The sequence below is a fragment of the Microbacterium sp. NPDC007973 genome, from assembly GCF_042958465.1.
GTDB classification, from domain to species: Bacteria; Actinomycetota; Actinomycetes; order Actinomycetales; family Microbacteriaceae; genus Microbacterium; species Microbacterium galbum.
Genome location: NZ_JBIBJJ010000004.1, coordinates 448,983 through 671,600 on the forward strand (window position 1 = coordinate 448,983; position 222,618 = coordinate 671,600).

General features: G+C 70.9%; 230 protein-coding genes and 5 tRNA genes (2 of these 235 running past the window's edge). 90 read left to right on the forward strand and 145 right to left on the reverse strand.

All coding sequences use genetic code 11. The features are described 5' to 3' along the window. On the forward strand, positions 1-320 hold the 3' end of the coding sequence (locus ACFZA2_RS14900) for a LysE/ArgO family amino acid transporter (protein ID WP_391406406.1). It extends 331 nt beyond the left edge of the window; only the last 320 of its 651 coding nucleotides appear in the window; the start codon falls outside the window, past its left edge; its stop codon occupies positions 318-320. Positions 321-490: 170 nt separating this feature from the next. Next, positions 491-772: an acylphosphatase gene (locus ACFZA2_RS14905; RefSeq protein WP_391406409.1), complete on the forward strand. Its 282-nt coding sequence runs from the start codon at positions 491-493 to the stop codon at positions 770-772. Positions 773-824: 52 nt separating this feature from the next. Here ACFZA2_RS14905 and ACFZA2_RS14910 read toward each other — a convergent pair whose 3' ends face one another. The 6 genes from ACFZA2_RS14910 to rplK all read right to left on the reverse strand — a co-directional run bounded on the left by ACFZA2_RS14910 (position 825) and on the right by rplK (position 5,610). Further along, entirely contained in the window at positions 825-1,868 is a 1,044-nt protein-coding gene (locus tag ACFZA2_RS14910; RefSeq protein ID WP_391406411.1) for an NAD(P)H-dependent flavin oxidoreductase, read from the reverse strand. Between the two features lie 53 nt (positions 1,869-1,921). Beyond that, a complete protein-coding gene (locus ACFZA2_RS14915; RefSeq protein ID WP_315995014.1) occupies positions 1,922-2,707 on the reverse strand; it encodes an amino acid ABC transporter ATP-binding protein in 786 nt (261 codons plus the stop codon). After that, positions 2,694-3,359 carry an amino acid ABC transporter permease gene (locus ACFZA2_RS14920; protein ID WP_363578366.1) on the reverse strand — a complete coding sequence of 222 codons (666 nt, stop codon included), beginning with the start codon at positions 3,357-3,359 and terminating at the stop codon, positions 2,694-2,696. The genes ACFZA2_RS14915 and ACFZA2_RS14920 overlap by 14 nt, the downstream gene beginning before the upstream one ends. Positions 3,360-3,477: 118 nt before the next feature. Next, a complete protein-coding gene (locus tag ACFZA2_RS14925) occupies positions 3,478-4,284 on the reverse strand; it encodes an amino acid ABC transporter substrate-binding protein (RefSeq protein WP_391406416.1) in 807 nt (268 codons plus the stop codon). 190 nt (positions 4,285-4,474) lie between these two features. Further along, positions 4,475-5,167, reverse strand: coding sequence for a 50S ribosomal protein L1 (gene rplA / locus ACFZA2_RS14930; RefSeq protein ID WP_136586815.1), 693 nt, complete (start codon positions 5,165-5,167; stop codon positions 4,475-4,477). An 11-nt stretch (positions 5,168-5,178) separates the two neighbouring features. Next, positions 5,179-5,610, reverse strand: coding sequence for a 50S ribosomal protein L11 (gene rplK, locus ACFZA2_RS14935; protein ID WP_058232721.1), 432 nt, complete (start codon positions 5,608-5,610; stop codon positions 5,179-5,181). A 381-nt stretch (positions 5,611-5,991) separates the two neighbouring features. Between rplK and ACFZA2_RS14940 the strand changes: the two genes are divergently transcribed. Next, complete coding sequence (locus ACFZA2_RS14940) at positions 5,992-6,966, forward strand: hypothetical protein (RefSeq protein WP_391406420.1); 975 nt, start codon at positions 5,992-5,994, stop codon at positions 6,964-6,966. Positions 6,967-7,223: 257 nt separating this feature from the next. On the opposite strand, the gene nusG is transcribed toward ACFZA2_RS14940, so the two are convergent. The 9 genes from nusG to gabT form a co-directional block, all read right to left on the reverse strand. Continuing rightward, positions 7,224-8,354, reverse strand: a complete 1,131-nt coding sequence (gene nusG, locus ACFZA2_RS14945; RefSeq protein ID WP_391406423.1) for a transcription termination/antitermination protein NusG — start codon at positions 8,352-8,354, stop codon at positions 7,224-7,226. 60 nt (positions 8,355-8,414) lie between these two features. Further along, positions 8,415-8,690, reverse strand: a complete 276-nt coding sequence (gene secE / locus ACFZA2_RS14950) for a preprotein translocase subunit SecE (RefSeq protein WP_076677209.1) — start codon at positions 8,688-8,690, stop codon at positions 8,415-8,417. 42 nt (positions 8,691-8,732) lie between these two features. After that, positions 8,733-8,805 (reverse strand) — tRNA-Trp (locus tag ACFZA2_RS14955). A 175-nt stretch (positions 8,806-8,980) separates the two neighbouring features. After that, positions 8,981-11,296 (reverse strand): trypsin-like serine protease, encoded by a 2,316-nt coding sequence (locus ACFZA2_RS14960; protein WP_391406425.1) that lies wholly within the window; start codon positions 11,294-11,296, stop codon positions 8,981-8,983. A gap of 344 nt (positions 11,297-11,640) precedes the next feature. Further along, positions 11,641-13,002 (reverse strand): NAD-dependent succinate-semialdehyde dehydrogenase, encoded by a 1,362-nt coding sequence (locus ACFZA2_RS14965; protein WP_391406426.1) that lies wholly within the window; start codon positions 13,000-13,002, stop codon positions 11,641-11,643. A gap of 51 nt (positions 13,003-13,053) precedes the next feature. Then, positions 13,054-14,613, reverse strand: coding sequence for an APC family permease (locus ACFZA2_RS14970; protein ID WP_391406428.1), 1,560 nt, complete (start codon positions 14,611-14,613; stop codon positions 13,054-13,056). Beyond that, positions 14,613-15,491 (reverse strand): universal stress protein, encoded by an 879-nt coding sequence (locus tag ACFZA2_RS14975; protein WP_391406430.1) that lies wholly within the window; start codon positions 15,489-15,491, stop codon positions 14,613-14,615. Before ACFZA2_RS14975 ends, ACFZA2_RS14970 begins: the two co-directional genes overlap by 1 nt. Then, positions 15,488-16,948, reverse strand: coding sequence for a flavin monoamine oxidase family protein (locus ACFZA2_RS14980; protein WP_391406432.1), 1,461 nt, complete (start codon positions 16,946-16,948; stop codon positions 15,488-15,490). Before ACFZA2_RS14980 ends, ACFZA2_RS14975 begins: the two co-directional genes overlap by 4 nt. A gap of 90 nt (positions 16,949-17,038) precedes the next feature. After that, on the reverse strand, positions 17,039-18,388 hold the full coding sequence (gene gabT, locus ACFZA2_RS14985; RefSeq protein WP_391406434.1) for a 4-aminobutyrate--2-oxoglutarate transaminase: 1,350 nt from the start codon (positions 18,386-18,388) through the stop codon (positions 17,039-17,041). A 92-nt stretch (positions 18,389-18,480) separates the two neighbouring features. Here gabT and ACFZA2_RS14990 point away from each other — a divergent pair, with 92 nt between their 5' ends. Then, on the forward strand, positions 18,481-20,013 hold the full coding sequence (locus ACFZA2_RS14990; RefSeq protein ID WP_391406436.1) for a PucR family transcriptional regulator: 1,533 nt from the start codon (positions 18,481-18,483) through the stop codon (positions 20,011-20,013). Positions 20,014-20,142: 129 nt separating this feature from the next. Here the strand turns inward: ACFZA2_RS14990 and ACFZA2_RS14995 are convergent, their stop codons facing one another. The 7 genes from ACFZA2_RS14995 to ACFZA2_RS15025 form a co-directional block, all read right to left on the reverse strand. Next, positions 20,143-21,645, reverse strand: coding sequence for a PucR family transcriptional regulator (locus tag ACFZA2_RS14995; RefSeq protein WP_391406438.1), 1,503 nt, complete (start codon positions 21,643-21,645; stop codon positions 20,143-20,145). Beyond that, on the reverse strand, positions 21,642-22,646 hold the full coding sequence (locus ACFZA2_RS15000; protein WP_391406439.1) for a DUF917 family protein: 1,005 nt from the start codon (positions 22,644-22,646) through the stop codon (positions 21,642-21,644). Before ACFZA2_RS15000 ends, ACFZA2_RS14995 begins: the two co-directional genes overlap by 4 nt. Positions 22,647-22,648: 2 nt before the next feature. After that, positions 22,649-23,776 (reverse strand): DUF917 domain-containing protein, encoded by a 1,128-nt coding sequence (locus ACFZA2_RS15005; RefSeq protein ID WP_391406440.1) that lies wholly within the window; start codon positions 23,774-23,776, stop codon positions 22,649-22,651. After that, a complete protein-coding gene (locus ACFZA2_RS15010) occupies positions 23,773-24,852 on the reverse strand; it encodes a DUF917 domain-containing protein (protein ID WP_391406441.1) in 1,080 nt (359 codons plus the stop codon). The genes ACFZA2_RS15005 and ACFZA2_RS15010 overlap by 4 nt, the downstream gene beginning before the upstream one ends. Next, on the reverse strand, positions 24,849-26,402 hold the full coding sequence (locus ACFZA2_RS15015) for a hydantoinase/oxoprolinase N-terminal domain-containing protein (protein WP_391406443.1): 1,554 nt from the start codon (positions 26,400-26,402) through the stop codon (positions 24,849-24,851). Before ACFZA2_RS15015 ends, ACFZA2_RS15010 begins: the two co-directional genes overlap by 4 nt. Before the next feature lie 33 nt (positions 26,403-26,435). Further along, the gene (locus tag ACFZA2_RS15020; RefSeq protein WP_391406444.1) at positions 26,436-27,776 is read right to left on the reverse strand and encodes a purine-cytosine permease family protein; all 1,341 of its coding nucleotides are present in this window, start codon (positions 27,774-27,776) and stop codon (positions 26,436-26,438) included. A gap of 121 nt (positions 27,777-27,897) precedes the next feature. Further along, positions 27,898-29,376: a helix-turn-helix domain-containing protein gene (locus ACFZA2_RS15025; RefSeq protein ID WP_391406446.1), complete on the reverse strand. Its 1,479-nt coding sequence runs from the start codon at positions 29,374-29,376 to the stop codon at positions 27,898-27,900. 129 nt (positions 29,377-29,505) lie between these two features. On the opposite strand from ACFZA2_RS15025, the gene aceA reads away from it, so the two are divergent. Together aceA and aceB are read left to right on the forward strand one after the other, a co-directional pair. Further along, positions 29,506-30,822, forward strand: a complete 1,317-nt coding sequence (gene aceA / locus ACFZA2_RS15030) for an isocitrate lyase (RefSeq protein ID WP_391406448.1) — start codon at positions 29,506-29,508, stop codon at positions 30,820-30,822. Between the two features lie 393 nt (positions 30,823-31,215). Continuing rightward, a complete protein-coding gene (gene aceB / locus ACFZA2_RS15035; protein ID WP_391406935.1) occupies positions 31,216-32,829 on the forward strand; it encodes a malate synthase A in 1,614 nt (537 codons plus the stop codon). An 81-nt stretch (positions 32,830-32,910) separates the two neighbouring features. Here the strand turns inward: aceB and ACFZA2_RS15040 are convergent, their stop codons facing one another. Next, on the reverse strand, positions 32,911-34,206 hold the full coding sequence (locus ACFZA2_RS15040; RefSeq protein ID WP_391406450.1) for a chloride channel protein: 1,296 nt from the start codon (positions 34,204-34,206) through the stop codon (positions 32,911-32,913). Positions 34,207-34,261: 55 nt separating this feature from the next. On the opposite strand from ACFZA2_RS15040, the gene ACFZA2_RS15045 reads away from it, so the two are divergent. Then, complete coding sequence (locus ACFZA2_RS15045) at positions 34,262-34,585, forward strand: hypothetical protein (protein ID WP_391406451.1); 324 nt, start codon at positions 34,262-34,264, stop codon at positions 34,583-34,585. A gap of 39 nt (positions 34,586-34,624) precedes the next feature. Next, complete coding sequence (locus tag ACFZA2_RS15050) at positions 34,625-35,824, forward strand: pyridoxal phosphate-dependent aminotransferase (RefSeq protein ID WP_391406453.1); 1,200 nt, start codon at positions 34,625-34,627, stop codon at positions 35,822-35,824. A gap of 97 nt (positions 35,825-35,921) precedes the next feature. On the opposite strand, the gene ACFZA2_RS15055 is transcribed toward ACFZA2_RS15050, so the two are convergent. The 4 genes from ACFZA2_RS15055 to ACFZA2_RS15070 form a co-directional block, all read right to left on the reverse strand. Beyond that, complete coding sequence (locus ACFZA2_RS15055) at positions 35,922-37,058, reverse strand: UDP-N-acetylmuramate dehydrogenase (RefSeq protein WP_391406455.1); 1,137 nt, start codon at positions 37,056-37,058, stop codon at positions 35,922-35,924. Continuing rightward, a complete protein-coding gene (locus ACFZA2_RS15060; protein ID WP_363390374.1) occupies positions 37,058-37,462 on the reverse strand; it encodes a MaoC/PaaZ C-terminal domain-containing protein in 405 nt (134 codons plus the stop codon). Before ACFZA2_RS15060 ends, ACFZA2_RS15055 begins: the two co-directional genes overlap by 1 nt. Further along, entirely contained in the window at positions 37,459-37,908 is a 450-nt protein-coding gene (locus ACFZA2_RS15065) for a MaoC family dehydratase N-terminal domain-containing protein (RefSeq protein WP_363390377.1), read from the reverse strand. Before ACFZA2_RS15065 ends, ACFZA2_RS15060 begins: the two co-directional genes overlap by 4 nt. 103 nt (positions 37,909-38,011) lie before the next feature. Then, entirely contained in the window at positions 38,012-38,809 is a 798-nt protein-coding gene (locus ACFZA2_RS15070) for a sulfite exporter TauE/SafE family protein (RefSeq protein ID WP_391406458.1), read from the reverse strand. A gap of 366 nt (positions 38,810-39,175) precedes the next feature. Between ACFZA2_RS15070 and ACFZA2_RS15075 the strand changes: the two genes are divergently transcribed. Continuing rightward, complete coding sequence (locus tag ACFZA2_RS15075) at positions 39,176-39,811, forward strand: NADPH-dependent F420 reductase (protein ID WP_391406460.1); 636 nt, start codon at positions 39,176-39,178, stop codon at positions 39,809-39,811. A 129-nt stretch (positions 39,812-39,940) separates the two neighbouring features. Here the strand turns inward: ACFZA2_RS15075 and ACFZA2_RS15080 are convergent, their stop codons facing one another. The 6 genes from ACFZA2_RS15080 to ACFZA2_RS15105 form a co-directional block, all read right to left on the reverse strand. Continuing rightward, positions 39,941-41,101 carry a cystathionine gamma-synthase gene (locus ACFZA2_RS15080; RefSeq protein ID WP_391406462.1) on the reverse strand — a complete coding sequence of 387 codons (1,161 nt, stop codon included), beginning with the start codon at positions 41,099-41,101 and terminating at the stop codon, positions 39,941-39,943. After that, on the reverse strand, positions 41,098-42,102 hold the full coding sequence (locus tag ACFZA2_RS15085) for a pyridoxal-phosphate dependent enzyme (protein WP_391406464.1): 1,005 nt from the start codon (positions 42,100-42,102) through the stop codon (positions 41,098-41,100). Before ACFZA2_RS15085 ends, ACFZA2_RS15080 begins: the two co-directional genes overlap by 4 nt. Before the next feature lie 181 nt (positions 42,103-42,283). Continuing rightward, a complete protein-coding gene (locus ACFZA2_RS15090; protein ID WP_391406466.1) occupies positions 42,284-43,132 on the reverse strand; it encodes an SDR family oxidoreductase in 849 nt (282 codons plus the stop codon). A gap of 102 nt (positions 43,133-43,234) precedes the next feature. Then, positions 43,235-43,555 (reverse strand): hypothetical protein, encoded by a 321-nt coding sequence (locus ACFZA2_RS15095; protein ID WP_391406468.1) that lies wholly within the window; start codon positions 43,553-43,555, stop codon positions 43,235-43,237. Next, entirely contained in the window at positions 43,552-44,124 is a 573-nt protein-coding gene (locus ACFZA2_RS15100) for a hypothetical protein (RefSeq protein WP_391406470.1), read from the reverse strand. Before ACFZA2_RS15100 ends, ACFZA2_RS15095 begins: the two co-directional genes overlap by 4 nt. Positions 44,125-44,129: 5 nt before the next feature. Beyond that, entirely contained in the window at positions 44,130-44,672 is a 543-nt protein-coding gene (locus ACFZA2_RS15105; protein ID WP_136586844.1) for an RNA polymerase sigma factor, read from the reverse strand. A 121-nt stretch (positions 44,673-44,793) separates the two neighbouring features. Between ACFZA2_RS15105 and ACFZA2_RS15110 the strand changes: the two genes are divergently transcribed. The 5 genes from ACFZA2_RS15110 (at position 44,794) to ACFZA2_RS15130 (ending at position 48,692) form a co-directional block, all read left to right on the forward strand. Further along, entirely contained in the window at positions 44,794-45,207 is a 414-nt protein-coding gene (locus tag ACFZA2_RS15110) for an Asp23/Gls24 family envelope stress response protein (RefSeq protein WP_391406472.1), read from the forward strand. Positions 45,208-45,356: 149 nt separating this feature from the next. Beyond that, entirely contained in the window at positions 45,357-46,196 is an 840-nt protein-coding gene (locus tag ACFZA2_RS15115) for an NAD-dependent epimerase/dehydratase family protein (RefSeq protein WP_391406474.1), read from the forward strand. Between the two features lie 34 nt (positions 46,197-46,230). Next, complete coding sequence (locus tag ACFZA2_RS15120) at positions 46,231-46,533, forward strand: hypothetical protein (RefSeq protein ID WP_391406476.1); 303 nt, start codon at positions 46,231-46,233, stop codon at positions 46,531-46,533. Between the two features lie 74 nt (positions 46,534-46,607). Then, positions 46,608-48,056: a dihydrolipoyl dehydrogenase family protein gene (locus ACFZA2_RS15125; RefSeq protein WP_391406478.1), complete on the forward strand. Its 1,449-nt coding sequence runs from the start codon at positions 46,608-46,610 to the stop codon at positions 48,054-48,056. 12 nt (positions 48,057-48,068) lie between these two features. Beyond that, entirely contained in the window at positions 48,069-48,692 is a 624-nt protein-coding gene (locus ACFZA2_RS15130; RefSeq protein WP_315995046.1) for a TetR/AcrR family transcriptional regulator, read from the forward strand. Positions 48,693-48,906: 214 nt separating this feature from the next. Here ACFZA2_RS15130 and ACFZA2_RS15135 read toward each other — a convergent pair whose 3' ends face one another. Next, on the reverse strand, positions 48,907-50,229 hold the full coding sequence (locus ACFZA2_RS15135) for an MFS transporter (protein ID WP_391406480.1): 1,323 nt from the start codon (positions 50,227-50,229) through the stop codon (positions 48,907-48,909). A gap of 116 nt (positions 50,230-50,345) precedes the next feature. On the opposite strand from ACFZA2_RS15135, the gene ACFZA2_RS15140 reads away from it, so the two are divergent. From ACFZA2_RS15140 to ACFZA2_RS15150, 3 genes are all read left to right on the forward strand, one after another. Beyond that, on the forward strand, positions 50,346-50,738 hold the full coding sequence (locus tag ACFZA2_RS15140) for a PaaI family thioesterase (protein WP_391406482.1): 393 nt from the start codon (positions 50,346-50,348) through the stop codon (positions 50,736-50,738). A gap of 406 nt (positions 50,739-51,144) precedes the next feature. Then, positions 51,145-51,660 (forward strand): RNA polymerase sigma factor, encoded by a 516-nt coding sequence (locus ACFZA2_RS15145; protein ID WP_391406484.1) that lies wholly within the window; start codon positions 51,145-51,147, stop codon positions 51,658-51,660. Then, positions 51,647-52,645: a hypothetical protein gene (locus ACFZA2_RS15150; protein ID WP_391406486.1), complete on the forward strand. Its 999-nt coding sequence runs from the start codon at positions 51,647-51,649 to the stop codon at positions 52,643-52,645. Before ACFZA2_RS15145 ends, ACFZA2_RS15150 begins: the two co-directional genes overlap by 14 nt. Positions 52,646-52,664: 19 nt before the next feature. Here ACFZA2_RS15150 and ACFZA2_RS15155 read toward each other — a convergent pair whose 3' ends face one another. Beyond that, positions 52,665-53,594, reverse strand: coding sequence for an aldo/keto reductase (locus ACFZA2_RS15155; RefSeq protein WP_391406488.1), 930 nt, complete (start codon positions 53,592-53,594; stop codon positions 52,665-52,667). Positions 53,595-53,694: 100 nt separating this feature from the next. Here ACFZA2_RS15155 and ACFZA2_RS15160 point away from each other — a divergent pair, with 100 nt between their 5' ends. Next, positions 53,695-53,904, forward strand: a complete 210-nt coding sequence (locus tag ACFZA2_RS15160; protein WP_391406490.1) for a hypothetical protein — start codon at positions 53,695-53,697, stop codon at positions 53,902-53,904. A 3-nt stretch (positions 53,905-53,907) separates the two neighbouring features. On the opposite strand, the gene ACFZA2_RS15165 is transcribed toward ACFZA2_RS15160, so the two are convergent. From ACFZA2_RS15165 to ACFZA2_RS15190, 6 genes are all read right to left on the reverse strand, one after another. Further along, positions 53,908-55,368: an MFS transporter gene (locus ACFZA2_RS15165; protein ID WP_391406492.1), complete on the reverse strand. Its 1,461-nt coding sequence runs from the start codon at positions 55,366-55,368 to the stop codon at positions 53,908-53,910. 221 nt (positions 55,369-55,589) lie between these two features. Further along, a complete protein-coding gene (locus ACFZA2_RS15170; RefSeq protein ID WP_391406494.1) occupies positions 55,590-56,726 on the reverse strand; it encodes an adenosine deaminase in 1,137 nt (378 codons plus the stop codon). 107 nt (positions 56,727-56,833) lie between these two features. After that, positions 56,834-57,904 carry an ABC transporter substrate-binding protein gene (locus ACFZA2_RS15175; RefSeq protein ID WP_391406496.1) on the reverse strand — a complete coding sequence of 357 codons (1,071 nt, stop codon included), beginning with the start codon at positions 57,902-57,904 and terminating at the stop codon, positions 56,834-56,836. A 91-nt stretch (positions 57,905-57,995) separates the two neighbouring features. Beyond that, the gene (locus tag ACFZA2_RS15180; RefSeq protein ID WP_391406498.1) at positions 57,996-58,988 is read right to left on the reverse strand and encodes an ABC transporter ATP-binding protein; all 993 of its coding nucleotides are present in this window, start codon (positions 58,986-58,988) and stop codon (positions 57,996-57,998) included. Next, positions 58,985-59,782: an ABC transporter permease gene (locus ACFZA2_RS15185; RefSeq protein ID WP_315995058.1), complete on the reverse strand. Its 798-nt coding sequence runs from the start codon at positions 59,780-59,782 to the stop codon at positions 58,985-58,987. The genes ACFZA2_RS15180 and ACFZA2_RS15185 overlap by 4 nt, the downstream gene beginning before the upstream one ends. After that, complete coding sequence (locus ACFZA2_RS15190) at positions 59,779-60,600, reverse strand: ABC transporter permease (protein WP_391406501.1); 822 nt, start codon at positions 60,598-60,600, stop codon at positions 59,779-59,781. The genes ACFZA2_RS15185 and ACFZA2_RS15190 overlap by 4 nt, the downstream gene beginning before the upstream one ends. A 187-nt stretch (positions 60,601-60,787) precedes the next feature. On the opposite strand from ACFZA2_RS15190, the gene ACFZA2_RS15195 reads away from it, so the two are divergent. Continuing rightward, positions 60,788-61,753 (forward strand): LacI family DNA-binding transcriptional regulator, encoded by a 966-nt coding sequence (locus tag ACFZA2_RS15195; protein ID WP_391406503.1) that lies wholly within the window; start codon positions 60,788-60,790, stop codon positions 61,751-61,753. Between the two features lie 426 nt (positions 61,754-62,179). Here ACFZA2_RS15195 and ACFZA2_RS15200 read toward each other — a convergent pair whose 3' ends face one another. Continuing rightward, a complete protein-coding gene (locus ACFZA2_RS15200) occupies positions 62,180-63,280 on the reverse strand; it encodes a serine/threonine-protein kinase (RefSeq protein WP_391406505.1) in 1,101 nt (366 codons plus the stop codon). A gap of 195 nt (positions 63,281-63,475) precedes the next feature. Between ACFZA2_RS15200 and ACFZA2_RS15205 the strand changes: the two genes are divergently transcribed. Together ACFZA2_RS15205 and ACFZA2_RS15210 are read left to right on the forward strand one after the other, a co-directional pair. Beyond that, positions 63,476-64,138 (forward strand): ArsR family transcriptional regulator, encoded by a 663-nt coding sequence (locus ACFZA2_RS15205; RefSeq protein WP_315995063.1) that lies wholly within the window; start codon positions 63,476-63,478, stop codon positions 64,136-64,138. Positions 64,139-64,371: 233 nt separating this feature from the next. Then, positions 64,372-65,754: a pyridoxal phosphate-dependent decarboxylase family protein gene (locus ACFZA2_RS15210; RefSeq protein WP_391406508.1), complete on the forward strand. Its 1,383-nt coding sequence runs from the start codon at positions 64,372-64,374 to the stop codon at positions 65,752-65,754. A 204-nt stretch (positions 65,755-65,958) separates the two neighbouring features. On the opposite strand, the gene ACFZA2_RS15215 is transcribed toward ACFZA2_RS15210, so the two are convergent. The 4 genes from ACFZA2_RS15215 to ACFZA2_RS15230 form a co-directional block, all read right to left on the reverse strand. Continuing rightward, positions 65,959-66,032, reverse strand: a tRNA-Met gene (locus ACFZA2_RS15215). A gap of 27 nt (positions 66,033-66,059) precedes the next feature. Continuing rightward, positions 66,060-66,131, reverse strand: a tRNA-Thr gene (locus ACFZA2_RS15220). Positions 66,132-66,198: 67 nt separating this feature from the next. After that, positions 66,199-67,620: a peptidoglycan DD-metalloendopeptidase family protein gene (locus tag ACFZA2_RS15225; protein WP_391406510.1), complete on the reverse strand. Its 1,422-nt coding sequence runs from the start codon at positions 67,618-67,620 to the stop codon at positions 66,199-66,201. Between the two features lie 240 nt (positions 67,621-67,860). Continuing rightward, positions 67,861-68,658: an inositol monophosphatase family protein gene (locus ACFZA2_RS15230; protein ID WP_315995066.1), complete on the reverse strand. Its 798-nt coding sequence runs from the start codon at positions 68,656-68,658 to the stop codon at positions 67,861-67,863. 61 nt (positions 68,659-68,719) lie between these two features. Between ACFZA2_RS15230 and ACFZA2_RS15235 the strand changes: the two genes are divergently transcribed. Further along, positions 68,720-70,309, forward strand: coding sequence for a phytoene desaturase family protein (locus ACFZA2_RS15235; protein ID WP_391406512.1), 1,590 nt, complete (start codon positions 68,720-68,722; stop codon positions 70,307-70,309). Here the strand turns inward: ACFZA2_RS15235 and ACFZA2_RS15240 are convergent. After that, on the reverse strand, positions 70,306-71,706 hold the full coding sequence (locus ACFZA2_RS15240; protein WP_391406514.1) for a PLP-dependent aminotransferase family protein: 1,401 nt from the start codon (positions 71,704-71,706) through the stop codon (positions 70,306-70,308). The genes ACFZA2_RS15235 and ACFZA2_RS15240 overlap by 4 nt on opposite strands. A gap of 81 nt (positions 71,707-71,787) precedes the next feature. On the opposite strand from ACFZA2_RS15240, the gene ACFZA2_RS15245 reads away from it, so the two are divergent. Then, on the forward strand, positions 71,788-72,462 hold the full coding sequence (locus ACFZA2_RS15245; protein ID WP_391406516.1) for a pyridoxamine 5'-phosphate oxidase family protein: 675 nt from the start codon (positions 71,788-71,790) through the stop codon (positions 72,460-72,462). A 274-nt stretch (positions 72,463-72,736) separates the two neighbouring features. On the opposite strand, the gene ACFZA2_RS15250 is transcribed toward ACFZA2_RS15245, so the two are convergent. Then, positions 72,737-76,201: a bifunctional proline dehydrogenase/L-glutamate gamma-semialdehyde dehydrogenase gene (locus tag ACFZA2_RS15250; RefSeq protein WP_391406518.1), complete on the reverse strand. Its 3,465-nt coding sequence runs from the start codon at positions 76,199-76,201 to the stop codon at positions 72,737-72,739. 99 nt (positions 76,202-76,300) lie between these two features. On the opposite strand from ACFZA2_RS15250, the gene ACFZA2_RS15255 reads away from it, so the two are divergent. Further along, a complete protein-coding gene (locus ACFZA2_RS15255) occupies positions 76,301-77,188 on the forward strand; it encodes a LysR family transcriptional regulator (protein WP_391406520.1) in 888 nt (295 codons plus the stop codon). A gap of 93 nt (positions 77,189-77,281) precedes the next feature. Here ACFZA2_RS15255 and aztD read toward each other — a convergent pair whose 3' ends face one another. From aztD to aztB, 4 genes are read right to left on the reverse strand one after another with little or no spacing between them, the layout of a single operon-like run. Further along, positions 77,282-78,478, reverse strand: a complete 1,197-nt coding sequence (gene aztD / locus ACFZA2_RS15260; RefSeq protein ID WP_391406522.1) for a zinc metallochaperone AztD — start codon at positions 78,476-78,478, stop codon at positions 77,282-77,284. 33 nt (positions 78,479-78,511) lie between these two features. Beyond that, positions 78,512-79,417 carry a zinc ABC transporter substrate-binding protein AztC gene (gene aztC / locus ACFZA2_RS15265; protein ID WP_391406524.1) on the reverse strand — a complete coding sequence of 302 codons (906 nt, stop codon included), beginning with the start codon at positions 79,415-79,417 and terminating at the stop codon, positions 78,512-78,514. Further along, positions 79,414-80,619 (reverse strand): ABC transporter, encoded by a 1,206-nt coding sequence (locus tag ACFZA2_RS15270; RefSeq protein ID WP_391406526.1) that lies wholly within the window; start codon positions 80,617-80,619, stop codon positions 79,414-79,416. The genes aztC and ACFZA2_RS15270 overlap by 4 nt, the downstream gene beginning before the upstream one ends. A gap of 14 nt (positions 80,620-80,633) precedes the next feature. Then, positions 80,634-81,488 carry a zinc ABC transporter permease AztB gene (aztB, locus tag ACFZA2_RS15275; RefSeq protein ID WP_391406528.1) on the reverse strand — a complete coding sequence of 285 codons (855 nt, stop codon included), beginning with the start codon at positions 81,486-81,488 and terminating at the stop codon, positions 80,634-80,636. Positions 81,489-81,544: 56 nt separating this feature from the next. Between aztB and aztA the strand changes: the two genes are divergently transcribed. Then, positions 81,545-82,234 carry a zinc ABC transporter ATP-binding protein AztA gene (aztA, locus tag ACFZA2_RS15280; RefSeq protein ID WP_391406530.1) on the forward strand — a complete coding sequence of 230 codons (690 nt, stop codon included), beginning with the start codon at positions 81,545-81,547 and terminating at the stop codon, positions 82,232-82,234. On the opposite strand, the gene ACFZA2_RS15285 is transcribed toward aztA, so the two are convergent. Next, positions 82,206-82,634: a MarR family winged helix-turn-helix transcriptional regulator gene (locus tag ACFZA2_RS15285; RefSeq protein ID WP_391406532.1), complete on the reverse strand. Its 429-nt coding sequence runs from the start codon at positions 82,632-82,634 to the stop codon at positions 82,206-82,208. The genes aztA and ACFZA2_RS15285 overlap by 29 nt on opposite strands. A gap of 147 nt (positions 82,635-82,781) precedes the next feature. Here ACFZA2_RS15285 and ACFZA2_RS15290 point away from each other — a divergent pair, with 147 nt between their 5' ends. After that, complete coding sequence (locus ACFZA2_RS15290; RefSeq protein ID WP_391406534.1) at positions 82,782-83,156, forward strand: hypothetical protein; 375 nt, start codon at positions 82,782-82,784, stop codon at positions 83,154-83,156. A 92-nt stretch (positions 83,157-83,248) separates the two neighbouring features. Then, positions 83,249-83,602, forward strand: coding sequence for a hypothetical protein (locus ACFZA2_RS15295; RefSeq protein WP_315995079.1), 354 nt, complete (start codon positions 83,249-83,251; stop codon positions 83,600-83,602). Positions 83,603-83,753: 151 nt separating this feature from the next. Here the strand turns inward: ACFZA2_RS15295 and ACFZA2_RS15300 are convergent. The 3 genes from ACFZA2_RS15300 to ACFZA2_RS15310 all read right to left on the reverse strand — a co-directional run bounded on the left by ACFZA2_RS15300 (position 83,754) and on the right by ACFZA2_RS15310 (position 85,305). After that, a tRNA-Tyr gene (locus ACFZA2_RS15300) sits at positions 83,754-83,835 on the reverse strand. A 91-nt stretch (positions 83,836-83,926) separates the two neighbouring features. Continuing rightward, complete coding sequence (locus ACFZA2_RS15305; protein WP_391406537.1) at positions 83,927-84,808, reverse strand: PfkB family carbohydrate kinase; 882 nt, start codon at positions 84,806-84,808, stop codon at positions 83,927-83,929. Next, the gene (locus ACFZA2_RS15310; protein WP_315995081.1) at positions 84,805-85,305 is read right to left on the reverse strand and encodes an FBP domain-containing protein; all 501 of its coding nucleotides are present in this window, start codon (positions 85,303-85,305) and stop codon (positions 84,805-84,807) included. Before ACFZA2_RS15310 ends, ACFZA2_RS15305 begins: the two co-directional genes overlap by 4 nt. 165 nt (positions 85,306-85,470) lie before the next feature. On the opposite strand from ACFZA2_RS15310, the gene ACFZA2_RS15315 reads away from it, so the two are divergent. After that, on the forward strand, positions 85,471-85,959 hold the full coding sequence (locus tag ACFZA2_RS15315; protein ID WP_391406539.1) for a YajQ family cyclic di-GMP-binding protein: 489 nt from the start codon (positions 85,471-85,473) through the stop codon (positions 85,957-85,959). On the opposite strand, the gene ACFZA2_RS15320 is transcribed toward ACFZA2_RS15315, so the two are convergent. Further along, positions 85,950-87,083 carry a tyrosine-type recombinase/integrase gene (locus ACFZA2_RS15320; protein WP_391406541.1) on the reverse strand — a complete coding sequence of 378 codons (1,134 nt, stop codon included), beginning with the start codon at positions 87,081-87,083 and terminating at the stop codon, positions 85,950-85,952. The genes ACFZA2_RS15315 and ACFZA2_RS15320 overlap by 10 nt on opposite strands. 340 nt (positions 87,084-87,423) lie before the next feature. Between ACFZA2_RS15320 and ACFZA2_RS15325 the strand changes: the two genes are divergently transcribed. The 8 genes from ACFZA2_RS15325 to ACFZA2_RS15360 all read left to right on the forward strand — a co-directional run bounded on the left by ACFZA2_RS15325 (position 87,424) and on the right by ACFZA2_RS15360 (position 91,014). Beyond that, the gene (locus ACFZA2_RS15325; protein WP_391406543.1) at positions 87,424-87,864 is read left to right on the forward strand and encodes a helix-turn-helix domain-containing protein; all 441 of its coding nucleotides are present in this window, start codon (positions 87,424-87,426) and stop codon (positions 87,862-87,864) included. A 45-nt stretch (positions 87,865-87,909) separates the two neighbouring features. Beyond that, on the forward strand, positions 87,910-88,350 hold the full coding sequence (locus ACFZA2_RS15330) for a hypothetical protein (protein ID WP_391406545.1): 441 nt from the start codon (positions 87,910-87,912) through the stop codon (positions 88,348-88,350). 331 nt (positions 88,351-88,681) lie between these two features. Next, positions 88,682-89,059 (forward strand): hypothetical protein, encoded by a 378-nt coding sequence (locus ACFZA2_RS15335; protein WP_391406547.1) that lies wholly within the window; start codon positions 88,682-88,684, stop codon positions 89,057-89,059. 21 nt (positions 89,060-89,080) lie between these two features. Beyond that, complete coding sequence (locus ACFZA2_RS15340) at positions 89,081-89,491, forward strand: hypothetical protein (protein WP_391406549.1); 411 nt, start codon at positions 89,081-89,083, stop codon at positions 89,489-89,491. A 13-nt stretch (positions 89,492-89,504) separates the two neighbouring features. Further along, entirely contained in the window at positions 89,505-90,065 is a 561-nt protein-coding gene (locus ACFZA2_RS15345; protein WP_391406551.1) for a hypothetical protein, read from the forward strand. Further along, a complete protein-coding gene (locus tag ACFZA2_RS15350) occupies positions 90,029-90,265 on the forward strand; it encodes a hypothetical protein (RefSeq protein WP_391406553.1) in 237 nt (78 codons plus the stop codon). Before ACFZA2_RS15345 ends, ACFZA2_RS15350 begins: the two co-directional genes overlap by 37 nt. Before the next feature lie 66 nt (positions 90,266-90,331). Then, a complete protein-coding gene (locus ACFZA2_RS15355; RefSeq protein WP_391406555.1) occupies positions 90,332-90,595 on the forward strand; it encodes a hypothetical protein in 264 nt (87 codons plus the stop codon). Continuing rightward, entirely contained in the window at positions 90,592-91,014 is a 423-nt protein-coding gene (locus ACFZA2_RS15360; RefSeq protein WP_391406557.1) for a hypothetical protein, read from the forward strand. Before ACFZA2_RS15355 ends, ACFZA2_RS15360 begins: the two co-directional genes overlap by 4 nt. Here ACFZA2_RS15360 and ACFZA2_RS15365 read toward each other — a convergent pair. The 10 genes from ACFZA2_RS15365 to ACFZA2_RS15410 all read right to left on the reverse strand — a co-directional run bounded on the left by ACFZA2_RS15365 (position 90,989) and on the right by ACFZA2_RS15410 (position 96,297). After that, a complete protein-coding gene (locus tag ACFZA2_RS15365) occupies positions 90,989-91,927 on the reverse strand; it encodes a hypothetical protein (RefSeq protein ID WP_391406559.1) in 939 nt (312 codons plus the stop codon). The two genes, ACFZA2_RS15360 and ACFZA2_RS15365, sit on opposite strands and share 26 nt — an antisense overlap. A gap of 44 nt (positions 91,928-91,971) precedes the next feature. Beyond that, a complete protein-coding gene (locus ACFZA2_RS15370; RefSeq protein WP_391406561.1) occupies positions 91,972-92,637 on the reverse strand; it encodes a hypothetical protein in 666 nt (221 codons plus the stop codon). Further along, entirely contained in the window at positions 92,634-93,098 is a 465-nt protein-coding gene (locus ACFZA2_RS15375) for a hypothetical protein (RefSeq protein WP_391406563.1), read from the reverse strand. The genes ACFZA2_RS15370 and ACFZA2_RS15375 overlap by 4 nt, the downstream gene beginning before the upstream one ends. Before the next feature lie 157 nt (positions 93,099-93,255). Further along, positions 93,256-93,777: a hypothetical protein gene (locus ACFZA2_RS15380; RefSeq protein ID WP_391406565.1), complete on the reverse strand. Its 522-nt coding sequence runs from the start codon at positions 93,775-93,777 to the stop codon at positions 93,256-93,258. 72 nt (positions 93,778-93,849) lie between these two features. Beyond that, complete coding sequence (locus ACFZA2_RS15385; RefSeq protein ID WP_391406567.1) at positions 93,850-94,032, reverse strand: hypothetical protein; 183 nt, start codon at positions 94,030-94,032, stop codon at positions 93,850-93,852. 134 nt (positions 94,033-94,166) lie between these two features. Further along, on the reverse strand, positions 94,167-94,337 hold the full coding sequence (locus ACFZA2_RS15390) for a hypothetical protein (RefSeq protein WP_391406569.1): 171 nt from the start codon (positions 94,335-94,337) through the stop codon (positions 94,167-94,169). 13 nt (positions 94,338-94,350) lie between these two features. Continuing rightward, positions 94,351-95,148 carry a hypothetical protein gene (locus ACFZA2_RS15395; protein ID WP_391406571.1) on the reverse strand — a complete coding sequence of 266 codons (798 nt, stop codon included), beginning with the start codon at positions 95,146-95,148 and terminating at the stop codon, positions 94,351-94,353. A 76-nt stretch (positions 95,149-95,224) separates the two neighbouring features. Continuing rightward, on the reverse strand, positions 95,225-95,524 hold the full coding sequence (locus ACFZA2_RS15400; protein ID WP_391406573.1) for a hypothetical protein: 300 nt from the start codon (positions 95,522-95,524) through the stop codon (positions 95,225-95,227). 159 nt (positions 95,525-95,683) lie between these two features. Further along, positions 95,684-96,007: a hypothetical protein gene (locus ACFZA2_RS15405; protein WP_391406575.1), complete on the reverse strand. Its 324-nt coding sequence runs from the start codon at positions 96,005-96,007 to the stop codon at positions 95,684-95,686. After that, positions 95,980-96,297: a helix-turn-helix transcriptional regulator gene (locus tag ACFZA2_RS15410; RefSeq protein WP_391406577.1), complete on the reverse strand. Its 318-nt coding sequence runs from the start codon at positions 96,295-96,297 to the stop codon at positions 95,980-95,982. The genes ACFZA2_RS15405 and ACFZA2_RS15410 overlap by 28 nt, the downstream gene beginning before the upstream one ends. Before the next feature lie 187 nt (positions 96,298-96,484). Here ACFZA2_RS15410 and ACFZA2_RS15415 point away from each other — a divergent pair, with 187 nt between their 5' ends. Beyond that, on the forward strand, positions 96,485-97,126 hold the full coding sequence (locus tag ACFZA2_RS15415) for a dihydrofolate reductase family protein (protein ID WP_391406579.1): 642 nt from the start codon (positions 96,485-96,487) through the stop codon (positions 97,124-97,126). Next, the gene (locus ACFZA2_RS15420) at positions 97,123-97,260 is read left to right on the forward strand and encodes a hypothetical protein (RefSeq protein ID WP_391406581.1); all 138 of its coding nucleotides are present in this window, start codon (positions 97,123-97,125) and stop codon (positions 97,258-97,260) included. The genes ACFZA2_RS15415 and ACFZA2_RS15420 overlap by 4 nt, the downstream gene beginning before the upstream one ends. A 42-nt stretch (positions 97,261-97,302) precedes the next feature. On the opposite strand, the gene arr is transcribed toward ACFZA2_RS15420, so the two are convergent. From arr to ACFZA2_RS15445, 5 genes are all read right to left on the reverse strand, one after another. Next, positions 97,303-97,710, reverse strand: a complete 408-nt coding sequence (gene arr, locus ACFZA2_RS15425) for an NAD(+)--rifampin ADP-ribosyltransferase (RefSeq protein WP_391406583.1) — start codon at positions 97,708-97,710, stop codon at positions 97,303-97,305. 35 nt (positions 97,711-97,745) lie between these two features. Then, entirely contained in the window at positions 97,746-98,270 is a 525-nt protein-coding gene (locus ACFZA2_RS15430; protein WP_391406585.1) for an SGNH/GDSL hydrolase family protein, read from the reverse strand. A gap of 260 nt (positions 98,271-98,530) precedes the next feature. Continuing rightward, complete coding sequence (locus ACFZA2_RS15435; protein ID WP_315995088.1) at positions 98,531-98,671, reverse strand: hypothetical protein; 141 nt, start codon at positions 98,669-98,671, stop codon at positions 98,531-98,533. 51 nt (positions 98,672-98,722) lie between these two features. After that, on the reverse strand, positions 98,723-100,429 hold the full coding sequence (locus ACFZA2_RS15440; protein WP_391406587.1) for an AMP-binding protein: 1,707 nt from the start codon (positions 100,427-100,429) through the stop codon (positions 98,723-98,725). Between the two features lie 20 nt (positions 100,430-100,449). Beyond that, positions 100,450-101,412: an alpha/beta hydrolase gene (locus tag ACFZA2_RS15445; protein WP_391406589.1), complete on the reverse strand. Its 963-nt coding sequence runs from the start codon at positions 101,410-101,412 to the stop codon at positions 100,450-100,452. A 95-nt stretch (positions 101,413-101,507) separates the two neighbouring features. Between ACFZA2_RS15445 and ACFZA2_RS15450 the strand changes: the two genes are divergently transcribed. After that, on the forward strand, positions 101,508-102,131 hold the full coding sequence (locus ACFZA2_RS15450; RefSeq protein ID WP_391406591.1) for a DUF6518 family protein: 624 nt from the start codon (positions 101,508-101,510) through the stop codon (positions 102,129-102,131). A 12-nt stretch (positions 102,132-102,143) separates the two neighbouring features. On the opposite strand, the gene ACFZA2_RS15455 is transcribed toward ACFZA2_RS15450, so the two are convergent. The 8 genes from ACFZA2_RS15455 to ACFZA2_RS15490 form a co-directional block, all read right to left on the reverse strand. Beyond that, positions 102,144-103,412, reverse strand: a complete 1,269-nt coding sequence (locus tag ACFZA2_RS15455; protein WP_391406593.1) for an ABC transporter ATP-binding protein — start codon at positions 103,410-103,412, stop codon at positions 102,144-102,146. 11 nt (positions 103,413-103,423) lie between these two features. Continuing rightward, positions 103,424-104,272: a carbohydrate ABC transporter permease gene (locus ACFZA2_RS15460; RefSeq protein ID WP_315995096.1), complete on the reverse strand. Its 849-nt coding sequence runs from the start codon at positions 104,270-104,272 to the stop codon at positions 103,424-103,426. Beyond that, entirely contained in the window at positions 104,272-105,213 is a 942-nt protein-coding gene (locus ACFZA2_RS15465; protein WP_391406938.1) for a carbohydrate ABC transporter permease, read from the reverse strand. The genes ACFZA2_RS15460 and ACFZA2_RS15465 overlap by 1 nt, the downstream gene beginning before the upstream one ends. A 26-nt stretch (positions 105,214-105,239) precedes the next feature. Beyond that, positions 105,240-106,505 carry an extracellular solute-binding protein gene (locus ACFZA2_RS15470; RefSeq protein ID WP_391406596.1) on the reverse strand — a complete coding sequence of 422 codons (1,266 nt, stop codon included), beginning with the start codon at positions 106,503-106,505 and terminating at the stop codon, positions 105,240-105,242. A 246-nt stretch (positions 106,506-106,751) separates the two neighbouring features. Beyond that, a complete protein-coding gene (locus ACFZA2_RS15475) occupies positions 106,752-108,125 on the reverse strand; it encodes an FAD-dependent oxidoreductase (protein WP_391406598.1) in 1,374 nt (457 codons plus the stop codon). Between the two features lie 42 nt (positions 108,126-108,167). Beyond that, entirely contained in the window at positions 108,168-109,229 is a 1,062-nt protein-coding gene (locus ACFZA2_RS15480) for a polyprenyl synthetase family protein (protein ID WP_315995099.1), read from the reverse strand. Positions 109,230-109,291: 62 nt separating this feature from the next. Then, on the reverse strand, positions 109,292-110,011 hold the full coding sequence (locus tag ACFZA2_RS15485) for a demethylmenaquinone methyltransferase (RefSeq protein WP_391406601.1): 720 nt from the start codon (positions 110,009-110,011) through the stop codon (positions 109,292-109,294). 9 nt (positions 110,012-110,020) lie between these two features. Next, on the reverse strand, positions 110,021-110,584 hold the full coding sequence (locus tag ACFZA2_RS15490; protein ID WP_391406603.1) for a DUF402 domain-containing protein: 564 nt from the start codon (positions 110,582-110,584) through the stop codon (positions 110,021-110,023). A 249-nt stretch (positions 110,585-110,833) separates the two neighbouring features. Here ACFZA2_RS15490 and ACFZA2_RS15495 point away from each other — a divergent pair, with 249 nt between their 5' ends. Continuing rightward, positions 110,834-112,048, forward strand: a complete 1,215-nt coding sequence (locus ACFZA2_RS15495; protein ID WP_391406940.1) for an isochorismate synthase MenF — start codon at positions 110,834-110,836, stop codon at positions 112,046-112,048. 1 nt (position 112,049) lies between these two features. On the opposite strand, the gene ACFZA2_RS15500 is transcribed toward ACFZA2_RS15495, so the two are convergent. From ACFZA2_RS15500 to ACFZA2_RS15510, 3 genes are all read right to left on the reverse strand, one after another. After that, positions 112,050-112,907 carry a PPK2 family polyphosphate kinase gene (locus ACFZA2_RS15500; RefSeq protein ID WP_391406605.1) on the reverse strand — a complete coding sequence of 286 codons (858 nt, stop codon included), beginning with the start codon at positions 112,905-112,907 and terminating at the stop codon, positions 112,050-112,052. An 83-nt stretch (positions 112,908-112,990) separates the two neighbouring features. Further along, a complete protein-coding gene (menD, locus tag ACFZA2_RS15505; RefSeq protein ID WP_391406606.1) occupies positions 112,991-114,835 on the reverse strand; it encodes a 2-succinyl-5-enolpyruvyl-6-hydroxy-3-cyclohexene-1-carboxylic-acid synthase in 1,845 nt (614 codons plus the stop codon). After that, positions 114,780-115,205 (reverse strand): PLD nuclease N-terminal domain-containing protein, encoded by a 426-nt coding sequence (locus ACFZA2_RS15510; protein WP_391406608.1) that lies wholly within the window; start codon positions 115,203-115,205, stop codon positions 114,780-114,782. The genes menD and ACFZA2_RS15510 overlap by 56 nt, the downstream gene beginning before the upstream one ends. A 108-nt stretch (positions 115,206-115,313) precedes the next feature. On the opposite strand from ACFZA2_RS15510, the gene ACFZA2_RS15515 reads away from it, so the two are divergent. Then, positions 115,314-115,640 (forward strand): DUF4229 domain-containing protein, encoded by a 327-nt coding sequence (locus tag ACFZA2_RS15515; RefSeq protein ID WP_391406610.1) that lies wholly within the window; start codon positions 115,314-115,316, stop codon positions 115,638-115,640. Between the two features lie 154 nt (positions 115,641-115,794). On the opposite strand, the gene ACFZA2_RS15520 is transcribed toward ACFZA2_RS15515, so the two are convergent. The 3 genes from ACFZA2_RS15520 to ACFZA2_RS15530 form a co-directional block, all read right to left on the reverse strand. Beyond that, a complete protein-coding gene (locus tag ACFZA2_RS15520) occupies positions 115,795-116,766 on the reverse strand; it encodes a 1,4-dihydroxy-2-naphthoate polyprenyltransferase (protein ID WP_366375304.1) in 972 nt (323 codons plus the stop codon). Between the two features lie 82 nt (positions 116,767-116,848). Continuing rightward, positions 116,849-118,000, reverse strand: coding sequence for an AMP-binding protein (locus tag ACFZA2_RS15525; protein WP_391406613.1), 1,152 nt, complete (start codon positions 117,998-118,000; stop codon positions 116,849-116,851). 16 nt (positions 118,001-118,016) lie between these two features. Next, positions 118,017-118,919 (reverse strand): 1,4-dihydroxy-2-naphthoyl-CoA synthase, encoded by a 903-nt coding sequence (locus ACFZA2_RS15530; protein WP_391406615.1) that lies wholly within the window; start codon positions 118,917-118,919, stop codon positions 118,017-118,019. Between the two features lie 105 nt (positions 118,920-119,024). On the opposite strand from ACFZA2_RS15530, the gene ACFZA2_RS15535 reads away from it, so the two are divergent. Continuing rightward, positions 119,025-119,204: a hypothetical protein gene (locus ACFZA2_RS15535; protein WP_391406617.1), complete on the forward strand. Its 180-nt coding sequence runs from the start codon at positions 119,025-119,027 to the stop codon at positions 119,202-119,204. A gap of 78 nt (positions 119,205-119,282) precedes the next feature. Here ACFZA2_RS15535 and ACFZA2_RS15540 read toward each other — a convergent pair whose 3' ends face one another. Next, the gene (locus tag ACFZA2_RS15540; protein ID WP_391406619.1) at positions 119,283-120,080 is read right to left on the reverse strand and encodes an LLM class F420-dependent oxidoreductase; all 798 of its coding nucleotides are present in this window, start codon (positions 120,078-120,080) and stop codon (positions 119,283-119,285) included. Positions 120,081-120,174: 94 nt separating this feature from the next. Here ACFZA2_RS15540 and ACFZA2_RS15545 point away from each other — a divergent pair, with 94 nt between their 5' ends. Both ACFZA2_RS15545 and ACFZA2_RS15550 read left to right on the forward strand, forming a co-directional pair. Beyond that, entirely contained in the window at positions 120,175-120,357 is a 183-nt protein-coding gene (locus ACFZA2_RS15545) for a hypothetical protein (protein ID WP_391406621.1), read from the forward strand. A 16-nt stretch (positions 120,358-120,373) separates the two neighbouring features. Next, positions 120,374-121,369 carry an o-succinylbenzoate synthase gene (locus tag ACFZA2_RS15550; RefSeq protein WP_391406623.1) on the forward strand — a complete coding sequence of 332 codons (996 nt, stop codon included), beginning with the start codon at positions 120,374-120,376 and terminating at the stop codon, positions 121,367-121,369. On the opposite strand, the gene ACFZA2_RS15555 is transcribed toward ACFZA2_RS15550, so the two are convergent. Next, the gene (locus ACFZA2_RS15555; RefSeq protein WP_391406625.1) at positions 121,356-121,982 is read right to left on the reverse strand and encodes a TetR/AcrR family transcriptional regulator; all 627 of its coding nucleotides are present in this window, start codon (positions 121,980-121,982) and stop codon (positions 121,356-121,358) included. The two genes, ACFZA2_RS15550 and ACFZA2_RS15555, sit on opposite strands and share 14 nt — an antisense overlap. A 117-nt stretch (positions 121,983-122,099) precedes the next feature. On the opposite strand from ACFZA2_RS15555, the gene ACFZA2_RS15560 reads away from it, so the two are divergent. The 3 genes from ACFZA2_RS15560 to ACFZA2_RS15570 all read left to right on the forward strand — a co-directional run bounded on the left by ACFZA2_RS15560 (position 122,100) and on the right by ACFZA2_RS15570 (position 128,146). After that, entirely contained in the window at positions 122,100-124,988 is a 2,889-nt protein-coding gene (locus ACFZA2_RS15560) for an MMPL family transporter (RefSeq protein ID WP_391406627.1), read from the forward strand. Then, the gene (locus tag ACFZA2_RS15565; RefSeq protein WP_391406629.1) at positions 124,985-127,069 is read left to right on the forward strand and encodes a YhgE/Pip domain-containing protein; all 2,085 of its coding nucleotides are present in this window, start codon (positions 124,985-124,987) and stop codon (positions 127,067-127,069) included. The genes ACFZA2_RS15560 and ACFZA2_RS15565 overlap by 4 nt, the downstream gene beginning before the upstream one ends. Before the next feature lie 540 nt (positions 127,070-127,609). Beyond that, a complete protein-coding gene (locus ACFZA2_RS15570) occupies positions 127,610-128,146 on the forward strand; it encodes an endonuclease domain-containing protein (RefSeq protein ID WP_391406631.1) in 537 nt (178 codons plus the stop codon). A 171-nt stretch (positions 128,147-128,317) separates the two neighbouring features. Here ACFZA2_RS15570 and ccsB read toward each other — a convergent pair whose 3' ends face one another. From ccsB to ACFZA2_RS15605, 7 genes are all read right to left on the reverse strand, one after another. After that, positions 128,318-129,328 carry a c-type cytochrome biogenesis protein CcsB gene (ccsB, locus tag ACFZA2_RS15575; RefSeq protein WP_315995119.1) on the reverse strand — a complete coding sequence of 337 codons (1,011 nt, stop codon included), beginning with the start codon at positions 129,326-129,328 and terminating at the stop codon, positions 128,318-128,320. A gap of 4 nt (positions 129,329-129,332) precedes the next feature. Continuing rightward, positions 129,333-131,045: a cytochrome c biogenesis protein ResB gene (locus ACFZA2_RS15580; protein ID WP_391406634.1), complete on the reverse strand. Its 1,713-nt coding sequence runs from the start codon at positions 131,043-131,045 to the stop codon at positions 129,333-129,335. Then, the gene (locus ACFZA2_RS15585; RefSeq protein ID WP_391406636.1) at positions 131,026-131,775 is read right to left on the reverse strand and encodes a cytochrome c biogenesis CcdA family protein; all 750 of its coding nucleotides are present in this window, start codon (positions 131,773-131,775) and stop codon (positions 131,026-131,028) included. Before ACFZA2_RS15585 ends, ACFZA2_RS15580 begins: the two co-directional genes overlap by 20 nt. Next, positions 131,772-132,377 (reverse strand): TlpA family protein disulfide reductase, encoded by a 606-nt coding sequence (locus tag ACFZA2_RS15590; protein WP_391406638.1) that lies wholly within the window; start codon positions 132,375-132,377, stop codon positions 131,772-131,774. The genes ACFZA2_RS15585 and ACFZA2_RS15590 overlap by 4 nt, the downstream gene beginning before the upstream one ends. After that, complete coding sequence (locus tag ACFZA2_RS15595) at positions 132,377-133,018, reverse strand: histidine phosphatase family protein (protein WP_315995123.1); 642 nt, start codon at positions 133,016-133,018, stop codon at positions 132,377-132,379. The genes ACFZA2_RS15590 and ACFZA2_RS15595 overlap by 1 nt, the downstream gene beginning before the upstream one ends. A gap of 79 nt (positions 133,019-133,097) precedes the next feature. Beyond that, a complete protein-coding gene (locus ACFZA2_RS15600) occupies positions 133,098-133,787 on the reverse strand; it encodes a DedA family protein (protein WP_391406640.1) in 690 nt (229 codons plus the stop codon). A gap of 100 nt (positions 133,788-133,887) precedes the next feature. Continuing rightward, entirely contained in the window at positions 133,888-134,442 is a 555-nt protein-coding gene (locus ACFZA2_RS15605) for a hypothetical protein (RefSeq protein WP_391406642.1), read from the reverse strand. A 15-nt stretch (positions 134,443-134,457) separates the two neighbouring features. On the opposite strand from ACFZA2_RS15605, the gene aspS reads away from it, so the two are divergent. Together aspS and ACFZA2_RS15615 are read left to right on the forward strand one after the other, a co-directional pair. After that, positions 134,458-135,798, forward strand: a complete 1,341-nt coding sequence (gene aspS, locus ACFZA2_RS15610; RefSeq protein WP_391406644.1) for an aspartate--tRNA(Asn) ligase — start codon at positions 134,458-134,460, stop codon at positions 135,796-135,798. Positions 135,799-135,871: 73 nt separating this feature from the next. Next, the gene (locus ACFZA2_RS15615) at positions 135,872-136,936 is read left to right on the forward strand and encodes an ABC transporter ATP-binding protein (protein ID WP_391406646.1); all 1,065 of its coding nucleotides are present in this window, start codon (positions 135,872-135,874) and stop codon (positions 136,934-136,936) included. Between the two features lie 33 nt (positions 136,937-136,969). Here ACFZA2_RS15615 and ACFZA2_RS15620 read toward each other — a convergent pair whose 3' ends face one another. The 8 genes from ACFZA2_RS15620 to ACFZA2_RS15655 form a co-directional block, all read right to left on the reverse strand. Beyond that, positions 136,970-138,970, reverse strand: a complete 2,001-nt coding sequence (locus tag ACFZA2_RS15620) for a hypothetical protein (RefSeq protein WP_391406648.1) — start codon at positions 138,968-138,970, stop codon at positions 136,970-136,972. Further along, the gene (locus tag ACFZA2_RS15625) at positions 138,967-140,739 is read right to left on the reverse strand and encodes a S8 family serine peptidase (RefSeq protein ID WP_391406650.1); all 1,773 of its coding nucleotides are present in this window, start codon (positions 140,737-140,739) and stop codon (positions 138,967-138,969) included. Before ACFZA2_RS15625 ends, ACFZA2_RS15620 begins: the two co-directional genes overlap by 4 nt. 134 nt (positions 140,740-140,873) lie before the next feature. After that, complete coding sequence (locus ACFZA2_RS15630) at positions 140,874-141,176, reverse strand: Dabb family protein (protein ID WP_391406653.1); 303 nt, start codon at positions 141,174-141,176, stop codon at positions 140,874-140,876. After that, positions 141,173-141,451 (reverse strand): glutaredoxin family protein, encoded by a 279-nt coding sequence (locus ACFZA2_RS15635; RefSeq protein ID WP_315995129.1) that lies wholly within the window; start codon positions 141,449-141,451, stop codon positions 141,173-141,175. The genes ACFZA2_RS15630 and ACFZA2_RS15635 overlap by 4 nt, the downstream gene beginning before the upstream one ends. Positions 141,452-141,492: 41 nt before the next feature. After that, a complete protein-coding gene (locus tag ACFZA2_RS15640; RefSeq protein ID WP_315995130.1) occupies positions 141,493-141,786 on the reverse strand; it encodes a rhodanese-like domain-containing protein in 294 nt (97 codons plus the stop codon). Between the two features lie 117 nt (positions 141,787-141,903). Then, positions 141,904-142,002, reverse strand: coding sequence for a 30S ribosomal protein bS22 (locus tag ACFZA2_RS15645; protein ID WP_003792170.1), 99 nt, complete (start codon positions 142,000-142,002; stop codon positions 141,904-141,906). An 83-nt stretch (positions 142,003-142,085) separates the two neighbouring features. After that, positions 142,086-142,277, reverse strand: coding sequence for a helix-turn-helix domain-containing protein (locus ACFZA2_RS15650; protein ID WP_076677409.1), 192 nt, complete (start codon positions 142,275-142,277; stop codon positions 142,086-142,088). Positions 142,278-142,414: 137 nt separating this feature from the next. Beyond that, positions 142,415-142,810 carry an ArsR/SmtB family transcription factor gene (locus ACFZA2_RS15655; protein WP_391406657.1) on the reverse strand — a complete coding sequence of 132 codons (396 nt, stop codon included), beginning with the start codon at positions 142,808-142,810 and terminating at the stop codon, positions 142,415-142,417. A gap of 68 nt (positions 142,811-142,878) precedes the next feature. On the opposite strand from ACFZA2_RS15655, the gene ACFZA2_RS15660 reads away from it, so the two are divergent. Continuing rightward, positions 142,879-144,321 (forward strand): TrkH family potassium uptake protein, encoded by a 1,443-nt coding sequence (locus ACFZA2_RS15660; RefSeq protein WP_391406659.1) that lies wholly within the window; start codon positions 142,879-142,881, stop codon positions 144,319-144,321. Beyond that, positions 144,314-144,985: a TrkA family potassium uptake protein gene (locus tag ACFZA2_RS15665; RefSeq protein WP_056224009.1), complete on the forward strand. Its 672-nt coding sequence runs from the start codon at positions 144,314-144,316 to the stop codon at positions 144,983-144,985. The genes ACFZA2_RS15660 and ACFZA2_RS15665 overlap by 8 nt, the downstream gene beginning before the upstream one ends. Positions 144,986-145,007: 22 nt before the next feature. On the opposite strand, the gene ACFZA2_RS15670 is transcribed toward ACFZA2_RS15665, so the two are convergent. After that, positions 145,008-145,295: a DUF1905 domain-containing protein gene (locus ACFZA2_RS15670; RefSeq protein WP_391406662.1), complete on the reverse strand. Its 288-nt coding sequence runs from the start codon at positions 145,293-145,295 to the stop codon at positions 145,008-145,010. Between the two features lies 1 nt (position 145,296). Next, positions 145,297-146,142 carry a pyrroline-5-carboxylate reductase gene (proC, locus tag ACFZA2_RS15675; protein WP_391406664.1) on the reverse strand — a complete coding sequence of 282 codons (846 nt, stop codon included), beginning with the start codon at positions 146,140-146,142 and terminating at the stop codon, positions 145,297-145,299. Positions 146,143-146,263: 121 nt separating this feature from the next. Between proC and ACFZA2_RS15680 the strand changes: the two genes are divergently transcribed. Then, positions 146,264-147,376 (forward strand): alpha/beta fold hydrolase, encoded by a 1,113-nt coding sequence (locus tag ACFZA2_RS15680; protein ID WP_391406666.1) that lies wholly within the window; start codon positions 146,264-146,266, stop codon positions 147,374-147,376. Between the two features lie 30 nt (positions 147,377-147,406). Further along, positions 147,407-148,336, forward strand: a complete 930-nt coding sequence (locus tag ACFZA2_RS15685; RefSeq protein ID WP_391406668.1) for an LLM class F420-dependent oxidoreductase — start codon at positions 147,407-147,409, stop codon at positions 148,334-148,336. A 22-nt stretch (positions 148,337-148,358) separates the two neighbouring features. Here ACFZA2_RS15685 and tadA read toward each other — a convergent pair whose 3' ends face one another. Further along, the gene (gene tadA, locus ACFZA2_RS15690; RefSeq protein WP_391406942.1) at positions 148,359-148,790 is read right to left on the reverse strand and encodes a tRNA adenosine(34) deaminase TadA; all 432 of its coding nucleotides are present in this window, start codon (positions 148,788-148,790) and stop codon (positions 148,359-148,361) included. Positions 148,791-148,877: 87 nt separating this feature from the next. Here tadA and upp point away from each other — a divergent pair, with 87 nt between their 5' ends. Then, entirely contained in the window at positions 148,878-149,510 is a 633-nt protein-coding gene (upp, locus tag ACFZA2_RS15695; RefSeq protein WP_076677423.1) for a uracil phosphoribosyltransferase, read from the forward strand. Between the two features lie 99 nt (positions 149,511-149,609). On the opposite strand, the gene ACFZA2_RS15700 is transcribed toward upp, so the two are convergent. Then, positions 149,610-153,152 carry a TM0106 family RecB-like putative nuclease gene (locus tag ACFZA2_RS15700; RefSeq protein WP_391406671.1) on the reverse strand — a complete coding sequence of 1,181 codons (3,543 nt, stop codon included), beginning with the start codon at positions 153,150-153,152 and terminating at the stop codon, positions 149,610-149,612. Between the two features lie 109 nt (positions 153,153-153,261). Here ACFZA2_RS15700 and ACFZA2_RS15705 point away from each other — a divergent pair, with 109 nt between their 5' ends. After that, positions 153,262-155,322 carry an NAD(+) synthase gene (locus ACFZA2_RS15705; protein ID WP_391406673.1) on the forward strand — a complete coding sequence of 687 codons (2,061 nt, stop codon included), beginning with the start codon at positions 153,262-153,264 and terminating at the stop codon, positions 155,320-155,322. A 24-nt stretch (positions 155,323-155,346) separates the two neighbouring features. Here the strand turns inward: ACFZA2_RS15705 and ACFZA2_RS15710 are convergent, their stop codons facing one another. Next, positions 155,347-155,844 (reverse strand): DUF427 domain-containing protein, encoded by a 498-nt coding sequence (locus ACFZA2_RS15710; RefSeq protein WP_391406676.1) that lies wholly within the window; start codon positions 155,842-155,844, stop codon positions 155,347-155,349. Between the two features lie 91 nt (positions 155,845-155,935). On the opposite strand from ACFZA2_RS15710, the gene ACFZA2_RS15715 reads away from it, so the two are divergent. The 4 genes from ACFZA2_RS15715 to ACFZA2_RS15730 all read left to right on the forward strand — a co-directional run bounded on the left by ACFZA2_RS15715 (position 155,936) and on the right by ACFZA2_RS15730 (position 158,049). After that, positions 155,936-156,133: a hypothetical protein gene (locus ACFZA2_RS15715; RefSeq protein WP_315995140.1), complete on the forward strand. Its 198-nt coding sequence runs from the start codon at positions 155,936-155,938 to the stop codon at positions 156,131-156,133. Beyond that, positions 156,130-156,270 carry a hypothetical protein gene (locus tag ACFZA2_RS15720; RefSeq protein ID WP_391406678.1) on the forward strand — a complete coding sequence of 47 codons (141 nt, stop codon included), beginning with the start codon at positions 156,130-156,132 and terminating at the stop codon, positions 156,268-156,270. The genes ACFZA2_RS15715 and ACFZA2_RS15720 overlap by 4 nt, the downstream gene beginning before the upstream one ends. A gap of 182 nt (positions 156,271-156,452) precedes the next feature. After that, positions 156,453-157,397, forward strand: a complete 945-nt coding sequence (locus ACFZA2_RS15725) for an aldo/keto reductase (protein WP_391406680.1) — start codon at positions 156,453-156,455, stop codon at positions 157,395-157,397. Positions 157,398-157,491: 94 nt separating this feature from the next. Then, positions 157,492-158,049, forward strand: a complete 558-nt coding sequence (locus ACFZA2_RS15730; RefSeq protein WP_391406682.1) for a nucleoside phosphorylase — start codon at positions 157,492-157,494, stop codon at positions 158,047-158,049. A 23-nt stretch (positions 158,050-158,072) separates the two neighbouring features. Here ACFZA2_RS15730 and ACFZA2_RS15735 read toward each other — a convergent pair whose 3' ends face one another. The 7 genes from ACFZA2_RS15735 to ACFZA2_RS15765 all read right to left on the reverse strand — a co-directional run bounded on the left by ACFZA2_RS15735 (position 158,073) and on the right by ACFZA2_RS15765 (position 165,524). Beyond that, a complete protein-coding gene (locus ACFZA2_RS15735; protein WP_391406684.1) occupies positions 158,073-159,575 on the reverse strand; it encodes an MFS transporter in 1,503 nt (500 codons plus the stop codon). Between the two features lie 304 nt (positions 159,576-159,879). Then, complete coding sequence (locus ACFZA2_RS15740) at positions 159,880-160,062, reverse strand: hypothetical protein (protein ID WP_315995144.1); 183 nt, start codon at positions 160,060-160,062, stop codon at positions 159,880-159,882. Positions 160,063-160,097: 35 nt separating this feature from the next. Then, positions 160,098-163,232: an AAA family ATPase gene (locus tag ACFZA2_RS15745; RefSeq protein WP_391406687.1), complete on the reverse strand. Its 3,135-nt coding sequence runs from the start codon at positions 163,230-163,232 to the stop codon at positions 160,098-160,100. Further along, the gene (locus ACFZA2_RS15750) at positions 163,229-164,383 is read right to left on the reverse strand and encodes an exonuclease SbcCD subunit D (RefSeq protein ID WP_391406689.1); all 1,155 of its coding nucleotides are present in this window, start codon (positions 164,381-164,383) and stop codon (positions 163,229-163,231) included. The genes ACFZA2_RS15745 and ACFZA2_RS15750 overlap by 4 nt, the downstream gene beginning before the upstream one ends. 146 nt (positions 164,384-164,529) lie before the next feature. After that, on the reverse strand, positions 164,530-164,847 hold the full coding sequence (locus ACFZA2_RS15755; protein WP_391406691.1) for a hypothetical protein: 318 nt from the start codon (positions 164,845-164,847) through the stop codon (positions 164,530-164,532). Position 164,848: 1 nt separating this feature from the next. Continuing rightward, on the reverse strand, positions 164,849-165,058 hold the full coding sequence (locus ACFZA2_RS15760; protein WP_315995148.1) for a hypothetical protein: 210 nt from the start codon (positions 165,056-165,058) through the stop codon (positions 164,849-164,851). A 166-nt stretch (positions 165,059-165,224) separates the two neighbouring features. Then, positions 165,225-165,524, reverse strand: a complete 300-nt coding sequence (locus ACFZA2_RS15765) for a GNAT family N-acetyltransferase (RefSeq protein ID WP_315995149.1) — start codon at positions 165,522-165,524, stop codon at positions 165,225-165,227. 440 nt (positions 165,525-165,964) lie between these two features. On the opposite strand from ACFZA2_RS15765, the gene ACFZA2_RS15770 reads away from it, so the two are divergent. The 3 genes from ACFZA2_RS15770 (at position 165,965) to ACFZA2_RS15780 (ending at position 168,173) form a co-directional block, all read left to right on the forward strand. Further along, positions 165,965-166,726: a winged helix-turn-helix domain-containing protein gene (locus tag ACFZA2_RS15770; protein WP_363390878.1), complete on the forward strand. Its 762-nt coding sequence runs from the start codon at positions 165,965-165,967 to the stop codon at positions 166,724-166,726. Positions 166,727-166,799: 73 nt separating this feature from the next. Then, a complete protein-coding gene (locus tag ACFZA2_RS15775; RefSeq protein ID WP_391406694.1) occupies positions 166,800-167,789 on the forward strand; it encodes a DNA-3-methyladenine glycosylase family protein in 990 nt (329 codons plus the stop codon). 162 nt (positions 167,790-167,951) lie between these two features. Then, positions 167,952-168,173, forward strand: a complete 222-nt coding sequence (locus ACFZA2_RS15780) for a hypothetical protein (RefSeq protein WP_315995152.1) — start codon at positions 167,952-167,954, stop codon at positions 168,171-168,173. A gap of 4 nt (positions 168,174-168,177) precedes the next feature. Here the strand turns inward: ACFZA2_RS15780 and ACFZA2_RS15785 are convergent, their stop codons facing one another. Genes ACFZA2_RS15785 through ACFZA2_RS15800 form a run of 4 tightly spaced genes read right to left on the reverse strand, consistent with a single transcriptional unit; the run spans position 168,178 to position 171,927 of the window. Then, positions 168,178-168,936, reverse strand: coding sequence for an ABC transporter ATP-binding protein (locus tag ACFZA2_RS15785; RefSeq protein WP_391406697.1), 759 nt, complete (start codon positions 168,934-168,936; stop codon positions 168,178-168,180). Continuing rightward, positions 168,933-169,943, reverse strand: a complete 1,011-nt coding sequence (locus ACFZA2_RS15790; protein ID WP_391406699.1) for an iron chelate uptake ABC transporter family permease subunit — start codon at positions 169,941-169,943, stop codon at positions 168,933-168,935. The genes ACFZA2_RS15785 and ACFZA2_RS15790 overlap by 4 nt, the downstream gene beginning before the upstream one ends. Then, positions 169,936-170,910 (reverse strand): ABC transporter permease, encoded by a 975-nt coding sequence (locus tag ACFZA2_RS15795; protein WP_391406701.1) that lies wholly within the window; start codon positions 170,908-170,910, stop codon positions 169,936-169,938. Before ACFZA2_RS15795 ends, ACFZA2_RS15790 begins: the two co-directional genes overlap by 8 nt. Positions 170,911-170,949: 39 nt before the next feature. Beyond that, on the reverse strand, positions 170,950-171,927 hold the full coding sequence (locus ACFZA2_RS15800; RefSeq protein ID WP_391406703.1) for a siderophore ABC transporter substrate-binding protein: 978 nt from the start codon (positions 171,925-171,927) through the stop codon (positions 170,950-170,952). Positions 171,928-172,009: 82 nt separating this feature from the next. On the opposite strand from ACFZA2_RS15800, the gene ACFZA2_RS15805 reads away from it, so the two are divergent. Beyond that, positions 172,010-172,792, forward strand: a complete 783-nt coding sequence (locus ACFZA2_RS15805) for a siderophore-interacting protein (protein WP_391406705.1) — start codon at positions 172,010-172,012, stop codon at positions 172,790-172,792. A gap of 43 nt (positions 172,793-172,835) precedes the next feature. Here the strand turns inward: ACFZA2_RS15805 and ACFZA2_RS15810 are convergent, their stop codons facing one another. Then, complete coding sequence (locus tag ACFZA2_RS15810; RefSeq protein WP_391406707.1) at positions 172,836-174,599, reverse strand: S16 family serine protease; 1,764 nt, start codon at positions 174,597-174,599, stop codon at positions 172,836-172,838. Beyond that, a complete protein-coding gene (locus ACFZA2_RS15815) occupies positions 174,596-175,564 on the reverse strand; it encodes a GNAT family N-acetyltransferase (RefSeq protein WP_391406709.1) in 969 nt (322 codons plus the stop codon). Before ACFZA2_RS15815 ends, ACFZA2_RS15810 begins: the two co-directional genes overlap by 4 nt. Before the next feature lie 89 nt (positions 175,565-175,653). On the opposite strand from ACFZA2_RS15815, the gene ACFZA2_RS15820 reads away from it, so the two are divergent. Further along, complete coding sequence (locus ACFZA2_RS15820; RefSeq protein ID WP_391406711.1) at positions 175,654-175,944, forward strand: DUF4287 domain-containing protein; 291 nt, start codon at positions 175,654-175,656, stop codon at positions 175,942-175,944. Here ACFZA2_RS15820 and ACFZA2_RS15825 read toward each other — a convergent pair. After that, positions 175,941-176,555, reverse strand: a complete 615-nt coding sequence (locus ACFZA2_RS15825) for a MerR family transcriptional regulator (protein WP_391406713.1) — start codon at positions 176,553-176,555, stop codon at positions 175,941-175,943. The genes ACFZA2_RS15820 and ACFZA2_RS15825 overlap by 4 nt on opposite strands. Before the next feature lie 69 nt (positions 176,556-176,624). Here ACFZA2_RS15825 and ACFZA2_RS15830 point away from each other — a divergent pair, with 69 nt between their 5' ends. Next, a complete protein-coding gene (locus ACFZA2_RS15830; RefSeq protein ID WP_391406715.1) occupies positions 176,625-177,137 on the forward strand; it encodes a DUF4188 domain-containing protein in 513 nt (170 codons plus the stop codon). Positions 177,138-177,141: 4 nt separating this feature from the next. Next, positions 177,142-178,002, forward strand: coding sequence for a sulfurtransferase (locus tag ACFZA2_RS15835; protein WP_391406717.1), 861 nt, complete (start codon positions 177,142-177,144; stop codon positions 178,000-178,002). Positions 178,003-178,228: 226 nt separating this feature from the next. On the opposite strand, the gene ACFZA2_RS15840 is transcribed toward ACFZA2_RS15835, so the two are convergent. Both ACFZA2_RS15840 and ACFZA2_RS15845 read right to left on the reverse strand, forming a co-directional pair. Then, complete coding sequence (locus ACFZA2_RS15840; protein ID WP_391406719.1) at positions 178,229-179,554, reverse strand: flavin monoamine oxidase family protein; 1,326 nt, start codon at positions 179,552-179,554, stop codon at positions 178,229-178,231. 109 nt (positions 179,555-179,663) lie between these two features. Further along, complete coding sequence (locus ACFZA2_RS15845; RefSeq protein WP_391406721.1) at positions 179,664-181,118, reverse strand: amino acid permease; 1,455 nt, start codon at positions 181,116-181,118, stop codon at positions 179,664-179,666. A gap of 142 nt (positions 181,119-181,260) precedes the next feature. Between ACFZA2_RS15845 and ACFZA2_RS15850 the strand changes: the two genes are divergently transcribed. The 4 genes from ACFZA2_RS15850 (at position 181,261) to ACFZA2_RS15865 (ending at position 184,023) form a co-directional block, all read left to right on the forward strand. Next, positions 181,261-181,623: a hypothetical protein gene (locus ACFZA2_RS15850; RefSeq protein WP_391406723.1), complete on the forward strand. Its 363-nt coding sequence runs from the start codon at positions 181,261-181,263 to the stop codon at positions 181,621-181,623. After that, positions 181,581-182,492, forward strand: coding sequence for a trans-sulfuration enzyme family protein (locus ACFZA2_RS15855; protein WP_391406725.1), 912 nt, complete (start codon positions 181,581-181,583; stop codon positions 182,490-182,492). The genes ACFZA2_RS15850 and ACFZA2_RS15855 overlap by 43 nt, the downstream gene beginning before the upstream one ends. 213 nt (positions 182,493-182,705) lie before the next feature. Beyond that, positions 182,706-183,323, forward strand: a complete 618-nt coding sequence (locus tag ACFZA2_RS15860) for a histidine phosphatase family protein (protein ID WP_391406727.1) — start codon at positions 182,706-182,708, stop codon at positions 183,321-183,323. Positions 183,324-183,597: 274 nt separating this feature from the next. Then, positions 183,598-184,023: a MarR family winged helix-turn-helix transcriptional regulator gene (locus ACFZA2_RS15865; protein ID WP_391406729.1), complete on the forward strand. Its 426-nt coding sequence runs from the start codon at positions 183,598-183,600 to the stop codon at positions 184,021-184,023. 18 nt (positions 184,024-184,041) lie between these two features. Here ACFZA2_RS15865 and ACFZA2_RS15870 read toward each other — a convergent pair whose 3' ends face one another. Continuing rightward, positions 184,042-185,538, reverse strand: coding sequence for an L-serine ammonia-lyase, iron-sulfur-dependent, subunit alpha (locus tag ACFZA2_RS15870; protein ID WP_391406731.1), 1,497 nt, complete (start codon positions 185,536-185,538; stop codon positions 184,042-184,044). Positions 185,539-185,684: 146 nt separating this feature from the next. On the opposite strand from ACFZA2_RS15870, the gene ACFZA2_RS15875 reads away from it, so the two are divergent. After that, positions 185,685-185,757: transfer RNA gene (locus tag ACFZA2_RS15875), tRNA-Arg, on the forward strand. A gap of 177 nt (positions 185,758-185,934) precedes the next feature. Here the strand turns inward: ACFZA2_RS15875 and ACFZA2_RS15880 are convergent. The 3 genes from ACFZA2_RS15880 to ACFZA2_RS15890 are packed head-to-tail and all read right to left on the reverse strand — an operon-like array spanning position 185,935 to position 187,306. Continuing rightward, complete coding sequence (locus ACFZA2_RS15880; RefSeq protein WP_391406733.1) at positions 185,935-186,141, reverse strand: hypothetical protein; 207 nt, start codon at positions 186,139-186,141, stop codon at positions 185,935-185,937. A gap of 53 nt (positions 186,142-186,194) precedes the next feature. Next, on the reverse strand, positions 186,195-186,824 hold the full coding sequence (locus ACFZA2_RS15885; RefSeq protein WP_391406735.1) for an asparagine synthase: 630 nt from the start codon (positions 186,822-186,824) through the stop codon (positions 186,195-186,197). Between the two features lie 53 nt (positions 186,825-186,877). Then, positions 186,878-187,306, reverse strand: coding sequence for a YdeI/OmpD-associated family protein (locus ACFZA2_RS15890; protein WP_391406737.1), 429 nt, complete (start codon positions 187,304-187,306; stop codon positions 186,878-186,880). Positions 187,307-187,558: 252 nt separating this feature from the next. On the opposite strand from ACFZA2_RS15890, the gene ACFZA2_RS15895 reads away from it, so the two are divergent. The 4 genes from ACFZA2_RS15895 (at position 187,559) to ACFZA2_RS15910 (ending at position 190,057) form a co-directional block, all read left to right on the forward strand. Continuing rightward, the gene (locus ACFZA2_RS15895) at positions 187,559-187,969 is read left to right on the forward strand and encodes a DUF4383 domain-containing protein (RefSeq protein WP_391406739.1); all 411 of its coding nucleotides are present in this window, start codon (positions 187,559-187,561) and stop codon (positions 187,967-187,969) included. Between the two features lie 2 nt (positions 187,970-187,971). Next, entirely contained in the window at positions 187,972-188,496 is a 525-nt protein-coding gene (locus ACFZA2_RS15900) for a hypothetical protein (RefSeq protein ID WP_391406741.1), read from the forward strand. A gap of 164 nt (positions 188,497-188,660) precedes the next feature. Next, entirely contained in the window at positions 188,661-189,503 is an 843-nt protein-coding gene (locus ACFZA2_RS15905; RefSeq protein ID WP_391406944.1) for an oxygenase MpaB family protein, read from the forward strand. Further along, positions 189,500-190,057, forward strand: coding sequence for a DUF1992 domain-containing protein (locus ACFZA2_RS15910; RefSeq protein ID WP_391406742.1), 558 nt, complete (start codon positions 189,500-189,502; stop codon positions 190,055-190,057). The genes ACFZA2_RS15905 and ACFZA2_RS15910 overlap by 4 nt, the downstream gene beginning before the upstream one ends. 111 nt (positions 190,058-190,168) lie before the next feature. Here the strand turns inward: ACFZA2_RS15910 and ACFZA2_RS15915 are convergent, their stop codons facing one another. Both ACFZA2_RS15915 and ACFZA2_RS15920 read right to left on the reverse strand, forming a co-directional pair. Further along, positions 190,169-190,999 (reverse strand): aldolase/citrate lyase family protein, encoded by an 831-nt coding sequence (locus ACFZA2_RS15915; protein WP_391406744.1) that lies wholly within the window; start codon positions 190,997-190,999, stop codon positions 190,169-190,171. After that, entirely contained in the window at positions 190,996-192,444 is a 1,449-nt protein-coding gene (locus ACFZA2_RS15920) for a cation:dicarboxylate symporter family transporter (RefSeq protein ID WP_315995177.1), read from the reverse strand. The genes ACFZA2_RS15915 and ACFZA2_RS15920 overlap by 4 nt, the downstream gene beginning before the upstream one ends. Positions 192,445-192,503: 59 nt before the next feature. Between ACFZA2_RS15920 and ACFZA2_RS15925 the strand changes: the two genes are divergently transcribed. Both ACFZA2_RS15925 and ACFZA2_RS15930 read left to right on the forward strand, forming a co-directional pair. Then, positions 192,504-194,186, forward strand: a complete 1,683-nt coding sequence (locus ACFZA2_RS15925) for an ATP-binding protein (protein ID WP_391406945.1) — start codon at positions 192,504-192,506, stop codon at positions 194,184-194,186. After that, positions 194,183-194,866, forward strand: a complete 684-nt coding sequence (locus tag ACFZA2_RS15930; RefSeq protein ID WP_315995178.1) for a response regulator — start codon at positions 194,183-194,185, stop codon at positions 194,864-194,866. The genes ACFZA2_RS15925 and ACFZA2_RS15930 overlap by 4 nt, the downstream gene beginning before the upstream one ends. Before the next feature lie 127 nt (positions 194,867-194,993). Here ACFZA2_RS15930 and ald read toward each other — a convergent pair whose 3' ends face one another. Then, complete coding sequence (gene ald, locus ACFZA2_RS15935; protein WP_315995179.1) at positions 194,994-196,079, reverse strand: alanine dehydrogenase; 1,086 nt, start codon at positions 196,077-196,079, stop codon at positions 194,994-194,996. A gap of 155 nt (positions 196,080-196,234) precedes the next feature. On the opposite strand from ald, the gene ACFZA2_RS15940 reads away from it, so the two are divergent. Further along, positions 196,235-196,708, forward strand: a complete 474-nt coding sequence (locus ACFZA2_RS15940; protein ID WP_315995180.1) for an Lrp/AsnC family transcriptional regulator — start codon at positions 196,235-196,237, stop codon at positions 196,706-196,708. Positions 196,709-196,790: 82 nt separating this feature from the next. Then, positions 196,791-197,705: a hypothetical protein gene (locus tag ACFZA2_RS15945; protein WP_391406747.1), complete on the forward strand. Its 915-nt coding sequence runs from the start codon at positions 196,791-196,793 to the stop codon at positions 197,703-197,705. A 4-nt stretch (positions 197,706-197,709) separates the two neighbouring features. Here ACFZA2_RS15945 and mmuM read toward each other — a convergent pair whose 3' ends face one another. The 3 genes from mmuM to ACFZA2_RS15960 form a co-directional block, all read right to left on the reverse strand. Beyond that, the gene (gene mmuM, locus ACFZA2_RS15950) at positions 197,710-198,567 is read right to left on the reverse strand and encodes a homocysteine S-methyltransferase (RefSeq protein ID WP_391406749.1); all 858 of its coding nucleotides are present in this window, start codon (positions 198,565-198,567) and stop codon (positions 197,710-197,712) included. Then, positions 198,564-199,070: a MarR family transcriptional regulator gene (locus tag ACFZA2_RS15955; RefSeq protein ID WP_315995183.1), complete on the reverse strand. Its 507-nt coding sequence runs from the start codon at positions 199,068-199,070 to the stop codon at positions 198,564-198,566. Before ACFZA2_RS15955 ends, mmuM begins: the two co-directional genes overlap by 4 nt. A gap of 151 nt (positions 199,071-199,221) precedes the next feature. After that, positions 199,222-200,220, reverse strand: coding sequence for a LacI family DNA-binding transcriptional regulator (locus ACFZA2_RS15960; RefSeq protein ID WP_391406751.1), 999 nt, complete (start codon positions 200,218-200,220; stop codon positions 199,222-199,224). A gap of 175 nt (positions 200,221-200,395) precedes the next feature. Between ACFZA2_RS15960 and ACFZA2_RS15965 the strand changes: the two genes are divergently transcribed. The 6 genes from ACFZA2_RS15965 (at position 200,396) to ACFZA2_RS15990 (ending at position 208,324) form a co-directional block, all read left to right on the forward strand. Then, positions 200,396-201,682 (forward strand): extracellular solute-binding protein, encoded by a 1,287-nt coding sequence (locus tag ACFZA2_RS15965; protein WP_391406753.1) that lies wholly within the window; start codon positions 200,396-200,398, stop codon positions 201,680-201,682. Between the two features lie 107 nt (positions 201,683-201,789). Continuing rightward, positions 201,790-202,707: a carbohydrate ABC transporter permease gene (locus tag ACFZA2_RS15970; protein ID WP_391406946.1), complete on the forward strand. Its 918-nt coding sequence runs from the start codon at positions 201,790-201,792 to the stop codon at positions 202,705-202,707. Then, entirely contained in the window at positions 202,704-203,579 is an 876-nt protein-coding gene (locus ACFZA2_RS15975) for a carbohydrate ABC transporter permease (protein WP_391406755.1), read from the forward strand. Before ACFZA2_RS15970 ends, ACFZA2_RS15975 begins: the two co-directional genes overlap by 4 nt. Positions 203,580-203,586: 7 nt before the next feature. Then, a complete protein-coding gene (locus ACFZA2_RS15980; protein ID WP_391406757.1) occupies positions 203,587-205,905 on the forward strand; it encodes a glycoside hydrolase family 3 N-terminal domain-containing protein in 2,319 nt (772 codons plus the stop codon). A 329-nt stretch (positions 205,906-206,234) separates the two neighbouring features. Further along, positions 206,235-207,797, forward strand: coding sequence for a deoxyguanosinetriphosphate triphosphohydrolase family protein (locus ACFZA2_RS15985; RefSeq protein ID WP_391406759.1), 1,563 nt, complete (start codon positions 206,235-206,237; stop codon positions 207,795-207,797). After that, a complete protein-coding gene (locus ACFZA2_RS15990) occupies positions 207,794-208,324 on the forward strand; it encodes a hypothetical protein (RefSeq protein WP_391406761.1) in 531 nt (176 codons plus the stop codon). Before ACFZA2_RS15985 ends, ACFZA2_RS15990 begins: the two co-directional genes overlap by 4 nt. A gap of 30 nt (positions 208,325-208,354) precedes the next feature. Here the strand turns inward: ACFZA2_RS15990 and ACFZA2_RS15995 are convergent, their stop codons facing one another. Together ACFZA2_RS15995 and ACFZA2_RS16000 are read right to left on the reverse strand one after the other, a co-directional pair. After that, positions 208,355-208,849: a hypothetical protein gene (locus ACFZA2_RS15995; protein WP_391406763.1), complete on the reverse strand. Its 495-nt coding sequence runs from the start codon at positions 208,847-208,849 to the stop codon at positions 208,355-208,357. A 109-nt stretch (positions 208,850-208,958) separates the two neighbouring features. After that, complete coding sequence (locus ACFZA2_RS16000; protein ID WP_391406765.1) at positions 208,959-209,120, reverse strand: CGNR zinc finger domain-containing protein; 162 nt, start codon at positions 209,118-209,120, stop codon at positions 208,959-208,961. On the opposite strand from ACFZA2_RS16000, the gene ACFZA2_RS16005 reads away from it, so the two are divergent. From ACFZA2_RS16005 to ACFZA2_RS16015, 3 genes are all read left to right on the forward strand, one after another. Continuing rightward, positions 209,119-209,451: an ArsR/SmtB family transcription factor gene (locus ACFZA2_RS16005; RefSeq protein WP_391406767.1), complete on the forward strand. Its 333-nt coding sequence runs from the start codon at positions 209,119-209,121 to the stop codon at positions 209,449-209,451. The genes ACFZA2_RS16000 and ACFZA2_RS16005 overlap by 2 nt on opposite strands. Continuing rightward, the gene (locus tag ACFZA2_RS16010; RefSeq protein WP_391406769.1) at positions 209,436-210,116 is read left to right on the forward strand and encodes a cation transporter; all 681 of its coding nucleotides are present in this window, start codon (positions 209,436-209,438) and stop codon (positions 210,114-210,116) included. The genes ACFZA2_RS16005 and ACFZA2_RS16010 overlap by 16 nt, the downstream gene beginning before the upstream one ends. A 111-nt stretch (positions 210,117-210,227) precedes the next feature. Continuing rightward, entirely contained in the window at positions 210,228-210,737 is a 510-nt protein-coding gene (locus tag ACFZA2_RS16015) for a hypothetical protein (RefSeq protein WP_391406771.1), read from the forward strand. Positions 210,738-211,036: 299 nt separating this feature from the next. On the opposite strand, the gene araA is transcribed toward ACFZA2_RS16015, so the two are convergent. The 4 genes from araA to ACFZA2_RS16035 form a co-directional block, all read right to left on the reverse strand. Then, the gene (gene araA, locus ACFZA2_RS16020; RefSeq protein WP_391406773.1) at positions 211,037-212,548 is read right to left on the reverse strand and encodes an L-arabinose isomerase; all 1,512 of its coding nucleotides are present in this window, start codon (positions 212,546-212,548) and stop codon (positions 211,037-211,039) included. Between the two features lie 18 nt (positions 212,549-212,566). After that, positions 212,567-214,210, reverse strand: a complete 1,644-nt coding sequence (locus tag ACFZA2_RS16025) for a xylulokinase (protein ID WP_391406775.1) — start codon at positions 214,208-214,210, stop codon at positions 212,567-212,569. Next, the gene (locus ACFZA2_RS16030) at positions 214,207-214,923 is read right to left on the reverse strand and encodes an L-ribulose-5-phosphate 4-epimerase (RefSeq protein ID WP_391406777.1); all 717 of its coding nucleotides are present in this window, start codon (positions 214,921-214,923) and stop codon (positions 214,207-214,209) included. Before ACFZA2_RS16030 ends, ACFZA2_RS16025 begins: the two co-directional genes overlap by 4 nt. 330 nt (positions 214,924-215,253) lie before the next feature. Further along, on the reverse strand, positions 215,254-216,237 hold the full coding sequence (locus ACFZA2_RS16035; RefSeq protein ID WP_391406779.1) for a LacI family DNA-binding transcriptional regulator: 984 nt from the start codon (positions 216,235-216,237) through the stop codon (positions 215,254-215,256). 66 nt (positions 216,238-216,303) lie between these two features. Between ACFZA2_RS16035 and ACFZA2_RS16040 the strand changes: the two genes are divergently transcribed. Then, positions 216,304-217,059, forward strand: coding sequence for a hypothetical protein (locus ACFZA2_RS16040; protein WP_391406781.1), 756 nt, complete (start codon positions 216,304-216,306; stop codon positions 217,057-217,059). 129 nt (positions 217,060-217,188) lie between these two features. Here the strand turns inward: ACFZA2_RS16040 and ACFZA2_RS16045 are convergent, their stop codons facing one another. The 4 genes from ACFZA2_RS16045 to ACFZA2_RS16060 are packed head-to-tail and all read right to left on the reverse strand — an operon-like array spanning position 217,189 to position 221,411. Then, on the reverse strand, positions 217,189-217,755 hold the full coding sequence (locus ACFZA2_RS16045; protein ID WP_391406783.1) for an SIS domain-containing protein: 567 nt from the start codon (positions 217,753-217,755) through the stop codon (positions 217,189-217,191). A 27-nt stretch (positions 217,756-217,782) separates the two neighbouring features. Continuing rightward, complete coding sequence (locus ACFZA2_RS16050) at positions 217,783-218,796, reverse strand: ABC transporter permease (RefSeq protein ID WP_391406785.1); 1,014 nt, start codon at positions 218,794-218,796, stop codon at positions 217,783-217,785. Positions 218,797-218,801: 5 nt separating this feature from the next. Beyond that, entirely contained in the window at positions 218,802-220,307 is a 1,506-nt protein-coding gene (locus tag ACFZA2_RS16055; protein WP_391406787.1) for a sugar ABC transporter ATP-binding protein, read from the reverse strand. Between the two features lie 33 nt (positions 220,308-220,340). Next, positions 220,341-221,411, reverse strand: coding sequence for a sugar ABC transporter substrate-binding protein (locus ACFZA2_RS16060; RefSeq protein WP_391406789.1), 1,071 nt, complete (start codon positions 221,409-221,411; stop codon positions 220,341-220,343). Positions 221,412-221,647: 236 nt separating this feature from the next. Here ACFZA2_RS16060 and ACFZA2_RS16065 point away from each other — a divergent pair, with 236 nt between their 5' ends. Continuing rightward, positions 221,648-222,394, forward strand: a complete 747-nt coding sequence (locus tag ACFZA2_RS16065) for a GntR family transcriptional regulator (protein WP_391406791.1) — start codon at positions 221,648-221,650, stop codon at positions 222,392-222,394. A gap of 6 nt (positions 222,395-222,400) precedes the next feature. On the opposite strand, the gene ACFZA2_RS16070 is transcribed toward ACFZA2_RS16065, so the two are convergent. Next, positions 222,401-222,618, reverse strand: the final stretch of a protein-coding gene (locus ACFZA2_RS16070; RefSeq protein ID WP_391406793.1) for an FGGY family carbohydrate kinase. It continues 1,159 nt past the right edge of the window; 218 of the gene's 1,377 nt are visible here — the last part of the coding sequence; the start codon falls outside the window, past its right edge; the stop codon is at positions 222,401-222,403.

Below are 222,618 nucleotides of genomic sequence, written 5' to 3' on the forward strand. Positions count from 1 at the left end.
ATGCCGGCGGCACAGCACTGCGGACGCGGACGACCCTCACCGCGACGCTGCTGACGTGCCTCGCGCTCACGTGGCTCAACCCCCATGTCTACCTGGACACCGTGTTCCTGCTCGGCTCGGTCGCGTCCACGCACGGGGACGGCCGCTGGGCGTTCGCCGCCGGCGCGTGCCTGGCGAGCCTCGCGTGGTTCACCGCGCTGGGATTCGGTGCGCGCTACCTCGGCCGCTGGCTCGACACCCCGCGGGCCTGGCGCATCCTCGACGCGCTGATCGCGGTGGTCATGATCGCCATCGCGATCTCGCTCGTGGTGTCGCACTGACCGGTGGCGGCGCCGCCGCGGGGTCGATGCGCGGCATCCCGGGCTTCACGACCGGGCGATCCCCGGTCTCGGAGCGCGTACGCGCGTTCGGAGCGGGTCGCGCGCCCTGAAGCCGGAGCGGCGCCCCGGACCTCCCGCATCCCCACCTCCGACGCGAGGACAATGGGGGGATGCGAACAGTGACCATCACCGTGACCGGCCTCGTCCAGGGTGTCGGCTTCCGCTACGCCCTGCGCGCCGAGGCGGAGCGGCTCGGGACGCGCGGATGGGTGCGCAATCGTCGTGACGGCGCGGTCGAGGCGCTCGTCGCGGGCGACCCCGACGCGGTCGAGGGCGTCATCGCGTGGGCGCACGACGGCCCGTCCTCCGCCCGGGTCGACGATGTCGACGTGCTCGAGACCGGCGGCGCCGACGAGATCCCCTCCGCGTTCGAGATCCGCGACACCGCCTAGTCGGGCAGCCCCGCCCGCAGCTCGGCGAGCACATCACGGGCATCCCCGCCGCTCAGTCGGGGAGCCCTGCCCGCAGCTCGGCGAGCACGTCACGGGCGTCGTCGAAGCGGCTGAGGGCCGCGGCCTGACCGGCCCACAACGACACGAGCTCCGCGTCGCCGGACGCGGTCGCCGCCGCCCGGAAGACCCCCGTGAGCCAGTTCTGCGCCGGGAAGGGGGCGATCATCCCCGCCGTCTCGATCTCGCGCATCGCGCGATTCGGGATGCCACGCGCCAGGCGTCCGCTCATCGCCCGGGTCAGTCGCGTGTCGGTGTCGGCCGCCGTGGAGATCGCGGCGCGGTGACCGGCGGTCGCGGCGGATTGACGCGTCCGCAGGAAGCTCGTCCCGACCTGCACGCCCTCGGCGCCGAGGGCGAACGCGGCCGCGACGCCGCGGCGATCGGCGATCCCGCCGGCCGCGATGACCGGGACCGACACGGCATCGACGACCTGGGGCACGAGGGCGAAGGTCCCCACGAGGGACTCCGACGGGTCGGCGAGGAACGAGACCCGGTGCCCTCCCGCCTCGGCGCCCGTCGCCACGATCGCTGCGACCCCCGCCTCCTCGAGCGCGCGGGCCTCCGCGACGGAGGTGGCCGTACCGATCACGACGACGCCCCGCTCGCGGGCACGGTCGAGGGTGTTCGCATCCGGCACCCCGAAGACGACGCTCAGGACGTCGGGACGCGCATCCAGGACGGCGTCGATCTGCGCGCCGATCGGCGGGAGGAAGGCATCGGGCGGGGCGGGCACGGCCACTCCGGCCGCGTCGAACAGCGGCTGGGCGGCATCCAGGAAGGGCTGCACGTCAACGTCGGGCGGAGTCACCTCGTCGCCCCGTGGCATCCACAGGTTCACCGCGACGGGTCGCGCGGTCGCTGCGCGCAGTGCCGAGACCGTCTCCCGGATGCGGGCGGGCGAGTAGCCGTAGAGCCCGAACGATCCGAGGCCGCCCCCGTCGCTCACCGCCGCCGTCAGCTCGACCGACGAGAGTCCTCCGAAGGGGCCGAGGACGATCGGCACCTCGATGCCGAGCAGGCGCTGCAGGCGGTTCATCCTCTCAGCGTGCCATGCCTGACGATGACGCGGAGCGGGCGGAAGCCGCCGGCTCAGGCGGGGTCGGGCCCGTCGAGCGGCCGGAGCAGACGGTCGAGGAACCGCCGCGTGCGCTCCTTCTCCGGCCGCGTGAAGAGCGTCGCGGGCGCCCCGCGCTCCACGATGACGCCGTCGTCGAAGAACAGCACCTCGTCGGCCACCTCGCGGGCGAAGCCCAGCTCGTGCGTGACGATCACCATCGTCCACCCCTCGTTCGCGAGCTCCCGCAGCACCGTGAGCACCTCGCCGACCAGCTCGGGGTCGAGGGCGCTGGTGGGCTCGTCGAACAGCAGCAGGTCGGGCTGCAGCGCGAGCGCGCGGACGATCCCGACGCGCTGCTGCTGGCCGCCCGACAGCTCCGCGGGGTACGCGTCGCGCTTCTCGGCGAGGCCGACGCGCGCGAGCAGGCGCTCGGCGTTCGCGACGGCCTCCGCCTTCGGCACCCCGTGCGCCTGCACGGGGCCCTCGATGACGTTCTGGATGACGGTCAGGTGCGGGAAGAGGTTGTGGTGCTGGAAGACCATCGCCGAGCGGTCGCGAAGCGCGGCCCGGTCGCTTTTCGCCACCTTCCGGGCGAAGTCGACCGACGGCCCGCCGTCGAACGCCACGACACCGGCATCGGGGGTCTCGAGGCCGTTGAGGCAGCGCAGCACGGTCGTCTTGCCGGAGCCGGACGGGCCGATCAGCACGAGGACGTCCCCGCGGCGCACCTCGAGGTCCACGCCGTCGAGCACGCGATTCGCGCCGAAGCTCTTCTGCAGTCCCGTCGCACTCAGCAGCGGGGTGTCAGTGGGCGACATGGCGGTCCAACCTCTTCTCGAGGGCGTTCTGCCCGAACGACAGCACGAGGCAGAACAGCCAGTAGATGAGCGCCGCCTCGAGGTAGACGGCCATGAATTCGTACGAGAACGCCGCGATGTTCTGCGCCTGACGGAACAGCTCCGTGACGAGGATCAGGGATGCCAGCGAGCTGTCCTTCACGAGCGAGATGAAGGTGTTCGACAGCGGCGGCACCGATACGCGTGCGGCCTGCGGCAGGATGATGCGCGTCAGCGTCTTGCGCGGGGACAGCCCGACGGTGTGCGCGGCCTCCCACTGCCCGCGCGGCACGGAGAGGATCGCGGCGCGGATCACCTCGGCCGCGTAGCCGCCGACGTTCAGCGAGAAGGCGATGACGGCGGCCGGGAACGGGTCGATCACCACGCCGACCGCGGGCAGACCGTAGAAGATCACGAACAGCTGCACCAGCAACGGCGTGCCGCGGATGATCGAGATGTAGAAGCGGGCCACGCCCGACAGCACGACGTTCGGCGACAGGCGCAGCAGAGCCATGAGGAGCGCGATCACGAGACCGATCGCGAAAGAGGCCAACGACAGCGGGATCGTGCCCGTGATCCCGGCCAGCAGCATCGGCCAGAACGAGTCGAGCAGCAACGTCCACAGGTCGTTCATGAGCCTCCTTCTTCTCTCGGACCCGCGTCGCACGCGGGAACGGATCATCCGCTTCTCACGCTAGGGGGTGAGAAGCGGATGATCCGCGGGGTTTACAGCGCGCGCACGCGCCGTGCGCTCACTGGGTGACGTCGGCGCCGAAGTACTTCTCGCTGATCTGCGTCAGCGTTCCGTCGGCGCGCAGCTCCTCGAGCGCGGTGTCGACGGCTTCCGCGAGCGCGTCCTGGCCCTTCTTGAAGGCGAAGGCGCTCTCCGAGGTGTCCTCGGTCTCGGCGGCGATCTTCAGGCCCGTCGGGCTGTTCGTCTTCTCGTAGTCGAGGTAGGTCAGCTGGTCGTTGATCGTGGCATCCACGCGACCTTGCTTGAGAAGGGCGACGGCCTGGGCCCACCCCTCGACCGCCTCGACCTGGGCGCCGCTGGAGGTGGCGAGCTCGTACCAGTTGCTCGTGAGCGACTGCGCGGTGGTCTTCCCCGACAGGTCGGCGAAGCTCGAGATGGCGTTGTCGTCCTCAGTCGTCACCACGACACCGCGCGAGACGGTGTATGGCGCGCTGAAGGTGTACTTCTCCTGACGCTCCGGGTTGATCGTCACCTGGTTCGCGATGACATCGAAACGTCCGGCATCCAGGCCCGCGAAGATGGCATCCCACTGGGTCTCCTGGAACTTCACCTGGAGGCCGAGCTTGTCGGCGACGGCCTTCGCGATCTCGACGTCGAAGCCGGTGAGCTCCCCCGCACCCTCGTGGTACGAGAAGGGACGGTAGGTGCCCTCGGTGGCGACGGTCAGCGTGCCGCCCGAGACGAGGTCGTACTCCGAACCCGCGTCGGACGACGCGCTCGAGGTGGCCCCGCCGCTGCAGGCGGTCAGCGCGAGGGCGCTCAGGCCCAGGGTGGCGGCGAGGACGGTCAGACGACGACGGGGCATAGCTGTTCCAGACATGTGTGATGTGGGGATGATGTTCGTGTGGCGCGGTGCAGGACGGCCGCGACCCTCCAGCACAACACGTCGAGGCGCGAACCTCTTCCCGGATGACGCCGTGTTGCACGTCCGTGCACGGCGTGCACGCAGAAGCCCCGCCGGCACGGGGCGCGGCGGGGCTTCTGTGCGACGAACGTCAGACGATGGCGTTGACGTCCAGCGGGATGCCGGGACCGAAGGTGGTCGAGACGGCGCCCTTCTGGATGTAACGGCCCTTCGAGCTGGACGGCTTGAGGCGGACGATCTCCTCGAGCGCGGCCTTCAGGTTCTCGTCGAGCTGCTCGGCCGAGAACGACGCCTTGCCGACGACGAAGTGCACGTTGGCGTGCTTGTCGACGCGGAACTCGATCTTTCCGCCCTTGATCTCCTCGACGGCCTTGGCCGGGTTGGGGGTCACGGTGCCGGTCTTGGGGTTCGGCATGAGGCCGCGGGGTCCGAGGACCTTACCGAGGCGACCGACCTGGCCCATGAGCTCGGGCGTGGCGACAGCCGCGTCGAACGCGGTGTAGCCGCCGGCGACCTTCTCGATGAGCTCGGTGCCACCGACCTCGTCGGCGCCGGCGGCGAGAGCCGCCTCGGCCGCGGGGCCGTTGGCGAAGACGATGACGCGCGCGGTCTTACCCGTGCCGTGGGGCAGGATGACCGTGCCGCGGACCATCTGGTCGGCCTTACGGGGGTCGACCGAGAGCTTCAGCGCGACCTCGACGGTCGAGTCGAACTTCTTCGAGCCGGTCTCCTTCGCCAGGGCGACGGCCTCGGCGGGGGTGTAGAACGTGTCGGCCGCGATCTTCTCAGCAGCGGCGCGGAATGCCTTGGACTTGGTAGCCATTGTTATCTCCCTCAGTCCTCGACCGTGATGCCCATGGAACGGGCGGTGCCGGCGATGATCTTCGAGGCGGCCTCGATGTCGTTCGCGTTCAGGTCGGGCTGCTTCGTGGTGGCGATCTCGCGGACCTGCTCCTTGGTCAGCTTGCCGACCTTGGTGGTGTGCGGGGTGGGCGAACCCTTCGCGAGGCCGGCGGCCTTCTTGATGAGCTCTGCAGCCGGGGGCGTCTTCAGGATGAACGTGAAGCTGCGGTCCTCGTAGACGGTGATCTCGACGGGGATGACGTTGCCGCGCTGGGCCTCGGTCGCCGCGTTGTACGCCTTGCAGAACTCCATGATGTTGACGCCGTGCTGACCGAGCGCCGGACCGATCGGCGGCGCGGGGTTGGCCGCGCCCGCCTTGATCTGGAGCTTGATCAGGCCGGTCACCTTTTTCTTGGGTGCCATATCCTTTTCCTCTCTCGAGCGGGACCCTCGCGGTTCCCTCTCTCCCGCCCGCCCGGCGGTTCCGGGCAGCGGTCGTCGCACGCTGACGCACGCAACCTTGCCATTGTACGCGACGCCCGGCGTTTCGGCATCCCGCGGCGTCTGCCCGCGCCCGTCGTTCCTCCCGCCCCGCCCTGCCGCCCCCGCCGGTCCTCCATCGATAAACGCTTGCTGCACCCACAAACGCGCGTCGCAAGCGTTTGTGAGTGCAGCGAGCGTTTATCACTCGGAGGGCGGGATGCGATCGGCGAGGCCTCCTGCACAGAGCGAGGACTCGGCGGGCCGTCCACATCGGGGCGAGATTCGCCACGGGGCGCGGGGGAACATCGCCACGATCACGTCATGTCCTCCACAGTCGGGTTGGCGACCAGCCCCGCACCGCTCATCCACGCCCGCGATGCCCGCGAGGCGGGCCTGCACCCGGAACTCCGCGATACGGCGATACGCGTCCGGAAGGGCGTGTACACATCGCGCGCGCGGTGGGAAGCCCTGCCGGACTGGGACAAGTACCTCACCCGCGTCCACGCGTTCGCGCGGACGCGACCCGGCGCCGTCTTCTCGCACGAGTCCGCCGCGGCCCTCTGGTCGCTCCCCCTGTTCGGTCAGCCCCGTGATATCCACGTGTTCGACGCGCGACGGTCCCGCTCGCTGCGCTACGGCGACGTCGCCGTGCACACCAGCGAAGACCGACGAACCTTCGACGAGCACGACGGCATCCGGGTCACCACTCCAGCCGACACCGTGCTCGATCTGTCCCGCTGCCTTCCCCCGGCATTCGCCTTGGCTGTCGCTGACTGCGCTCTTCGGTCGTACGGACGGGACCTGACGGTGGACGGACTCCGTTCACTGGCCGAGGGGCAACGCAACATCCGTGGTCGAGCGCGCATCCCGTGGACGCTCGATCGGGCCGACGCCCGATCGGAGTCCGTCGGGGAGTCCGTCAGCCGCGCCGTCATCGAGTGGTGGGGGTTCGCTGCGCCCGTGTTGCAACGGGTTCACGTCCTCCGTGGACGGACGTACCGGAGTGATTTCTCGTGGGACGACGCGCGCGTCGTCGGTGAGTTCGACGGTTGGTCGAAGTACGGCGACGTCGCCGATGACGCTCGCCGCGCGGTGAGAGCGGAGAAGCAGCGCGAGAACGACCTCACGCGCTCGGGATGGACCGTCGCCCGGTGGTCCTTCGACGACGCCATCCGCGGCACCGGCCTGCGGGATGCCCTCCTGTCGGCGGGCCTGCGACCGTGCCGCCCCCCGCAGACAGCTCGCCTGCACACGATCGGTCACAACCCGCGGTCCCTCCACCCCGTCGCTGGATAAACGCTCGCTGCACTAAGAAACGGTCGCCGCGAGCGTTTGTCAGTGCAGCGACCGTTTATCGCTTGGAGGCGGGAGCGGCGCGACGGCGGCGCGGGCGCAGCGCCGGCGCGGGCGCCACGCAGGCGCCACGCGGGCGCAGGCGCGGGCGCGACGCCGGCGCGGGCGCGACGCCGGCGCGGGCGCAGGCGCGACGCGGGAACGGCGAACGCCCCGCCGGACGGAGCCGGGCGGGGCGTTCGCGAGACGCGCAGCGCGCGTCAGATCATCTTGGTGACCTGGTCGAACGACAGCTCGACGGGGGTCTCGCGCTCGAAGAGGGAGACGAGCACGGTGAGCTTGCCGCTCTCGGGCTTGATCTCGCTGATCGTTCCGGGCAGACCCGCGAACGAGCCCTCCTTGATCGTGATCGTCTCTCCGGCCTCGAAGTCGACCTCGGCGGGGATGACGCGCTGGGCGGCCGGGGCGCCCTTGGCGGCACCGGCCTTGGCCGGAGCGGACTCCTTGACCTCGACCAGGCTCTTCAGCATGTTGAAGGCCTCTTCGAAGCGCAGCGGCGTCGGGTTGTGGGCGTTGCCCACGAAGCCGGTGACGCCGGGGGTGTGACGCACGACCGACCAGGTGTCTTCGTTGAGGTCCATGCGCACCAGCACGTAGCCGGGGATGCGCACGCGGTTGACCATCTTGCGCTGGCCGTTCTTGATCTCGACGACGTCCTCCATCGGGACCTCGACCTGGTAGATGTCGTCCTCGACCTCGAGCGTCGACTTGCGCTGCTCGATGTTGGCCTTCACCTTGCGCTCGAAGCCGGCGTAGGAGTGGATGACGTACCACTTGCCCGGAAGCATGCGCAGCTCGGTGCGGAACGCCTCGTAGGGGTCGACGTCCTCGTCATCGGTGGCGTCCAGGTCTTCCGGCGCCTCGGCGGCGTCGGCCGGCGACTCTTCCGCCTCGACCTCGTCGACGACGGATGCCGCGGCGGAGACCTCGTCGACGAAGTCCTCGTCGAGGACGGGAGCGTCGGGCTCGCCATTGACGTCGGGGCCGTCGTATGGCGTGACCTCGTCGGCGGCTTCGGCGGCCTCTTCGGCCTGCTCTTCCGCGAGGGAGTCGGTCAGCACCTCGGCGGCGGCCTCGGCCTCGCTGGTCTCGTCGATCTCGAGAGCGTCGTTCACGATCGCGTCCGCCTCCGGGTCGGTGATGTCGATGTCGCCCAGGTCGGCATCATCGGTGTCGGTCTCGTCGTCGACAATGTGGACGGCGGTGTGCTCGGCGGAGTCGGAGGCGCGCTCCTGGGACGCGAGCACGTTGCCCTCCTGGGCTTCGTCGTCCTCGCTCGACTGCTCGGCGGCCGTCGCCCAATCGGCGTCGTCGACATATCTTTCAGACACTGTGATCTCTTCCGTTCAGTGGCGGCCGCTCTCGGCGCCGCGCGTCCGCCCAGACGCCGGTCAGGCGCCGGCGGTACCGGGGACGCCGAAGACGGCGGTGGTGATCCACACGAACAACACGTCGAGGCCGTAGACGATCGCCATCATGACGACGACGAACCCGAGGACGACGGCGGTGAACTTGAACAGTTCCTGCCGCGTCGGAGTGACGACCTTGCGGAGTTCCGCGAAGACCTGACGAATGAAGAGAGCGATCCGCGCGAAGAAGTTGAGCTTCTTCTCGCGGGGCGCGCCGCGGTCTGCGACGACCTCGCCCTTCGCCTCGTCTTGCGTCATCGAACCACCCAGGTCTCTGTCTGTGCCAGCGTGCGCTGTGCGCAGGGCGGACAGGAATCGAACCTGCAACCTGCGGTTTTGGAGACCGCTGCTCTGCCAATTGAGCTACCGCCCTAAGATCCCGAAGGATCCAGGATGCGAAACCGGCGCGCTTCCGCCTGGTATCTCTCGGGGAGGGATGCCGCGTACCCGAGGGCACGGCGAAAGATTGCAGATTTCGACTGCACTCCCCAGTCTATGCCATGTCCCCCGGCCTGGCGAACCGAGCCGGGGGACATGACCGTCTGCGCTCAGAGGACGGTGTGCCTCAGAACCGCGTACCGGTCCGCGCCCCATCCCGGCTGACCCTCGGCGTCGCGGACCTCGAGGACGTCGCCGTGGGCGAACGGCATCGTCGATTCGAGAGTCGACAGCCCGTCGGCCGAGCCACGCCACATGTAATAGACGGTGTCGTTCCAGGTCTCACCCACGTACCGTCCGTTGACGTAGACCATCGTCCGGTGTGACGACGCGACGAGTGCGTCGGGGAGCGTCACGCTCGCGTGGCCGTCCTCCGTGAGAGATGCGTGGGGTGTCACCCCGTCGAGGACCGCGTCATGCACGCGGACGGAGTCGACCGATGCACCCCACCCGGGTTGTCCATCGGAGATACCGACCCGCACCAGCGCGCCGGCGGGCGCCGAGGCCCGAACGGTCACCGTTCCGTCGCCGTTGTCGACCCACCAGCTGTAGTAAGCCGTCCCCGCGTACGTCTCGGCCACGTAGGAGCTGTCGCCCCAGATCATGACCCTCGTCGCCGATGAGAAGAGGTTCTCCCCCATGCGTACGGTCACGAGACCGTCCTCTATGGTGACCGACTCGATGATCTCCGGAGCGATCGTCGCCGCCGCCGAACGGAGGTTGGCGAAGGTCATGACGGGCGCACTGCCATCTGCCACGCTCGCGACGCCGACGAACTTGCCGTCGACGAAGACGGGGCCTCCGGAATCCGCAGCCAGACCGGACATCGAATCCGTTCGGACTCCGATGAGGTCCCCTTCACGCCCTCCCGTGACGGTCGAAGTACGGCTGACCCGCTCTGGGGCGGAGGGCGAACCGAGCGTGTACGCCGTTGCGACGTCCCCGTCCTTCGGGTCGTACGACATGTCGAGCGTCGGATATGCGCGCAGGGCATGCGGTTCGGAGAGGTGGAGCAGGCGGATGTCGCTCTGCGGAGCATCGGCCACGCGGTCGACGGAGACCGTCTCGCTCTGCGAGGCATCCCCGCCGGAGTAGCGCACCTCGGTGGCCACCGGGCAGTGCTTCGCGGTGACGACCCACCTCTCATCGATGGCCGTGCCCGAACAGGCGTGATCGTCTCCTTCGACGGAGACGAGCCACTCGGCTTCCGTCGGCAGCGGAGCGATGTCTGCTGCACGTTTGATCCCCGCAGGCGCCGTCTTCAGGCAGAACGGCTTCGTCGACAACGAGTCGCAGACGACCATCATGCTGGTCTTGTTGCCGTCGTTCTTGGTCGGGAGCACCACCGTCGATTCACCGGTCCAGGCCTTGCCCGTGTCCTTTGCGACGAAGCGGATCTTCCCCGTCACCTGGGTGGTCAGTTGCGCGTACGCGACCCAGGCTCGTCCGTTGACCGGCACCTGCACGTCGACGGCTTGACTGATCTCGGTCGTATCGGTCGTCGCCTTGTTCCAGCTCCAGGCGTTCTCGAGGGCATACTCCTCTTTCGCAAACCCGAAGAAGTTCGCTTCGATCTTGATGGTCAATTTCTGCGAGAAGCCCCACGACACGGTCGCCGACTTCGTCTTCTTCACGGTGATCGTGTCCTTCAGCGTCTGCGACGAGTAGTTCACGGCGGTCGCGGCGAGCATCTCCGGAGCGGTCAGCGCGGGCACCGCAGTGCTGCCCGGGGTGTAGGAGCAGGTGATGTTCTCCTTCTTCTCACACTGCTCGGACGCGTAGCGGGAAGCGTGATCGTAGAGGGCGGCCCGGGTCGCCTGGTCCTGTGCGGAGTCGACATTGGACCCGCTGAACACCTGCCAGTCGGCACTGGAGTTCTTGCACGTATAGAGGTGCATGCGGCTGCTGATGCCGGGGTGCCCGTCATTCACGTCGAGACATCTGTCGTCGTGATCGCCGTTCTCGGACGCGAAGTGACGAATGACGAAGAGGCCCTTCTGGCCTTGCCCCTGGAAATACCAGCGCTCGTTCGGCACGAACTCGCACTCATGGAATTGCACTCGATCACCGCCTGGCGAGGTCAGGCACCGCCCCCAGGTGTCGCGGATGTAGACGGTTCCGTCGCCGACGTCTTGAAACGCGAGCGCCTTCTGCGCCCCCACTCGAGCGGCGTCGGCGTCGCTGACGGCCAGCATGCCACTCCACGGCGCGGGGCGAGAGGCCAGGTATTCGCGGCCCTTCGTCGCGAACGTCACGCCGCACAGGTCGTATGCGCACGTCGGAGCGGCCGTGAGCACGTTGCCTTGCGATGCAGCTGCCGGGTCTGCAGCGAACAGGCTGACGGAGACGGAGACAGCGAGGACGACGACGAAGAATCGGTGCAGCGCGGCCCTAATCCGGCTCGTGGCGACACGATGACGCCTCATGGGAGAACTCCTTCGATGGGGAATGCCGAGATGACGGCCCCTCGAAGATGGCAGGTTGTCTGGCGGTGCCCGGTACGCCGCCGCCCTTCATCCGCGCCATCTCGCGCGTCCCGGGTCCGTCGGCCGCGGCCGATCATTCCACCGGTCACCTCAGCCCCTGCCTCACCACCATCGCTTCACGGAGCGGCCACTTCCCCGTCGCATACGTTCTCACCCCCGTGGACACGGCGACGGCCTCGAGGCCAGCCCGCGTGAGGACCCGTAGACGCCCCGCAGGAAGCAGCACCGACGGCGCGAGGCCCCGGTCGCGCGTCGGCGCGGCCGGGGCCTCGAATGCGGCCGCATCAGACCGTGCGGATCAGCTTCTTGTTCACGAACTCGTCGGCCGCGAGCAGGCCCATCTCGCGTGAGGTGCCGCTGCGCTTGACACCGCCGAACGGCAGCTCGGGAGAGTCGGCCAGCACGACGTTGACGTAGACCATTCCGGCCTCGATCTTGTCGGCGATGCGCTCGGCCTGCGCGGCATCCGTCGTGAAGACGTAGGAGCCGAGACCGTACCCGGTGTCGTTGGCCAGGGTGACCGCCTCGTCCTCACTCGAGACGCGGTAGACGACACCGACGGGGCCGAAGAACTCCTCGCCGTACGCGTCCATGTCCTTCGTGACGCCCGTGAGGACGGTGCCGGGGTAGAAGGCGCCGTCGCGCGTGCCGCCCACCTCGACGGTGGCACCCTGCGCCACGGCGCGCTGCACCTGCTCGTCGAGGCGTTCGGCCGCGGTGAGCGACGACAGCGGGCCCAGCACCGTGTCGTCGGCGAACGGGTCGCCGACCTTGGCCTCGCCGAGGGCGGCGGTGAACTTCGACACGAACCCGTCGTAGAGGTCGTCGGCGACGATGAAGCGCTTCGCGGCGTTGCACGACTGCCCGTTGTTGTCGAGGCGGGCGTCGACGGCGGCCTGGACGACGGCATCCAGGTCATCGGTGGAGAGCAGGATGAAGGGGTCGGACCCGCCCAGCTCGAGTGCGACCTTCTTGAGGTTGCGGCCGGCGATCTCGGCGACGGCGGCGCCGGCGCGCTCCGATCCGGTCACCGAGACGCCCTGCACGCGGCGATCGGCGATGATGGTCGCCGCCTGGTCGTTGGTCGCGCGGATGTTGACGTAGGCGCCCTCGGGCAGACCCGCGTCGCGGTAGATCGCCTGCAGCGCCTCGGCGGACTCGGGGCACTGGGGAGCGTGCTTGAGGAGGATGGTGTTGCCCACCGCGAGGTTGGGCGCCGCGAACCGGGCCACCTGGTAGTACGGGAAGTTCCAGGGCATGATGCCCAGGAGCACGCCCAGCGGCGAGCGGCGGATGACCGCGGTGCCCTCGCCCAGGATGTCGAGCGGGGTGTCGCCGGTGATCTTGTCGATGTTGTCGGCGTAGTACTCGGTGATGTCGGCGGCGAAGTCGACCTCACCCTCGGCGGCGGCCAGGGGCTTGCCCATCTCGCGCACGATGATCGCGGCGAGCTCGTCGCGGCGCTCGCGGTGGAGCTCCGCCACGCGGCGGATCGCAGCGGCGCGTTCGGCCGGAGCGGTGCGCGACCACACGCCGTACCCGTCGTGGGCGGAGGCGATGGCGGCCTCCACCGCGTCGTCGGTCAGGGTGTCGTACTCGGCGAGGGTCTCGCCGGTGGCGGGATTGACGACGGCGTAGTCGCTCATCGGGCTGCTCCTTTTCGTTTCGGTGTCAGATGGTGCGGTCGGATGCCGGGGTCAGATCGCGCGCCGGCGGCGGGCGCTGGCGGGCGCTTCCCGTCCCAGGGTCTCACCGCGGAAGAAGGCGGGGCTCGCGATGCGCTGGGCGATCATCAGCACCACCCCCACGACGATGATCACGACGGTGATGACGAACACGAGGCCGACGCCGCCGATCTGCGAGCCCGAGCCGTAATCGGGGCTCGCGCTGTCGATGAGGGTCGTGACGAACAGCACGGCCAGGATGACGCCGCCCACCAGCGGCGCGAGGAGGGTGAGGAAGACGTTGCGCACCGAGTCGAACCACTGCCTGCGGAAGTACCAGACGCACGCGAACGCGGTCAGGCCGTAATAGAAGCAGATCATCGCGCCGAGGGCGGTGATGGTGTCGGTCAACACGTTCTCGCTCAGCACGCGCATGATCGCGTAGAACGCGGAGGCGACGACCGCCGACACGATCGTGGCGTAGCCCGGGGTGAAGAACCGCGGGCTTACCGTGGCGAACTTCCGCGGCAGCGCGTCATAGTGCGCCATCGCGAGGAGCGTACGGGCGGGGCCGACGAAGGTCGCCTGGAGGGAGGATGCCGAGCTGGTCAGCACCGCGAGCGACACGAGGAAGGCGAGGGGGCCGAGGATGGGCCCTGAGAGGTGGAAGAAGACGTTCTCCTGAATGTCCTCGTTGCCCAGGCCCAGCTCGCCCGTGCCGTTGCCGGCGAACATCAGCAGAGCGACCGCGATGAGCAGGTACAGCGCCACGATGAGGAACACCGTCACGGTGGCCGCGCGGCCCGGCGTCTTGTCGGGGTCCTTGGTCTCCTCGTTCATGGTGAGGATGACGTCCCACCCCCAGAAGATGAAGATCGACAGCGAGAGCCCGGCGGCGAACGCGCTGAACGAGTCGACTTCGAACGGATTGAACCACGACGCCTGAACGGGGCTGGCGTCGAAGGCGTTGCCGTTCATCATCTCGACCACGGCCGCTCCGGCGAAGACGAGCAGCACGAGGATCTGGAACCCCACCAGGCCGTACTGCAGGCGCTGGGTGGTCTGCAGATCGCGGTACGACACAATCGTGGCGAGCAGCATGAACAGCAGGCACACCGCCACGTTGACGGGCACGATGCGCGTGATCTCGGCGATCTCCGGATTGCCGCTGGTCTGCGCGATGAGCAGGAAGAGGAAGTCGACCGCGATACCGGCGAGGTTCGACAGCACGATGACCGTGGCCGCGACCAGCCCCCACCCGGCCATCCAGCCGACCCAGGGTCCGAAGGCGCGGGCCGCCCAGGTGAACGAGGTGCCGGCATCCGGCATGCGGGAATTCAGCTCCCGATAGCCGAGCGCCACCAGGAGCATCGGGATGAAGCCGACGAGGATGATCGCCGGAACCTGGAAGCCCACGGCCGAGACCGTCGGGCCGAGGGCGCCGGTGAGGGTGTAGGCGGGGGCGATGGTCGAGATGCCGATGACGACGGCGCCGATCATGCCGATGGAGCCGACGCGCAGGCCCTTGTTCGAGATGCCGGTGGTGACGGCGCTGTCGGGTGCGGGGCTCGCTCCATTGCGAGAGGTGGTCATCAGGAGGCCTCCGAGGTGCGGGGCACCACGATCATGGGGACGGGCAGGGCGCGCAGGATGCGTCCGGCGGTGGAGCCGAGGAATAGGCGTCGCGGCTGAGCGAGGCGGCTCGAGCCGACGAGCGCGATCTCGCCCGGCTGCCACTCGATGTGCGACACCGCGTCTTCGATGTCGCTGCCGGTGCCGACGACCGCCTCGGCGGCGATCCCGGCGGGCAGATCCGCGCGGACGGACTCGAGCACGCTCTCGGCGTGGGCGTGTCCCGTCAGACGGGTAAGCGACGCGTCGACGCGATCGGGGAGATCGACGCCGGCGAGGGAGAGCAGGCGCAGGGGCGCTTTCGCCCGGCGGGAGACGGCCACGGCCGTGTCGAGCAGGACGTCGGCGCCGGGTCGGGTGCCGATGGCGGTGGTGACGCGCGGCAGGCCCACCGACGGGTCGACGTCGCGCGCGCCCTCGGGAGCGAGCGCCACCGGGACGGGCGCCGAGTGCACCAGCTCCTCGGCGGTCGTCCCGAGACGGTGCCGACCGCGCGGGCCGCCCCCGCCGGTTCCGACGACGATCACGCCCGCTCCGAACTCGTCCGCGGCGGCGACCAGACCATCGGAGACGTCGTGCGCGTAGCGCACGTGTCCCCGGATGCCGGCCGGGTCGCCGATGCGCGCGAGGGCGTCGCGCAGCCACCCGCGCGCCGTGTCCTCGACCAGACGGTCGTAGGACGCGGCCGTCGGGATGGAGACGTTGCCCTGCGGGGACGGCAGCACGACGACGACGTGGACGGAGGTGCCGAGGGCTGCGCCGAGTCGGGCGCCCAGCGCGAGGGCGTCGGCACCCGCGTCGGTCGCCGTGTAGCCGACGACGACGCGGTCGCCGCTCATCCGCGCGTCCGCTCGAGGATCTCGTCGGCGGCGCGGTGACCCTGGCGGATCGCTCCGTCGACGTGCTGGTAGCCCGCACCCGCCATGTCGCTGCACGCGAGGTGGATCGCCCCGACGGGCCGGCGCAGGTCGGCGCCGTAGCGCTGCAGACCGCCGAGGTCGAAGCTCGCCGCGTACGCGCCGCGGGTCCACTCCTCGGTACCCCAGTCGCTCTCGTAGTAGACCTCGGGGTTCTTGGCCTCGGGGCCGTAGTAGCGCGCGAGCGAGTCGAGGATGCGCTCCTTGCGTTCCTCGGGGCTCAGACGGAAGAGGTCGTCGGCGTTCTGGTCCGACACGAACCCGACCAGGGTGCCGCGCTCGTCTCCGTGGTTGGTGTTGTCGTACGCCTCGTGGCACAGCTCGTACGGGCTGAACGCGGTGCCCGACAGGCCCTGCTCGCGCCAGAACGGGCGGTCGTAGACGGCGTGCACCTTGATGACGAAGCCCATCGAGATGTGCTGGTGCATCTGGTGCTGCAGACGCGGCAGGGGCGGCTCGAACGAGATGCGCGAGTACAGCACCGGCGCGAGGGCGAGCACGGCGAAGCGGGCACGGACGGTGACGCCGTCGGCGATCACCGTGACCCCCGAGGAGGACGAGGCCGCGGCCTCGACGCGCGCGGTGAGGGCGCGCAGGTCGTCGACACGTCGACCCGTGTCCGCGGCGGCGGGGCGGTCGGACGGCGCCGACTCGTCGCCCCAGATGATGCGGCGGACCGGCTGGTTGAGGAGCACGTCGTCGCCCAGGCGCTCGGCGAGCAGCTCGGGAACCTGCTGGAGACCGCCGGTCACGCGCTTGTCGAGGATGAAGTCGGCGTCGACGAGGTGCGAGTACGAGCCGGCGGATGCCGCCATGAGCAGCGACTGCAGCAGGGAGAACGTGTGCGTCGGCTTGGTGAGCATCGCCGAGCCCGTCGCGAAGGCGAGGTTGCGCACGGCCTCGTCGTCGTCGGTCTGCTCGCGCAGCCACGCGTCCCACGAGATCTTGTCCCACTCTGCGGCCTGCGGGTGCTCCCACGGCTTGTCGGGATCGATCTCGGCGACCATGGCGTCCAGGCGCGCGGTGATCTCGTCGATGACCTTCTCGGTCTCGGGTGCCACGGGGAACATCTCGCCCGTGAAGCGCTTCGCCTCGCCGTCGGCACCGACGTAGACGCTGTCGCCCTCGCGGTAGCGGCTGTAGGTCGACAGACCGAGGTCGGCCACGGTGTCGATCAGCGCGGTCTGGTCGGGCGAGATCCACTGGCCGCCGAGCTCGAGCATCGCGCCGTCGATGACGTCGGTCCACAGGCGTCCGCCCACACGATCGCGCGCCTCGAGCACGACGACCGACAGGCCGGCCTTGCGCAGGTCGTTGGCCGCGGTGAGACCGGCGGCGCCGGCCCCGATCACGACCACGTCGCGGGTGATGTCATCCATGGGAGCTTCCTTCGTTGTGTCGTTCACGTCTTCGTGGATGGCCCCGGCGGCGGCGGGCTCTCGGGTCGACCGCCGCCGCCGGGACGGGTGTCAGCTACGGGCGAGGGCGTCCGCGACCACGTCGAGGCCCTCGTTCAGCAGGTCGTCGCCGATCGACAGCGGCGGGAGGAAACGGATGACGTTGCCGTACGTTCCGCACGTGAGCACGATCACACCCTCGGCGATCGCCGCTTTCGCCACCGCGGACGTCAGCGCGGCGTCGGGTGCGCCGGTGGTGGGGTCGACGAACTCGACGGCGATCATCGCGCCGTGTCCGCGGACGTCGCCGATGCGCGGGTCGTTCTGCTGCAGCGCGTGCAGGCGGTCCTTCAGCAGGACGCCGATTTCGCGGGCGCGCTCGACGAAGCCCTCGTTCTCGAAGGCGTCGATGGATGCCAGAGCCGCGGCGCACGCGATCGGGTTGCCGCCGTAGGTTCCGCCGAGCCCGCCCGTGTGGGTGGCATCCATGATCTCGGCACGGCCCGTGACGGCCGCGAGCGGCAGTCCGCCCGCGATGCCCTTGGCGGTGGTGACGAGGTCGGGGACGATGCCGAAGTGCTCGCTCGCGAACATCGCGCCGGTGCGCGCGAAGCCCGACTGCACCTCGTCGGCGATGAAGACGACGCCGTTGTCTCGGCACCAGTCGACGATCGCGTTGAGGAACCCGTCGGCGGGGACGATGAAGCCGCCCTCGCCCTGGATGGGCTCGATGATGACGGCGGCGAGGTTTTCGGCGCCGACCTGCTTCTCGATCACTGAGATCGCCTTGGCAGCGGCCTCGGGGCCGGTCAGGCCGTCGCGGAAGGGGTACGACAGCGGGGCGCGGTAGACCTCGGCCGCGAAAGGTCCGAACCCGCTCTTGTAGGGCATGTTCTTCGCCGTGAGCGCCATGGTCAGGTTGGTGCGACCGTGGTAGCCGTGATCGAACGCGACGACCGCCTGACGCTTGGTGTACTTGCGGGCGATCTTGACGGCGTTCTCGACGGCCTCGGCACCCGAGTTGAACAGCGCGCTCTTCTTGGCGTGGTCGCCGGGGGTGAGACGGTTGAGCGCCTCGGCCACCGACACGTACGAGTCGTACGGCGAGATCATGAAGCACGTGTGGGTGAAGGCGGCGACCTGCTCCTGCACGGCCTTCACGACCGCCGGGTGGGCGTTGCCGACGCTCGTAACGGCGATGCCCGAGCCGAGGTCGATGAGCGAGTTGCCGTCGGCGTCGACGATGACTCCGCCGCCGGCGGCGACCGCCTGGATGGGGACGGTGTGGCCGACACCGGATGCCACGGCGGCGGCCTTTCGCTCCAGCAGTTCCTGCGAACGCGGGCCGGGGATGGCGGTGACGATGCGGCGCTCCTGGGCGAGGGACGGACCGCCGACGAGGGGAAGGGTGTCGAGGCTCATGGCGGCGATGCTACGGACGCCGTGCGGCGCCCCGCACTCTCCTGCCTGTACAGTCACAGGCGCCGTCATATACGAGTCGTACAGGAGTTGTCATGGCCGACACCGCCCCCGCCCCACCCAGCCTGCGGGCGCTCCTGTCCCGCCGCGATCTGCACCTTCGGCTCGTCGCCGACGACGAGCTGTCCCCCGCGATCCTGGATCGCGCCGTGCGATGGGTGCACTCGAGCGACCTCGCCGACCCGACGCCCTTCCTCAGCGAGGGCCTCGTGCTGCTGACCACCGGCACCCAATTCGCCGACGCGACCGCCGCCGACTACGAGGCGTACATCGGCCGCCTGCTCGCGCGCGGCGTGCAGGGGCTCGGTTTCGGCACGGAGGTCGTGCGCGACGGCATCCCCGCTCCCCTCGTCGACGCGTGCCGGCGGGCGGGGATGCCGCTCTTCGAGGTGCCGTACCGCACCCCCTTCATCGCCGTCGCGCGCGCGGGCGCCGAGGCGATCGCGGCCGACGCCTATGCGCGTCGCAGTTGGTCGCTCGCGGCGCAGCGCGCGGTGTCGCTCGCCGCGCTGCGGCCCGACGGTCTGTCGGCGACGTTCGCCGAACTCTCGCGGCAGCTCGACTGCTGGGTGGGGTTGTACGACGCGGCCGGCGCGCTGCGCACCGCCTTCCCGTCCGGCGCCCTGCCCGCTGCGACCGCCGACGCCCTCACCCTCGAGGTCACGACGATGCTGCGCCGTGGCACCCGCGCGGCGGGAACGCTGACCGCCGGTGACCGCGCGGTGAGCGTGCAGACGCTCGGACGCGGAGGGCACCTGCGTGGAGCCCTCGCGATCGCCGCGGACGACCTGGACCACGAGGCCCGCAGCGTCGTGACCGCCGTCGTCGCCATGGCGGCCCTCGCCCTCGAGCAGCAGGACGGACTGGGCCGGGCGATCGGCACCTTCCGCGCGGGCCTGGTGCAGGCGCTGGCGACCGACGATCCGACCCTCGCACGGCGTGCCGGCCGCGATCTGTTCGGTCCCCTGCCCGCGGCGCCGGTCATCGTCGCCCTCACCCCCGCCGCCGCGGCGAAGTCGACGGCACTGGCGGAGTGGCTCGAGGTGCGTGCGCAGGAGGGCCGGGGCGAGCTGTTCTTCGGTCGCGGCGACGACGGCCTCGTGCTCGTGGTCCCCGTGTCCGCCCGCGAGAGCCTGGCCGAGATCGCCGACCGCTTCGAGCTGAAGGTGGGGTGCTCGGCCCCCTCGGGCTACGACGCGTTCTCGCGCGCCCTGACCCAGGCCCGCACCGCGCGCGACCGTTCGGACGACGCCGGCCTCGCCGACTTCACCGACACGGCACGGGCCGGGCTGCTCTCGGCGCTGGAGTCGGAGGCCGCGCGCACGGTCGCGGCGGGCGCGCTGGCTCCCCTGCGCCGGCACGACGAGACCGAGGGCTCGGCGCTGGTCGACACCCTCGACGCGTGGCTGGCCAACGACTGCTCGCACGAGGCGACCGCGGCGGCGCTCGGCATCCATCGCCACACGGTGCGGGCGCGCATCGCCCTCGCGCAGCGCGTGCTGGGGCGCGACCTGTCGTCGTTCGCCGCGCGTGCGGAGCTGTGGACGGCGCTGCGGCTGGCCGGGTAGGCGCGCGTGAACGGGGGCATCCAGGTTCGTCCAGGGTCGACCCGCGCACACAGGTCGGCACCTCTTCGCGACACGGCACGATAGTCCCACCGGCCGGGAAGCGTCACACGCCCCCCGCCCCCGCATCCCTCAGCGCAGCGCGCGACAGGCGAGATGCAGGGCGAGGCGGGCGTCGACATCGGAGAGGTCGACGCCGAGCAGCTCCTGCGCGCGGGCGATCCGCATCGCGACCGTGTTGCGGTGCAGCCCGAGGGCCGCCGCCGTCGCCGACACGCCCGATTCGTGATCCAGGTACGCGGTGAGCGTCTCGAGGAGCTCCGGGCCCTGCGAGGCGAGGGGCGCGAGCAGCGACTCGGCGGCGGGAACGAAGGTGTCCGACCCCGCCCACGACAGCAGCACCTGCTCGATGCCGAGGGCGTCCACGCGTACGAACCATCCCGTCGCGGCCCGGGCCGCGGCGATGCGGGCGCCGTCCACCGCCCCGTCGATGCTGGAGAGCAGACCACCGGCGCCGCTGTCGAGCGAGCCGATCCCGGTCGCGACGTCGAACGAGCGCCGGGCACCGTCGTGCAGCGCCCGCAGCGACGCGACGTGCTCGTCCAGGCGCGCGGCAGGCGGGGGCTCGGCGAAGCTCAGCCACCCCGTGACACCCCGACCGCTCGTGACGGCCTGCGAGTCGACGGGAAGGGCCGCGAGTCCCCGGCGCACGAACCGCAGCAGCTCGAGGGTCTCGAGCCGGCGGCGTCCCGCGATCCGGAAGGCGAGGTGGTAGCCACCGGTCCGCCACCCGCGCTCGCTCATGCGCTGCTCGACATCGGGGTCGCGCGCATCGCGCGCCTCGAGGAACTCGCGGAGGAGCCCGGATGCCACGGCGGCATCGCTCACGTCGGCCACCTCGTCGATGAGGATGCGCGCGGCGATCGCCGGCATCGCGACCTCGGCGGCGACCGCGAGCGCCGACAGCTGCGCGGGACTGAGCCCGGCGCCGAACATCGCCAGGCGCAGGCCCGCCCGACTCGGACTGTCGACACGCACCGAGGCGGCGGCCCCTCCCGCGACCGAGACCGCATCCTGCCAGAGGCCGACGTCGATCGCGGCGCGCACGGCCTCGGGCAGATGGCCGCCGGCCTCGAGCAGCACGCCCTCCGCGTCGATGAGGGCGACACCGTGGCCGACGCTGGCCGAAAGGTGGCGGAGCAGATCAGCGAGGTGCGACGCCGAGTACTCGATGGACTGGGCGACCCGGCGCACGTACCCGAGGGTCAGGGCATCCCGCCCCTGCACGAGCTCCCACCCCGCCCGGGCGAGGGCCATCGGGTCATCGACCTCGAGCACGGTCAGCCCGAGGCGCGCGGCGAGCCGCCGGCTTCCCGGGCCGAGCACCTCGGCTCCCGCCAGCGCCAGTCCGTGGAAGCCGCGGTCCCGAACGCGACGGACGAGGGCGTCCTGCTGCCACGGGGCCGTCGGCGCCGGCTCGGTGAGCGCGGCGAGTCCGGCCGTCCCCCGGTCGGGGAGCATCGCCTCTCGTGCGGCGATCGTCACGCCCGCGAAGGCGTCCGCCGCCTCCACCACCACGCGGATCCCGCCGTTCGCGGGATGCGCCAGCAGGGCGCCGAGGTCGAGGGGGGTCATCGCACGACCCCGAGACCGCGCAGCCCGTAGGCCGCGGGGACCACCCGCGCGAGACGCTCGGTCGAGGCGAGCCACCACGGTGGGGCGTCGAGTGCGACGACGCGCACGTGCCGCGCGAGCGTGACGGCATCCACCTGCAGCACCTCCCCCGAGACGGAGTCGATCGCGACGAGGATCTCGGGGGAGGCGGCGATCGTCTCGCCGTCGCGCGTGACGGCGAGGAACTCCGAACGCGCCACCAGGCGCAGCAGCGCTCCGTCATCGCCGACGAGCTCGACCGACCGGACGAAGGCGTCGTCCGGCACGGCATCCACCGCGCTCACCCGTCCACTGCCGAGCACGCGCGCCTCCGGGAGGTCGTCCCCGCCGATATCCGCGACCCCCAGGGCGAGGGCGCGCGTGTAGGTGCCCGGGATGCCGTGGGCCCGCAGGTCGCCGACCGTGAAGCCCGCGACCAGCACCGCCCCCGCTCCGCCCGCGCGGATCACGCTCGAACGCACGAGGCTCTCGGCGTCTCCGGCCCGCGAGGAGTCGACGAGCATCACGCCGCCGCCGGTGTCGGCCACGACGATCGCGCCCGGGACCGCGTCGACGAGGAGTGAGAGCTGGTCGATGCCGGGCAGCGCGCGGCCCATCAGATCGGCGTCGACGAGCATCCGGTCCCCCACGAGCAGGGGCGTCAGTCCGTTCAGCCCCGCGCCCTCCATCGCGCAGACGGCTGTGGCCCGGACCCCCGTCCAGCGCTCGGCCGCCGCGAAAAGCGGAGCGAAGGCGTCAGGGGGAGGCACCCGCTCGGTGAGCAGGTACGTCGACCCCGCGAAGCCGATCGCAACGCAGGGGGTGCGGGGGTCGAGGTCGTCGATGTCGTAGAGCGCGACAGGTGCGTCGATCACCTGGCCGGCCATGATCTCGAGCAGCGTCGTCGTGCCGCCGCCACCCGAGCCGAGCAGGGAGAACCCCCGGGCGAGCACCGGAAGACGGTCGGGCCCGAGGGTTCTCATGCTCACAGGGTAATGAGCGGTCGGGCACCCTCCGCCTGCAGCTCCTCCACCGGGGTGAACGTCTCGGCGAGGCCGAACGCCGACGGGCCGAAGGCCGCGAGCGCGCCGGGGGTGCGCATGAGGGCGGGCGTCGAGATGCCCAGCACGCGCACGCGCTGGCCGTACCGCAGCCCCTCCGTCGTGATCGGCTCGGCCGACTCGATGTCGGTGATGCAGATGAGGTCGGGCACGATCGCCACGAGCACGCCGTCGCGGTGCGCGATGAGGTTCTCGTTCTGGAACGCCACCTCCAGCGTCGAGGAGTCGTCGGGTCCGAGCGCCGAGATGGTCGCCCGTCCCTTCGCGAAGCCGTCGGTGGTGCGCCGTTCGACGTCGGTGACCTTGCCGACGAACAGCTCCCGCACGTGCGGGTAGAGCGTCGTCGAGAGCGTGTCGGCGATCGCCTCGAAGGGCGAGCGATGCTGCTCACGGGCTTCCCGGATGCCGCGCCCCAGCGCCAGCGCCATCGACAGCGTCCGCGGCACCGCCGTCCGGCGCACGTCGGCCCCCGTCATGGCGTACTCGGCGATGTGGGCGACCCCGCCGAGACGGATCGTGACGCCGCGCGCGAGCCACTCCATCTGCCGGTCGTCGTCGCCGGTGTCGATGACGGCGGTCTCGCCGCGCTCCCCCGCGAGGGCCAGCGGAGAGCCGTGGACGCCGTAGACGGCGAAGGTCTCCATCGACAGTTCCGGGAACGCGCGGCCCATGCCGTCGGCATCCACGACCGGAAGGCCGGTCTCGGCGGCGACGATGAGCGGGATCATCGAGTTGATGCCGCCGCACTCGATCGGCATAGTGGCCTCGGCGGTACGGCCGACATGTTTCTCGAGGGTGCGCAGGGCGAGGGTGGGCTCGGTGCCCGCGGGGATCTTCTCGACCATGACGGTCGGCGCCCCCATCTGCGCGGTGGGGATGACGAACAGGTCGTCGGCGATCTCGTCGGGGTCGAGCACGGTTATGCTCCCCGCCCCCAGCACGCGCTCGACGAGCTTCTGCCCGATGTACGGGTCGCCGCCGCCGCCCGTTCCGAGCAGGGTCGCGCCGCGCGCGAGATCGGGCAGGTCGGCGGCGGTCAGGGTCCAGCTCATGCGGCCACCTCCACGGTTCCGTCGAAGCGGTGCGACGGCATCTCGTACCCGAAGTAGCCCGGCCCGACCATCGCGAGGGCCTCGGGCCCGTGCCAGCGCTCGTCGCTGGGAGCGGCGACCACCCGCACGCGCTGGCCGTAGCGCAGCCCCTCGGTCGTGATGGGCTCGGCGCTCTCGGCATCCAGGACGATGATCAGGTCGGGCGTCGTCACGAGCACGTCGTCGCCGGTGCGGGCGATGAGGTGCTCGTTCTGGAACGACAGGGTGAGCGTGTCGTCCGTCCCCTCGATGCGGGCGTTGCCGCGCGCGAAGCCCGCGGTCGTCCCGCGCTCGACGTCGACGACTTTGCCGGCGAACACCTCGCGCCCCCGGAGGGCCTCGACGACCGCGGCGACCGGATCGGTCTTGGCCGCGCGGGCGTCGACGATGCCGCGGCCGATCGACAGGCACGCCGACAGCGAGGCCGGCACGAGGGCGTCGCGAGCGGTCGTCCCCGACATCGCGAACCCGGCGATCATGATCGAGCAGCCCATCTCCACGCACGCGACGCGGGCGATGCGCTCGGTCCACGTGTTGTCGACGGTGGAGAGCACGGCCGTGTTGCCCTTCTCGTCGGCGAAGGCGAGCGGCGAGGCGGTGACGCCGTACAGCGTCGGTAGCACCATCTGCAGCTCGGGGAACGCCCGGCCCATGCCGTCGGCATCCACCAGCGGCAGCCCGAGAGCCGCGGCCGCGGCGATCGGGATCGTGGAGTTCACTCCCCCGGCCTCGGCGCACGCGATGTGGGTGACGGGGCGCCCCAGAGAGGCGGCGAGCGCGTGCACGGGAGCGACGACCTCGTCGAGGCTCGGGAGCTTCTCGACCATGACGGTCGGCGCGCCCATCATCGCCACGGTGAGCACGAGGGCGTCGTCGGGCAGGTCCTCGAGCCCGACGACCGTCACCGGTCCGTGCTCCGCGAGGGCCTGACGGGCCAGGAGCGCTCCGATGTAGGGATCGCCGCCTCCCCCGGTCCCGAGCACCGCGGCGCCCCGGGCGAGATCCGCGACCACGGACGCCGACAGCTCCCAGCTCACGGGCGCACGCCCATGTCGAGGTCACCCACGGCCTTCACGCGCACGCGTGTCGCGTTGCCGGGGAGGTACGGGATCGGCACCTCGTCGAAGTCGACGATCGACACCGACGACGGGCGCGCGCCCGCAGCGATCGCCTTGTCGACGGCTTCGGCGCGGATCGCCGCGATGCCCTCGTCACGACGGCCGGCCTCGATGGCGTAGACCTTGTCGATCTCGCCGCCCACCTGGGCGATCGAGGCCCCGATGGCGTTGGCGACGGCGTAGTTGCGCGGGCGGTGCACCGCGCCGAAGAGCGGGAGCTCGTCGGGGAGCAGGATGCTGCCGCCGCCGACCGCGACCACGGGGATCGGCTCGGGCGAGGTGCGCATGCGGTCCACGGCTTCGGCCACGCGCTCGGCGATGCGTGCGAGCACGCGCTCCACGAACGCGGGGTCCAGGTGCGCCACGCGCGAGGGGTCGCCGACCTGCGCGCGCCCGGCGGCCACGGCGATGTCGGTCGCGGTCAGGGTCGACCCGCCGAAGACGAGCGCTTCCTCCGTCAGGCGGTACCCGACCGAGGCGGGCCCGACCTCCCCGGTGTCGAGATCGACGATCGATCCGCCACCGATGCCGATCGACAGCACGTCCGGCATCCGGAAATTGGTCCGGATGCCGGCGACCTTCACCTCGTTCGCCGTCTCGCGCGGGAACCCGGCGTTGAGCAGGCCGATGTCGGCGGTGGTGCCGCCGATGTCGACGACCGCGCAGGTCTGCAGACCGCTCGTGAGGGCGGCACCGCGCATCGAGTTGGTGGGGCCCGAGGCGAAGGTCGCCACCGGGTAGAGCCGGACGTAGTCCTCGTCCATCAGCGTGCCGTCGTTCTGGCTGAGGAAGATCGGGGCCTCGATCCCCTGCGCGCGCACGGCGGAGGTGAGCCCGTCGACGATCTCGGAGGCGAGCTCGCGCAGCGCCGCGTTGATGATGGTGGCGTTCTCGCGTTCGAGCAGGCCGATCCGCCCGATCTCGTGCGAGAGAGAGATCGCGACGTCGGGGCCGAGCACGTCGCCGACGATCTCGGCCGCGCGCTGCTCGAGGTCGTGGTTGACGGGCGAGAACACCGACGAGATCGCGACCGACCGCACCCCGTGCTCCGCCATGTCGCGGGCGATACCGCGCAGCTCGTCCTCGTCGAGGGGAGAGATCGGCCGTCCGTCGAACTCGTAGCCGCCGTGCGCGAGGTAGCTGCGCGCCTGGATCGCCTCGGTCAGCACCTCGGGCCAGTCCACGAGGGGCGGCAGCGCCTTGGTCGCGGGAAGTCCCAGGCGCAGCGCCGCGGTCGGGGCAAGACGCTGGGCCTGGACGAGAGCGTTGATGAAGTGCGTCGTCCCGATCATGACCGCGTCGATGTCGTCGCCTTCGAAGTCGTGCTCGGCGCGCAGGGCCGCGATCGCGTCGACGATGCCGGTCGTGACGTCGGGACTGGTGGACTTCTTCACGCCGGCGAGAGTGTCGGTGGCGTCCATGAGCACTGCGTCGGTGTTGGTTCCGCCGACGTCGATGCCGATGTGCATGGGTGGAGCTTCTTTCGTTCGGGGGGGGACGGGTCAGGATGCCACGGGCGCGGTGTTCGCGACCGGGGACTGCGCGGTGGTGGCCTGGCCGATCCCGCGCACCCAGCCGAGCTTGCCGGCGACCGTGTAGAGCACGATCGACAGCACGAGCGAGGAGATCGCCGGGATCCCCCAGGTGACGAAGTACCCGACGAGCGCCGAGACCAGCCAGATCACGAGGGTGACCGGCACGATGCGCGGGGCGGTCAGGGGCAGGCGGCCCTCGGCGCGCGAGGCGTCGAGCTCTCCGCGCCACCGGCGCACGAGGAAGTACTCGGCGACCATGATGCCGGCGATGGGCGGGAAGGCGACGCCGAGGATGATGAGGAACTCCGTGAACTGCGACAGGATGCCGGCGGCGGCGAGGACCGAGCCGACGACGCCCAGCACGATGGTCGTCGTGACGCGGTGCAGGTTCTTGCCGAAGGCCGTGGAGATGAAGTTCACCAGGCCCAAGGTCGAGGAGTAGAGGTTCCAGTCGTTGATCTTCAGGGTGCCGGTGATCACGATGATGAGTCCGACCAGGCCCACCGACGAGGTGACGATCGCGACGATGTTGCCGGACTGGGCGGCGTGGGCCAGCAGCACTCCCGAGAGGCCGATGACGAACTCGCCGAGCGTCACGCCCACGACGGTCTGCTTGACGACGTCGGCCTTCGAGCGGTTGAAGCGGGTCATGTCGGCGGTGATGATCGCGCCGACGATGAGGCCGCCGGCCACGATCGCCGTGCCCTGCCACACCGACATGGTCGGGCCGGGGGCGGGAGAGGTCAGCAGCTCGCCGATCGAGTGGCTGCTGAGCTCCGAGATGATCGACCAGCCCACGAGCACGAGGAACAGCGGCACGGTGATGTTGGCGAGCCACTGCATCCCGACGAACCCGACCGCGACGATCGCGGTGACGGCGAGACCGAACAGCAGGCTCCACGCCCACTCGGGCATGACGCCGGGCAGCAGCGATTCAAGCGATTGCGCCGAGATGGCCGACTGGATGCCGAACCAGCCGATGAGGCTGATGCCGATCGCGAGGCCGACGAGCGAGGCGCCGATCTCACCGAAGGCGGTCCACCGCGCGAGGAGGGCGGTGTTCAGCCCCTCCTTCTGCCCGATGATGCCGACGATGCACATGATCACCTCGAGGATGATCGAGCCGAGCAGCAGCGCGAGGAACGCCTCGCTGAAGGTCATCGCGTAACCGAGGGTGGCGCCGAGCAGGAACTGGGACAGGGCCGACACCTGGCCGAAGCGCTGCACGGCGATGCCGAACCAGTGCTTCTGGGCGTTCGGGGTGACGCGGCTGAGGGCGAAGTCGTCGGCGTGGGCCATACGTGCCATGGGAGTGTCCTTTTGCGAAGAGGGACGGTGCGGGTGCTGCACAGGCTAGAGGCCCCTCCCGATGGGCAAAATGGGCAACCTGCCCCATCTGCCCGCTCCGATATGCATCCTGCACATCCGCTCACGCGTGCGGCGCGTGCGCCTCTAGGAACTCGTACATCTCGGTCGCGTCGACCCCGGGGAACGACCCCGTCGGCAGGGTCGCGAGCAGCGTCCGCGGTGTGCGCACGTTCGGCCATGCCTGCCCGCGCCAGGCGTTCTCGAGCGAGGCCGGCGGCCGGCGGCAGCACGTCTCGACCGCGTGCCGCGAGACGCCGCGGTTGGGGGTGTCGCGCCCGCGGAACCACCGCGTGTCGTCGAAGCGCACGCCCACGCTCACCGAGTGCGCGCCCTCGCTCGACTGCTCCACGCGCGCGGTGCACCAGTAGGTCCCGTTGCCGGTGTCGGTGTACTGGTAATACGGATTGAAGAGGTCGTCCTCCTCGAACACGACGCGGCTCGTCCACCGGCGGCAGCACATCTGCCCCTCGATCGAACCGAGCCGATCGGTGGGGAAGTTCACGTCGTCGTTCTCGTACGCCTTCGTGATCGTCCCCGACTCGTGCACCTTGAGGAAGTGCACCGGGATGCCGAGGTGCACGGTCGCAAGGTTCGTGAAACGGTGCGCGGCCGTCTCGTACGACACCGAGTAGGCGTCGCGGAGGTCTTCGATGCTGAGCGTGCGCCGCTGCTTCGCTTCGCGCAGCGCCGGGACGACATGCGCCTCGGGCATGAGCAGCGCGCCCGTCAGGTAGTTGGTCTCGACGCGCTGGCGGAGGAACTCGTCGTAGCTCGTCGGCTCGCCGTGGCCCAGGATCCGGCTCGACAGCGCCTGCAGCACTGCCGCGCGTGGGTCGCCCTTCGCGACCTTCGTCGACAGGTACAGCCGCCCGTTCTTCACGTCGGCGATGCTCCGAGTCGACGAGGGCAGGTCGGGCACGTAGTGCAGCGAGAAGCCCAGGTGGGCGGCGATGTCGCTCGCCCCGCGCTGGGTGAGCGGTCCGCTGGGGTGCGCGATCGCGTCGAGCATCTCGGATGCCACACGCTCGAGCTCCGGGAAGTTATTGTCCTGCGTACGCATGAGTCGGCGAAGGGCGACATTGGCGCGGCGCGCCTCCTCCGGGGTCGCGGAGCGCTCTTCGCGCAACCGTTCGATCTCGGCCTGGAGAGCGAGCATCGCGGCGAGCGCCTCGTCGGGCACCGCACGCCCCACACGGAAAGGGGCGATCCCGAGCGCCTGGAAGGTCTGCCCGCGCATCGCCCGTTCCACGGACAGCTCGAGGGTGGCGCGGGGATCGAGGGGCTCGGCATCCAGCAGCTGATCGAGCGTGCACTCGAGCGCTCGGGCGATCGCCTGCAGCAGCGTCAGCTTCGCCTCGCGGCGGCCGTTCTCGATCATCGACATCTGGCTGGGCGCACGACCGACCGCTCCGGCGAGGTCGTCGAGGGTCATACCGCGCGCGGTGCGCAGCTGTCGGATGCGCCGACCGATGGTGAGGGTGTCCACCTCTTCATGGTCGGGCGGGAGGGATGCCGCGGGAATCGAGACGCCGGTGTCCATACCGGCAGGTTCTCACAGCAGCGGAAGATCGCGCGATCTTCACACATCGAATCCTCTTGCGGAGGGTTGTTCTTCGCGGACAGTGGTCTCCACGGGGCACCGACGCCCCGCCACCCGAAGGAGGACGACATGACGATCCAGGCCACTCCCGCCCCGCAGCCCCTGCGCCCCGGCGACCAGACCGAGACCGCCGATGAGATCCGCACCTCGTGGGAGGACGACCCCCGCTGGGACGGCATCGAGCGCACGTACACCGCGGAAGACGTCGTCCGTCTCCGCGGCAGCGTCCGCGAGGAGTCGACCCTTGCCCGCCGCGGGGCCGAGAACCTGTGGAACCTCCTTCACACCGAGGAGTACATCCGGGCCCTCGGCGCCTACACCGGCGGCCAGGCCGTGCAGCAGGTGCGCGCGGGGCTGAAGGCCATCTACCTCAGCGGGTGGCAGGTCGCCGCCGACGGCAACCTCGCGGGTCAGACCTACCCCGACCAGAGCCTCTACCCCGCCAACAGCGTGCCCGCGGTCGTCCGCCGCATCAACAACGCGCTCCTCCGGCAGGACCAGATCGAGCGCGCCGAGGGAGAGGTCACCCAGGACTGGCTCGCGCCGATCGTCGCCGACGCCGAAGCGGGGTTCGGCGGGCCCCTCAACGCCTACGAGCTCGCGCAGTCGCTGATCGCGGCGGGGGCGGCCGGCATCCACTGGGAGGACCAGCTCGCGAGCGAGAAGAAGTGCGGCCACCTCGGCGGCAAGGTTCTCGTGCCGATCCAGCAGCACATCCGCACCCTCAACGCCGCGCGTCTCGCGGCCGACGTCGCGGGCGTGCCGACGGTCATCATCGCCCGCACCGACGCCCTCGCCGCCGACCTGCTCACCAGCGACGTCGACCCGCGGGATGCCGAGTTCCTCACCGGCGAGCGAACGACCGAGGGCTTCTACCGCGTGCGGCCGGGACTCGACTCGGTCATCGCGCGCGGCCTCGCCTTCGCTCCCTACGCCGACCTGCTGTGGGTGGAGACCGGCGAGCCCGACATCGAGCTCGCCCGCGCCTTCGCCGAGGCGATCCACGCCCGGTACCCGGGCAAGAAGCTCGCCTACAACTGCTCGCCGAGCTTCAACTGGAAGCGCCACCTCGACGACAAGCAGATCGCCACGTTCCAGGCCGACCTGGCCGCTCTCGGCTACGCCTTCCAGTTCATCACGCTGGCCGGCTTCCACGCCGTGAACCACTCGATGTTCGACCTCGCCCGCGGCTACGCCGAGCGCGCCATGAGCGCGTACGTCGAGCTGCAGGAGGCCGAGTTCGCCGCCGAAGCCAGCGGGTACACCGCCACGCGCCACCAGCGCGAAGCGGGCACCGGCTACTTCGACGTCGTCTCGACCGCGCTCAACCCCGACAGCGCGACCCTCGCCCTGGCCGGCTCCACCGAGACGGCGCAGTTCCACTGACCCTCCCCCTCTCCCTCTCTCCTTCCCCGCCTCGCGCCCCCACCGCGCGACCCCTCGTCCCACTTCTTGCAGTGCATGTCCCCCCTCTGGTCACTTGGGCCACCCCCAAGCCGCCATTTTCGGGACATGGTCCCCGGTGCCCGGCCCGGCGCGCACCCCGCGCCGCGGGGCACCCCCCCACCCCTCGTCCCACTTCTCGCGGTGCATGTCCCCCCTCTGGTCACTTGGGCCACCCCCAAGCCACCACTTTCGGGACATGGTCCGAGAAGCGCGCAGGACATCAGAGAACAGAAAGCCACGACCATGACCCTCATCGACATCTCTCCCCCGCCCACCACCGCGACCTCGCCGACCACGACGACCGGTGCCCGCACGAACACCGAAGGATCCCGGATGCCGAGCCCGCCGGCATCCATCCCGCACCTGCGTCTCGAGCGCTCCCTCGAAGGACGGGACGCCGAGATCCTCACCCCCGCCGCCCTCGCCTTCGTCACCGAGCTGCACGACCGCTTCGCCCGACGCCGGCACGACCGGCTGGCCGCGCGCCTGCGTCGGCGTTTCGAGATCGGCACGGGCGACGACCCGCACTTCCGCGCCGACACCGCGCACATCCGCGACGACCCGTCGTGGCGCGTGGCGGGCGCGGGACCGGGCCTCGAAGACCGCCGCGTCGAGATCACCGGGCCCACCGACCCGAAGATGACCATCAACGCACTGAACTCCGGCGCGCGGGTCTGGCTGGCCGACCAGGAGGACGCCACGAGCCCCACTTGGCGCAACGTCATCGGCGGCCAGCTCTCGCTGTTCGATGCGATCCGGGGGCAGCTCTCGTTCACGAGCCCCGAGGGCAAGCGCTACGAGGTCACCGCCGAGCGCACCCCGACGATCGTGATGCGCCCCCGCGGCTGGCACCTGCCCGAGAAGCACGTGACGTTCATCGATCGTGCCGGCCGCGAGCTGCCGGCATCCGGATCGCTCGTGGACTACGGACTGTACGTGTTCCACAACGCGCACGCGCTGATCGCCGCGGGCCGCGGGCCCTACTTCTACCTGCCGAAGATCGAGTCGGCCGAAGAGGCGCGGCTGTGGGACGACGTGTTCTCGTTCACCGAGGAGCGCCTGGGACTCGCGCACGGCACGATCCGGGCGACGGTGCTCATCGAGACGCTGCCCGCGGCGTTCGAGATGGAGGAGATCCTCTTCGCTCTGCGCGACCACTGCGCGGGCCTGAACGCGGGTCGCTGGGACTACATCTTCTCGATCATCAAGACCTACCGGGGCCGCGGAGCGCGTTTCGTGCTCCCCGACCGCAGCGAGGTCACGATGACGGTGCCGTTCATGCGGGCCTACACCGAGCTGCTCGTGCAGACCTGCCACAAGCGGGGCGCGTACGCGATCGGCGGCATGAGCGCCTTCATCCCCAACCGCCGCAAGCCCGAGGTGACCCAGGCGGCGTTCGACAAGGTCGCCGCCGACAAGCGCCGTGAGGCCGGAGACGGCTTCGACGGCACGTGGGTGGCCCACCCCGACCTCATCCCGGTGGCGCGGGCCGAGTTCGACGCCGTGCTGGGTGACGCGCCGAACCAGCTCGGGCGCACCCGCGACGAGGTGTCGGTCGCACCGGCCGATCTGCTCGACGTGCGCATCGGACGACCCGTGACCGCCGCGGGCGTGCGGGGCAATGTGTCGGTGACGATCCGGTACATCGAGGCCTGGCTGCGGGGCCTGGGCGCGGTCGCGATCGACGACCTCATGGAGGACGCCGCCACAGCCGAGATCTCGCGCTCGCAGATCTGGCAGTGGATCCACCAGGACCACGCCACCGCCGAGGGCACACCGATCACCCGCGACTACGTCGAGTCGCTCGTGCGGGACGTGCTCACCGAGGCGCCGCGCTCGACCGCCGACCGGTTCGACGACGCCGCCGCGGTGTTCCAGGAGGTCGCCCTGCGCGAGGAGTTCCCGGCTTTCCTGACCCTGCCCGCGTACGCGAGATACCTGGACTGACCGGATGCCGAGGGGCCGGGGCCGGAAGCCTCGGCCCCTCGGTCACGCCTCCGGCAGCGTTCGTGCGGTGCGGGGGGGGCGTCAGGGACGCGCCGGGTCGATCGGAGCGAAGGGCCGCAAACTCTCGCGCGAGGTGAGCTTCGACGCCGCGAGCGACCCGGCGACGGCGAGGAAGATCGGCAGCAGCAGGTCGAAGCCGGTGTTCGTGAACTCGATGATGAGGGCGATCGCGGTGAACGGAGCCCGCATGTTGGATGCCAGGAACGCCGACGCCGCGACGATCGCGAGAGCCGTTCCATCGGCACCGGGCCAGACGAACGCCCACCCGGCCGCCGCCGCGGCTCCGAGAGCGGCACCGATGGCCACCGAGGGCTGCAGCGTTCCCCCGATCGCGCCCGACCCCAGCGACATCACGGTCGCGACGTACTTCAGCACGGCGAGCGCGATGAGCAGCAGGGCGGGCTGCGAGAGGTCGAAACCCGCGGTCGCCAGCGCGCGGCCGTTGCCGAGGATGAGCGGGAAGGCCGCTCCGACGGCGCCGACGGCCGTGAACGTCAGCGGCAGGGCGACCAGCAGCTTCCACCCCTCGGGACGGAAACGAGCGAGCTTCTTCGTCACCATGGCGAAGCTCGTCGCTCCCCACCCCATGAGAGGGCCGATGAGGATCGCGGCGACGATGAGCGACGCGTTCACCTCGACCGAGCCGATCGAATAGAGCGAACCGTCCCCCACGAGCGGACGCGCGACGAGGGTGGCGATGGTGCTGACGGTCAGCGCCACCACCGCTGCGCCCACGCTGAACTGCGCGAGCAGGATCTCCACGGCGAAGAGGGCGCCGGCGAGGGGCACGTTGTAGACGGCGGCGAGACCCGCCCCCGCGGCCGAGGCGATGAGGATGCGACACCACCGCGCGTCGAGGCCGAACCACTTCACGACCTTCGAGCCCGCCATCGCCGACAGCTCGCGCGGAGCGACCTCCTTGCCGATGGACGCGCCCATCGCCACCGACCCCACCTGGATGACGGTGTCGGCGAGCGTCTCCCACCACGGCATCCGGGCTCCGTCGACGCCCTGCTCGACGGTGGCGATCCGGCGACCGAAGCGGCGCAGCAGGTACCAGCCGACGGCGGCCACGACGCCCGCCCCGCCCACCGTGACGATCGGAAGCCACCAGGTCTCGGGATACGCGAGGCCGTCGAGGAACGGCCCCTCCTCGTGACCCCACACGAGATGCTCGAGGCTGTGCACGATCCACACGAGCAGCAGCACGGCGACACCGGTGGTCACGCCCACGATGAGGGTCGCGATCCCCAGCCGCATGAGGGAGGCGAATCCCCGTCGACGGGAACGCAGGGGCGTGGCGGTCTGAGCTGTCACCCCGCCACGCTAATCGACCCATGTTTCGTGTTCCGACCGACGGTAGCCTGACCTCATGACGCCCCCGCCCGTCACGACCCGCCGGCCCTTCGACGTGCTCGGACTCGTCGCGGTGATCCTCTCCGCCGCCCTCCTGGTCCCGACGCTCTTCGTCTTCGTCGTGGGCCTCATCCCCGAGATGAACGCGATCTGGTGGATGGGGATCATCCTGCTGCCGCTGCTCTTCGTCGGTGGGATCGTCGTCGTCCTCCTGGCGATCGTCGGTCTCGTCGTCGCCGCGCGTCGATCCGGTCGCCGGGCGTGGTCCGTCGTGGCGCTCGGGCTCGGCATCCTGATGCTCGTTCCGGCGCTGTTGATCCTCGCGCCCTGGCCGTCATGACCCTCGGCGCGAAAGCGCGGAAACACTAGGCTCGGAACCGTGACTTCCCGCGCCCCGCTCTCCCGCAAGCTGTCCGCCATCGCCGAGTCCGCGACCCTCAAGGTCGACGCCAAGGCCAAGGCCCTCCAGGCCGCCGGTCGCCCCGTCATCTCGTACGCGGCCGGCGAGCCCGACTTCGCCACGCCGTCGTTCATCGTGGATGCCGCGGCGAAGGCGCTGCAGGACCCGAAGAACTACCGCTACACCCCCGCCGCCGGCCTCCCCGTGCTGCGCGAGGCCATCGCCGCGAAGACGCTGCGCGACTCGGGCCTCGAGGTCTCGCCGTCGCAGGTCATCGTCACCAACGGCGGCAAGCAGTCGGTGTACCAGGCGTTCCAGACCGTGGTGAACCCCGGCGACGAGGTGCTGCTGCCCGCGCCGTACTGGACGACGTACCCGGAGGCCATCGCGCTCGCCGACGGCACGCCCGTCGAGGTGTTCGCCGGTGCCGACCAGGACTACAAGGTCACCGTCGCCCAGCTCGAGGCCGCGCGCACCGACAAGACCACCGTGCTGGTGTTCGTCTCGCCGTCGAACCCGACCGGCTCGGTCTACACCGCCGAGGAGACGGCCGAGATCGGCCGCTGGGCCCTCGAGCACGGCATCTGGGTCATCACCGACGAGATCTACCAGAACCTCACCTACGAGGGCGTGCGTGCCGTCTCGATCGTCGAGGCCGTGCCCGAGCTCGCCGAGCAGACGATCCTCGTCAACGGTGTCGCGAAGACCTACGCCATGACCGGGTGGCGCGTGGGCTGGATGGTGGGACCGGCGGATGCCATGAAGCTCGCCGGCAACCTGCAGTCGCACCTGTCGAGCAACGTCAACAACATCGCCCAGATCGCCGCCGCCGAGGCCCTCAACGGCCCGCAGGACGAGGCCGAGCAGTTCCGTCTCGCCTTCGACCGTCGCCGTCAGCTGATCGTGTCGGAACTGTCGAAGATCGACGGCGTGCAGGTGCCCAACCCGCTCGGCGCGTTCTACGTGTACCCCGACGTCCAGGGCCTGCTGAACCGCTCGTGGGGCGGCGTGACTCCGACGACCTCGCTCGAGCTCGCCGACCTCATCCTCGAGCAGGCCGAGGTCGCCGTGGTGCCGGGCGAGGCGTTCGGTCCGAGCGGCTACGTCCGCCTGTCGTACGCCCTCGGCGACGACCAGCTGCTCGAGGGCGTCCAGCGCCTCCAGCGCCTGTTCGCCTGAACCCTCCTCGCGCTCTCGCGCTCCCACCCTCCCGGTGAGGGGTCTGACCCCTCACCGCAGGGCGCGGGACGGCGCGGAACGAGAGCCGGGCTGGGGGCTACAACTCGACGTTCACCAGGACGGGCTCGGGCTGCAGCAGCAGACCGAACTCGGACTGCACGCGCTGCTGCACGAAGCGCGCGAGCTGGGCGATCTCGGCCGCGGTGGCCTCGCCGCGGTTGGTGAGGGCCAGCGTGTGCTTTGTCGAGAGGCCGGCGCGCGAGCGCGGGAACCGGAACCCGCGCGAGAGCCCCGCGTTCTCGATCAACCACGCGGCGCTCACCTTCACCTGACGGTTCTCGACCGGCGGCGGAGGCAGGATGCCGTCGAACGCGGCGAGCGGGATCACCGTCACCGGGTCGAGGGCCGGGCCCATCGGCCACTTCGGGCACGCGTCCGGAAGGGTGCGCGCGAACGCCTCCGAGACGATCGCGTTCTGGAAGAACGAGCCGGCGCTCCAGGTGTCGGGATCTTCGGCGTCGAGGACCATTCCCTTGCGCGCACGCGTGGCGAGGACGTGGTCGCGGATCCACCGCAACGACACGGCCTGGTCGGCCTCGAGTCCGAGGGCGCCGCGCAGCTGCTCCCCCGCGATCGGCCGCTCGTCGGTGCCGACGCGCTCGAGCTCGAGCGTGACCGACAGGATGACGGCGGGCCGCTCGGGCACCGAGCCGTAGTGGTGCTTGAGCACCGAGGTACGGAAGCCCAGACCGAGCTCGGATGCCGGGACCGTCGACACCTCACCCGTGGACTCGTCGATCAGCTCGACCTCGACGAGCGTCTGCACGATCTCCTGCCCGTAGGCGCCGACGTTCTGCACGGGAGCCGCGCCGACGGTGCCCGGGATGCCGGACATCGCCTCGACACCGGCGTACCCGCGCTCGACCGTCTCGGCGACGAGGGCGTCCCAATCGTGTCCGGCCTGCACCCGCAAGCGGACGGTGTCGGGCCGGGAGCCGGGGAGTTCGTCGATACCGGAGGTGCGCACGCGGATCACGGTGCCCTCGAGCGGTTCGTCGCCGACGAAGAGATTGGACCCTCCGCCGAGCACGAACCACGGCTCGCCGGCGGCCCACGCCTCGCGGAGGGCGGCGACGAGTTCGTCGACCGTCGTCGCCTCGATGAGACGAGCGGGTTCACCGCCGGTGCGCAGCGTGGTGAGCTGCGACAACGGGACCGGAGCGACCTGGGGCATCAGCGCAGCCGCACCCGCACCTGGGCCTTGCCGAGCACGGTCGTCTCGGCGAACGTCACGGTCAGGTCGATGCGGGCGATGTCGTCGTCGACCGCGCCCACCTTCGCGCTCACGTGCAGGTCGGCCCCGGTCTCGGGGTCGACGACGACGGGGCGCGTGAAGCGCACGCCGTACTCCGCGATGCGTCCGCTGTCGCCCAGGGCCTCGGCCAGCGTGCCGACGGCGATGCCCATCGTGAGCATCCCGTGCGCGAGGACGCCCGGGAGCCCCACGGCCGCCGCGACGTCGTCGCGGTAGTGGATGGGGTTGAAGTCTCCTGACGCCCCCGCGTAGCGCACGAGCGACTCGCGCGTGAGATGCACGGAACGCTCGGCGACGACCTCGCCCACGGTGAACGCGCTCATGCGCCGGCCTCCCCCGCGAGCAGGACGCTCGTCGTCGTCACGACGTGGGCGCCGGTGGCATCCACGATCTCCGCTTCGCTCGTGATCATCGCGTTGCCGCCCATCGACCGGATGCCGGTGACCGACAGCGTCGCGACGAGCTCGTCGCCGGCGACGATGGGGCGCGTGTAGCGGAAGCGCTGCTCGGCGTGGACGAGACGCGAGAGCTCGATGCCCGAATCGGGGTCGCCCAGCAGCTGCTGCAGCGTCAGGTCTTGCACCACCATCGCGAAGGTCGGCGGGGCCACGACGTCGTCGTAGCCGAGGGCGCGCGCGGCGTCCGGGTCGGAATGCTGCGGGGCGTCGGCGAAGACGGCGCGGGCGAACTCGCGCACCTTCTCGCGACCGACGAGGTACGGCACGGTCGGCGGGAAGACGCGGCCGACCAGTTCGGGGTTCACGGGCACCGGGTCAGTCTACCGAGAGGGCCCGACAGAGCCGTGCCCTCGGCATCCGCCTGTCCGGCCCGGCCTCGAGGAGTTCGGCGCCGACTGCGACGCCGTGGGTGCTTCAGCGCTGATGGCGACCCCGCACGGCCTTGACGGCGATCTGCGAGGCGATGAAGACGAGGAAGATCGAGAACAGCACGTTCGCCACGAAGGGATCGACGGCCTTCGCGATCTGCGCACCGACAGCGGTCGTGGCGCACGCGGCGACGCCGACGCAGAGCGCGGCGGGCAGATCCACGTTGGAACGGCGGAGGTTGCCGACCGTGCCCGACACCGCCGTCGGGATCATCATCAACAGCGAGGTGCCCTTGGCGACGAGGTCGCTCGTCCCGAAGAGCAGCAGAAGTGCGGGGACGACGATGATGCCGCCGCCGACGCCGAGCAGTCCCGCCAGGATGCCCGTGATCACGCCGAGCACGGCCAGGCCGGGTCCGGTGACCCACGTGAGCACGAGGTCGGCGTCACGGGAGGGGATGACGAAGTACAGGCTCACGATCACCGCGACGAGGAAGGCGACGAACGCCCACCGCAGGGCCGTCTGCGAGAGCTTGGGCAGCAGCCACGTGCCGATCTGCGCCCCGCCGACGGCCCCCGCCGCGAGGATGAGCGCCGGCAGCCAGGCGACGTGGCCGTCGACGGCATAGGTGATGACCCCGACGGATGCCGTGGGGACGATCGCCGCGAGCGAGGTACCTGCCGCGAGGCGCTGGTCGAACCCGAGCAGCAGGACGAGCAGCGGGACGATGACGGTGCCGCCGCCGACGCCGAACAGGCCCGACATCAACCCGGCGAGCAGGCCGACCGCGACGCAGACGACGTAGAGGCGGGCAGTGCGGGGCGGGCGGGTGGCGATCGTCACGGAGATCCTCGGAATCAGGGGGCGAGCGCGTCTCGCCGAGGCCCCAGTCTCCCACTCCCGCGCACCGACGCCGGTGGGACGGATGCCGATCAGGACCATCGAGGGACGCAGGAATGAAAGCGGCCCCCGGTGATCCGAAGCCGCGTCCACCGGGGGCCGTCGCCCTCACAGGTCAAGCAGGACGGTGACCCGAACACCGGACTGCGACCACTCGCGTGAGGGTGCGACAGAGATGACGATAGACACCCCGTCCGTCCGGATCGCACCGGTTGACACGAATATCTAGAAATGCTAATTATTTAAGCCAGTGATTTCTTGGTAGCGCTCCCGGGAATGCCCTCGCCGCTGGTGCCGTTGCAGACGTGCATGACAACCGTAGGAATCATCGGCGCAGGAAACATCGGTTCGGCTCTCGCTCAGGGCTTCGCGGATCACGGCTACGACGTGGTCATCGCCAACTCGCGCGGTCCGGAGACCCTGGGCGACCTGGTCTCCTCCGTGGGAGAGCGCGCTCGCGCCGCCACCGCGCAGGAAGCCGCCGAGGCCGGCGACATCGTCGTGGTGACCGTGCCGCTGAAGGCGATCGACGACATCCCCGTCGCCCCTCTCGCCGGTAAGCCCGTGCTCGACACGAACAACTACTACTTCGAGCGCGACGGGCACATCGCCGCCCTCGACGACAAGAAGACCACCACCTCGCAGATGCTGCAGGAGCACCTTCCCGAGTCGGTCGTCGTCAAGGCGTTCAATCACATCCCCGCGGCCGACATCCTCACCGGTGGCGCCCCGGCGGGCACCGACGACCGCCGCGCTCTGGCCACCTCGAGCGACTCCGACGAGGCCGTCGCCCTCGTCACCCGCATCTACGACGAGTTCGGCTTCGACACCGTGAATGTCGGTCCCCTGAGCGAGAGCTGGCGCGTCGAGCGCGACCAGCCCGCCTACGTCGTGCGTCAGAACCGCGGCGAGCTCGAGCAGAACCTGGCCCGCGCCGAGCGCTGAGCCCGCTTCCCCGCGTGAGTCGCCACTTCTCGCCGCCTCGGGATATTCGCAGGCGACGAAGATCGGCGACTCGCGCGAAACGACGAACCCGGCGCCCGCATCTGCGGAGCGCCGGGTTCGTCGTTTCGATCAGAGGGAGGCCAGCGCCTGGTCGACGTCGGCGACGAGGTCGTCGACCGACTCGATGCCCACCGACAGGCGCACGATCGTCTCGGGCACCGCGAGCTCGGTGCCGCGGACGGAGGCGTGGGTCATAGCATCCGGGTAGTTGACCAGCGACTCGACGCCGCCGAGGGACTCGGCGAGGGTGAACAGGTGGGTCGACTCCGCGAAGCGGCGCGCGGCTGCCCCGTCGGCGAGCTCGAGCGAGACGATGCCGCCGAAGCCGCTCATCTGCCGGGCCGCCAACTCGTGGCCGGGGTGGGAGGGGAGGCCGGGGTAGTAGACCTTCGCCACGCGGTCGTGCGCGAGCAGATGCTCGGCGACGGCCTGGGCGTTGGAGCTGTGGCGCTGCATGCGCACGGCCAGGGTCTTGATGCCGCGCGTCGTCAGGTAGGCGTCGAAGGGGCTCGACACGGCCCCCGCGGCGAACTGCAGGAACTGCACCTTCTCGGCCAACGCGGCGTCGGCGAACGCGAGGGCGCCGCCCACCACGTCGCTGTGTCCGCCGAGGTACTTCGTCGCGGAGTGCACGACGACGTCGGCGCCGAGCGAGAGCGGGCGCTGCAGGGCGGGCGAGGCGAAGGTGTTGTCGACGACGACCAGTGCGCCGGCGTCGTGCCCGAGACGCGAGAGACCCGCGATGTCGGTGATGCGGAGCATGGGGTTGCTGGGCGTCTCGACCCAGACCATCTTCGGCGCGCGCTCCGCGATGGCGGCGGCCACGGCATCCAGGTCGCTCATGTCGACGACGCGGAGCTTCACGCCCCAAGGGCCGAGCACGCGCGCCAGCAGGCGGTACGTGCCGCCGTAGACGTCGTTGCCGAGCAGCACCTCGTCGCCGGGTGCCAGGGCGGCCCGGAGAAGGGCGTCTTCTCCGGCGAGGCCCGAGGCGAACGACAGCGCACGGGCGCCGCCTTCGAGCGCGGCGATCTGGGTCTCGAGCGCGGTGCGGGTGGGGTTGCCGCTGCGTCCGTACTCGTAGCCGCCGCGCAGGCCGCCGATGCCGTCCTGAGCGTAGGTCGTCGAGACGTGGATGGGCGGGATGACCGCGCCGGTGGTCTCATCGGGCGCCTGACCGGCGTGGACGGCGAGGCTGTCGAAACCGCGGGCGGCGTCGTGGGTGCTCATGCGGAGTGCTCCTGGGTGCTCGGGGGGATGACGGATGCCACGGGTGCAACGTCGTAGCCCCGCTGCGTCATCCAGTCGTCGTCGAAGATCTTGCTCAAGTAGCCGCGACCGTGGTCGGGCAGCACCACGACGACCACCGCGTCGGCGGGGAGCTCGCGGGCCACGCGCAACGCGCCCACGACGGCCATACCGCTGGAGCCGCCGACGAGCAGGCCCTCCTCGCGGGCGAGGCGACGGGTCATCGCGAACGACTCGGCGTCGGAGACGCGCTCGTAGGCGTCCACGAGGGTGGGGTCGAACGCCGGCGGCCAGAAGTCCTCGCCGACACCCTCGACGTCGTAGCCGTGGATGTCGTCTCCCGAATAGATCGAGCCCTCGGGATCGACGCCGACGATGCGCACCGCAGAGCCGGCGACCTCGCGCAGGTACCGGCCGGTGCCGGTGATCGTGCCGCCCGTGCCGACACCCGCGACGAGGTGCGTGAGCTGCCCCTCGGTGTCGCGCCAGATCTCGGGACCGGTGGTCTCGTAGTGGCTGCGCGGACCGTTCGGGTTGGCGTACTGGTTGGGCTTGAAGGCACCCGGGATCTCACGGACGAGCCGGTCGGACACGCTGTAGTAGGAGTTCGGGTCGTCGGGTTCGACGTTCGTGGGCGTGACCACGACCTCGGCCCCGTAGGCGCGCAGCACCGCGCGCTTGTCCTCCGCGACCTTATCCGGGACGACGAAGACGCAGCGGTATCCGCGCTGCTGGGCAACGAGTGCGAGACCGACTCCCGTGTTGCCGCTGGTGGGCTCGACGATCACACCACCGGGCCGCAGCAGGCCGTCGCGCTCGGCGGCATCCACGATGTTCGCGGCGATGCGGTCCTTGGCCGATCCGCCGGGGTTGAAGTACTCGATCTTCGCGAGCACCGTGGCGGCGATGCCGTCGGTGACGCGGGTGAGACGGACGAGGGGGGTGTTGCCGACGAGGTCGGCGACGCTCTGGGCGTAACGCACGATGGCATCCTGAAAGGTCGGGTGCACCCGGCTGGGCGCGGCTGACGGGGTCGTCGAGAGGGAACGCGGGGGCGTTCAGCGACAACAGCGACAGGTCAGCACGCGGTCAGCATACCCGAGTCGGGAGGGCGACGTCACGCGAGACCGATCCGTCTCCGGCTCGGCGTCTGTGGCTCCGGCCTCAGGACACCGCGCCCAGGAACTCCTCGAAGCTCTGCGCGGGACGACCCGTGACGCGCTCGACATCGGCGGACACCGCGGCGAGGTCGCCGCTGGCGATGGAGGTGTACGTGCTCACCCACGCATCGACCTGCCAGCGCGGGGCGCCGAATGCGGCCCGTGACGCGTACGCCTCGTCCACCGTCTCATCGAGGAAGCGCACGGGGTGACCCCGCACCGCCGAGATCTTCTCGGCGACCTCGGTCATCGTCAACGCCTCGGGACCGGTGAGGTCGTAGGAGACGTCGGCGTGGGCGGACGGATCACGCAGCACCGCGACCGCCGTGGCGGCGACGTCGGAGCGCGACACGAGCGAGCAACGCCCTTCGCCCGCGGGGCCGCGGATCACCCCGTCGTCGCCGGCGAAGAGCTCCATCATGTCCATGTAGAAGTTGTCGCGCAGGAAGGTGTGGCTCATCCCCGAGGCCCGGATGATGTCCTCGGTCGCCGCGTGGTCGCGACCGAGGGTGAACACCGCGTCGGGCGCGGCGGCGAGGAACGACGTGTAGACGATCGAGCGCACCCCGGCCCGGGCGGCGGCCTCGACGAACGTGCGGTGGTGCTCTACGCGGTCGGCGGTCTCCGACGCGGAGACCATCAGCAGCGTCTCGACTCCCTGCAGCGCCGCGTGAGCGGCATCCGCGTCGGAGTACCGGGCCACGTGGACCTCGGCACCGTCGAGACGCGGAGCGCGTGACGCGTCGCGCACGAGAAGACGCTGCGGGATGCCGCGGGCGGCGAGGTCGCGCGCGACGCGGCCTCCCACGGCACCGGTGGATCCGGTGACGGCGATGACGGGCGGCGTGGACATACGGCCTCCGGGGGTGAGCGGTGCATCCAGCGTATTGCGCCGGGCACGCCCGCGGCCGGGAATTGCCTCAGCGATGGAGCTTCACCGCGCGGGCGGTCGCGCTCAGGTCGCGGGGGCGACCAGGCGGGCCACGCGCACGCGGACCGTCGCCGGCTCGTCGTCTCCGCCCGCACCCCGGGCCGCCGCCGCGACCGCCGCGGCCACGGCGGCGCTGTCGTCCTGGATCGAGACCCCGATGCACACCGTGATGGCCCGGGCGCCCGGAACGTCATCGACGGCGGACAGCGAGCCCTCGACGTCGGCGACGTGCTCGAACGCCCGTGCGACGACGGGCCGAGCGGAGTAGCACTCCCGCACACCCTCGACCGCGGTGACGGCCAGGTCGATGCGCGGCGCCAGTTCGGCTGCGGTGATGCGGGTCATGCGTCTTCCCCCTCGTCCAGATGCACGTCGCCGACGGTCACGTCGACGCGGCCCACCTTCAGATCGCCGTGCCTTTCGATCGCTCGACGGATGCCGTCGCGCATCTCGTCGACGGCGGCGGTGATCGCGCGCCCGAAGCGCACGCTGACCGTCACGCGCACGTCGAGCGGCGCATCGGGCTCGAGCTGGTTCAGCCGCACCCGGCCGACGAGCAGACCCTCGATCCCGTCGCCCACCGTGCGGATCAGCTCGTATAGCGCGCCCTCGGTGACGACGATCTCGGTCCCGTCCTCGGTGCGCGCCAGGGGGATGTCACGGCCGGAGCGGAACTCCCGCATCACCTCCCGCATGATGCTGTCGTACCAGGAGTCGGCGAGGGGCTCGGCCGCCTGCTCCTCCACGATCTCGCGCGACAGCCGGCCCATGCGCTCCATCGAGGCGAGGATCGCCTGGCACTCGGCGTTGCGTTCGATCGCGGAGATGCGGGGGGTGCGCCCGCGATCGAGGTAGGCGGAGAGGTCCTCCAGCGAATAGCCGGAGCCGCCGACGTCGTCGTTGAATTCGCTCATTCCGGTCACCTCCACTCCTGCATGCGTTCCAACACGGTCTTGCGAGCCCGGGCGAGGCGGCCTCGCACGGTGGCGGCAGACTCCCCCACCTCGACGGCGATCTCGTCGTAGCTGTGGCCGCCGACCTCGCGCAGCACCCACACCACGCGTAGTTCCTCGGGCAGCTCCGCCAACACCTTCTTCAGGGCGTCCATCTGCGACGACGCCACGGCCGAGCGCTCCGGGTCATCGGCCGCCGAGACCATCTCCTCGTCGATCTGATCGGAGATCTTCCGGGAACGGAGGCGATCCGTCGCCTTCCGCGACACGATGGTCGTGAGCCAGCTTCGCACCTTCTCGGGATCGGTGAGGTCAGGCAGGCGACGCCACGCCGTGATGAGCGCTTCCTGGACGCAATCGTCGGCGTCGGCCCGCGAACCGGTGAGGCGCGTGGCGAAGGCGACGAGGAATGGAGCGTGTCGACGCACCAGGACCCCGAACGCCAGCTGGTCGCCGTCGGCCGCGCGCGACGCGAGGAAGGCGTCGGTGGCGGTGGACAAAGAGGGCATCGTGGTTCCTGTCAGCGAATGTTCAGCCTCGAGCCGTGACGTTTCACGAATCGGGTCCGTCCACATAGCGAAACACCCCGCATCCTTCGCGAACGGGGATCTTGACGAAAGGACGCTCCTCATGGCACAGAACTCCTCCCTCTCGACCGACGCCCGCACCAGCGGCGGCAAGACCGTCATCGTCGACCCCGTGGTCGCCAAGGTCGCCGGTATCGCCGCGGCCGAGGTCCCCGGCGTCCACGCCCTCGGCGGCGGCGCCGCCCGCGTAATCGGCAACATCCGTCAGGCCGTCGGCGCGAAGGACTACGCGCAGGGCGTGAGTGTTGAGGTCGGCGAGACCGAGGTCGCCGCCGACATCGCGATCCAGGTCGATTACCCGGAGCGCATCCAGCGTGTGGCGGACGACGTCCGGTCGTCCGTGCGCCGCGCCATCACCGAGATCGTCGGCATGAAGGCGGTCGAGATCAACGTCACCGTGGTCGACGTCTTCATCCCCGGCGACGACGACGAGCAGGAGGAGGCGCGCGTCCACTGACGTGTCGTCCGGGCCCGCGAGCACGCCGCTCGCGGGCCTTTCCTCTGCCCGGCGCGGCGAACCGATCGGCGGGTCGCGTCAATGGATGCCCCGGTGTCGGAGCCGACCGCTATCGTCGGCGACACCTTCCCCCACACCCCAGGAGTCCCATGCGCATCGCCCTCACCGGCTCGTCCGGCAAACTCGGCACCGTCGTCGCCCGCGAACTTGGCGCGGCCGGCCATGACGTGATCGGCCTCGACGTCCGCGGCGAGCGCGGCCCCGGGTTCGTCCAGGTCGATCTCACCGACTACGGCCAGGTCATCGACGCCCTCGCCGGCGTGAACGACCAGCACAGCGGCGTCGACGCCCTGGTGCACCTCGGCGCGATCCCGGCCCCCGGCATCCGTTCCGACGTCGCGACCTTCCACAACAACATGACGAGCACGTTCAACGTGTTCTGGGCCGCGGTGCGGCTCGGCATCGAGAAGATCGTCTACGCCTCCAGCGAGACCGTGCTGGGGCTCCCCTTCGATGTTCCGCCGCCGTACATCCCCGTGGACGAGGAGTACGCACCCCGGCCGGAGTCGGTCTACTCGCTCGTCAAGACGCTCGAAGAACGCATGGCGACCGAGCTGGTGCGCTGGAACCCCGACCTGTCGGTCACGGCGCTGCGCTTCTCGAACGTGATGGTTCCGGAGGACTACGCGGAGTTCCCCTTCGACGCCGACGCCCGCACCCGCAAGTGGAACCTCTGGGGCTACATCGACGCGCGCGACGGCGCCCAGGCGATCGAGCGCGCCCTCGAGGTGGCTCCGGCGGGCTTCGAGACCTTCATCATCGCCGCAGCCGACACGGTCATGACCCGGCCGAACGACGAGCTCGTGGCCGAGGTGTTCCCGGGCGTCGAGACGCGTGAGCTGGGCGAGAACACGACCCTGCTGTCGATCGACAAGGCGCGGCGCCTGCTGGGCTACGACCCGCAGCACTCCTGGCGCGACGGGCGCTGACCCGCGGCCAGTGGGGGCGTGACAGACTCGGCGGATGGATGCCGATGAGTCGCCGATCACGCCCCCACCGGCGCCGCCCACGCCCCCGTCGGACGAGCCGGTGATCCCGCTGCCCACGGCGCACGAGAAGGAGACGAACTTCCTCGCGCGCAGCGGAGCGGTCGTGACCCTGCGTCTCATCGACACCGGGCGGTTCGAGGTCAAGCTCGACACCCGCGGCGACTACACCGCGACCCTGCTGCACGACGGGGACACGTTCGCCCTGCACCCGGCTCCGGGCGTGCACGCGATCGGAGGCACGGGCCTGACCGCGACCGACCTCTACGAGCGGTTCTGACCGCGAGCACAAGCCCCGGCGCCGAGGTGCGGGCGGCGGATTGACTGGTCTCCTCGACCTCCGGGAGGACCACCGTGACCGACACCGCTCAGCCCGCCACCACGCCCGGCGATGCCCGTGACGCGACCGACCGCTACGACGTCGCCGTCATCGGTGCAGGACCCGCCGGCACCGCCGCAGCTCTCCGCGCCGCGGAACTGGGTGCGCGCGTCGTCGTGCTCGAGGCCGGTCGCGTCGGTGGCACGTGCGTCAACACCGGGTGCGTCCCCACCCGCGTGCTCGCCAAGGCCGCACGGCTCATGCGCGAGACCCGGGCGGCCGACGACTACGGCATCGTCGTCGACGAGCCGCGCGTGGACTGGTCGGCGGTCGTCTCGCGCGTGCACGAGCGGGTGGATGCCGTGCGCTCGATCAAGCGGGAGGCCGAACGCTTCGCCGCGGCCGGGGTCGACCTGGTGCACGAAGGCCGCGCCCGCTTCGAGGACGAGCACACGCTCGTGCTCGACAGCGGCCGGCGCGTCCGGGCCGAGTCGATCCTCGTGTGCGTGGGCGGACATTCCCGGCGCCTGCCCATCCCGGGCGCCGAGCTCGCCACCGTCCCCGAGGACGTGCTCTCGCTCACCGAGCTGCCGGACCGCGTGGCCGTGATCGGCGCGGGCAACACCGGCGCGCAGCTGGTGACGGTGTTCCGCTCCTTCGGATCGGAGGTGACGCTGCTCGACGTCGCGCCGCGCGTGCTCATGGCGTCGGACGCCGCGATCTCGCGGGTGATCGCCGACTCGCTCACCCGGAACGGCGTCGACGTGCGCACCGGAATCGACACCGTCGAACGACTCGATCGTCGCGACGATGGGGCGATCAGCCTGACCTGGCGGGAGGACGACGACAGCCGGAGCATCGACGTCGACGTCGTCGTGATGGCCACCGGGTGGCCCGCCGACGTCGAGGACCTCGGTCTGTCGAACGCGGGGGTGGAGGTGGAGCGTTCGGCGATCCCCGTCGACCGCTACTTCCGCACGATCGTTCCGCACATCCTCGCGGTCGGCGACGCGAACGGTCGCGACATGCTCGTGCAGGCGGCGCAGTTCGAGGGTGAGGCCGCGGCCGAGAACGCCGTCCTGGGGGCGAACCGCCGCACGCCGCACCACCTGCTGCCCGCGGGCGGATTCACCGATCCCGACTACGCCGGCGTCGGCCTGACCGAGGAGCAGGCGCGCGATCGCGACCCGTCGTGCGTCGTGGCCACCGTGCGTTTCGCCGACCTCGATCGGGCCGTCATCGACGACCGGGAGAACGGGTTCCTGATGCTCATCGCCGACCGTCGCCGCGAACTCGTGCTGGGCGCTCACGCGGTCGGCGAGAACGCGGTCGAGGTCATCCAATCGGTCACCACCGCCATGGCGGCCGGCATCGACGTCGCGACGCTGGCGGGGGTGCGCTTCGCCTACCCCACCTACAGCGCGGTGATCGGTAACGCGGCACGCGCTCTTCTGCACGCCGACGCCCCGGCGCTGCTGGAGTGACACACTGACAACGTGACCGCCGCGAACTCCGCCCCGACCGCCGCCGATGTGCCTGCCCGGCGGGGCCGGCCCGGGTACGACCGCGACGGCATCCTGGCCGTCGCGGTGCAGCTGTTCAACGAGCAGGGCTACGACGCCACGAGCGTGTCCGACCTCGCGCGCCGCCTGGGGCTGGCCAAATCCGCGCTGTACCACCACTTCTCCTCGAAGGAGGAGTTGCTCTCGGTCGCCCTCGAGGCGGCCCTCGGCGGGCTCGAAGCGGTGCTCGACGACCCGCGCGCCGTCGAGGGCGCGGCATCCGACCGCCTGCGGCACGTGCTCACCGGGGCGACCGACGTGCTCGTGGCGCAACTGCCCGCGGTGACGCTGCTGCTGCGCGTGCGCGGCAACAGCCCGGTCGAGCAGGCGGCCCTCGAACGTCGTCGCGTCTTCGACCACCGCGTGACCGCGCTCGTCGCCGACGCTCAGGCCGAGGGCGACGTGCGCGACGACGTCGACGCCGCCGTGGCGGCGCGCCTGCTGTTCGGCATGATCAACTCGGTCGTGGAGTGGTACCGCCCCGGGGGCGGCGTCGACGGCGATCGCCTCGGGGCCGACATCGTGCGCATCGCACTGGAGGGCCTGCGCACGTCCTGACCGGCCCGGCCGTTCCGGCGCGGGCGTTCCTGCGCGAGAGCGCACGATCGACTCGAGATCACCTCATCCGCGCGGCGCACAGCGGGTGATCTCGCGCCGATCGCGTGCGTTCGCGGCCCGGCGCGGCGCAGCACGACCTCGCGCAGAGCGAACGCCCCGCGCACCGCAACGGGGCCCCGCGCCGTCGCGCAGGGCCCCGTCGTGGCATCCGGGATCAGGCCCTCAGGTCGATGCCCTTGGGCTCCTTGATGAACGAGACCGCGACCAGCGACACCAGGGCGGCGACGGCGATGTAGGCCCCGATCGTCCAGGAGGCGCCCGTGGAGCGCAGCAGCGCCTCGGCGATCATCGGAGCGAAGGCGCCGCCGAGGATCGCGCCGAGGGCGTAGCCGATCGAGACGCCGGAGTAACGCACGTTCGCCGGGAACATCTCCGCGTACAGCGCCGCCTGGGGACCGTACGACAGGCCGAGGCCCAGGGTCATGACGAACAGGGCGACGAAGTACCAGACGATGTTCCCCGTGTCGATGAGGAACCACATCGGCACGGCCCAGATCGCCAGCAGGAGGTACCCGAGCTGGAAGGTGCGCACGCGACCCAGCGTGTCGGAGAGCCGACCGCCCCAGAGGGTGAATCCGAGCCACCCGAAGGATGCCAGGGTCGTGGCCAGCAGCACGGTGGGGCGCTCGAGCCCGAGGACGGTGACCGTGTAGGTGGCGAAGAAGGCGATGAGCAGATAGCCCGCGGCGTTGTTGCCGATGAACACCAGCGCGGTCAGCACGACCTGCCGCCAGTTCTTGCGGAACAGTTGACCGAGCGGCGCGGAGGACTCCTTGCGCCGACGCAGGAGGTCCTCGAAGACGGGGCTCTCCTCCACCGCGCGGCGGATGACGTAGCCGACGACGATGAGCACGATCGAGAAGAGGAAGGGCACGCGCCAGCCCCACGCGAGGAAGGCCTCGGCCGACATCGACGACGTGAGGATCCACAGCGTCGCGGTGGCGAGGATCATGCCGACCGGCACGCCGATCTGCGGGTACGCCCCGAAGTATCCGCGACGGTTCGCGGGAGCGTGCTCGACCGAGAGCAGCGCCGCCCCTCCCCACTCGCCGCCGGCCGAGAAGCCCTGCAGCACGCGCAGCAGGATGAGCAGGACGGGGGCCGCCACACCGATCGCCGCGTAGGTCGGCAGCACGCCGATGAGGGCCGTCGAGACCCCCATCATGATGAGCGTGAGGACGAGCATCTTCTTGCGGCCGAGGCGGTCGCCGAGGTAGCCGGCCACGACCGCGCCGAGCGGGCGGAAGAGGAACGAGATGCCGATCGTCGCGAACGACAGCACCTGGGCGATGGCCGGGTCGGTCTGGGCGAGCGGGGCGAGGAACAGCGGCGCGAGCACGAGGCCGGCCGCCTGGGCGTAGATGAAGAAGTCGTACCACTCGATCGAGGTGCCCACGAGCGTGCCCGCGAGCACGCGCCGCTCCTCTCGGGTCACGCCGGTGGTGGCGGGGGCGGATGCCGCGGTCTGCGAGGCCATGAGAACTCCGTCGTTCTGTGGGCAGGGGAATCTCGGCGACACTGTTACCGACCGAGCGTTCAGTAATAGTGTCAGAGGCGCGACCGTCCGACAAGAGGACGGCGGAAGGAGCCGCCATGACACCGTGGACCATCGTTCCCGGCGCCCTCGACGAGCGTCTCGGCATCGTCGTCACGGCGCAGTCGACCGAGGGCGTCAGCGCGTCGATGCCCGTCGACGGCAACACGCAGTCGCTCGGTCGGCTGCACGGCGGCGCCACCGCAGCCCTCGCCGAAGCGGTGGGGTCGTGGGCGGCGATGATCCACGCCTCGACCCTCGGGAAGGTCTGCGTCGGCGTCGACCTCAACATCACGCACCACCGCGGCGCCCGCGACGGGCGCATCCACGCCGTCGCGACCCCGGCCCACCGCGGGCGCCGTGTCGCGACCTACGACGTGCGCGTGACCGACGACGACGACCGGCTGGTCGCGACAGCGCGCATCACGAACCTGCTCGTCGAGCCGGACTGAGAGCGTCCGTCTCACCGCGCGCAGATCCGGTTCGATGACGCACGCCCCGGGGAAGCACACCGATGGCATCCGGAGGCGGTCACGGCCGTGTTCGATGGCCGCCCCGGCGAGCGCGCAAGGGATGCCGCGCGCCGCGCTCTGGCATCCTGGGTGACATGACGAGGATCCGAGGGAGTGCACCGCCCCCATGCAGTGCACTCCCTCGCCCGTCGACCTCAGTCCCGAACATCTGTCGACGGGCGTATGGGCGTCGTCTCGAAGCCGGAGACGACACCCACCCCCATCTGTGTGGTGTCCGTGGGGGCGCATTCCTTACAAGGGGACGAGATCTTTTTCCTGCCCGTCGCCGCGTAAGGATTCCCGGCATTCCGACACAGCCCTCTCGAACGCACGGAGACGCGCGCCGGTGATCGACGAGACGGAATTCGTGGCGCTCTTCCGGGAGCACCACAACGCCGTTCGGCGGTTCATCGAACGGCGCGTGTCGGATCGCGAGGCCGCCGCCGACCTCACGATGGATTGCTTCGAGATCGCGTGGCGCAAACGCGATCCGCGTGATCCGTTCGGATTGCCGTGGTTGTACCGCACCGCGCGCAACCTCATCGCGAATGAATATCGGCGACGCGACAGGGAGGGGGCATTGTGGACGCACATCGAAGACCACGTGCGCGCTCTGGCGAGCGAGGCCGAACCCGCGATGGCGCAACGCCTCGTCGATGCCATCCGCGGTCTTCCCGAGCGCGAACGCGAGATCCTCTGGCTCACGTACTGGGAGGAGCTCTCGGCCGCCGAGGTGGCCCTTGTCATGGAGATGAACGCCGGCGCGGTGTGGACGCGACTGAATCGAGCGAGGGCACGGCTGCGACCTCTGCTCGACGGCGCCGTCGTCCCCGCGGAGGGGGTGAGCGATGACCGACGATGACCTCGCGCGCGCGCTGCGCCGCCTCGGCCCCGCCGAGACCCCGCTCGACGCCCCCCTCCCCCTCGACGCCGAGCGGCGTCTGCGGCAGATCCTCGACCGCCCGCCCGTGCGTCGCCGTCGCCCCGCACTGGCGTGGACGTCGGCGGCCGCCGCCGTCGTGCTGATCCTGACCATCGTGACGGGGGTGCTGTGGATGCCGGGGTCCTCGGCATCCGCTCTCACCCCCAAGCCCCTCGTGTACACGGCCGTGCCCAGCGGAACCGGCGCTGCGGAGGTGGTCGCGGACGCGCAGGCCCGGCTGGCCGCCGGGGACGACGGCGCCGCCGCGGAGCGCCGCTCCCTGTCGCTCGGCTGGTACTTCAGCGCCTCCCCCGACGGGGCCGAGGCGACGGTGTTCCGACGCGAGTGGGTGGATCTGCGGTGGAACGAGGACTTCTCCGGGTCGGTGGTGACCACGGCGGCCGAGGCCACGAACGCCGACGGCGACACCGTGCCGAACGTCGACCCCGCTCCCGGGACCGTCGTCGGTGACGTGCGTTACGTGCGCAACCAGTTCCGCCCCCTGTCGCCGACGCCGCCGGAGGCGTCGCCCGAGGCGATGCGCACGCTGCTGACGACGGCGACGGGGGCCACCGACACCTTGGACGCCGGCGATGCCATCGTGGGCGTGCGGAGCATCCAGGGCGAGTGGACCCTGGACGACGCCCAGCAGTCCGCGCTGCTGGACGTCGTCGCCGCGTCGCCCGGTCTTCGGGCGCTCGGGACGACCCAGGACCGCCTCGGGCGCGAGGTCGTGGGCCTGGCCGGCATCCCCTCATCGACCGCGAACACCGAGGTGACGCTGCTGCTGTCGACCGAGACCGGACGCATCGTCGGATTCGAGTCGGCGCTGACCGCCGCGAACACCGACCTCGACCTGCCCGCCGGGTCGCTCACCGAATACGCCCTGTGGGACGCGCAGGACAGAGAGGACGCTCCCCGATGAGCCGCACCGACGCCCGGGCTCAGCGCCACGGGCGCGCGGAGCGTTCCGCCCAGTAGACCACCGGGTCCACAGCGAGGGCGTCGAGCTCGGACCGCTCGATCGATCGTGCCGGAGCGGCCGCGCCACGGCGCAGGTGCGCGCGCGTGGTCGCGCCGAGAAGCACGACGTCGGCGAAGGACTGCGCCCGCGCGACGCCGATCGCGAAGACGTCGGGATCGGACCCGGATGCCGTCCGGGCGAGGGTATCGCCCGGTTCGACCTCGGCCAGCGCGCCGTTGGCGAGCACCTCCTTGAGCACCACCGTCCAGCCGGCGTCGTGCGCCGCGGCGAGCGCCTCACCGGCCGACGCCTCGCGCAGGTTCCACGTCGACTGCACCGCGCGGAACGGCGTGTCGGCGAGGGCCAGGGCCGCGCGCAGCACCTCGCCCTGGCGCGGCCCGCTCGTCGACAGCCCCACGCGCACCCCCTCGTCCCGCAACCGACGCATCCGCTCGAGCACCGCGGCATCCATGAGGACCGGGCTCTCGGGGGTGACGGAATGGATCAGGTAGAGATCGGGGGCCGTCCCGAGCGCCTCGAGCGTCTCGGGCCACTGCCGGTCGAACATCGCGGCCGAGTGCTCCTTGCGCTCGTGGACCGCGGCATCCATCTTCCACTCGCCGACGTACGCATAGCCCCACTTCGAGCCGATCGTGAGCGAGGCGCGGCGCTCGGGATGGGCGGCCAGCCACGACCCGAGGAACTCCTCGGCGAACCCGTACGACCGTGCCGCATCCACATACCGGATGCCGAGTGCCCACGCTTCGTCGAGCAGCTCGTGCGCCCGCGCGCGCAGGGCGTCGATCGACCGTTCGGCGGGGTCGCCCAGGTCGGCGTCGCGTGTCGTGGTGATGTAGGCCGGGCGGCCGACGGCGGCGAGACCGAGGCCGAGGGGGACGGGGACGCTCATGCTCCGACGCTATCGGGGCGCGGGAACATCCCGGCCTTGGCGCGGGTTGCTCCTGAGGTTCCGTCGACGGGTGTCGGCGGTGCACCGAAAGCGAACCACCATGACCTTCCTCGACGCCTCCCCCGATGACCGGCAGCCCATCTGCCCGGCGTGCGGCATCACGATGCACCCTCTCCTCGATGAGGGCGAGGACGCCGACGAGTGCCGCGAGTGCGGATTCCAGCTGGAGTGGCCGGCGACCCGCGGTATCGCGCACGTCGACGACGACGACGATGACCGCCCGCGCTCGCGCTGGGACGACGAGGGCTGAGCCCTATCGCGTCCGCGACCGCCGTACCTCGATGCCGCTGAGGATGGCCGCCGACGCAGAGAAGACGACCGACACCGCGAGCGCCACCGTCAGGGCGTCGGCGAAGGCGCCCGGGTCGGGCGCCGCGGAACCCGGTTCCGCCGCTCGGGCCGCTCCCGCGAGCACGAGGACGAAACTCGTCCCGAGCACCGTCTGGCCGATCGAGGCGCCCACCCGCTGCGCGGTCTGCACGACACCGCCGGCGACGCCTCCGCGCGCAGGATCGACCTCGGCGAGGGTGAGGGTCTGGTTCGGCGTCACGATCGACCCACCGGCGACGCCGAGGAGGAACAGCGGCAGACACAGGCGCAGGATCACGCTCGTCGGGTCGGTGGCGTCGGGCGAGGCTCGAACGACGAGACCCAGCACGATCGTGACGAGGGTGAAGACCGACACCGCACCGAGCAGCAGCGGCCGACCGACGCGCGACACGAAGCGGCCGGCGAGCGGGGCGCCGAAGACGGTCCCCACGGCGTAGGCGGTCACCCCGAGCGCCGACTGCAACGCCGTGAAGCCCAGACCGTCCTGGTAGTAGAGCGCGAGGACGAGCGGAATGCCGGTGTTGCTGCAGAAGAACACCACCGCGAAGACCACCCCGATGACGAACGAGCGCGTGCGGAACAGGCGCAGATCGACCAGGGGCGCGGCATCCGCCCGCGTGAGTCGGGCTTCGTGGCGGACGAAGGCGACGAGCAGTCCGGCCGCGGGGATCAGCAGCAGGAGAGTCACGGGTCCGACGGACTGCCCCGTCTCGACGATCGGGAACAGCAGGCACAGCAAGCCGGCGCCGAGCAGGACGACGCCGAGCAGGTCGAGCCGTCGTCCGGCGTCCGGCGCCACCGGCGCATCGGCGGCCACCCACCGCCGCGCGAGCAGCACCGCCGCGACGCCGATCGGCACGTTGATGAAGAACACGAGACGCCAGCCATCGGCTTCGCCGCCCACCGCGATCAGCAGACCCGCCACGACCGGCCCCAGCGCGGTGCCCGCGCCCACGGTGAGACCGAGCCGCCCGAAGGCCCTGCCCCTCTCGAGCGGGGGGAACGCGTTCTGGATGTAGCCCGACACCTGCGGTCCGATCATGCCGCCGAAGATCCCCTGCACCACTCGCGCGGCGATGAGCACCTCCGGCGTCGGGGCGAGCCCCACCAGGGCGCTCGCGACCACGAAGCCCAGCATGGACACCACGAACATGCGCCGGCGCCCGCGACCGTCGCCGAGCCGGCCGCCGATCACCGGGACGAGACCGAAGGCCAGGACGTAGCCCGTGATGACCCACTGCAGCTCGCTCGCCCCGGCGCCCGTCGACCGCCCGATCGAGGGGAGCGCGACGTTCGTGACGCTGAGGTCGAGCAGCGACGCGAACTGCCCCATCAGCAGCACCGCCAGCGCGCGCCACCGCCGCGGGTCTGCGGATGCCGTCATCGCTCGAGGACGCGACGGACCGACGTCGTCGACCCGCTGGTCGCACCCTGCGTCATCCGCGCCTCCCCGGTTCCCGGGTCCAGGCTACGTCCGCCCGGGATGGCGGGGCCTCTGCGACGTCGTGAAAGCGACCGGGGTGAGCACGATGAGCGCGACACGGGCGGGGACTGATGTGCCGCCGCCCGGCGACGGCTCAGCGACGCGCCGACCACGGCGACGGCTCAACGCTGGGCCGCACCGGGGACGAGCCCGAACTCCTCGTCGAGGGAGGCGATCTCGGCGGTGAACGACTCCACGAGCCGCGCGTGCTCCTCGCCCGGCAACCACGACGCCTCCGCGGAGGCGAGCGCCATGCGCCGCACCTCGGCATGCGAGGCGCCGATCTGCTCGGACACGATCGCGTACTCCTGGGCGAGGGTGGTCGGGAACATCCCGGGGTCGTCGGAGCACGGGATGACGTTGAGCCCCGCGTCGATCATCGCCGCGATGGACGCGCGGCGCCACGGCCGCCACGATCGTCGCGACGTCGTGGAGGCGACGGTGAACGCCACCTGCTGCTCGCGCAGGCGGGCGACGACCGCGTCGTCCTCGAGTACGTAGTACCCGTGGTCGATGCGGTCGCAGCCCAGCACGTCGAGGCACGTGAGGGTGTTGACGGCGGTGGGCGCGTGCTCCGAGGAGTGCGCCGTGCGGCGCAGCCCCGCCTCGCCAGCCAGCCGGTAGGCGTCGACGAAACGCTCGGGGGGACCGGCCGTCTCGAGGTTGTCGAGTCCGATGCCCGCGACGTACTCGTGCGGGTTGTCGACGACGCGGCGCACGACCTGGAGGGCCTCCTCACCGCTGCGACTGCGGTCGATGCCCTGGATCATCCGTCCCGACATCCCGAAGTCGCGCTCGGCGCGGCGGATCCCCTCCGCGTACGCCTCGACCGCCCCGGTGTACCCGAGTGACGAGAGGTGCGGCGGGAGGGCGTCGAAGAACAGCTCGAGGTGGCGCGTACCGCTTCGCCGGTGGGCGTCTTCGAACGCCTCGTAGACGATGCGCGTGAGGTCGTCGGCGTCGCGCAGCACTTCGACCACCCAGTTCGACACCTGGAAGAGCGAGTACGACACTTCGGGCTCGTCGGCCCCACGTCCCTGCGGCACCGGGATGCGGGTGTTCTCGTACAGGGCCGGGTCGGGCGGTAGGGAGTTGATGTCGGCGAAGATGCGCTCCGGGTCGTCCGGCAGCGCCAGCCGCTCCCGCCGCGCGAATTCCGCGAAGGTCGTGGGACGCACGGTGCCGATGAGGTGGCAGTGCAAGTCGGCCTTGGGCAGGCGACGGAGGTAGTCGGCGGGGAGGGGCGATGCGGAGGTCATGGAGCCGTTCGAGCGTCGAGGAGCGGAGGGGTCCCGCCCATCGCGGTGGGGCCGCGATGGGCGGGCGGCCGCCGGGGTGGGGGGAACCCCGACGGCCGGTCGGGGGGTCAGCGCGAGGAGACCTCGCGGGCGAAGCGCTCGACCCACTGGGCGCGGTTGGGCAGCACCTCGGCGGGGTCCAGGGTGGCGTAGCCGGCGGCCACCGGGTCGGCCGCGATGTCGCCCACGACCGCGGTGATCTCCTCGGGGATCTCCGCGTCGAGAGCGACCGGCAGGTCGCCGACGATCTTCGCCGAGGCGCTCTGCGCCTCAACCGAGAGCAGGTAGTCGATGAAAGCGTGGGCGCCGTCGAGGTTGGGGGCGCCGGAGGGGATCATGGCGCGGTTGGTCGCCATGTAGCGCCCCTCGGTCGGCGCCGTCCAGGCGACCGGCTCACCCGAGGCGATCAGGGTGGTCGCGAACCCGCTCAGCGAGTCGGCGGCGACGATCTCGCCCTGGGTCAGCAGGTTCGTCACCTCGGTCGACGAGGTGTAGAACTGCAGGATGCCGGGGGCCCAGCCGCCGAGCGTGGTGTACGCCGAGTCGACGTCGTACGGTCCGGAGCCGTACGCCGAGGCGACGCCCGAGACCGCGAGCTGTCCGGCGGTGACCGAGATGTCGGGGAAGGCCAGACGACCGGCGAGAGCGGGGTCGGCGTAGAGGGACCAGTCCGCGGCCTGCGCGGCGGTGACCTGATCGGTGTTGTAGATCGTTCCGTTCAGCTGGTAGCTGTAGGCCGGGCCGTCGAAGCCCTCCTCGGTGGCGAAGTCGGCGATGTTCGCCAGGTTCGGCACATCGGACTCGTCGAAGCTCTGGAAGAGGTCCTGTTCCTGGCCCTGCGCGGCGAAGGTGTCGGAAATCAGCATCACGTCGATGCCGGGATCACCGGCGGCGAGCTGCAGCTGCGAGAGACGGTCGGCGTTGCTGCCGGTCTCGACCTCGACGGTGATGCCGGTCTTCTCCGTGAAGGGATCGATGATCGCCTGCTGAAACTGCTCGACACCGAAGGGGAACGTGCTGACGACGATGGTGTCGCTCGAGGCGGCGTCGTCGCTCGATCCGGAGCAACCGGTGGCGACCAGGGCGGTGGCGACGAAGACGGACGAGGCCGCGAGCAGGCGGCGGGTGGGGCGGGTCATGCGGGTTCCTCTCGTGCGGCGGCGGAGCCGCGGCCGCGGTGCAGGTGTACGGGTGGGGCAGGACGGGGTGGCGCTGTTCCGGGTGGTGCTGTCAGGCGGCGAGGCGGATCAGGCGCGATGCGGCCGCCGAGACGGTCACGCGGTCGCCCGGGCGGGCCGTGACCGCCTCGTCGCGAACGTCGGCCATCAGACGGACGGCTGCACCCTGCGCGTCGACGGTGTCGACCGTCACGAGGCGGTCCACGCCGCGGTAGGCGACATCGACGACGGTGCCGTCGAGGGTGAGAGCCCCGGCGGTCGCGCCACCGTCGATCTCGAGGTGCTCGGGACGGATCGTCGCGGTCGCGCCGTCGGACAGGACGAGGAAGTTCTCGTACCCGAGGAACTCGGCCACGAAGCGGTTCGCCGGGGCGGTGAACACCTCGGTCGGCGCCCCTTCCTGCATGATGCGTCCCTCGCGCATGAGGACCATGCGATCCGACATCTCCAGCGCCTCGTCCTGGTCATGCGTGACGAGCACGACCGTGAGGCCGGTCCCCGCCTGGATGCGACGGATCTCGGCGCGCATCTGCACGCGAAGCCGCGCGTCGAGGTTCGACAGCGGCTCGTCGAGGAGGAGGAGCGTCGGGCGGATGGCGATCGCGCGGGCGAGGGCGACGCGCTGCTGCTGCCCGCCCGAGAGCTTCTTGGGCCGGCTGGCGGCGAGATGCCCCAGCCCGACCAGATCGAGGGCTTCGGCGACGCGGCGCGTCCGCTCCGGCCCGGCGACCTTGCGCAGCTTCAGGCCGTAGCCGACGTTCTCCGCGACGCTCATGTGGGGGAAGAGCGCGTACGACTGGAACACCATGCCCAGACCCCGTCGCTCGGGCGGGGTGCGCGTGGCATCCGTCCCCGCGATCATGATGCGCCCCGAGGTGGGCTGCGTGTACCCCGCGAGCATGCGCAGCGATGTGGTCTTGCCGCAGCCGCTCGGCCCGAGCAGCGTCGTGAGCTGACCGGTCGGGATGGAGAGGTCGATCGCATCGACGGCCGTGAAGTCGCCGAAGCGCTGGGTGACCCCGACGAATTCTGCTGCAGTGGTCATCGGTTGATCCCTCCGAAGATGCGGGCGAAGCCGACGGTGCGTTCGGCGATGACGGCGACGACGACGGTGCCCGCCAGGATGATGGTGCTGGTCGCCGCGACCATGGGGTCGTAGCTCTGCTGGACGTAGTCGAGCATCGTGACGGGAAGGGTGCGGAAGTCACGGCTCTGGAGGAGTAGCGACAGCGGAACGTTGTTGAACGACGTGACGAAACTCAGCAGCCCCGCCGAGAAGATGCCGGGCCGAAGCAGGGGCAGTGTCACCGTGAAGAACGCCCGCAGGGGCGACGCCCCGAGACCGCGAGCGGCCTCTTCGACGCTCGGATCGGCCAGCGCGAGAGAGGCGCCGGTCACCCGCACGGCATACGGGAGCATCAGCACGGTGTGGCCGATCAGGAGCACCGGGAAGTTGTCGAGGCGCAGCCCGATGATGAGCTGCTGGTAGAGCGCCAGCCCGACGACGAGCTCGGGGACGATGAGCGGCGAAAGGAAGAGACCCTCGACGATGCCCTTGCCGGGCAGGCGCCCGCGGTGGATGGCCAGGGTGACCGGCACGCCGATCGCGAGGGCGAGGATCGTCGCCAGCAGCGCGAGCTCGAGGCTCGACACCAGCGCCGAGGTGAACGGCTTGTAGGCGAAGGCCGCGCCGAACCAGCGCAACGAGAAGCCCTCGGGAGGGAAGCGCAGCGTTCGCCCGCCGGTGAAGGCGGTCGCCACGACGAACAGGATCGGCACGATCATGACGATGTAGCCGGCGACGGCGAGGGATGCCGCGACGGGACGCGAGGTCTTCACGAGGTCGCCCCCCGTCGTCCGGCGATGGCCGACAGGCCCGACACGGCGAAGACGAGGACCGTCATGATGATGGCCGTGGCGCTGGCCGCGGCCCAGTCGATCGTGACGCTGGAGTACGAGTAGAGCTGCGTCGACAGCATCCGCTGGCTGGATCCTCCGAGCAGGTACGGCGTCGTGTACGCGGTGACGCTGCCGGCGAAGACGAGCGTGGCCGCGACCACCATGCCGGGGGCCGACAGGGGCACCACGATCCCCCAGAAGGTGCGGGTACGCCCGGCGCCCAGACCGCGCGCCGCGTCATCCAGACCGGGGTCGACCTGCGCGACGGCCGAGTAGCAGGAGATGATCGCCAGAGGCAGGAACAGCTGAGTGAGGCCGAGCACGATCGCGAGTTCCGTGTACAGCAGCTGCGGCGCCCTCTCGACGAGGCCGAGGCCGACGAGGAGTTGCCCGATGGCCCCGTTCGAGCCGAGCAGGACCAGCCAACCGAAGGTACGGACGACGTTGCTCAACAGCAGGGGGAAGATCGCGAGGGCGAGCAGGACGCCGGCCCACCGCGAGGTGGACCGCGCCAGCAGGTAGGCGATCGGGAACCCGAGCACGATGCACACCGCGGTGACGATGAGGCCGAGACCGACCGTGCGACCGATGATCGCGAGGTCGTAAGGGTCGGTCAGCATGCGGCCGAGCCGGTCGAGGATGTCGAGCGGGCTGACCCCCGGCGGGGCGAAGAGCATCGCCACCGAGGGAATCAGGAAGCCCACCAGCAGCAGCGCCAGCCCGGGGAGGGCGAGCAGTCCGGTGCGGCGAGAGAGCACGGGCCGACTCCGATCGTGAGAGTTTGCAACCGGTTGCGCAACCGGTTGTTACCACCGTAGAGGGCGGCGAGCCGCCCACGCGACCTCCCGTGTAAACAGCGTGTAAAACGCGGACGCAACCGGTTGTGGCCGCTCAGTAGGATGAACGGACTGCGCGCGGTGCTCGCGTCTGTCGGAAGGGGGCGCAGTGACCACGCTGGCCGATGTCGCCGCTCTCGCGGGGGTGGCCAAGTCGACCGCTTCGCGCGCGCTCGGCCGACCCGACCTCGTCGCCCCTGACACCGTGGCACGGGTGCGTGCCGCCGCCCTGCAGTTGGGCTTCGTCCCCAACCGCACCGCCAGCCACCTCGCCCGCGGCAGCAGCGGGATCGTCGCCCTCGTCGTCCCGACGCTCGACAACGCGTTCTTCACCCCCATCGTCGCGGGGGCGCAGTCCCGCGCGCGCGAGTCCGACCTTCAACTCACCGTGGCGGTGCATCGCCTCGACGATGCCGACGACCTCGTCGAATTCGAGCGCCTCGCGCGACAGGTCGACGGCTGCGTCCTCGTCGCGCCGCGCGGGCCCGACGAGATCGTGCAGGCGGCCGCCGTCTTCGGCCCCACCGTGCTCGTGGACCGCGAGATCCCGGGCATGACCTCCATCGTGGCCGACACGGCGAGCGCCTTCGCCGACCTCGCCGCCCGCTTCGCCGACACCGGTCATCGCGCCATCGCCTATCTCGGCGGCCCGGAGGGCTCGTGGCAGGACGCCCAGCGCAGCGCCGCCATCGCTCGCGCCGTCGCCGACCGCGCGCAGCTGACGACGCTCGGCCCCTTCCCCGCGACCTTCGCCGCGGGGGTCGCCGCCACCGATGCGGTCATGGCATCCGGGGCGACCGCGGTGGTCCCGTACGCGACCTCGATCGGGCTCGGCCTCGTCTTCGCCCTCCGCGCGCGAGGTATGTCGTCACCCGGGGAGATCGTCGTGAGCGCGGAACGCCTGGTGGCCGAGGCGATCGGCGCCGACGAGGTGCCCGCGATCGACGTCGACGGCGAGCAGCTCGGCCGCGAGGCCATGACCGCCCTCGTTGGCCTCCTCACCTCGGGTGTGGATGCCGGCGACAGGCGCCGACTGCCCGTGTCGGTGCACTGGCCGGAGTCGTCCTCGGTCTGAGCCGACGGCCGTAACCCACCCCCGAGGGCCACCTCGACGGTCCCCTGAGGCGCGTCAGGCGCGCGCAGCCGCCGAGGTCATCGGGCACTCGAACGGGTCGCGCGCGGCCAGGCCCACGCGGTTGAAGTGCCGGATGACGATCCCGTACGACTGGCCATCGAGGGGAAGTCGGTCTTTCCTTGTAGGTCTGGCGGATCGGTCCCATCCGGGATTCGATGACGGGTGGAGCCATGGCATGCTCTTCGGTTCCGTGTGACCGCGTAGGCCGGAAGCCAAGGGCGGATGCCGAGGACTGAGGACGACGCTACGTCGTGCGTATGCGCATGGCTGCATACATGCTCCTGCCGAGTCCCGGGAAGACGCGGTTCGGCGACCGGGCACACCGGAAAGGTCAGACGATTACCAGCTACGGCCGGCCAGGCGTGGTCAGCGCGCGTGTGTGACCCAAGCCCAGATGGGCGGGCGCCGCCGCCGCGTGGTCGCCTCGCGCGACTGCGTCACGGCGCGCAAGGCCGGCACCGGCTTCGAATCCGGCACAGGCTCCGACTCCGACTCCCACTCCAGGGCGATTCCGGACGAGGAGACATCGGGGACGGGGATCGCTCCGCCGCCGTCGGCGCCCTGCCGGAGCTCGACCGCGACGGCGACGACGTCTGCCGCCGACGGACGTCGAGCCGGATCGGGGTCCGTCATCGCGGTCAGGAGCACCTCCCACCCGTAGCCGAACCGCGAGGGGATGACGGGATCGAAATCGAGGGGCGCGAGAAGGACGTGCTGCGCCGCTCCCCCGAGCACCGGGCTCTCACCGGTCAGCGCCTCCACGGCCAGGAGGCCGAGGGCGTAGATGTCGGCGGCGGCGCCGGGCGCCTCCCCGCGCAGTTGCTCCGGCGGCAGGTAGTCCTCGTCGTCGGTGGAAGCGTCGTCGACCGCGGCGCCGGCACCACCGGACAAGAGGTGGGCGACGCCGAAATCGGCGAGCACCGCGACGAACGGCCGGTGGGCGTTTCGGACGGGACGCAGCAGGATGTGCGAGGACGTGAGGTGATGGTGGACGATGCCCACCTCGTGAACGGCGGCGAGTCCGCGTGCGAGATCCTCGATCAGCCCGGCGACCAGGAGCGGCGCGAGCGGTCCGCCGTCGTCGAGGCGCTCGCGCAGGGATGGACCGTTGATGAACTCGGTCACGAGATAGCCGCGGCCGTCGCCTCCGAGGTGGGCGTCATACAGCGTGATGAGCGCCGGGTGATCGAGGGCGGCGAGGACGCGGGCCCCCTCCAGCCGACGCGGGGCCTCGGTCGCGGTCGCGGGGTCGAGGGGGAAGACCTTGACGACGACGTCGCGCGCGAGGATGTCGTCGCGCGCGCGGAAGACGTGGCCGTCGACCCCCCGGCGGCCGAGGGGCCCCGCGACCCGATAGCGCCCCGCGAAGACCGTGGCGAGGCCCGCGGGCAGCGCCGCCGCGGCATCCTGCTCACGGCGCGCCCGGAGCGCACGTCGCCCGCCCTCGCCGGGTGCGGTCGTCGTCATCACGCACTTCCGACATGCGGCGTGATGCGCCGCCCGACGAGCCGCTGCCGCATGAGAAACTCCTCTTGCCCCGAGGGTGTGAGAGACCGCAACGGGCGCACTATTGGGGGGCGCCCGCCCGTTGCGGTCGCTCAAAGGCTACTGAGTGAAGGCGATTTCCGCTGACGGATGACAGACCGGGCGGACGGGGGCATAATGGACGATCTTCGACGGCGCGCTGAGGCCTTCGCCGCTCTCGGAGACCCGGGACGTCTGCGCATCGTCGATCTGCTCGCGATGGGCGACATGTCGTCGAGCGAGATCGCGTCCGTGCTGGGGATGAAGTCGAACCTCGTCGCCTTCCACGCCAACGTGCTCGAAGACCGCGGGATCGCGCGGCGCGTGCCATCCGAGTCGGACGGGCGTCGCAGCTACCTGCAGCTCGTTCCCGAAGCGTTCTCCGACCTCACCCTCGCCCCACGGAAGGTCCAGGGCCGGGTGCTCTTCGTCTGCACGGCGAACTCCGCCCGTTCTCAACTGGCCCGCGCCATCTGGGAGGCCCACAGCGCGATTCCGGCGGAGTCGGCGGGGACGAACCCCGGCGAACGCGTGCACGCCGGCGCCGTCGCCGCGGCGGTCCGGCACGATCTGCGCCTCGACGACCGCGTCCGCCCCCGGTCCCTCAGCGACGTCGCCCGGCCCGGAGACTTCGTCATCAGCGTCTGCGACCACGCACACGAGGCCCTCGGCGGTCGCGACGACGTGCACTGGTCGATCCGCGACCCCGCCCGGACCGGCAGCGACGAGGAGTTCGACCGTACGGTCGGCGAGTTGCGCTCGCGCATCGCGCGGGTCGCCCCGCAACTCACCGCGGCGTGAGGCCTCTTCGCGAGGCCCGTCCCGCAGCCGCCGTCGGGGAGCCCGCCTCACCGGCGTCCGGCATCCCGATCCCCGCCCACCGCTCGTGCGGCTGCTCGTTCCGGCGATCACGGCGGCGAATTAAGCTGACTCCCACGAGCCGATCGCCACCCGCCCCGCGCTCTCACACCCCTGTCGACGCCGACGCCGCCTCCCGTCGCGGCCGCGATCGGCATCCTGATCCGGAGGTTTCGATGACACACTCCCCCGCCGCGCGCATGCACGAGGTCAGCGACGAGACGCGCGCCATCGTCGACATGGTGCTCGAGTACTCCCGGGGTCGGCTCACGTCCGAGGACACCCCGCTCGACAAGCCGCTGCCGGCCGCCGAGCTGCGGCGCCTCGCGGGCCGCACCATCGACGAGAAGGGCATCGGCGCGCGCAAGGCGCTCGGGATCTTCGAGCACGTCCTCGCCCCCGCGTGCATCACGACCGACGACCCGCGCTACCTCTCGTTCATCCCGAGCGCGCCCACCAAGGCCGCGGCCGCATTCGACCTCGTCGTCTCGGCCAGCGCGCTCTACGGCGGCTCGTGGCTCGAAGGAGCCGGCGCCGTGCACGCCGAGAACGAGGTGCTGCGCTGGCTCGCCGCCGAGTTTGGACTCCCCGAGGGCGCGGGAGGCGTCTTCGTCCAGGGCGGGACGCTGGGCAACCTGTCCGCCCTCGTCGCCGCTCGCGAGGCTGCGCGTGATCGGCTCGCGGATGCCGGCAGGCCCCGCCCCGACGCCTGGCGCGTGGTCTGCAGCGTCGAGGCGCACTCCTCGATCGCCTCGGCGGCGCGCGTGATGGACGTCGAGGTCGTCGGCGTGCCCGTGGGGGCCGACGGCGTGCTGCGCGGAGACGCCGTGCGCGCCGCCCTCGACGAGCACGGAGACAGCGTCTTCGCCGTGGTCGCGACCGCTGGCTCCACCAACTTCGGCATCGTCGATGACATCGCCGACATCGCCCGCGCGGTCGAGGGCACCGACGTGTGGCTGCACGTGGACGGTGCATACGGACTCACCGGCATGCTCTCCCCGCGGGCTCGGCACCGGTTCGCCGGCGTCGAGCACGCCGACTCCCTCGTGGTCGACCCGCACAAGTGGCTGTTCGCTCCCTTCGACGCGTGCGCGCTCATCTACCGCGACCCCGAGCTCGGCCGCCGTGCCCACACGCAGCACGCCGAGTACCTCGACACCCTCACCGAGACGAGCGACTGGAGCCCGTCGGACTTCGCCGCCCACCTCACGCGCCGCGCCCGCGGGCTGCCCCTGTGGTTCTCGCTCGCCACTTACGGCGCGGCGGTCTACCGCGAGGCCATCACCACCGCGATCGACCTCGCCGAGCGCATCGCCGACGAGATCGACGGACGCGCCGAGCTCACGCTGGTCCGCCGCCCCCAGCTCGGGGTCGTGGTCTTCGAGCGCGTCGGGTGGGCGAAGGCCGACTACGACCGCTGGTCGGCGCAGCTGCTCGACGGGCAGCACGCCTTCGTGACCCCCTCGAGCCACGCCGGACGCGTCAACGCCCGCTTCGCGATCCTGAACCCGCGGACGACGTTCGACGATCTGGTGGGGATCCTCGACACGATGATGTGAGGATGCCGCGGCGCGGCCCGTGCACGACGGCGGGGATCACGTTCGACACGCCGATGCGCCGGCCGCCCCTGCGGCGTGTCCGGGGCGGATCCCGCCGCTGTGCGTGCCGCCCATGCGCGGCGCCGCGTCGGCGTGGACGCCCGACGGCGGTCGCGGACCGGGAATGCGAAAAGCCCCGGCGAACCGGGGCTTTCTCGACATCTGTAGCGGGAGCGGGGCTTGAACCCGCGACCTCACGATTATGAGTCGTGCGCTCTCACCAACTGAGCTACCCCGCCGCGTGGCATCCGGATACCGGATGCTTGAGCCCCGAGTCAGGATTGAACTGACGACCCCTTCCTTACCATGGAAGTGCTCTGCCACTGAGCTATCGGGGCGTACCCGGATCGCTCCGGGCAACTAGAAGAGAATATCAGACCGAGACACTCTCTTACGAATCGAGGGTCATCCTCCGGCGTGCTGGCGCAGCCACGCGATCGGGTCGATCGGCGTCGTGCCGTTCTGAAGGATCTCCACGTGGGTGTGCGCGCCGAAGGAGCGACCGGTGTTGCCGGTGCGACCGAGGAACTGACCCACGTGGACCTTCTCGCCCTGCGTGACCTGGAGCGAGCCGTATTGCATGTGGCCGTACCGGCTCGAGACGAGCTGACCGTCGATCTCGTGGTCGATCAGCACGGTGACGCCGAAGGCGCCGCCCTGCTCGGTCGCGATGCGCACGGTGCCGTCGGCGATGGCCTGCACGGGCGATCCCTCGCCGGGAACGAAGTCGGCACCCTCGTGGAAGCCGCCGTCGCGCATGCCGAAGCCGTACGAGATGGACACACCCACGGCGAAGGGCCACTGGATGGGCGCGGTCGGGTCGTTGACGTAGAAGTCGGACGGGCGGGTGATGCCCGAATCGAGAGCCATCTTCGCGTAGGTCGTGGCACTGTAGCCGTCGTCGGCGCGGTCGACGACGCCGGCCTGCGCCTGCGCGGGGGCGACGTAGGCCTGGATCTCGCCGTCGCCGGCGGCGACGTCGCTGCCGCCGACCGCGAGGCGGGTCGTGGCGGACGCGGCCGGGGCCGTGACGCTGTCGGTGCCGCTCGCCGAGGCGAGGGCGCTGACGGGCATGGTCATGCCGACGGTGAGCAGGCCGACGACGCCCATGACGCCCACCGAGAACGACGTGGCCGCGATGCGGCGGACGTTACGGCGGGTGCGGGGAGCGGCCGCCGCCGCGGCGGGCAGCCCCTCTGCAACAGGCTCCTGGGCCGCGACGATCGGCGACTGGATCGCGGTCTCGCCCGTGAAGGCGAAGAGTCGCGCGGCGGTGGCGAACTCGTCGGCCTCGTCCGCGGACGCGGAGGGCGATGCGACGGGCTCGTCGGTGGCGACGGAGGCCGCGAGCGCGGGGACAGCGGCATCCGGGCTCTCGTCGACCGGCTCGGCGGTGACGGCGTCGTCGACGGCGGAGTCGATGATGACCGAGGATGCCGGGCGACGACGCGAGCGGCGGGTGACCGGAAGCGTGATGGGCGAGGTCGGCAGCGAGACCGGGGTGGTGGCCACGTCGCTGTCGGCGCTCTGCAGGATGACGGCGACCTCGTCGGAGCGGCGCTCCTCGACGACGGTGACCTCGAGGGCGTCGGACGCCTCGTCGCCGGACGACGCGTCTGCGGCCGGCTCACGGGCGGGCAGCGTCGGCTCGATCGTCGCGGCGATGACGGTCTCCATGACGGCCATCGCGACGTTCTCGATCAGCTCGGGCTGAGAGGCGGCTTCGGCGTCGACGGGGGCCGGATTGGCGGGATTCGGGGCGGGCTCGTCGACGACCGCGGTGGGTGCCTCGCTCGCGGCGAGACGGCGCATCTCGGCGCGGGTCAATCGCGGAGCGGACTCGGCGGCGGGCGTGGCGAGGGGGCGACGAGACCGCCGGGTCGGGGCGGGCTCAGTCTCGGGGGCTTCTGACGGCAACGCGCGGGGGCTCTCGTGTCGTGTCGCAGGCGCGACGGCTTCGGGCTTTGGGGGCTTGGCCTTTTCCGCAGGTTCGGGTCGCGGAAAAATAACGAACTGGTAAACACCCTACCTCGGGCGGTCTGGGAATGCCATGAGCGCCCCGCCTTTTCACCTGTCATAGTCGAGCAGGGGCTCCAGGCGGTCGAAGAAGGCCGGCCCGGCGGCGATGACCATGCCGTTGCCGGGGCGCCCGCCGGGCGCTCCACCCACCGTGCCGCCCGCCTCCTGCACGAGAAGCGAACCGGCCGCGTGGTCCCAGGGCTGCGTGCCGCGCTCGTAGTAGGCGTCGACGCGCCCCGCGGCCACCGAGGCCAGGTCGAGGGAGGCCGCACCGATGCGGCGTACATCGCGAGCGATCGGCATGACGCGCGCCAGCTGGTCGAGCGCCGGACCGTGGGTCTCGGGGTTGTAGCCGAAGCCGGTGGCCACGAGGCCGCCGGCGGGGCCCACCTCGCTCACCGCGAGACGTCGGTCGCCGAGCCAGGCTCCCCCGCCGCGCGAAGCCGTGAACAACTCGCCCGTGACGGGGTTGAAGACGGCCCCGGCGAGCGCCGTCCACGCCGCCGTCTCGGCGGTCCCCTCGACCGCGGCGATGCTGACGGCCCACGCCGGGATGCCGTAGGCGTAGTTCACGGTGCCGTCGATGGGGTCGACGACCCAGGTGATCCCGCTCGTGCCCTCCTCGGCCCCGGACTCCTCGCCGAAGAACCCGTCGTCGGGTCGCTCGCGCGCGAGCTCTGCGCGGATGAAGGCCTCCACCTCACGATCGGCGGCGGTGACGATGTCGGCGGCGGCCGACTTGGTCGCGGCCACCGTCACCCCCTCCTGTCGACGGCGGTGGGCGAGTTCGCCGGCCTCACGGGCGATGCGCGCGGCGATGTCGAGCAGTTCTGCGGGAAGGGTCATGGCATCCACGCTAGTGCGCCACCCCCTGCGCGGAATTCGTCGCCCTGGTTAGCGTGGGGTCATGACCGCTTCGGATTCTCGCCGGTACGACGTCGTCATCGCGGGAGCCGGGCACAACGCCCTGGTCGCCGCGGCCTACCTCGCCCAGGCCGGGCGCCGCGTGGCGGTGATCGAGAAAGCCGAGGCCGTGGGCGGCGCCGCCGTCTCGGAACGCCCGTGGTTCGGCGTCGATGCCCGCCTGTCGCGCTACTCCTACCTGGTGAGCCTGCTGCCGCAGAAGATCATCGACGACCTCGGGCTGCGGATCACGCTCAAACGGCGTCGGTACTCGTCGTACACACCCGACCCGCGCGATCCCTCCCGCGGCATCCTGATCGACACCCAGGATGCCGAGGCGACCACCGCGTCGTTCGTCCGGGCCCTGGGCGACGAGGGCGCCGCCGAGGCGGAGCGGTTCTCGGCCTTCGGCGAGCGCCTCGCCCCGCTGGCCGCGGCGGTGTTCCCGACGATGACGGATCCCCTGCCGACCGCCGAGGAGCTGCGCGCTCGGGTGGGCGACGACGACCTGTGGGACGCGCTGACGACACGGCCCCTGGGCGACCTGCTGCGGCGGTCGTTCGAGAGCGATCTCGTGCGCGGCATCGCCCTCACCGACGGACTCATCGGCACCTTCGCCACCTCCGACGACCCCTCGCTCGTGCAGAACCGCTGCTTCCTGTACCACGTGATCGGCGGAGGGACGGGCGACTGGGACGTTCCCGTGGGCGGCATGGGTTCCATCACGAAGGAGCTCGAGCGAGCCGCTCTCGAGGCGGGCGTCGAGATCTTCACCGGCGTCGAGGTCGTCTCGATCTCGCCCGACGGCGACGTGCACACCATGACCGACCGCTCCGAGGTGTTCCACGGCGATCTCGTACTCAGCGGCGTGGGCCGCGCCGCCCTCGACCGATTGCTGTCCGCGGGCGGGAGCGCGACCACGGGCGCCGAGACGCCCGAGGGCGCTCAGGTCAAGGTCAACATGCTGCTGTCGCGCCTTCCCCGCCTGCGCGACGGATCGGTCACTCCCGAGGCCGCCTTCTCGGGGACCTTCCACGTCAACGAGACGATGACCCAGGTGGATGCCGCGTACGCGGCGGCATCCGGAGGGCTCATCCCCGAGCCGCTCCCCGTCGAGATCTACTGCCACTCGCTGACCGACCCGTCGATCCTGGGCGACCACCTCGTCGCGGACGGCGCACAGACGTTGACGATGTTCGGACTGCAGGTGCCGCACCGACTCATCGCCGACATGGATCCCGTCGCCGCAGGCGCGAAGCTGCTGGCGGCGGCGCAGGCCTCGCTCGAATCGGTCATCGCGGAGCCGCTGCGCGACTGCATCCTCCGCGCCCCCGACGGGCGACTCTGCATCGAGGCGCGCACGACCCATGACCTCGAGGAGTCGCTGAACATGATCGGCGGCGACATCTTCCACGGCGCACTGTCGTGGCCGTGGCTCGACGCCCCCGCGTCGACGCCCGCCGCCCGGTGGGGCGTCGCGACACCTCACCCCCGCGTGCTGGTGTGCGGCTCCGGCGCGCAGCGCGGCGGGGCGGTCAGCGGCATCGGCGGGCAGAACGCGGCGATGGCGGCGCTGGAGATCCTCGAGAGCTAGAGACCGCGCGCCACCGCGATGATCCGGCCGACGGCATCCATCAGCGCCGGGGTCGGCGGCTCGGCGTAGCCGAAGACGATCCCCGCGGGCAGGTCCGCGGCGGTCCCCGGCACCGCATAGGACGACAGGGGCGAGACCAGGATGCCGAGGGCGGCGAGCGCGTCGACCATCGCCCGCTCCGACGCCGGTGGGGCGTCGTCGAGCAGCACCACCGCGTGCAGCCCGCCGTCGGTCGCGGTGAGCGTCACGCCGTCGACCGCGGCGAAGGCATCCAGGAGAAGCCGGCGGCGGTGGCGGTAGTCGCGGCGGCGGCGAGCGGTGTGCCGGGCCAGAGCCCCCTCCGCCAGATAGAGGGCGAGCGCGCGCTGCTGGACCTGCGACACCGGCGGGTCGAGGTCGGTGCGCGCCTCGACGATCCGATCGCGCAGGACACCGGTCGCGACGATCCAGCCGCAGCGCAGCGCCGGACTGAGCACCTTCGACAGCGTGCCGATCGACACCACGTTCGCGGGATCGAGCAGATGCAACGGCGGCAGGGGCATCCGGCCGTGCGGGAACTCGCTGTCGTAGTCGTCTTCGACGACGACCGCGCCGACGCGCGCCGCCCCCTCCAGCAGGCGCGAGCGGGCAGCGGCATCCAGTCGGCTTCCCAGGGGATAGTGATGATGCGGGGTCACGATCACGGCGTCGAGGTCGTCGTGCGCCTCGAAGGCGTCGAGGTCGAACCCCGAATCGAGCCGGACGGGAAGGGGCACCGCCTCCGCGCCGAGGCGGCCGAGCAGGCGACGGACGCGCGGGTATCCAGGGTTCTCGATCCCCACGCGTAGGCGCGAGCCGCGGGGCGAGAGGGAAAGCAGGGTGAGCAGCATCGCGTCGCTCGTGCCCGCGGTGACGATGACGTCGTCGGGTGCGAGGTCGAGGCCGCGGGTGCGCCCGAGGTGGGCCGCGATCGCCGCACGCAGCGCGGGATCGCCCGTGACATCGGCCACGTCGGACGCCACCTCGAGCGCGCTCGCCCGACGCCAGGCCGACCGCCACGCGGCGTCGGCGATGCCCGCGGTACGGGGGCGACCGGGACGCAGGTCGACGACGGGGGCGGCCTCGACGACATCGAGCGGCGCAGGCACGGAGGACGAGAGGACCGGCGCCAGGGGCAGGTCGGCGACGGTCGTCCCCCCGCCCGGCCGGGCGACGAGGTAGCCCTCTCCGATGAGGATCTCGTACGCGGCGACGACGGTCCCCCGCGCGAGTCCCAGATCGGCGGCGAGCGCGCGGGTCGACGGCACGAGATCGCCACGGCGCGCACGCCCGGCGAGCACCGCCGCCCGGATGCCGTGTGCGAGCTGCTCGTGCAGCGGGACGGGCGCGCTGCGATCCATGATGCCGACGTCGATCACGCCTCGATCATGTCACTGGTCCACTGATTAGGCTGAGAACCGGACTACAGGGTAGGCCGGTGGCCGGGATGGAATGGATCCATGACCGATCTGCCCCTGACGACCCTGACCCGTGTGCGCCGCGGAGCCCACCACCAGGTCACCGACCGCGCAGCCTTGTACGACGTGATCGACGGCGCCCTGTCCGCCACCCTCGCGATCGTGCGCGACGACCGCCCCATCGCCCTCCCGGTCGGCATCGGCCGCGACGGCGACGACCTCCTCGTGCACGGATCGACCGGCAGCGACTTCTTCCGCCGTATCGCCGCGGGCGCGCCCGTCTGCGTCACGGTGACCCACCTGATGGGGCTGAAGTACGCGCGCTCCCTGTTCGACAGCTCGATGCGGTACCGGTGCGCGGTCGTGCACGGCGTGGCATCCGTCGTTCCGCCGGAGGAGAAGGAGGCGGCTCTGCTCGCCCTGTCGGAGCACCTCATGCCCGGGCGCAGCTCCGACGTCCGGCCGATGAACGCCCGCGAGCTCGCTGCGACGATGGTGCTGCGCATCCCCCTCGCCGAGGCGAGCGTGAAGGACAACGCCGGGTCGCTCGTCGAGGAGGACGACGACGGCGAGGATCGCCGCGTCTGGGCAGGGATGCTGCCGCTGCGGGTCGTCGCGGGAGAGCCGGTGACGTCGGCGCAGACGGTCGAGGAGACGCCCGTCCCCGCCTCGGTGCGCCGCGCGGCGGAGCGCATCGCGGCGTCGGGCACGGCCTGACGCCGCCCCGCCTGCACGACTCCTGCACGATCCCACCCGCGGGCCCCGTTCCCCTGCGTTCGCGGCATCCTGCAGGAGTTGTGCACGCGCGACGCCCTGGCCCTGCGACGGTCCGATCCACGGCGATCACCGCCGCCTCTCGGCACAACTCCTGCACATCACCCCGCGCGGGTCCGCACGGACCCGATCGCGAGCTCCCTGCAGGAGTCGTGCACGCGGCGGCGGAACGACGAAGGGCGGGGCCGTCCTGAGACGGCCCCGCCCTTCCGCGAACTCAGCGAACCAGCGGCGGCACCGCGTACCGGCGGGGCGTGCCGAACCGGTGCGCGGTGATCGACACGGCCTGCTCGCGTAGGAACGGCAGCAGCTCGACATGTCCGGCTCGGGTGACCTCTCCGGCGTAGACCGCGACAGACGGCGACCCTCCCGTGGCCTCGGCGACCGCGAGCGTGGAACCGCCCAGCAGGCGCACGCGCCCGCCGGTGCGCGCGAGGCGCGCCGCGCGGCGACCCCAGTCCGCGGCGTCCTCCACCGCGGCGCGGACGCCCACACCCTCGAGCCACGCACGCACGGCGGGCGACAGCTCGGCGGCGGCGCTCACGGTCACGACGGAGCCCGCCCGCACGCCCGCCGCGACCACGCGCACCAGGGCCGACGCCGACGCGTCCTCGACCCGCACGGTGACCGGCACGGCGGCGTAGCGCAGCACGTTCTGCTCCGACTCCAGCGCGGTCACGTCACGGGCGAGCGAGAACTCCTCGGCCCACGCGGCGGCGTCGCTCGAGAGCGCCTCGGCGAGCCAGTCGCGGTCGGCGGCGGGCACGGCGGCCAGCGCCGGGGCGGCGAGGGCGTCGGGCGTGCGAGGCGCCGAGGTGTCGGCATCCGCCCACGTTCCGAAACCGAAGAGGTAGTGGGGTCCGCCCGCCTTCGTGCCTGCGCCGACGGCCGACTTCTTCCACCCGCCGAACGGCTGCCGCTGCACGATCGCGCCGGTGGTGCCGCGGTTGACGTAGACGTTGCCGGCTTCGATGCGCGCGAGCCAGGTGTCGATCTCCGCGGAGTCCAGCGCGTGCAGCCCCGAGGTGAGGCCGTACTCGATCGCGTTGACGATCTCAATCGCCTCGTCCAGCGTCTCGGCCGTCATGATTCCGAGCACGGGTCCGAAGTATTCCGTGCGGTGGAAGGCGCTGCCGGGCTGGACGCCCTCGCGGATGCCGGGACGCCACAGCGAGCCGTCGTCGTCGAGCTTCCTCGGCTCGACCACCCAGCGCTGGCCGGGCTCGAGGGTCGTGAGCGCCTGCAGGAGCTTGCCGTGCGCCGGCTCGATGAGCGGCCCGACGCGCGAGGCCTCGTCCCACGGCATCCCGACCTCGAGAGAGGTCACCGCATCGACGAGCTGATCGCGGAAGCGCCGCGAACGGGCGACGGAGCCGACGAGCACGACGAGGGATGCCGCCGAGCACTTCTGCCCCGCGTGTCCGAACGCCGACATCGCGACGTCCTTTGCCGCGAGGTCGAGGTCGGCGCTGGGCGTGACGATCACGGCGTTCTTGCCGCTCGTCTCGGCGAGCAGCGGCAGGTCGGGGCGGAACGAGCGGAACAGCTCGGCCGTCTCGTAGGCGCCGGTCAGTACGACGCGCTCGACGGCGGAGTGGGTGAGGAGCTGTCGGCCGAGGTCGCTCTCGGACACCTGCACGAGCTTGAGCACCTCGCGCGGCACGCCGGCCTCCCACAGTGCCTCGACCATGACGGCCCCCGAGCGCTCGGCCAGGGCCGCGGGCTTGATGACGACGGCGGATCCGGCGGCGAGCGCCGCGAGGGTCGAGCCGGCGGGGATCGCGACGGGGAAGTTCCACGGCGGGGTGACCACGGTCACACCGACCGGGGTGAAGGTCGCGCCGTCGACGGTCTCAAGGGTCCGCGCCTGCTCCGCGTAGTAGTGGGCGAAGTCGATGGCCTCCGACACCTCGGGGTCGCTCTGCTCGATGACCTTGCCGCACTCGGCGCCCATGACCTCGAGCAGGTCGGCCCGACGCTTCTCGAGCGCGTCCCCGGCGCGGTGCAGGATCTCGGCGCGACCGGCGGCACCGAGCGCGCGCCACGACGCGGCGGCGTCCGCGGCATCCTGGATCAGCGCGTTCAGCGCGGCCTCGTCGGCGACGGTGTGCGCGGCGATGGTGGCGCGGCCGAGGTCGGAGCCCTCCATGCGCGCCACGATCGTCCGCGACCAGTCGCGGTTCGCGGCGATCGCGGGGTCGGAGTCGGGGGTGTTGCGGAACGAGTGCGTCGGCGCCGGCTCGGCGGGTGCGGTGCGGTCCTGCACGCGGTTCGACGCGGGCACGCCCGACGGCATGTCGGCGAGGGATGCCAGGAACCGGTCGCGCTCCCGGGCGAACAGGGCCGCATGGGTGTCGAGGTCGAAGACCGCCGACATGAAGTTCTCGCTCGACGCCCCCTCTTCGAGGCGGCGGATCAGGTAGGCGATCGCGACGTCGAACTCCTGCGGGTGCACGACGGGGGTGTAGAGCAGGATCGACCCCACCGTGCGGCGCACGACGGCCTGCTGCGCGGTGGCCATGCCGAGGAGCATCTCGACGTCGATGCCGCCGGTCACGCCGCGGCGCTCGGCGAGGAGCCAGGCGAGGGCGACGTCGAAGAGGTTATGCCCGGCGACGCCGATTCGCACGTTCGCGGTGTGCTCGGGGCGCAGCGCGTAGTCGAGCACGGCCTTGTAGGAGGCGTCGGTCGCCTGCTTGGACGGCCAGGTGGCGAGCGGCCAGTCGTGCACGTCGGCATCCACGCGCTCCATCGGCAGGTTCGCGCCCTTGACGACGCGCACCTTGATGGGGGCTCCCCCGGAGGCCACCCGCGCGGCGGTCCATTCCTGCAGGCGGATCATCGCGGCCAGCGCATCGGGGAGGTAGGCCTGCAGCACGATGCCGGCCTCGACGCCGTGGAACTCGGGCTCGCCGAGCAGCGTCTCGAAGACGGCGAGGGTGAGGTCGAGGTCCTTGAACTCCTCCATGTCGAGGTTCAGGAACGTGCCCGTCTCCTTCGCCACCCGGTACAGGGGGCGAAGGGCGGCGACCGCGTCGGCGACGGCGGCGTCGAAGGCCCATGGCGTGTGGGGAGCGACGGTGGACGACACCTTGATCGAGACGTAGTCGACGTCGTCGCGCGAAAGCAGCTTGCGGGTGCCGGCCAGGCGCCGCGCCGCCTCTTTCTTGCCGAGGATGGCCTCGCCGAGCAGGTTCACGTTCAGGCGGATGCCGTCTCCCCGGCCGCGGATCGAGGTGATGGCCTCGCCGAGCTTGCGGTCGGTGGCGTCGACGATGAGGTGGCGCACCATCGAACGCAGCGCCGTGCGCGCGGCGGGGACCACGACCTGCGGCAGGATTGGCGCGGCGAAGGCGCCGAGACGGATCGCGGCCTTGAGGTGCAGTGGGAGGAACCCGGGGATGAGCGGGGTGAGCGCCGCGAGGTTGCGCGCGGCGACGCGCACGTCTTCGGGCCGCACGACGCCGTCGACGAATCCCACCGTGAAGTCGAGGCCGTGCGGGTCGCGGAGGACTCCGGCCAGGCGCTGGGCGGCGGCGTCGACGGGCTCGTCGCGGCTCTCGGCGAGCCAGCGGCGCACGAGGGCGATCGCCTCGTCGGCGAGCTCGTGCGGCGAGACGAGCCCACGAGCAGACGTGGGGGTGGTGCCGGACGTGGTGTCGGGGACATCGGTGAGCGACATGGCGATCCTTCCTCGGATGCTCTCAGCATGAGGCTCGCATCCGTTCGAGAAAAGCGATGATTCCTGACGCATACTGATCGATAGAGACGAAGGAATGCCATGTTCGATCTGCGCCGCCTGCGCTTGCTGCACGAGCTGTCTGTGCGGGGCACCCTCGCCGCCGTCGCCGAGGCGCTCGCCTACAGTCCGTCGACCATCTCGCAGCAGCTCGCGCTGCTCGAGAAAGAGGCGGGAGTCCCGCTGCTCGAACCCGACGGCCGCCGCGTGCGCCTCACCGCCCAGGGCGCGGCCCTCGCCGCCCACGCGGCCCGCATGCTCGCCGCCGACGAGGCCGCGCGCGCCGAGCTCGAACGCATGCGGCCCTCGCTCGCGCCGGTGCGCCTGGCCGTGATGCAGTCCGCCGCGCACGGCCTGCTCCCCCGGGCCCTCGACGCCCTCGCCGAGAGCGAGCCGCAGCTGCGCGTCGAGGTGGCCGAGCTCGCCCCCGAGGAGGGACTGTTCGAGGTCGCGGCGCGCGGCTTCGACCTCGCCGTCGCCGAGCAGTACCCGGGTCACACCCGCGAGCATCGCGAGGGCCTGGAACGCGGACTCCTCGGACGGGATGCCATCCGCCTGGCCGTCGCGCCGGGCGATGCGGCGCACCGGCTCGAGGATCTCCGCGACCGCGCGTGGGTGATGGAACCGGTGGGCACCGCCGCTCGTCAGTGGGCCACCCAGCAGTGCCGGGCGGCGGGGTTCGAGCCGGACGTGCGGTTCGAGATGGCCGACCTCACCGCGCACGCGCGGCTCGTGGCATCCGGTCACGCCGTCGGCATGATCCCCGACCTCGTCTTCGCGGGCGAGGCGCCGCCCGTGCGACTCGTGGACCTGCCGGGCGAGCCCCGACGCGAGGTGTTCACGGCCGTGCGCCGCGGAACCGCCGACCGCCCCGGCGTCCGTGCGGTGCGCGCGGCGCTGCAGGTGGCGTACGACCGGGGCGGACGGTGAGACGCACCCGGGTCGCAGACGCGCACTCCCCTCGCGGAAGTCCGCCGCGGCCCGGTGAGGACGCGTGCATCTGCGAGGGGAGCCGAGCGCCGCTTACTTCGTCAGGGCGATCTCGTTCGGCGTCTGCGCGAGCGTCACGCTCTTCACGACCTCGCCGGTGGTGAGATCGACCGCGTGCACGGCGTTCTTCGCCGGCTCGGTGACGTAGGCGATGTCGCCCGAGACCTTGATGGCGGGGTGGGCGTCCTGCCACTCGACCGGGCCCTCCCAGGCGTCGATCACCGGGAAGGCGTCGGTGAACTCCCCCGTCGCCGGGTCGAGCACGTGGATCGCGCCGTCCGACGAGAGCACGTACGCGAGCTCACCGGGACCCCGCGCGACGTCGCGGAAGGTGTACTCCGCGCCCTCGGGCATGTCGATCACGCGCTGGGTCTTCGCGGCGGTGTCGATCAGCGCCACGCGGTGCAGCAGGTAGCCCTCGGCATCCCGGTCGTCCTTGTAATCGCCGACGACGAGGGCGCTGTTCTCGCTCACGTAGGCGTTGCCCATGCGGCCGTAGGGCTGGTCGGGGGCGGTGAGCTTGGTGAACGCGCCGTCGTCGAACACGAGCGCGCCGTTCTCGCAACCGAACACGACGACCTCGTCCTTCGCGGTGCCCTCGCCGTGCACGCCCGGGCAGTCGGCGCTCTCGGCAATGGTGGCGCCCGCGGCATCCTTCGCCACGACGCCCGTGCGGCCGTCGGCGGTGCCCACAGTGGTGAGGAACGTGCCGTCCTCCAGCACGATCGAGACACCGTGGTGCGCCTCGACGCCGGGGATGGTCTGCACCGCGGGAAGAGAATCGGTGGATGCCAGGAGGGCGTCGCTGTCGAAGATCGTCGAGTCGCTCGTGCCGTCGGCGTAGAGCACGGTCGTCCCGCCGTGGGTGACGACGTGACCGGGCTTGGACGCCTCGAACACGAGGTCGGTGAGCTCCGGCTCGACGCCGGAGGCGCCGGCATCCAGCACCTGGAAGCCCGCGCTCGTGGTGACCATGACGTGACGGCCGTCGCCCGCGGGGTTGAGCCGGGTGAACTCCTCGCTCGGCATGTCGCCGAGGGTCTCGAGGGTGTCGCCGTCGAGCACGAGGATGCCGCCGGGGTACGACAGGGCGACCCGGGTCGCCGCGTCGGCGGGGGCGCTCGACGCGGGGGCGGCCGAACCGGCGCCGCCCGCACAGGCGGACAGGCCGACGGTCGCGCCGACCGCGAGCGCGAGCAGGCCCGCGCGGCGGAAGGAGGAAGTGCGCATGTGATTTCTCTCTCTCAGGTGGTGACCGGTCGCTTACGGCGACAGGCCGGTGGCGATGCGCTCCGTGTTGACGCGCATCATGGTCAGGTAGTCGGGGGCATCGCCCGCGGCGTCGGTGAGCGACTCGGTGAACAGCTCGGTCACCTCGACCCGCCGATCGGCCTCGTCGGCGAGCGCGCGCACGAGTCGATCCGGTGACGACGACTCCGCGAAGATCGTCGGCACTCCCGCCGCATCGATCGCCGCGACCAGGTCGGCCAGGTCGCTCGCACTCGGTGCGGCGAGGGTCGTGCCGCCGGGGATGACCGCGCCGATCACGCGGAATCCGAACCGATCGGCGAGATAGCCGAACACGTGATGGTTGGTCACCAGCGCCCGCCGATCGGCCGGGATGGCGGCGAACGCGGCCGTCATGTCGGCATCCAGCGTCGCGAGCTCGGCGCGATACGCGGCGGCGTGGTCGGCGACGGCGGTCCCGCCGAGCTCCTCGAGCATCGGCGACAGGGCGTCGACGACCGCTATCATCTGCGCGGGATCGGTCCAGAAGTGCGGGTCGTCCGCGCCGTCGGCGTCGGTCGAGCTGTAGGGCAGCACCTCGACGGCGTCCCCCGCGACGAAGGTCGCGACGCCGTCGGCGGATGCGGCGTCGAGGTGCTGCTGCAGCCCCTCTTCGAGCCCCAGGCCGTTGGCCACGAGCAGGTCGGCCGAGCGCATGCGGGCGGCCTCGGCCGCCGAGATCTCGAACGAGTGCGGATCGGCGCCGGGGCGCATGAGGGTCAGCACCTCGACCTCGTCACCGGCCAGGTGCGAGACGACGTCGCCGAGGATGTTCGTCGTCACGACGACCAGCGGGCGGTCGGATGCCGCTCCCCCGGCGCACCCGGTCAGCGCGAGCAGGGCGGCGGTCACCGCCGCGGCGAGCGCCCGTCGCCCCGTCATCGTCCCGTCTCCGCGACGAAGAGCGGGACATCCTCGGGCGTGAACTCCCGCGCGACGCGCGCGCCGTCGGCGAAGTCGAGCTCCCACAGGCGCCCCTCCGCGGGGCCGTTGAGGTAGGCGCGCTGCTGATCGGCGATGAGCGACACCGGCTGCCCGGCGGCGAGGCTCGCGCCCACCAGCGGTACGGATTCCGCCCGCAGCTCCCCCGTCTCCCCGTCGAGCACGAGCACGCGCCCGTCCGCCGTCAGGGCGAGCAGGTGGGCGTCCTTGTCGTCGACGGCCGTGGCCTGCACGACCGGCTCGGCCGTCGGAACGAGGTTCCAGGTGCGCTCCCGGGTGTCGAGCATCCAGACGCCCGCCTCCCCGGCGGGGGCGGCGACGGTCGGGCGGCCCTCGCGGTTCGCGAAGACCGTCGCGCGCGGCGCGGTGGTCCCCGCGGGGGAGGGGATCCGCTCGACGACGGGACCGGCATCGGCGACCGTGACGAGGAGCGCCCCGTCGCGGCATCCGATGACTGCTCCGACCCGCGTGGTGATGGTGCCGGCCGGGTCGATGCACGGGGTGGGCGCGCCCACCTCGTCACCGTCGGCCGCGTGCAGGGTCACCTCGCCCGCCGAGGCGACCGCGGCGAACGATCCGACGGGGACGACCAAGCCCGTTCCGGCGGGACGCTCGAGTCGGAAACGCTCGACGACCTCGCCCTTCGACAGCGCCTCGGTGTCGAGGAGCACCGCCTCGCCCGAGGCGGGGAAGAACAGCCCCGTCCCGCCCGTCGTCGACGAGTTCGACGTCGCCACGGTCGCCACTCCCCGTCCCTCGACGGAGCCGAGCACCCGCGCCTCGGCCCGGTAGTAGTGGAAGTGGTCGACGTGGTCCCAGGTCCACACCCCGCTGTCCACGATCGAGACGCCCTCGTCGTCGGCGGCGAACAGGTACCGCCCGTCGGAGTGCACCGAGGAGGGCGCGCGCACGCTGCCGATCTCGACGGTCGTCTCCTCGAGCAGGTCGAGGTGCGCGACGCTCCCTGCGGCGTCGATGGTCGTGAGGCCCAGGGCGGGTTCGGCGAGCTCGGCGGCTCCGTCGATCGCGCCGTGGGTGTCGGCGGAGGGCTCCAGGGCGGGCGCGGCCGGAGCGGCGCAGCCGGTGAGGACGAGGAGACCGAGAGCGCCCAGGAGGGCGCAGCGGCGGGGGGCGGAGAGCATGGGGGGCCTTCGGGTCAGACGGAAAGAGGAAGGGGGGATGCCGTGCGGCGGCGGACGGCGTCGACGGTCGCGCGGAGCACCCACGACAGCCCGGCGCCGGCAATGGCGGTCGCCGCGATGGTGGCGCCCGCGGCGGTGGCCGCGTGCCAGGAGACGAGCAGGCCCACGGCGACGGCGACGGAGCCCACGACGGCGGCGAGCAGCATGGTCGTCGGGATGCGCGCGGTCCACTGCCGCGCCGCCACCGCGGGGGCGACGAGCAGACCCACCACCAGGAGCGAGCCGACCGCCTGGTACGACGCGACCACGGCGAGGGTGACCAGGCCGACGAGCACCGTCTGCGCGATCCGGGGGCGCAGCCCCAGCACCGTCGCGACGCGCTCGTCCACGGCGGCGGCGACGAGAGCGCGATGCGCGAGCACCGCCGTGGCCACGCCGATCGCGGCGGCGATCGCGAGCACGACGAGATCGTCCGCGCCGACCGCGAGGATGTCGCCGAACAGGATCGCCGTGGCATCCGTCGCGAAGCTCCCCGCGTGCGAGATGACGATCACACCGAGGGCCAGCATGCCGACGAACAGCAGCCCGATGCTCGTGTCGTACGAGAGCTTCGCCCGGCGCTGGAGGGCGCCGATACCGAGGCTCATCACGATCGCACTCGCGGCCGCACCGAACAGCACCGGCACGCCCGCGACGGTCGCGAGGGCGACGCCGGGGAGCATCCCGTGGGCCAGCGCCTCGCCCAGGAAGGCCATCCCCCGCACGATCACCCAGGTACCCGCCACCGCGCACAGCACGGCCACGAGGAAGCCGCCCCACAGGGCACGCATCACGAAGTCGAGGGAGAAGGGATCGGTGAGCCAGGACACGATGTCCGACCGTAGCGTCAAGTGATAACGATTCTCAAACTCGTATGATGGATGTCGTGCTCCCCCCTCCCGAACCCGTCGCCGCCCTCACCGCCCACGCCGTGCGCGTGTCGTTCGGCGACGCGACCGCACTCGACGGAGTAGGGCTCGTCGTGGCGCGCGGCCGTCTCACCGTGATCGTCGGTGCGAACGGCGCCGGCAAATCGACGCTGCTCGAAGTCCTCGCGGGGGCTCGCGAGCCGTCATCCGGACGCGTCGACACCCACGGGTCCTCACGCTCGTTCGTCCCGCAGCGCGCGGCGGTGGGCGAGCACCTCCCCCTGACCGTGCGCGACGTCGTGACCGTCGGCACGTGGGGACGAACGGGGCCGTTCCGCCGCCCGCGGCCCGCCGACCGCACAGCCGTCGACGCCGCCCTACGCCGCCTCGACATCGCGGATCTCGCGCGGCGCCCCTTCGGCATCCTGTCGGGCGGCCAGCGGCAGCGGGCCCTCCTCGCCCAGGGGCTCGCCCGCGGCGCCGACGTCCTGCTGCTCGACGAACCCACCACCGGCCTCGACGCAGCGAGCGCGAAGCTCAACCGGACGGCCGTCGCCCGCGAGATCGAACGCGGAGCCACGGTCGTGTGCGTCAGCCACGACCAGCGCCTCATCGCCGCCGCCGATCACGTCGTCGAGCTGGCCGACGGCCGCGTCGTTTGCAGCGGGATCGAAGGCGTCAGCTTCGAGCGCGAACGCGCTCGGTGATGCGCGCGAGCATCTCCGCGGCAGCAGCAGCGACGTCGGCCGGCTCGGAGCGCACAGCCTCTTCGACCTCGCGGGGGAAGCGTCGCAGCGCCACCCACGGCTCGTCATCCATGTCGACCTCGAGGTAGATGTGGTTGACGCGGCGGTCCTCGGCGTCGAGTTCGCGTCGCAACAGGCCACGGCCGATCAGGCGATCGACGAGCGTCGTGACACCGGCGGCGGTGACTCCGAGATGCGCGCGCAGGTTGGACGGGCGAATGCCGGGCTCTTCGGCGATCCACGACATGGCCGACGCCTCGAGTTCGCTGACGTTCAGGTCACGACGCGCGTGGGCGATGGCCTCGTCGCGGGCCGCCACGTAGTCGTCGAGCGCCGAGAGCAATGCAGAGGGAAGCGACATGTCGACCCCCCTCCGAGTGCGATCCGGCCGATCGCTCGACTCCACTCTAGTGAGCAAACCGAATATTTCGTTCAGATAATTAAGGAGGTGAAATACGTGGTACGTTAGAAATCAACGCGACCCGACCACTCGACGAAGGAGATCATCATGGCCACGCTGTTCTACGGTTCCGACACCGCCCCCATCTCCCTCCCTGATCGCCTGATGGGCTACATCAAGGTGATCGCGTCGACGAAGCTGCGCCGCGGGGAGTCTTTCACGCTCACCTGGACCGGCACCGACGAGGAGAGCGGCCGCTCGACCATCTGGCTCCAGCCCGCCATCCCCCTGCGCTTCGTCTTCGACTCCCCCGAGCCCGAGCAGCTCGTCGGCGATTACCTCCGCGCCCTCGCCGATCAGGCGAACGCCGCTTCCGGCCTCGTCGTGGACACCCGCACGTGGGAGGCCGCGGAACAGGCATCCCGTACGCCGGCCCACTCCGCTCGCACGGCTGCAGCCGGCCGCCCGGTGCGAGCCGCCTGATACCACGCTTCGCCGCTCGGCGCCGCACGCCCCCCACGCCCTCCATAATGTGGGGGGCGTGTGACATTCATGCGCCTGAATCGAGGTGACGGATGCCGGTACGAAAGCTGCTCGACAAGGCGCTGCTCGAGGCGTGGCTGACGGACTTCCGCGGCCTCGGCTACCTCACCGGCAGCGACATCCGCGTTCTGGAGCAGGATGACGACGCCGATCCCGACGCCGACATCGGTCTGATCGTCGTCGACCTGAGCAACGCCAAGACGATCACCTACCTGCAGCCGATCGCGGGTGGCGACGGCACGTGGAAGGCGACGATGGAGGCACGCGACGCCACCATCGAGCTCGGTGCGGTCGAGCTCGTCAACCTCGGCAACGAGGTCAACGTCCTCGGCGCGCTCGTCGCGTTCCTCGAGACCAAGTCGAAGGCGCTGCTCGCCGCCTGCTGACGGGCGATGCGTCGCCGCGGGGCGGCGGACGCGGAATCTCCGCGCCGTCGAATCCCGATCTCGCGTCGCCCCGTCGCCGTGCGCGTCCGCGCGGCCGATCCCCGCTCGGGAAAAGAAAAACCCCTCCGCGAGGAGGGGTTTGTTCTTCCGGTGGCGAGTGAGGGATTCGAACCCCCGAATGCAATGCAGTCTGATTTACAGTCAGATCCCTTTGGCCGCTTGGGTAACTCGCCAGATGCGCACCCGCCCGGCTTTCTCAGTCGACCAGAGGCGCGAGAAACCACTCTACTATCCCCGGAGGGGTGCCTCAAACCACGCGCGCCGTCACTCGGGCGTCCGCAGCAGCGCTCCCTCGTGTCGGCACGTCGCGGCGGCCACGTCCATGGCGCGCGAGAGCACGGCATCCCACTCCTCAGCCGTCGCGGGCAGGCGGTCGCGCACGAGGGCGGCGGTCGTGGCGAGCACGGCGTCGCCCCCGCCCATCGTGTCGACGATGCGGCCCGGCAGTTCGGAGATCCCCCGCGACACCGAGGTGCCGTCGACGTCGATCGCCGCTCCCCCGGCGCCGTACGTCGCCAGCACCGCGCCGACGCCGAGGGCGACGAGCTTCTCGCGGAGCTGCTCGAGCGGCGCGTCGTAGAGCAGATGCGCATCGTCCTCGCCGACCTTCACCAGCAGCGCTCCGGATGCCGCCTTCTCGAAGCCGCGGACGAACTCGGCGCGGTCGTGGAGCATGCCGCTGCGGGGGTTCGGGTCGATCGCGAGGGGCGTCGACGGCGAGGCCGTGGCATCCACGAGCAGGTCCGTCTGCTCGCGATCGTCGAAGGGGAAGCAGCTCACGACGACCATCGGGGCGGCGGCGATCGCGGCGTGCTCGGCGTCGCCGTACGAGACGCGGCGGTTCTGGGCGGCGTCGTTGAATACGTACTCGGGCTCGCCACCCGGCGAGCGCGTGCTGACCGCGCGCGACGTGCCGTGCTCCGACGGGCTCGCGAGCAGCTCGACGTCGTACTGCTCGAGGTAGCGGCGGATCTGCTCCCCCGCGTCGTCGTCTCCGACCATGGCGATGAGGGATGCCGGCACTCCGAGCCTCGACAGACCCACGGCCACGTTGAGCCCCGCTCCGCCGACGAACTCGCGCACGCCCGTCTCGTCGCGCAGCTCGTCGATGAGGGCGTCGCCGATCACGACCACGCGTCCGGTCACCGGGTCACCTCCGCGGCATCGAGCACGCGCGAGACGAACTCCTCGGTGCGGCGCTTGGTGCCGTCGATCTTACGGTCCACGCTCGCGCGGATCTCGCTGGGGGCGAGGGGCGCCGCGAGGCGCACGGTCTCGTGACACGACAGGTCGGCGCAGATGTAGGTGCCGACGGTGTCGCCGTGCTCTCCCGCCTCGCCGGCCTTGCGCGCCGTGAACAGCGACACCTGGTCTCCGGGCTGCATCGTGTGGCAGAGGTTGCACATCGCCGACCGCGCGCGGGACTGCCCCTCGGCCGCCCGCAGCACGACAGCCGTGGGCTCGCCGTCGTGCTCCGTGAGCACGTAGCCGCGCCCGCGCGTGCGGGGGTCGCGCCACGCGAGGAAGTCGAGGTGGTCCCAATCCGCCAGCAGGAAGTCGTGGGGCAGGGCGATGATCCGCAGCTCGTCGGGGGTGGCGTTGACGAACGCGTCCCTGACCTCGTCTTCAGTGAGTGCTCGCATGGCATCCGAGTCTACGAGCGCGACGGGGCCGTGGCGCGGCCGCGCTCTCCTTCTGCGCGCTCGCTCAGGCGCGGCGGGTCACCCGGGCCGCCGCAGCCCGATGGGGGTGGAGGACACGGCGTCCAGCCCGGGACGCCGGGGGCGAGCCCCCGGTACCTTTGGATCATGGCTGACTCATCGTTTGACATCGTCTCCAAGATCGACCGGCAGGAAGCCGACAACGCCCTCAACCAGGCGCACAAAGAGGTCGAGCAGCGCTACGACTTCAAGGGCACCGACGCCTCCATCGCGTGGAGCGGCGAGTCGATCGTCATCAAGGCGAACTCCGAGGAGCGCGCGAACGCCGTTCTCGACGTGTTACAGACCAAGCTCATCAAGCGCGGCATCTCGCTCAAGAGTCTCGACAGCGGCGAGCCGGTGCAGAGCGGCAAGGAATACCGCATCACCTCCACGCTGAAGGAGGGCATCTCGCAGGAGAACGCGAAGAAGATCGGCAAGATCATCCGCGACGAGGGCCCCAAGGGCGTGAAGTCGCAGATCCAGGGCGACGAGCTGCGCGTGCAGTCGAAGTCGCGCGACGACCTGCAGGAGGTGCAGCGCCTTCTCAAGGCTGCCGACCTCGACGTCGACCTGCAGTTCACGAACTACCGGTAAGAAGCCCTGCTGACCTGGGTTTTCTTCCCCTGAGTCCGCGGAGAGTCCGCGGGAGCGGCGATGGAGGCCATGAGGCCCGCCGTCGCCGCTCGCGTTTTGTCTTCTGCGGACGGCCACAGGTGGGCGTACGTGTTGAGCGTGATCGACGGCTGTGAGTGCCCGAGCGCGCGCTGCACGGTCACGACGTCGCAGCCGGACGCGATGAGGTTCGATGCGTAGGTGTGGCGCAGTGTGTGCAGAGTGACCGAGGCCGCGAGACCGACGCGCTCGCGGATGCCGCGCCACGCCTCGCCTGCGTTGTTGCGCTGAAACAGGTGACCGGTGGGCGTGCGAAAGAGGTGCTCGTCCGGCTCAGTCAGGCGCGCCGCCGCAACGTGCGCAGAGAGCGATGCAGTCAAATCGCCGGGCACGAACACGGTTCGCTCGCTCCCCCGCTTCGGCGCGACGATCGTCGTGCTAGCGAGCGATGAGCCCTGCACTTGCCGTCGCACCTGAATTGAACGGCCGAGGAAGTTCACGTCTCTGAGCTGCAGCCCCGCCGCTTCTCCAAGTCGGAGGCCCGCGAAGAGGCAGACCTCGACGAACGGACGGAAGCCACCCGCCGCAGCAAGCACCGCAGCGGACTGCTCGAGCGTGAGGATCTTCATCGCAACGTCGGCTCGACGTCCACGAGGCGGCTTCACAGTGGCCGCGGGACTCTCGGGGATCACCTTGTCGAGGACGGCGGCACGGAACGCCATCTGAACGTAGTTGAGTCTGGTGCGCATGGTGGACGCCGCCAGTCCTCGTTTTGTCTCGGCGCTGAGCCACGCCTGGACGTCAGACGGTTTCACCTGGCCGATCGCGCGACGGCGCCACGGGACACTGTGGAGCGCTGTCTCCGCAGCGATGACCGTTCCTGCCGCCCACGCCTGTCGCGATACCCAAGCGGCGGTCCAGTCATCCCAGAGCGCAGTCCCGGCGCGCGGATCGACGTACATGCCAGTGACAACGGAAGCTGTCACCTCGTCGAGCCAACGTTGCGCATCCCTCTTGAGCTCGAAATGACGGGCATGCTCCTTCCCACCTGAGTCTCGGTACCGCGCGCGCCACTGCCCATTCGGACGCTGCTTGACGCTGCTCATTCGCCTCCCCCTCCGTACTCGTCGAGGAGGTACTGCACACGTGCGCCGTGTCCGGGGAAGCGGTACTCAGCGGGAGGGTTCACGCCTACGGCATGGAATAGGGCCTGTAGAAGCAGTTCAGGCGAGGAACCGACCAGGCGTCGCTCGAGATGCTCATAGAGGTTCGGATCGAGACCCGTGCTCTGCCCCTCACCCACCGGCGGGAGACCGCGCAGGCGAACCGGTCAGGCCTATGCGCGCGTGAGGCGGGCGCGCACGCGGGTACGGCATCCTGCGCAGCCGGTGACCGGTCAACCCGGCTTGGCTCGTGTGCGCACGCGTGTGCGGCAGGGGCGGCCTCGTGACTCGTCTGGGGCCGGCGCTGGGCGGTCACGTCGTGATGACGGCGCACGTGGCGATGATTCTGCATCAGACGGGTGCGGTGCGTTCGTTGCGTGCCCGCTACCAGACTCACCCGTCGCCGGATCTCGGGGAATTTCTGTCTGACCTGGACGAAGCTACCGAGGCGTTCCTCGCTGGTCGCGCGCGCGTGACCAAAGATCGCGCTGATACAGGGGCGCTGGCATCGTCGCTGCTGTCGGTCGCGGAGGTCGCGGTCGAGTTGGGCGTCGAAGAGTCGACGGTGCGGCGGGCGATCAAGGAGGGACGGTTGAACATCGTGAGCTCGAGGCCCTACCGCGTCTCACGAGAAGCACTTCCCGGCTACCGCCCTCGAGTCCGACACGAAGCACACACCGAGCACACAGCGGCCGACGAGACGCGGAATCACGCGGCGGAATAGCTGCACACTTCCCCGGCGGGAACCGAGCACAAGGAGCAGAGACCGATGGACGACGCGCCAACCATCCACGCTTTGGAGGTATCCGAGGACGCCGAGGACTACCGGTTCATGTACGTCGGCGCGTTCTTCGGCGTGCGGATCGAACCCGCCGGCCCGGCCACAACGGAGCCGCCGAACCTGCGTACCCTTGCTGGCTCATGGCAGACGTGGCGCCTCGAGGTCGACCCAATAGCCTCTGGGCTGGCCGGTGTACGGCTGCTCCGCTCTGTCGGCGCAGACGGCGGCGAGCACCCCAACGGCAATCTGTCGGCCGCTGCTGCTGGACCAGGTGAGTACCGCCAGATGATGGTGACCTCCGACGGCCTGCTCTACTTCATCCCGAGTGGCTACAGCGTCGCATCCCGCTTCTACTCAACCGCCGCCTGGTCGGACCAGCTCGCCGTTTGGGAAGCGGAACTGCGCTCGTCCGGAAGCACGGTTGCGTGATGCTCCACAACACGAACGACTCTCCGCTGAACGACCTCCGCGACACTGTCGTACGGATGGGCCGGGAGAACCCCTTCGAGTCTTCCTCGATCCGCAACGGCCGCGTCCGATTCATCGGGGGCACCCTCAAGCTCGACGATGGCGCACTCCTCGACGGCGACGGCACGTTCCGCTGGCGGGGAGTCGGCTCGATCGCCTGCGACTGGGAGGTCCTCGAAGGCGGCGTGATAAAGGTCGGCGCCGTGCTAATCAGCCCCGTGGGCGGCGGCCGCATCATGGTCGGCCAGGGCCCGTCGCGATCATCCTCGACGGCGGATCCGGCAGCCTCACGATGGGGAACGTCCGCATCCAAGAGGGGAAGATCTTCGTCAACGACATGGTGCTCGACCCGAGCATCGGCGGCGGCGCGCTCACGTTCCCGAACGGCAGCCGACTCGAAGCCGACGCTGCGAACACCGGAGCCCGCCTCATCGCCGGCACGGCAGTCGCCAACGTCGGCGACGTCGCCTCTCTCCGCAAGGGATCGACGTCGGTGATCATCAGCGCCCTTGGCGTCACCATTAACGCCCCCAGTGGCGAAGAGATTCTCCTGCAGGGCGCCGTGCGTATCCCCCTCGCCAGCGTCCCCACCTACACCGGCACCGGGCTCCCCGCCGGCACCCTCCGACTTTCCACAAGCGGCCGCCTCGAGCGCGCCGACGGCACCTGACCGAAAGGCACCCCATCCCGCATGTTTAAGCTCACTGCCCCCACCGACGCCACCGCACGCCACGGCGGACACCTCGACTACTTCTGGACCGTGCTCGGCGTCGCCTACGTTGAGCGCCAGGACATCGCTGAGCACCTCGCCGCCCGCGGATACACCGTCGAGGAGGTCGACGAGGTCCCGGCTGAGCATGAGGCTCGTGTCGCCCGTCTCGAGGCCTGGCCGTGGCCGATCACCGTTGGCCAGGCGGACGGAGCCGACCCCGAACACCGCTTCCGGTTCACCGGCCCCGAGGGCACGCACCACGACATCCGCGACCTCCTCGACGGTGCCCTCACCGCCGTCGCATCACACAGCGTAAACACCGGCCTCGTGCCGCGCCTTGATGAAGCAAAGCGAGTCGCGCCCCGTCTCGAAACCACCCCAAACGCCTGAGCAGGAGACCACCATGACCACCATCTACTCCCACACCGTCGGCCTGTACATCGAGATGCTGCAAAAGGCCACCGCAACGGCGTCCGCGCATGCTCGCGAGATGTTCGACGGGATCGGCAAAGCACAGTCCCAGCACGACCCCGACCTCACCGACCAGGCCAACGCCGAGCGCCGCGCGAAGGCCGTCGCGGCATGGCGAGAGGTCGGCGGCGAGAAAGGTGCGGAGCTCCGCAAGGAGCACGCCCGCGCCCGCGACTACCTCCTTGAGGCGGCCACCGTGAACACGAAGCTCCCTGAGGATGCCGTGACCATCATGCTCGCGACGCAGAAGTGGCAGGGCATCGAGCGCATGGTCGCCGCCGGCGCCACCCTGCGCGACACGATCGCGGCCACCAGCGACATCCCGACGCTACTCGCCGTCGCGGAGTTCGGGCCCGCGTTCGCCGCCGCCAACTCCTACCGAGAGCCCCACCCTCAGGAACGCGTCGGGTTCGCGCTCGACGGCGTCCGCCAGACCCCACGGCTGGCGGAGTCTGGGTGCAACGCGCAGTATGGGCGCGCCTCGCCGAGGTGACCCCCGACGAGAAACTCCGTACCCTCCTCGCCGGAGCGCTGAACGCCGATCAGCAGCTCAACGCAGCTGAACCCTGGTTCGACGTCTCCGACTCGATGGCAGCTGGCCGCGGGGGCGACATGGTCGGAGCCTCCATTGCCTCGCACATCGCCGCATCGGGCGGCGCCTACGCCGTAGATGCCGACGCACCCGCAGCCTGACCACAGACTCGGGGGTCGCGTGACCTTGCACAGCACGCGGCCCCCGACCTCCCCCAAGGAGACTTCATGATGGACGACCCGGAGAAAGCAGCATCTCGCGCCCGTCACGCCGCCTTGCAAACCGCGTCAGACGAGATCTCAGCCTGGTACGACGCGGAGAACGCAAAGCTCGCCGCCGACACCACCCTGAGCGCCGCGCAGCGCCGGGTGAAGAGGACCGAACTGTTGCTTGAGGTGGGGAAGCGAGCGAAGCGGGCGGGTGCAAAGGCCCGCCGTGACAACACCGCGGGGAAGGTGCTCGAGCGCGAAGCGCTGGGGCAAACACCGTGACCGCCGCACCGACTGATCACGACGAGGTTGCGTTCCTTCTCGCCGCCGCGGACCGCGGGCAGTGGCCCGCCAACAGCGACGACGCCGCGTGGGAGATCTTGCGAAACTGGTGCTTTCAGGAGGAGTGCCGCCTCGCTGACGAAGCAGAAGCCGACGGCTGGGCCGCCGGGACGCGCGCACTGCAGCACCAGTTCCTCCCGCACGGCGAATACGTGAAGCTGCGCGGCGAGCTGCTCCGTGAGCGGGTGCGCGCCCGTAAGCTCCTGCAGTCGCGACTCCGGTGGCGGTACGGCTATAAGGTCGGCCGACGTGCCGGCCTCATCAGACGGGATGTGCGCCTTTTCTGCGCCGCTCGAGCGGTCGACAACAAGAGCCGAGGACAGAATCCCCCCGCTATCCGGTCTGTTCGGAGTATCTAGCGACAAGAGCTTCCGCGGCAGCTCGTATCTCGCGCGCGCGTATCTCCGTGCGCCACTCCTGATCTGAGACGTATGTCGCCACGAGAATCGGAATGAACCGATAAGAGATGTCGTACACGGCTTGTAGTCGCCAAGTGGCAGTGTCCATTATGTCGGGATAGTAGGTCGAACCGGTGACGACGGAGAACGCACCACTCGGCCATACGCGGAAACTGATTCGCACATTGGCGGCGCCGTCGTAAAGAGTGAGCTTGGCAGGGCCCAGTTCATCGCCCTCCGCGACAGCAATCAAGAAGCTTGGGCGGTCGAAACTCACGGAATTGTTAAGCACCGTCACACGCTGGACCGAGTCTTGCCCATGCACAGCCTCGATGTCCCTGATCTCGATGTTCGCATCGATCATCCGCGAGTCCCGCGCCTTGACCAGCAGCCAAAGGAACGTGTCCCCACCGGGTAGTCGCAACGGCGACTGTTGGAGGTCGATCTTTGCCTCGACGTCCAGCGCTTGCATCACGAGTTCTAGCTTCTTGAGGGGATGCCTGCGAGCTGCGGCGACGTCGAGGGTGGAGACAAGGAGCAGGAACTGTCCGGCAGCGTGCGGGCTCACGAGGATATCGATTGCCGCCAGCTCATGCAGTTCAGCGTCTGAAGCATCGGGCCGCGCCTCCCTGAGGCCCTTGCGTTCGCTCCAATAGTAGTAACGCGCCAACAACCGCTCCGGGAACTCACCCTCAGCGGCCAGGATCTGCACGTTGGAGGTCGGCGGCGCCGCATTCAGCACACCCAAGTTCGATTGATCATCGTTTACACCCGCCCACCCTCCCTCGAGCAAGCCGTGATCCGGTCTGTTTCGGTCGAGATGGTTGGCGAGATCCTCCAAGGAAAATTCGCCGCTGATTCGCGCCGATGTCACATTCAAGAATCGAGTAGTGAAAGTAGCCAACGGTTAGCCCCCAATTATCGCTGCTGTATTGTAATGGTCGTTACGTCGCTATCAACGGCGAGCACCTGCCGAAGTATCCAACTACCTCGCACCTTGTAGTCGAGGTCCCAACTCTCCCCAGGCAGGAACTCCTTCGCAGTGAAGGTTCCCTTTGCCCACACCCAAACTCCACCGCGCTGCGGCGGCTCTCGCTCGAGTAGTGCAAGAACGTTAGGGCCGTTTTGCTCCCGTCTGACGAGCGGAATATCGTCAGTGCGCCGAGAGCTCGTATCGACACTAAACATCAGGGGAGCATGCTTGGGGACGATTGCCAGCTGCAATTTGCGTGCACGCGCAGCCCGTGCGATCAACCAACGCGCGAAGGGCTTTTCGGCTGAGCAGCGGATAGCTAGTGAGAATCCCGAACTTTCCATGTGCGTCTCGTCGACGGCTACGTCTAGGCGCGGGAGTTGCGCTCGGGTGCGAGTGTCCGTCCAGACGACCTGCAACTGCGGCTTGCCCCACAAGAACGCTTCGATAAGACCAAGAACGAAAGCTGTCAACAGAACGCTGACTATCTCCGAGACCAGCGCAGCACCGGTCGGCTCCAGGGGCGTTACCAGCAAGTTGGTAAGCGCGGAGACACCGAGAAGCACTCCGACGCGCACAGCGCCCGTCAGCGCCGTGCGCCACTCATTCATGAGAGGTGCAACTTTTCCCAAGCTGCGGACAGCAGGTCAACAATCGCGAAGTCAGGCTCGCCATCGACGACACCGCGCCGGCGCAAGGTCGCGGCCCTGAGCCGTTGATCAACAAGTTTGACACCAGTGACGACCAAGTCCTGGAATTCGACGTCGAGAGCGTTGAGTGTGACCGTCTGCCCTTGCTCGTAGAGCATCCGCACCAATTGGGTGGAGAAGAAAGCTTCCAAGTCGTCGTCAAGGCGGCGCAGCGTGGCGTCGGCGAGTTCGAAACGCTCGACGCGCAAGCCAACGGCGATCGCGAATGTCGCGAAACGAATCAGGTCCTGCGAGCCCAGACGAGGCACAAAACGCCCCGCCGCGGGCCGTTCGAAGTCTGCCCACGACCCGGCAGATTCTCGGTGCTCTTCGATCACGCGAGGGCGCCCGTCGTCGTAGGCCACCACTAGCTGAGAGAGCATGCACACAGTCTGCACCAGACCACGGACATTGACGTTCACATCCCTGCATAAGTTGCCGCCCTACCGTCGCCAGGACCACGATTGGCAGCGCCAAATGCGCATCCGCTCCGAGACCCCTTTGCAGAAGGATGACATCCGCCGTCCGGTCCCACCGCCCTCACAGAGCCACGTACATAGTTCGGTAGTCGTCCTCTGCGTCGCTCTCGCGGCGGTACTTGATCGTGAGTTTTTCCGGAGCGAGCCCTGAAACGCGATTCACCATGAAGTCAAACGAATCCCCGTACTCGAACCGGCCGTCTGTGTGGTTCGACTGGATGTGGACCAGCGCTGCGGCGGGATCCGGCTGGATGTCGAAGCTCTCGACGAGAAGTACCTGCTTCGACGTGTTCGTGCCCCGATAGCGAATTCCCGTGACGTGCCCGAATCCCCAGTCCTTCGGCTCCATCTCGGCCGCCTTGAGCCGATTAGCCTCTTCCTGGGCCTCGGCCTGGCGTCGGAACGCATCGTTCGCCTCCCCTGCAAGCCGCGCGCTCTCATCCCTCGCCGCACGCGCCTCATCACGCGCCTCATCAGCATCTCGCCGGCTGTCCGTCGCGGCACGTGCCTGCACATACGCGAACACCGCGGACCCCACGGCCGCCATCGCCCCCACCAACGCCACCCACAACGAAGCATCCATCTGCACAGCTTGTCAGGACCTGGCGACGAAGCCCCGGTGCCCATGCGGAGATACCGGGGCCCGTCGCTGCTGTCAGGACGACTTGACGTCGAGGTCCAGAATGCCAGGCTGCGGGCCGCCGACCGCGGCACGATATGCCACTCCCGCGTCACGCAACATCGACGCCCCTCGAGTTCCGTCGTAAGCCTTTGCGCGCTCGACAAAGAACTTCACGCCCTCGAAGAGTGCCGCCTGTGCCTCATTTTGCGTTGCCATGTGCTTCCCCTCTGTCAACCACGGGCCCTGCGCCCGAGGTAGCGCACAGCATACGGTCACACGCGGACAGCAGCCCCGTGTCGCAGAACGAAGCCCCCGCCATGCTTGTGGCGGGGGCTTCGCTGAGTCGAGGATCAGGGGTTGGGCGTGAAGCCCTTGAGGCGGGAGAGACCTCGGACGACCTTGTCTCCGTGACGGAGGTCCTCCTTGGTGTCTTCGATGACCCGCTCCATCTCTGCGCTGGGGTCTACCTTTCGCAGGATGCGGAAGAACTCTTCTTGTCCGGGGGTGAGTGGCTGTTCCATGGCTCGTTCCCTTCTACGCTTCCGTGACCTTGGGCTTCAAGATACTTCCGATCGAAGCGGCTGCGGTAGCGGCTGTTTCGCGTGTTGCGCGCCTGTTGAGGACTCTATTCTCCGACTCGTCAGCTTCGTAAGCCCTGTCAATTGACAAAACACCAATGAGTCCGCGATCCTTCCCGTCCTGCCAGATGGGGATTGCGACGATCTCGGAGTACTTGCCGATGGCACTGTTGAACTCGTCCAGGTCCAGACCGAGCTTGAAGCGCCCGGGGAGCGAGTTGAAGACGGGGAGGGGAATCGGGTCTACGCCGTACCTCCGGATGATTGGGCTGAAGTCGGTGTAGGAGTGGGTCTTGGAGCGGAGAGCCGTGCCGATGACCCCTTTTGCCCCTGTCCAGGAAACCCCGGACTGTTGAGGGTATCCGGCGGGTCGAAAACGGCTGATTCGCTTGAGGCGCACCTGAGCGCCCGAGTGTCGGCGGACGCGGCTCCACAGCGTGGGAACAAACACACTCGCGCCCAGATCCTGGTAGGTAACTTCGCGACTCTGTGTGACCTGGAGCAGTGCGGTTTTGAGGGTCGACTCGATCCGGGCGTTCTGATCGGTGCTCCGGCTGCGGAAGCGGCGGACAATAAGCGTTCCTGCGTTCTCGACGCCGATCAGCACGATGCTGGCGATCCACCCCCACGGTTCGAGGCTCGGCTTGGGGTCGATCAGCTCGTAGTAGACCAGACCGCTCCACACGCCGACGACCGCGGCCCACCCGATAGCGACGAAGCGCATAACGAGAACGAGTCGGGACCACAACAGCACGACGACCGATCCTATGGGTTGGCACAGAGGATCACGGCATTGTAGGGGCGACAGTCCGCTCGATAGCCGAGTTGCGCTAGCCGATTAAGCTCGCACGCAGGTCAGTCAGGAGAGTATCAATCCGGTCGACATCTACGCGGTAGCGGGGTGCGCGCCCACGTCGCGCCCCAAGGGGCCGGTCAACGTCGGTATGGACGACACCGATGGCCTCGAGCTGCCGCAGGTCGCGGGTGAGCGAGCTGACGGCCGCGCCGGTGGCGTCTTTGATGTCGCCGTAGTAGCTATCGGGGTGGTCGACGAGGTAGCGGATTAGGTCGCGGTGTCCGGTGCGGGCGAGGATGGCCGCGGCGTCAGCGGGGATCGTGGGTGCGGGCATCGGTCCATCGTAGGCGTGAGCACGAGTGACGACTGGGGCGGTATCTCTGAGCAGTAGTGGTCGCTGGGCAGCTTATTGAGCCGCGGCGGTCTTCTCTCCGAGACCCCATGGAAGGAGGACACCTCATGGAAGCAGCCATCATCCTTGCGCTCGTGCTATTCATCGTCGTCGAGCTGCGCCGGCCCTCGAATCGGTGACGGGCGCGGCAACAGGCAGACTCGAAACTTCGTCGACCGCATCGACGTGTGGCAGGTTCGCACGAGACTCCTCGATGCGCGAGGTGAGCTCGTCAACTGAAGGGCCGCCCGGCGCCCACACTCTCTCGGCCGACTGGCGCGGGGTCAGCGGCGCGAAGATCGCGATCGCTTCCGAGATCACCTGCCCGGCTTCGTCGAGGGCCTGCGCGCGTTGGCGTTGCTGCTCCGGCGTCAACGATTCGTCCGGTGCTCTGCCGTTCACGAGTTCGTCCTTCCGGTCATCCACGTCTCGAGGTCGGAGCGGTAACAGCGGAGACGGTTTCGGACGACGAAGAAGGGCGGCCCCTCACCTTTGCCCCGCAGATTGTAGAAGGTGCTCCGCGACAGTCCGGTGATCTCGCAGACCTGCGCCATCGTCAGAGCGTCATCCGGGTGCCGTGGCGGCTTAGCGACCAGCGCCGGCGCGTCCTCCCGCGGCATCGCCACGGCCTCTGCGAGATCGACGATGGCCCGGGTCAAACCACGCGCCGCGCGCTCGATCGCTTGCCGTCGGACCGCGTCAGCATCGTCTGGCATGATCGTTCCCGTCCGCTCCCCAGTCCGCAGATTGTCCGCAGAATATCGAATCACCATAGGTCATGCGAAGGCATATCAGGGCACACATTCCCCCGATCAAGCGGCATATCAGGGTATCTTGCGGTATGGACAATCACTTGGTCCCGATTCACGAACTACCGCTGAGCCCGTCCACGGGGAAGATGACATGGCCGTCCGCGTCGATCTGAACATCTCCCTCGACGGCGTCGCCGCGCCCGCCGATCCGACGCCCGAGAACCCCATGGGCGCGGACTGGGGCCGGCTCGTCGAGGACTACATGGCGACGCGCACGTTCCGCGCGCGCGTGTTCGGCGACGTTTCCGGTGCCGGTACCACCGGGATCGACGACCGCTATGCCGCCGCGTACTTCGAGGGCATCGGCGCAGAGGTGATGGGGGCCGCGATGTTCGGCCTCCACTCCTTCCCCGACGACCCCGACTGGCGCGGATGGTGGGGCGACGAACCGCCGTTCCGCGTGCCCGTCATCGTGCTGACGCATCGACCGCGCGAGCCGATCTCGTTCGCCAACGGCACGCGCTTCGAGTTCTCGTCGGAGGGGATCTCGGATGCCGTCGCCCGAGCACGCGATCTCGCCGGCGGCGCCGATGTGCGTGTCGGCGGCGGGCTCTCCACCGTCCGCGCCGCCCTGGCCGCCGGCCTCGTCGACCGCCTGCATGTGGCGGTGCGCCCGGTGATCCTCGGTCGCGGCGGCCGCATGTGGGACGACCTCCCCGGTCTCGACACCGGCTACACGGTCGCCTCGGAGGTCGCGGAGAGCGGCGTCGTCCACGTGACCTTCTCGCGATGAGCCGGCCGCTCGACCCCCTGACCTGCCCGACGTGCGGCGATCCGTTGCGCTTCGAGATCCTCGACGACGAGCGCTTCCTCGTCGCGTGGTCGTGCGTGACCTGCGGCCTGATCCGCACGACCGAGCCGGTGTGACCGTGCCGCGGGCGCGACGAGAACCGACGCCCGGGCCGGCCGTCAGTTGATGATCTCGGCGTTCTCGTCGCGCAGCGTCGTCAGGCGCTCGCGCCACGAAGCCAACGCCTCGGGGGTGAGTCGTGTCCAGTCGTCGCGCTCGGCGACGATGCGCAGAGGGGACGTGGTGCGGAACGAGCGGGTCGGGTTGCCCGGGAACTTCTTGTCGGTGACGTTGGGGTCGTTCTCGAAGGCTCCGAGTGGTTCGACCTCGTAGACCCGGGGCGGCGCGTCTCCGGGGATGATCTCGGCGGCCAGGCCGGCCCCGTCGAGCAGCGCCGTGAAGTAGACGTGGTTCATCACGATCTCGGGGCGGTAGTTCGACCGGAAACCGGGGGTGATGAGGTCGCCCACTCCGAGAGCCGCCTTCGTGCCGTGGAAGAACGGACCGGGGTCGAGCACGTCATCCATTCCGTGAGTGTCGCACGTTGCGTGGCGAACGCGCGTCAGTACGTCAACGCCGCCAGGACGGCATCGGCGATCGCCCGGTGCCCGGCGTCGTTCGGGTGGAACTCGTCGCCCGCCCCCGCGAAGGTGTCGCGGCCCGCGGGCCCGTGGAAGTCCGCGTTCGCGAACGGTTCGGCGAGCGACACGTACACGCCGGCGCGCGCGGCGCACGTGCGCGCGATGACCTCGTCGTAGGCCCCGCCGTCGGCGGTCCAGGTGCCGAGGCACACGAGCCCGGCCCGGGGGGATGTCGACCGGATGCGATCGAGCAGGCTCGCGTACTGCTGCTCGAAGTCGGCGAGAGGGGTCGGCACGCCGACGTCGTTGGTGCCGAGCTCGACGACGGCGACCCCGACGTCGGCGGGCACGTCGGTCACGGCCGCGACCGTCGACAGCGTCTGCTGCGCCTGCGCGGCACCCGTGATGTCGACCCGTCCGATCTCGGCGGCCACCAGGTGGATGAACCCCTCGTCCTTGGTGGTGGCGAAGAACCCGGCGGTGAGCGAATCCCCGGCCACGAGCATGCGGACGCTTTCATCGCCCTTCCGCTCGACGAGCACGGTTCCCGGCCGCGCCGTCGGCGTCGGCGTCGGAGTGGGCGTCGGCGTCGGGGTGGGCGTCCGGGTAGCAGATGCGCTCGGCCGGGGGGACGCGGATGCCGCGGGTGCCGTCTCCGGCGCGTTCCGTCCAGCGGAGATCACCACGGCGGCGACGCCGACGACGGCCGCGACCGCGACGACGCTGATCGCGACCGTCCAGGCCGCTCGGGGACGCAACGAGGGACTCAGCCCTCGATGCCGTTGATCATCTGGGTGATCTCGCGCTCGGTGTCGCGTCCCACGTTGCGTTCCTCCTGCAGCGAGGGCATGTCGCTCTCGTCGTCGACGGTGGGGTTCTCGAAGGGCTGCTTCTTCTCGTGGTCCATGTACCGATGCTCACATGTCGGCGGGCGCGATGCGAGGGGTTGCGGGCCGTGTCATCCGCGGAGGGAATCGTCGCGCCACTCCACGCAGACCACCTCGCCGCGGAACACGGCCTCCTCCCGCTGACGCAGTTCGACCCGGCGGATCTTGCCCGAGATCGTCTTCGGCAGATCGAAGAACTCCACGCGACGCACGCGCTGGAAGGGAGCCAGTCGCTCGCGAGCGAAACGCAGGATGTCCAGCGCCACCTCTTCGCCCTCCTCGTGCCCGCCCGCCAGCACGATGTACGCCTTGGGGACGGCGAGGCGCAGGTCGTCGGGGGCGGGGACGACCGCGGCCTCGACGACGGCGGGGTGCTCGATGAGGACGCTCTCGAGCTCGAACGGACTGATCTTGTAGTCCGACGCCTTGAAGACGTCGTCGGTGCGGCCGATGTAGGTGATGCTGCCGGTCTCGTCGCGGCGGGCGACGTCGCCGGTGTGGAAGAGATCGTCGGCGAACGCCTCGGCGTTGCGCTCGGCATCCCCCACGTACCCCGTCATGAGGTTGACCGGGCGCGCGGACAGGTCGATGCAGATCTCGCCCTCGTCGGTGCGCTCACCGGTCACCGGATCGACCAGCACGACCGGGCACCCCGGGAGCGGACGCCCCATCGACCCCGGCACGAGGTCGGCGCCGGGCGTGTTCGCCACGACCGCCGTCATCTCGGTCTGCCCGTAGCCGTCGCGGATGTCGAGGCCCCACGCCCGCTGCACCGAGGCGATGACCTCGGGATTGAGCGGCTCGCCCGCCGACACGACCTCGCGCAGCGCCCCACGGCGGCCGGTCAGGTCGGCCTGGATGAGCATGCGCCACACGGTCGGCGGAGCGCAGAAGGTCGAGACACGGTCGCGCTCGAGCTCGGCCAGCAGACGCTCGGCCGAGAAGCGCGTGTAGTTCAGGGCCAGCACTGTCGCGCCCGCGATCCACGGCGCGAAGAACAGGCTCCACGCGTGCTTCGCCCATCCCGGAGAGCTGATCGCCAGGTGCACGTCGCCGGGCTGCAGTCCGAGCCAGTACATGGTGCTGAGGTGTCCGACCGGGTACGAGGCGTGCGTGTGCTCGACGAGCTTCGGCTTCGACGTCGTTCCCGAGGTGAAGTACAGCAGCAGGCGCTCATCGGCGGTGGTTCCCGGATGCCGTGCCGGCTCGGCATCCTGGAGGAAGGCGTCGTCGTACGAGACCCAGCCCGGGTGGGTTCCGCCCACGACGATGCGGCCGAGGCCCTCGGGCAGGTCGTCGAACTTGTCGGCGTCGGCGGCTCCCACCACGACGTGGCGGATGTCGGCGCGCGCGATGCGGTCGCCCAGGTCGACGCGGCCGAGGGCCGTCGTGGTGGGGGCGATGACCCCGCCGAGCTTCATGATGGCGAGCATCGCCTCCCAGAGCTCCACCTGGTTGTTCAGCATGAGCAGCACGGCGTCGCCGCGAGCGACGCCCTGCGACGACAACCAGGCCGCGACCTGGTCGGAGCGGCGCGCGAGCTCGTCAAAGGTGCGCTCGTGGTGCGTCTCGTCGTCGTCGACCACGATGAGCGCCGTCGCGTCGTTCCCCCGCGCCATCGGGTCGAACCAGTCGATCGCCCAGTTGAACGGCCCCTCGAAGCGGGGCCACGCGAAGGCTGCGGCGCGCGCCGGGTCGGTGCGGGCGGCGAGGAGTTCGTCTCGGGCGGCACGGTAACGCTCGGTCGCGGACATCGACGCAGATGCGGTGGGGATCATGGTGCTCCTTGGATCGCGTTCTACGCTAGACCCGTCATCCCCCTCCGCAGCGCTGCGTACGCGGCATCCCGCGCCGCGGGCGCCGACAGGAACACGTCGTGCAGCGCCCCGTCGATGCGGGCGAGGGTCACGGTCGCCGAGATGCGGGTGGCCGCTCGCGCGATGTCGTCGACGACGAGCACCGAGTCGCTCGAGAGCATCGCGTCGCTCCAGCTGAGCGCCGAGGTCGACCGCTTCGACAGCAGCACGAGGGCCGGGCACCCGACGTCGACCCCGGATGCCACCCGCGCGTGCCCCGCGATGATCGCCGCGAGCCAGCCGGGGTGGGTGGGGAAGCCCTGCGCCGGACGCCATCCGTCGGGGGCGTCGGGCAGCGTCCCGATCTCCCGCTGAGCGCGGGTGTAGAACCCCAGATCGACGACCGGATGGGTGCCGAGCGGGTCGAGCCGGGCGCGGACGTTCACGATCGGCGCGAGCGCTTGACGCCCGAGCGGGCCCAGCTGCAGCTCGAGCCACGGGCTGTTCAGCACAAGCAGATCGGCCACTCCCGGGTGTCGCGCCGCCCACAGCGTGAGGGTGAGGCCGCCCGTGCTGTGCCCGAGCAGCACGAGGCGACGCCCCTCGCCGGCGGTGCCCATCGCATCGAGGGCCGCGGCGATGTCGGCGTCGTAGACGTCGAGCGACACGGTGTAGCCGGGCGTCCGACCGGGCCGGAGGCTGCGACCGTACTTGCGCAGGTCGAGGGCGTGGAACCGCGCGCCGCGATCGGTGAAGAAGTGCGCGAGGTCGGTCTGGAAGAAATAGTCCGACCACCCGTGCACGTACAGCACGTCGACGTCGCGCCACTCCCCGAACAAGCGCGCGCCCGGGTGAGGACGTGAGCGCACGAGGGTGGCGACGACCTCCCCCTCGTCGTCGGGTCGCAGCGGGAGAGAACGCTGCTCGAAGCCCTCGCCGAGGACGTCCGGATGCCACTCGCCCATCGCCTCAGCCTACGGCGGCGATATCCGCCTCGAGGATGACGCAGCGCCCTCTGTCGGTGGACGCGCGGACGGCCGGGTCTTCCCAGCGTGGGGACGTGCACCCCCGCCACTGGTTCGTCCCCGTTCTCTCCGTCGCCGCCGCCTCGCTCGTCCTCGGTGGACTGACGAGCGTCGGCCAGACCGTGCTCCCCGCCGCCCTCGTGTCGTTCGCCAACTCGGCCGGCGGCTGGACGATGCTCGCGTTCGGTCTGGTCTGGCTGACGCGCGCGCGTCCGCCGGTGGCCGCGGCGCTGGGCATCGTGTCGTTCGTGCTGCTGATCGAGGGCTACCGGATCGTTTCGGGCTGGCGCGGTTTCTACTACGCCGAACCGTTCCAGGACACCTTCACGGTCATCGGAGTCTTCGCCGGGCCCGTGGTCGGACTCTCGGCATCCCTCCTGCGCGGAGGTGCCGCCGCGTGGAAGCCGTTCGCTGCCGCGCCCGTCGGCGCGGTGCTGATCGGCGAAGGGGTGTACGGCCTCACGGTCGTCGCCGCCTCGACGAGCCCGGTGTACTGGGTGGTGCAGATCGTGGCCGGGCTCGCGCTGATGACCGCCGCCGTGCATGCCGCGCGACACCGGATCGTGCCCGCGGTCGTCGGCGTCGTCCTCGCGCTCGGCGGTGCGGCGGCGTTCATCGCCTTCTACCTCTGGCTGGGGCAGCTCGGCTCCGCCGGCTGAGGACCGGGACGGTCAGCTCGACGCCGAGGCCTCCTCGCGCGACGCCCGTTCCTTGGCCCGCTCCAGCGCACGCTTGCGTGCGGCCCGGGCGTCCTCCTCGAGCTTCTCGGCCTTCGCCTCGTCGCGCGTGAGGTTCACGCCCGTCTCCGGGTCAAACAGGTGCAGAGAGCCCGGCGAGAACCACAGGCGCGCCGCGTCTCCCGCGCGGATGGAGCTCATGGCATCCAGGGCCACGACGAGTTCGGTCCGCAGGCTCTCGCCGTCGAGGTCGCGGTCGAGCTCCGACAGCTTCTCCTTCACGGTGGCGTCGGTCTCGTACGGCACGTAGGCGTAGAGCACCTCGCCGAGCCATTCCGTCATCTCGATGTCGAGCTCGGCGGTGATCCCACCCGCGAGGTCGCGCTCCGTGGCATCCGCATCTTCGAAGGCGTCGGGACGCACCCCGACAATGACGAGGTCGCGGCCCTCGACCGCTTTGCGCAGCCGGTCGTCGAGCGGCACGTCGGCGATGGGCAGGCGCAGCACGTCGCCGTCGACCGTGCCGCTGAGAAAATTCATGGGCGGCGACCCGATGAAGCCCGCGACGAAGAGGTTCACCGGCTGGTCGTAGAGCCCGCGGGGGCTCGCGACCTGCTGCAGCTCACCGCGGCGCAGCACCGCGACCCGGTCGCCGAGGGTCATGGCCTCCGTCTGGTCGTGCGTGACGTAGACGGTCGTGATGCCGAGCGAGCGCTGCAACCGCGCGATCTCGGTGCGCATCTGCCCGCGCAGCTTCGCGTCGAGGTTCGACAGCGGTTCGTCGAAGAGGAACGCGCTGGCGTTGCGCACGATCGCGCGCCCCATCGCCACGCGCTGTCGCTGACCGCCGGACAGGTTCGCGGGCTTGCGCTCGAGGTGCTCGTCGAGTTCCAGCAGTTTCGAGGCGCGGCGCACCCGCGCGTCGATCTCCTTGTCGTCGAGGTCGCTCGACTTCAGACGCATCGGGAACGCGATGTTCTCGTAGACCGTGAGGTGCGGATACAGCGCGTAGTTCTGGAAGACCATCGCGAGGTTGCGGTCCTTCGGCGCTTTGTCGTTGACGACCTCATCGGCGATCTTGAGCTCTCCGTCGGAGATGTCCTCGAGACCGACGATCATGCGCAGCAGCGTCGACTTTCCGCAGCCCGACGGCCCGACGAGGATCACGAACTCCCCGTCGGCGATGTCGAGATCGACGCCCTTGACCGCGGTGAAGCCGTCGTCGTACGTCTTGACGATCCTGTTGAGAGTGATGGATGCCATGGACTCGCTCCTTAGCCTTTGACGGCGCCCTGCGTGAGACCGGACACGATCCGGCGCTGGAAGATCACGACGACGATGACGATGGGGATGGTGACGACGATGGCCGCCGCCGAGATCGCGCCGGTGGGTTCCTCGAACTGCGAGGCCCCGGTGAAGAACGACAGGGCCGCGGGCACCGGGCGGGCGGCATCCGTCGAGGTGAGCGAGATGCCGTAGACGAAGTCGTTCCACGCGATGAAGAAGGCGATGATCGCAGTGGTGAAGACCCCGGGAGCAGCCAGCGGGACGACCGTTTTGCGGAACGCCTCGAACGGCGTGGCGCCGTCGACCTGTGCAGCCTGCTCGAGCTCCCACGGGATCTGACGGAAGAACGCGGCGAGCGTCCAGATCGAGATGGGCAGCGTGAGCGACAGGTACGGGATGATCAGGCCGAGCCACGTGTCGTACAGGCCGATCACGCGCCACAGGTTGAACAGCGGCGTGACGATCGACACGATCGGGAACACCGAGACCGCGAGCGCCGTGGTGAGGATGATGCGCTTGCCGGGGAAGTCCAGCCGCGCGATCGCGTAGGCGCAGAGGGTCGCGAGCACCACGGCGATAAAGGTCGCGATGAGCGAGATGCCGATCGAGTTGCGCAGGGCCGGGAGGAACAGGTCCTGCGCGCTGCCGCCCGGGGCGAGGATCGTGGCGTAGTTGTCGAGCGTCCACTCCTGCGGGAGGAGCGTCCCCGAGAACAGGCCCGCCTGGGTCTTGAAAGACGTCATCGCGATCGAGAAGACCGGGAAGAGCGACCAGACGAGCACGGCCGCGATGATCACGAGCCACATGATCCGCTGGGGCCAGGTCATTGCGCGCATCAGCCGTTCCTCCCCGCCGACAGGTCGACTTTGAATCCCTTGATGAAGATGCCGGCGATGATGAGGACGCTGAGGAACAGCAGCACCGAGATCGCCGAGCCGAGTCCGATCTCGAGGCGCCCGATCGAGGTGTTGTAGGCCAGCAGCGACAGCGCCTCGGTGTCGTTCGCCCCGGCGGTCATGATGAAGATGTTGTCGAAGATGCGGAACGCCTCGAGCGTGCGGAAGAGCACGGCGACCATGATCGCGGCCTTCATGTTCGGCAGGATGACGCGGCGCAGCACCTCCCAGCCGGTGGCCCCGTCGACCTTCGCAGCTTCCTCGAGGTCGCCGGGCACCTGTGCGAGACCCGACAGCAGCAGGAGAGAGATGAAGGGCGTGGTCTTCCACACCTCGCTGAGGATGATGACCGTGAGCGAGGTGCCCTGGTAAGCGAACCAGTTGAGGTTCTCGTCGAACCCGGGGATCCACGACAGCCAGCTGTTGACGTACCCGCCGGAGTTGATGTCGAAGGCGTAGAAGAACGCGAAGGCCGAGACGACGGTGATGATGCCGTAGGGCACGAGGATCGCCGTGCGGGCGAAGCCGCGGAGCTTCTTGATCGCGCGGTGCATGACGAGCGCGAACCCGAACCCGATGATCAGTTCGAGCAGCACCGTGACGACGGTGATGAACAGCGTCACGCCCATCGACTGCCAGAAGGCCGGGTCGCCGAGGATGACCTGGTAGTTGCGGAACCAGATGAACTCGCGGTCGTCGGGCGCGGTGAGGCGCAGGCTGAACAGCGAATCCCACAGCGCCTGCACGATCGGATACAGCGTGACCAGGAGCATGATGCCGAAGGCGGGACCCGCGAGCATCCAGCCGAGGCGCGCCTCCGCCCGCGCGCGGTCGGAGCGGCGCTTCTTGGGCTTCGCGCCCGATTCCTTGTCGGCCCGGATCTTGCCGGCCGCAGCGATCTCGGCAGTCACAGCAGTCGCTCCCCTCTGAGCACCGCGAGGATGAAGTCGGTCGACGTCTGCGGCGTCGTATCGGGGGTGACGGCGTTCGGCGGATGCCACGTGCGCTGCAGTCCGATGGAGATCTCGTTGTAGTAGGGCGTCTGCGGTCGGGGCGCCCCCAGCTGCAGGGACTCCGCGATCGTGGATGCCATCGGGAACTTCTCGTTCACCTCGGCGTCGTCGTACGCGGCGAGGTTGGAGGGCGGGTTGCCGTTGGTGACGAAGTACTGCGCCTGATTCTCCGGGGTCACGATGCACTGCACGGCCTGCCAGGCGAGGTCGACGTGCTCGCTGTACGCCCCGACGCCGAGGTTGATGCCGCCGACGGGAGGGGCGGCCGGGGTCCCGGCATCCACTCGGGGGTACACCGCCCAGCCGAGGTCGTCGACGACCTCGGGAGCGGCCCCCTGCATGGCCGGGTAGACGAAGGGCCAGTTGACCATGAACGAGCCGTTGTCGCCCTGGAAGAGGTTCATGCTCGCGTTCTCGTCCGCGGTCGGCAGCCCCGCGCCACCCAGCCCCGAGGAGCCGATGCGCCCGATGATCTCGGCGGCCTTCTTGCCCGCGTCGGACTCGAGTCCGAGCTGCATCTCGTCGGGCTTCGCCTCGGGGTCCTCGAGGATCTTCCCTCCGCCCGACGCGACAAGGGCGTTGATCCAGACCGTGAGCGACTCGGCGAGGGCGCCCTGCACGCCCAGCTGCTTGTTCTGGTCCTCGGCGGCCTGGATGATCTGGTCCCAGGTCACGGGCTGCGTCATGTCGAGGCCCGCGGCCTCGGCGACCGACTTGCGGTACCAGAGCAGCTGCGTGTTCGCCCAGAAGGGCACCGTCACCAGCTCGCCGTTCCAGCTGGCCGACTGCACCGCCCCTTCGACGATGCCGTCGGTGTTCTGCAGGTCGTCGGGCACGGGGGCGAGGAAGCCGGGCTCGGCGAGCTCGGGGATGAACGGCGGGTCGAGGCTCATGATGTCGAGCGACCGGTCACTCGCGGCCAGACGGCGGGCGAGCTGCTCGCGCTGCGAGGCGGCATCGCGCGGCAGCAGCGAGGTCTCGATGCGGTACGCCCCGTCGGCGGCCTCGGTGCAGGATGCCGCGATCTCGGCCTGACCGCCGTCGTCGGGGTTGATGTACCAGGTGAGGGTGGGCACCCCGTCACCGGCGGAGCAGGCCCCGAGAGTGCCCGCGAGGGCCAGCGCCGAAGCCCCGGCCACGATCCGTTTCAGGTTTCGCATCCGGCCCCCTCGCCTCGGTGCGGGAACCGGACGGCCCCCTCGTCGTGGGCTCCATCCTGCCGAGCAAAGGATCTTCACAGCCTCAGGCTTGCCCCCGTGAGGGGCGGATGATATTCGCGAGGAGCCGCTCCGCCGGTGCGAAGGGACGGCGGTCGCGCGCTCCTGCGGCCGCGCCGGCGCGGCTGAGCCCGGACGCGGAAGAGCCGCCCACGTCGCGACGACGGGGCGGCTCTTCGCACACGCGGGTTACTCGCCGCGCGAGATCGCGATCATCTCGTCACGGGGCACGACCTTGATGCGCGCACGCTCGTGCGGGGCGCCGAGGGCCATCTCATGCTCATCGAGGCGGTGCCAGCCGTCGAGGTCGGTCCAGCGCACGCCGCGCTCCGCGAGCAGGGCCGGGATCGACTCCTCCTCGGGGTGCTCGGGGCGCCACCAGTCACCCTGGTCGTTGATGACGTGGCGCACCGTCTCCATGGCATCCGACTTGGTGTGTCCGATGAGACCGACGGGGCCGCGCTTGATCCAGCCGGTGGCGTACAGACCCGGCATCCGGGAATTCGAGTCGGCGGAGAGCACCTGGCCCTCGTGGTTGGGGATGACGCCGCGCAGCTCGTCGAACGGGATGTCCTTCAGCGGCGAACCGAAGTAGCCGACCGCGCGGTAGATCGCCTGGATCGGGACCTCGCGGATCTCGCCGGTGCCGACGACCCCGCCCTCGGCGTCGGGCCGGGTGCGCTCGTACCGCAGGGCGGCGACGCGACCCTCGGCGTCCTTCACGACCTCGAGGGGCTTGGCCCAGAAGTGCAGGTGCAGGCGGCGCGAGGCCTCTCCCCCGGCGTTGTTGACGCCCGGGCGGGTGCGCCACTGCTGCAGCACCCGGTCGATGACCTTGACCTGCTTGTTCGTCTCGATCGCGGTCTTCGACGCCTCGTCGTAGTCGAAGTCCTCGTCGTAGACGACCATGTCGACGTCGCGCAGCTCGCCGAGTTCGCGCAGCTCCAGGGGGGTGAACTTCACCTGCGCGGGGCCGCGGCGACCGAAGACGTGCACGTCGGTGACGGGCGAGGCCTTGAGTCCCTGATAGACGTTGTCGGGCACCTCGGTGGGCAGCAGGTCGTCGGCGTGCTTGGCGAGCATGCGCGTGATGTCGAGGGCGACGTTGCCGTTGCCGATCACCGCGACCGACTCCGCCTCGAGGGGCCACTCGCGCGGCACGTCGGGGTGCCCGTCGAACCAGCTGACGAAGTCGGCGGCGCCGTAGGAGCCCTCCGCGTCGATGCCGGGGATGTCGAGGTCGGCGTCGCGGATCGCGCCGGTCGAGAAGATCACGGCGTTGTAGTGCTTCTTGAGGTCGTCGAGGGTGATGTCCTCGCCGAAGCGGACGTTGCCGAAGATGCGGATGTCGCCGCGGTCGAGCACCTCGCGCAGGGCGGTGATGACGCCCTTGATGCGCGGGTGATCGGGGGCCACGCCGTAGCGGACCAGGCCGTAGGGCGCGGGGAGCTGCTCGAACAGGTCGATCGACACGTCGAACTGACGCTCGGCCTTCAGCAGGATGTCCGCGGCGTAGATGCCGGCGGGGCCGGCTCCGACGATGGCGAGGCGCAGCTTCGTCATGGGTTCCTCTCGATCGCGATCGGGGGGGGTGGGGGAAAAGGGTCAGGCCGAGCGGTCGGCCACGGCGCGGGCGAAGCGCGTCAGCGCCTCGCGCACGGCACCGTCGGGCAGCGGCGCGAGAGCGTCGATGGCCTCCTGCGACCAGCGGTGCGCGAGAGCCAGGGTCTCATGCGTGGTCTCGTGGTCGCGCAATTCGGCGAGCGCCCCGTCGAGGATCGACGGGTCGGCGCCCGCGGCGATGCGCTCCTGGCCGTCGTCGATGCGCGCGCGCAGATCGGTGGATGCCGCGTCGGAGCGATGTCCGAGAAGCAGGTACGGCATCGTCGGCACGCCCGCACGCAGGTCGGTGCCGGGCACCTTGCCCGTCTCGGACGGGTCGGGCGAGAGGTCGATGACGTCGTCGAGCAGCTGGAAGGCGACGCCCGCCTTCTCACCGAAGACGACCATGGGCTCCTCGAACTCCTCGGGAGCACCGGAGTAGATGATTCCCGACTGCGCGGCAGCCGCGATGAGCGACCCCGTCTTGTCGGCGAGCACCTGCAGGTAGAAGTCGACGGGCTCGTCGCCGTCCTGCGGGCCGACGGTCTCGTGCATCTGCCCGAGCACGAGACGCTCGAACGTGTCGGCCTGCAGCTGGATCGCCCGCTCGCCGCGGCGGGCCATCAGCTGGCTCGCGCGGGCGAAGAGCAGATCGCCGGTGAGGATGGCGATGTTGTTGCCCCACACCGTCTGAGCGCTGGGCACACCGCGGCGCTTGTCGGCACCGTCCATGACGTCGTCGTGGTACAGCGAGCCGAGGTGGGTCAGCTCGAGGGCCGTGGCGACCTCGACGACCTCCTTGGTCGTGCCCTGACCGAGCTGCGCCGTGAGGATCGCGAGCATCGGCCGGACCCTCTTCCCGCCGGCCTCGTAGAGGTAGCGGGCGGTGACGTCCGCGAGCTTGTCGGCGCTGCGCACCTCGCCCTCGAGCTCGCTCTCGACGCGCGCCAGTCCGGCCTCCACGGTGGAGAGGAGGGTGCGAGAACGCAGGCCGGCGAAGATGCGGTCGCTCAGGCCCAGCTTTCCCGACAGGCGGGTGCTGGCCGCAGACGGTCTCGGGGTCACGATTTCAGCCTATCCTGGCGCAGCCGGAGGCCGCCGCGGGTATCTCGACGGTTGACAGGGCCCTAGGCGGCCGGGCGGATGCCGCGGTGCAGCGCCACGATCCCGAAGGACAGGTTGCGGTAGGCGACGTCCTCCCATCCCGAGTCGCGCATCCAGCGCGCCAGGGTGGGCTGGTCGGGCCAGTCGCGGATCGACTCGTTGAGGTAGTCGTAGGCCTCGGCGTTGCTGCTCACGGCCTTGGCCACGACGGGGAGGACCCGGTCGTTGTAGAAGCGGTAGAGACCGTTGAACGCGCGAGACGGCGGGTGCGAGAACTCGCACACGACGATGCGGCCGCCGGGGCGGGTCACCCGGCGGAGCTCCCGGAGGGCGCGACGGGGGTCGTTGACGTTGCGCAGACCGAACGACATCGTCACCGCGTCGAACTCGCCGTCTTCGAACGGCAGGTCGGTGGCATCCGCCTGCACGAACTCCAGGTTCGGGACGTCGCCGTGACGACGACGCCCCTCGGCGATCATGCCCTTCGAGAAGTCGGCCGCGACCACGTGGGCCCCACTGGGCACGAACGCCATCGACGAAGTGCCGGTCCCGGCCGCGAGGTCGAGGATGCGCTCCCCGCTCTTCGGCGCCACGGCCCGCAGGACGGCCACGCGCCACAGGCGGTCGTTGCCGAGGCTCAGGACCGAATTGGTGCGGTCGTAGGCTGCGGCGACCTGGTCGAACATGCCGCTCACGCGCTGCGGGTCTTTGCCGAGGTCGGCGCGGTTGGGGTCGCTGCTCACCCGTCGAGTCTAGGCGCGCGCCGGGGCGTCGTCGCCGGGGGTTGCCAGCGCCGCCAGGCGTTCCAGCCAGGGACCCGTGACGTCGTCGGAGAACGGCGCCTCGCGATCGCGCACGCGTCGCTCGAGGTCGTTCGCCGTGGCATCCAGGTGCTCCACGATGTCGAGGGGGTAGCCGTAGCGCACGCGGTGCTCGTCCCACTCGTCGCGGTCGTCGATCCAGGTGCCGCGTTCGTCGGTGCGGCGCACCACGTCGAGGTCCATGTCGATGCCCCGGGGCACACCGTCGTCGTGCCAGCGCACGTCCCACGCGAGGTCGATGTAGACGGCGACCGGGTGGGGGTCGGCGTTGTGCGTGAAGGCCCAATCCCCGCTCGCGGGAACGAGGGTCACGTTCGGCTGCCGGCACACGAACTCCGCTCCCGGTCGAGCGCTGCGCCAGCCCACCTGCTGACCGAACCACTCGCCCCATTCGTCGGAGCCGAGGTACACGCTGTCCTGCACCCAGTGCGGCGAACCGTCCCACTTGCGCCATTCGAAGAGCAGGCGGGTGCCGGGAGCGGGACGGTTATCCATGTTCCGGAGTCTAAATCGGACCGCGGCGCCGGGCTCTGGTCCCCACGCGAGCCTCGGCGCACGACATCTCCGTCCGGGGCGGCGGACACCCGCCGGCGCGACCATCTCGGCCGCGTCCCCTCGACGCCGTAGCATCCGGAGACCGCGCACCGCCGGGGCGAAGAGCGCGGGTCTACGCTGAAAGACGTGCTCGAACCCGCGGATGACGTCGTGCCGCGCCTGCGCGTGGTGACACGAGAGCTGGCCCCGATGGACGACGTGCTGGCGTACACGACGCCGTACGACCCACTGTTCTGGAGCCGTCGCGGCGAATCGCTGGCCGCCTTCGGCGACCTGCTGACGCTGCGCTACACCGGCGCGCAGCCGGGCGACGCGACCATCTCCGAGCGCTGGCGCGCGATCGCGGCGGCCGCCGAGATCGACGATCCCGTGCAGCTGCCGGGCACCGGACTCGTCGCCTTCGGATCCTTCGTCTTCGACCCGCAGTCCGAGCGCGAGAACGTGCTCCGCGTGCCGGGGACCATCGTCGGGCGCCACAGCGGCCGCGCGTGGGTCACGCGCCTCGCTTTCGACGACACGCCCGACGAGCCCGAACCCGAGCTTCCGCCGCGCTCCCCCTTCGGCCCGCACTGGTCGGCGACCCTGGGCCCCGGTCGGCAGACGGCCGAGAAATATCAGGATGCCGTCCGCCAGGCGATCGAGGCGATCGGCGCCCGCGAGGTGGCCAAGGTCGTGCTGGCCCGCGACATCGCGGGGACGGTGCCCGCCGGATCCGACCTCCGCCGCCTGGTGAGGTCGCTGCTCGAGGGCTACCCCGACTGCTGGGTGTTCGCCGTCGACGGTCTCATCGGCGCGAGCCCGGAGACGCTGGTGACCGTGTCGAAGGGCACCGTGACCGCACGCGTGCTCGCCGGGACTGTCGCGCGCGGAGGCGACGCCGACGCCGACGTCGCGGCATCCGTCGGTCTCACGCGGAGCACGAAGGACCAGGACGAGCACCGCTTCGCGGTGCAGAGCGTGCTCAAGGCGCTCGCGCCCCACACGTCCTCGCTCGCGGCCGAGGAGCAGCCCTTCACCCTCAAGCTCCCGAACGTGTGGCACCTCGCCACCGACGTGGAGGGGGTGCTGAGCGAAGACGCCTCGTCGCTCGATCTGCTCTCTGTGCTGCACCCCACCGCGGCCGTCGCGGGAACGCCGACGACCGCGGCGATGGAAGTCATCCGCCGCCTCGAGCCCTTCGACCGCGGCCGGTACGCCGGAGCGGTCGGCTGGACGGGGGCTTCGGGGGACGGCGAGTGGGCGATCGCGCTGCGCTGCGCCCAGATCGACCGCGCGGCTCCGTCGTCGCCCACCGCGCCGATCACCGCCTACGCGGGGGCGGGCATCGTGGCCGACAGCGTCCCGGAGTCGGAGCTGCTGGAGACGCGCGTGAAATTCCGTCCCATCGTCGAGGCTCTGGCCTGAGTCAGGACTCGGCGAGACGCCGGCGCTCCACCTCGACGTCGTAGTCGGCCGCGGGCCACTGCGGATCGATGTCGACCAACGCGTCGATCAGCAGCTGCTGCACGGCGAGGCGGGCGTACCACTTGCGGTCGGCCGGGACGACGTGCCACGGCGCGACCGGTGTCGACGTGCGCTCGATGGCGACCTGATAGGCATCCATGTAGTCGTCCCAGAGCTCGCGCTCGTCGACATCGGAGGGGTTGTACTTCCAGTGCTTGTCGGGGCGCTCGAGCCGCTTCGCCAGGCGCTCGCGCTGCTCGTCCTTCGAGATGTGCAGCATGACCTTGACCACCCGGATGCCCATCTCGGCCGCCTGCGCCTCGAAGGCGACGATGGCGCCGTAGCGGCGGTCGATCTCATCCGCCGGCGCGAGGGAGCGCACGCGTCCGATCAGCACGTCCTCGTAGTGCGAGCGATCGAAGACCCCGATGCGACCGGCGTCCGGCAGGCGCTTCTCGATGCGCCACAGGAAGTCGTGCGCGAGCTCCTCGGCCGTGGGCTTCTTGAACGACGCGAGCTCGACACCTTGCGGGTCGACAGCGCCGACGACGTGGCGCACGATCCCGCCCTTGCCCGCGGTGTCCATCGCCTGCAGCACCAGCAGCACCGACCCCGTGGCCGTTCCGGCCACGCTCTGCGCGAAGAGTCGCTCCTGCAGGTCCTCCAGCGGCTCCCGGCCGGCATCGAGATCGGCCTTGCCGTCGTCCTTGTCTCCGTCGTAGCCGGGCGTCGACCGCGTGTCGATGTCGGCGAGGCGGAACCCCGGGTCGACGCGCAGGGCGTCGGCGGCGGGCGTGGACCATCTCTGGCTTCTGCTCATCCCGACATGGTGCCGTGGCATCCGGGATCGATGCCACCGGTTGACGCGAGGGCTCGCCGCGGGAGACGCACCCGCGCGACGAGTCAGCGCGACAGAGGCACCTCGATGAGCTGTCGACCCCCGCTCGGGGCCGTCAGCACCTGATCGAGAGCGACGCGGGTGGTGCAGCGGTGGTATTCCCACCCGAAGGCGAGGGCGAGCTGCTCGAGACGCGCGGTCTGGGGGGTGTACTGCACGCGCGTCATCGCATCGTCGCCGGCGACGGATGCCACCTCGAGGCCGTCGAAGATCGTGCCGCCTCCGTCGTTGCCGACCACGACCTGCAGGCGCGGCTCCTGCTCCCCCGGCGGCAGCAGCAGCGCGCCCATGTCGTGCAGGAAGGCGAGGTCGCCCAGCAGCAGGCGCGTGACGCCCGGTCTCTCGTCGACCTGGCTGGCGAGGGCGACGCCCGTCGCGGTGGCGATCGTGCCGTCGATGCCCGCAAGGCCGCGATTGGAGTGCACGGTCACCTTCTTGCCGCCGAGCAGCTCATCGGCCACGCGGACGATGCGCGACGAGCCGAACACCAGACGGTCGTGCGGCCAGGTGGCCCGCCACAGCGCGTCGACGAGGGCGGCCCGATCCACGGGCGCCCGCATCACGCCGACCTCGGCGTTGATCGCCCCGAGCCGCTCCGACGGGACGACGGATGCCAGCCCCTCGGCGTCCGGAGCGGGCGGCGACAGGTCGACGGCGGCGTCGCGCGAAGCGCGCATCCACTCGCCGAGCCACGCCCGATCGCCGGTGCCCGCCGGTCGCACGGCATCGACCGCGACGGTCGCGCCGTTCAGGTTCACGGGCTCGCCCGGTCCGCGCACCGCGAGGATCTCGACGTCGTCGCGCATGAGCAGCCGGGTCACCTCGCGGCTGAGCGTCGGGCGACCGAACACCACGACGCGCTCGATCCGCCCGCCGAGGGCGGGATCGCGCAGCAGAGCGCGGTAGCCGTGCACCACGTGGCGGCCGAATCGCGCGCCGCTGACGATCTCGGCGACGAGCGGGAGACCGCCGTCGTGCGCGAACTGCTCGGCGGCGGGACCGGCGTCGGCTCCCGCGACCACGATGGTGCGGGGGCCGGAGGGCACGGGGTGCGCCGCCTCGGTCTCGGGCGCGACGTCGGCGACGCCGATGCCGCCGCCCCCTTGGTATAGAGCGCCGGACACGTCGGCATCCTCGGTCGCCACGACCTCATCGCATGAAGGGGATGCCGCCCGCGCGGCGAGCCACGACGGGGCGGCGCCGGCGAGGGGCTCGCGGAAGGGCACGTTGAGGTGCACCGGACCGGCGGCACGCGCTCCCTCGCCGAGAGAGGCGGCGAGCGCTTCGGCCGCGATCTGGTCGAGGGCTGCGCTCTGCTCGCCGTCCCCGGTGTGATCGACCGCCTCGGGGACGGCGAGGTCGGCCTCGAACCGGGTCGCCGAGCGGAAGAGACCCGGCTGCCGGGTGGTCTGATTGGCCCCGACCCCGCGCAGCTCCGGAGGGCGGTCGGCGGTCAGCAGCAGCAGCGGCACGCCGGCGTGGTGGGCCTCGAGGGCCGCCGGCACGAGATTGGCCACGGCGGTGCCGGACGTGCAGACGACGACCGCCGGCATCCCGGTCTCTCGACCGATGCCCAGCGCGGTGAAGCCGGCGACGCGCTCGTCGATGCGCACGTGCAGCTCGACGAGGCCTGCGCGCTCGAGCTCGGCGGCGACGAGGGCGAGAGCCTGCGAGCGCGAGCCGGGGCTGACCACGATGTGCCGCACGCCACGGGAGACGAGACCGGCGAGCAGCGCGGCGGCCGCATCCGTCGAGGGCGCGGCGGACCGATCGTTCGGCGAGGTCACGAGCGGCTCAGCCGACGGTGCCGCGCTGGCCGCGGGTGTCGTCGTCGCCGGGCTTGCCGCCATCGGGAGTGTCACCCGGGTCGGTCGTGCGGGGCGGGCGCGGCGGTTCGTCGGCGTCGGCGTCGAGCTGGGCGAGCTCCTCCTCGAGACGTCGGATGCGCTCGTCCTGCTCGGCGCGCGCCGAGGCGGTCATGCGCCCGAGGAACTCTGGATCGTCGTCGGGGGCGCGACGCACGACCGTCTGAGTCGCCCGTCCACGACCGATGAGGAACCACAGGATGCCGCCGAGCACCGGCAGCAGGATGACGATGGCCATCCACGCCGGCTTGCTCACCCCGCGGTGACGCGAGGGGGGTTGCACAGCGCAGTCGACGATCGTGTAGACCCAGAACAGGACCGCCACGAACGCCAGGATGAGAAGCAGCCGTGCCATGGACCGATTCTACGTGCGTCGGCTGGACGAGGGCCCGGAGCTCCTCCTCATCCCCCACCGTCGAACGACCCGGGAAGGAGGCGAAGGCCGCCGCCGTAGAATGGGCGAATGCGCGCACGTTCGGCCCTCGTCTACACGGTGCTGCGATTGCTCGCGTTCCTCGTGCCGCTCGGCATCCTGCTGCTGTTCCCCGTGTTCCAGGAGCTCCCGTGGCTCGCGGCGATCTTCGCGGCCCTCATCGGCTTCAGCCTCTCGCTGCTGTTCCTCCGCCGCCCCCTCGAGAAGGTCACCGGCGGACTCGCCGAGCGCCGCGCGCAGCGCAGCACGACGACAGGGCGCCGCTCCGGTGCGGACTCCGACGCCGATGCCGAAGACGCGGTGGTCGATGCCGCACGCGTCGACGTCGACCGCGAGCAACGGCCCGCCGCGGACTGAGCTCCCACTGGCCGGCTCGGTCGCACGGGAACCCCGGCCGGGCGGCCGCACCCCTCCCGTCATCCGGTCCGACCGGCGCGCTCGACCGACGGCGGGGCGACGCAGATCACGGCGCCCCTCCGCAAGGGGCGGTCGGACCCCCGCGGGGTCCGGATCAGCCGGCGAACGCCCAAAAGAGCAGCGCGCCGTAGGCGACGGACGTGAAGCTCGTCACCTGCAGCGCCGTGATGAGCTCCCGGGGTGTGCGGTACGTCCACACGATGAGGATCGCGGCCAGGCCGCCGAGCAACGCGATGAGGGTCAGCCAGGCGATCGGGTACACGAACGCCAGGAACACGGCGATCGCGAACGGGACGAGCACGAAGAGCGTGAACAGCACCTGGGTGGGACGCCGGCCGATCAGCACCGACAGCGTGCGCTTTCCGGCGAGGCGGTCCTGATCGATGTCGCGCAGGTTGTTGGCCAGCAGCACGGCGCACGCGAGCAGACCCGCGGCGACCGCGCCGAACCATGCTTCCTGCGGTAGCGCCTGCACCTGCAGCCACGTCGTGCCGAGGGTGGCGACGAGGCCGAAGAACACGAAGACGAAGAGCTCGCCCATCGCGTTGTAGCCGTAGGGGCGCTTGCCCCCCGTGTAGAACCACGCGGCGACGATGCAGACGGCCCCGACCGCGAGCAGCCACCACTGTCCCGTGCGTACGACCAGCGCCAGCCCGATGACGGCGGCGAGCGCGAAGAACGCGAGCGCGACGATCAGCACCGTGCGCGGCTTCGCCTTCCGGCCCCCGGTGAGGCGTCCGGGCCCCACGCGCACGTCGTCGGTCCCCCGGATGCCGTCGGAATAGTCGTTGGCGTAGTTGACGCCGATCTGCAGGGCGAACGCGACCGCCAGACAGGCGAGCGCGATCACCCAGTGGAGCCGCTCGTCGACGAGCGTCGCCGCTCCCGTTCCGATCAACACGGGGGTGATGGCGAGCGGAAGGGTCCGCAGGCGGGCGGCCGCGATCCAGTCGCGCGCCGTGGCCGGGGCGGTGGCCTGCGGCGCACCCGCCTTCGCCTTCTGCGGGTTGCCGCCGGGGCGACGCTTCTTGGCGGGGTGCGAACGCTTGCGAGAGGGTGCTGCCACGGAGGGCAATCCTATGCCCGCCGGTCGTGTCCCTGTCCGCGGGTCGTGCCCGTGCCCGTACGATCTCGCCCGCGGGTCGCGCTCATGCCCGCGAGTCGAGCGCGAGCGCGGCGCGCAGCGCCGCTCGGTCAGGCTTTCCCGACGACAGCGTCGGGAGCTCGGCGATCGAGACGACCCGCGCCGGACGCGCCGGTGCCCCCATCGACGAACCCACCACCGCGCGGATGCGCTCGAGGACCGCGGCCTCCGCGGCCGGTGGGATGCCCGGGACCACGACGGCGGACCCCTGTCCCCACTCGGCATCCGGGATCGGGACGACCACCGCCTCCTCGAGCCCCGCGATGGCTCGCACCGCCGCCTCCACCCGGTCGAGGGAGACGTTCACCCCGCCCGAGACGACGACGTTGTCGAGCCGACCGGTCACGCTCAGCACGCCGTCGACGATCTCGCCCCCGTCGCCCGTGCGGTACCAGCGGGTGCCGTCGGCGCCGACGGGAAAGACGGATGCCGTGCGCCCGGGGTCGCCGAGATAACCCTCCGCGAGCGTGGGTCCCGACAGGAGCACCTCACTGTCGACGACCGTCATCCCGACCCCGTCGAGCGGCACGCCGTCGTAGACGCAGCCGCCGCTCGTCTCGCTCGAGCCGTAGGTGCGCACGATCCGGGCGCCGAGGGCCTCCGCACGCGCCGCCACCGACGGCGCGAGGGCCTGACCGCCGATGAGGATCGCCTCGAACGAGCGCAGCGCCTCGGCCACCGTCGAATCGGCGTCCGCGGCATCCACCAACCGCTGCAGCTGCGCGGGGACGAGGGAGGTGTAGGTCGGCACGCGGGCGCCGTTGTCGTGCGACGCCATTCCGCGGGCCGCCGCGGTGAACGGCTCGGGGCGGAAGGGCCCCGCGACGACCGCGGGCTCGCGATCGGCCAGCAGGGCGCGCACAAGAACCTGCACGCCCGCGACGTAGGTCGCCGGCACGGCCAGCAGCCACGCCCCCTCCCCGATGCGCGCCGCGGTCGCGTAGGCGCTCGCGATGAGGGCGTTCCGGCTGATCACGACCGACTTCGGCACACCGGTCGAGCCCGAGGTCGTCACGACGATGGCGGTTCCGGCTGGCACGTCATCGGGCAGCGCACCGCCGCCCAGGGCGACGGCGGGACCCGCTCCGACGACGGCCGCCCTCAGCGCCCGCAGCACGTCGCGCGGATCCGTGGATGCCGGCGGCTCGAGCCTCACGGGCGGGTCCGAGCCATCAGTAGTGCCACGGCACGTCGGACCAGTCGGGCTCGCGCTTCTCGAGGAAGGAGTCGCGCCCCTCGACGGCCTCGTCGGTGCCGTACGCGAGACGGGTCGCCTCTCCGGCGAACAGCTGCTGGCCGACGAGCCCGTCGTCGACGGCGTTGAAGGCGTACTTGAGCATGCGGATCGCGGTGGGCGACTTCGTCAGGATCGTGCGGGCCATCGACAGCGCTTCGCGTTCGAGATCGGCGTGCGCGACGACTCGGTTGACCGCGCCCATCTCGTACGCCCGCTCGGCGGAGTACTCCTCGGCGAGGAAGAAGATCTCCCGCGCGAACTTCTGACCGATCTGGCGCGCGAAGTAGGCGGAGCCGTACCCGGCGTCGAACGAGCCGACATCGGCATCCGTCTGCTTGAACCGACCGTGCTCGCGGCTGGCGATGGACAGGTCGCAGACGACGTTGAGCGAGTGGCCGCCACCGGCCGCCCACCCGGGGACGACGGCGATGACGACCTTCGGCATGAACCGGATGAGGCGCTGGACCTCGAGGATGTGCAGGCGGCCGGCGCGGCCCGGGTCGTGCACGACGTGCTCCTCGTGCGAGTACTTGTAGCCGTCGCGCCCCCGGATGCGCTGATCGCCCCCGGAGCAGAACGCCCACCCGCCGTCTTTCGGGCTCGGGCCGTTGCCCGTCAGCAGGACGACGCCGATCCGGTGGTCCTGCCGCGCGATGTCGAGGGCGCGGTACAGCTCGTCGACGGTGTGCGGACGGAAGGCGTTGCGCACCTCCGGGCGATCGAACGCGATGCGCGCGACGCGGCCATCGTGGGTGACGTGGGCGGTGATGTCGGTGTACCCCTCGGCGCCGGGCGCCAGGGTCCATTCCGCGGGGTCGAAGAGCTCGGAGACGGTCACGGTTTCAGCCTACGCGCGGGCGCCCCGCACGGACCGGCGGGCGCCCACCTGTGGACGGACCCCGCGAAGCGCCGTAGCCTGAGCACCCCGACGATCGGAGTCAACATGACGAAGAAGGTGTCGATTCTGGGCCGCATCCGCGAATACTTCTTGGGTGCCCCCTCACACGACCAGTCCGAGGATGCACGGCGCTCGATGAACCATCAGAGCGAGACGGCGTACTACGCCGGCGAGGCCGTGAAGAACTGGACGGGCACGTCCGGCGGAGCGCAGTTCAAGCCGTGAACGACGACAGCGGCGCCCCGATCGAATCGGGGCGCCATTGTCGTCGTGGGGCACCCTCAGAGATCGGGGCGCCCGCGGTCACGCGTTCTTCGCGTCGCGCCAGCGCAACCAGCGCTCGACGAGCGAGTAGTCCCATTCGGGACCCGAGAAGCCGAGCGTGAACAGGCGTGTTCCGGCGTCGAAGAGCGCGTCGGCGACGTCCTCGTCGCGGTCCTTGAGCTCGTTCGAGACGACGAGGTCGGACAGGTCGCGCTGCTCGGTCTCGGCCCACTTCTGAATGACGTCGAACTTGTGGGGCAGTTCGTCGGGCGTGACGAAACTGTGCCAGATCTGGGCATGACGGGCGACCATGCGGAGGGTCTTCTGCTCGCCCTTGCCGCCGATCATGACGGGGATCTCGCGGGTGGGTGCGGGGTTGAGCTTGCTCCATCGGTCGGCGATGCGGTCGAGGTCGCTCGCGAGAGCGTTGAGGCGCGAGCCCGCGGTGCCGAACTCGTACCCGTACTCGTCGTAGTCGCGCTGGAACCAGCCGGAACCGGTGCCGAAGATGAAGCGACCGGTGTCGCCGCCCTTCTTGCTGATGTGGTCGACGGTGCGGGCCATGTCGGCCTGCAGGTCGGCGTTGCGGTAGCTGTTGCAGTTGACGAGAGCGCTGAACTCGACGCGCTCCGTCTGCTCGGCCCACGCGGCCAGCATCGTCCACGCCTCGAAGTGCTCGCCGTCGGGATCGCCGTAGAGCGGGAAGAAGTGGTCCCAGTTGAACAGGACGTCGACGCCCATCTCTTCGAGACGGAGGACGGCGTCGCGGATGTCGGAGTACTGCACGTGCTGCGGCTGGATCTGGACGCCGAGCCGGACGGGGGTGTCGAAGAGCATGGCGTCAGCCTATGCCCGCTGCCGGGCGCCGAGACGGGTGGACCTCGCGGGCGACCGCACGTAGCGTGGAGGGTTCACGACGATCGGAGTCATCATGACGAAGAAGGTGTCGATCCTCGCGCGGATGCGCGACTACCTGTTCGGCCCGCGACGCACGCGGGCGGAATCCGAGGGGGCGATGGAGTCGCTCGACCACCAGCGCAACCTGTCAGCGTCGTACAGTGACGAACGGCAGAAATTCCTCCCCGGCGGGCCCCCGGCTCCGAACCACCGCTGAGCACCATGATGAGGGAATGAGCACCGTCGCCCTCCCCCCGCTCGCCGACATCCTCGCCACCGCGCGGGTGGTGTCGCTTCCCCTCGCCGCCCGGTTCCGCGGCATCCTGGTCCGCGAAGCGGTCGTGTTCGAGGGGCCGGAGGGGTGGACGGAGTTCTCGCCCTTCGTCGAGTACGGAGACACCGAGGCCGCGACCTGGCTCGCCGCGGCCGTCGACTACGGGTGGACGGCCTCCCCCGCCCCGGTCCGCGACGGCGTCGGAGTGAACGCGACGATGCCCGCGGTCGCGGCATCCGAGGTCGCCGGGCTCCTCGCCCGATACGACGGATGCCGGACGGTCAAGGTGAAGGTGGCCGAGGCCGGGCAGACCCTCGCCGACGACGTCGCGCGGGTCCGCGCGGTGCGCGAGAGCATGGGCCCGGAGGGGCGTGTGCGCATCGACGCGAACGCGGCGTGGAACGTCGACGAGGCGGAACGGGCCGTGCACGCCCTGGCCGAGTTCGACCTGGAATACGTCGAACAGCCGTGCGCCGAGATCGATGAGCTCGCGCAGCTGCGGGAGCGCATCGCCTACCTCGACATCCCGATCGCCGCCGATGAAAGCGTCCGCAAGGCGGCGGACCCGCTCCGCGTGGCGCGCAGCGGCGCGGCGGATCTGCTCGTCATCAAGGCGCAGCCCCTCGGCGGTGTCCACGCGGCGCGCGAGATCGTGAGGCAGGCGGGACTCCCCGTCGTCGTCTCCAGTGCGCTCGACACCTCGATCGGGCTGTCGATGGGCGCCGCCCTTGCGGCATCGCTGCCCGCGCTCCCCTACGACTGCGGGCTGGGCACCGCGTCGCTGTTCGCGGCTGACGTGGTGGCATCCCCCCTCGTGGCCCGTGGCGGGGTGCTCTCCCTCGAGCGCCCGCGCCCCACCGGCGCCGACCTCGACCGCGTGGCCGCCGACGACGAACGGCGCGACTGGTGGCTGGCGCGCCTCGGCCGCTGCCACGACCTGCTCACTCGAGGATGAGGCCGACCACCTGTGACAGGCGGTCCGCCAGACCGGACCGCGACTCCGACGGCGCCTGACGAGTGAGCAGCGCTGTTTCGGACGTCGAAATCCATACCGACAGCAGAAGATCGGTGGCCACGTCCGCGGGAACGCGGAGCGAGAGTCGCCGCGCTGCGGCGATGTCACGGACCAGCTGGGTGACGCTCTCCCCCAGGCCCTGGTTGAGAGCCAGGTAGGCCTCGGCGAAACCCGGGTTGCGCAGCGCCTGGAGGCGCGTTTCGGCCCCGAGAAGGACGTCCAGCCGGTCTTCGCCGGTGGCCTCGAGCACCTCCTGGACGAGCTGCCGCACGTCGCCGGCGTCTTCGAGGCCGCGACTCTCGATCGAGGTGACGCGCGCGCGTACCGCCGCGATCGTCGTCTCCGCCGATCGCGCGCACAGGGCCAGGAAGAGCTCCTCCTTCGACCCGAAGTTGGAGTAGAACGCGCCGCGGGTGAAGCCGGCACGCTCGCAGATGGCCTCGACCGACGCCCCGTCGATGCCGACCTCGGCGAACATCTCGGCTGCGGCATCCATGAGACGGACACGTGTGTTCTCGCGGCGGCGCGTCGTCGCGGGCGCGGAATCGGTCATCCGAGGCCTCCTGTTCTCGGGTGACATCCAGGTTCGACAGCACCCCCGAGGGTCTAGGATACATTGTTGTATCCGATACGGTGATGTATCGACTTGTTCACCGATCTGGGAGCCACCGTGTCGACATTCCTGTACACCCTCGGGCGTTGGTCGTTCCGTCACCCGTGGCGCGTTCTCACGGCCTGGCTGCTCGTGCTCGTGCTCGCCGGCGGAGGTGTCGCGCTGTTCGCGAAGGGCACCGACAACACCTTCACGATCCCCGGCACGGAGTCGCAGGCGGGCCTCGAGATGCTCGGGCGCACGTTCCCCCAGGTGAGCGGCGCCAGCGCCGAGATCATCGTGGTCTCCGCCGACGGGTCGAAGGTCACCGACCCGGCGTATCAAGACGCCGTGCAGAAGACGTCGACCGCCATCGGCGACCTCGATTTCGTCGAAGCCGTGACCGACCCCTACGACACCCGCATCTCGGGCGGCATCTCCGACGACGAACGCGCCGCCATCGTCCGCATCCAGTTCTCCGGCGAGGCCACCGAGGTGCCGCAGGCCACCGAAGACGGGCTCCGCGAGGCCGCGACGGCCCTGGGCGAGGCGCTTCCCCCCGGTTCTCAATCCGTTCTCGGTGGGCAGCTCTTCGCCACCGAGATCCCCGGCGCCTCGCTCACCGAAGCCCTCGGCGTGCTCATCGCCGCGCTCGTGCTGATGGTGACGTTCCGCTCGTTCCTGGTGGCCGGGATGCCGCTGGCCACCGCCATCCTGGGCGTCGCCCTCTCGATCGCCCTCATCTTCATCGCGACCGGCTTCGCGACCGTGTCGTCGACGACCCCGCTGCTGGCGGTGATGTTGGGCCTGGCGGTCGGCATCGACTACGCGCTCTTCATCGTGTCTCGACATCAAGACCAGACGAGAGCGGGCATGGACCCCGAGGAGTCCACGGCCCGCGCGGTAGGCACCGCGGGTTCGGCCGTGGTGTTCGCCGGCATCACGGTGCTCATCGCCCTCATCGGGCTGAGCTTCGCCGGCATCCCGTTCCTCACGACCATGGGGATCGCCGCCTCCGTCGCCGTCGCGATCGCGGTGTGCGTCGGGCTGACGCTCACGCCGGCCTTCCTCAGCTTCGCCGGTCACCGTGTCGTCGGGTGGGGACACAAGCGCCCGAAGAAGCGCTCGCGCACCGCCACCGCCGAAGACGACGCGGCCGCCGCCGAAGAGGCCGCCGCCGAGAGCGTGCGACGCGCCACCACCGCGGCCATCAAGGCCGAGCGGAACGGCCCCGCGAAGCGCTGGGTGGGCTTGGTGACCCGGCATCCGGTGGTCACCACCGTCGCGGTGATCGGGCTGCTCGGCGTCACCGCCGTTCCCGCCGCGTCGCTGGCCCTGACCCTGCCGAACGCCGGCCAACTGCCCGAGGGCGACGAGGCGCGCGTCGCCTACGAGCTGACCGACGAGTACTTCGGACCGGGAGCGAACGGGCCGCTCATCATGACCGGCACGATCGTGACCTCGAACGATCCCCTCACCCTCATGACCGACATCGGCGACGAGATCGCCAAGATCCCCGGGGTCGCCGAAGTGGCCCTGGCCACCCCCAACGAGACCGCCGACACCGGCATCGTGCAGATCGTCCCCGAGACCGCACCCGACGACCCCCGCACCGCCGACCTCGTGCGCGAGCTGCGGGCTCAGGAGGATCGCCTCTACGACGAGTTCGGCGTACGCCTGCTCGTCACCGGCTACACCGCGGTGACGATCGACATCTCCGACCAGCTCGGAGCCGCGCTCCTGCCCTTCGGCCTCTTCGTCGTCGGACTCTCCCTCGTGCTGCTGATGGTTGTGTTCCGCTCGATCTGGGTTCCGCTCACCGCTGCGGGCGGATATCTGCTGTCGGTCGCCGCGTCGTTCGGCGTGGTCGCCGCGGTGTTCGAGTGGGGCTGGTTCGCCGATGCGCTGCACGTCGCGAAGGTCGGGCCCATCATCAGCTTCATGCCGATCGTCGTCATGGGAGTGCTCTTCGGCCTCGCCATGGACTACCAGGTCTTCCTCGTCTCGCGTATGCGCGAGGACTACGTCCACGCGAAGCGCGAGGGGCGCACACCCCGCGAGGTGGCACTCGGCGCGGTGCGCAGCGGCTTCGCGGCATCCGCCCGTGTCGTCGTGGCGGCCGCGGTCATCATGTTCGCCGTGTTCGTCGCCTTCGTGCCCGAGGGCGACTCGAGTCTCAAGCCCATCGCCCTGGGGCTCGCGGTCGGCGTCGCCGTCGACGCGTTCCTCGTGCGCATGACCCTCGTTCCGGCGATCCTCGCGCTGCTGGGCGCGAAAGCCTGGTGGATGCCGCGCTGGCTCGACCGCATCCTGCCCAAGCTCGACGTCGAGGGCGAGGCCGTCGAGCGCGAGGTGCACCTCGCCGAGTGGCCCTCCGAACCCGCGATGGCGATCGCCGCCGACGACCTGCGCGCCAGCGTCGCCTCCGAGACCGAGGAGCCGGTCTTCCGTGACGTGTCGATGCGACTGGGGTACGGCGGCACCCTGCTCGTGACGGGAGAGAGCCGCACCACGCGCACGCTTCTCCTCGCCGTCGCCGGTCGCCTGTCGAAGATCGAGGGCAAGCTGCGCGTCGACGGGCTCCTGGTGCCCGAACGCGCCGGTGCCGTTCGCGCACGCGTCGGAGTCGCCCTCCTCGACGACCCCTCGACGGCGGAGGCGGACGTGAGCCAGGCCGTCGCCCGCGGCACACGCATCGTCGTCATCTCCGACGTCGACCGCCTCGACGACGACACCCGCGACGATGTCGCGCACGTGCTCCGCCGCGCGGCCGTCGAGGCCCGCGAGCGGTCGGGCGACGCGTCGTCGTCCTTCACGCTCGTCGTCTCCGCCCGCGACGAGCGCCGTGCCCTCGCCCTGCTGTCCGAGGCGCACCGCCCCGACGTGACCTCCCTGCCGTTGCCCACGCCGCGACGGCACCGCTCCGAACCCGAAACCTTCGCCGATCTCTCCGAGGTGTTCGCATGACTCTCCCCGTCGAGCGCTCCCGCTCGCGCCGCCCCGTCACGTGGTTGACGCTCATCGGTGTGCTCCTGCTGCCCGCTGTGATCGGCGGCATCCTGGTGGGCGCGCTGTACAACCCCACCGACCGACTCGAGAACATCACGGCCGCGATCGTCAACGACGACAAGGCCGTCGAGCTGAACGGTCAACTCGTTCCCCTGGGGCGCCAGCTCACCGGCGGCCTCGTGAAGGGCGCCGACGACCAGCCGAGCAACATCGACTGGGTGATCTCGAATGACGAGGATGCCGCGGCCGGTCTCGCCGACGGCACCTACACCGCCGTCGTCACGATCCCCGAGAACTTCACCGCCGCCTCGCTGTCGACGCGCCCCGGCGAGACGCCGGTCAAGGCGACCATCGGCGTGCAGACCGCCCCCGACGCGCGCGTCGTCGACGGAGCGATCACCTCCGCGCTCGCCACGACGGCCACGAGCGTCTACGGCGGCGAGCTGTCCTCTCAGTATCTGAAGAACGTCTTCCTCGGCTTCACGACGCTGAGCGACCAGCTCGGTTCCGCCGCGAGCGGCGCCCATCAGCTGGCCGACGGGGCATCGCAGGCCGCGTCCGGCGCGGGTGATCTGCGCGACGGCCTGGGACAGCTCTCGAACGGAGCCTCGAGCCTCGCCGATGGGGCGTCGCAGCTCGCGGCCGGCGCGGGTCCGCTCGCCGACGGCGCGACGCAGTTGGCATCGGGCTCGACGGCGCTCGCGAACGGGACGCGGGATGCCGCGGCGGGAGTGAGCAAGCTCGCGACCGGTGCCGACGGCATCGCGGCCGGCAATCAGCAGCTCGCGACGCAGATCAACGGTCTCGCCGACCAGATCCCGCCGGGTTTCGCCGACGACGCGCAGAAGCTCGCGGACGCCGCCCCGCAGGTCAACAAGGCTCTCGTCGACGCGAACGCCGCGCTGCAGAAGGCGGCGGCGGAGTGCACGGGGACCCCGGAGCAGTGCCAGGCGCTGCGCGATGCGGCAGCCGCCGCCGCGGCCTCCCTCGACCGGGCCACCGACACCGTCACGCAGATCGGCGACCTCGCCGGTCAGGCGGCGCAGCTGCCCACGGGCATCCGTGCGATCGCCGACGCCAACCAGCAGCTCGCCGACGGCGCGACCGGCCTCGCCGGTGGCGCCCGCGAGGCGGCCTCCGGACTCGGCACGCTCGCCGGCGGCATGGACGGCATCGCCGGGGGCGCGACGAAACTGGCCGACGGCGCGACGCAGTTCGGCACGGGGGCCGCGGCCCTCGGCTCGGGCGCCGCGCAGCTGGCATCCGGAGCCTCCGGCGCCGAAGACGGCGCCGGCCAGCTCGCCGACGGCGTGCAGCAGGTGGCGACGGGAACGTCGTCGCTCGCCGATGGGCTCGACACCGCCGTCGCGCAGTTGCCGACGTACACCGACACCCAGGCGACCACCCTCGCCGACGTCGTCGCCGACCCGGTCTCGGCCACGGGCGCAAACAATTCGTTGTTCGGCCTCGCCGCGGTGCCGCTGTTGGCCATGGCCGTGCTGTGGTTCGGCGGACTCGCCTCGTTCGTCGCGTTCCAGGCGGTGTCGGCGCGTGCTCTGACCAGCCGTCGCCCGTCCGCGCTGGTCGCGCTGCGCGGTTTCGCCCCCGCTGCGCTCGTCGGCTCCGTGCAGGGCCTGCTGGTCGCCTCCGTCGTCCAGATCGCCTCGAAGTACGACTGGGGCGACTGGGCCCTCTTCGCCCTCGTGTGCATCGCGGCCGGCATCGCCTTCGCCGCCGTCCACCAGGCCCTCGTGGCGGTGTTCGGCGGAGCGGGCCGATGGATTGCGGCGGTGATCGGCGCCCTGGCGCTGGGCGCGAGCATCGTGTCGACCGTGCCGCCCGCGCTGGCCGCCGCGGCATCCCTCCTGCCGACCGCCCCCGCCTACGACGCGATGCTCGGCGCTCTGTCGTCGGCCGGCGGAGTCGGGGCCGGCATCGCGGGGTTCGTGGTCTGGGCCGTGCTGTCGCTCATCGCCACGACGCTGATCGTGGTGCGCCGCCGCACGACCTCCGCCCGCGCCGCCGCCCAGCCCGCGTAAGCGCGTGGGTGCCCGACGCGCCCTCTCCTGTCGAGTGTCCAAGACACGCCGCCCCTAGCCGCGAGAGACGGCGTTTCTTGGACACTCGAGGGCGATCCGGGGAGTGCACCACTCCTTCACAGCGGGGGGTATCCACAGCAGAGCGGGGGCCGGGCGGCCCACGCGCGGACGATCGTGTCTGCTGTGGGCATGCACCCGCACCCACTCCCCCCTGAACTGCGCTCGGCGTTCCACGTCCGCGATGCGGATGCACACGGCGTCCCCCGCCGGCGGCTGTCCGCCGGTGACCTGCGGTCGCCGTTCCATGGAGTGCGCGTCGCGCGTGAAGATCCGCTGGAGGGTCTGGAGGCGAGATGCAGGGCATTTCTCCCTCGGATGATCGGCGCGCAATTCTTCAGCCACTCGACCGCCGCCACGCTGTGGGGGATGCCCCTCCCGTTCCGCCCTGACGACTTTCTGCATGTGAGCGCGGTTCCCCCCGCGCGGGAGCCTCGCACGGCAGGTGTCGTGGGACATCGCTTGGTCATGCCGTCGGATGGTGTGACACTGCGCGCCGGCCTGCCGATCGCAAATCGCGTCGAGACCTGGGCTCAGCTCGGCTCGCTCGTCCCGATGGAGGACCTCGTCGCCGCGGGAGACTGGGCGTTGTCACAGGGCGACACCGTGTCAGACCTCGACGCAGCTGCACGACGCGCACGACGTCGCGGAGCAGTCGCCCTCCGCGAGGCAGTGCAGCTTGTCAGACCCGGAGCGGAATCTCCGCGAGAGACGGCCGTGCGCCTCGTCCTCCTGCGGGCGGGCCTGCCCGAGCCGCACCTCAACTGGACCCTCTGCACGGCAGACGGGGTCTTCGTCGCTCGACTCGACATGGCCTACCCCGACCACCGGGTAGCGGTCGAATACGACGGGCGGCAGCACGCCGACGCAGACCAGTTCCGACGGGATGCCGACCGCTGGCGCGCCATCGCCCGGGAGGGGTGGACACTCATCCGTGTCGTGGCCCACCACCTCGAGACGCCGATGCAGGACATCGTCGCACCCGTGCGCCACGCGCTCCGCGCGGCCGACGCCCCTTGAGTGTCCAAGACATGCTGTGTCCACCCGCCACCAGCGGCATGCCTTGGACACTCAAACCCCGCCGCCCACCGGGCGAGGGCATCGCGCCCGGGCCAGGGCCGGGACGTTCCGCGAAACACGAAGGGCCCGCCCGGCGACAGCCGGACGGGCCCGGGAACCGGACGCGGGTCCTTACGTCGTCAGGCCGCTGTAGGCGTGCAGGCCCTTGAAGAAGACGTTGACGATCGTGAAGTTGAACAGCACAGCGGTGAAGCCGATGATCGACAGCCACGCCGAACGGGTACCGCGCCAGCCGCGCGTCGCGCGAGCGTGGATGTAGCCCGCGTAGAGCACCCAGATGACGAAGGTCCAGACTTCCTTGGTGTCGAAGCCCCAGAACCGGCCCCACGCGTCGTTCGCCCAGATGGAGCCGGCGATGAGGGTGAAGGTCCAGAAGATGAATCCGACGATCGCGAAGCGGTAGGCCAGCGACTCGAGGGCGTCGGCGTTCGGAACCGTGCGCAGGAAGCTGCGCTTCGGTTCGGCATCCACCGGGGCTTCGGCGAGCTTGCGCTCGCGCCGCGTTTGAATGAGCTGCACGACCGAGAGCCCGAAAGCGAGGGCGAACAGTGCCGTCGCGAGACTCGCGACGAAGACGTGCACGACGAGCCAGACCGACTTCAGCGGGTCGGCCAGCGGAACGACCTCGACATGGAACGCCAGCGTCGCGCCACCCAGCAGCAGCACGGCGAGGCCGGTCATGAGCGAGCCCAGGAAGCGCAGGTCGTAGCGCGTCAGCACGGCGAGGTACACCGCGATGATCAGCAGCAGGCCGGTCATGGCGAACTCGTACATGTTCGACCACGGCACGCGCTCGGCTGCGATCCCGCGCAGGACCGTCGCCACGAGGTGGAAGACGAAGCCGAGCGCCGTCAGCACCGTCCCGAGTCGCGCCCACAGGTAGCGCGGCTTGGCGGTGGAGGCACCGGATGCCGACGACCCGGCGCCCGAGGAGATCACTCCCCCGCCGCCCGCGGTCACGAGCTCGCGCGCGACGACCTCGTCTTTGGCCTTGAGCGCGAGGTCGGAGCGGCGCGCGAGATCGATGGCGTACGCGATGAACGCCAGCACGTAGATGGCGACCGCCGTCCAGACCAGGAGGAGGGAGATCTCGTCGAGGAGAAGCGGGTCGGTTCCGGGCATGGTCTCAGTCTACTTTTCCGGTGTCGGGGTGGCTCTGGGGAGGAAGGGAGGCACCGTGCTTCTCGGCGAGCTGATCGACGGCGGCGGCGAGGGTGGGGTCCTCACCGCGCGCGAGGCCCGCGTACTCCACGAGCACCGAGCCGCCCTGCGGGGTCGCCTTGACCCACATGCGGCGGCGCGGCACGAAGAGCGCGGCGAGCAGGCCGAGCAGCGCCAGCAGGGCGAAGGCGAGCACCCAGGGTCCGGCGAGGTCGCGGTGGATCGACAGGGATGCGAAGCGCTTGACCGATCCCTCGTACCCGACGGCCCCCGCGGGCGCCTCGTTCTCGAAGGTGATGGTGCCGAGGCCGTTGGGCAGATCCTCGGTCTGCCCGGGCATGAGCTGGATGGCGGGGTTGCCGCTGTCGCCGCCGGCGATCTGCGTCATGCCCGACGGATCGAGCGTGTAGACCGAGCGGGGCGTTCCGTCGTCGATGCCGAGGTCGCCCTCGTACACGCGCAGCGTCAGGGTCGGGTACTCCAGCGCCCCGTACGTGGAGGTCAGCGCACCCGAAGGCAGCACGTCCATCGTCGGGTAGAAGAATCCGAGCAGACCGAGCTGTTCGGGCAGACCGTCGGCGACCTTGATGACGCCGAGCGAGGTCATGTTGGCATCCTGCGGCAGGAACGCGACCGAGTCGTGGAACACCTCGTTGCCCTCGGCGTCGCGGATCGTGACGGTCGGGGCGTAGCCGTTGCCCAGCAGGTAGACGCGGTCGCCCTGCACGTCGAGCGGGTGGTTGACGCGCACCTCGCCCTCCTGCGGGTCTGTGCCGGGGGCCTGCGTCGTCACGTGCGCCACGAAGTCGCCGGCTTGTCCCGAACCGGGCTGGCCGGGCGGAACGTACGACACGTCGAACTCATCGAGCGTCATCGAGTAGGGCGTGAGGGTGTCTCCACTGACGAAGCGACCCGGGTTGAACGAGGAGTAGTCGAGCAGGCTGTTCGCGAAGGCCTGGCCCTCGACGAGCACGCGTTGACCGGTGTAGGTGAAGCCCCCACCGACGCCGACGGCGATCAGGACGCCCACGAGCGCGCCGTGGAAGAGCAGATTGCCGGTCTCGCGCAGGTACCCGCGCTCCGCCGACACCGAGAACGACCCGCGCCCGTCGTAGCGCGCCACCCGGTAGCCGCTCTTGCGCAGCTGCGCGGCCGCGCTCTCCACGGCGGCGGTCGCCAGGGCATCCGCATCCGCATCCCCGTCGACCGCGATCGAGCGGGAGCGGTGGTCGTCCAGGCGCGACAGACGCGCGGGCGTGCGCGGCGGCTGCGAGCGCAGCGCCTTCCAGTGGTGCTTCGTGCGCGGGAGCACGCAGCCGATCAGCGAGATGAACAGCAGCAGGTAGATCGCCGAGAACCAGGGCGAGGTGTAGACGTCGAACAGGCTGAGCTTGTCGAGCACCGGCGCGAGGTCGGGGTTGTCGGTGAAGTACTGCGTGACGCCGTTGGGGTCGGCGCTGCGCTGGGGCACGAGCGATCCCGGGACGGCGGCGATCGCGAGCAAGAGCAGCAGCACGAGGGCCGTGCGCATGCTGGTCAGCTGGCGCCATCCCCACCGCAGCCATCCCACGACGCCCAGGCGCGGCTGGGTGACCTCGTCGGACGTGGAGTCGGCGTGGTCGGACGGACGCAGCGGGTCGGTCATCGTGTTCCCTCGATCAGAGCGGGAGTTGGACATTGCCCATCACCCCCTGCAGGGTCGACATCCACTGGCCCCACAGGCCCGTCACCATGAGCAGGCCGAGCACGATCAGCAGCGCTCCGCCGATGAGGTTCACGACGCGGATGTGCCTGCGCACGAACGCCACGGACTTCGTCGCCCATCCGAAGCCGAGGGCGAGGAGCAGGAACGGGATGCCGAGACCCAGCGAGTACATCAGCCCGAGCAGGGCCGCCCGGCCGGGATCCCCGAGGTTGTACGACACGGAGAGGATCGCCGCCAGCGTGGGCCCGATGCACGGGGTCCAGCCGATGCCGAGGGCGATGCCCAGCAAAGGTGCGCCGATGAGCCCCAGGTTGCCACGGGACTGCATCCGCACCGAACGCTGCGCGAGGCCGAACAGCCCGATGAACACCAGGCCCATCAGGATGATGACCACGCCCATGACGCGCGTGATCACGTCGGCGTAGGCGAGGAAGAAGGCGCCGAGCGTTCCGCCCAGCACATTGACGGCCATGAACACGACCGTGAACCCCGCGATGAACAGCAGGGTCCCGCCGAGCAGCCGTCCTCGACCGGGCCCGGATGCCGAGCCCCCGCGCGGGGCCACGGTACCGCCGATGTACCCGAGGTAGCCCGGGACGAGCGGCAGCACGCACGGCGAGAGGAAGGAGATGAGGCCGGCCGCGAGCGCGAGGGGAACGGCGACCCACAACGCGCCGTCGAAGACGAGGGCGCCGGGGTTCACGCGCTCTCCGCCACGAGCGTGCGCACGATGGCCTCGAGGATCGAGGCCTCGGGCAGCTCGCCGACGATACGGGCGGCGACGCGGCCCTGCTTGTCGAGCACGAGGGTGGTGGGGGTGGCGTTCAACGGAGTCGCCTTGTTGAACGCGAGCTTCAGCTGGGCGTCGTCGACAGCCATCGCGCTGGGGTACGACACCTCGTGGTCGCGCGCGAACGACAAAGCGGTCGCGGGCTGGTCGTAGGTGTTGATGCCGAGGAAGGCGACGTCCTGTCCCTGGAAGCTCTGGTAGGCCTGCTCGAGACGCGGGGCCTCGATGATGCAGGGACCGCACGTGGCGTACCAGAAGTTGACCACGAGCACCTTGCCCGAGAAGTCGGCGCTCGAGACGGGCGAGCCGTTGTCGAGCGTGCCGGAGAACTCCACGGGCTCGCCGCGCTGATCCGCCGCGATCTCCTTGGTCTGGAACCCGTTGGCGGCGATGTAGCCCTTGTTGTCGCCGGCGCGGTACTGGTCCGCGAGGGGGTCGGCGCTGCAGGCCGCCAGACCCGTGACGAGCGCGGCGGAGGCGAGGACCGCCCCGACCGCGGAGAGGATTCGGCGCATCACACGGCTCCTACGTCGACGGCGCCGGCGGTGGACGCCGGCGTTGCGTACGCCACCTCGACGAACCGCGGACCGCCGGCGCCGTCGCGCCGTTCGAAGCTCGTCACGCTCGACAGCGCGCAGCGACGCTTGCGCGGGTCGTGTCGGGTGGGCTGATGGGACAGGGCGAGGTGGGTCACCCAGATGGGGAGCTGGTGCGAGACGACGACGACGTCGCCCGCGGGCACACGGTTCCAGGCGTCATCCATCGCCGCGACCATGCGGGCGACGATCCGCTCGTACGGCTCGCCCCAGCTGGGGACGGCCGGGCGGCTGAGGTGGCGCCAGTTGAGGGGGTTCGCGAGCGCCTGCTTCATCCGGCGCCCTTCGAAGACGTTGGTGGGCTCGATCACCCGGTCGTCGATGAACGGCTCGGCGCCGAACAGCTCGACGAAAGGCTCGGCGGATTCGCGCGTGCGCTGCAGCGGCGAGACCACGAGAGCGCTCACCGGCCGCTCGAGGCTCTTCACGTACTCGGCCGCCTGCCGCGCCATGCGCCGACCGTCGACGCTCAGGCCGAATCCGGGGAGCCGACCGTAGAGCACGCGACGGGGGTTGTACACCTCTCCGTGGCGCACGAGATGAAGGCGATCGGCGGGCACGATCCCAGTCTAGGCGCGGGTTCTGTGGTCTGACTGAGTCCGGATGCCGGTTGCCTCGACGTGGAGATATCCCGCCGGGTCAGGCGTCTTTGCGTGCAGCGAGCAGCGAGCGCACGCGCGAGTACAGGAACCACGCGACACCGATGCCGACCGCCGCGATGACGATGTACTGCAGGATCGAGGCGTACTCCTCCACGATGTGCCAGTTCTCGCCGAGCAGATAGCCCGAGAGCACGAAGATCGTGTTCCAGATCAGGCTCCCCGCGCCGGTGAGCAGCCCGAAGCGCCACAGCGGCATCTTCGAGACGCCGGCCGGGATCGAGATGAGGCTGCGGAAGATCGGGATCATCCGACCGAAGAACACCGCCTTGCCACCGTGGCGCTCGAACCAGGCGACGGTCCGATCGACGTCCTCGGGGTGCAGCAGCGGCATCTTCGCCGCGAACGCCCGCAGCCGCGCGGCGCCGAGCCAGCGTCCCAGCCCGTAGAGCATGAAGGCGCCGACGACCGACCCGACGGTCGTCCAGAGCAGGGCCTCGAAAAGCGTGAACGAGCCGCGGCTCGCGGTGAGCCCGGCCATGGGCAGCACGACCTCGCTGGGCAACGGCGGGAAGAGGTTCTCGAGGGCGATCGCCACACCGGCGCCGACGGGGCCGATGACCTCCATGAGCGACACGGTCCAGTCGGCGAGCGAGGTGAGCCAGGACTGGCCCTCCTGCGGGCCGGAGCCGGCGCGCAGCGGGGAAAGGGAGAGGGTGACGTCGGTCATCGGGTGCCTTCGCGCTCGGTGATCGGCCGCCCGTGCGGACGCCCACGAGTCAGGTTACGGGCCGTTCAGGCGCCGTTCCTGGGGGTTGCCCCCGAGCGGTTCAGGATGCCGTGAGCCCGGCACCCACGAGCGCCGCGGCGATGAACCACACGGCGACCATCGAGAGGATCGCGACCAGCGGCACCCAGAACGCCAGGCGATGCCGCACGAGACGGATGATCGCCACGACGAGCCCGATCACGAGGATCACCCACGGCGCGATGACGGCGATCCAGAACCCGAGGTTCATCAGACCGGCGTCGCAGTCCTGCGTCCCGCAGACGCTCGCGGCGGAGGCGAGGACGACACCCGCGTACGAGGCCGCGAGCGCCAGGAGGGGCAGGAGCACCAGGAGAACGACGGTCGTCGCGACGTCCCACGGCCGCGGGGCACGCCCCCGCGGTTCCGGACGCAGCGTCCGGAACGACTCCGGGGGGAGGGAGAACGTCACGAGCGCCATCATAGGGATGCCGCGTCGGAATCCGAGGGTTCGCGCCCGTCCGGGTCGCGACGGGCGACGTGCGGCGTCCCTCCCGCCCGCCGCACGGGGCCCGCGTCCCGCGACACCGGGCGACGAGGCGCGAGGACGGCGGGTGGGGGCCGCCACCACCCGCACGTAGACTGGTCGATCGTGAGCGAACGCGTCCTGGTCAACCAGCTGAAGTCCCTCCCCGCCGGCCCCGTCGAGGTGTCGGGATGGGTCGAAACCGTGCGCGATCAGAAGAAGGTGCAGTTCGTCGTCCTGCGCGACGAGACGGGCGCCGTGCAGCTGGTCAACCCGGCGACCCGCCCGGCGGAGGACGCCGTGGACCAGGATGCCGCGGCCCTCGCCCTGACCGAGACGATCGGTGCCCTCGCGACCGGCACCTTCCTGACGGTGCGCGGGGAGCTCAAGCACGACGAGCGTGTCAAGCTCGGCGGCGTCGAGATCAAGGTCGGCGAGCTCGTGATCGCGGCCGCGGCGAACCCCGAGACGCCGATCGCCGCCGACAGCAGCCCCGACAAGCGCATGGACTACCGTTTCATCGACCTGCGTCAGCGCCGCAACAACCTCATCTTCCGCGTGCAGACGACGCTCGAGCACGCCATGCGCACGTACTGGGTGGAGCGCGATTACATCGAGGTGCACTCGCCCAAGCTCATGGCATCCCCTTCGGAGTCCAACGCGGAGCTGTTCGAGGTTCCCTACTTCGAGGACAAGACGGCCTACCTCGCGCAGAGCCCGCAGTTCTTCAAGCAGATGGCCCAGGTCGCCGGCTTCGGCAAGATCTTCGAGATCGCGCCGGCCTTCCGCGCCGACCCCTCGTTCACGAGCCGTCACGCGACCGAGTTCACCTCGATCGACGCCGAGATCAGCTGGATCGACTCGCACGAAGATGTCGCCCGCATGCAGGAGGAGCTCCTGCAGACCGCGTTCCAGGCCGTCGCGGACAAGCACGGCGCGGAGATCCAGGAGCTGTTCGGCGTCGAGGTGCAGGTGCCCACCCTGCCGTTCCCGCGCATCCCGCTCGCCGAGGCCCGTGAGATCGTGGCCGCGCGCGGCTACGACATCCCCCGCACCGACGGCGACCTCGACCCGGAGGGCGAGCGTCAGATCGCGGCGCACGTGCAGGAGACCTACGGTCACCAGTTCGTGTTCATCACCGACTACCACCCCGCGATTCGCGCTTTCTACCACATGCGCGACGAGGAGACCGGACTCACCAAGTCGTACGACCTGCTCTTCAACGGCGTCGAGATCACCACGGGCGCGCAGCGCGAGCACCGCGTCGAGGTGCTCATCGAGCAGGCGAAGGAGAAGGGGCTCGACCCCGAGCACCTCGACTTCTACCTGGACTTCTTCCGCTTCGGCGCCCCGCCGCACGGTGGCTTCGGAATGGGCCTCGCCCGCGTGCTGATGCTGCTGCTCGGTGAGTCCTCGATCCGCGAGGTCACCTACCTCTTCCGCGGACCGACGCGTCTGGCCCCGTAAGTTTCGACCTGACGACGCCCGGGGTTCACCCCCCGGGCGTCGTCGTGTCATCCGGGGTCTCTAGCGTCGGGTCATGGTCGCCGTCACTCCGCTCGATTCCCCATCGGGAGGCGCGTCGCGCCCGACGGGCTGGACCATCGTGCTCGACGGCGTGCGTCGCGAGCGCGCGGGGACCGTCATCCTCGACGACGTCGACCTCGAGGTCGCCCCGGGCCGCATCGTCGGGCTGGTCGGCCCCTCGGGCTGCGGAGCCTCGACGCTGCTGCGGCTGGTCAGCGGAGCCGAACGACCCGACGCCGGGACGGTGACGATCGAGGGACGGGTGGGCGCTGCGGCGCCCCGCGTCGCGGAGGTGCGGGATCGCACCCCCGTCGCCCGCTTCGGTCGCGCCCGCGCGGCGATCGTGGCGGCAGCCCGACAGACGGGTGCGATCGACCCGGATGCCGAGGCCGACCGTCTCTGCGACCTGGTCGGCCTCACGACGGGACACAAGAGCGTGCACCGTCTCTCGAACGGTGACCGTCAGCGCTGGGCGGTGGCCCGCGCGCTGGCCTCGCGGCCCCGGGCCCTCGTGCTCGACGACGCCCTCGCCGCCCTGCACACGAGTGCCCGCGCCGAGACGCGCGACCGCCTCGTCCGAGAGCTCCGCGAGCGCGGTGTCACCACGCTCTGGGCGACGCGCGACACCACTGAGGGGGCCGCGGTCGCCGACCACCTCGTCGTGATGGATGCCGGACGCATCGTGGCGTCGGGCAGCCCCGACGAGGTCTACGCGCGCGTCGCTGACGCGGCGGTCGCGGAGGTCCTCGGTCCAGTGAGCGCGGTGCCCGGGATCGTCGAGGGAGTGGTCGTCGAGGTCTGGGGGCAGGAGCTCCCGCTCGCCGGCTCCGCGCACGACGGACACTGCGAGGTCGTCGTGCGGCCTGAACAGGTGATCCTGGTGGACGAGGACACACCCGGGGCGGATGCCGTGGTGGAGGAGACGACGTTCCTGGGCAGCGTTCGCCGCTCGACCGTCCGCACGGCCGACGGGAGCCGCGTCGTCGTGGAGCACGCCTCCGATCAGCGACTGGATGACCGGTCGCACGTTCGCATCGCCCTCGCGCCCGTGCCGGTCGCGATACGCCCGCGAGGGTGAAGGGGATCCCGGTCGCCCGGGATCCCCTTCCGATCAACCGCGGCGGATGCGTCGTCGACGCGCCCACGCGACCAACGCTGCTCCTGCGGTGACCGCGCCCATGGCGGCGACCGCCAGGGCCGGCGCGCCGGACGCGTCGGCGCCCGTGACGGGCAGGTGGTCCGCCGCAGCCGCAGCAGGTGCCGCGTCGCCCTGGGCGATCGGTCCGGGGCTCAACTCGCTGGGCGCGGAGGCGACCGGGGCCCCGGGCTCACCGGGAAGGGGCGAGGTGGGCACGGTCGGATCGGGCTGCGGAGCGGGACTCGGCGCATCGGCCGTGACGACCCCGACGCGGACGTGAGCGCCCAGTCCTCGACGGTCGTCGACGTCGACCGCCACGACCGTCTGCGCCGCGCCGCTCGCCGACTGCGCGTTCAGGGTCACGACAGCACTTCGCCCCGGCGCGGTGAGCCGGGTGTTTGCTGGGATCGGGCCGGCTTCGATACGGTGACCGGCCACGGTACCGCCACCGGTGGTGAGCTCGGTGCCCGCTGCGGTGACGGCGAGGTGCACGTCGGTGAGCGACACCGCGAGGGCGGTTCCCGGATACAGCGTGACGTCCGACACCGTCACCTCGGACGCGGCGGCGGAGCTCTCTGTGTCGATCCCCCGCAGCGCGATCTGCCCCGCGTATCCGTCCGAGGCGACGGCGTCCCGCGAGTCGGCGACCGCGGTCGGCATCGTCTGCTGCGCGGCATCCCGGTCGGCGACGAAGGCCGGGGCGATCGCCGACGGTCCGGTGGCGTCCACGGCGAAGGCGTATCGCGGAGGCAACGAGGTCGTCGGCGTCGGCGTCGGCTGCGGCGTCGGTTCCGGGGATGCGACCGCGCTCCAGCGCACCGTTCCCAGACTCACCGACGGGTACGTGCCGGTGAGGTCCTCGTAGCGCAGAGCCGTGATGACGATGCTGCCATCGGGCTGCGGCACGCGTTCGTTCAGGTGCACGCGCACCCGGGCCGAGCCGTCGGGGGCCAGGCCGGTGTACAGGTCCGTTCCCGTGTTGATCCACACCCCGTTGGCGAAGACCGCAGACCCGGTGTCGCTGAAGGTGACTCGCGACGAGCCGTCGGCGGCGACGGCGAGGCCGAGGCCGGAGACCCGCAACGCCGACCACATGTACTCGCCCACCGACGAGGTGTCGGGGACCTGACGGAACGACCCCACGCGCACCGTGCTCGACCCGTCGGCAGCGTGCGCCACCGAGACGTCGGTCGCCGACGAAGCCGATCCCGCGCTCCGCACGTTCTGCGCCTGCGCCGAACCTTCGGCATCCACCCGCGGCGCCCCGGCGACCAGCACCGCACCGTTCGGTGCGGTGACCGACACCCCGCTGACGAGCGCGGGAGCCGCAGAGGTCGCGGGCGTGCACGCGGCGATCCCCAGACGTACGCGCCAGATCTCCGACCAGCCCGCTTCGGCTTCGATGCGCAGGGCGGTCACCTGCACGCGGCCTCGGTCGACCGTGCGCTCGCCGACGATCAGCTTGGTCGAGCCCCAGGTCGGTGACGACGGCAGGGCGACGGTGTAGCCCGCGGCGAGCTTGCTCGAATCGAGCACGTCCTTGCCGTCGACGGTGAGCGAGTCGAAGCCGATCGACGTGCTGCCGTCGGTCCCGCAGCTCGCGCGCAGCCCCGTGAAGGCCACCGGCACGCGGTCACGCAGCTGGAAGAGCCCACTGTCGATGGAGGACTGGGCTCCATCGGATGCCGCGCGGGCGGCCAGCCCGTTCGTCCTCGTGGTGTTGAGTTTGTAGACGTCGGTCGTCGCCGCGAGGCTGGTCTCGACGGTGCCACCGCTCGACCATTCGCTCAGCGGTGCGGGGGCCTGCACGGTGCCCCCGTCGGCGTCGAGCATCTGGATGCCGACGGCCGAGGTCGCGGACGTCACGGGCGCCGCGACGGCCGGAGCCATCCCCGCTCCCAGGAACGCACCGGCGATCAACACGGCCGCCGCCGTGCGGACGAGGAACGTGCGAGAAGACGTCGAGCGGATCACTGCTCTGCTCCGAATCGGTCGAGGAAATCGCTTCCGCGGGGGATGCCGAGTCCCGTGACCGGGTCCCATCCCGGCGCGGATTGGAGGGACTGGGGATGGGTATCCCAGAGGTAGAGGGTCTCGAGCCACAGTTGGCCGGTGCTCTTGTCGCGGCGGTACCACGTTCCCGCCGATGCGGGCACGACGTCGCGCACCGCGGTGGAGCCCGCGAGGTCGTACAGATACGGCGTCGCGAGGCCGACCTGCACGCCCGTGCGAGCCTTGGCGATGGCGACCATCGAAGCCACCATGGGGGTGGCGAGGCTCGTTCCCCCGTGCGCTTCGTACGCCAGGGCCCCGGAGCGCCGCACCGCGACGGTGAAGCCCGTGTTGGGGTCGGCGAGCGAGGCGACATCGGGCACCAGTCGGCCGGTGCCGCTGTGCGGGACGTGTTCGCTCTGCCAGCTCGGCCGTGGGTAGTACGCCGATTCGCCGCCGCCGGCGCCGTAGATGAAGCCGGGCGGGATGATGCCGCCGTTGTGGGCGAATCGCGTCTGGACCTCCCAGCCGGCTTCGACCGCCACGTGATCGTCGGCGTCGAGGCCGATGCTCGCGCCCCCGACGGCGGTGATGTAGGCGCTGGACGCGGGCGTCGCGACGTCGGTGTGGTCGTGATGGTCGCCCACGAGGGAGTAGTCACCGTCGTTGCCACTGGAAGCGAAGACGGAGACGCCTCGCGAAGCCGCCTCGACCAGCACACGGTTCAGGAGCACGCGGTCGCCGTCGGTGTCGAGGTCTTCCGGGCCGCCGAACGAGAGAGAGACGACGTCCGGGCGCACGGGCGCCTCGACAGCATCCAAGACCCGCAGGTACAGCGTCTGGGCGAGGCAATCATCGGCGCCCCAGTACACGATGTCGGCATCGGGGGCGACCGCATGCACCGCTTGCACATCGAGGCGCTGTTCGACGCTCCAGGCGGCCGGTCCCCCGCAGCGCGAGGTCTGCGGAGCGGCGGGAGCGTTGTGCACGTACTGCCCGTCTCGCCAGCCGGCGAGGTCTGCACCGGTGAAGTACGTGTCGGTGTCTGCGGCGACGTCCGCATCGTCGAACACCCCCACGATGGCGACCGTCGCGCCGGAGCCGGTGGCGTCTGCCGGCAGTTCGTGCACTGCTCGCAACTGAGCCGGGCCGTAGCCGCACAGGGCGTTCGAGCGCTGCTCCACCTTCACCGCCTCGGGCCAGGAAGCCGACAGCGTCTCCCCCCAATACCGGGCGCAGTCGTCGCTCCGGACCGGAGCCGCAGTCACGCTGGGGTGCAGCGCATCGGTGTCGACGAGACCGGCGACGGTCTCGAGCCCGGTCAACGCCGCGGGGACGGACAGGTCGCGGGTGGGGGCCACGGCGGTGCGTCCCGCCACCGTCGTCGTTCCGAACGCGGTGTCGAAGGCGCTCGCGAACTGCGTCGACGACCCGGAGACCGACAGCAGTCGCACACTGTCGCGCTGGCCCTCCAGGCGGAGGCCTTGGGCGTCGAGCCAGTCTCGAACGGCGGCGGTCTCGAGTCCCGTCGCCGAATCGGTCAAGAGGACGGATGCCGTGAGGCTGACGTCATCGCCGAGCTCGGGGGCGTCGTGGGCCCAGGCGGGCGAGCTGGCGATGAGCGTGCGGCGCGCGCCGTCCATCGCGGGGTTGGAGGGAGGAGAGGCCGCGCACCCGGCTGTCACCGAGACGGCGACGAGCAGGAGCGCGAGAGGGAGTGTCGTCGACCGACGACGGGGCGTGAAACGCATGGGCATCTTTCTCGATCGGGCACCCGTACGGGCGCCGACTCGAGATACTACTGATAATCATTATCAACAGCGGGCACGCGGTGTTTGCCCAGAGCGGGTGATTTCGCAAACCCGCCCAGCTCAGAGCCGACGACTCAGAACGGGTAGTCGACGCAGGACCGCTCGGCGACCACCGAACGGACGAAGCCCGCGACCTCCTGGTGGGCCGGGTGCACCTGGTATCGCTCCAGCGCATCCACGTCGGCGAACTCGCTGACCAGCGCGACATCCCAGTTCGACTGCGGGTTGGCCACGTTGCGCCCGACCTCGATGTGCGCGATGTCGTCGATGACCTCGCGAAGGGCCAGCAGGCGCTCCGCGATCTGCTCGGCGTGCAGCGCACGGGTGTCGGCGTCGTCCGCCGCGAGCTTCCACAGGACGATGTGACGGATGCTCACGACGAGGCTCCTTCGGGATCTGCCGCCAGGAGCGCGGCACGGAGACGGTCGGCCGACACGCGCCAATGCGCGTGCAGGTCGCCGTCGATGAGAACGACCGGGATCTTCTCCCACCACGTGGCGAAGAGTGCGGGATCATCGGCGATCGATGCGTGCTCGATCTCGACGCGGTCCGCCACCTCGGCGGGGAGGCCGTCGACGACGCTTTCGACGATCTGCTCGGCCACGTCGCACAGATGGCACTCGGGCTTGCCGATCAGCGTGAGGGTCGTCACGCCTCCATCCTAGGAGGCGCGGACGGACCCGAGACGAAGGCTCAGGCCTCGACGTCGTAGCCGGCGGCGATCCAGTCGCCCGTACCGCCCTCGACGTTCGTCGCGTCGTGACCGCGCGCCGACAGGGCCTCGACGACACGCGCCGAGCGTCCGCCGGCCTGGCAGATCACATCGAACGGCTCGCCCGGGAGTTCGTCGAGGTGCTCGCCGATGCTCGACATCGGCATGTTGACGGCGCCGGGCACGTGGCCCGCGGCGAACTCGTGCTCCTCGCGCACGTCGATGAGGGGACGCTCGCGCCCCGCGTGCAGGTCGTGGACCGAGATGGACTGCATGCTTTCCTCCATGGAGATGGAACGAGCGGGCGCGGAGACGCCGCGCCGGTAGGCGGAACGTGCACGGATACACGAAGCGCCCGTCGCATCGGACAGGCGCTCGGTGTGGTGGCCGCGTTACTTCTTGTTGCGGCGCTGGTGACGAGTCTTGCGAAGCAGCTTGCGGTGCTTCTTCTTCGCCATGCGCTTACGGCGCTTCTTGATGACAGAACCCACGGAAAACCTCACTAAGTCGGGGTCTGGGTGCCGATGTCGGCGCCCGGGAACACTAGGCGTTCGGAAAAAAGCCTCGGATCAGTCTAGCCGACGTCGGACACCGGTCGCTGCACGGCCTCGACGACGGCCGATTCCGGCACGCGGTAGCTGCGTCCGAACCGCACCGCCGGCAGTTCGCCGGCGTGCACGAGACGGTAGACCGTCATCTTCGACACGCGCATCAGCTCGGCGACTTCGGCGACGGTCAGAAACCGCACGTCTGGCAGCTCGGCCATCGCTCACCCCTCGTTCCGGGTGAACTCACCCTCCTGATGCTGAGCACACTCTAGGGTCTGCGCGCGACGGCTGTAAACCTATGGGCCCTCTGTGACGGATGTGCATCGTCGACGCCGCGGAAACGGCATCCCGATGCTCACCGGCCGGGGAGTTTGCGCAACGCCGTGGAGAAGGAGTGCTTGACGGATGCCGCGGCCCGGCCGACGACCTCGGCGGCGTGCACGGCGGACTCCGGAAGGGCCGGTTCGTTCTCCTCTTCGATGGAGAAGAAGGGCACCAGCCAATCGTCGACCTCGTCGAGCGGAGCGACGGCGAGGCTGTAGTAGCGGTGCTGCCCCTCCTCGCGCACGGACACCAGCTCGGCCTCTCGCAACACCTTCAGGTGCTTCGACACCGTCGGCTGGCTCACCCCGAGCGCCGCCACGATCTGGGAGACGCTCGTGCCCCGCTCACCGCCGGTCGCGCGGTCGAGGAGCAGCTGAAGGATGTCGCGACGCGTTCCGTCAGCGATCACGTCGAAGATGTCCGCCATGGCATCAGATTAGCCGCGCCCCGGCCCGAGTACCATGATTCGGGTTCGGGTACCGGAGGGAGCGGCGCATGGCGGCGACGCCGAACGAGGCGCGACTGCCGGTGCGCGCGCGGCGCATCGCCTACGAGGCATGGGATCGCCTGCGCAATCTCACGACGGCATCGCCTGCCCGCTTCGCCGTCCTCGTCTTCGCGACACTCATCGCCCTCTTCACGGCGCTCTTCTCCCTTCCCGCCGCCTCCGCCACCGGCCAGCGCATCCCTCTCGCCGACGCCCTCTTCACCGCGGTCTCGACGATCTGCGTCACGGGCCTCTCGACGATCAACATGTACTCGGACCTGTCCCCGCTCGGCCGTGTCATCACCTACATCGGCGTCAACGTGGGCGCCCTCGGAGTGCTGACGCTGGCATCCATCCTCGGACTCGTCATCTCGAAGCGACTGGGACTTCGGGCGAAGCTCATCGCAGCCGGAGACAGCAATCCCCTGCGAGCCCACGGCGGCCCGGTCAACGAGGGTCAGACCGTGCGCCTGGGAGAGGTCGGTCAGCTCCTGCGGACGGTGGCCCTGTCGACCCTCGTGATCGAGGCGGTCCTCACGGTGCTGATCTACCCCTCGTTGATCATCGGCGGCATCCATCCCCTCGTCGCCCTGTGGGAGGCGCCGTACTACGCGGCCATGGCGTTCACCAACACCGGCTTCATCCCGAACGCGGACGGGCTGACGCCGTTCGCCCAGGACTACTTCCTGCTGACGGTGCTGATGGCGGGGGTGTTCCTCGGGTCGATCGGGTTCCCCGTCATCTTCACGCTGTGGCGCCACTATTGGAAGTTCCGCCTGTGGTCGCTGCACGCGAAGCTGACCATCATCACCACGGTGGTGCTCTTCTTCGTGGGAGCCGGCGTCATTCTCCTGCTGGAATACGACAACCCCCTCACATTCGGCAGCATGGATGCGTGGGACACCACGTTCCAGGCGTTCTTCCTCTCGGCCATGACGCGCTCCGGCGGCTTCAGCGTGATCGACATCGGCGACCTCAACGGGGCGACGATGATCGTCGGATCCATGCTCATGTTCGTCGGCGGGGGTTCGGCATCCACCGCCGGCGGCATCAAGGTGACGACCCTCGCCGTGCTCGCCCTCGCGGTCTTCTCCGAGGCGAAGGGCCGCCCGTCGGTGCAGGCGTTCGGCCGCCGCATCCCCAGCGACGTGCAGCGCGTCGCCCTCTCGGTGGTCGCCTGGGGAGCGACGATCGTCGCAGTCTCGACGGTGACCATCAGTCGCATCACCGACGCGCCCATCGAGCATGTGCTGTTCGATGTCGTCTCGGGGTTCGCGACCGTGGGACTCTCGACCGGCCTCACCGCCGAGCTCCCCGACCCGGCCGTCTACGTGATGGCGGCCACGATGTTCATGGGGCGCATTGGTACAGTGACTCTCGCCGCGGCCGTGGCGGCATCGTCGCGGTCGCAGTTGTACGCGCTCCCCGTGGAAAGGCCCATCGTTGGTTGAACGCATCCGCAGTGACGCCCCCGTCCTGGTCATCGGCCTCGGGCGCTTCGGGGCGGCCTGCGCGGGCGAGCTCGACCGCCTCGACCGCGAGGTGCTCGCCGTCGACGGCAACCTCGAGCTCGTGCAGAAGTGGTCGGAGCGCGTCACGCACGCCGTCCAGGCCGACGCCCGCAACATCGACGCGCTCCGCCAGATCGGCGCGCAGGACTTCCAGGTCGCGGTCGTCGCCGTCGGGTCGCTGATCGAGGCCTCGGTGCTCATCACCGCCAATCTCGTGGACCTCAAGGTGCCGCAGATCTGGGCGAAGGCGGTGTCGCAGTCGCACGGCAAGATCCTCGCCCGCGTCGGCGCGAACCACGTCATCTACCCCGAGGCCGAGGCCGGAGAGCGCGTCGCCCACCTCGTGAGCGGGCGCATGCTCGACTTCATCCGCTTCGACGACGACTTCGTGCTGGCCAAGATGTACCCGCCGAAGCTCGTGCGCGGCGTAGGGCTGAACGAGTCGGGCGTCCGCAGCAAGTACAACGTCACGGTGGTCGGGGTGAAGAGCCCCGGACGCCCCTTCCGCTACGCCGAGGCGAACACGGTGGTCACCAATCACGACCTCATCATCGTCTCGGGCACGAACAGCGACATCGAGCGCTTCGCCTCCCTCGATCGCTGACACGGCGCCGCGGGGAGACCCGTCACGCGTCGATGTCGAGCGTCACCTCGATCTCGTCGTCGACGCCGAGCCCTTCGGCATCCTGGAGCGCCTTCTTGATCGGGACCACGTAGCCGCCGTCCTTCGGCCAGAGGGCCGTCGTGACGCGCGTGGAGCCGACGGTGACGGATGCCGGGATCATGCCCCAGCCGTAGGTGACCACCCGCGAGACCTCGGCGATCATGGCCGCCTCGCGCGGCGGCACGGTGACGAAGTGGTACGGCGCGGGGCCGCGCCAGTACCAGATCGTGCCGGGGAAGCGCAGGCGCATGTCAGCTTCCGGCGGCGAGCTCTCTCGCCCGCGCCAGGGCCGCCTCGGCGCCCCGGGTGAACGTGTCGTCGAGGTGCGCCGCCTGCAGGACGGCGACCGCGCGCTCGGTGGTGCCCTTGGGGCTCGTGACCCGGCGGCGCAGCTCGGCGGGCTCGACGTCGGAGGCGTCCATGAGCGTCGTCGCGCCGATGAAGGTCTGCTCGGCCAGCAGCCGGGCCTGCTCGTCGTCGAAGCCCATGCGTACGGCGGCCTTGGTGAACTCCTCCACGAGCAGGAAGACGTACGCCGGGCCCGAACCCGAGATTGTGGAGAGCGCGTCGATCTGCGCCTCGGGGACCTCCAGCACCGCGCCGACGGTCTCGAAGAGCGCTCGAACGACGGCGACGTCGTCGGCGGATGCCGCGGGGCCCGCCGCCAAGCCCGTCACGCCCTTGCCGACGAGCGACGGGGTGTTCGGCATCGACCGCAGGGTCGCGACCTCGTCGCCGAGGTGGCGAGCGAAGGTGGCGAGGGTCACTCCCGCGGCCAGGCTCACCACGATCGCCCCGGGCCGCAGGTGCGGCGCGATCTCGTCGAGCAGATCGGGCACCATGGCGGGCTTGACGCCGACGAGCACGATGTCGGCCCGCTTGACCGCCTCGGTGTTGCCCCGGGGGTTGGCCTCGAGAGCCACACTCGTCACGCCGTCGAGCTCGGCGAGCTCCGCGGCCTTCGCGATGGAGCGGTTGGTGGCGGTCACTCCCCCGTCGGCGAGTCCCGCGGCGACGAGTCCGCGCAGGATCGCACCGCCCATCGAGCCGGCGCCGAGAATCGCGATCGGGGGCAGCGAGCTGGTGGCATCCGTCATGAAGCCCAGTCTACGAAGCAGCCCCGTCGCGCGGGGCAAGCCTGAGTGCGGCGGAAAGGGGCGGGCGTTAGCATCGGAAGCCGGTGTACCGGGGCACCGGCGAGCGACACGGAGGACCCGCATGACTCTCTTCGACGGCATCACGGCACGCCTGGTCGAGACCGACCGGCTGGGTGTCAACGTGCTCGAACGGGTCGGCGACGACCCGGCGACGACGCCGGATCACACCGTCGTCTTCGTGCACGGCAACGTGTCGTCGTCGCTGTTCTGGCAGGAGATCATGCAGGACCTGCCGAGCGACCTGCGGGTGCTCGCGGTCGATCTCCGCGGCTTCGGACGCACCGAGCACACCCCGATCGACGCCACCCGCGGCGTCCGCGATTTCAGCGACGACCTCTTCGAGACCTTGCAGGCGCTCGGCATCCCCGAGGCCCACCTCGTGGGGTGGTCGATGGGCGGGGGCGTCGTGATGCAGTACGCACTCGACCACCCGGTGCGGTCGCTCACGCTGCAATCCCCCGTGTCGCCCTACGGGTTCGGCGGCACGCGACGCGACGGCTCCCGCCTCTCCGACGACGACGCGGGTACCGGCGCGGGCGGTGCGAACCCGGACTTCGTGCAGCGTCTCATCGATCACGACACCACGGCCGACGCACCCACGTCTCCGCGCTCGGTGTTCCGCTCCGGCTACGTCGCCCCGGGCTATACGAGCGAGCACGAGGACGTGTGGGTCGAGTCGATGCTCACCACCTCGACCGCCGGCGGCAACTACCCCGGGGATGCCGTGACGACCGCGACGTGGCCGGGCTTCGCCCCGGGGACCACGGGCGTGCTGAACACCCTGGCGCCGAAGTACTTCGACGTCTCGGGGATCGTCGACCTCGACCCCAAGCCGCCCATCCTCTGGATCTACGGCACCGCCGACGCGATCGTCTCGGACGCGTCGTTCCACGACCTCAACCACCTCGGCGCCCTCGGCGTCGTTCCGGGATGGCCGGGCGCCGACGTCGCGCCGGCCCAGCCGATGGTCTCGCAGACCCGCGACGTGCTCGCGGCGTATGCCGAGAAGGGCGGGGAGGTGACCGAGGTCCCGGTCGAGGGTGCGGGGCACTCGGTGCACCTCGAGCGTCCGGCGCAGTTCCGCCGCGCCCTGCTCACCCACATCGGCTACGTGGGCCGCCCCGCCGACCCGGCGCCGCCCACCGAGGCGATCATCCTGCGTTCGGCCGACTGACCTCCCCCTCTCGACCCCCCGGAGACCCTCGTGGAGTACTGCCTGTTCACCGAGCCCCAGCAGGGCTTCAGCTACGACGACCAACTCGCCTTCGCGCAGTCGGCCGAGCGCCACGGTCTGGACGGCTTCTTCCGGTCCGACCACTACCTCCGCATGGGCGAGGGCGACCCGCGCCCCGGCCCCACCGACGCGTGGACGACGCTCGCCGGCCTCGCCCGGGAGACCTCTCGCATCCGCCTCGGAACCCTCGTCTCGTCGGTCACCTACCGCGTCCCCTCGATCCTGGCGATCCAGGTCGCCCAGGTCGACGCGATGTCGGGCGGTCGTGCCGAGCTCGGCCTCGGCACGGGCTGGTTCGAGCGGGAGCACGCGGCCTACGGCATCCCGTTCCCTGCGAAGCGGTTCGACCTGCTCGAGGAACAGCTCCAGGTCGTCACGGGCCTGTGGCAGACCCCGGATGCCGAGTCCTTCAGCTTCGAGGGCGTGCACTACCGGCTCGACGAGGCGCCCGCCCTGCCGAAGCCCGTCCAGCCGCAGGTCCCCGTGATCGTCGGGGGCGGAGGACCGAAGCGCACTCCCGCGCTCGCGGCTCGCTATGCGACCGAGTTCAACATCGGTTTCGTCGCCGAGGACGTCGTCGCCGAGAAGTTCGCCGTCGTTCGCGCGGCGTGCGAGGCGATCGACCGCGATCCCGCCTCGCTGAAGCTGTCGGTGGCCCTGCCCACCATCGTCGGGCGCGACGACGCCGAGACCTCGCGTCGCGCCGAAGCCGTCGGCCAGTCGCGGGAGCAGTTCGACAACGGCGCCAACCTCATCGGCACCCCCGCGCAGATCGCCGAGAAGGTCGAACGGCTGCGCGCGCTCGGCGCGGAGCGCGTCTACTTCCAGCTCATGGACCTGCGCGACATCGAGCACGCCGACCTCGTCGGCGCCGAGGTGCTGCCCCTCCTGCCCCGCTGACGGCCGTCGGGCGCGGGAACGCTCAGCGGCGGCCCGCGAAGAAGGCGCGCAGCTGCGCGGCCGCCCGCTCCTCCTCGACCCCGCCGACCACCTCGACACGATGCGGCAGGCGTCGGTCGCGTAGAACGTCGTACATGGATCCCGCGGCGCCCGCCTTGGCATCCCACGATCCGAACACGACACGGGGCACCCGCGCCTGCAGGATCGCCCCGGCGCACATGACGCAGGGCTCCAGCGTCACCACGAGCGTGCAGTCGGCGAGGTGCCAGGACCCGATCCGGGATGCCGCTTCGCGCAGGGCCACGATCTCGGCGTGCGCCGTGGGATCGTTCGTGACCTCGCGGAGGTTGCGGCCCTCACCGATGACGGTGCCGTCCGGATCGAGGACCACGGCGCCCACCGGGACGTCGCCGTCGCCCTGCGCGTCGTCGGCGAGGGCGAAGGCGCGACGCATCGCGGCGAGGTCGCGATCGGTGGGCGTCACGGGGGCTCCGGAAAACGAGGGCTGAGGCGCGCGGGGGAAGCGGTTAGCCTTGAGCCTATGCGTGTCCACGTCGCCGACCACCCCCTCATCACCCACAAGCTCACGGTGCTGCGTGACGTGCAGACGTCGTCGCCGGTGTTCCGGCAGCTCACCGAGGAGCTCGTGACGCTCCTCGCGTACGAGGCGACCCGGAACGTCCGCGTCGACCCCATCGAGATCCAGACGCCCGTCACCACCACGATGGGGGTGAAGATCAGCGAGCCGCGCCCGATCGTCGTCCCGATCCTGCGCGCGGGTCTCGGCATGCTCGAGGGCATGGTCAAGCTCCTCCCCACCGCCGAGGTCGGCTTCCTGGGCATGGTGCGCGACGAGGAGACCTTCGAGCCCACGACGTACGCCGAGCGCCTGCCCGACGACCTGAGCGACCGCCAGTGCTTCGTGCTCGACCCGATGCTCGCGACGGGCGGGTCTCTCGGCGCGGCCATCAAGTTCTTGTTCGCGCGCGGAGCGCAGGACGTCACGGCGATCTGCCTGCTCGGCGCCCCGGAGGGTGTCGCGGCGATCGAGAAGCAGGTCGAGGGGCACGACGTGACCCTGGTCCTGGGCGCCGTCGACGAGCGCCTCAACGAGAAGGGGTACATCGTGCCCGGACTCGGTGACGCGGGCGACCGCCTGTACGGCACGGCCTGACGGAGCCCGTCGAGGTCAGGCGTCGGCGCCCACCGGACGCGCGAACGCACTGCGGCGGGCTGCCGTCGGTCCCCCACCGCCCGACGCCGCCCGTCGACGTCAGGCGTCGGCGCCGACCAGACGCGCGAACGCGCTGAGGCGGGCGACGCCTTCGGGCGTGCGGGGCAGATCGTCGAGCAGAGCGGGCGACGAGACGACGTAGGCCGCCTGCATCGCGCGCGAGATGGCGACGTTGATGCGGTTGCGAAGCAGCAGGAACTCGAGCCCGCGCGGGGCGTCCCGGCCCGATGAGGCCGCCAGGGTGAGGATCGCGACCACCGCCTCCTTCCCTTGGAACCTGTCGACCGTCCCGACGGGGACGTCGCCGTAGCCCGCCGCGGCCAGCGCTTCCTCGACGGCGACCTGCTGCGCGTTGTACGGGGTGATGACGATGATGTCGTCGGCGCGCAGTGTACGAGGAGGCTCCACCGTCGCGGAATCTCCGGCCCCGCCCTCGGCCCCCGTCCACTCGCGACCGACCAGATCGGCGACGATGCGCACGACCTCGTCGGCTTCCTCCGGGGATGCCGTGGCGTTGCCCCGGTGCGGCACCGGACGCACGTGCACGCCCGCGGCGATGCCGTCGAGGTTCCGGAGCGCCGTGGACGGGTGCGCCGCGAGGCGACCCTCGTACGACAGGCGCGACACCGGCTCCGCGACCGCGGGGTGCATACGGCGGGTGCGCGCGAGGAAGTACCCCAGTTCGGGGGGCACGACCTCGGCCCCGTCGATGATCCACCCCAGCGCCGACGTGTCGACGGGCTCGGGGTGCGTACCCTGGCTGACCTGCGGGAGCTGTTGCGGATCGCCGAGCAGGAGCAGACGGGTCGCGGCGAGCGAGACGGCGATGGTCGAAGCCAGCGAGAACTGACCCGCTTCATCGATGACGAGGAGGTCGAGGCTGCCGCGAGGGATGCGCGCCTCATGGCTGAAATCCCACGCCGTACCGCCGACCACGAAGCCGTGCTCGGCGTTCTCGGCAGTGAAGGAGGCGACGCCGTTCTTGGGCAGCACCGTGAAGGCGTGCGCGGCGCCGGGGTCTTTCGGCGCCTTGCCGACCCGGGATGCCGGTACTCCCGCCGCGATGACCCGGTCGAGCATGTGCTCGATGGTGGCGTGGGACTGCGCCACCACGCCCACACGGAAGCCGCGTTCGGCGACCAGCCGCGCGATGACGTGAGACCCGACGTACGTCTTGCCGGTGCCCGGGGGGCCCTGCACCGCGAGGTAGCTATGGTCGAGGTCGGCGACGCTGCGGGCGATCGCCGTGACCTCGTCGTCGCCGGGAGCACCCGCGATGGCGGTCACGGGAGCGAGTGCGCCCGACCGGGTGCGCGGGGGGACACGGCGCAGGATGTCGGCCGCGGGGCCGTCGGGGATACCCGGCGAGGCGGCGAGCACCGCGTCGGCCCACGCGTCGATCGCCTTCTGCTGGTTGCCGGCCCGCGGCGGGGCGGGAGGGGTGAGGGCGAGCGGCAGATCGTCCCAGGTGACGCCGTCGGCCGCGATCTCCTCGATCACCACGCCGTCGTCGAGCACCTCGCGCACCGTCACGCGGCGCGCACCGTGAATCCAGCGGGGGCGCGTCTCGAGGGGGAACGGCGCGGGGAGGTCGTAGACGGCGAAGGGTTCGGCATCCGGGCTCACCCGGGTACCGGGAGCCAGCTCGCCGTGCAGCTCGACCAGACGCCGCTCGGACCCGCGTCCCGATTCGGCGAGGTGCCAATCGGTCACCACCCGGGAGCGCGCCGCATCGACGACGATCACATCGCGCGTCTCCTCCCACACCGACAGCGGCTCGCGCAGGCGCAGGAAGTGCGTGGCCCAGTAGGTCTTCTCTTCGCGCGGGTAGTAGTCGATCGCGGCGGCCGCGAGCCGCAGGGCGGTGGCGTCGGGCTCCGCGGCATCGGCGGCCCACCTCTGCAGCGCCGTCGCGCGCGGCGACGGCTCGTACGCCTGCTCGTCGGGCTCGGCACTGCGCGAGGGGACGGCTCCCGACTCGCGCGCCCGATCGACCAGCCAGTCCCGCAGACGCCGAGTGGAGACGCAGTCGTAGCGGTTGTAGTCGGCGAGGTCGTCGAGAACGCGTCGGGCGCCCTCGGCGTCGCCGTCGGCGGCCAGGGCCCGCGCCTCGACGTACTTGACGATGGAGTCGTCGCCGCGCTGGACGTCGCTCGTGCGCACCTCGTCGCCCATGTAGAGCGGTTCGAGCTTCTTGATGGAGTACGACCGCGACCCCACGCGCAGGGCGCGCCGGACCACCGGGTAGAGGTCGACGAACACCCCGTCGCGAAGCAGCCGGTCGACGTCCGCCTCGCGTACGCCGTAGCGGGCCGCCATGGTGAGCAGATGCGTCGGCTCGTAGGGGGCGTAGTGGTAGATGTGCATCCCCGGGTACTGCTGACGACGCAAAGCGACCATGTCGAGGAACCGTTCGAGGGCGGCGCGTTCCTCGGCGAACGTGTGCGCCCACAGGGCGCCGTAGGTCTCTCGGCTGTCGACCCAGCCGAAGAGGTAGTCGATGCCCCAGTGCTCGCCGGCTCCCTCGGTGTAGAGCGGGTCGCCCTCGAAGTCGAAGAACAGGTCGCCGTGATCGGGCCGGGGCAGCACGCCGAGCGATTTGGGCGCGACGACCTCGAACGTCGGCACGGCGTGGGCGGGAACCTCGGCACCGGGCACGCCCGCGGGGCTCTCGAGCTGCAGTCGCGCCTGTGTCCGCAGCGAGGCGAACGTGTCGGCGCTCATCGAGGTTGGAGCCTGTGCGCCTGCGGCCAGCTCGTCGATCGTTCGAATGCCGGCGGCGCGAAGCCGCTCGCGCTGCACCGGTCGCATGCCCGCCACGAGCAGCAGGTCGCGGTGCGCGACCACCTCGAGTTCGCAGGTCGCGCAGCGGCCGCACGCCACGACGTCGAGGGCACCCCGACCGTCGCCCCAGGCGATCGCCTCGCCCGCGGCCCCTCGCGCGACATCGCGATCGGCGATCAGGGCGCGCAGACGCGCACGGCGCAACGCGAAGACCGGCAACAGGTCGTCGACCCGATGCGTGCTGGTCGTGCCGTCGCCGAGGAGCAGCTGCACGTCGTCGGACCGCGGTACGCCGAGCCGATCGAGCTGGTCGACGTAGGCCGCGAGCTGCATGAGCGCGGTGACACGCGCCCGACGTGCGAGCTTCGTGTCCTGCACGATCCAGGGACGGATGCCGTCGGCATCCGCTTCGTCGGCGCGCACGAGGAAGTCGGCGAAGCCGACGAACTCGGCCGTCGAGAACGCGGCCTGATAGACGACCTCGACGGCGGGATCGGCGAGGGCGTCGTCGGTGAGGCGCACCGCCTCGGCGAGGGCCTCGGCGTCGGACGAACGGGCGGCGGGGATCTCACGTACCGCGTCGCCGAACCGAGCGCGGTAGTCGTCGAGGACGCGCAGCTCGTGGGCGGTGCCCAGACGAGCGGCACGCTCCAGGGTGGCGTCTTCGGGATCGTCGACGGGGGCGACCCGTCCGAGCTTCGCGTCGATCGCTCGGAGCCAGGCGAACTCGCATTCCGCCGCCGCCTTGAGGTCGCTGGCGCTCCAGACGACCCGGTCGTCCTGCTCGATGTACCGCATGGTGTTCCACGCTAATCGCGACCTCCGACATCGGGTTCACGGCATCCACAGGGCGCCCGTCGCGCACATCCGCCGTCGCGCTGTCGGACGGGCCTGACAGACTGGTCGGGTGATCACCGATCTGCCGTTCGAGAGCGTCTACCGGCACGGGTTCGCGCGCGTCGCCGCCTGCACCGTCCCCGTCGCAGTGGCGGACCCCGCCACCAACGTCGACGCCGTGCTGACGTCCGCTCGCGCCTGTCACGACGACGGCGTCGCCGTCGCCGTCTTCCCCGAGCTCTGCCTCACCGGATACGCGATCGACGACCTCGTCATGCAGGATCCGCTGCTCGACGCCGTCGAGGCGGCCCTCGACCGGCTGATCACCGCCTCGGCCGACCTCCTTCCGGTGCTGCTGGTCGGGGCACCGCTGCGCCACAGAAACCGCCTCTTCAACTGCGCCGTGGTGGTCCACCGCGGGCGCGTGCTCGGGGTGGCCCCGAAGGCGTACCTGCCGACCTACCGCGAGTTCTACGAGCACCGCTGGTACGCCCGGGGCGACGATCAGGCGGGTCAGGTCATCACGGTGGCCGGCCGCAGGGCCCCGTTCGGCCCCGACCTCCTCTTCGAGGCGGTCGACGTGCCGGGCCTCATCCTGCACGCCGAGGTGTGCGAAGACGTCTGGGTCCCCGTGCCCCCGTCCTCGGGTGCGGCTCTGGCCGGGGCGACGGTGCTCGCCAACCTCTCCGGCAGCCCCATCACGATCGGCCGGGCCGACGATCGCACGCTCCTGTCGCAGTCGCAGTCGCTGCGCTGTCTCGCCGCCTACGTCTACGCGGCGGCGGGGCAGGGCGAGTCGACGAACGACGTGTCGTGGGACGGCCAGACGATGATCCACGAGGGCGGGCAGCTGCTGGCCACGACCGAACGCTTCCCCGACGGTCCCCGTCGCAGCGTCGCCGACGTGGACCTCGACCGCCTCCGCCAGGACCGCCTGCGGCAGGGAACCTTCGACGACAATCGGCGCACCGTCAACCCGGTGTTCCGCACGGTCTCGTTCGAGCTGACGCCGCCCGCGACCGACGTCGGGCTGCGGCGAGCGCTCGACCGTTTCCCGTTCGTCCCCGACGACCCCGACCGCCTCGCCCAGGACTGCTACGAGGCGTTCAACATCCAGGTGTCGGGCCTGGTTCAGCGTCTCGAGGCGATCGGCCGGCCCCGTCCCGTGCTCGGAGTGAGCGGTGGACTGGATTCCACCCACGCCCTGCTCGTCATCGCCCGTGCCATGGACCGTATGGGGCGCCCGCGCAGCGACATCCTCGCGTACACCCTCCCGGGATTCGCGACCAGCGACAAGACGAAGAAGAACGCGATCGCCCTCGCCGAGGCTGTCGGAGCGACGATCGAGGAGATCGACATCCGTCCCGCGGCATCCGAGATGCTCTCCCGCATGGGTCACCCCTTCGCCGCGGGCGAACCGGTGCACGACGTGACCTTCGAGAACGTGCAGGCCGGCCTGCGCACCGACTACCTCTTCCGCCTCGCCAACATGAACGGCGGCATCGTCGTGGGCACCGGCGACCTCTCCGAGATCGCGCTCGGATGGTCGACCTACGGCGTCGGCGACCAGATGAGCCACTACTCGGTGAACCCGGGCGTGCCGAAGACGCTCATTCAGCACGTCATCCGCTGGGTCATCGGCTCGGGCGAGCTGAGCGCCGAGACGGTCACCGTGCTGCAGGCGGTGCTCGACACCGAGATCAGCCCCGAGCTCGTCCCCGCGGGTCAGGACGGACGCATGCAGTCGACCGAAGACCGCATCGGCCCGTACAACCTGCACGACTTCACGCTCTATCACGTGCTCCGTTTCGGTTTCCGACCCTCGAAAATCGCCTTCCTCGCGGCGCACGCCTGGTCGGATCCGGATGCCGGAGCCTGGCCGCCCGGCTACCCCGAGGGCGAGCGGCCGTCGTACGACCTCGTCACCGTGGCGAAGTGGCTCGAGGTCTTCCTCTCCCGCTTCTTCGGGTTCGCGCAGTTCAAGCGCACCGCCATCCCGAACGGGCCGAAGGTCTCGCCCGCGGGATCGCTGTCGCCGCGCGGAGACTGGCGCGCACCGTCCGACGGCAACGCCCGCGCGTGGCTGGCCGATCTGCACGCGGCCGTGCCGCAGGCTTTCGCGCGCGACTGACCGCGCAACGGACGAGGAACCGGGCTACCAGCCCATCGATCCCGGCACGCCCTTGAACGGGCCGGCGAGGTCGCTCGTCACCCAGCCGCCGTAGAACCCGCCCGGCTGCGGCTCGACGACCTCCCCTCCGAGGACGCACCGGTCCATCTCCCCGGCGTAGACGGCGACGCGATCATCGAGGATCTCGTACCCGGGCATCGGATGCGGGTAGTTCCAGGCCGCACGCACGGCGACCGCTCCCCCGCCGCCGTGGACGTCGAAGTAGCGCGCACCGCCCTTGAATTCGCAGAACGACGCTCCCTCACCGAGCGTCAGCGCGTCACCGAAAGCCGCGATGGGCAGGTAGTAGACCGGCGGGTGGCTGGTCTCCAGCACACGCACCACGTCGTCGGTGTCGACGATGCGCACGCCGCCGAAGTCGATCTGCGCGCGCTTGCTCACCCGTTCGACGCGGGGCGGCCGCGGGTAGTCCCACACGGACTCCTGGCCGGGGCGGATGGGATCGGGAACGGGACGCGCCATGCGCATACGCTACGCCGGAAGAGGCGGGGGCGGGACCGATCGGCTCAGGAGAACCACAGCTTTTCGGTAGCCTGGGGGGAAGGGGGACAGCGTGAGCGATCAGAAGACGTCGAACGTCAGCCGACGGTACCGGGTGTATCAGATCGTCGGCATCGTCCTGGCCGTGCTGTTCCTCGCCCTCGGCGTGGCCGCGTTCCTCACCGGGGGCGGGCCGATCATCGCCGCCATCGCCGTCATCGGAGGTCTCGCCGTGCTCGTCGTCTCGATCGTCATGATGGTGCGTTCGTGAGCGCGCCCGAGGGCCCCACCGGCGACGGCAAGAAGAAGTACCCCGCCGGGACGGTCGTGATCTGGATCGCCGGAGCCGGCATCGGCCTGTGGCTGCTCGTCAGCGGACTCATCGGCATCCTGTCCGGCGGAAGCTGACCCGGCGCGCCGCGGGGAACGCCCGCGAGAGTTGCGCGATCACGCGCGCCTGATGAGAACGCGCGCGCGGCGGGAACGCGCGCCGACGCAGGGCCGAGACACGCGCGAGCGCGCGTCTCGGGAATGCCCACGACAGCGCGCGGTTGTCCTCGAGGTCACTCGACCTCTGCAGAAAGGGCATCATGACGCGCATCGGACGCAGCGACCTCGACATCCTCCCCCTCTCGCTCGGCGGCAACGTCTTCGGCTGGACCGCCGACCGCGACACCTCGTTCGAGGTGCTCGACGCGTTCCACGCCGGTGGAGGCAACTTCATCGACACCGCCGACGCGTACAGCGCGTGGGTCCCGGGCAACGCGGGAGGCGAGAGCGAGACCCTCATCGGCGAGTGGCTGGCCTCGCGCAAGCCGGAGAACGTCGTGGTGGCGACGAAGGTCAGCCAGCACCCCGATTTCCGCGGCCTGTCCGCGAAGAACGTGCGCGCCGCCGCCGAGGCCTCGCTCGGTCGCCTCGGCGTCGACACCATCGACCTGTACTACGCGCACTTCGACGACGAGCAGACGCCCCTCGAAGAGACCGTCGCGGCCTTCGCCGACCTGGTCACCGACGGTCTGGTGCGCTACGTCGCCGTGTCGAACTACACCGCCGCCCGGATCCGCGAGTGGATCTCGCTCGCCGAGGCCGCCGGCGCCGACCTCCCCGTCGCCGTGCAGCCGCACTACAACCTCGTGCACCGCACCGAGGTCGAGCGCGACATCGTCCCCGTCGCCGAGCAGTACGGCATGTCGCTCGTGCCGTACTACGCCCTGGCCAGCGGCTTCCTCACGGGCAAGTACCGCAGCGCGGATGCCGCGGGCGACTCGCCCCGGGCAGAGGGCGCCGCGAAGCTGGCCACCCCGGCCGGACTCGCCCTGATCGACGCCCTCGATGAGGTGGGTCGTGCCCACGAGGCGTCGATCGCGTCGACGGCCCTCGCGTGGCTGCGCGCGCAGCCGACGGTCGCCGCCCCCATCGCGAGTGCGTCGAAGGTCTCGCAGGTCGCCGACCTGCTGGCCAGCGCCTCTTTGGAGCTGACCCAGCAAGAGATCTCGCGTCTCACGGACGCGTCGGACGCGGCCCAGAGCTGAGATCGTGCCCGTGTCCCGCTCGGCGGGACACGGGCACGCTCGGCCCTGTTCTCGGCATCCGTTCTCCTCCGCCGATTCCGGCGAGAATGAGAGCGTGAAACTCCTGGTCGCCGCCCACGCATCCGAACTCGTCGCCTTCGAGGACGACCTCCCCGGCTTCGAACGCCTGCTCACCGGAGTGGGCAAGATCCCGGCCGCGTACGCGCTCACGCGTGCGCTGTCGACGGGCGAGTACGAGGAGATCGTCGTCGTCGGAACGGCCGGCGCGATCGATGACGAGGTCGAGGGCGGGATCTACGACCTCGCCGGCGCGATCCAGCACGACGTGAAAGGGCTGGACGGCGCCTTCGGCGAGCACGTCTCGCTGCCGACGCGGGTCGAGACGGGCCACGAGGGCCTCGTCATCGCCACGGGCGACCACTTCGTCGACGATGCCGACACCGTACGGCTCATCCGCGAGCTGGGGGCGAGTCTGGTCGACATGGAGTCGTACGCGCTGATCTGGGTCGCCCAGCAGTTCGGTGTGCCCATCCGCATCCTGCGCGCCGTGTCGGACCGCGCGCAGGACGGCGCGACCGAACTGTGGGATGACGTGGTCGAGCGCTGCAGCCACGACCTGCGCGCGGAGATCCGCTCCCGCTACGGCGTCTGACCCCAAACGGCAGAGGCCGCGGCTCAGGGCGTCTGAGACCCCGACCGCGCGCGGCCGGCGAGGTCGGCCACGCCGACGATGAGCGCCAGCCCGAGGAAGATGCCGACGGTGATCATTCCCGACGCGTAGGCGTCGTGGTACAGCACGACGGTGTCGTCGACGCTGCCCTGCTCGCGGTACACCGTGGCATAGAAGAGGGCGAGGGCGATCGCCGTACCCACCGCCGTGCCGATGCGCTGGCCGAGCTGACCGACGGATCCCGCGACTCCACCACTGCGGACGGGGATGTCGGCCAGGGTGAGGGTCTGGTTGGGGGAGATCACCAGGCCCCCGGCGAAGCCGCCGAACACCATCACGGCGGCCATCGCCCACGGCGTCCACTCGGGCGCGGTGAACAGGGCGACGAGCACGAGCCCGCCGGCGGTGGCCACCATGCCGAGGATGCCCCACACCACGAGCGGACGTCCGAGCCGGGTCACGAGGTTGCCGCCGACCCATGAACTCGCCGCCGACGCGACCGCGAACCCGATCGTGACCATGCCGGCGAAGACCGGCGCGAGTCCCAGTCCGCCCTGCAGGAAGAGCGTGCCGAGCAGGAACATCGCGGGCACGGCCGAGAAATACGCGGTCGAGATCAGCACGCCGTTGCGGTACGACGACAGCGAGAAGATCGAGAACGGCATGAGCGGCATCCGCCCCCGATCCGCATAGCGGCGTTCCCAGAAGACGAAGGCCGCGGCGAAGACGACGGATGCCACGAGCAACCACCACCGGTTGGGATCGTCGTCGGGGCTGCCCGTCGTGAACAGGAACGGCCACATGAGCGCGAGGATCGTCAGCGCGAACAGCAGGACGCCGACGGGGTCGAGGTCGAGCCGGCGCCGCGATTTCTCGCGCGTGTTCGGCAACAGCCACGCCGCGAGGGCGATGACGACGGCGACCAGGGGGATGTTGATCCAGAAGATCAGCCGCCACCCGTCGGTGTCGCCGCCCAGCGCGATGAGCAGACCACCGAGCGTCGGTCCGAAGGCGGTCGCGATACCGATCGTGGCCCCGAAGAGACCGAAGGCGCGCCCGCGCTCCTTGCCCTGGAACAGCTGCTGCACCAACCCGAGCACCTGCGGCATCTGGATGCCGGCGGCCACGCCCTGCAGCAGACGGGCGACGAGCAGCACGGTGGTGTTCGGCGCGAGCGCGCAGGCCAGGCTCGTGACCAGGAACAGCGACAAGCCCACGAGGAAGAGCACGCGGCGCGAGCGGATGTCGCCCAGACGCCCCGCCGGCACCAGGACGAGCCCGAACGTGAGGATGTAGCCCGAGACGACGAGCTGCAGCTCGGTGGGGCCGGCGTTCAGAGCCGCCTCGATCGATGGAAGAGCGACGTTGACCTTCGTGAGGTCGAGGATGGTGAGCGCCGCCACGGCGACCGCGACCCAGTACGCCCTCCAGCGATGCTTCGGCGACAGCACGATGTCGCGGGTGGCGGGGTGGGCGGTCTCTGCGGGGGCGGGCGGCTTCTCGGACATCGAGGGGGACGCTACTCCCGACCTCCGACACCACGGACGGGCTTGCGTCGGCCCGACCGACCGCTACGCCGCGGATCGTCGGCGCGCGGGACTCATCGCCGACCGGTGCTGTCGCGGCGCATAACCACCCCGCGGACCCAGCGCCGGCCGTCCGTTCTCGCGGCGCACGTGCCGGCCGACGGCGTCGCTCCGTCGTGCAGCCCCTGTGAGGGCGCAGGCGCAGGCGCAGATCGCCGACGCCGTGCTCGGTCGGGCGGCCCCTGTTGCGGCGCAGGCGCAGATCGCCGGCGCCGCGCTCGGTAGGTCAGTCTACGTCGCGGCGCGCGAAGACGGCACGCAGCACGAGGAACACGATGAGCGCGACGATCGCGACGGCGACGAGGCGGAAGACGAAGGCGATGAGCGAGAACAGCACGTTCACGACGACCCAGGCGATGATCACGGCGGCGATGACCCCGAGAACGGTCCAGAGGGTGCTCTTGCGCATGCGATCAGCCTAGACGGGGCGTGCTGCCCCCGCTCTCAAACGGGCGTCACCACGTGGTCGTGCCGGATCACGCTCGGGCCCCGCGGGGTGGCCGTCACGTGCAACTGCGCCGGCAGCTGGTCCTTCATCGAGGCCACGTGGCTGATGACGCCCACCGTGCGTCCGCCCTGGCGCAGCTCGTCGAGGGTGCGCATCGCGAGGTCGAGCGTGTCGTCGTCGAGGGAGCCGAACCCTTCGTCGATGAAGAGCGTGTCGAGATGGATGCCGCCCGCCCGGGCGGTGACCACCTCGGCGAGCCCCAGGGCGAGGGCGAGCGAGGTCAGGAAGGTCTCTCCCCCGGACAGCGATTGCGGCGGTCGGCACTGCCCGGTGAACGCGTCCATGATCTCGAGCCCGAGCCCGCTCGCGGCGCCTCGAGCCGCGAGCGCGTCGGTGTGCTGCAGACGGTAACGGCCGGACGACATGTCGTCGAGGCGGACGTTGGCGGCCGCCACGATCTCTTCGAGCTCCGCGGCCAGGACGAAGGTCTCCAAGGTCATGCGGCGCGTGTTCGGCGCGCGTCCCGCGACGGTGTCGGCCAACCGCGCGATGACCGCGTGCTCCGCGACCAGCGCGGCGACCGAGGCATGAGCGGCATCGGCGCGCTCCGCGAGCGCCCGCAGCCGTTCGGCCAGCGCCCGCGCTGCCGCGTGTGCTGCGGCCGCCTCTTGCACGGCGCCTCGCGCGGAGGCGACCTCGGCGACGAACGGGGCGAGCTCGAGCGGCTCGTCATCGGCACCGGCGAGCTGGAGTTCGAGCTCCAGGAGCCGTTCCCGGGTGGAGGTCACGGTCGCGGTGTGCTCGGCCACCACGCCCTCCAGCCGACGTCGGTCGATGTCGGACCGCAACGCGGCCTCGACGGAGGCCGCGTCGGCGAACGGGCTGTCGGCGATCAGCGCAGAGAGGACCCGGTCGGCCACCTCCCGCGCCTCGAGCGCCCGGGCCAGATCAGCGCGCGCGTCACGGAGCTCGCGGATGACGTCGCGTCGTGCCCGGAGGTCGCGCTGACGCGCGGCGACCGAGTCGAACGACCCGCGCGCGTCGGCCACGACCCGTCGAAGGTCTTCGGCCCGCTGCCTCGCGAGCGCGAGCTCCTGGCGGGCCTCGGCGAGCTCGTCGCCCACCTCGTCGAGGCGTCGAGAGATCTTCTCGCCGAGCTCGGCCGCTGCCGCGCGCTCGAGCCGCACCCGCTCGTGCTCCTCCGCATCGGCGGTCGCCTGAGCGACCTCCTCCTCGCTTGTCGCGAGTCGGGCCGTCAGCGTCTGGACGTCTTCTCCGCCCGCCCGAGCCGCGGCCAGGGCGTGGGCGTCTCGCGCGACCCGCGCCGCGTCGGATGCGAGGCGGTCTTCTTCGGCGGCGAGGTTCTTGCGCTCCTCAGCGGACGCCAGTTCGTCGTCGGAGACCGGCGCGGCGCCGCCCTGCGCGGGGTGCGGGTGCTCCCGCGAACCGCACACGGCGCACGGCTCGCCGTCGACGAGATCATGGGCGAGCTCGACGGCGGCTCCATCGAGCCGTCGCCGGAGGAGCGTGGTCCACGCCTCGACCGCCCGCTGGAGGGCGTCGGAGCGGACGAGCGACGCGAGGTCGGCCTGATCGCGGTGCTCGAGCAGACGGGCCGCTTCGCGAGAGGCCTCGAGGCGGCGACGCACCTCGTCACGCGCGACGATCGAGGCCTCCCGACGCGCGGCTCCCGTGACGAGTTCGGTCAGACGCTCGTCGAGCGTCGCGAGCATCGCGGGGAGGTCAGCGCGGCCGCCGATGAGAGCCTCTCGTTCCGCGTCCGCCGTCGACACCCGCGCGAGGATCCTCTCGATGTCGGCGTCGACCCCGCGCGCCTCGCCCTCGGCGGAGAGCGCCGCCTCTCCGCGGGACAGCGATGCGGTGAGGTCGTCGGCGCGCCGGGCCAACGCGTCGTCGAGGTCGACGGCGACGCTCGCCCCGACGAGAGGCGTGCTCATCTCGGGCTCGACACCCGGCGCGCGCAGGAGGGCGATGTCGTCGTCGGTGCCGCCGACCGATTCGCCGAGCACCCGCGCAGCGTCGGCTGCGGCGCGCACGCGATCGGTCGCGTCGGCAGCGGTCGAAGCCGTCGCCGCCCCGGTCTCGAGGGCGCTGCGAATGCCTTCCGCGTCCGCCGCGAGGGCGGCTTCGGCGCGGAGCGCGCGGATCCGTTCGCCATCGCCCTCCAGAGTGGCGAGCCGCTCACGGACCCGTTGCCGCTCATCCTGGCGCTCCCGCAGCGCGGTCGCATCCCGCTCCGCGACCAGGGCGGCGTCCAGGCGCGCGTCGGCTGCCTCGCGTTCGCGCGCGAGGGTCTCGACGCGGTACTCGGCGCGTTCGACGGACCGCACGATACGGGCCAGCCGGTCGACGCTCGAGAGCGAACCGGGCTCGGCGTCTGCGCCGGCATCCCCCGACTGGTCAGCGTCGACGCCACGGTGGTCGGGGTCGACGGCATCGAGCTCTCCGGCCAGGCGTTCGGCCTCGTCGAGCAGCGTGGTCACCTCCACCCCCTCGGCCGCGAGCGCGTCGTGGGCGCGCTTGCGGCGGTCGTCGAGATCGGTGGCGTACTGCTCGAAGGTGCGGGTGCCGAAGAGGGTGCGCAGGAGGCCCAATCGCTCGTCGTTCTTCGCGAGCAGGAATCGCGCGAAGCGGTTCTGAGCGAGCAGGATGACCTGGAGGAACTGCTGCTGCGAGAGCCCGAGGATCTCGTCGAGCTGCGCGGCCACGTCGACGGGGCGCGCGGCGACGCCCGTCCACCCCTCGTCGGTCGACACCTCGAGCAGCGCCCGGTGGGGCTCCTTGGTCGTTCCCCCGCCTCGGCGCTTGGGGCGCTCGAACTCGGGCGAGCGCGTGATGCGCCAGCGTCGCCCGGCGGCGCTGAACTCGAGCGTCACTCGCGTCGGATCGTCGGGTGCGCAGTGATCGCTGCGCAGCCGACGCTCCGCGCCGTCGTATCGCGGTACTCCCCCGTACAGGGCGTAGCAGACGCCGTCGAGCACACTCGACTTGCCCGCGCCCGTGCGGCCGGTGATGAGGAAGATGCCGTCCGCGGCGAAGGCGTCGAAGTCGACGGTCTGCGTCTCGAGGAACGGTCCGAAACCCTCGAGTTCGAGGCGGTGAAGCTTCACGACCGCGCCTCCAAAACTCGACGCGCGTCGAGCACCTCGCGGATGAGGGCGCGTTCGGCCTCCGACGCCGCCTCTCCTTCGCGGACGTGCGAGAGGAAGGCGTCGATGACCTCGCCGTCGTCACGAGCCGCACGCACGCGCTGGGCATAGCCCACGCCGCCGTCGTCCCTCGCGTTCTCGGGGAGGTGAACGACGGTCGCGCACCACGGGAAGCGCGCCTGCAACCGGCGCATCGGGTCGGGCTGCGGGGTGGCGTCGGTGTATTCGGCGCGCACCCAGTGCTCGTCGTGACCGGCGAACCGGTCGGCCGTGAGCAGCTCTTCGAGCGGCCCCCGCAGGGTCGCGAGAGGCCGTGGGACCGGCAGGGCGAGCCACGACACCGTGGCGAGGCCGTCGGCGTCGAGTTCGACGAGCCAGGACCCGCGCGGCTTGCCCGCCTCGCCGAAGCTGTAGTGCACCGGCGCCCCTGCGTACCGGACCCGATCGGACACCTGCTGGCGGCTGTGGATGTGCCCCAGCGCCACGTAATCGGGTCCGTCGAAGGTCGACAGCGGGACCACGTCGAGACCGCCCTGGCGGATCTCTCGCTCCACGCCGGGCGTGGAATCGACCCCCGCGGCGAAGCAGTGGGCGGCGACCACGGCACGACCGCCGCGCTCGGCCATGTCGGCGCGAATGAGTTCGAACGCATGCGCCATCGTCTGCGCCTGCGTGCGCAGCTCGACGCCCTCCCACAGATGGCGCACGATGGCGGGCTCGAGGTACGGGATGCCGTAGACGTGCACCGGACCGTGGGCGTCGACGAGGGTGACCGGCGTCCCCACCGTCGCGGGGTCGGTGATCACCGTGATCTCGTCGCGCAGCAGCGCGGACTGGAAGCCCAACCGCGCCGCCGAATCGTGGTTGCCGCTGGTGACGACGACCTTCGCCCCGGTCTCGGTCAGGGAGGCCAGCGTCTGCGTGAGCACGGGGTAGCAGGCGGCCGACGGAGCGGCCGAGTCGAAGACGTCTCCGGCCACGACGACCAGGTCGACGGCGTTCTCGCGCACCTGTTCGACGAGCGCGGTCAGCACCGCGCTCAGCGCGTCGAGCGTCGAGTGCCCGTGGAAGGTGCGCCCGATATGCCAGTCGGAGGTGTGCAGGATCCGCATGCAGCCACGGTACGTCGCACCTCCGACATCGGCTCGCAGCGACGCCCGACGGGGAGCCCGACCGCGGCATCGGACCGGAGAAAGGAACCCTCCGTGCGCGCGAACGCCCCGCCTCCGAAGGGAGTGCGGGGCGTTCGCGAGCACGCTCAGGAGCTGGCGACCTCCGCCGCGAGCGCCCGGATGCGGTCGTCGCCGAGGTCGAGCCCGACCTCCGCGAAGCGCTGCCGCAGCACGTCGGCGATGCGCTCCTCGCTCTTGTCGCCGACGTCGGCGCGCGTCTGCACGATCACACCCTGGATCCGGGCCTCGTCGTCGGTGGGGTGCGTGTCCATCGCCGGCTCCGACTGCTCGTCGGGGCGCGCGACCTTCCGGTCGCTGTGCAGCGCTCCGCCGACCGAATCGGCTGCTCCGGCGCCGCCGTCCGGGCCGTCGGCGGGCTCGGGGGCCCGTGTCTCGTCCGTCATGTCAGTCCTCCGTGCTCAGGTCGGGGTCGATGCCGTGGCTGGCGGCATCGCCTTCGATGGGATCCGAGGGCGCGGCGTCGTTCAGACGCGGCGAGCCCTTCGCGCTGTCGTTGCGCTCGGCGGTCTCGGCGTCGGCGACGTCGCCGCTCTCCCATCCACCGGGCGGGTCGGCGTCGATGACGCCTTCGGGCAGATCGCGGTCGTCGTTCATGACTCCCCCTTTCGAGATCTCCAGCTTCCTCGGGCCGCGGAACCCGCGGGCAGGGGTTGACGCTCGCCGACCGCGCGCGTACGCGCGGAACGGGGTTCGCGTCGACGGCCCCGTTCGGCCGCGCGCCCGCCTCCCCGAGGGCCGACGCCGCGACGCAGCCGGGTCGTCAGGACGTGCGACGCGCCTGCAGCAGACCCGCGCGCTCGGGGTGCGCCTCGAACCATTCCCCCACGTACCAGCACACGGGGATGATCTCGCGGTCACCCGCGGCTTCGATCGCGTCGACCGCCCGCTCCGTGATGACGGCGGCGTACCCGTGCCCGCGGAAGGTGGGGACGGTGAAGGCGCGTGTGAGGGCGACGGTGCGGCCGTCGTCCCGGTAGTCGAGGACGGAGACGAGGTCATCCCCGTCGTGAAGGGTGAATCGGGATGCCGTCTTGTCGTCGGCGAAGCTCAGATCGGCCATGCCGAGAGAGTACGCCGCTCCCGCGAGGGCGAGCTCTTCCGAGCAGAATGCCCGGCTCTCTCCGAGATCCCCCACCGACGCTGCGCAGAATGCTCGGCAATCGGACGCGCAGGACGGATTTGACGGTTCCCGACGCGGTAGGTAATAATCGCCCCCATGACTGTGACTGCGCGTTCTCTGTCCGCCCGGGAGGCGAACAGGACTGCCGGCATGATGATGCCCGGCCGCGCCGTCATGTGTTGTCGAATGTGCCGCTAACAGCGACCCCTCGCCCGGACGACCTCGTGCTTCTGAACGCCGACCTCGTCCCCCGGTCACCTGAGACCCGCGTCGATCACGCGCTCCACGGTGCCGCGCTCCGGCCCTTCGGCCCTCACCTCCCGTCGAACCCCGCTCTCTGACGACGCTTCCGGGTTCACCCACCCAAGGACTTTCTCCTCATGTCGATCTCCGCTGTTCTCGACCGCCCTCAGACCGCCTCCGCCGCCCGCCCGCAGGCTCCGCGCGTGACCGTCCCCGCCACGCCCCGAGCCGCCGCTCCGCGCCCCGCCGCAGTGACCGACCCTGCGGCCGCCGCCGACGCTCCTCGGGCGGCGACCGCCACCGCTCCGCGCGGGTTCGCCCTGTACGTCGGCATCGACGAGGCCAAGGCCGCCGCCGCCGGCGTCAGCCTCGGCACCCTGGTGGAGGCCCTGCGTCGCACGCTCGGCGAGCTGGCGCCCGCCGCGGAGACGTACGCCACGGTCGCCCTGGCCCCCGTGGGCTCCGGCGGTCGCGACGTCGACGTCGTCCGCCTCGCCCTGCACGAGCCGTCGGCCGTCGCGCGCACGAAGGACGAGCCCGCCGAGGAGGACCGCGCCCCCGGCGGCGTGGTCGTCGACATCTCGCGCAAGCGCGTCCTGATCGACGGCGAATCGGCGGCCTTCACCTTCAAGGAGTTCGAGCTGCTGCAGTACCTCGTCCTGCGCGAGGGCCGCACGATCGAGCGCACCGAGCTGGTCGCCTCATTGTGGGAGGGCGCGACCGACGACGACGCCCCCGGCGAGCGCACCATCGACGTGCACGTGCGGCGCCTGCGCGCCAAGCTCGGCGCCTACGAGGACATCGTGCGCACCGTGCGCGGCGTCGGCTACCGCTTCGACCGTCACGCCGACGTCTCGATCCGCTACGGACACGGCACGCCCTCGCCCGACCGTTTCTGATCGTCCCGGCCTCCGCGCAGCGGATCGGGCCCACGGATGCCGCGATGTCGGCGATGCGACGTAGGGTGTCGGCATGAGGTCGACCGGGGTGCGCACGCGGCGCTCGACGCGCGAGCTCGTCGCACCGGCTGAGCGCCCCCTCGAGACCGAGTACCGCCCCGCTCGTGCGGTCGACATCGGTCGCACGGTCTCGGCGCAGCGCCACGGCACCAACGACCCGACCTACCTCGCAACCGCGCCGCTGGCGAACGGCGGCGTCGTCTGGCGGGTCAGTCGCACACCCATCGGTGTTGCGACCCTCGCCCTCCGTCAGCGTGTCGGGGGTGGCGTGAGGGCGGCGGCCTGGGGCCCCGGCGCCTCGTGGGTGCTCGACCAGCTCCCCGCCCTGTGCGGCGCACACGACGATCCCGACGATTTCGATGCGTCACGGCATCCGTCCGTCGCGGCGTGGCACCACCGGCATCCCGATCTGCGTATCGGGCGCACCGACCTCGTCTTCGACGCTCTGGTGAGCGCGATCATGGAGCAGAAGGTCACGAGCATGCAGGCGTTCTCCGCGTGGCGGAGCATCGTCACCTGGTACGGCGAGCGGGCACCGGGTCCGACGCCGCGCCCCATGTTCGCCCCGCCCGACATCGAGGGCTGGCGGCACGTGCCCTCGTGGGCCTGGCACCGTGCGGGTCTCGAACCGCCCCAGTCGCGCACCATCGTCGAGACCGCGCGTCGCGGAGCCACCGTCGTCCGCGCGGCGAGCGCGGCGACCGACGGCGAGGCGCGAGATCGCGTCTTCATCAGCCTGCGCGGCGTCGGTATCTGGACGAGCGCCGAGACGCGCATCCGCGCCTTCGGAGACCCGGATGCCGTGAGCGTGGGCGACTACCACCTCGCTCACCAGGTCGGGTACGCCCTCACCGGTCACCGCACCGACGACGACGGCATGCTCGAGCTGCTCGAACCGTTCGCGGGGCACCGGCAGCGCGTGATCCGCCTCATCTACGCCGGCGCGGGGCTGGAGCCCCGACGCGGTCCGCGCCTGCACCCGGAGGATCACCGCGATCGGTGACCGCCCCGCGGGGACGGTCGAACCCGCCGGGAGGCGACGGCCGCCCCGTGAGCGCGCGGATACCCGGACGCATCCGAACGGGACCGGGCCGCGGCACCGACCGCGTCGCACCGAGGACGCAACCACCCGCCCGCACGAGCACGCGCCGCCTAGTGTGGGCCCATGATGCAATCGGGCACCGGCTGGCCGCGCGGACGTACGTACTGGGTCCTCGGGAGCGTGCTGCTGCTGGGGCTCGGCATCCTCTTCGGACTCGTCTGGCAGAACGTCTGGCTGGGTGTGGTCATCGCCGCCGCCGTATCGGTCGGGTGGCTCATCGCTTACGAGTCCAGCCGCGGCCGCAACGTCGGCGTCAACGACGAGGACAACGGCATCCAGCTCTGACGGCTCACCGGTAGTACACCGCCAGCGGATACGGTCCTTCTCGACGCACGTCGACAGGGGTGCCGAAGACCTCCTCGAGCGTGTCCGGCGTCATGAGCTCTCCCGGGGTGCCGACGTGCACCACCCGCCCCTCCGCGAGAGCGACGATGCGATCGGCGTAGGCCGCCGCGAAGTTGATGTCGTGCACGACGATGACGATCGTCTTGCCGAGTTCGTCGGCCGCGCGGCGGAGCTGCCCCATCATCGCCACGGCGTGCTTCATGTCGAGGTTGTTCAGGGGCTCGTCGAGGAGGATGTAGTCGGTGTCCTGCGCGAGCACCATCGCGACGTACGCCCGCTGGCGCTGCCCGCCGGAGAGCTGATCGAGATAGCGTCCGGCGAGTTCCGTGAGGTCGAGGAAGGCGATCGCCTCGTCGATCTTCGCGTGGTCGAGAGCGGTGAGCCGCCCCTGCGAGTGCGGGAAGCGTCCGAAACCGACGAGCTCGCGCACCGTGAGGCGCGTGACGAAGTGGTTCTCCTGCCGCAGGATCGACACGATCTTCGCGAGCGTCCGCCCCGGCGTCGTCGTCACGTCGTGGCCGGCGACGGTGACGCGGCCGCTCGTCGCGGTCGTCAGTCGCCCGACGATCGTGAGCAGGGTCGACTTGCCGGCGCCGTTCGGGCCGACGAGCGCCGTGACCCCACCGGCGGGGATGTCGAGGGTCACGGGGCCCAGCACGGTCAGGTCGCCGTAGGTCATCGTGACGTCGGTGAGCGAGATCACAGGCTCCCCTTTCGGAGGAGGTAGACGAGGAAGAAGACGCCGCCGACGAACTCGATGATGATCGAGAGCATCCCGGCGGCGTAGAACACGTGCCGCAGCACGACGTACGCGCCGAGCAGGGTCGCCATGCCGAGCAGCACGGCGAACGGCAACACCACGCGGTGCTGCGCCGAGCCCGCGAGCTGGTACGCGAGGGTCGCGACGATGAAGCCGAAGAACGTCATCGGCCCGACCATCGTGGTCGACACCGAGATCAGCACGGCCACGAGCACGAGCATCCCGATCACCTCGCGCCGATACGCCAGTCCCAGATTGACGGATGCCTCGCGACCGAGCGCCAGCACGTCGAGGCGGTGCCGCGCGCGCCAGACCAGCACGAGCACCACGGCGACGACGAGGGCTCCCCACGGCAGGTACTCGGCATCCGAGTTGGAGAGGTTGCCGAACAGCCGCGCCGAGAGGATGTCGAAGTCGCTCGGTGTGAGAAGCCGCTGCATCACGGTGGAGAGCGAACCGAAGCCGACGCCCAGCACCACCCCGACCAGGAGCATGATGTGGAGGTTCCCGCGACGACCGGCGAACAGCCAGCCGTACAGCAGCGTCGCGAAGCCCACCATGAGCACGCTCTGCACGACGACCTTGAGCAGGCCGTCGGTCGCCGAGAGCGCCGCACTGCCGAAGAAGAACACGAGGGCCGTCTGCATGACGACGTAGAGCGCGTCGAAGCCCATGATCGACGGGGTCAGGATGCGGTTCGCCGTCGCGGTGTGGAACAGCACCGTCGCCACCGCCTGGCAGCAGGCGACGAGGGCGATGGTCGCGACGCTCACGACGCGGAGGTTCACGGCGAGCCAGAAGGCCCGCGAGCCCGGCTCCCCCGGCACGTTCCAGGTGAGGACCCCGACGGCGGCGACCACCACGACGAGGATCAGGATGCCGAATCGCAGGGCGATCCGCGGGCGTCGGGCCGTGCGCGGCGGGGCGGAGCGCACCAGCACCTCAGCCACGGGCACGCACCCGCAGCAGCAGGGTGATGAACACCGCGGATCCGACGACCCCGAGGATCATCGAGACAGGGACCTCGAACGGCATCCGGATCACCCTCCCGACGATGTCGCACACGATGACGATGGCCACCCCGCCCAGGCACACCCAGGGCAGGTTGGCGCGGGCGCTGTCGCCGCGCCACATCGACACGAGGTTCGGCACGACCAGCCCGAGGAAGGGCAGGAAGCCCACCACCACCGTGGTGACGCCCGTGGCGACGGCCACGAGAGCGGTGCCGATGAGCATCACGCGGGTGTGGTCGAGTCCGACCGAGGTCGCGATGTCGCGCCCGAGGCCCGCGACCGTGATGCGGTCCGCGTAGAGGAAGACCAGGAGCACGACGATGGCGACCACCCACAGCACCTCGTAGCGTCCGCGCACGATCGAGGTGAAGCTGCCCATGAACCACGTGCCGAGCATCTGCAGCGAGTTGGTCGAGACGGCGAGGTACGTCGTGAAGGCCGAGACGACCGCGCCGAGCATGATCCCGATGAGGGGCACCACGAGCGAGGACCGCAGGGAGATGCGGCGCAGGATGCCGATGAAGATCATGGTCCCCCCGAACGCGGCGACGGATGCCACGACCATCCGGACGATGAGCGGAGCCGCCGGCGCGAGGAGCACCGTCACGAGCAGACCGAGCGCGGCCCACTCGGAGGTGCCCGTGGTGGAGGGCTCGACGAAACGGTTCTGCGTGAGCAGCTGCATGATGAGGCCGGAGACGGCCATCGCGCAGCCGGCGAGGACGAGGGCGAGGGTGCGGGGCACGCGCGAGATGAAGAACATCTCGGCGCCGAAGCCGTCGCCGGCGATGTCGTAGGCGCCGACGAAGAGAGACAGGACGACGAGGCCGGCGACGCCCGCGAGAGCCGTCGGCAGAGCGAGGCGTCGACGGAGCGGGGGTGGAGAGGAAACGGTGACGTTCATGAGCGGGGTGGGGGCCCGACCTCCGGACCCCCACCGGGGTCAGGAGGCGAAGGCCTCGGCGGCCGAGCGGTAGAGCTTCGTGTATGCCTGGATGCCCTCGTCGAGGTAGAAGCTGCCGTCGAGATACACGATCTGGTTCTTCTGCACCGCGGGGACGTTCTTCAGCGCTTCGGCGTTCTCGACGAGTTCCTTCGCGGAGACGTATCCGTCCTCCCCGAACATCGCGTCGCGGTCGAGCACGAACAGCCACTCCGGATTCGCGGCGGCGATCGCCTCGACGCTGATGTCGTCGCCGTGCGAGGCGTCCTCGGCCGCGCGGTCGAGGGTGGGGGTCAGGCCCAGCGTCGGGAAGAGGTGTCCGACCCCGCGGCCTTCTCCGGGAGCGGCGTACGAGATCTTCCCCCCGGAGGTGATCAGCCCCATCACCGTCTGCGACGGGTCGTACGCGGCCTTCGCATCGGCGATGGCGGCGTCCAGGTCGGCGTTCAGCGTCGCCGCCTCGTCGTTCTTGTCGAAGACCTGGCCGAGGATGGCGGTCTGGCGCTTGAGCTCGGACGTGTGCTCCTCGCCGTCGCGCGGGCTCGTCTCGATCGTCGCGGGCTGGATCTCCGTGAGCTGGTCGTAGATCTCGCGGAAGCGGTAGCCGCCGACGATGAGATCGGGGTCGGCCGCGAGGATGTTCTCGATGTTCGGCTCGCGGTGCAGGCCCGCGTCGAGCACCTCGTCGCCGCCCGAGAGCGAGGGCCAGAGGTCGTACATGAGCGGCTTGGGGGCCGCGACGAGCGTCACGCCCCACTCGCTGAGCGTCTCGAACGTCGTGTTGTCGAGCGCGACGACCCGCTCCGGCGCCACCGGCACCTCGATGGACCCGTGGTTGTCCTCGACCGTGACGGTCGTGGCCGCGGCACTCTCGGCGGGCGCGGCGGCTCCCGAGGCGCAGCCCGTGAGGGCGAGGGCTGCCGCGAGTGAGACGATCGCGGCGGGGCGGAGGGTGGTGCGGGACAGGCGAGAACTCATGTGTGTCACTCCGGTGCTGTGTACGGTGCGCGAGCAGCGGGAGGACCCCAACGCTCGGAAAAGTTAGGTTAGCCTTAGCTATGTGAATCTGTCGAACTCGCGGTGCGACGCCCGCCTCGAACCCCGCCGACACGACCTCGTCTTCCGTTCGGCGACGCTCGCTGCTCGGACGTTCCTCACGCCGGCCTGCGTGCGCCTGCACCTCGAGGGTCCTGATCTGCGGGGTTTCGACTCCCCCGGCGCCGACGATCACGTGCGCGTGTTCTTCCCCGAGGCAGCGGTCACGACGGACGAGATGCGGACGTCACCGAACCGGGAGTACACGCCGGTCGCATGGGATGCCGAGGCCGGCCGCCTCGACATCGACGTGGCCCTGCACGGCGACGGGGTGGGCAGCCGATGGGCCGGGACGGCTCCGATCGGCGCCCCCGTCGGTGTGGGCGGGCCGCGGGGGTCGATGGTGCTGACGGGCCGGCCGGATGCGTGGCTGCTGGCCGGCGACGAGACGGCGGTCCCGGCGATCCGACGCTTCGCCGAGGCGATGGACGTCGAGGCGGTGGGGCGCATCGCCGTCGAGGTCCCCTCCGCCGCCTACGACCTGCCCGTCGCCGCACCCGCGGGCGTGGAGGTCGTCCAACTGCACCGCGGGGAACGCCCCGCGGGCTCGGAGCTCATCGATTGGCTGGACGCGCTCGACCTCGAGGAGCGGCCGGACGGCTGCGTCTTCGGCTTCGTCGCCGCCGAGCAGTCGGTCGTGCGGGCGGGTCGGGCGCTGCTGCTCGACCGGTGGACCGGCGACCCCGCCGCCACGATCGTGAAGGGGTACTGGAAGCGCGGAACGGCGGAGTATCACGCGCCGCACTGATCCGTCGCCCGCCCTGCGCCGGGCGGCCCCGCGGCCGCCTGTGTCAGTCGAGTTGCACTCCGCCGGCGAAGGCCAGCACCCGCGCGCGCAGGAACGGCGTCGTGAACACCGCCGATGCGCCCGGCACGGGAGTGGATGCCGCGGCGGACGCCGCATCGGCGAGGGCACCCCGCAGGAGGGGAAGGGCGGCGCCGGTCGCCGTGAGCGCGTCGACCGCCCGGACCGTGTATTCGTCGGCGATTCCGATGCGTTGGGCGATGGCATCCGAGGGGTCGACACCGTCGGGCACCCGCACGGCGGACTGCGCCGACAGCGCCGCGGAGCTGCGCGCGAATGCGGCGGTCGACACACCCAGGGCGAGCCACGCTCCCCCCTCGTCGGTCCGCGCGCCCAGCGCGTCGCGTGCCGTCTCGAGCGCTGTCGTGCGCAAGCCGTTGAGGTCGTCCGCCGCCAGCGGGCTGTCGCCGCGCCGCGCGTCGTAGGCGTCGGTCGCGGCCACCGCCGCCCGTCGCAGCAGCGACGCGAGACCGTCGAGGTCGGCGTCGGACGCGAGCCCGCCCGCCCCGTCGATGTCGGTGCGCAGTTCCGCGAGGGCGCGCGCGGTCTGCACCGCCGAGGATGCCAGGGCGGCGGAGGTCAGCCCCGCGGCGGCGAGCGAGGGGTCGGCGTCGGCCGCGAGGAACGCCTGCGCCTGCTCGGCGAGCGCGTCGGCCTCGGCAGCCCAGCCGATCGCAGCGAGCACTGGATCGGCATCGTCGAGCGACGAGGGTGCCGCTGCCAGATCGCCCAGCAGCGCGTCGGTATCGGCAACGGCGGCGGTCGCGAGCGTCTGCGCATCCGTCGATGCAAGCGCGGGCGCCGCAGCCGCGGCGGCGGTGTCGGCGGCGGTCGTCGCGGCGGCCCACGCGCCGCCCGCGTCGTCCTCCGCGAGCAGCTGCTCGCCGCGCGCGACCGCCGCCCGCGCCCGGTCGGCGAGGGTGCTTCCGGGCGCGGAGTCGAGCGAGGACCGCGCGCGATCCAGCGCATCGTCGACGGCGGCGGCCACGGCATCCGGCACCGCGGGTGCATCCGCCGCCGTGGGCAGGGCCGAGGGCGAGGGGGGAGGCGTCGGGAAGACGGACTCGGGGAGGTCCTCCCCGGTCATGACCGCGTACGCGCTCGCGATGTCGGCGACCTCGGTGATGGTCATCCCCCCGGTCGCCGCGAGCTGGTCGAGGTCGACGGCCGTGCCCTCGGCATCCACCGCCGTCCGCTGGCCCGCGGGCACGAGGATCGTGTCGATCCCGCCCGCCTCAATCGCTGCCGAGACCTGTTCGGGAAGCCCCGCCACCGGACTCACGGCACCGAGCGGGGTCACCCCGCCCGTGAGCGCGACCCCGGGCTGCACGTCGGCGCCGTAGTACAGCGCGAGCACGCCGACCGCGGTGACCGCCCCCGCCGCGGGGGTGGCGATGCGCGCATCGAAACCGAACGTGTACGCGGTGTCGGGGCGGGCTCCGGTGAGCAGTGTCGCCGCGGTCACGGCCGTCCACGTCGCCGACTGGGTGACCGGATCGACGCCGCTGACATCGTTCTCGGTGATGTCGATGCTGAGGTCGCCACCGTCGGCGGAGTCGGCCGTGATGCGCTGGCTGGTCACCCCGCCCTTCTTGCCGCTCGCGTAGAGCACGGGCACGGTCAGCTCCGACCCCGAGAACGACCCGTCGGACCCCGAGCCGAACCCCAGCGAGAACTTCAGGTCGCATCCCGCCAGAACGAGGACGCAGGCGAGCGCCAGGGCCGTCGCCGCCGCCGCGCGGACTCTCACGCGTCGACTTCGCCGACGTAGAGAGCGCAGGTGGTGTCGTAGTAATCGGCCGTCTCGCCGACCGGGCGCAGCCCGATGCGCTGCGCGAGCGCGCCGGAGGCCGTGTTCGCCGGGTTCGTGACCGCGACGATCCGGCGGATGCCGTGCTCGTGCGCGAGCGCGAGGACCGCGGCCGCGGCCTCGGTGGCGTATCCCGACCCCCACGCGTCGGGGTGGAAGTGCCAGCCGATCTCGATGTCTCTCGGCTGCCCGTCGCCCGCACCCGCCGACCACGGGATGCGCTTCAGCAGCACCGACCCCAGCCGCCGGCCGTCGCGGGTCTCGACGGCCCGAACGCCCAGGACGCCGTCGGTGGCGCCCATCCACCGGTCGAGCATCGCGTCGACCTCGGCCGGGTCGGTCATCACCTGGCCGTTGCCGAGGTACCGGCGCACGTCGGGCCGGCGATACATGTCGAACAGGAACGCGCGATCCTCATCGGACCGGGTCCATTCGCGCAGCACCAGACGCTCGGTCGTGAGGCGCGTCCGCCGCATCGGCACATGCGGGATCCCGTCCTCGGCGAACGGCGCCCCCGACACGACGAAGCCGAATCGTCCGTACCAGGATGCCAGGTGCGCCTGCGCGTCGAGCAGGATCGGGATGCCGGGGGCCTCGGCATCCAGGATCTCGACGGCCGCGCGCATGAGGTCGGCGGCAAACCCTCGGCCGCGAGCGGACGCGGCGGTGGCGACCCGACCGATCCGGGTGTTCGAGGGCTCGCGCAGGAGACGGAGCGTCGCGAGCACGTCGTCGCCTTCGCTCGCCCACATCAGTTCGGCGCCCGGCTCGATGTCGCGCCCGTCGATCTCGGGGTAGGCGGCCTCCTGCTCGACGACGAACACGCTGACGCGCATCCAGAGGATGCGGTACAGCGTCAGCGGGGCGATGTCGGCGACGGGCGCCCGGTGCAGGGTGACGGCCATCCTTCGACCGTACCGGGGCGTCGCGCACGGCACGGACGCGACCGCCTCTTCGATGGACGTGGTCGGGACGGCGACGCTAGCCTCGCGTCATGTCGTTCCAGGCGTACCTCGACAACATCGAGACCAAGACGGGGCTCACCCCGCGCCAGTTCCTCTCGCTCGCGGACGAGCGCGGCTTCGGGCCCGGCACGAAGGCCGGCCCCATCCTGCAGTGGCTGAAGGACGACTACGACCTCGGTCGTGGTCATGGAATGGCGCTGGTCCACGTGATCACGAAGGGTCCGAAGATCAGCGACGCGCACGTCGGCCGCACCGGTCCGCACGGCGACGCGACAGATGAGCTCTGGCTCGACGGCGCCGCGTCGAATCCGCGCGCCTAAGCGGCGCCGGAGCCGAAGCGTCGCGAGGCGGCCACCTGCTCGGCGACGCGCCGCAGCGCCAGGATCAGCGGCTCGACGAGCGCCGTTCCCAGCACCACGTAGCGCACGGCATCCTCGATCGACGTATCGGGAGTCGCCGCGAGCTCGGCCTCGGCGAGCGCACCGAGGTGCTCGACGTAGGCGTCCATGACCGCGTCCGGCACCGTGAACCCCGCTCGATCGAGGGTCGCGAGGGCGTGCGCGACCGCGGCGACCTGGTCGGGGAAGCAGTGTTCCGCCGAACCACCCATGCGTTCTAGAAGGGCGAGCGCCGCGGTGAGGTCGAGATCGGTGGAGACCGCGGGCGTCACAGCGGCGTTGGCCGCACCGAGGAGGTCGTACGGGTTCTCGGGCGGCTCCTCGAGGACCGCGACCACTCTGCGCACGCCCGCGATCCCCACGCCCGCGTCGACGAGGGCGCGGATGACGCCCAGGCGCTGCACGTGCGCCTCGCCGTAGGCGGCCTGCGTAGGGGAGGACCGCTCTCCCTCGGGCAGGAGCTTCTCGCGCAGGTAGTACTTGATCGTGGCGACGGGGACGCCGCTGCGCGTCGCCAGTTCTGAGATCCGCACACTGCCCCCTTGACTCGATAGCAGGACTATCCAACACTGGATAGTGACACTATCGAGTGAGGACGAGCCATGGCATCCATCAATCAGGGTCGGATGACCCACCGCTGGGACGACGAACTGGTCGTCTTCCACATCGGCATGACCGTCAACCGCTGGTGGCGCGCCGACCAGTGGATGCCGTTGATGGGCGACATGCCCAGGATGCTGCGCGAACTCAGCGTCGACCCCGATTCGGGTCTGATGGGCTTCACGATGCTCCTCGGATCGCGCGGCCCCTACCTCGTGCAGTACTGGTCGTCGCTCGACAAGCTCTACGCCTACGCCTCCGCGCCGTCACACGAGCACCGGCCCGCGTGGACCCGTTTCAACCGTCGAGCGCGGAAGAACCCCGGCGTCGTCGGCATCTGGCACGAGACGTACGTCGTCGAACGGGCCGAGACCATCTACGTCGGCACTCCCGCGATGGGCCTGCCCAAGGCGACCGCCGTCGTGCCGATCGCGTCCCGTCACGACCGGGGTCGTGCACGCGTGGCCGATGGCCGCACGCACAGCGCCCGGGGTGGAGGCGCGGGGTCAGAATGAGCGTATGGAATCGATCCTCACCACTGCCGCCGACCTGAACACCGCCCTCGCCGCGGGGGCGTATCCCGACGGCGGGCCGGTGCGCGTGCTCGACGTGCGGTGGCGGCTCGATCGCCCCGACGGTCGGCCGGACTACCGTGCGGGGCACATCCCCGGCGCGCAGTACGTCGCCCTCGACCACGATCTGGCCGCCCACGGCGCGCCGACCGAGGGCCGGCATCCGCTGCCCTCGGTCCACGACCTGCAAGCGACGGCGCGGCGGTGGGGGATCGATGCGGGCGACACGGTCGTGGTGTACGACGACGCGAACAACATGGCGAGCGCCCGGGCCTGGTGGCTGCTGCGCTATGCCGGTCTCACCGACGTCCGCCTCCTCGACGGCGCCCTGCGGGCCTGGAACGACGCCGGGTACGAACGCGAAGAGGGGGATGCCGCGACCCCGGCCCCCGGAACGGTCGAGCTGACGTACGGCGCCCTGCCCGTCCTCGACCTCGACGATGTCGCCGACTTCGCCGCCGAGGGACTCCTGCTCGACGCCCGCGCCGGCGAGCGCTACCGCGGCGAGGTCGAGCCGATCGATCCCCGCGCGGGACACGTGCCCGGGGCGGTCAGCGCCCCCACGACGGAGAACGTCGGCGACGACGGCCGCTTCCGCGCGCCCGACGACCTGCGCGCGCGGTTCCGGATGCTCGGCGCCGAGGACGGCCTATACGTGGGGGTGTATTGCGGGTCGGGGGTGACGGCGGCGCACCAGGCCGTGGCCCTGACGCTCGCGGGATTCGAGCCGCGGCTGTACCCGGGATCGTGGAGCCAGTGGTCGAACCACCCCGAGCTACCCGTGGCGACGGGATCCGACCCGCGCTGAGCCGGCTGAGCCCGCTGGCGCCTCCCGCGTTCCGCAGGAGGCTGAGCCCGTCGACGCCTCCGGTCCGCCCGCGGGAGGCTGAGCCCGTCGACGCCTCCGGTCCGCCCGCGGGAGGCTGAGCCCCTTGAAGCCTCCGGTCCCTTCGACAGGCTCAGGGACCTCCCGCGGCTGAGGGCCTCCCGCCGCGACCGGACCTCCCGCGACGAAGAGACCCCGCGCCGCGGCGTCAGGCCCAGAGGTCGCTGACCGGCACCTCGCGGCCGAGAACGTTCTGCGCGGCCCGGTGCCCGGACAGCATGGCGCCGGGAACCGTCGCCGGGTCGTCTCCCCACGTCGCCTCCCCGGCCAGATGCAGCGTCCCGTCGCCGAGGGGTGCGGCGAGGTCGTCGTGGTCGGCGCCGACCGAGCCCGGGAGCATGTAGGCGTACGAGCCGCGCGAGAACGGGTCGTCCTGCCAGCGGGTCACGATCGCACTCTCGGGCTCGGCCACGGCGTCACCGTACAGGCGCCGCAACTGCGCGAGGGTGGAGGCGACGATCTCGTCGTCGCTCCACTCCCGCGTGGCGACGGCGGCAGGACCCGCCGCGAATGTCAGCAGGGCGGGTTCGTCGTGCAGGCGCCCCAGGTCGTACCAGGAGTGCCACCACTCCCCCTCGTCGCCGAGCTGGCGGATGCCGTAGACCCCGGCATCCCAGAACCGTTCGGCGAAACGCAGCACGACCTTCTCGAAGGCGTTCATGCGCAGAAGGCCGAGCGCGCGGGCGTGCGCCGCGGGCAGGGCGGGCTCGAGCACGAGATCGCCCGCGTGCAGCACCCCCACCGGCACCGTGACGACGACGTGCCGAGCGCGGAACGCGCCGCGGGCGGTCTCCACCTCGGCTCCCTCCGACGACCACCGCACGCGCGAGACCGCGTGGTCGAAGCGCACGTCGAGCCCCGCGGCGAAGTTCGAGGCGAGCTCGTCGTAGCCCTGCGGGAACACCACCTCGTCGCCGTTGACGGTGTCGTCGTCGAGCCCGTGGGCGCCGAGGCCGTGCATGCCGATCCCGTACTGCTCCTGGGCCCGACGGTCGTTGTACTCCCGCACGCGCTCCGCGCGTTCGGCGTCCCACCCCTGGGCGGCGAGCGCGCGCTCCACGACCTCACCGTAGGTTGCATCGTCGTCGGCCGCGGCGATGACGTCGACCAGCACGGCGTTCAGCGTGCGGATGTCGTCGGCGTACTGCCGCACGGCCTCCGGGGACAGACGGCGCCCGGCGGCGTCGAAGTACGTCAGCGGCCGTGAATCGGGCTGGTATCCGCCGACCGTGAACTCCACCATCGGCATTCCGAATGCGCGGGCCGCCTCGGCGACCGGGCTGTCGTCGATGCCGTGGATCCACGACGCGCCGCGATCGGTGACGTGCCCTCCGCTGCGGTCGGTGAAGACGCGCCCGCCGACGCGGTCGCGCGCTTCGAGCACGACCACGCGATGCCCGTGGCGAGCCAGAAGCCGAGCGGCGGCCAGGCCCGAGATGCCCGCCCCGACGACGAGGGTGTCCACCGTGTCCATGCGTCCTCCGCGTGCTCGTGGTGAAGCGACGCTACTGCGGGGCCGGGCCCGGCGGCATCCGCCACCCCGGCGAGCCGACGCGAAGCGGATGGACAGCGCGTACAGCGCATCAGTCGATCGGTGCCTCTTCGTCCCGCCGAACGGGAGTGACGCCCTTGCGCCCGTAGCGCAGCCAGAAGAACAGGTAGCAGAGGCCGACGAAGGGGATGCCGAAGTACAGGGCCGCGACCTGGTTCTCATCGAACGCGATCGCCACGATCGACGCGGTGAGCAGCACGAAGGCGAGAATCGGGACGAGCGGGTACAGCGGCGTGCGGAAGGCGAGGGTGGAGACGTCGCCGCCGTCGCGGACGAACTGCCGCCGGTGGAAGAACTGCGCGGCGACGATCGACATCCACACCGCGACCGCCGCGAAGCCGGCGATCGACACGAGCACGAGGTACACGGTCTCGGCGGCGACGACGCTCGAGATGAGCGACACCAGACCGATGGCGAGGCTGACCAGCAGGGCCACCATCGGGATGCCGCGCCGCGTGAGACGCGTGAAGGCGCGCGGCGCGTAGCCCTCCTCGGCGAGCGAGAACAGCATCCGCGCGCACGAGTACAGCCCGCTGTTGCCCACCGAGAGCAGCGCCGTGATGACGACGAAGTTCATGATGTCGGCCGCGTAGGGCACCCCGACGTACTCGAAGACGTCGACGAACGGGCTCGACGACAGCCCCGCCTGCTCGTAGGGCAGGAGGGCGGCGATGACGACGATCGAGCCGACGAACAGCACGAGCAGACGCAGCACCGTCGAGCGCAGCGCCCGCGGGATGTTGCGGCCCGGATCCTTCGTCTCGCCCGCCGCGACGCCGACGAGCTCGGCACCGCTGAAGGCGTAGAACACCGCGAGCGAGGTGATGAGCACGCCCCCGAGACCCGCGGGCAGCAGCCCGTCGGGCGTGACGAAGTTGCTGAGGCCGACCGCCGCGTGCGGCTCCGACGACAGCGGCGTGAAGCCGAAGATCGCCATCGTCCCGAGCACGATGAGCGCGACGATCGCGACGACCTTGATGAGGGCGAACCAGAACTCGGTCTCCCCGAACACGCGCGCCGAGATGGCGTTCAGGGTGAACAGCACGCCGGCGAACACGATGCACCACACCCAGACCTCGACGTTCGGGAACCATCGCTGCATGAGGATGCCGGATGCCGTGAACTCCGACCCGAGCGCCACCACCCAGCACAGCCAGTAGAGCCACGCGGTGGTGAAGCCGGTGGCCGGCCCCATCGTGCGCGCCGCGTAGATGTGGAGCGATCCCGAGACCGGATAGGTCACCGCGAGCTCGCCCAGGCAGACCATGACCAACCACACCACGAAGGCGCCCAGCAGGTACGCCAGCACCGCACCGAGGGGGCCGGCCTGGTGGATCGTGTAACCCGAGCTCAGGAAGAGGCCCGAGCCGATGACACCGCCGAGGGCAATCATGACGAGATGCCGGGCGTCCATGGCGCGGCGCAGTCGGCGCGGTGCGCCCGCGGGGCCGGACGTATCGAGGGAGGAATCGAGGGGACGACTCATGGAGTGCTCGCATTCATGATCGAGCCCGGAGCCGTCGAGGCGTCCGGGCGACGCAGTCACAGTAGTCGACGGCGGGCCCCGACGCGCCCTCACTACGCTGGACGAGGCGCGCGAGCCGCGCCGCAGAGCGAGAGGGGCCACGATGACGGCATCCGACGAGGTCGCCCCGAGGGCCGTCGTGCGCCCCGACCGCACCGATGCTCCGACCCTCGGCGAGTCGAGTCTGGCCGTGCATGGCGGCATCGAGCTCGACAGTACGCGGTCGCTGCGCACACCGCTCGTCATGTCGAACTCGTTCGCCCTCCCCGACGACCCGAGCGAGATCAGCTGGTCGGCCACCGCCCCGGGCCTGTACACGCGCAACACCGGCGTCAATCAGCTGGCGCTCGAGCGCAAGCTCGCCGCGCTGAGCACGGCGAGGACGCCGTCGCCCTGGCATCCGGAGTCGCCGCCCTGCACGCGGTGTTCTTCACCCACGTGCGCGCGGGAGACCACGTGGTCGTGAGCGACGTCGTGTACGAGGCCACCTGGCGCCTGTGGACCGAGCTGCTCCCCGGCCGCTACGGCATCGAGGCGACCTTCGTCGACGTGACCGATCCGGATGCCGTCCGCGCGGCGATCCGGCCCGAGACGCGGCTCGTGTGCGTCGAGGCGATCGCCAACCCCACCACGAAGGTCGCCGACATCGCGCTGCTGGCCGAGATCGCCCACGCGGCCGGGGCTCTGCTGATGGTCGACTCGACCTTCACTCCCCCGCCGTTCTACCGGCCGCTCGACGACGGCGCGGATCTCGTCGTGCACTCGCTGACGAAGTACATCAACGGCCACGGCGACGCGATGGGCGGGGCGGTGATCGGTCGGGCGGAGCTCATCGAACCGATCAAGGCCGACGCGATGGTCGACGTCGGCGGCATCATCTCGCCGTTCAACGCGTGGATGATCACGCGCGGTTCGGTCACGCTCCCCCTGCGCCTGCGGCAGCATTTCGCCTCCGCCCAGCGCGTCGCCGAGCTGCTCGAGGCCGACCCGCGCGTCGCGTTCGTCGCCTATCCCGGACTCGCCTCGCACCCCCAGCACGATCTCGCCCGCCGGCAGTTCGGCGGTGCCGCGTACGGCGGCATGATCGCCTTCGCGCTCGACGGCGACCCCGACCTGCAGAACAGGTTCGTGTCCGAGCTGCGGCTGATCACCTCGGGCTTCTCGCTCGGACACGACGACAGCCTCATCGTGCACACGTCCGCCGACGGCCCCCGTACCGCGACCTACCCGGAGCCGTTCCGCCGCTACGGCCACCTGCGTCTGTCGGTCGGACTCGAGGATGCCGACGACCTCCTCGCCGATCTGGCGGCGGCTCTCGATGCCACCGGGCGATGACGGTACCTATGAATCGGGAATGTCCCTCGGCATCCTCTTCCGCTCCGTTATCTCACCGTTATAGAGTGCCTGCACGGTAGGTGTTTTGCTGGCAGCTACCGACATGTGATTGCAGGACACTCTGGTGCAGGAAAGGGCCGGTCGGAATCCTCCGACCGGCCCTTCTTCGTGCGGTCGGGCCGGCGGCTCCCCCAGGAGCAGGAGGATGGACGCGTGAAGGATGACGAGCTGACCGAACCCGACGGACGCATCGTGCTGGTGCGACACGGCGAGACCGCGTGGAGCCGCACCGGACGGCACACCGGCCTGACCGACATCCCGCTGACCGAGACCGGCGCCTACAAGGCCGAGCTGGCGGGCACGCTGCTCGCCACCCGACGGTACGACCTGATCCTGTCGAGCCCGCTCCAGCGCGCGGTCGAGACGGCCGCCCGCGCCGGGTACCCCGACGTGCGGACCGACGCCCGTCTCGTCGAATGGGACTACGGCGCCTACGAGGGCCTGACCACTCCCAAGATCGTGGAACAGCTCGGCCGTCCGTGGACGATCTGGGAGGGAACGCCCGCCGGCGCGACCCCGGGCGAGTCCGTCGCCGACGTCACTGCACGGGCGGAATCGCTCCTCGCGGAGCTCCGCCCTCGGGTGCGGGCCGGTGAGCAGGTCCTGCTGTTCTCGCACGGGCACTTCCTCCGCGCTCTGGCCGGCACCTGGCTGGGCCTGACCGCCGCCGGAGGCCGGTACTTCGTCCTGGGCACCTCCGCCGTGAGCGAGCTGGGCTTCGAGCACGGCTCCGAGGTCATCACGCAGTGGAACCACGTGCGCGGACGCTGATCGCGTCGGGACGGGCTGTCCGGGACCCGCAGGATCGTCCCGCCAAATCGGTCACGGAAATATAACGGCGACCTCTTCCCCTCCGTTACCTCACCGTTATAGAGTGCTCGCACGGTAGTTGTTTTGCTGTGGCAGCTACCGACATGTGATTGCAGGACACTCTTGGTGCAGGGACAAGGGCCGGTCGGAAGCCTCTCCGACCGGCCCTTACTCTGTCCACAGCCCCGGCGTCGACGTCGAGTCCGCGGCATCCGGCTCCCTCTACGCTGAAGGCATGACCGATCGCCGCCTCGCCGTGCAGGCCTGGGAGAGCCTCTTCCGCGCGCAGCACGAGGTGTTCGAAGACATCCGCTCGGATTTCGAGGGCGAAGAGCTCACCCAGGCCGAGTACGACGTGCTCCTCACGGTCACGCGCGCGCCGCGCATGACGGCGCGACTGCGCGACGTGACCGGCAACATGCTCATCAGCCAGCCGAGCGTCTCGCGTCTGGTCGAGCGCATGGTCGCGCGAGGCCTGCTCACGAAGTGCGCCGACCCCGAGGACGGCCGAGGAGCGCTGGTCACCGCCTCCGAGGAGGGCGCCGTGACGTTCCGTCGGCTCGCCGCCGCGCACGGCCGCTCGATCGCCGACCGCATGGCCCGCCTCACCGACGACGAGCTCGCGCAGCTGCGCGCGCTCACCGCCAAGCTGCGCGACTGACCGGCGTCATCGAGCGGATCAGCACTCGATGACGTTGACCGCGAGGCCGCCCTCGCTCGTCTCCTTGTACTTCGTCGACATGTCGATCCCGGTCTGCCGCATGGTCTCGACCACCGCGTCCAACGACACATAGTGGCTGCCGTCGCCGCGCAGGGCTAGGCGGGCCGCGGTGACCGCCGTCGAGGCGGCGATCGCGTTGCGCTCGATGCACGGGATCTGCACGAGACCCCCGACCGGGTCGCACGTGAGGCCGAGGTGGTGCTCCATGGCGATCTCGGCGGCGTTCTCGATCTGCCGGTTCGTGCCGCCCATGACCGCCGTCAGCCCTCCCGCCGCCATCGCGCACGCCGATCCGACCTCGGCCTGGCATCCGCCCTCGGCTCCCGAGATCGAGGCATTCGCCTTGAACAACGAGCCCAACGCGGCGGCCGTCAGCAGGAAACGACGGATTCCGCGCCTCCGGTTCGCCTCGGCGACCTCCTCGTCATCCCAGTGCGAGACCTCGGAGCGGGTCACCGCGTGACCGTCGTATCCGAGCAACGCGCTGCCCACGAGCTCGCCGTGCGGCGTGACGGCGTTGCCGACACCGAGCCCCGAGTCCGCGAGAAACCGCCACCAGTACATCGCCACCGCCGGCAGGATTCCCGCTGCGCCGTTGGTGGGCGCCGTGACCACCCGCCCGCCCGCGGCGTTCTCCTCGTTCACCGCGAGCGCGAAGGCCCCGAGCCACTCCCCCGGGAGCTCGCGGTGCCCGTCGGCCTCGATGGCATCCAGCTGTTCGCGCATCACGGCGGCGCGGCGCTTCACCTTCAGGATGCCGGGAAGCACGCCGTCGTTGCGCAGACCCGCGTCGACGCAGGCCGCCATCGCATCCCAGATGCGGTCGAGGCCCGCGGCGATCTCCTCGTCGGAGCGCAGTGCCTCTTCGTTCAGACGCGCCGCCTCGGCGATCGTGATGCCGCGCTCGTCGCACAGGGCGAGGAGCGTCGCAGCGTCGTCGAAGGCGAGCGGCATCGGTGCGGCCGCCACCGGGGCGGATTCGCCCTCACGGCGGATGAAGCCGCCGCCGATCGAGTAGAACGTCTCCTCGACGAGCACGCCGCCGTCGCGGTCGCGCGCGACGAGGGTCATGGCGTTGGGATGACCGGGAAGCCGCGTGCGCGGTTCGAGGGCGATGTCCGTCTTCGCGAAGGGGATCTCGTGCGTGCCGGCGAGCGCCAGCGGGCGCCCGTCCGGCCAGTCCGACCACGCGCGGCGGACGGCATCCGGGTCCACGGTCTCGGGCTCGAGGCCCTGCAGACCCGCGACGACGGCGTCGGGGGTTCCGTGACCGATGCCGGTCGCGCCCAGCGAGCCGTAGAGGGCGCAGGAGACGGATGCCACCCGCTCCAGGGCTCCGCTGCCCTGCAGTCGTGCGGCGAAGGAGAACGCGGCCCTCATGGGGCCGACGGTGTGGGAGCTCGAGGGTCCGATCCCGATGGAGAACAGCTCGAACGCGGAGGTGTATGCGCTCATCCCGCCAGCGTACGTCGCCGACTCGACACCTGCCGGTCATCACCGCGCCACGCCCGGGATGCACGCGGTTCGGGGCCGATTAGACGTCTCCCGGGGTCCCGGCTATGCTTGACCACGGCCTGCGCGCCGTTTCGCGCGGAGGCCCTGCGCCCGTAGCTCAATGGATAGAGCATCTGACTACGGATCAGAAGGTTAGGGGTTCGAGTCCCTTCGGGCGCACACTGTGTTGAGACAGTGACAAGCCCCGGCTGAGAAGAAATTCTGAGCCGGGGCTTTTTCCGTTTCCTGCGCGGGTCGGCGACGAGGTCGCGCGTCGGCCTCGACGTGTGCCGGCCGGGCTGGACGTGTGCCGGCCGGGCTGATCGTGCCCCGGGGCGGATGCCGCGCTGCGAGACGTCAGGCCGAGGCACCGCCCCGGTGGGCGGCGTCCGTGGCGACCGAGTTCAGCTGCAGGATCGCGATCGCTTCGTGCAGGGAGCCCAGCGGCGCCTCGATGTCGTCGTAGTGGTGCACGAAGCCGTTCGCGTCGCGCGCGCTCACCGAGACCAGGGCGTATCCGGGTCGTGCCACCCGGGCCGTGCGTCCGAACCGCCGTTGCGCCATGGCATCCCCCTCGCTCGCCGCCGAGGCTACCCCGCTGAACCTGCCGCGGGGGGTCAGCGCGCGGGGGACTTCTTCTTCTTCTCGCTCTTGGCGCTCTTGTCGGGCGCAGCGACGTCATCGTCGTCGGGCGCGACCCGCTCTTTCGCCCGCCGCTTCGCCTGCGAGGCGAGACGGGCGAGGTCGACCATGCGCAGGGCGTCCATGCGCGCCTTGCGCATCTGGGCGTACTCGGGGTCGGCGTCGGCGGTCATCCCCTCGACATCGAGTCGCTGACGGAGATTGGCCTCGACGTCGCCCCACGCGGCGATGCGCGCGTCGGCAACGAGGGTCTTCACGCGATCGGGGTCGTCGGCGAGCGCACGCAGTTCCTTCGCGACCCCGCGCGACTGCTTCGCACGGCGGCGGAGGTTGCGGGTGTCGCGGTCACGGTAGTCGTGGGTGCCCGAGGAGTCGGAGAAGCGCCCCCACGCGCGCTTGCGCTGGTGCGTCACCCGCTCGGCCGCCTGGTCCTGCTCGTCAGCGAGGGAGCGGAGGGTGTCGCGGGCGAAGTCCGCGAACACCTCGTTGTCGAACTGCCCGCCGCGGGCGATCGTGTCGACGAGGATGCGATTGCGCACGGTCAAACGCGCCGCGGCCGTCGCGATCGACAGCCCTTCGGCGATGGCCTCCTTCGTGCGCCCCACGGAACCTCCCCTTCCAGGCTATCGTCCGGGGCGGACGGCGCAGCGCTCAGCGGTCAGGACAGCTTCGACACGATGGCCGCGACGCGACGAGCACGCGTGTCGGCCGCCTTCGCCGCCTCCACGTTGGTCACGTGCGCCTTGCGGGCGCTGGGGGCGAGGGCGTCGAACGCGGGCCGAACCCCGGCCTCCGCGAGCGCCGCAGCCAGATCGTCGGGAACCTCGGTCGTGCGCGGCGTCGTGTCGAGGGTCAGCTCGACGGTGATGGCATCCCCGCCCGAGAGGCCCGTCGCCTTGCGCTTGTCGGCGGAGAACGGGATGAGGGAGCGACCACCCATGGCACCGATCGTGCTCGAGAAGACGTACCCGTTGACGTCGACCGTCACGGCGGCGCGCTTGCCCCCGCCGAGGGCCTCGATGACCTCCGGGGGCACCTCGATGCCGGTGTTGTTCCCCATCTGCGACAGTGACGTGTCGAAACGCATGAGGGGAGTGTGGCAGAAACGCCGCTAGGTGAACACTGCGGGAATTGCAATCCCCCTCACCGGTCTGAGGGCGCGACCTATGGTCGACTCTGTTGCGGAGGGCCTCGGAGAGTACTCGGGGGCCTTCTGTCGTATCCGGGGTTCTACCCGAACGTCACCCCGGAATGCAAAGCCCAATCCGATCGGCGCATTGTCTCCGAAGATGTTGGAGAGCGACCGGACGGTCGCTGCCAACAATCTGGGAGGTTCATCATGAGCTCGTCACCCAACCGCATCGTGGCCACCGTCTTCGGCGCTGTCTACCTGCTCGTCGGACTGCTCGGCTTCGCCGTCACCGGCGGCGTCGGCTTCATCGCCACGGAGGGAAACCTCCTGCTGGGCATCTTCGCGGTCAACCCGCTGCACAACATCGCGCACCTCCTCATCGGTGCCGCGCTGCTGATCGCCGGTCTCGCGAACGCCCGCGCCGCGAAGGGCGTCAACACCACCGTCGGAGCCGTCTACCTGCTCCTCGGCATCGTCGGCTTCTTCCTCGTCGGCACGGCCGCCAACATCCTCGCGCTGAACACGGCCGACCACTTCCTGCACCTCGCCAGCGCCGTCGTGCTGCTGGGTGTCGGTCTCGGCACCGAGCGCAACGTCCCCCGCACCGCGGCGGTCTGAACATGAACGCCGCGACCTTCGTGCGGTCGTGGCCCTCCGTATCCGCGTGGGGGGCCGGCCTCATCACCGCTGCCCTCGGCGCGGGTGCGATCGTCCGTTCCGATTCCGGGGCCCTCGCAACGGGCCTCGGGATCGGGATGGTGATCCTCGGTCTCGCCTCCCTCGCCTGGGGGGCTGCGACCCTGTCGACGGGACGCCTCGTCGTCCCGCGGCTCGCCCTCGCGGGCGCCCTGGCGGCGATCGCCCTCTCCACCGCCCTGATGTTCGTCGCCTCGGCGCACACCAGCATCATCGGCGTCGCGGCGGGCTCGGTGCTGCTCGTCGTCGTGGGTGCGACCTCGGCGATCCATCTGCGTCGACGCGGCCAGCGCGCGACGCGCACCGCCCAGCCGATGAGCGTCACGGGACTGCTCGTCGCCGCGGCTGTGATCGCCGTTCTCGTCACCCCTGCCCTCGGCGCGACGCAGGATGCCGTCCTGCTGCGCGATGACGGCACCGTGCCGGTCGTCACGCACGACGGACACTGACCGCCCTGCCGGGAAGATCATCGACGTCGAACTCTTCCCGAGCCCACCTGCTCAGACGGTGGCACGCTGGAACGGTGACCGACGCGACCTTCCCCTCCGTCCCCGGCTGGATCGCGGACCTGCGCGGCAAGATCCTCGTCGCCCTCGCGGGAGACCCGACCGGCATGGCGCCGTACGTCCGGGCGATCGCCGACGGCGACGACGCCGGGTACTTCGTCGAGAACGGCCCCGCGTGGACGGTGCACGCCGGAATGGGCACGCTCGTGGCCGGCATCCGGGCCCTTCTTCTCCAGGCATTGCACCCGGGTGCGCTCGCGGGCGTGCACGACTGGTCGCGCTACCGCGAGGATCCCATCGGCCGGCTGACCGGCACGGTGCGCTGGGTCATCACCCTGACCTACGGCTCGCGGACGCAGGCGGATGCCGAGACCCGGCGCGTCGGCAGGTTCCACCAGCGTGTGAAAGGCGAGTACCGCGCCGGTGACGGCAGCGAGCGGGCCTACACCGCCGAAGCGGCCGACCTGGTGCGGTGGGTGCACCTGGCCTTCACCGACGCCTTCCTCGCCGGACACGAGGTGTCGAAGAAGCCCATCCCCGGCGGACCCGATGCCTACGTCGCCGACTGGGCGACCGCGGGTCGGCTGATGCGGGTGGTCGACCCTCCCCGCACGCGCGCGGCGTTGCGCGCCGAGATCGACGGGTTCTGGGAGCGCGGGGAACTCCGCGGCGACGAGAGGGTCGCCGAGGTGGTGCGGTTCCTGCGCAAGCCGCCGTTCCCCGGCCTGATGGGCCTGTCGTATCGCGTGCTGTTCGCCGCCGCCGTCGCCACGATCCCGCGGAGGTATCGCAAGATGCTCGGCGTCCGACGATGGCCGCTGCCGGTGCTCGCGCTGACGCGGTTCGTCCTGCGCGTCACCGAGCGCGCTCTCGGCTCCGGCCCGCGGGCGCAGGACATGGCCCGGCAGCGCCTCGCCCGGTTGGAGCGTGACGGTCGGGAGGCCGCATGAGCGACGACGCCCGCCAGGCCGCCGAGCGCTACCGGCTCGACCGCGAGCTGCGCGACGCCGGACTCGAGCCGGAACCCGCGGAGCCGACCGGCCCCGCGCGCGGGTCGACGGCCGCCGAACGCGCGGCGTTCGTCGAGACGTCGATCCAGCAGGCGATCCGGCGCGGCGAGTTCGACGACCTCCCCGGGGCGGGCAAGCCCCTGGACCTCGGGACTTCCCACGATCCCGACTGGTGGATCCGCCGCAAGATCGAGACGGAGCAGCTGACGGGCCTCGGGCCTCCGGCGCTGACGCTGCGCGTCGAGCACGCCGAGATGGACGAACGCCTGGATGCCATCGCCCGCGAGCCCGACGTGCGCGAGGCGGTCGAGGATTTCAACCGGCGCGTGATCGAGGCGCGCCGCCAACTGCAGGGCGGGCCCCCGGTCGTGACGCCCACGGTGGACGTGGATGCCGTCGTGGCAGCCTGGAACGATCGACGTCGCGCGCGCGAGGAGGCGGCCGCCGTGGCCGCTCCCCCACCGCGGCGCCGGTGGTTCCGGCGCGGGCGGTGACGTCGCGGTCCCTTCAACAGGCTCAGGGACCTGGAATTGCGCGAGGACCGGCGGCGAGAGGTGGCTGAGCCCGCCGAAGCCACCGGGAACGGCGGCACGGACCGCCGCTGGTCAGAGGGCGGCGAGAGCCTCGGCGCGGGCGACCAGGGCCCGCGCACGAGCGAGGGTCGGTGCGTACGAGCCGTCGACCGGACCGTCGGGAGTGGTCGACAGCAGCGACCGCGCGGCCTCCACCTCGGCGGGCGCGGGTGTGAAGCCGGCGTGGGCGCCGGGGATCGCGGCATCCTGGAGCGCGAGCGTGCCGGTGAAACCCATCGCGGCGGCATGGCGTGCCGCGTCGTGCGCCTGATCGATCGGACCGCACGGACCGTCGATGGGGCCCGCGATGCCCGCGGCCGCCGACGCCACGACGAGCTGCGCACGCGGCCACGACAGCGCGATGCGCTCGGCCGACATGCCGGTGTCGCGGCGGAAGTCGCCGGTGCCGAACGCCAGGCGGCGGGTCGCGGGGTGCGCGGCGATGGCCGGGGCCGCCAGCAGCGCGGCCGCCGATTCGACCATCGCGACGATCGGGGTGCCCGCCGGCAGGGAGGCGGCGACGTGCGCGACGTCGGCCGGGCCCGCGCACATGGCGAGGACCACGCCGGCGAGGCGGCCGTCGAGCTCGCGACCGAGCGCCAGGTCGGCCTGGCCGTCGCGGGTACCGGCGGCGCTGATGCGCAGCCAGACCGCGGCCTCCGCGGCGGCGCGACGGGCCCGATCGCGCCCCTCGGCCTTGCGGGCGGCGGGAAGGCCGTCCTCCAGATCGAGAACGAGCACGTCGGCGTCGGTCTCGAGGTCGCCCGCGAGCGGCGAGCGGAGCATCCACGTGCGCGCCAGCTCGACGCGCGCAGGGGCGGGGGCGGCCGAAGCCGCCCCCGCCGAGGTGTGCGCAAGACTCACGAACGGCTCCGTGCAGCCGCCTCCGCCTCCGCCTGTGCGCGGAAGGCGTTGAGCGCCTGGGTGTCGACGGCCGCGGGGCCGGCGCCGACCTCGGTCGACGCCTGCTCCTTGGCATCCGCCGCCGGCGTCGCCGAGTGGTCGTGGCCGGTGAGGAGGGTCTCGTCGAAGGGGATCTGCCCCGCGAGCACCTCGCGCACCCGCTGTCCGTCGTACTGCTTCGTCCAGGCGCCGATGAGGAGGGTCGCGACGGCGTTGCCGGTGAAGTTGGTGACCGCGCGGGCCTCCGACATGAAGCGGTCGATGCCGACGATGACGCCGACGCCGTTGACGAGATCGGGACGGTAGGCCGACAGGCCGCCCGCGAGGGTCGCGAGGCCTGCACCGGTCACACCGGCCGCGCCCTTGGAGGCGATGATCATGAAGATCAGCAGACCGATCTGCTCGGGGATCGACATCGGCGCGCCCATCGCGGTGGCGATGAACAGCGAGGCCATCGTCAGGTAGATCGCGGTGCCGTCGAGGTTGAACGAGTACCCGGTCGGGACGGTGATGCCGACCACGGGCTTCGAGACGCCGAGGTGCTCCATCTTCGCGATGAGGCGGGGCAGGGCGGCCTCGGACGACGAGGTGCCGACGATGAGGAGGTACTCGCGGCCCAGGTACTTCATGAGAGAGAAGATGTTGACCCGCGTGACGGCGTAGAGCAGCCCGCCGAGGACGATCGCGATGAATAGGAAGCACGTGAGGTAGAACGAGCCCATCAGGATGCCGAGGCTGACGACGGCGCCGAAGCCCGTCTTGCCCACCACGGCGGCGATGGCACCGAACGCACCGATGGGAGCCAGCCAGAGGATCATGCCGAGGATGCGGAAGACGAGCACCTGGAAGTTGCGGATGCCCTCGACCATGCGGGCCCCGCGCTCGCCCATGCCCTGCAGCGCGAAGCCGCAGAGGAGGGCGATGAAGAGCACCTGGAGGATGCTGCCGCCGGTGAACGCCGAGAAGAACGTCGTCGGGATGATGCCCAGGATGAAGTCCTGCGTGGTGGTGGCCTCGGGGACGGCGTCGTACGCCGCGCTGCCGATGTTGAGGCCCTCGCCGGGGTGGATGATGTTGCCGACGAGCAGGCCGATGCCGAGGGCGAAGGTCGACATCACGAGGAAGTAGCCCAGCGCGAGGCCGCCGATCTTGCCGACCGTCGAGGCCTTCGCGATCGAGCCGATGCCGACCACGATCGTGCAGAAGATGACCGGGGCGATCATCATCTTGATCAGGTTGACGAAGCCCTTGCCGACCGGCTCGAGGCCGACGGCGAACTGCGGGGCGACGAGGCCGACGATCACGCCCGCCACGACGGCGACGATGACGGCGATGTAGAGCCAGTGGTTGCGATCGATCTTCTTACGCGGTCGACCGTCGCGAGTGGTGCGGAGTGAGAGAGCCATCAGCGCCTATCCCTTTCCTAACGTCTTCGTTGTCCGGCGGGATCGCCGGAGTGGATGACATGACTGTGGTCGAGGGCGAACCGATCGGCGATTTGTGGTCGTATTGTTCACGGCAGGCGCGACGAAGGGCGGTGGACATGCGACTGAGCGTGGGTGGGCGACTGGCCCTGGTGTCGCTCGGCGTCGTCGTCCTCGTCGCCGGCGTCCTCGCCGCGCTGCTGTCGGTGCAGCTCAGCGACTCCGGTCAGCGCGAGGCCGAGAAGGTCACGCGCTCGGTCGCCGAGACGATCGCGCACGAGCCCGACGTGGCATCCCTCGCCGCCGCCGGCGACTCCGAGCGTCTGCAGCCGATGGTCGAGCAGATCCTCGCCGAGACCGACGTGTCGTTCGTCACGATCATGACGCCCGACGGCATCCGCCTCACGCACCGCAACCGTGCGGAGATCGGCCTGCCGTACATCGGCTCGCGCGACGAGGCGCTCGCCGGTCGGACGTTCACGGAGGTGTACGAGGGCACACTCGGCCCGTCGGTGCGCACCATCGCGCCGATCCGCGACAACGGCGACGAGGAGGGCGCGATCGTCGCCCTCGTCTCGGTGGGGGTCACCCTCGGCGCCGTGCAGCAGGACATCGCCGCCCGCGCTCCGCTCATCGTGCTGGCATCCGCCGCCATCGTCGGACTCGGCGTGCTGGGGGCGCTGTACGTGCGCCGCAGCGCGCGCCGCGTGACGGGGTCGTACACGCCGGGGGAACTGTCGCGCCTGGTCGAGAGCTACGAGACCGTGCTGCACTCGCTGCGCGAGGGCCTCGTCGTCACCGACCGCTCGGGGCGCATCGTGCTCTACAACGACGAGGCCGCCGACCTGCTGGGTCTTCCCCCGGCGACGGCGGGGCAGGTGTCTCTCGACCCGCGGGATGTCGAGATGGATGCCGCCCTGGCCGAGGCCATCGCGACGGGACGCCGCATGGTCGAGGAGACCGTCGTGAACGGCGACCGCGTGCTGCTGGTCAACCAGGAGGAGGCGCGCGACCTCACGGGCCGCCGCGCTCCCGCCCGCGGCCAGGTCATGACGCTGCGCGATCGCTCCGAGCTGCAGGCGCTCCTCGGGGAGCTCGAGGGCGTGCGCACCCTCAGCGACACCCTGCGGTCGCAGACGCACGAGCACGGCAACCGCCTCCACGCGCTGCTCGCGCTGCTCGAACTGGGCCGCGTCGATGATGCGCGGCGCCTGATCGTGGCATCCACCGGGGGACGCCAGGAGCTGGCGGATCGTCTCGTGTCGCACGACGAGGGGGCGATCGTGGTGGCGCTGCTGTTGGGCAAGCTCGACGAGGCGGCCGAGCGCGGCGTGCGGCTCGACCTCGACGTCGCCGAGCCCACCCCCTCGCTGCCGCTCGCCCCGGAGGAGGCCGTCACGGTCGTCGGCAATCTCGTCGACAACGCCCTCGATGCCGCCGCCGCCGGGGCCGAACCCCGCTGGGTGCGCGCCACGCTGCGCGAGAACGGCGACGACGTCGTGATCGAGGTGTCCGACGGTGGCGCGGGGTTCGACCCGACGCTGGAGGATCCGTTCGCGTTCGGCTCCTCGACGAAGGCCGCCCACGCGCCCGGCGGTCGGGGCGTCGGCCTCGCCCTGGTGCGCGACATCGTGGCCGCCCGGGGCGGGACGCTGCAGGTGAGGGCGGACCCCACGACGGTCCGCGTCTTCCTCCCGGCGGTCGCCGAGGCGGTGACCGCGTGATCCGCGTGCTCGTCGTGGACGACGACGCCCTCGCGCTCGAGCTGCACAGCGCCTACGTCGCGCGCGTGCCCGGCTTCGAGGTGGTCGGGCAGGCCGCCGGCGCCCGCGCGGCGCTCACGGCGCTGAGCGAGCCAGACCGCCGCATCGACCTCGTGCTGCTGGACATGACGATGCCCGACGGCGCCGGCCTCGACGTCGCGCGGCGGGCACGCGCGATGGGCTCGCGCGCCGACATCATCGCCGTCACCGCGGTGCGCGATGCGGAGACCGTGCGCGCGGCCGTGTCGATCGGCGTCGTGCAGTACCTCATCAAGCCCTTCACCTTCGGCGCCTTCCGGGAGCGGCTCGAGGGGTATCGCGCCTACGTCGAGGGGCTCGACCGTGCGGCGGGCGACGCCACGCAGTCCGAGGTCGACGCCCTGCTCGGCTCACTGCGCACGGTCACCTCCCCCGCCCTGCCGAAGGGGCTCAGCGACGCCACGCTGCAGGCCGTCGCCGAGCGCGTGCGCACCACGGCGGGCGCGGTCTCCTCGACCGAGGTCGGCGAGAGCGAGGGCATGTCGCGGGTCACCGCGCGGCGCTACCTCGAGCACCTCGCCGACGTCGGCCGCGTCCGTCGCGAGCCGCGCTACGGCGGCCAGGGTCGCCCCGAGATCACGTACGCGTGGGTGCGCGGCTGAGCTGCCGGGCGACCGCCATCTCCGTGCGCGCACAAGGCCGGGTGCCGAGTGTCCGAAACACCCGGACGGTTTCGAGATCCGTCCGGGTGTCGTGGACACTCGATCAGGGTCGGAGGCGCCGCGAGGCTCAGAGGTCGAAGGCGGCGCGTACGCCCTCGTTCACCACGACGCCCGCGCGCACGTTCAGGCCCTTGGCGAGGGCGGGATCGGCGGATGCCGCGGCCTCCCAGCCGGCGTCGGCGATGCGCGTGACGTAGGGCAGGGTGGCGTTGGACAACGCGCGCGTGGAGGTGTGCGGGACGGCGCCGGGCATGTTGGCGACGCAGTAGTACAGCGCATCGTGCACGCGGAACGTGGGCTCGTCGTGGGTGGTGGGGCGCGACCCCTCGAAGCAACCGCCCTGGTCGATCGCGATGTCGACCAGCACGGAACCGGGCTTCATCGCCGCCACCATGTCGTCGGTCACGAGCTTGGGCGCGGCCGCTCCCGGGATGAGCACCGAGCCGATCACGAGGTCGGCGTCGGCGAGCTGCTCCGCGATCTCGAGGCGCGTCGATGAGCGGGTCTCGATCGCTCCGCCGAAGCGCTCCTCGAGCTGACGGAGCTTCGGCAGGGAGATGTCGACGACCGTGACGCGCGCGCCGAGACCGAGGGCGTTGGCGGCGGCGTGCTCGCCCGCGACGCCACCGCCGATGACGACGACCTTCGCGCGCGGGGTGCCGGGGACGCCGCCGGGAAGGAGCCCCCGCCCGCCCGAGGCACGAAGGAGGTGGTGCGCGCCCTCGATGATCGACAGACGACCCGCGACCTCGCTCATCGGCGCGAGCAGCGGCAGGGCGCGGTCGGCGGTCTGCACGGTCTCGTAGGCCACGGCCGTGGTGCCCGCCGCCATCAGGGCGTCGGTGAGGGGGCGATCGGCCGCGAGGTGCAGGTAGGTGAAGAGGGTGAGGTCGGGACGGAGGAAGCCGTACTCGGGAGCGATGGGCTCCTTCACCTTGACCAGCAGTTCGGCGCGCGCCCACGTCTCGTCGGCCGTCGCGACGATCTCCGCCCCGGCTACGGTGTACTGCTCGTCGGAGAACCCGCTGCCCTCGCCCGCTCCGGCCTGCACGAGCACCTCGTGTCCGCGGTGCACGAGGGCGTCGACCCCCGCCGGCGTCATTGCGACGCGGTTCTCGTTGTTCTTGATCTCGGTCGGCACGGCGACGCGCATGGGTTCCTCCTCGAGCGGATGAGCGTTGCGGGAAGAATCGCAGAAAGGGGTGTTTCCGTGGTGTTTCCCCGCAGATCATTCGGTTCAGTTCGCTTGAACACGCGTATCATCGGCGCGAACGGGCTCACCAGGAGTCCTCACGCGAAGGATCTGCGATGGCCGACGACGATCTCCACCCGCTCGACGCCCGCATCATCGAGCTGCTCTCCGCCGACGCCCGGATGACGAACGCCGCCCTCGCCGAGACGCTGGGGGTCGCGGCATCCACCGCCCACGCGCGACTGCGCGCCTTGGTCGATCGCGGCCTCATCACCGGCTTCCACGCGGCGGTCGACCAGAGCAGGCTCGGACGCGGGCTCCAGGCGATCGTCGGGGTGACGCTGCGCCCCGGCCAGCGACAGGAGAGCATCCGGGCGTTCGCGCACGAGGTCCGCCGCCACCCCGACGTCATCCAGCTGTTCTTCCTGGGCGGCGCCGACGACTTCCTCGTGCACATCGCCGTGGACGACTCCTCGGCGGTGCGCCGCTTCGTCGTCGATCACCTCTCGGCGCGGCACAGCGTGGCATCCACCCGCACGAGCATCATCTTCGAGTACCACCGCAACGCGCTCGCCGCCGATTTCGACTGAGCCGCGCGGGCTCGCGAGTCAAGCCCGGGCACCGCACGTCGGGGCGCGCACGGCAGCGAGCATGATGGCCGGGGAGGTCCCCATGGTGCTGTCGATCGGACTCACGGTCATGTGCGTCGCGCTCGGCGTGAGCATGATCGGCGTGATCCTGCCGCAGCTCGGCAGCCGCGTGCCCCTGCACTTCTTCCTCCGGGTGACCTCGATGGCGGGCGTGCTCGCCGTGGGCTCGACGGCGATGTACGTCCTCGCGTTCCAGGGCGGCGGCCCCCTCGCTTTCGCCCTGGCCTCGGCCGCGATGGTCCTCGCCCCCTCGATGCTCTGCATCGCCGTGACCCCGCCGCGGTCGCCGCGCGTGCGGCTGCTCGTCGCGTTCGCGGCCACCCTCGCGCTCGTCGTGGCCATCACCTCGTTCGCGCTCGAGGCGTCCGCTGCCCTCGCGGTGCGAGTCCTCGCGGTCGCGGCGGCGTGCGCGCTGTGCGCCGTGCTCACCGCGCGCGCACGCACGATCCCCCGACGCTCCTCGATCGTGCTGGCGGCGACGACGGGGGGCTTCGCCGTCTACTCGCTGCTGCGGGTGGCCGTGTCCCTCACCCCCCTCGCGGGTACACCCCTCGACCGCATGCTGTTCTCCGTCGAAGCCGCGGGGGTCGTCGCGACGGCGTCGGTGCTGCTGACCGGGCTGGCCGTGGTCCTGGTGCGCCGCTCCCCCGCCCTCGGCGGACCGGACCGCACCGCGACGTGGACGCGGGTCGCGTTCGGCGACTGGCCTCGCGCCCGCACGGAGCTCGGCGCCGACGGTCTGCTGGCCCTGCTCACCGAGTTGCGCATGGCCGCGCGCGAGGTCGACCCCTCGGCGGTCGACGTCTACCGGGGCGTCGAGGTGTCGCTCCCGTCGGCGCTGCCGGCGGTGCGTTCGCGCCTCCGCGACGGTTACGGCTGGCGCGCCGCACAGCTCTCGCTGCTGTCGGAGCGTGCCGACCCACCCCGCGCGTCGTGACCCGTCAGCCGCGGACGGTCGCAGCGATCGCGGCGACGTCGGCCGGCGTCGACCGGCAGCACCCGCCCACCAGGCGCGCCCCGGCCGACACCCACGAGGGGGCGTCGTCGGCGAGCGGCGCGGCCCCTCCGTGCCAAGTGCGGGTGGCGGCATCCCACGTCTCCCCCGTGTTGGGGTAGACGACGAGGGGAATGTCGGGAGCAGCAGCGAGGGCGCCGGGCACGCTGTCGGGGGCGCAGCAGTTCACGCCCACCGCGATGACGGAGGGGACGGATGCCGCGGTCCGCAGCGCCGCAGCGAGCGACCCCGGTTCGCAGAAGCCGGCGCTGTCGGCCGAGAGACTGACGAACGCGGGCATGTCGAGATCGGCGAGCTCGAGGGCGAGGGCCTCCGCCTCGAGCGGCGACGGGATCGTCTCCACGGCCAGCACGTCGGCGCCGGCGTCGGCGAGCACGTGCAGGCGCCGGCGGTGCGCGTGCCGGAGCTCGGCGAGCGTCAGACCGTAGGCGCCGGTGTACTCGCTGCCGTCGGCGCGGAGCGCGCCGACCGGACCGACGGATGCCGCGACCACGGCCTCGCCCGCGTCTCTGGCGAGCGACACCGAACGGCGCAGGAGCGCCTCGACGTCGTCATCCGGGATCTCGCCGGCGAAACCGAGCTGGTACGACGCGGTGATGACGACCTCGGCGCCCGCGTCGATGAAAGCCGCGTGCGCCGCGCGCACCTCGGCGGGGTCGTCGCGCAGCACCCGCGCCGACCACAGCGCCCACGTCACGTCGTTGCCCCGCGCCTCGAGGAGGGTTCCGAGACCCCCGTCCAGGACGACGGGGCGGCGGCCGAGGGTGTCGACGAGGTCGATCACGCCTCGTGCGTCTCGCCTGCGGCGAGCACGCGCAGCGCGCTCGCGAGCAGGGCCTGATCGGCGCGACTGACGTCGCGCAGCGCCTCGGCCTCGAGGCGCACGAGCTCGGTCATCGCGGCATCCACCCGTTCGATCCCCTCGGGGGTGATCGCCACGAGGATCGCCCGCCCGTCGGACGGGTTGGGGCGGCGATGCACGAGACCACGGTCGGCGAGCTTGTCGAGGCGGTTGGTCATGGCCGCGCTGCCGATCATGGTGGCGGTGATGAGGCGTGTGGCGCTCAGTTCGGTGCCGGCGCGGCGGAGCACCGCGAGCACGTCGAACTCCCACACGGCGATCCCGGCGCTCGCGAACGCCTTCGCGCGCAGCTTCGACAGGTGGAAGGCGGCACGGCGCAGCCGCGACATCACGTCGAGGGGCGTCAGGTCGACCTCGGGAAGCAACTGCGACCACGCGTCGATGAGGAGGTCGACCTCGTCGTCCTTGCTGCTCGCGGTAGGCATTCTTCGACGGTACCGGAGCCGCGGGGTGGTGCGGCGCGCGGGGCGCGGTGTGGCGCCGGGCGTCTTCCCGTCGAGTGTCCAGGACTCGCCGCGTGATCGCACGGGATGCGGCGTGTCGTGGACACTCGACGGGCAGGGGCGGGCGCGCGGGTCAGCGGACGCGCGGGGGCGCGGTCGTTCCGCGCGCGACGAGACGCGTGGGCAGCTCGATGTGCGTCTCGGGCAGGTCGTGGCCGGCGAGCAGCGCGAGGACCATGCGCACGGCCTCGGCGCCGAGCCGCTTCATCGGCTGACGCACGGTCGTGAGAGCAGGCTGGGCGCGCGCCGCCTCGGGCACGTCGTCGAAACCGACCACCGACAGGTCGTCGGGCACGTGCAGACCACGCTCGGCCGCGACCTCGACGATGGACAGCGCCGACAGGTCGTTCGCGGCGAACACCGCCGTGGGCGGGTCAGCGAGCGCCAGCATCTCGTGGGCGGCTTCGCGCGCGACGTCCTGCTCGTAACGACCGACCCCCACCAGGGCCGGATCGAACGGGATGCCGGCGGCCGCGAGGCCGGCGCGATAACCCGACGCGCGTGCCACCGCCGAACGCAGGTCGGGACGCCCCGCGATGAAACCGATGCGACGGTGCCCGAGTTGCACGAGGTAGTGGACGGCCTGCTGCGCGCCGGTGTAGCTGTCGGATTCGACGGTGGGGACGTCTCCGCGGCCGGTGTGCGGGTCGATCGCGACGATCGGCACCTCGCTCGAGACGTTGACCACCGTCGGGGTGACGATGATGGCGGCGTCGATCAACGTGCCGCTCAACCGGCTGAGCGAACGGCGCTCCCACCCCTCGCCGTCGCGACGGGCGCCCGTGTAGGCGAGCAGGTCATACCCCGTGTCGGACAGCGCTCCCCCGACGCCCTTGAGGATCTCGGCCGAGAACGGCTCGATGTCGGCCACGAGCACGCCGATCACGCCCGTCCGGCGCGATCGCATGCTGCTCGCGACGAGGCTCGACTCGTACCCGAGGACTTTCACGGCCTCGAGCACGCGCCCGACGGTCTCGGGCGAGACGCCGTAGCGGCCGTTCACGGCCTTCGACACCGTGGCCACCGACACCCCGGCCGCCGCGGCGACGTCGTGGATGGTCGCTCGCCTCATGGCATCCGACCCTAGCGTGGAAATCATTTTCGAAAACGTTTGACGACCCTCCGGCGACGGGTGACACTGCTGACACCTCAGCGGGCCGCAGACCCCGGGGTGGTGAACGAACGGCACAGCAGCCGGAACCGACGCGTCTTCGGACGCACCTCGACGAAGAGAAACGGGACATCACATGAACACGCGCACGATCATCGCCGGAGCGGCCCTCGCCGTCGCCGGCACCCTCGCCCTCGGCGGATGCGCCGCCGGCGGCTCCGGCGGACAGAACGCCGACGGCAGCGTCACCCTGACGATGTGGCACAACTCCACCACCGGCGACGGCAAGAAGTACTGGGAAGACACCGCCGCCGCTTTCGAAGCCGCCAACCCCGGCGTCACGATCGAGATCCAGGCCCTGCAGAACGAAGAGGTCGACGGCAAGCTGCAGACCGCGCTGAACGCCGGCGACGCCCCCGACATCTTCATCGCCCGCGGTGGCGGCAAGCTCGCCGACATCGTCGCCGCTGGCCAGGCGATGGACCTCACCGACAGGATCACGCCCGAGGCGAAGACCGCCCTGGGCACCTCTCTCGGTGCGTTCGAGGTCGACGGCAAGAACTACGGCATGCCCGTCGCCGTGCTCCCCTCGGGCATCTTCACCTCGCAGGATCTGCTCAGCGCTGCCGGCGTGACGACGGCCCCCGCCACGATCGACGAGCTGGAGGCGGCCAACACCAAGATCCGCGCCACCGGCGTCGCCCCCATCGCCGTCGGCGCCAAAGACGCCTGGCCGGCCGCCCACTGGTACTACAACTTCGCCCTGCGCGCGTGCGCGAAGGACGTGCTCGACGCCGCTGCGCAGAGCCGCAGCTTCGACGACCCGTGCTGGATCGAGGCCGGCGAGAACCTGCAGTCGTTCCTCGCCACGCAGCCCTTCAACGACGGCTTCCTCACCACCGCCGCCCAGCAGGGTGCGGGATCGTCGGCGGGACTGCTCGCCAACCACCAGGCCGCGATGGAGCTCATGGGGGCCTGGAACCCCGGAGTGATCGCTTCGCTCACGCCCGACGAGCAGCCGCTTGCCGACCTGGGCTGGTTCCCCTTCCCCGAGGTCCCCGGCGGTGACGGGGAGGAAGGCGCCATCATGGGCGGCGTCGACGGGTACGCGTGCTGGGTCAACGCCCCCGCGCAGTGCACCGACTTCCTGAACTTCGCCGTCAACAAGGAGAACCAGGAGCGCTACGCCGACGCCTTCCAGACGATCCCCGCCTCGAGCGAGGCGACGGATGCCGTCACCACCCCCGCTCTCCAGTCCGCGCTGCAGGCGTACACCGACGCGCCCTACGTCTCGGTCTGGCTCGACACGCTGTACGGCCAGAACGTCGGCAACGCGCTCAACGTCGCCGTGGTCGACATGTTCGCCGGCAAGGGCTCGCCGCAGGGCATCGTCGACGCCGTCAACGCGGCCGCCTCACGCTGAGGACACCGACCGTGGCCACTCAGCTCGCCGCCTCGGCGGCCGACACCGGGTCTCGCCGCCCGGTCGAGGAGGGCGCTCGTCGCGCCCCCTCGGCCGGGCGGCCGCCCGTGCGCCGCCGCCGCGAAGCCTGGCGTATCCGCGGCGAACTCGCGATCCTCCTGGGCCCCGCCCTCGTGGTGTTCGTGTCGTTCGTCATCCTCCCCGTCGCCCTGGCCGCCTACTACGGCTTCTACAAGTGGTCGGGCTTCGGCGCTCCCACCGACTTCGTCGGCATCCAGAACTACGTCACGATCCTTACCGACCCCGCCTTCCACGAGGCGCTCGGGCACAACGCCTTCATCGTGGTCGGCTCGCTCGTGCTGCAGGGACCGCTCGCGCTCGGACTCGCCCTTCTGCTGAACCGCAAGATGCGCGCGCAGTCGCTCATCCGCGTACTGATCTTCGTGCCCTATGTCATCTCCGAGGTCGTCGTCGGCCTCGGCTGGGGACTCATGCTGCAGTCGGGCGGCGCCCTGAACGGTGCGCTCGAGAAGATCGGGCTGGGCGCGCTCCGCGCCGACTGGATCTCCGACCCGGCCCTGGCGATCTGGACGCTGCTGATCATCATCACCTGGAAGTACATCGGCTTCGCCGTGATCCTCTTCCTCGCCGGCCTCCAGGGCATCCCCGAGGAGCTCAGCGAGGCCGCCGCGATCGACGGCGCGACCTACTGGCAGATCCAGCGGCACATCGTGCTGCCGCTCATGGGCCCGACCATCCGCATCTGGGCCTTCCTGTCGATCATCGGCTCGCTGCAGCTGTTCGATCTCGTCTGGATCATCTGGGGCCAGTACGTCGCCTCGACCGCGGGCACCTCGACCATGGCCACCTACATGGTCGCGAACGGCCGCAACGCCGGCAGCTTCGGCTACGGCAGCGCCGTGGCCGTGGTGATGTTCCTCATCTCGCTGGCCGTCGCCCTCGTCTACCAGCGGTTCGTGCTGCGGCGCGACACCGCCGGAGCCCTCACCGGAGGTTTGAAATGACCGCCACCGCCACGCTCGTCACTCCGAAGGCTCCGCGTCGGGTCGCCGCAGGCTCGAAGCGCTCCACGAACATCGTCGTGGCCTTCGTCGCCCTGCTGCTCATCGGCATGATGCTCGCGCCGGTCGTGTACATCATCCTCGGCGGCTTCCGCTCGAACGCCGAGATCACGGTCGACCCCGCCGGTTTCCCGGTTGTGTGGAACTGGCAGAACTACGCCGACGTGCTCGCGAGCGGCGTCTTCTGGGGTCAGGTGGGCAACTCCGCGATCGCCGCGATCGCCACGACGCTCTTCGTCGTGGCCCTGGGCCTCATGGCCGCCTACGCCCTCTCGCGCTACCGCTTCCGGGGCCGCGGCGTCGTGTTCGCACTGTTCACCGCGGGGCTGATGTTCCCGATGACCGTCGCGATCACGCCGCTGTACATCCTCGTGCGCAACCTCGGCTTGATGAACTCGCTCGCGGGCGTCGTCGTGCCGCAGATCGCCTTCGCGCTGCCGCTGACGATCATCATCCTGTCGCCGTTCCTCGCCGCCATCCCTCACGAGCTGCAGGAGGCCGCCTCGATCGACGGCCTCGGCCGCCTCGGGTTCTTCTGGCGCATGGTGCTGCCTCTCGCCGTCCCCGCGGTGGTGACGGTCGGCATCCTGGCCTTCGTCAACAGCTGGAACTCGTACATGCTGCCGCTGTTCATCCTCAACAACGAAGCCGCGTACACGCTGCCGCTCGGAACGCAGGCGTTCGCGTCGCAGTATTCCGTCGACACCGCCCGCGTGCTCGCGTTCACCTCGCTGTCGATGATCCCCGCTCTGCTGTTCTTCAGCGTGTTCGAGCGGCGCATCGTCGGCGGCCTCACCGGCGCCGTGAAGGGCTGACCCGATCATGACCATCCACACGACCGACGTCGGCGCCGCCCTCGAATCCGGGGTGTCCGCGCGCGTGCGGGACCTCGTCGCCGACATGACCCTCGATGAGAAACTCGCGCAACTCGTCGGCTACTGGGTCGACCAGGGCGACGAGGTCGTCGCCCCCCTCTCCGGTGAGAAGGTCACCACCACGGCCTACACGGATGCCACCGTGCACGGCCTCGGGCACCTGACACGCGTCTACGGGACGCGCCCGGTCGACCCGATCGAGCGGGCGGCGTGGCTGTGGGGCGAGCAGCGGCGTCTGCAGACCGAGACGCGGTTGGGCATCCCCGCCCTCGTGCACGAGGAGTGCCTCACCGGATTCGCGGCGTGGAAGGCCGCGACCTTCCCGACCCCGCTCGCCTGGGGCGCCTCGTTCGATCCGGATGCCGTGGAGCTCATGGCATCCACCATCGGCCGCTCGATGCGCGAGCTCGGTGTGCACCAGGGCCTCGCCCCCGTGCTCGACGTCGTGCGCGACGCCCGGTGGGGACGCGTCGACGAGTGCATTGCGGAAGACCCCTACGTGGTCGGCACGATCGGCACGGCCTTCGTCCGCGGGCTCCAGGACGCCGGCGTGCACGCGACGCTCAAGCACTTCGTCGGGTACTCCGCCTCGCGCGCCGGGCGCAACCACGCCCCCGTCTCGGTCGGACAGCGCGAGCTGCAGGACGTCTTCCTCCCGCCGTTCGAGATGGCCGTGCGCGACGGAGGGGTGCGCAGCGTCATGAACTCGTACACCGAGATCGACGGTGTCCCCGTGGCCTCGTCGCGCGAGCTGCTCACCGATCTGCTGCGCCGGCGGTGGGGCTTCGACGGCACGGTCGTGTCGGACTACTTCGCCGTGGAGTTCCTGCGCTCGATGCACGGCATCGCCGCCGATCGCGCGGAGGCGGCCCAGCTCGCGCTCGAGGCCGGGATCGACGTGGAGCTGCCGGGGCCCGACGCCTATCCGCACCTCGCCGAGCGGGTGGCATCCGGAGCCCTTCCCGAGGCGGTCGTCGATCGCGCCGTCGCTCGCGTGCTCGCCGAGAAGGAGGACCTCGGGCTCCTGGATGCCGATTTCTCCACGCCCCCGCAGAGCATCGACCTCGACGACGCCGAGCACCGTGCGCTCGCCCGCCGCCTCGCGGAGGAGTCGGTCGTGCTGCTGCGCAACGACGGGGTGCTGCCGCTGCGCACACCGGGTCGGGTGGCGCTGATCGGTCCGAACGCCGACAGCACCGACGCGCTGATGGGCTGCTACTCCTTCGCGAACCACGTGCTCGCGCACCACCCCGGGGTGCCGCTCGGATTCTCCCTGCCGACGGTGCGCGACGCCCTCACCGAGCGCTTCGGCGAGGTCGCGTACGCTCCCGGCTGCGCCGTCGAGGGCTCCGACACCGCCGGCTTCGCCGCGGCCGTCGCCGCCGCCCGGGATGCCGACGTCGCGATCGTCGTCGTGGGCGACCGCGCGGGCCTGTTCGGACGCGGAACCGTCGGCGAGGGCAACGACGCCGACTCCCTCGAGCTGCCCGGCGTGCAGCGGCAGCTCGTCGAGGACGTCGTGGCCACCGGCACCCCCGTGGTGCTCGTGCTGCTTACCGGCCGACCGTACGCGCTCGACTGGGCGCTCGATGGGGCCGGGGCTCCGGCGGCGGTGCTGCAGGCGTTCTTCCCCGGCGAAGAGGGCGCCCCCGCGCTGGCCGCGCTCCTGACGGGGGATGCCACCCCCTCGGGCCGTCTGCCCGTCTCGCTCCCCCGCTCCGCCGGGTCGCAGCCGTACTCCTACCTGCACCCGCTGCTCGGCGGGCCGTCGGGGGTGACCAGCACGGATTCCACGCCCGTGCGGCCGTTCGGGTTCGGGTTGTCGTACACGTCGTTCCGCCGCGAGGGTCTCGCGGTCGACGGGGCGAGGGCATCTGCGACCGCCGAGGTGCGCGCGGGCGACACCTTCTGCGTCGCCGCGCGAGTGACGAACACCGGGGCGGTGCGCGGTGCCGACGTGGTGCAGGTCTACGCCCACCGGTCGGCGGCGAGCGTCACGCGGCCTCTCGCCCAACTCGTCGCCTACGCGCGGGTCGAGCTCGAACCGGGCGAGAGCGCCGATGTGCGCTTCACCGTGCCCGCGTCGCGTCTGGCCTACAGCGATCGGGCGATGCGGCGCGTCGTCGAGCCGGGAGACGTCGAGCTGCGGCTCGGCCCCTCGTGCGCCGAGGTCGACGAGGCCGTGGCGCTGCGTCTGACCGGTGCGACGTACGAGCTGTCGGTCGATGACGCGCGGGTGGTCGACGTGGAGGTGCGGCGGGGCTGAGACGCAGACGCGGTGGGCATGGCTGACGCGCCGGACCCAGGCCGCGCGCACGGCTCCTGCGAAACCGCCCTTCAGACCCCGTCGCGGCCGCGCGAACCCGCGTTCCGCAGGAGTCGTGCGAGGGCGGAAGCATCGGCCATCGCTCCGGGCGCAAGGAGCCGTCGGCGGGCACGGACGCACGACTCCTGCAGATCACGCCGCTCGCCATCGCTGACGCCGCGGAAAGCGGACACCTGCAGGAGTCGTGCCGAACCGGGCGACATCCTCCCCGCGCCGCCGCCGATGGGCATTAGCGTTGAGCCACGCCATCGACGCCGCGAGAGGACCGGATGACGCTGCACGACGAGACCACACCCCCGGCCGCGGACGCGCCCTCTGCGCCTGCCGACCGCTCGAGCGCCGCGCGCGGAGAGATCGTCGGGAATCCGGCATCCCGGGTGTTCGCCGACCACGACGACGCCCGCGCCGACCCCTGGTCGATCGACCTCGAGCGCATCCAGTTCTCGCCGTATTTCTCGCGCCTGTCGGCGGTGACCCAGGTGGTGTCACCGTCGATCTCGGGCGCCCCGGTGCACAACCGCCTCACCCACACCCTCAAGGTGAGCGCGATCGCGCGCGTCGTCGCCCTGCAGCTCAACACGATCTCGCGCCGGGCCGGCGAGGGCGACGTCTGCAACGCCACCGTCGTCGAGGCGGCGGCCTACGCGCACGACCTCGGCCACCCGCCCTTCGGCCACCTCGGCGAGTCGACCCTCAACCGCCTCGCGCGCGAGGAGCTCGGCGTCCCCGACGGGTTCGAGGGCAACGCGCAGACCTATCGCATCCTCGTCTCGCTCGACGTGGTCGAGAACGCCCCGCGCGGACTCAACCTCACCGCCGCCGTGCGCGCGGCCTCGGCGAAATACCCCTGGGCACCGTCGGTCGCGGCCGACGACGTCGAGCGCATCGGTCCTCCCCGCGGCATCCGCCGCTCCCCCGACGGCGCGTATCGCGTGCACAAATACTCCGCGTACGACCTCGACCTCGCCGATCTCGACGAGGCCCGACAGGGAGTGGATGCCGAGCCCCTCCGGCAGAGCATCGAGGGGGCTGTGATGGATCTCGCCGACGACATCGCCTACTCGGTGCACGACGTCGACGACTTCTATCGCGCCGGCATCCTGGATCACGCCCCGATCGCGGCGGAGTTCCGCGGCTGGCTCGACGACGTGCTGGAGTGGCGCGCCCGTGACGACGACGAGGTGCGCGCCGAGCTCGCGCCGGGTGCGGGCCTGGAGCGCCTGCGTCGCAAGATGCGCCGCGACGACCCGTGGATCGCCGACGACGAGGCCTTCCTCGCCGCGGTCAGCGACGTGGATGCCGAGATGGTCACCGACCTGCTCGCCCGCCCGTTCGACGGCTCCCTGACGGCGGAGCGGCGGCTCGCCGCCTTCACCGACCGCTGGATCCGCCGGTTCCAGGAGTCGGCGCGCCTGCGCCCCCTCGACACGCCCCGCGCGGGACCCGTCGTGCTGTCGCCGTGGGCCTGGCACCACGTCGAGGTGTTGAAGTTCGTGCACAAGCGCTTCGTGCTCAGCCGCCCCGATCTGGCGATCCAGCAGCGCGGCATGAGTCGCATCCTCGCCCGCTCCGTGCGCGCCCTCGGCGAGTGGCTCGACGACGACCTCGACCGCGCGCGCACCCCGCGGCGCCTGCGCGAGCTGATCGCCCTGGCACGCGAGCAGTACGCCGCCCTGCCCGCGGAGCACCGGCCGGCGGATGCCGAGCGCCTCGCCCGATCGCGTGGGATCGTCGACTACGTGGCATCCCTCACCGACGCGCAGGCCTTCGCGCTGTCGGAGGCGATCTCGGGGCGCGCCGACCGACTCTGGGCGCTGGGGCAGCGGCTGTGACGGAGGAAGTGATCTTCGACGGCCCGATGCATGTGCACTACGGCTTCATCTGGTTGCACCCGGAGGAGCGATACGACGAGTTCGTCTCCGGCAGACCGTTCGCGGGGCAGGAGAACGGGCTCTGCGGCGCGGCGATCCCGGGGCTGCTCGACCTGCGGACGGGGCTTCACACCGGCTCCGTTCCCGTGCGCGTCATCCTCGCCGACAGCGAGCCCCCGCTCGGCGACGCGGAGGACATCGTCGAGATGTCCTACCGCCCCGACCAGCCGGTGCTGTGGTTCGGGGGTTTCGACGGAGGGGACGAGATCACGCTGCCGGTCGACGCGTACCGCGCGCGATGGTCGGCGACGGCGATGGACGCCGGCAGAGACGTCGACACCGTCCTCGAAGAGGAGACGGCACCCGACAGCTACGAACTCTGCTTCTGGCCGGATGCCGAGACTCGCCCCGACAGGATCGTGCGCGTGGGCAGCAAGACCGCCGCTTACTGGCACAGCACGACGACCTCTGACGGCCCGGCGGGCTGACGGCGCCGCACGGGCACCCCGACGCTCCGCTCAGCCGAGGGAGCTGTCCGTCATCTCGGCCCACTGACGGGGCGTCTTCGCCTGCAACCAGGAGGTGAACGCGGAGAACCCCCGGTACACGCTCATCACCTCGAAGAGCGTGCGCCCGCGCGCGTCTCTCCCCCGCAGCCGTCCCGACGTGAGCGCCGCGAGCTCGGCGATGTCGGACGCCGGCACGACCCGTGCGCGGCGTCGCCCCGAACGGACGACGAGGTGGTCGTCGAAGACGAGGACGCGCGCTCGGCCCAGCGACAGGGCGAAGAAGAAGATGATCGCGCCGAGACCTCCCAGTGTGGTCAGCCACACGGTGACGCCGATGTACGCGAGACGATCCTGCTCGATGATCTCCGACGCAGCGAGCACCACGGCCCCGACCATGAACAGGATGCCGATCCATCGCGCGACCATGTGCTGCGACGGATACCTCTGCACGACGAAGAGCGGTTCTGCGGAGGCATCGTCGGCCGCGCCGTCGTGGTGAGACATTGTTCTCCGATGCATCGGGCCGAGTGGCGCGGTCCACAGGTCGTGGACAGAGCCAAGACCATCGAATCATGCGCGCGCCCCGACGGAGCGCGGCGGGCCGGCGTCTCTCTCAGCGCTTCGTCCGCGCGTGATGGCGGGCCACGCGATTGCGGTTCCCGCAGCCGGCGGCCGTGCACCAGACACGGTTGCCGCGAGGGGATGCGACCAGCTGCACCCCCTGCTTTCGTACAGCTTTCTCTGTATTCATGACTTCCTGTACTGTCACTCCCATGCCCACCGCGACCGTCACGCACACCGCCGCCCTGGCGCGCCTCGGCCACGCCCTCTCCGACGGCACGAGGGCCGGAGTCCTCCTCGCACTCCGCGAGGCGCCGGCCTACCCGTCGGACCTCGCCGACGCCCTTGGCGTCTCCCGCCAGGTGATGTCCAATCAGCTGGCGTGCCTGCGCGGATGCGGGCTCGTCGAAGCCGTCCCCGACGGTCGGCGCACCTGGTATCGATTGGCCGACACCCACCTCGCCCCCGCGCTCGACGAGATGTTGCGCGTCGTGCTGTACGTGGAACCGGATTGCTGCGGGAGCGACGAGTGCACCTGCGCGTAAATGGCACGTCCGCGGCGCGCCGAGTCGTCCTGCAGACCCGCATCCGCTGGATCGTGGCCGCGACGATCATCTACAACCTGGTCGAGGCCGTGATCGCGCTGACAGCCGGAACCCTCGCCTCGTCGGCCGCCCTCATCGGCTTCGGACTCGATTCGACGATCGAGGTGCTCTCCGCCGCGGCCGTCGCCTGGCAGTTCACTCGCCGCGACCCGGAGCGATGGGAGAAGGGGACCCTTCGCGTCATCGCCCTCGCATTCTTCGCCCTTGCCGCGTACGTGGCCGCCACCTCCGCGATCGCCCTCGCTCTCCGCACCGAGGCGCAGCACTCGCCCGTCGGGATCGCTCTGACGGCGATCAGCGTCGTCGTGATGCCCTTCCTCTCGCTTGCCGAGCGCCGCGCGGGCCTCGAGCTCGGCTCCGCCACCGCCGTCGCGGACTCGAAGCAGACCCTGATCTGCACGTATCTCTCGGCGGCGGTCCTCGCCGGACTGCTTCTGAACGGCCTTCTGGGCTGGTGGTGGGCGGATGCCGTGGCCGCCCTCGTGATCGCCGGCTTCGCCGTGCGCGAGGGCATCGAGGCGTGGCGGGGCGACGCGTGCGCGACCTCGGTGGGAATGGTGCTCGAGGACGCCGCCCCGGCCGGCCACGATGGCCCCCGGGGGTGAGGCGCGCCGCCGTCGCCGTCGGTCCGGGATGCGGCCCCTCGTCCATGACCGCTGCCTCGGTGGTTCCGCGCGAAGCGCGACGCGCTTCGCACCCGCCGATACGGTGGGGCGATGAAACGACGCGCGATGGCCGCCTGCGCCACGACGGTTCTGCTCGGCATCCTCGTCGGGTGCGCGTCGGCCCCGCCGCCGCAGCGCGCGCTCGGATACGGCTACCCGGGCACCTGTCTCCCCGATCAGCTCAGCTGGCCGACCGATTTCCTGGAATCCCTTCCGGGGGAGTCGACGGGCACCGTCGTGGGTCTCCGACTCGAGTACCTCGATGAGAAGTGGGTCTGGCGGGTACGCAGCGTGACCGGGAGCGACCCGACCCGCGGCGAGGAGGCCCTGCTCGACGTGCAGACGCTCAAGAAGCGCGCGTCGCACGAGGTCGACCTCACCGATGCCGAGCAGAGAGCCGATGCCCCCTCCGCGTGGGCCGCAGCGCAGCAGTCGGGCGAGACGTACCCGAGCCCCCTCATCATCGACATGAAACGGATCGTCGACGACGGGACTCCCGCGTGGCAGGTCACGACGTGCAACACCGAGACGAGCGCGCAGGCGAAGGTAATCGTCCGATAACGAAGCGGGGGCGTTCTCGATCTCGCGCCCCCGAACCCGTCACAGACGGGGCACGCGCCATCACGAGTGGGACACGTGTCCCCGTCGGCCGGATGCCACCGCCCGTCGCCCGCAGACCACGGCGGTGCCCGCGCTGAACGCAGAGATGCCCCGGAACCGCCGCAGCCCACCGCTGCGGAAGTCCCGGGGCACGATCCGCACACCGGTCGAGCCGGTGCGCGGCACGCGCCCCGAGAGAGCGAGGCGCGCGAGTGCCGCACCGCCCCCGGATCGGCGGAGGATCCGAGGACGGCGGGGTCTTACAGGCCCTGGGCCAGGCGGTAGTACGCCTGGTTCCAGCGCAGCTCGCTCTGGAAACCGCGGACCGTCGTGTCGTCGTCGATGACGACGAGCTCGGTCTTGGCGATCTCGGCGAAGTCGCGGAACACCTCGATACCCACGGCCGTGGTCATGACTGTGTGGTGCGCGGCGCCCGCGGCGAGCCAGCAGCCGGCCGAGGTGGCGAAGTCGGGCGCGGGCTTCCACACGGCGCGGCCGACGGGGAGCTTGGGCAGGTCGGGGGCGTCGACGTTCTCGACGACGTTGGCGACCAGGCGGAAGCGGTCGCGCATGTCGCTCATCGCGACGACGAGGGCGGGGCCCGCGTCGGCGGTGAAGACCAGGCGCACCGGGTCGTCCTTGCCGCCGATGCCGAGTTCGTGGATCTCGAGGCGCGGCTTCTTCGTCGTGAGCGAGGGCGAGACCTCGAGCATGTGCGCGCCGAGGATGCGCTCGGAGCCGGGGACGAGGTCGTAGGTGTAGTCCTCCATGAGCGAGGCGCCGCCGGGCAGGCCCGCGCCCATCACGTTCGCGACGCGCACGAGGATCGCCGTCTTCCAGTCGCCCTCGGCACCGAAGCCGTACCCCTCGGCCATGAGGCGCTGCACCGCGAGACCGGGCAACTGCTTCAGGGCACCGAGGTCTTCGAACGACGTGGTGAAGGCGCCGAAGCCGCCCTCCTCGAGGAACGAGCGCAGGCCCAGCTCGATCGCCGCGCCGTCGCGCAGCGACTGGTGACGCGCGCCGCCGGGGAGGAGCTCCTCGACGACGTCGTAGCTGTCGACGTACTCCTGCACGAGCGCATCGATGTCGGCATCCGATGCCGCTTCGACGGCCTCGACGAGCTCGTTGACGCCCCACGTATTGACCTGCACGCCGAAGCGCAGCTCGGCCTCGGTCTTGTCGCCCTCGGTGACGGCGACGAAGCGCATGTTGTCGCCGAAGCGCGCGAGCTTGAGGGTGCGGGCGGCGGTCCAGCCGGCGGCGGCGCGCTCCCAGTCCTCGATCTGCTGGCGCACGGCCGGGTTCGACACGTGACCGACGACGGTCTTGCGCGACACACCGAGGCGCGTCTGGATGTACCCGAACTCACGGTCGCCGTGGGCGGCCTGGTTGAGGTTCATGAAGTCGAAGTCGATGTCGTTCCACGGCAGCTCGACGTTGGCCTGCGTGTGCAGGTGCAGCAGCGGCTTCTGCAGGGCGTCGAGGCCGGAGATCCACATCTTGGCCGGGCTGAAGGTGTGCATCCACGCGATGACGCCGATGACGTCGTCGCGGCCGTTGATCTCGAGCGCCATGCGGCGGATGCTGTCGGAGTCCTTCAGCACGGGCTTCCAGACGACCTTCACCGGCAGGCCGTTCAGGCCCTCGACGACGGCCTGCGACTGCTCGGCGACCTGCTTCAGGGTCTCTTCGCCGTAGAGGTTCTGGCTGCCGGTGACGAACCAGACCTCGTAGCCGTCGAGGTCGTTCTTGAGCTTCGTGCGAGTCATGTTTCTTTCCTGTCGTTCTCAGAGGGATGCCACGGCGGCGGCCTCGACGGCGAGTCCGGCGCGGTAACGGTCGAGGTAGGACGCGAAGCCGGCCACGTCGGCCGGCTCGGGGTCGGCGGTGACGATCGGGGCAGTGGCGAACACCGTCTCGCGCAGCCACGTGTCGAGGTCGCGGCCGGAGTCGTCGGCGACGTACGCGGCGAGCACCGCCATGCCCCACGCGCCGCCTTCCGAGGCGGTTTCGGCGACGGCGACGGGGGCATCGAGCGCCGCCGCGAGGAACCGCTGGGCGACGCCCGCCGTGCGGAACATCCCGCCGTGCGCGTACATGCGGTCGAGCTGCACCCCCTCGCCGTGGAGCACGTCCATGCCGAGCGCGAGCGTCCCGAAGACGCCGTACAGCTGCGCGCGCATGAAGTTCGGCAGGGTCAGGCGGCTGTCGGGCGTGCGCACGACGAGCGGGCGCCCCTCCTCGAGACCCGCGATGGGCTCACCCGCGAGGTGGTTGTAGGCCAACAGCCCGCCGGCGTCGGGTTCACCCTCGAGTGCGGCGGAGAAGAGCGCCGCGTACGTGGCATCCGGGGTCTGGGGCACGCCCGCCGCGACCGAGAAGGCGGTGAACATGTTCGCCCACGCGGCCAGTTCGCTCGCGCCGTTGTTGCAGTGCACCATCGCCACCGCGTCGCCCGAGGGCGTCGTGACGAGGTCGAGCTCGTGGTGCACCTCGCTGAGCGGGCGCTCGAGCACGACCATCGCGAAGATGCTCGTGCCGGCGCTGACGTTGCCGGTGCGGGGAGCCACGGCGCAGGTCGCGACCATTCCGGTGCCCGCATCGCCCTCGGGCGGGGCGAACGGGATGCCGGGACGCAGGGTCGCGGTCGGGTCGAGCAGGGCCGCGCCCTCCGCGGTGAGGTTCCCTGCGGCGGTACCCGCGACGAGTACGCGCGGCAGAAGGTCGTTCAGCGCGGGAACGCGCCCGGCGGCAAGGCTGTCGTAGCGGGAGACCAACTCGGCGTCGTAGTCGCGCGTCGCGGAGTCGATCGGGAACATGCCCGAGGCATCCCCCACGCCGAGCACCTTCTCGCCCGTCAGCTTCCAGTGCACGTACCCGGCGAGGGTGGTGAGGAAGCGGATCTCGGGCACGTGGGGCTCGGCATCCACGACCGCCTGGTGCAGGTGGGCGATCGACCAGCGGAGCGGGATGTTCACGCCCAGGAGCTCGGTGAGTTCGGCCGCCGCGACACCGGTGTTGGTGTTGCGCCAGGTGCGGAAGGGAGCGAGCAGCTCGCCGTCGGCGTCGAACGCGAGGTAGCCGTGCATCATCGCCGAGACGCCCATCGCGGCGTAGCGCCCGGGGGTGACACCGTACTGCTGCTGCACGTTCTGGACCAGCTCGGCGTAGGCGGCTTGCAGGCCCGCCCACACGGCATCCAGGGAGTAGGTCCAGAGCTTGTCGGCGTAGACGTTCTCCCACTCGTGGGAGCCGGTGGCGAGCACCTCGGCATCGGGGCCGATGAGGCACGCCTTGATGCGGGTGGAGCCGAGCTCGATGCCGAGGCTGGCCCGACCTTCGGTGATGGATGCCGCGGTGTCGGCGCCGACGGCCCGGGCGCCGGTGGTCGCGGATCCGGTGCCCGCGGTGTCGGGGTTCTGCGCGTTCATCGGCGGTCGTCCGTGCTCTGTCCGTAGACGTTCTGGTAGCGCTCGTAGAGCGCGTCGATCTTGTCCTGGGGGATCGGGATAAGGGGGCCGGCCTCACGCGCGATGTGCACGGTGCGCGCGACGTCCTCGAGCATGATGGCGGCCTTCACGGCATCCTTCGCGCTGGATCCGATCGTGAACGGACCGTGGTTCTGCATGATCACGCCGCGCGAGCGGTGCCCGCGCAGGGTCTCGACGATGCCGCGGCCGATCGAGTCGTCGCCGATGATCGCGAAGGGACCGACCGGGATGGGGCCGCCGAACTCGTCGGCCATGGCGGTGATGACGCAGGGGATCTCCTCGCCGCGGGCCGCCCAGGCGACGCCGTAGGTGGAGTGCGTGTGCACGACGCCGCCCACCTCGGGCATGTTGCGGTAGACGTATGCGTGCGCGGCGGTGTCGCTCGAAGGGCTGCGCTCGGAGCCGGGGGCTCCCGGGATGGCGTTGCCGTCGAGGTCGCAGAGGATCATGTTCTCGGGGGCGAGGTCGTCGTACGAGACGCCCGAGGGCTTGATGACGAACAGATCGGCGCCGGGAACGCGGCCCGAGACGTTGCCGCCGGTCCAGACGATGAGGTTGTAGCGCACGAGCTCGGCGTGCAGCTTCGCGACGTCGGCGCGGACGGCGTCGATCGTCTCCTGCACCTGGGGCGCGAACGGGGCGGCTTCGGACACGCGGGTCTCCTTCGACTCTGTCGGTGGCGGGTTGCACCGGTCATGTTACCGGTAACATCCGCCGATCGCGAGCCTTCGTGCCCTCCGATCGGTCGGGCCCGTCCCTCGTGGGCTCCCCGCGGCTCCCCGGTCCGGGCGCGGTTCTCGCTCCGGGGCGGGAACGTGCGCCCCGACGAGAGGAACGCCCCGAACCCCCGTGAAGACGGACGCCGGCGCCGGGCGCCTCCCGGCGAGCCGCGGTCAGCGCGGCATTGCTCCGGGCACCTCCTGGCGCCCGGCGCGCGGCGGTCAGCGCGGCGCCGGCGCTGGGCGCCTCCGGGCGAGCCGCGATCAGCGCGGGGCTGCTCCGCGCGGCGCCGCCGTCGAGGCCCGCGGCACCAGGACGGGGTCGGCCGGCGGCGCGGCGACCTCACCGAGAACGGTCGCCACGGCCTCCGCGGCCTCGCCCTCGACGTCGAGGCGCACCGTGGTGAGCGCGGGCGTGTAGAACGCGGCATCCGGGTTGTCATCGAAGCCGGCGACCGAGACGTCGCCGGGAACGGCGAGCCCCCGCTCGACCAGCCCCGCGACGAGGCCGAGGGCCATCTGGTCGTTCGCGACGGCGACCGCAGTCGCGCCCGCGCGGACGAGGTCGGCGACGGCGCCGGCGATCGCGGATCCGGACGCGGCGCTCCAGTCCCCCTCGACGCAGCCGTCGCGCTCGACGCCTCGACGATGCAACGCGTCGGCGACGCCCCGGGTACGCGCGCGCGCCTCGCGCCAGTCGGCGGGACCGGCGACCTCCACGATCCGGCGGTGGCCGAGGTCGACCAGATGATCCACGACGAGCGCGGCCGCGGCGCGCTGGCGCGCCCCGGATTCGCCGTAGAGCGGCACGAGCGGCACGTCGTAGCCCTCGAGCGAGGTCGCACCGTGGGCGGCGACCAGCACGATGCCGTCGACGCCCTGGTCGAGCAGGTGGCGCACCGCGGCGTCGATGTCGGCCGGGTCGTCGGAGTCGGTGTACGCGGTCGAGATCCAGCGCCCCCGCCCTCGCGCCGCCCTCTCGAGCGCCGCGATCCCCGCCGACGGCCCGTGCAGGACGGCGTCGGACGCCACGACCCCCACGGTGCGCGTCTGGCTCGTGCCGAGAGCGCGGGCGGCGTTGTTCACGCGGTAGTCGAGGGCGGCGACCGCGTCGAGCACGCGTTCGCGAGTGACGTCGCGGATACCGGGGTAGCCGTTCAGCACCCGCGAGACCGTCTGCGTCGAGACACCCGCCGCTGCCGCGACCTCGCGGACGCCGATGCGTTTCGCCCCGGTGTCGCCGCTCATGGTGACTCACAGTAGCGGCGCGCAACCCCCTCGGCGTGCACCGGATTCGTGAGGTGCTCTCGGAGCGTGACCACGACCACCGGCATCCCGTCCGTCCGCCGATCGCCGCTCGCGCGCGCGATCGGGTCGGCTCTGTCCGCGGCCTTCGGCCTCCTGCAACGAGTGAGGCACCCCCGTCCGATCCACAGCCGTGGCGTGGTGCTGAGCGGAGAGATGCGGTGGATCCCGGATGCCGCACCCTCCGGCATCGCCTTCATCGACGACGCCCCGGGCAGCCCGGTCCGGGTCGTCGCCCGCGTCTCGCGATCGCTCGGGCTGCCCGCGCCTCTGCCCGACATCATCGGTCTCGCGCTGAGGATCGACGTCGACGGCACCGCCTGCGACCTCGAGCTCGCCTCCACGGGGTGGAACGTGCCCGGGCGCTTCCTGCTGCTGCCGCACCGTCGGCCGGAGCGCGCCCGACTGGGGACGCTGCTGCCGTACCGGAGCCCCCGGGGCGCGGTCCTCCTGATCGCGCGTACGGGCGCCGGACGCCCCGCCGCGACAGAGCCGCGCCTGCTCGACGCCGCTCGGGGAGCCTCGCGCAGCTCGTCGTGGATCCTCACGCTGGGTCATGCCACGCCGACCGGGCCGTGGCATCCGTTCGCCCACCTCCACCTCCGCCTCGATCCGGACCAGGACGGGCGGGGCCTGCGGTTCGACGCGGTGCGCCGCCCCATCCCGGGGGCGAGGTCGTACGCGTGGGTGCGGGCGGCCCGCCAGCCGTCGTACGCGCGCGTACAGCCGGGCGGGGTCGCGGTGCGGATGCCGCGCCGCCGCTGACCCGGCGCGGACGCGATCCCTCCGCCGGCGGCGGGTGCTCCGTGCACCCGGACGCACGACCCGCCGCCCTCGACCGGGTCACCACTCGCTACACGGGGGCGCGGTGGATGCGCTCTCGCGCCGCCGGCCTCACTCGAAGTTGCGGTGACGGGCCACGAGGTCCTCGAACTTCGCTCCCGTGCGGCGGACGAGCATGAGATACAGCACGTCCCAGAAGATCCAGAGCGACTGCTCGAACAGGCTTCCCATCGCTTGGATCGTGGGCACGAGGCCGCTGGGGTCTTCGGCGCCGTACGTGTGGGCCGGGACCGTCAGGACGATGTCGGCGAGCTGAGCGGTCGGGCCGTCCGGCACGGCGGTGGCCACCAGCAGCGTCGCCCCGGTCTTCTTGACCTGCTCGGCGACGTAGTGCAGGTGCGGGATGTTCGCCGGCCCCGTGGGCATGATGAACAGATCGTCCGCGGTGACGGCGGGCGTGGTGTCATCCCATCCCCAATGCACGGTCTTGCCGAAGTGCGTCAGCCGCATCGCGAAGGCCTTCGAGCCGAGTCCTTCCCGGCCGATCCCGAGCACGAAGATCCGCTGGTGCTTCTCCAAGGCGTCGAGGGCGGCCGCGAGGTTCTCCTCCGGGACGCGGCGGAACACCTCCCCGAGTTCCGCGACGACGGTCGAGCTGATCTCCTGGAATTCCGACATGGGCGGTCCTTTCTTTCGTCTGCGGGCTCAGTGCGTGTTCGTCCGGCCGCCCCAGCGGCCGACCAGCAGCGCGAGGAGGATGACCGCACCGTACACGGCGTTGATCCAGAAGGTGGGGACACCGGCCAGCGTGAGCACGTTCGTCAGGGTGCCCAGCAGCAGCACGCCGAGCAGGGCACCCACGATGCGTCCCTGGCCGCCGTTGAGCTGCACACCGCCGATGACGGCTGCGGCGAGCGCGCTGAAGATGAGATTGTCGCCCATGCCGCTGGTGACCGAGGCGAGGCGACCGGCGAGCATGAGGCCGGCGAAGGCGGCGAGCGCGCTGGCCACCACGAACGCCGTGATGAGCACAGCATCCACCCGGATGCCGGCGGCGCGGGCGGCGTCGGCGTTGCCGCCGATCGCGTAGAGCGCGCGGCCCCAGGCGGTGTAGCGCAGCACGAGGGCGGCGACGAGGAACAGGATGCCGGTGATCCAGATCGCGGCGGGGATGCCGACCCAGCGGGCCGAGCCCACGTAGCGGAAGGCCTCGGGGAGGCCGGCGAGGGTCTTCCCCTGGCTGACGCCGAGCGTGATGCCGCGCAAGAGGATCAGCATCGCCAGCGTCACGATGAAGGGATCGAGCTTGACCTTCACCACGAGGAAGCCGTTGATCAACCCGATCACGACACCGATCGCCAGGGTGACGAGGATCGCGAAACCGGGGCCGATCTCGGATCCGAGTCCGCCCGTCACCGCGGGCACCATCAACCACGCGGCGACCATCGGGGCGAGGCCCACGGTCGACTCGAGCGAGATGTCGAGCTTGCCGGTGATGAGGATGAACGTCAGGCCGATGACGACGATTCCGAGCTCGGCGGACTGACGCAGGATCAGCGTGAGGTTGGCGGCGGAGAGGAACGCGGGGCTGACGACGGCTCCGACGACCGCGACGATGATGAGGCCCGGCAGGACGCTCAGCTCGCGCACGTTCTTCACGACGGAGCGCACCACGGGGTTCGGGGCGCTGACGGGGGTTCTGACGACGGTGGTTCGCACGGTGTTCACTCCAGGCCTTCGATGGCTCGAACGATGTCTTCTTCGGTGGGATCGGCGAGTTCGGACGAGATCCGCCCCTCGCGCATGATGAGGACGCGCGGGCTGACGAGCAGCTCCTCGACGTCGTCGGAGATGAGGATGACCGCGACGCCGTCGGCGAGGGCGCGCAGCATGAGGGCGTAGATGGCGTCCTTCGCCGCGATGTCGACGCCCGCGGTGGGAGAGATGAGCACCAGCACACGTGGCGAACGCGCGAGGGCGCGGGCGAGCACGACCTTCTGCTGATTCCCCCCGCTCAGCCCGGACACGGCGAGGCGGGGGTCGGGCGGGACGAGGGCCACGTCGGCGATGAGCGTCCGCGACATGTCGGTCTGCGCGCGCGGTGAGAAGAAGCCGCGGGGCGCCAGTTGGTCCATGACGCCCATCGTCATGTTCTCGGCCACGCTCAGCTGCGGGACGTAGCCGTCCTTGTGCCGGTCGGCGGGGACGAATCCGATGCCGGCCCGCTGACTCGCCTTCACGTCTCCCGTGCGGATCGGATCCCCGGCGACGACGATCTCGCCGCCGCCGAGGGGCCGGAGCCCCGCGATGGCTTCGCCGACCGAGTACTTGCCCGATCCCCCCACGCCGCCGATGGCGATCAGCTCGCCCGGGGCGACCGAGAGGCTGACGTCGGTGAACGCCCCCTCGCGATCCGTGGCGCCGCGCAGCTGCACGGCGGGTCTCGCGTCGACCGCCGGCGCGGTGTTCTCGGCGCGGTGTCGACGCTGCTCCTGACCGGCGAGGAGCGCGTCGACGAGGTCGTCGGAGCGGATCTCGTCACCCACGCGCGACCAGAGCAGCTTCCCGTCGCGCAGGACGGTCGCCGAATCGCAGATCGCGGTGACCTCCCGGAGGAAATGGGAGACGAAGACGAACGTGACGCCTGCCTCCTGCAGCTCCTGCACCTTGTCGAACAGGCGCCGGATGGCCGCTCCCTCGAGCTGGACCGTGGGCTCGTCGAGCAGGACGATGCGCGTGCCCGCCTCGAGCGCTTTCGCGATCGTGAGCATCTGACGCTCCTCGATCGGAGCGTCGGCGAGCAGCAGCTTCGGGTCGAGCCGGATGTTCCACGCGTCGAGAATCCGCTCGGCCTCGGACTGCATCTTCGCCCACGACACGCGCGCTCCCGTGGTCGGCAGACGACCCGCGAAGAGGTTCTCCGCGATGGTGAGGTTCGCGAAGACCGAGGGCCGCTGATAGACGCAGGCCACGCGCTGCTGCCACGCCTTGGGATCGGATGCCGGGGGCGCCGCCTCGCCGAAGAAGCTCACCGTTCCGGTGTCGGGGGTCTCGAGACCCGTGATCATGCGCAGGAGCGTGGACTTGCCCGCGCCGTTGCGTCCGATCAGACCGTGCACCTGGCCGGGCAGGATCGAGACGGAGACGTCTTGGAGGGCCTTGGTCGCACCATAGGTCTTGCTCACGCCGTCGATGCGGATGGCAGGCACGGTGGTCGTAAGGGTGGTCATGACGTCTCCGTCTCGGTGGGGGTGATGGCCGGATTACTTGCTGACGCCGAACGCGTCGAGGGCGAACTGCTTGTTGCCCCAGAGCTCCGGGTCCTCGACGTTGTCCTTGGTCACGACGGGCGTGGGCAGCAGGTCGACGAGGTTGCCGTTACGCTCCTCGATCGTGCTGCCGTGATCGGTCGCACCCGCCTGGAACGTCTCGCCCTTGATGGCGCGGGTGAGGTAGTCCACGCCGTAGTCGATGTAGTCGGTCATGGGCTGGGCGACGGCGGCATCCAGCCATCCGTCGCGGATCGCGTTCATCGCCATCGGGCTCGCGTCGACCGATACCTGGACGATGTGCCCCGACTGACCGGCGGCCACGAGCTTGCCGGCCGACTTGAGGGTGTCGAGGATCGTCGGGAAGAAGGTGGCGTCGCTCTGGTTATAGATGCCCGCGACGTTGCCGTACTGGTTGAGCGCGGTCTCGATACCGGATGCCGCCTTGGCCGGGTCCCACTCGGTGGCGACGTTCACGAGCTTGACGCCCGGGTACTTCGACGCCATGCAGTCGTTGAAGCCGTTGGTGCGGTCGCGACCGTTCGAGGTGACCGGGTCGCCGTCGAGAGTGACGACGACCGCGTCGGCGGCGACGCGCTTACCCATCTCCTCGCACGCGAGCTCGCCCATCTGGACGTTGTCGGCGCGCACGATCATGGCGATCTTGCCGGAGGCGGGAGCCTCGTCGATGGCGACGATGGGAACGCTCGAGTCGTTGGCGTACTCGATGGCGGGGACGATGGCGTCGGCGTCGCCGACGGAGATGACCAGGCCCTTCGCGCCCTTGTTGATGAGCGTCTGGATGTCGGTGATCTGCTGGGCGGCGTCGCGGTCGGCGTTCGTCGCCGGGATGGTGGCGTAGCCGAGCTCCGCGAACCGCTCCATCGAGCCGACGTTCTCCGCGTTCTGGAACGGGTCGGTGTGGGGCTGCGAATAGCTGAGCGCGGTGTCGGCCGGCTCGCCGGAACCGGACCCGGCGTCGCCGGATGCGCCACCCGCGCATCCGGCGAGCAGCAGCGCGCCGGCGCCGAGGAGGGCCAGTCCGGTGATGGGTGAAGTTCGCATGCGTACTTCCTCTCTGAAGTGCAGAAGCCTCTGGGGTAGATGGCGGTTTCGCTGTACAGGACCGAAGCCCTGCCCGTATCGTACGTCTTGTACGTACAGAATGTACAGCGCAAATCGAAGATCCGAGCGGACGAAGTCTCGGGGGTTCGCGGGATCGGGTATCCGCACCGTCTGTACAGTCAGAACCAAACGTACGACGAAGGCGCGACGATGCGCACGACGACGAGGAGAATCACGTGGCGCACACGATCGAACGGGTCTCCCCCGTGCCGTATTACGAACAGCTCTACGAGATCCTGCGCGAGCAGATCTCCCAGGGCGACATCGCCGAAGAGGAGCGACTGCCGAGCGAACTCGAGCTGTGCCGTGAGTTCGGTCTCTCGCGGGCGACGGTGCGGCAGACGTTGACCAAGCTGGAGAACGACGGCTACGCGCACCGCATCCCCCGCCGCGGGGTGTTCGCGAGCGTCCCCGGCCAGACCGCCGGATGGACGGTCCAAGAGGGATTCCTCGAATCGCAACTGCGCCACGGACGCACCGGGATCACGACGGCGGTCGTCAAGACGGGCTACGTCACCCCCGACGCCCACGTGGCGGATGCCCTGCGTGTCGGACCCGGTACGGAGGTGTTCGCCCTCGAGCGCGTCCGCGCGCTCGACGGTCGCCGGGCCATGTACAGCACCAACTGGTTCCCCCGTGAGGTCGCGCGCACGATCGCGAGCGAGTCGGGCGTGCTCGACGGGTCGGCCTCGCTCAACAGCCACCTTCGTGCTGCGGGCTTCATCAGCAGCGGCGCACAGCGAGTGATCCACGCCCTGGCCGCGCCGGAGGCGGTCGCCGCCCACCTCGATGTCGAGACGGGCCACCCCGTGCTGCGGGTGCGATCCTCCTCGTGGGCGGCCGACGGTGCGCGCTTCGACTACTACGAGACGTGGGTGCTCACCGACGTCATCCCCCTCGAGGTCAGCGTCTCGGCCAGCTGACCGGGCTCATCCCAGCATCCCGCTGACGAAGCCCCCGAGCGCGTCCACCGGGTCGGGTGTCCACCCCCGCGCGGTCGCCGCCAACAGGGCGGCACCCACGGCCGTGACCTCCGGCTCGAGGACCGGCACCGCCGGGGCGCCATTGACCGCGGTCTTCAGCGCGATCCACCCGGGAGAACGCACCCATCCCCCGGCCATGCGCACCTCGGCCGCACCGCCGACGT

Bases quoted from the DNA above. Each gene is read 5' to 3' on its own strand.
- ACFZA2_RS15120 (WP_391406476.1), top strand. From the start codon at position 46,231: ATGGATGCCGATGAGTCGCCGATCACGCCCCCACCGGCGCCGCCCACG.
- ACFZA2_RS15600 (WP_391406640.1), bottom strand. From the start codon at position 133,787: ATGACCGACGTCACCCTCTCCCTTTCCCCGCTGCGCGCCGGCTCCGGC.
- ACFZA2_RS15025 (WP_391406446.1), bottom strand. From the start codon at position 29,376: ATGGACACCGGCGTCTCGATTCCCGCGGCATCCCTCCCGCCCGACCAT.
- ACFZA2_RS15080 (WP_391406462.1), bottom strand. From the start codon at position 41,101: ATGAGCACCCACGACGCCGCCCGCGGTTTCGACAGCCTCGCCGTCCAC.
- ACFZA2_RS15415 (WP_391406579.1), top strand. From the start codon at position 96,485: ATGGCCGTCCGCGTCGATCTGAACATCTCCCTCGACGGCGTCGCCGCG.
- ACFZA2_RS15320 (WP_391406541.1), bottom strand. From the start codon at position 87,083: ATGAGCAGCGTCAAGCAGCGTCCGAATGGGCAGTGGCGCGCGCGGTAC.
- ACFZA2_RS15335 (WP_391406547.1), top strand. From the start codon at position 88,682: ATGGGGAACGTCCGCATCCAAGAGGGGAAGATCTTCGTCAACGACATG.
- ACFZA2_RS15015 (WP_391406443.1), bottom strand. From the start codon at position 26,402: ATGCACATCGGCATCGACGTCGGCGGAACCAACACCGACGCAGTGCTC.
- ACFZA2_RS15555 (WP_391406625.1), bottom strand. From the start codon at position 121,982: ATGACCGATTCCGCGCCCGCGACGACGCGCCGCCGCGAGAACACACGT.
- ACFZA2_RS15165 (WP_391406492.1), bottom strand. From the start codon at position 55,368: ATGACGGCATCCGCAGACCCGCGGCGGTGGCGCGCGCTGGCGGTGCTG.
- ACFZA2_RS15535 (WP_391406617.1), top strand. From the start codon at position 119,025: ATGACGAAGAAGGTGTCGATTCTGGGCCGCATCCGCGAATACTTCTTG.
- ACFZA2_RS15060 (WP_363390374.1), bottom strand. From the start codon at position 37,462: ATGAGCGCGTTCACCGTGGGCGAGGTCGTCGCCGAGCGTTCCGTGCAT.
- ACFZA2_RS15780 (WP_315995152.1), top strand. From the start codon at position 167,952: ATGATGCAATCGGGCACCGGCTGGCCGCGCGGACGTACGTACTGGGTC.
- ACFZA2_RS15670 (WP_391406662.1), bottom strand. From the start codon at position 145,295: ATGCGCCTGCGCTTCCCCGGCACGATCTGGTACTGGCGCGGCCCCGCG.
- ACFZA2_RS15000 (WP_391406439.1), bottom strand. From the start codon at position 22,646: ATGAGAACCCTCGGGCCCGACCGTCTTCCGGTGCTCGCCCGGGGGTTC.
- ACFZA2_RS15270 (WP_391406526.1), bottom strand. From the start codon at position 80,619: ATGCTCTCCGCCCCCCGCCGCTGCGCCCTCCTGGGCGCTCTCGGTCTC.
- ACFZA2_RS15180 (WP_391406498.1), bottom strand. From the start codon at position 58,988: ATGACCACTGCAGCAGAATTCGTCGGGGTCACCCAGCGCTTCGGCGAC.
- ACFZA2_RS15975 (WP_391406755.1), top strand. From the start codon at position 202,704: ATGACCGCCACCGCCACGCTCGTCACTCCGAAGGCTCCGCGTCGGGTC.
- ACFZA2_RS15965 (WP_391406753.1), top strand. From the start codon at position 200,396: ATGAACACGCGCACGATCATCGCCGGAGCGGCCCTCGCCGTCGCCGGC.
- ACFZA2_RS14980 (WP_391406432.1), bottom strand. From the start codon at position 16,948: ATGGATGACATCACCCGCGACGTGGTCGTGATCGGGGCCGGCGCCGCC.
- ACFZA2_RS15410 (WP_391406577.1), bottom strand. From the start codon at position 96,297: ATGCCAGACGATGCTGACGCGGTCCGACGGCAAGCGATCGAGCGCGCG.
- ACFZA2_RS15020 (WP_391406444.1), bottom strand. From the start codon at position 27,776: ATGGCACGTATGGCCCACGCCGACGACTTCGCCCTCAGCCGCGTCACC.
- ACFZA2_RS15830 (WP_391406715.1), top strand. From the start codon at position 176,625: ATGGCATCCATCAATCAGGGTCGGATGACCCACCGCTGGGACGACGAA.
- ACFZA2_RS14970 (WP_391406428.1), bottom strand. From the start codon at position 14,613: ATGACCACCTCTCGCAATGGAGCGAGCCCCGCACCCGACAGCGCCGTC.
- ACFZA2_RS15735 (WP_391406684.1), bottom strand. From the start codon at position 159,575: ATGTCCGAGAAGCCGCCCGCCCCCGCAGAGACCGCCCACCCCGCCACC.
- aceA (WP_391406448.1), top strand. From the start codon at position 29,506: ATGACGATCCAGGCCACTCCCGCCCCGCAGCCCCTGCGCCCCGGCGAC.
- ACFZA2_RS15900 (WP_391406741.1), top strand. From the start codon at position 187,972: ATGAACGCCGCGACCTTCGTGCGGTCGTGGCCCTCCGTATCCGCGTGG.
- ACFZA2_RS15175 (WP_391406496.1), bottom strand. From the start codon at position 57,904: ATGACCCGCCCCACCCGCCGCCTGCTCGCGGCCTCGTCCGTCTTCGTC.
- ACFZA2_RS15400 (WP_391406573.1), bottom strand. From the start codon at position 95,524: ATGCCCGCACCCACGATCCCCGCTGACGCCGCGGCCATCCTCGCCCGC.
- ACFZA2_RS15295 (WP_315995079.1), top strand. From the start codon at position 83,249: ATGCCGGTACGAAAGCTGCTCGACAAGGCGCTGCTCGAGGCGTGGCTG.
- ACFZA2_RS15055 (WP_391406455.1), bottom strand. From the start codon at position 37,058: ATGCCCCAGGTCGCTCCGGTCCCGTTGTCGCAGCTCACCACGCTGCGC.
- ACFZA2_RS16025 (WP_391406775.1), bottom strand. From the start codon at position 214,210: ATGAACGCGCAGAACCCCGACACCGCGGGCACCGGATCCGCGACCACC.
- ACFZA2_RS16045 (WP_391406783.1), bottom strand. From the start codon at position 217,755: ATGTCGGAATTCCAGGAGATCAGCTCGACCGTCGTCGCGGAACTCGGG.
- ACFZA2_RS14965 (WP_391406426.1), bottom strand. From the start codon at position 13,002: ATGAGCGACTACGCCGTCGTCAATCCCGCCACCGGCGAGACCCTCGCC.
- ACFZA2_RS15290 (WP_391406534.1), top strand. From the start codon at position 82,782: ATGGCCACGCTGTTCTACGGTTCCGACACCGCCCCCATCTCCCTCCCT.
- ACFZA2_RS15100 (WP_391406470.1), bottom strand. From the start codon at position 44,124: ATGAGCGAATTCAACGACGACGTCGGCGGCTCCGGCTATTCGCTGGAG.
- ACFZA2_RS15980 (WP_391406757.1), top strand. From the start codon at position 203,587: ATGACCATCCACACGACCGACGTCGGCGCCGCCCTCGAATCCGGGGTG.
- ACFZA2_RS15545 (WP_391406621.1), top strand. From the start codon at position 120,175: ATGACGAAGAAGGTGTCGATCCTCGCGCGGATGCGCGACTACCTGTTC.
- ACFZA2_RS15470 (WP_391406596.1), bottom strand. From the start codon at position 106,505: ATGCGAAACCTGAAACGGATCGTGGCCGGGGCTTCGGCGCTGGCCCTC.
- ACFZA2_RS15540 (WP_391406619.1), bottom strand. From the start codon at position 120,080: ATGCTCTTCGACACCCCCGTCCGGCTCGGCGTCCAGATCCAGCCGCAG.
- ACFZA2_RS14920 (WP_363578366.1), bottom strand. From the start codon at position 3,359: ATGAACGACCTGTGGACGTTGCTGCTCGACTCGTTCTGGCCGATGCTG.
- ACFZA2_RS14905 (WP_391406409.1), top strand. From the start codon at position 491: ATGCGAACAGTGACCATCACCGTGACCGGCCTCGTCCAGGGTGTCGGC.
- ACFZA2_RS15725 (WP_391406680.1), top strand. From the start codon at position 156,453: ATGACGCGCATCGGACGCAGCGACCTCGACATCCTCCCCCTCTCGCTC.
- ACFZA2_RS15250 (WP_391406518.1), bottom strand. From the start codon at position 76,201: ATGTCGCTCACCGATGTCCCCGACACCACGTCCGGCACCACCCCCACG.
- ACFZA2_RS15045 (WP_391406451.1), top strand. From the start codon at position 34,262: ATGACGCCCCCGCCCGTCACGACCCGCCGGCCCTTCGACGTGCTCGGA.
- ACFZA2_RS15955 (WP_315995183.1), bottom strand. From the start codon at position 199,070: ATGCCTACCGCGAGCAGCAAGGACGACGAGGTCGACCTCCTCATCGAC.
- ACFZA2_RS15615 (WP_391406646.1), top strand. From the start codon at position 135,872: ATGGTCGCCGTCACTCCGCTCGATTCCCCATCGGGAGGCGCGTCGCGC.
- ACFZA2_RS15775 (WP_391406694.1), top strand. From the start codon at position 166,800: ATGAGGTCGACCGGGGTGCGCACGCGGCGCTCGACGCGCGAGCTCGTC.
- aztD (WP_391406522.1), bottom strand. From the start codon at position 78,478: ATGCGCACTTCCTCCTTCCGCCGCGCGGGCCTGCTCGCGCTCGCGGTC.
- ACFZA2_RS15385 (WP_391406567.1), bottom strand. From the start codon at position 94,032: ATGGCAACGCAAAATGAGGCACAGGCGGCACTCTTCGAGGGCGTGAAG.
- ACFZA2_RS15235 (WP_391406512.1), top strand. From the start codon at position 68,720: ATGACCGCTTCGGATTCTCGCCGGTACGACGTCGTCATCGCGGGAGCC.
- ACFZA2_RS15245 (WP_391406516.1), top strand. From the start codon at position 71,788: ATGACCGATCTGCCCCTGACGACCCTGACCCGTGTGCGCCGCGGAGCC.
- ACFZA2_RS14925 (WP_391406416.1), bottom strand. From the start codon at position 4,284: ATGCCCCGTCGTCGTCTGACCGTCCTCGCCGCCACCCTGGGCCTGAGC.
- ACFZA2_RS15205 (WP_315995063.1), top strand. From the start codon at position 63,476: ATGGACGATCTTCGACGGCGCGCTGAGGCCTTCGCCGCTCTCGGAGAC.
- ACFZA2_RS15140 (WP_391406482.1), top strand. From the start codon at position 50,346: ATGACACCGTGGACCATCGTTCCCGGCGCCCTCGACGAGCGTCTCGGC.
- ACFZA2_RS15945 (WP_391406747.1), top strand. From the start codon at position 196,791: ATGGTGCTGTCGATCGGACTCACGGTCATGTGCGTCGCGCTCGGCGTG.
- ACFZA2_RS15510 (WP_391406608.1), bottom strand. From the start codon at position 115,205: ATGGCACGGCTGCTTCTCATCCTGGCGTTCGTGGCGGTCCTGTTCTGG.
- ACFZA2_RS14960 (WP_391406425.1), bottom strand. From the start codon at position 11,296: ATGAGGCGTCATCGTGTCGCCACGAGCCGGATTAGGGCCGCGCTGCAC.
- ACFZA2_RS15850 (WP_391406723.1), top strand. From the start codon at position 181,261: ATGACGGCATCCGACGAGGTCGCCCCGAGGGCCGTCGTGCGCCCCGAC.
- ACFZA2_RS14990 (WP_391406436.1), top strand. From the start codon at position 18,481: ATGGCCGACACCGCCCCCGCCCCACCCAGCCTGCGGGCGCTCCTGTCC.
- aceB (WP_391406935.1), top strand. From the start codon at position 31,216: ATGCCGAGCCCGCCGGCATCCATCCCGCACCTGCGTCTCGAGCGCTCC.
- ACFZA2_RS15170 (WP_391406494.1), bottom strand. From the start codon at position 56,726: ATGACCTCCGCATCGCCCCTCCCCGCCGACTACCTCCGTCGCCTGCCC.
- ACFZA2_RS14910 (WP_391406411.1), bottom strand. From the start codon at position 1,868: ATGAACCGCCTGCAGCGCCTGCTCGGCATCGAGGTGCCGATCGTCCTC.
- ACFZA2_RS15740 (WP_315995144.1), bottom strand. From the start codon at position 160,062: ATGCGCAAGAGCACCCTCTGGACCGTTCTCGGGGTCATCGCCGCCGTG.
- ACFZA2_RS15845 (WP_391406721.1), bottom strand. From the start codon at position 181,118: ATGAGTCGTCCCCTCGATTCCTCCCTCGATACGTCCGGCCCCGCGGGC.
- ACFZA2_RS15285 (WP_391406532.1), bottom strand. From the start codon at position 82,634: ATGTCGCTTCCCTCTGCATTGCTCTCGGCGCTCGACGACTACGTGGCG.
- ACFZA2_RS16015 (WP_391406771.1), top strand. From the start codon at position 210,228: ATGAAACGACGCGCGATGGCCGCCTGCGCCACGACGGTTCTGCTCGGC.
- ACFZA2_RS15760 (WP_315995148.1), bottom strand. From the start codon at position 165,058: ATGAACGACGACCGCGATCTGCCCGAAGGCGTCATCGACGCCGACCCG.
- ACFZA2_RS15625 (WP_391406650.1), bottom strand. From the start codon at position 140,739: ATGCGTTTCACGCCCCGTCGTCGGTCGACGACACTCCCTCTCGCGCTC.
- ACFZA2_RS16055 (WP_391406787.1), bottom strand. From the start codon at position 220,307: ATGACCACCCTTACGACCACCGTGCCTGCCATCCGCATCGACGGCGTG.
- ACFZA2_RS15155 (WP_391406488.1), bottom strand. From the start codon at position 53,594: ATGAGCGTCCCCGTCCCCCTCGGCCTCGGTCTCGCCGCCGTCGGCCGC.
- ACFZA2_RS15565 (WP_391406629.1), top strand. From the start codon at position 124,985: ATGACTCTCCCCGTCGAGCGCTCCCGCTCGCGCCGCCCCGTCACGTGG.
- ACFZA2_RS15150 (WP_391406486.1), top strand. From the start codon at position 51,647: ATGACCGACGATGACCTCGCGCGCGCGCTGCGCCGCCTCGGCCCCGCC.
- ACFZA2_RS15580 (WP_391406634.1), bottom strand. From the start codon at position 131,045: ATGTCCAACTCCCGCTCTGATCGAGGGAACACGATGACCGACCCGCTG.
- ACFZA2_RS15380 (WP_391406565.1), bottom strand. From the start codon at position 93,777: ATGGATGCTTCGTTGTGGGTGGCGTTGGTGGGGGCGATGGCGGCCGTG.
- ACFZA2_RS15200 (WP_391406505.1), bottom strand. From the start codon at position 63,280: ATGACGACGACCGCACCCGGCGAGGGCGGGCGACGTGCGCTCCGGGCG.
- ACFZA2_RS16005 (WP_391406767.1), top strand. From the start codon at position 209,119: ATGCCCACCGCGACCGTCACGCACACCGCCGCCCTGGCGCGCCTCGGC.
- ACFZA2_RS15330 (WP_391406545.1), top strand. From the start codon at position 87,910: ATGGACGACGCGCCAACCATCCACGCTTTGGAGGTATCCGAGGACGCC.
- ACFZA2_RS15770 (WP_363390878.1), top strand. From the start codon at position 165,965: ATGTCGATCTCCGCTGTTCTCGACCGCCCTCAGACCGCCTCCGCCGCC.
- ACFZA2_RS16060 (WP_391406789.1), bottom strand. From the start codon at position 221,411: ATGCGAACTTCACCCATCACCGGACTGGCCCTCCTCGGCGCCGGCGCG.
- ACFZA2_RS15460 (WP_315995096.1), bottom strand. From the start codon at position 104,272: ATGCGCGCAATGACCTGGCCCCAGCGGATCATGTGGCTCGTGATCATC.
- ACFZA2_RS15135 (WP_391406480.1), bottom strand. From the start codon at position 50,229: ATGGCCTCGCAGACCGCGGCATCCGCCCCCGCCACCACCGGCGTGACC.
- ACFZA2_RS15640 (WP_315995130.1), bottom strand. From the start codon at position 141,786: ATGCAGTCCATCTCGGTCCACGACCTGCACGCGGGGCGCGAGCGTCCC.
- ACFZA2_RS15435 (WP_315995088.1), bottom strand. From the start codon at position 98,671: ATGGACCACGAGAAGAAGCAGCCCTTCGAGAACCCCACCGTCGACGAC.
- ACFZA2_RS15430 (WP_391406585.1), bottom strand. From the start codon at position 98,270: ATGCTCGTGGCCGGGGATTCGCTCACCGCCGGGTTCTTCGCCACCACC.
- secE (WP_076677209.1), bottom strand. From the start codon at position 8,690: ATGACGCAAGACGAGGCGAAGGGCGAGGTCGTCGCAGACCGCGGCGCG.
- ACFZA2_RS16000 (WP_391406765.1), bottom strand. From the start codon at position 209,120: ATGGGAGTGACAGTACAGGAAGTCATGAATACAGAGAAAGCTGTACGA.
- ccsB (WP_315995119.1), bottom strand. From the start codon at position 129,328: ATGCCCGGAACCGACCCGCTTCTCCTCGACGAGATCTCCCTCCTCCTG.
- ACFZA2_RS14995 (WP_391406438.1), bottom strand. From the start codon at position 21,645: ATGACCCCCCTCGACCTCGGCGCCCTGCTGGCGCATCCCGCGAACGGC.
- ACFZA2_RS15940 (WP_315995180.1), top strand. From the start codon at position 196,235: ATGGCCGACGACGATCTCCACCCGCTCGACGCCCGCATCATCGAGCTG.
- ACFZA2_RS15515 (WP_391406610.1), top strand. From the start codon at position 115,314: ATGCGCGCACGTTCGGCCCTCGTCTACACGGTGCTGCGATTGCTCGCG.
- ACFZA2_RS15765 (WP_315995149.1), bottom strand. From the start codon at position 165,524: ATGGCCGATCTGAGCTTCGCCGACGACAAGACGGCATCCCGATTCACC.
- ACFZA2_RS15840 (WP_391406719.1), bottom strand. From the start codon at position 179,554: ATGGACACGGTGGACACCCTCGTCGTCGGGGCGGGCATCTCGGGCCTG.
- menD (WP_391406606.1), bottom strand. From the start codon at position 114,835: ATGGCGGCAAGCCCGGCGACGACGACACCCGCGGCCAGCGCGGCACCG.
- ACFZA2_RS15800 (WP_391406703.1), bottom strand. From the start codon at position 171,927: ATGAGTTCTCGCCTGTCCCGCACCACCCTCCGCCCCGCCGCGATCGTC.
- ACFZA2_RS15455 (WP_391406593.1), bottom strand. From the start codon at position 103,412: ATGGCATCCATCACTCTCAACAGGATCGTCAAGACGTACGACGACGGC.
- tadA (WP_391406942.1), bottom strand. From the start codon at position 148,790: ATGCGTCGCGCCTTCGCCCTCGCCGACGACGCGCAGGGCGACGGCGAC.
- ACFZA2_RS15075 (WP_391406460.1), top strand. From the start codon at position 39,176: ATGACAACCGTAGGAATCATCGGCGCAGGAAACATCGGTTCGGCTCTC.
- ACFZA2_RS15755 (WP_391406691.1), bottom strand. From the start codon at position 164,847: ATGACGGACGAGACACGGGCCCCCGAGCCCGCCGACGGCCCGGACGGC.
- ACFZA2_RS15870 (WP_391406731.1), bottom strand. From the start codon at position 185,538: ATGAGCGCATACACCTCCGCGTTCGAGCTGTTCTCCATCGGGATCGGA.
- arr (WP_391406583.1), bottom strand. From the start codon at position 97,710: ATGGATGACGTGCTCGACCCCGGTCCGTTCTTCCACGGCACGAAGGCG.
- ACFZA2_RS15995 (WP_391406763.1), bottom strand. From the start codon at position 208,849: ATGTCTCACCACGACGGCGCGGCCGACGATGCCTCCGCAGAACCGCTC.
- araA (WP_391406773.1), bottom strand. From the start codon at position 212,548: ATGACTCGCACGAAGCTCAAGAACGACCTCGACGGCTACGAGGTCTGG.
- ACFZA2_RS15440 (WP_391406587.1), bottom strand. From the start codon at position 100,429: ATGATCCCCACCGCATCTGCGTCGATGTCCGCGACCGAGCGTTACCGT.
- gabT (WP_391406434.1), bottom strand. From the start codon at position 18,388: ATGAGCCTCGACACCCTTCCCCTCGTCGGCGGTCCGTCCCTCGCCCAG.
- ACFZA2_RS15095 (WP_391406468.1), bottom strand. From the start codon at position 43,555: ATGACCCGCATCACCGCAGCCGAACTGGCGCCGCGCATCGACCTGGCC.
- ACFZA2_RS15835 (WP_391406717.1), top strand. From the start codon at position 177,142: ATGGAATCGATCCTCACCACTGCCGCCGACCTGAACACCGCCCTCGCC.
- ACFZA2_RS15890 (WP_391406737.1), bottom strand. From the start codon at position 187,306: ATGCGTTTCGACACGTCACTGTCGCAGATGGGGAACAACACCGGCATC.
- upp (WP_076677423.1), top strand. From the start codon at position 148,878: ATGCGTGTCCACGTCGCCGACCACCCCCTCATCACCCACAAGCTCACG.
- ACFZA2_RS15500 (WP_391406605.1), bottom strand. From the start codon at position 112,907: ATGAGCAGAAGCCAGAGATGGTCCACGCCCGCCGCCGACGCCCTGCGC.
- ACFZA2_RS15495 (WP_391406940.1), top strand. From the start codon at position 110,834: ATGGACGACGTGCTGGCGTACACGACGCCGTACGACCCACTGTTCTGG.
- ACFZA2_RS15910 (WP_391406742.1), top strand. From the start codon at position 189,500: ATGAGCGACGACGCCCGCCAGGCCGCCGAGCGCTACCGGCTCGACCGC.
- ACFZA2_RS15815 (WP_391406709.1), bottom strand. From the start codon at position 175,564: ATGGCCGTCACCCTGCACCGGGCGCCCGTCGCCGACATCGCCCCGCTG.
- aztC (WP_391406524.1), bottom strand. From the start codon at position 79,417: ATGACGGGGCGACGGGCGCTCGCCGCGGCGGTGACCGCCGCCCTGCTC.
- ACFZA2_RS15865 (WP_391406729.1), top strand. From the start codon at position 183,598: ATGACCGATCGCCGCCTCGCCGTGCAGGCCTGGGAGAGCCTCTTCCGC.
- ACFZA2_RS15550 (WP_391406623.1), top strand. From the start codon at position 120,374: ATGAGCACCGTCGCCCTCCCCCCGCTCGCCGACATCCTCGCCACCGCG.
- ACFZA2_RS15345 (WP_391406551.1), top strand. From the start codon at position 89,505: ATGACCACCATCTACTCCCACACCGTCGGCCTGTACATCGAGATGCTG.
- rplK (WP_058232721.1), bottom strand. From the start codon at position 5,610: ATGGCACCCAAGAAAAAGGTGACCGGCCTGATCAAGCTCCAGATCAAG.
- ACFZA2_RS15210 (WP_391406508.1), top strand. From the start codon at position 64,372: ATGACACACTCCCCCGCCGCGCGCATGCACGAGGTCAGCGACGAGACG.
- ACFZA2_RS15105 (WP_136586844.1), bottom strand. From the start codon at position 44,672: ATGCCCTCTTTGTCCACCGCCACCGACGCCTTCCTCGCGTCGCGCGCG.
- ACFZA2_RS16035 (WP_391406779.1), bottom strand. From the start codon at position 216,237: ATGAGCGGCGACACCGGGGCGAAACGCATCGGCGTCCGCGAGGTCGCG.
- ACFZA2_RS15905 (WP_391406944.1), top strand. From the start codon at position 188,661: ATGGCGCCGTACGTCCGGGCGATCGCCGACGGCGACGACGCCGGGTAC.
- ACFZA2_RS15655 (WP_391406657.1), bottom strand. From the start codon at position 142,810: ATGGCGGACATCTTCGACGTGATCGCTGACGGAACGCGTCGCGACATC.
- ACFZA2_RS15960 (WP_391406751.1), bottom strand. From the start codon at position 200,220: ATGAGGCGAGCGACCATCCACGACGTCGCCGCGGCGGCCGGGGTGTCG.
- ACFZA2_RS15090 (WP_391406466.1), bottom strand. From the start codon at position 43,132: ATGTCCACGCCGCCCGTCATCGCCGTCACCGGATCCACCGGTGCCGTG.
- ACFZA2_RS15115 (WP_391406474.1), top strand. From the start codon at position 45,357: ATGCGCATCGCCCTCACCGGCTCGTCCGGCAAACTCGGCACCGTCGTC.
- ACFZA2_RS15390 (WP_391406569.1), bottom strand. From the start codon at position 94,337: ATGGAACAGCCACTCACCCCCGGACAAGAAGAGTTCTTCCGCATCCTG.
- ACFZA2_RS15985 (WP_391406759.1), top strand. From the start codon at position 206,235: ATGACGCTGCACGACGAGACCACACCCCCGGCCGCGGACGCGCCCTCT.
- ACFZA2_RS15750 (WP_391406689.1), bottom strand. From the start codon at position 164,383: ATGCGGATCCTGCACACCTCCGACTGGCATATCGGGCGCACCTTCCAC.
- ACFZA2_RS15710 (WP_391406676.1), bottom strand. From the start codon at position 155,844: ATGGCGCGTCCCGTTCCCGATCCCATCCGCCCCGGCCAGGAGTCCGTG.
- ACFZA2_RS15315 (WP_391406539.1), top strand. From the start codon at position 85,471: ATGGCTGACTCATCGTTTGACATCGTCTCCAAGATCGACCGGCAGGAA.
- ACFZA2_RS15370 (WP_391406561.1), bottom strand. From the start codon at position 92,637: ATGAATGAGTGGCGCACGGCGCTGACGGGCGCTGTGCGCGTCGGAGTG.
- ACFZA2_RS15660 (WP_391406659.1), top strand. From the start codon at position 142,879: ATGGCGGCGACGCCGAACGAGGCGCGACTGCCGGTGCGCGCGCGGCGC.
- ald (WP_315995179.1), bottom strand. From the start codon at position 196,079: ATGCGCGTCGCCGTGCCGACCGAGATCAAGAACAACGAGAACCGCGTC.
- ACFZA2_RS15375 (WP_391406563.1), bottom strand. From the start codon at position 93,098: ATGCTCTCTCAGCTAGTGGTGGCCTACGACGACGGGCGCCCTCGCGTG.
- ACFZA2_RS15005 (WP_391406440.1), bottom strand. From the start codon at position 23,776: ATGAGCTGGACCCTGACCGCCGCCGACCTGCCCGATCTCGCGCGCGGC.
- ACFZA2_RS15355 (WP_391406555.1), top strand. From the start codon at position 90,332: ATGATGGACGACCCGGAGAAAGCAGCATCTCGCGCCCGTCACGCCGCC.
- rplA (WP_136586815.1), bottom strand. From the start codon at position 5,167: ATGGCTACCAAGTCCAAGGCATTCCGCGCCGCTGCTGAGAAGATCGCG.
- ACFZA2_RS15340 (WP_391406549.1), top strand. From the start codon at position 89,081: ATGTTTAAGCTCACTGCCCCCACCGACGCCACCGCACGCCACGGCGGA.
- ACFZA2_RS15255 (WP_391406520.1), top strand. From the start codon at position 76,301: ATGTTCGATCTGCGCCGCCTGCGCTTGCTGCACGAGCTGTCTGTGCGG.
- ACFZA2_RS15445 (WP_391406589.1), bottom strand. From the start codon at position 101,412: ATGGGCGAGTGGCATCCGGACGTCCTCGGCGAGGGCTTCGAGCAGCGT.
- ACFZA2_RS14975 (WP_391406430.1), bottom strand. From the start codon at position 15,491: ATGAGCGGCGACCGCGTCGTCGTCGGCTACACGGCGACCGACGCGGGT.
- ACFZA2_RS15895 (WP_391406739.1), top strand. From the start codon at position 187,559: ATGAGCTCGTCACCCAACCGCATCGTGGCCACCGTCTTCGGCGCTGTC.
- ACFZA2_RS15920 (WP_315995177.1), bottom strand. From the start codon at position 192,444: ATGGCTCTCTCACTCCGCACCACTCGCGACGGTCGACCGCGTAAGAAG.
- ACFZA2_RS15680 (WP_391406666.1), top strand. From the start codon at position 146,264: ATGACTCTCTTCGACGGCATCACGGCACGCCTGGTCGAGACCGACCGG.
- ACFZA2_RS14940 (WP_391406420.1), top strand. From the start codon at position 5,992: ATGTCCTCCACAGTCGGGTTGGCGACCAGCCCCGCACCGCTCATCCAC.
- ACFZA2_RS15880 (WP_391406733.1), bottom strand. From the start codon at position 186,141: ATGGCGCAACGGCGGTTCGGACGCACGGCCCGGGTGGCACGACCCGGA.
- ACFZA2_RS15475 (WP_391406598.1), bottom strand. From the start codon at position 108,125: ATGACGAAGCTGCGCCTCGCCATCGTCGGAGCCGGCCCCGCCGGCATC.
- ACFZA2_RS15590 (WP_391406638.1), bottom strand. From the start codon at position 132,377: ATGCGCCGAATCCTCTCCGCGGTCGGGGCGGTCCTCGCCTCCGCCGCG.
- ACFZA2_RS14915 (WP_315995014.1), bottom strand. From the start codon at position 2,707: ATGTCGCCCACTGACACCCCGCTGCTGAGTGCGACGGGACTGCAGAAG.
- ACFZA2_RS15490 (WP_391406603.1), bottom strand. From the start codon at position 110,584: ATGGATAACCGTCCCGCTCCCGGCACCCGCCTGCTCTTCGAATGGCGC.
- ACFZA2_RS15700 (WP_391406671.1), bottom strand. From the start codon at position 153,152: ATGCGGTACATCGAGCAGGACGACCGGGTCGTCTGGAGCGCCAGCGAC.
- ACFZA2_RS15925 (WP_391406945.1), top strand. From the start codon at position 192,504: ATGACTGTGGTCGAGGGCGAACCGATCGGCGATTTGTGGTCGTATTGT.
- ACFZA2_RS15110 (WP_391406472.1), top strand. From the start codon at position 44,794: ATGGCACAGAACTCCTCCCTCTCGACCGACGCCCGCACCAGCGGCGGC.
- ACFZA2_RS15310 (WP_315995081.1), bottom strand. From the start codon at position 85,305: ATGCGAGCACTCACTGAAGACGAGGTCAGGGACGCGTTCGTCAACGCC.
- ACFZA2_RS15420 (WP_391406581.1), top strand. From the start codon at position 97,123: ATGAGCCGGCCGCTCGACCCCCTGACCTGCCCGACGTGCGGCGATCCG.
- ACFZA2_RS15160 (WP_391406490.1), top strand. From the start codon at position 53,695: ATGACCTTCCTCGACGCCTCCCCCGATGACCGGCAGCCCATCTGCCCG.
- proC (WP_391406664.1), bottom strand. From the start codon at position 146,142: ATGACGGATGCCACCAGCTCGCTGCCCCCGATCGCGATTCTCGGCGCC.
- ACFZA2_RS15230 (WP_315995066.1), bottom strand. From the start codon at position 68,658: ATGACCCTTCCCGCAGAACTGCTCGACATCGCCGCGCGCATCGCCCGT.
- ACFZA2_RS15650 (WP_076677409.1), bottom strand. From the start codon at position 142,277: ATGGCCGAGCTGCCAGACGTGCGGTTTCTGACCGTCGCCGAAGTCGCC.
- ACFZA2_RS15820 (WP_391406711.1), top strand. From the start codon at position 175,654: ATGTCGTTCCAGGCGTACCTCGACAACATCGAGACCAAGACGGGGCTC.
- ACFZA2_RS15795 (WP_391406701.1), bottom strand. From the start codon at position 170,910: ATGAACGTCACCGTTTCCTCTCCACCCCCGCTCCGTCGACGCCTCGCT.